The 226423-nt window shown below is 64.1% G+C and carries 212 protein-coding genes, 1 pseudogene and 1 riboswitch (2 of these 214 running past the window's edge); of the genes and pseudogenes, 105 read left to right on the top strand and 108 right to left on the bottom strand.

Features of this window, described 5'->3' with window-relative positions:
- Both ACLFLU_RS32135 and ACLFLU_RS32140 read left to right on the top strand, forming a co-directional pair.
- On the top strand, positions 1-132 hold the 3' portion of the coding sequence (locus ACLFLU_RS32135; protein ID WP_426408728.1) for a hypothetical protein. The gene continues 1443 nt to the left of window position 1, outside the view; 132 of the gene's 1575 nt are visible here — the last part of the coding sequence; its start codon lies beyond the left edge, outside the window; the stop codon is at positions 130-132.
- Between the two features lie 189 nt (positions 133-321).
- Entirely contained in the window at positions 322-819 is a 498-nt protein-coding gene (locus ACLFLU_RS32140) for an N-acetyltransferase family protein (protein ID WP_426408729.1), read from the top strand.
- A gap of 53 nt (positions 820-872) precedes the next feature.
- Here ACLFLU_RS32140 and ACLFLU_RS32145 read toward each other — a convergent pair whose 3' ends face one another.
- The gene (locus tag ACLFLU_RS32145; protein ID WP_426408730.1) at positions 873-1103 is read right to left on the bottom strand and encodes a hypothetical protein; all 231 of its coding nucleotides are present in this window, start codon (positions 1101-1103) and stop codon (positions 873-875) included.
- Positions 1104-1159: 56 nt separating this feature from the next.
- Positions 1160-1945, bottom strand: a complete 786-nt coding sequence (locus ACLFLU_RS32150) for a DUF899 domain-containing protein (RefSeq protein WP_426408731.1) — start codon at positions 1943-1945, stop codon at positions 1160-1162.
- A gap of 99 nt (positions 1946-2044) precedes the next feature.
- On the opposite strand from ACLFLU_RS32150, the gene ACLFLU_RS32155 reads away from it, so the two are divergent.
- The 8 genes from ACLFLU_RS32155 (at position 2045) to ACLFLU_RS32190 (ending at position 11625) form a co-directional block, all read left to right on the top strand.
- Entirely contained in the window at positions 2045-3265 is a 1221-nt protein-coding gene (locus tag ACLFLU_RS32155) for a helix-turn-helix domain-containing protein (RefSeq protein WP_426408732.1), read from the top strand.
- A 27-nt stretch (positions 3266-3292) separates the two neighbouring features.
- Complete coding sequence (locus tag ACLFLU_RS32160; RefSeq protein ID WP_426408733.1) at positions 3293-3931, top strand: PQQ-binding-like beta-propeller repeat protein; 639 nt, start codon at positions 3293-3295, stop codon at positions 3929-3931.
- A gap of 129 nt (positions 3932-4060) precedes the next feature.
- Complete coding sequence (locus tag ACLFLU_RS32165; RefSeq protein WP_426408734.1) at positions 4061-5629, top strand: DUF4403 family protein; 1569 nt, start codon at positions 4061-4063, stop codon at positions 5627-5629.
- Between the two features lie 135 nt (positions 5630-5764).
- Entirely contained in the window at positions 5765-6889 is a 1125-nt protein-coding gene (locus ACLFLU_RS32170; RefSeq protein WP_426408735.1) for an ABC transporter ATP-binding protein, read from the top strand.
- Positions 6890-6957: 68 nt separating this feature from the next.
- Positions 6958-8016, top strand: coding sequence for an ABC transporter substrate-binding protein (locus tag ACLFLU_RS32175; RefSeq protein ID WP_426408736.1), 1059 nt, complete (start codon positions 6958-6960; stop codon positions 8014-8016).
- Positions 8017-8038: 22 nt separating this feature from the next.
- Positions 8039-9301, top strand: a complete 1263-nt coding sequence (locus ACLFLU_RS32180; RefSeq protein ID WP_426408737.1) for an ABC transporter permease — start codon at positions 8039-8041, stop codon at positions 9299-9301.
- Positions 9298-10128, top strand: coding sequence for an ABC transporter permease (locus ACLFLU_RS32185; RefSeq protein WP_426408738.1), 831 nt, complete (start codon positions 9298-9300; stop codon positions 10126-10128). The genes ACLFLU_RS32180 and ACLFLU_RS32185 overlap by 4 nt, the downstream gene beginning before the upstream one ends.
- Before the next feature lie 288 nt (positions 10129-10416).
- Positions 10417-11625, top strand: a complete 1209-nt coding sequence (locus tag ACLFLU_RS32190; protein WP_426408739.1) for an ABC transporter substrate-binding protein — start codon at positions 10417-10419, stop codon at positions 11623-11625.
- Positions 11626-11732: 107 nt separating this feature from the next.
- Here the strand turns inward: ACLFLU_RS32190 and ACLFLU_RS32195 are convergent, their stop codons facing one another.
- Positions 11733-12272 carry a PRC-barrel domain-containing protein gene (locus ACLFLU_RS32195; RefSeq protein ID WP_426408740.1) on the bottom strand — a complete coding sequence of 180 codons (540 nt, stop codon included), beginning with the start codon at positions 12270-12272 and terminating at the stop codon, positions 11733-11735.
- A gap of 218 nt (positions 12273-12490) precedes the next feature.
- Positions 12491-13063 carry a hypothetical protein gene (locus ACLFLU_RS32200; RefSeq protein ID WP_426408741.1) on the bottom strand — a complete coding sequence of 191 codons (573 nt, stop codon included), beginning with the start codon at positions 13061-13063 and terminating at the stop codon, positions 12491-12493.
- A gap of 180 nt (positions 13064-13243) precedes the next feature.
- On the opposite strand from ACLFLU_RS32200, the gene ACLFLU_RS32205 reads away from it, so the two are divergent.
- Together ACLFLU_RS32205 and ACLFLU_RS32210 are read left to right on the top strand one after the other, a co-directional pair.
- Positions 13244-13984 carry a response regulator gene (locus ACLFLU_RS32205; protein ID WP_426408742.1) on the top strand — a complete coding sequence of 247 codons (741 nt, stop codon included), beginning with the start codon at positions 13244-13246 and terminating at the stop codon, positions 13982-13984.
- Positions 13985-13999: 15 nt separating this feature from the next.
- Positions 14000-15337, top strand: coding sequence for an ATP-binding protein (locus tag ACLFLU_RS32210; RefSeq protein ID WP_426408743.1), 1338 nt, complete (start codon positions 14000-14002; stop codon positions 15335-15337).
- Here the strand turns inward: ACLFLU_RS32210 and ACLFLU_RS32215 are convergent.
- Positions 15334-15549 carry a hypothetical protein gene (locus ACLFLU_RS32215; RefSeq protein ID WP_426408744.1) on the bottom strand — a complete coding sequence of 72 codons (216 nt, stop codon included), beginning with the start codon at positions 15547-15549 and terminating at the stop codon, positions 15334-15336. The genes ACLFLU_RS32210 and ACLFLU_RS32215 overlap by 4 nt on opposite strands.
- A gap of 237 nt (positions 15550-15786) precedes the next feature.
- Between ACLFLU_RS32215 and ACLFLU_RS32220 the strand changes: the two genes are divergently transcribed.
- The 9 genes from ACLFLU_RS32220 (at position 15787) to ACLFLU_RS32260 (ending at position 24134) form a co-directional block, all read left to right on the top strand.
- Entirely contained in the window at positions 15787-16326 is a 540-nt protein-coding gene (locus ACLFLU_RS32220) for a transglycosylase SLT domain-containing protein (RefSeq protein ID WP_426408745.1), read from the top strand.
- 27 nt (positions 16327-16353) lie between these two features.
- Positions 16354-16498: riboswitch (TPP riboswitch) on the top strand.
- A complete protein-coding gene (locus ACLFLU_RS32225) occupies positions 16486-17496 on the top strand; it encodes an FAD-dependent oxidoreductase (RefSeq protein ID WP_426408746.1) in 1011 nt (336 codons plus the stop codon). Its footprint overlaps the riboswitch before it by 13 nt.
- Positions 17487-17684, top strand: a complete 198-nt coding sequence (gene thiS, locus ACLFLU_RS32230; RefSeq protein ID WP_094977290.1) for a sulfur carrier protein ThiS — start codon at positions 17487-17489, stop codon at positions 17682-17684. Before ACLFLU_RS32225 ends, thiS begins: the two co-directional genes overlap by 10 nt.
- 196 nt (positions 17685-17880) lie before the next feature.
- Positions 17881-18663: a thiazole synthase gene (locus ACLFLU_RS32235; protein WP_426408747.1), complete on the top strand. Its 783-nt coding sequence runs from the start codon at positions 17881-17883 to the stop codon at positions 18661-18663.
- Entirely contained in the window at positions 18650-19258 is a 609-nt protein-coding gene (locus tag ACLFLU_RS32240) for a thiamine phosphate synthase (protein WP_426408748.1), read from the top strand. The genes ACLFLU_RS32235 and ACLFLU_RS32240 overlap by 14 nt, the downstream gene beginning before the upstream one ends.
- A 159-nt stretch (positions 19259-19417) precedes the next feature.
- Positions 19418-21316, top strand: coding sequence for a phosphomethylpyrimidine synthase ThiC (thiC, locus tag ACLFLU_RS32245; protein WP_426408749.1), 1899 nt, complete (start codon positions 19418-19420; stop codon positions 21314-21316).
- A gap of 147 nt (positions 21317-21463) precedes the next feature.
- Positions 21464-22435 carry a DUF4917 family protein gene (locus ACLFLU_RS32250; protein WP_426408750.1) on the top strand — a complete coding sequence of 324 codons (972 nt, stop codon included), beginning with the start codon at positions 21464-21466 and terminating at the stop codon, positions 22433-22435.
- 102 nt (positions 22436-22537) lie between these two features.
- Positions 22538-23410, top strand: a complete 873-nt coding sequence (locus tag ACLFLU_RS32255; protein WP_426408751.1) for an HNH endonuclease — start codon at positions 22538-22540, stop codon at positions 23408-23410.
- Positions 23411-23615: 205 nt separating this feature from the next.
- A complete protein-coding gene (locus tag ACLFLU_RS32260; RefSeq protein ID WP_426408752.1) occupies positions 23616-24134 on the top strand; it encodes a mismatch-specific DNA-glycosylase in 519 nt (172 codons plus the stop codon).
- Between the two features lie 159 nt (positions 24135-24293).
- On the opposite strand, the gene ACLFLU_RS32265 is transcribed toward ACLFLU_RS32260, so the two are convergent.
- Together ACLFLU_RS32265 and ACLFLU_RS32270 are read right to left on the bottom strand one after the other, a co-directional pair.
- Positions 24294-24839 (bottom strand): HD domain-containing protein, encoded by a 546-nt coding sequence (locus tag ACLFLU_RS32265; RefSeq protein WP_426408753.1) that lies wholly within the window; start codon positions 24837-24839, stop codon positions 24294-24296.
- Positions 24840-24849: 10 nt separating this feature from the next.
- Complete coding sequence (locus tag ACLFLU_RS32270) at positions 24850-25074, bottom strand: DUF6429 family protein (protein ID WP_426408754.1); 225 nt, start codon at positions 25072-25074, stop codon at positions 24850-24852.
- 183 nt (positions 25075-25257) lie between these two features.
- Between ACLFLU_RS32270 and ACLFLU_RS32275 the strand changes: the two genes are divergently transcribed.
- Positions 25258-25905: a glutathione S-transferase family protein gene (locus tag ACLFLU_RS32275; RefSeq protein ID WP_426408755.1), complete on the top strand. Its 648-nt coding sequence runs from the start codon at positions 25258-25260 to the stop codon at positions 25903-25905.
- A 112-nt stretch (positions 25906-26017) separates the two neighbouring features.
- Here the strand turns inward: ACLFLU_RS32275 and ACLFLU_RS32280 are convergent, their stop codons facing one another.
- Both ACLFLU_RS32280 and ACLFLU_RS32285 read right to left on the bottom strand, forming a co-directional pair.
- A complete protein-coding gene (locus ACLFLU_RS32280; RefSeq protein WP_426408756.1) occupies positions 26018-26746 on the bottom strand; it encodes an SDR family oxidoreductase in 729 nt (242 codons plus the stop codon).
- 273 nt (positions 26747-27019) lie between these two features.
- Positions 27020-27457, bottom strand: coding sequence for a VOC family protein (locus ACLFLU_RS32285; protein WP_426408757.1), 438 nt, complete (start codon positions 27455-27457; stop codon positions 27020-27022).
- Positions 27458-27740: 283 nt separating this feature from the next.
- Between ACLFLU_RS32285 and ACLFLU_RS32290 the strand changes: the two genes are divergently transcribed.
- The gene (locus tag ACLFLU_RS32290; protein WP_426408758.1) at positions 27741-28136 is read left to right on the top strand and encodes a hypothetical protein; all 396 of its coding nucleotides are present in this window, start codon (positions 27741-27743) and stop codon (positions 28134-28136) included.
- Positions 28137-28147: 11 nt separating this feature from the next.
- Complete coding sequence (locus ACLFLU_RS32295; protein WP_426408759.1) at positions 28148-28840, top strand: glutathione S-transferase family protein; 693 nt, start codon at positions 28148-28150, stop codon at positions 28838-28840.
- Positions 28841-28977: 137 nt separating this feature from the next.
- On the opposite strand, the gene ACLFLU_RS32300 is transcribed toward ACLFLU_RS32295, so the two are convergent.
- Positions 28978-29412, bottom strand: coding sequence for a hypothetical protein (locus tag ACLFLU_RS32300; RefSeq protein WP_148750574.1), 435 nt, complete (start codon positions 29410-29412; stop codon positions 28978-28980).
- A 456-nt stretch (positions 29413-29868) separates the two neighbouring features.
- On the opposite strand from ACLFLU_RS32300, the gene ACLFLU_RS32305 reads away from it, so the two are divergent.
- The 4 genes from ACLFLU_RS32305 (at position 29869) to ACLFLU_RS32320 (ending at position 31839) form a co-directional block, all read left to right on the top strand.
- Positions 29869-30255: a RidA family protein gene (locus ACLFLU_RS32305; protein ID WP_426408760.1), complete on the top strand. Its 387-nt coding sequence runs from the start codon at positions 29869-29871 to the stop codon at positions 30253-30255.
- Between the two features lie 117 nt (positions 30256-30372).
- Positions 30373-30636, top strand: coding sequence for a hypothetical protein (locus ACLFLU_RS32310; RefSeq protein ID WP_426408761.1), 264 nt, complete (start codon positions 30373-30375; stop codon positions 30634-30636).
- A 219-nt stretch (positions 30637-30855) separates the two neighbouring features.
- Positions 30856-31107 (top strand): hypothetical protein, encoded by a 252-nt coding sequence (locus ACLFLU_RS32315; protein WP_426408762.1) that lies wholly within the window; start codon positions 30856-30858, stop codon positions 31105-31107.
- Between the two features lie 93 nt (positions 31108-31200).
- The gene (locus ACLFLU_RS32320; protein WP_426408763.1) at positions 31201-31839 is read left to right on the top strand and encodes a hypothetical protein; all 639 of its coding nucleotides are present in this window, start codon (positions 31201-31203) and stop codon (positions 31837-31839) included.
- Positions 31840-31845: 6 nt separating this feature from the next.
- Here the strand turns inward: ACLFLU_RS32320 and ACLFLU_RS32325 are convergent, their stop codons facing one another.
- On the bottom strand, positions 31846-32331 hold the full coding sequence (locus ACLFLU_RS32325) for a J domain-containing protein (RefSeq protein WP_426408764.1): 486 nt from the start codon (positions 32329-32331) through the stop codon (positions 31846-31848).
- A 111-nt stretch (positions 32332-32442) separates the two neighbouring features.
- Between ACLFLU_RS32325 and ACLFLU_RS32330 the strand changes: the two genes are divergently transcribed.
- The 3 genes from ACLFLU_RS32330 (at position 32443) to ACLFLU_RS32340 (ending at position 34290) form a co-directional block, all read left to right on the top strand.
- Entirely contained in the window at positions 32443-33210 is a 768-nt protein-coding gene (locus tag ACLFLU_RS32330; protein WP_426408765.1) for an SDR family NAD(P)-dependent oxidoreductase, read from the top strand.
- Between the two features lie 200 nt (positions 33211-33410).
- Positions 33411-33659 (top strand): helix-turn-helix domain-containing protein, encoded by a 249-nt coding sequence (locus ACLFLU_RS32335; protein ID WP_426408766.1) that lies wholly within the window; start codon positions 33411-33413, stop codon positions 33657-33659.
- A 124-nt stretch (positions 33660-33783) separates the two neighbouring features.
- Positions 33784-34290 (top strand): collagen-like protein, encoded by a 507-nt coding sequence (locus ACLFLU_RS32340; RefSeq protein WP_426408767.1) that lies wholly within the window; start codon positions 33784-33786, stop codon positions 34288-34290.
- 7 nt (positions 34291-34297) lie between these two features.
- On the opposite strand, the gene ACLFLU_RS32345 is transcribed toward ACLFLU_RS32340, so the two are convergent.
- Positions 34298-34513 carry a hypothetical protein gene (locus tag ACLFLU_RS32345; protein ID WP_426408768.1) on the bottom strand — a complete coding sequence of 72 codons (216 nt, stop codon included), beginning with the start codon at positions 34511-34513 and terminating at the stop codon, positions 34298-34300.
- Positions 34514-34609: 96 nt separating this feature from the next.
- The gene (locus ACLFLU_RS32350; protein ID WP_148750582.1) at positions 34610-34876 is read right to left on the bottom strand and encodes a DUF2277 domain-containing protein; all 267 of its coding nucleotides are present in this window, start codon (positions 34874-34876) and stop codon (positions 34610-34612) included.
- 128 nt (positions 34877-35004) lie between these two features.
- Here ACLFLU_RS32350 and ACLFLU_RS32355 point away from each other — a divergent pair, with 128 nt between their 5' ends.
- The 3 genes from ACLFLU_RS32355 to ACLFLU_RS32365 all read left to right on the top strand — a co-directional run bounded on the left by ACLFLU_RS32355 (position 35005) and on the right by ACLFLU_RS32365 (position 37265).
- Positions 35005-36066: an alpha/beta fold hydrolase gene (locus tag ACLFLU_RS32355; protein ID WP_426408769.1), complete on the top strand. Its 1062-nt coding sequence runs from the start codon at positions 35005-35007 to the stop codon at positions 36064-36066.
- 139 nt (positions 36067-36205) lie between these two features.
- Positions 36206-36559 (top strand): hypothetical protein, encoded by a 354-nt coding sequence (locus tag ACLFLU_RS32360; protein ID WP_426408770.1) that lies wholly within the window; start codon positions 36206-36208, stop codon positions 36557-36559.
- Positions 36560-36662: 103 nt separating this feature from the next.
- Positions 36663-37265, top strand: a complete 603-nt coding sequence (locus tag ACLFLU_RS32365) for a pyridoxamine 5'-phosphate oxidase family protein (RefSeq protein ID WP_426408771.1) — start codon at positions 36663-36665, stop codon at positions 37263-37265.
- Positions 37266-37456: 191 nt separating this feature from the next.
- Here the strand turns inward: ACLFLU_RS32365 and bfr are convergent, their stop codons facing one another.
- The 3 genes from bfr to ACLFLU_RS32380 form a co-directional block, all read right to left on the bottom strand.
- Positions 37457-37945, bottom strand: coding sequence for a bacterioferritin (gene bfr / locus ACLFLU_RS32370; protein WP_027529403.1), 489 nt, complete (start codon positions 37943-37945; stop codon positions 37457-37459).
- A 134-nt stretch (positions 37946-38079) separates the two neighbouring features.
- Entirely contained in the window at positions 38080-38352 is a 273-nt protein-coding gene (locus tag ACLFLU_RS32375) for a (2Fe-2S)-binding protein (protein WP_354107383.1), read from the bottom strand.
- 166 nt (positions 38353-38518) lie between these two features.
- The gene (locus ACLFLU_RS32380; RefSeq protein WP_426408772.1) at positions 38519-38812 is read right to left on the bottom strand and encodes a hypothetical protein; all 294 of its coding nucleotides are present in this window, start codon (positions 38810-38812) and stop codon (positions 38519-38521) included.
- 136 nt (positions 38813-38948) lie between these two features.
- Between ACLFLU_RS32380 and ACLFLU_RS32385 the strand changes: the two genes are divergently transcribed.
- On the top strand, positions 38949-39287 hold the full coding sequence (locus ACLFLU_RS32385) for a hypothetical protein (RefSeq protein WP_426408773.1): 339 nt from the start codon (positions 38949-38951) through the stop codon (positions 39285-39287).
- Between the two features lie 230 nt (positions 39288-39517).
- The gene (locus ACLFLU_RS32390; protein WP_271669237.1) at positions 39518-39802 is read left to right on the top strand and encodes a hypothetical protein; all 285 of its coding nucleotides are present in this window, start codon (positions 39518-39520) and stop codon (positions 39800-39802) included.
- A gap of 85 nt (positions 39803-39887) precedes the next feature.
- On the opposite strand, the gene ACLFLU_RS32395 is transcribed toward ACLFLU_RS32390, so the two are convergent.
- Positions 39888-41114 (bottom strand): lytic murein transglycosylase, encoded by a 1227-nt coding sequence (locus ACLFLU_RS32395; RefSeq protein ID WP_426408774.1) that lies wholly within the window; start codon positions 41112-41114, stop codon positions 39888-39890.
- 7 nt (positions 41115-41121) lie between these two features.
- A complete protein-coding gene (gene ettA / locus ACLFLU_RS32400) occupies positions 41122-42771 on the bottom strand; it encodes an energy-dependent translational throttle protein EttA (protein ID WP_426408775.1) in 1650 nt (549 codons plus the stop codon).
- A gap of 233 nt (positions 42772-43004) precedes the next feature.
- On the opposite strand from ettA, the gene ACLFLU_RS32405 reads away from it, so the two are divergent.
- Together ACLFLU_RS32405 and ACLFLU_RS32410 are read left to right on the top strand one after the other, a co-directional pair.
- Complete coding sequence (locus tag ACLFLU_RS32405; protein WP_426408776.1) at positions 43005-43220, top strand: hypothetical protein; 216 nt, start codon at positions 43005-43007, stop codon at positions 43218-43220.
- Positions 43221-43367: 147 nt separating this feature from the next.
- Positions 43368-44330: a D-2-hydroxyacid dehydrogenase family protein gene (locus ACLFLU_RS32410; RefSeq protein WP_426408777.1), complete on the top strand. Its 963-nt coding sequence runs from the start codon at positions 43368-43370 to the stop codon at positions 44328-44330.
- Positions 44331-44414: 84 nt separating this feature from the next.
- On the opposite strand, the gene ACLFLU_RS32415 is transcribed toward ACLFLU_RS32410, so the two are convergent.
- Together ACLFLU_RS32415 and ACLFLU_RS32420 are read right to left on the bottom strand one after the other, a co-directional pair.
- Entirely contained in the window at positions 44415-45578 is a 1164-nt protein-coding gene (locus ACLFLU_RS32415; protein WP_426408778.1) for a L,D-transpeptidase family protein, read from the bottom strand.
- 200 nt (positions 45579-45778) lie between these two features.
- The gene (locus ACLFLU_RS32420) at positions 45779-45901 is read right to left on the bottom strand and encodes a hypothetical protein (RefSeq protein ID WP_426408779.1); all 123 of its coding nucleotides are present in this window, start codon (positions 45899-45901) and stop codon (positions 45779-45781) included.
- 45 nt (positions 45902-45946) lie between these two features.
- On the opposite strand from ACLFLU_RS32420, the gene ACLFLU_RS32425 reads away from it, so the two are divergent.
- The gene (locus ACLFLU_RS32425) at positions 45947-46732 is read left to right on the top strand and encodes a hypothetical protein (RefSeq protein WP_426408780.1); all 786 of its coding nucleotides are present in this window, start codon (positions 45947-45949) and stop codon (positions 46730-46732) included.
- Positions 46733-46734: 2 nt separating this feature from the next.
- Here ACLFLU_RS32425 and sseA read toward each other — a convergent pair whose 3' ends face one another.
- The 3 genes from sseA to ACLFLU_RS32440 form a co-directional block, all read right to left on the bottom strand.
- The gene (gene sseA / locus ACLFLU_RS32430; protein ID WP_426408781.1) at positions 46735-47595 is read right to left on the bottom strand and encodes a 3-mercaptopyruvate sulfurtransferase; all 861 of its coding nucleotides are present in this window, start codon (positions 47593-47595) and stop codon (positions 46735-46737) included.
- Positions 47596-47735: 140 nt separating this feature from the next.
- The gene (locus ACLFLU_RS32435) at positions 47736-48149 is read right to left on the bottom strand and encodes a rhodanese-like domain-containing protein (protein ID WP_426408782.1); all 414 of its coding nucleotides are present in this window, start codon (positions 48147-48149) and stop codon (positions 47736-47738) included.
- A 32-nt stretch (positions 48150-48181) separates the two neighbouring features.
- Positions 48182-49357 (bottom strand): vWA domain-containing protein, encoded by a 1176-nt coding sequence (locus ACLFLU_RS32440; RefSeq protein ID WP_426408783.1) that lies wholly within the window; start codon positions 49355-49357, stop codon positions 48182-48184.
- A gap of 123 nt (positions 49358-49480) precedes the next feature.
- On the opposite strand from ACLFLU_RS32440, the gene ACLFLU_RS32445 reads away from it, so the two are divergent.
- The gene (locus tag ACLFLU_RS32445) at positions 49481-49726 is read left to right on the top strand and encodes a GlsB/YeaQ/YmgE family stress response membrane protein (protein WP_426408784.1); all 246 of its coding nucleotides are present in this window, start codon (positions 49481-49483) and stop codon (positions 49724-49726) included.
- Positions 49727-49819: 93 nt separating this feature from the next.
- On the top strand, positions 49820-50662 hold the full coding sequence (locus tag ACLFLU_RS32450) for an AAA family ATPase (RefSeq protein ID WP_426408785.1): 843 nt from the start codon (positions 49820-49822) through the stop codon (positions 50660-50662).
- A gap of 273 nt (positions 50663-50935) precedes the next feature.
- Here ACLFLU_RS32450 and ACLFLU_RS32455 read toward each other — a convergent pair whose 3' ends face one another.
- From ACLFLU_RS32455 to ACLFLU_RS32475, 5 genes are all read right to left on the bottom strand, one after another.
- Positions 50936-52582 (bottom strand): GMC family oxidoreductase, encoded by a 1647-nt coding sequence (locus tag ACLFLU_RS32455; protein ID WP_426408786.1) that lies wholly within the window; start codon positions 52580-52582, stop codon positions 50936-50938.
- Between the two features lie 16 nt (positions 52583-52598).
- Entirely contained in the window at positions 52599-53192 is a 594-nt protein-coding gene (locus tag ACLFLU_RS32460) for a GNAT family N-acetyltransferase (protein ID WP_426408787.1), read from the bottom strand.
- Between the two features lie 121 nt (positions 53193-53313).
- A complete protein-coding gene (locus tag ACLFLU_RS32465) occupies positions 53314-54240 on the bottom strand; it encodes an SMP-30/gluconolactonase/LRE family protein (protein WP_426408788.1) in 927 nt (308 codons plus the stop codon).
- Between the two features lie 138 nt (positions 54241-54378).
- Positions 54379-55212: a GyrI-like domain-containing protein gene (locus tag ACLFLU_RS32470; protein WP_426408789.1), complete on the bottom strand. Its 834-nt coding sequence runs from the start codon at positions 55210-55212 to the stop codon at positions 54379-54381.
- Positions 55213-55436: 224 nt separating this feature from the next.
- Complete coding sequence (locus ACLFLU_RS32475) at positions 55437-55784, bottom strand: hypothetical protein (protein ID WP_426408790.1); 348 nt, start codon at positions 55782-55784, stop codon at positions 55437-55439.
- Between the two features lie 183 nt (positions 55785-55967).
- Here ACLFLU_RS32475 and ACLFLU_RS32480 point away from each other — a divergent pair, with 183 nt between their 5' ends.
- On the top strand, positions 55968-56192 hold the full coding sequence (locus ACLFLU_RS32480) for a hypothetical protein (RefSeq protein ID WP_426408791.1): 225 nt from the start codon (positions 55968-55970) through the stop codon (positions 56190-56192).
- A 280-nt stretch (positions 56193-56472) separates the two neighbouring features.
- On the opposite strand, the gene ACLFLU_RS32485 is transcribed toward ACLFLU_RS32480, so the two are convergent.
- Positions 56473-57129, bottom strand: coding sequence for a glutathione S-transferase family protein (locus ACLFLU_RS32485; RefSeq protein ID WP_426408792.1), 657 nt, complete (start codon positions 57127-57129; stop codon positions 56473-56475).
- A 167-nt stretch (positions 57130-57296) separates the two neighbouring features.
- Between ACLFLU_RS32485 and ACLFLU_RS32490 the strand changes: the two genes are divergently transcribed.
- Entirely contained in the window at positions 57297-58520 is a 1224-nt protein-coding gene (locus tag ACLFLU_RS32490) for a polyhydroxyalkanoate depolymerase (protein WP_426408793.1), read from the top strand.
- A gap of 47 nt (positions 58521-58567) precedes the next feature.
- On the opposite strand, the gene ACLFLU_RS32495 is transcribed toward ACLFLU_RS32490, so the two are convergent.
- From ACLFLU_RS32495 to ACLFLU_RS32530, 8 genes are all read right to left on the bottom strand, one after another.
- Complete coding sequence (locus ACLFLU_RS32495; protein ID WP_426408794.1) at positions 58568-61897, bottom strand: adenylate/guanylate cyclase domain-containing protein; 3330 nt, start codon at positions 61895-61897, stop codon at positions 58568-58570.
- 294 nt (positions 61898-62191) lie between these two features.
- A complete protein-coding gene (locus ACLFLU_RS32500; protein ID WP_426408795.1) occupies positions 62192-62707 on the bottom strand; it encodes a hypothetical protein in 516 nt (171 codons plus the stop codon).
- A gap of 339 nt (positions 62708-63046) precedes the next feature.
- Positions 63047-64915, bottom strand: a complete 1869-nt coding sequence (locus ACLFLU_RS32505; RefSeq protein WP_426408796.1) for a dipeptide ABC transporter ATP-binding protein — start codon at positions 64913-64915, stop codon at positions 63047-63049.
- Positions 64916-64924: 9 nt separating this feature from the next.
- On the bottom strand, positions 64925-65851 hold the full coding sequence (locus ACLFLU_RS32510; RefSeq protein WP_426408797.1) for a 2-hydroxyacid dehydrogenase: 927 nt from the start codon (positions 65849-65851) through the stop codon (positions 64925-64927).
- A gap of 7 nt (positions 65852-65858) precedes the next feature.
- Positions 65859-67187 (bottom strand): NAD(P)/FAD-dependent oxidoreductase, encoded by a 1329-nt coding sequence (locus ACLFLU_RS32515; RefSeq protein WP_426408798.1) that lies wholly within the window; start codon positions 67185-67187, stop codon positions 65859-65861.
- A gap of 40 nt (positions 67188-67227) precedes the next feature.
- Positions 67228-68103: an ABC transporter permease gene (locus ACLFLU_RS32520; protein ID WP_426408799.1), complete on the bottom strand. Its 876-nt coding sequence runs from the start codon at positions 68101-68103 to the stop codon at positions 67228-67230.
- Between the two features lie 3 nt (positions 68104-68106).
- Entirely contained in the window at positions 68107-69057 is a 951-nt protein-coding gene (locus ACLFLU_RS32525; RefSeq protein ID WP_426408800.1) for an ABC transporter permease, read from the bottom strand.
- Positions 69058-69084: 27 nt separating this feature from the next.
- Entirely contained in the window at positions 69085-70776 is a 1692-nt protein-coding gene (locus tag ACLFLU_RS32530) for a peptide ABC transporter substrate-binding protein (protein WP_426408801.1), read from the bottom strand.
- 202 nt (positions 70777-70978) lie between these two features.
- Here ACLFLU_RS32530 and ACLFLU_RS32535 point away from each other — a divergent pair, with 202 nt between their 5' ends.
- Together ACLFLU_RS32535 and ACLFLU_RS32540 are read left to right on the top strand one after the other, a co-directional pair.
- Entirely contained in the window at positions 70979-71614 is a 636-nt protein-coding gene (locus ACLFLU_RS32535) for a cupin domain-containing protein (protein ID WP_426408802.1), read from the top strand.
- Positions 71615-71912: 298 nt separating this feature from the next.
- Positions 71913-72551 (top strand): annotated as a pseudogene (locus tag ACLFLU_RS32540) (response regulator); the annotation flags it as partial.
- Between the two features lie 23 nt (positions 72552-72574).
- On the opposite strand, the gene ACLFLU_RS32545 reads toward ACLFLU_RS32540, so the two are convergent.
- A complete protein-coding gene (locus ACLFLU_RS32545; RefSeq protein WP_426408803.1) occupies positions 72575-73600 on the bottom strand; it encodes an AraC family transcriptional regulator in 1026 nt (341 codons plus the stop codon).
- A gap of 186 nt (positions 73601-73786) precedes the next feature.
- On the opposite strand from ACLFLU_RS32545, the gene ACLFLU_RS32550 reads away from it, so the two are divergent.
- Together ACLFLU_RS32550 and ACLFLU_RS32555 are read left to right on the top strand one after the other, a co-directional pair.
- A complete protein-coding gene (locus tag ACLFLU_RS32550; protein ID WP_027529369.1) occupies positions 73787-74236 on the top strand; it encodes a cupin domain-containing protein in 450 nt (149 codons plus the stop codon).
- Positions 74237-74350: 114 nt separating this feature from the next.
- Positions 74351-75844, top strand: coding sequence for a flavin-containing monooxygenase (locus ACLFLU_RS32555; protein WP_426408804.1), 1494 nt, complete (start codon positions 74351-74353; stop codon positions 75842-75844).
- On the opposite strand, the gene ACLFLU_RS32560 is transcribed toward ACLFLU_RS32555, so the two are convergent.
- Positions 75841-77403, bottom strand: a complete 1563-nt coding sequence (locus ACLFLU_RS32560) for a TadE/TadG family type IV pilus assembly protein (protein ID WP_426408805.1) — start codon at positions 77401-77403, stop codon at positions 75841-75843. The two genes, ACLFLU_RS32555 and ACLFLU_RS32560, sit on opposite strands and share 4 nt — an antisense overlap.
- Positions 77404-77725: 322 nt before the next feature.
- Here ACLFLU_RS32560 and ACLFLU_RS32565 point away from each other — a divergent pair, with 322 nt between their 5' ends.
- On the top strand, positions 77726-78799 hold the full coding sequence (locus ACLFLU_RS32565; protein WP_426408806.1) for a hypothetical protein: 1074 nt from the start codon (positions 77726-77728) through the stop codon (positions 78797-78799).
- 23 nt (positions 78800-78822) lie between these two features.
- Here the strand turns inward: ACLFLU_RS32565 and ACLFLU_RS32570 are convergent, their stop codons facing one another.
- The 4 genes from ACLFLU_RS32570 to ACLFLU_RS32585 all read right to left on the bottom strand — a co-directional run bounded on the left by ACLFLU_RS32570 (position 78823) and on the right by ACLFLU_RS32585 (position 83131).
- Positions 78823-80166: a cytochrome-c peroxidase gene (locus ACLFLU_RS32570; protein ID WP_426408807.1), complete on the bottom strand. Its 1344-nt coding sequence runs from the start codon at positions 80164-80166 to the stop codon at positions 78823-78825.
- 16 nt (positions 80167-80182) lie between these two features.
- Complete coding sequence (locus tag ACLFLU_RS32575) at positions 80183-81883, bottom strand: phospholipase C (protein ID WP_426408808.1); 1701 nt, start codon at positions 81881-81883, stop codon at positions 80183-80185.
- A gap of 195 nt (positions 81884-82078) precedes the next feature.
- Positions 82079-82306 (bottom strand): hypothetical protein, encoded by a 228-nt coding sequence (locus ACLFLU_RS32580; RefSeq protein ID WP_426408809.1) that lies wholly within the window; start codon positions 82304-82306, stop codon positions 82079-82081.
- Between the two features lie 33 nt (positions 82307-82339).
- The gene (locus ACLFLU_RS32585; RefSeq protein ID WP_426408810.1) at positions 82340-83131 is read right to left on the bottom strand and encodes an ABC transporter substrate-binding protein; all 792 of its coding nucleotides are present in this window, start codon (positions 83129-83131) and stop codon (positions 82340-82342) included.
- A gap of 233 nt (positions 83132-83364) precedes the next feature.
- On the opposite strand from ACLFLU_RS32585, the gene ACLFLU_RS32590 reads away from it, so the two are divergent.
- From ACLFLU_RS32590 to ACLFLU_RS32605, 4 genes are all read left to right on the top strand, one after another.
- Positions 83365-84558 carry an efflux RND transporter periplasmic adaptor subunit gene (locus ACLFLU_RS32590; RefSeq protein ID WP_426408811.1) on the top strand — a complete coding sequence of 398 codons (1194 nt, stop codon included), beginning with the start codon at positions 83365-83367 and terminating at the stop codon, positions 84556-84558.
- A 10-nt stretch (positions 84559-84568) separates the two neighbouring features.
- Positions 84569-87727 carry an efflux RND transporter permease subunit gene (locus ACLFLU_RS32595; protein ID WP_426408812.1) on the top strand — a complete coding sequence of 1053 codons (3159 nt, stop codon included), beginning with the start codon at positions 84569-84571 and terminating at the stop codon, positions 87725-87727.
- Between the two features lie 352 nt (positions 87728-88079).
- Positions 88080-89429, top strand: a complete 1350-nt coding sequence (locus tag ACLFLU_RS32600) for a malonyl-CoA decarboxylase (RefSeq protein ID WP_426408813.1) — start codon at positions 88080-88082, stop codon at positions 89427-89429.
- 187 nt (positions 89430-89616) lie between these two features.
- Complete coding sequence (locus ACLFLU_RS32605) at positions 89617-90762, top strand: DUF418 domain-containing protein (protein ID WP_426408814.1); 1146 nt, start codon at positions 89617-89619, stop codon at positions 90760-90762.
- A gap of 346 nt (positions 90763-91108) precedes the next feature.
- Here the strand turns inward: ACLFLU_RS32605 and ACLFLU_RS32610 are convergent, their stop codons facing one another.
- The 6 genes from ACLFLU_RS32610 to ACLFLU_RS32635 all read right to left on the bottom strand — a co-directional run bounded on the left by ACLFLU_RS32610 (position 91109) and on the right by ACLFLU_RS32635 (position 95904).
- Positions 91109-91396: a GIY-YIG nuclease family protein gene (locus ACLFLU_RS32610; protein WP_426408815.1), complete on the bottom strand. Its 288-nt coding sequence runs from the start codon at positions 91394-91396 to the stop codon at positions 91109-91111.
- Positions 91397-91974: 578 nt separating this feature from the next.
- On the bottom strand, positions 91975-93144 hold the full coding sequence (tarD, locus tag ACLFLU_RS32615) for a D(-)-tartrate dehydratase (protein ID WP_426408816.1): 1170 nt from the start codon (positions 93142-93144) through the stop codon (positions 91975-91977).
- Between the two features lie 153 nt (positions 93145-93297).
- Positions 93298-93555, bottom strand: coding sequence for a DUF3297 family protein (locus tag ACLFLU_RS32620; RefSeq protein ID WP_426408817.1), 258 nt, complete (start codon positions 93553-93555; stop codon positions 93298-93300).
- Positions 93552-94028, bottom strand: a complete 477-nt coding sequence (locus tag ACLFLU_RS32625) for a glutathione peroxidase (protein WP_426408818.1) — start codon at positions 94026-94028, stop codon at positions 93552-93554. Before ACLFLU_RS32625 ends, ACLFLU_RS32620 begins: the two co-directional genes overlap by 4 nt.
- Positions 94029-94030: 2 nt before the next feature.
- The gene (locus tag ACLFLU_RS32630) at positions 94031-95431 is read right to left on the bottom strand and encodes an amidase family protein (RefSeq protein ID WP_426408819.1); all 1401 of its coding nucleotides are present in this window, start codon (positions 95429-95431) and stop codon (positions 94031-94033) included.
- A gap of 215 nt (positions 95432-95646) precedes the next feature.
- On the bottom strand, positions 95647-95904 hold the full coding sequence (locus ACLFLU_RS32635; RefSeq protein WP_254133528.1) for a DUF6894 family protein: 258 nt from the start codon (positions 95902-95904) through the stop codon (positions 95647-95649).
- A 250-nt stretch (positions 95905-96154) separates the two neighbouring features.
- On the opposite strand from ACLFLU_RS32635, the gene pqqA reads away from it, so the two are divergent.
- The 10 genes from pqqA to ACLFLU_RS32685 all read left to right on the top strand — a co-directional run bounded on the left by pqqA (position 96155) and on the right by ACLFLU_RS32685 (position 106304).
- A complete protein-coding gene (gene pqqA / locus ACLFLU_RS32640; protein ID WP_007595659.1) occupies positions 96155-96235 on the top strand; it encodes a pyrroloquinoline quinone precursor peptide PqqA in 81 nt (26 codons plus the stop codon).
- A 119-nt stretch (positions 96236-96354) separates the two neighbouring features.
- A complete protein-coding gene (gene pqqB, locus ACLFLU_RS32645) occupies positions 96355-97284 on the top strand; it encodes a pyrroloquinoline quinone biosynthesis protein PqqB (protein WP_426408820.1) in 930 nt (309 codons plus the stop codon).
- Complete coding sequence (gene pqqC, locus ACLFLU_RS32650; protein ID WP_426408821.1) at positions 97281-98072, top strand: pyrroloquinoline-quinone synthase PqqC; 792 nt, start codon at positions 97281-97283, stop codon at positions 98070-98072. The genes pqqB and pqqC overlap by 4 nt, the downstream gene beginning before the upstream one ends.
- A 12-nt stretch (positions 98073-98084) precedes the next feature.
- Positions 98085-98396: a pyrroloquinoline quinone biosynthesis peptide chaperone PqqD gene (pqqD, locus tag ACLFLU_RS32655; protein WP_426408822.1), complete on the top strand. Its 312-nt coding sequence runs from the start codon at positions 98085-98087 to the stop codon at positions 98394-98396.
- On the top strand, positions 98393-99586 hold the full coding sequence (pqqE, locus tag ACLFLU_RS32660) for a pyrroloquinoline quinone biosynthesis protein PqqE (RefSeq protein WP_426408823.1): 1194 nt from the start codon (positions 98393-98395) through the stop codon (positions 99584-99586). The genes pqqD and pqqE overlap by 4 nt, the downstream gene beginning before the upstream one ends.
- Positions 99576-100562 carry a prolyl aminopeptidase gene (gene pip, locus ACLFLU_RS32665; protein WP_426408824.1) on the top strand — a complete coding sequence of 329 codons (987 nt, stop codon included), beginning with the start codon at positions 99576-99578 and terminating at the stop codon, positions 100560-100562. Before pqqE ends, pip begins: the two co-directional genes overlap by 11 nt.
- 25 nt (positions 100563-100587) lie before the next feature.
- The gene (locus ACLFLU_RS32670) at positions 100588-101265 is read left to right on the top strand and encodes a hypothetical protein (protein ID WP_426408825.1); all 678 of its coding nucleotides are present in this window, start codon (positions 100588-100590) and stop codon (positions 101263-101265) included.
- 239 nt (positions 101266-101504) lie between these two features.
- On the top strand, positions 101505-103304 hold the full coding sequence (locus ACLFLU_RS32675; RefSeq protein ID WP_426408826.1) for an FAD-dependent oxidoreductase: 1800 nt from the start codon (positions 101505-101507) through the stop codon (positions 103302-103304).
- Complete coding sequence (locus ACLFLU_RS32680; protein ID WP_426408827.1) at positions 103274-105121, top strand: 2-oxoacid:acceptor oxidoreductase subunit alpha; 1848 nt, start codon at positions 103274-103276, stop codon at positions 105119-105121. Before ACLFLU_RS32675 ends, ACLFLU_RS32680 begins: the two co-directional genes overlap by 31 nt.
- Before the next feature lie 127 nt (positions 105122-105248).
- Positions 105249-106304 (top strand): 2-oxoacid:ferredoxin oxidoreductase subunit beta, encoded by a 1056-nt coding sequence (locus ACLFLU_RS32685; RefSeq protein WP_426408828.1) that lies wholly within the window; start codon positions 105249-105251, stop codon positions 106302-106304.
- Here ACLFLU_RS32685 and ACLFLU_RS32690 read toward each other — a convergent pair whose 3' ends face one another.
- The 3 genes from ACLFLU_RS32690 to ACLFLU_RS32700 form a co-directional block, all read right to left on the bottom strand.
- Positions 106305-106745: a DUF4399 domain-containing protein gene (locus ACLFLU_RS32690; protein WP_426408829.1), complete on the bottom strand. Its 441-nt coding sequence runs from the start codon at positions 106743-106745 to the stop codon at positions 106305-106307.
- A gap of 17 nt (positions 106746-106762) precedes the next feature.
- Positions 106763-108295: an SUMF1/EgtB/PvdO family nonheme iron enzyme gene (locus tag ACLFLU_RS32695; RefSeq protein WP_426408830.1), complete on the bottom strand. Its 1533-nt coding sequence runs from the start codon at positions 108293-108295 to the stop codon at positions 106763-106765.
- A 518-nt stretch (positions 108296-108813) separates the two neighbouring features.
- Complete coding sequence (locus tag ACLFLU_RS32700) at positions 108814-109398, bottom strand: STM3941 family protein (protein WP_426408831.1); 585 nt, start codon at positions 109396-109398, stop codon at positions 108814-108816.
- A 193-nt stretch (positions 109399-109591) separates the two neighbouring features.
- Between ACLFLU_RS32700 and ACLFLU_RS32705 the strand changes: the two genes are divergently transcribed.
- The 6 genes from ACLFLU_RS32705 to ACLFLU_RS32730 all read left to right on the top strand — a co-directional run bounded on the left by ACLFLU_RS32705 (position 109592) and on the right by ACLFLU_RS32730 (position 112382).
- Positions 109592-110212: a hypothetical protein gene (locus ACLFLU_RS32705; protein WP_426408832.1), complete on the top strand. Its 621-nt coding sequence runs from the start codon at positions 109592-109594 to the stop codon at positions 110210-110212.
- A 30-nt stretch (positions 110213-110242) separates the two neighbouring features.
- Positions 110243-110692, top strand: coding sequence for a DsrE family protein (locus ACLFLU_RS32710; protein ID WP_426408833.1), 450 nt, complete (start codon positions 110243-110245; stop codon positions 110690-110692).
- A 239-nt stretch (positions 110693-110931) separates the two neighbouring features.
- Complete coding sequence (locus tag ACLFLU_RS32715) at positions 110932-111255, top strand: ArsR/SmtB family transcription factor (protein ID WP_426408834.1); 324 nt, start codon at positions 110932-110934, stop codon at positions 111253-111255.
- Entirely contained in the window at positions 111252-111683 is a 432-nt protein-coding gene (locus ACLFLU_RS32720; RefSeq protein WP_426408835.1) for an SRPBCC family protein, read from the top strand. Before ACLFLU_RS32715 ends, ACLFLU_RS32720 begins: the two co-directional genes overlap by 4 nt.
- A 46-nt stretch (positions 111684-111729) precedes the next feature.
- Positions 111730-111942: a hypothetical protein gene (locus tag ACLFLU_RS32725; RefSeq protein WP_426408836.1), complete on the top strand. Its 213-nt coding sequence runs from the start codon at positions 111730-111732 to the stop codon at positions 111940-111942.
- Positions 111939-112382 carry a DUF1801 domain-containing protein gene (locus tag ACLFLU_RS32730; protein ID WP_426408837.1) on the top strand — a complete coding sequence of 148 codons (444 nt, stop codon included), beginning with the start codon at positions 111939-111941 and terminating at the stop codon, positions 112380-112382. Before ACLFLU_RS32725 ends, ACLFLU_RS32730 begins: the two co-directional genes overlap by 4 nt.
- Positions 112383-112637: 255 nt before the next feature.
- Here ACLFLU_RS32730 and ACLFLU_RS32735 read toward each other — a convergent pair whose 3' ends face one another.
- Genes ACLFLU_RS32735 through ACLFLU_RS32745 form a run of 3 tightly spaced genes read right to left on the bottom strand, consistent with a single transcriptional unit; the run spans position 112638 to position 117413 of the window.
- On the bottom strand, positions 112638-114176 hold the full coding sequence (locus ACLFLU_RS32735; RefSeq protein ID WP_426408838.1) for a SpoVR family protein: 1539 nt from the start codon (positions 114174-114176) through the stop codon (positions 112638-112640).
- Positions 114173-115450: a YeaH/YhbH family protein gene (locus tag ACLFLU_RS32740; RefSeq protein WP_426414121.1), complete on the bottom strand. Its 1278-nt coding sequence runs from the start codon at positions 115448-115450 to the stop codon at positions 114173-114175. The genes ACLFLU_RS32735 and ACLFLU_RS32740 overlap by 4 nt, the downstream gene beginning before the upstream one ends.
- A 19-nt stretch (positions 115451-115469) precedes the next feature.
- Complete coding sequence (locus ACLFLU_RS32745; protein ID WP_426408839.1) at positions 115470-117413, bottom strand: PrkA family serine protein kinase; 1944 nt, start codon at positions 117411-117413, stop codon at positions 115470-115472.
- A 916-nt stretch (positions 117414-118329) separates the two neighbouring features.
- On the opposite strand from ACLFLU_RS32745, the gene ACLFLU_RS32750 reads away from it, so the two are divergent.
- The 6 genes from ACLFLU_RS32750 to ACLFLU_RS32775 are packed head-to-tail and all read left to right on the top strand — an operon-like array spanning position 118330 to position 125833.
- Complete coding sequence (locus tag ACLFLU_RS32750) at positions 118330-121179, top strand: bifunctional transaldolase/phosoglucose isomerase (RefSeq protein ID WP_426408840.1); 2850 nt, start codon at positions 118330-118332, stop codon at positions 121177-121179.
- A gap of 13 nt (positions 121180-121192) precedes the next feature.
- Entirely contained in the window at positions 121193-122191 is a 999-nt protein-coding gene (gnd, locus tag ACLFLU_RS32755; RefSeq protein WP_426408841.1) for a phosphogluconate dehydrogenase (NAD(+)-dependent, decarboxylating), read from the top strand.
- A gap of 28 nt (positions 122192-122219) precedes the next feature.
- Positions 122220-123731, top strand: a complete 1512-nt coding sequence (zwf, locus tag ACLFLU_RS32760; protein ID WP_426408842.1) for a glucose-6-phosphate dehydrogenase — start codon at positions 122220-122222, stop codon at positions 123729-123731.
- A complete protein-coding gene (gene pgl, locus ACLFLU_RS32765; RefSeq protein WP_426408843.1) occupies positions 123731-124480 on the top strand; it encodes a 6-phosphogluconolactonase in 750 nt (249 codons plus the stop codon). The genes zwf and pgl overlap by 1 nt, the downstream gene beginning before the upstream one ends.
- The gene (locus ACLFLU_RS32770; RefSeq protein ID WP_426408844.1) at positions 124467-125018 is read left to right on the top strand and encodes a gluconokinase; all 552 of its coding nucleotides are present in this window, start codon (positions 124467-124469) and stop codon (positions 125016-125018) included. Before pgl ends, ACLFLU_RS32770 begins: the two co-directional genes overlap by 14 nt.
- A 2-nt stretch (positions 125019-125020) precedes the next feature.
- Positions 125021-125833 carry an HAD family hydrolase gene (locus tag ACLFLU_RS32775; protein WP_426408845.1) on the top strand — a complete coding sequence of 271 codons (813 nt, stop codon included), beginning with the start codon at positions 125021-125023 and terminating at the stop codon, positions 125831-125833.
- Positions 125834-126026: 193 nt separating this feature from the next.
- Here the strand turns inward: ACLFLU_RS32775 and ACLFLU_RS32780 are convergent, their stop codons facing one another.
- From ACLFLU_RS32780 to malQ, 3 genes are all read right to left on the bottom strand, one after another.
- Positions 126027-127124: an ISAs1 family transposase gene (locus ACLFLU_RS32780; RefSeq protein ID WP_426408846.1), complete on the bottom strand. Its 1098-nt coding sequence runs from the start codon at positions 127122-127124 to the stop codon at positions 126027-126029.
- A 131-nt stretch (positions 127125-127255) separates the two neighbouring features.
- On the bottom strand, positions 127256-129058 hold the full coding sequence (locus ACLFLU_RS32785; protein WP_426408847.1) for a glycoside hydrolase family 15 protein: 1803 nt from the start codon (positions 129056-129058) through the stop codon (positions 127256-127258).
- Positions 129059-129090: 32 nt separating this feature from the next.
- Complete coding sequence (gene malQ, locus ACLFLU_RS32790; protein ID WP_426408848.1) at positions 129091-131052, bottom strand: 4-alpha-glucanotransferase; 1962 nt, start codon at positions 131050-131052, stop codon at positions 129091-129093.
- Between the two features lie 204 nt (positions 131053-131256).
- On the opposite strand from malQ, the gene ACLFLU_RS32795 reads away from it, so the two are divergent.
- The 6 genes from ACLFLU_RS32795 to treY are packed head-to-tail and all read left to right on the top strand — an operon-like array spanning position 131257 to position 145278.
- Positions 131257-133209 (top strand): maltotransferase domain-containing protein, encoded by a 1953-nt coding sequence (locus ACLFLU_RS32795; protein ID WP_426408849.1) that lies wholly within the window; start codon positions 131257-131259, stop codon positions 133207-133209.
- A gap of 11 nt (positions 133210-133220) precedes the next feature.
- Positions 133221-136517 carry a maltose alpha-D-glucosyltransferase gene (gene treS / locus ACLFLU_RS32800; RefSeq protein ID WP_426408850.1) on the top strand — a complete coding sequence of 1099 codons (3297 nt, stop codon included), beginning with the start codon at positions 133221-133223 and terminating at the stop codon, positions 136515-136517.
- A complete protein-coding gene (gene glgB / locus ACLFLU_RS32805; protein ID WP_426408851.1) occupies positions 136510-138657 on the top strand; it encodes a 1,4-alpha-glucan branching protein GlgB in 2148 nt (715 codons plus the stop codon). Before treS ends, glgB begins: the two co-directional genes overlap by 8 nt.
- Before the next feature lie 3 nt (positions 138658-138660).
- On the top strand, positions 138661-140739 hold the full coding sequence (glgX, locus tag ACLFLU_RS32810; RefSeq protein ID WP_426408852.1) for a glycogen debranching protein GlgX: 2079 nt from the start codon (positions 138661-138663) through the stop codon (positions 140737-140739).
- Positions 140736-142490 carry a malto-oligosyltrehalose trehalohydrolase gene (gene treZ / locus ACLFLU_RS32815; RefSeq protein WP_426408853.1) on the top strand — a complete coding sequence of 585 codons (1755 nt, stop codon included), beginning with the start codon at positions 140736-140738 and terminating at the stop codon, positions 142488-142490. The genes glgX and treZ overlap by 4 nt, the downstream gene beginning before the upstream one ends.
- A gap of 1 nt (position 142491) precedes the next feature.
- Positions 142492-145278, top strand: a complete 2787-nt coding sequence (gene treY / locus ACLFLU_RS32820) for a malto-oligosyltrehalose synthase (RefSeq protein WP_426408854.1) — start codon at positions 142492-142494, stop codon at positions 145276-145278.
- 3 nt (positions 145279-145281) lie between these two features.
- On the opposite strand, the gene ACLFLU_RS32825 is transcribed toward treY, so the two are convergent.
- Entirely contained in the window at positions 145282-145599 is a 318-nt protein-coding gene (locus ACLFLU_RS32825) for a polyhydroxyalkanoic acid system family protein (RefSeq protein WP_426408855.1), read from the bottom strand.
- Positions 145600-145781: 182 nt separating this feature from the next.
- On the opposite strand from ACLFLU_RS32825, the gene ACLFLU_RS32830 reads away from it, so the two are divergent.
- Positions 145782-145946, top strand: coding sequence for a DUF3309 family protein (locus tag ACLFLU_RS32830; RefSeq protein WP_092021464.1), 165 nt, complete (start codon positions 145782-145784; stop codon positions 145944-145946).
- Between the two features lie 51 nt (positions 145947-145997).
- Here ACLFLU_RS32830 and ligD read toward each other — a convergent pair whose 3' ends face one another.
- From ligD to ACLFLU_RS32865, 7 genes are all read right to left on the bottom strand, one after another.
- The gene (gene ligD / locus ACLFLU_RS32835; protein ID WP_426408856.1) at positions 145998-148670 is read right to left on the bottom strand and encodes a DNA ligase D; all 2673 of its coding nucleotides are present in this window, start codon (positions 148668-148670) and stop codon (positions 145998-146000) included.
- Positions 148671-148782: 112 nt separating this feature from the next.
- Complete coding sequence (locus tag ACLFLU_RS32840; RefSeq protein ID WP_426408857.1) at positions 148783-149472, bottom strand: response regulator; 690 nt, start codon at positions 149470-149472, stop codon at positions 148783-148785.
- Entirely contained in the window at positions 149469-152192 is a 2724-nt protein-coding gene (locus ACLFLU_RS32845; protein WP_426408858.1) for a DUF4118 domain-containing protein, read from the bottom strand. The genes ACLFLU_RS32840 and ACLFLU_RS32845 overlap by 4 nt, the downstream gene beginning before the upstream one ends.
- Before the next feature lie 40 nt (positions 152193-152232).
- Complete coding sequence (locus ACLFLU_RS32850; RefSeq protein WP_426408859.1) at positions 152233-152838, bottom strand: K(+)-transporting ATPase subunit C; 606 nt, start codon at positions 152836-152838, stop codon at positions 152233-152235.
- 57 nt (positions 152839-152895) lie between these two features.
- Positions 152896-155010 carry a potassium-transporting ATPase subunit KdpB gene (gene kdpB / locus ACLFLU_RS32855; RefSeq protein WP_426408860.1) on the bottom strand — a complete coding sequence of 705 codons (2115 nt, stop codon included), beginning with the start codon at positions 155008-155010 and terminating at the stop codon, positions 152896-152898.
- Positions 155011-155076: 66 nt separating this feature from the next.
- Complete coding sequence (gene kdpA, locus ACLFLU_RS32860; protein ID WP_426408861.1) at positions 155077-156780, bottom strand: potassium-transporting ATPase subunit KdpA; 1704 nt, start codon at positions 156778-156780, stop codon at positions 155077-155079.
- 112 nt (positions 156781-156892) lie between these two features.
- Positions 156893-156982 carry a K(+)-transporting ATPase subunit F gene (locus ACLFLU_RS32865; protein ID WP_008133410.1) on the bottom strand — a complete coding sequence of 30 codons (90 nt, stop codon included), beginning with the start codon at positions 156980-156982 and terminating at the stop codon, positions 156893-156895.
- Between the two features lie 452 nt (positions 156983-157434).
- On the opposite strand from ACLFLU_RS32865, the gene ACLFLU_RS32870 reads away from it, so the two are divergent.
- The 8 genes from ACLFLU_RS32870 to ACLFLU_RS32905 all read left to right on the top strand — a co-directional run bounded on the left by ACLFLU_RS32870 (position 157435) and on the right by ACLFLU_RS32905 (position 162441).
- Entirely contained in the window at positions 157435-157902 is a 468-nt protein-coding gene (locus ACLFLU_RS32870) for a hypothetical protein (protein ID WP_426408862.1), read from the top strand.
- Positions 157903-158034: 132 nt separating this feature from the next.
- Positions 158035-158283, top strand: a complete 249-nt coding sequence (locus ACLFLU_RS32875) for a hypothetical protein (protein WP_426408863.1) — start codon at positions 158035-158037, stop codon at positions 158281-158283.
- 25 nt (positions 158284-158308) lie between these two features.
- Complete coding sequence (gene dapA, locus ACLFLU_RS32880) at positions 158309-159226, top strand: 4-hydroxy-tetrahydrodipicolinate synthase (protein WP_426408864.1); 918 nt, start codon at positions 158309-158311, stop codon at positions 159224-159226.
- Positions 159227-159352: 126 nt separating this feature from the next.
- Complete coding sequence (locus tag ACLFLU_RS32885) at positions 159353-159544, top strand: hypothetical protein (protein WP_426408865.1); 192 nt, start codon at positions 159353-159355, stop codon at positions 159542-159544.
- Between the two features lie 16 nt (positions 159545-159560).
- Positions 159561-159917, top strand: a complete 357-nt coding sequence (locus tag ACLFLU_RS32890) for a hypothetical protein (protein WP_426414122.1) — start codon at positions 159561-159563, stop codon at positions 159915-159917.
- A gap of 1 nt (position 159918) precedes the next feature.
- Complete coding sequence (locus ACLFLU_RS32895) at positions 159919-160047, top strand: hypothetical protein (RefSeq protein ID WP_426408866.1); 129 nt, start codon at positions 159919-159921, stop codon at positions 160045-160047.
- Between the two features lie 156 nt (positions 160048-160203).
- Complete coding sequence (gene upp, locus ACLFLU_RS32900; RefSeq protein ID WP_426408867.1) at positions 160204-160839, top strand: uracil phosphoribosyltransferase; 636 nt, start codon at positions 160204-160206, stop codon at positions 160837-160839.
- Positions 160840-160872: 33 nt separating this feature from the next.
- Positions 160873-162441 carry an AMP-binding protein gene (locus ACLFLU_RS32905; protein WP_426408868.1) on the top strand — a complete coding sequence of 523 codons (1569 nt, stop codon included), beginning with the start codon at positions 160873-160875 and terminating at the stop codon, positions 162439-162441.
- A gap of 7 nt (positions 162442-162448) precedes the next feature.
- Here ACLFLU_RS32905 and ACLFLU_RS32910 read toward each other — a convergent pair whose 3' ends face one another.
- The 11 genes from ACLFLU_RS32910 to ACLFLU_RS32960 all read right to left on the bottom strand — a co-directional run bounded on the left by ACLFLU_RS32910 (position 162449) and on the right by ACLFLU_RS32960 (position 172573).
- Positions 162449-163360: a flagellin gene (locus ACLFLU_RS32910; RefSeq protein ID WP_426408869.1), complete on the bottom strand. Its 912-nt coding sequence runs from the start codon at positions 163358-163360 to the stop codon at positions 162449-162451.
- A 17-nt stretch (positions 163361-163377) separates the two neighbouring features.
- Positions 163378-165153, bottom strand: coding sequence for a flagellar hook-associated protein FlgK (gene flgK, locus ACLFLU_RS32915; protein WP_426408870.1), 1776 nt, complete (start codon positions 165151-165153; stop codon positions 163378-163380).
- 18 nt (positions 165154-165171) lie between these two features.
- The gene (locus ACLFLU_RS32920; protein ID WP_426408871.1) at positions 165172-165645 is read right to left on the bottom strand and encodes a flagellar protein FlgN; all 474 of its coding nucleotides are present in this window, start codon (positions 165643-165645) and stop codon (positions 165172-165174) included.
- Between the two features lie 9 nt (positions 165646-165654).
- Positions 165655-165915, bottom strand: a complete 261-nt coding sequence (locus ACLFLU_RS32925; RefSeq protein WP_426408872.1) for a hypothetical protein — start codon at positions 165913-165915, stop codon at positions 165655-165657.
- A gap of 3 nt (positions 165916-165918) precedes the next feature.
- Positions 165919-167184 carry a flagellar hook protein FlgE gene (gene flgE / locus ACLFLU_RS32930; protein WP_426408873.1) on the bottom strand — a complete coding sequence of 422 codons (1266 nt, stop codon included), beginning with the start codon at positions 167182-167184 and terminating at the stop codon, positions 165919-165921.
- 31 nt (positions 167185-167215) lie between these two features.
- On the bottom strand, positions 167216-167884 hold the full coding sequence (locus tag ACLFLU_RS32935; protein ID WP_426408874.1) for a flagellar hook assembly protein FlgD: 669 nt from the start codon (positions 167882-167884) through the stop codon (positions 167216-167218).
- Positions 167885-168263: 379 nt separating this feature from the next.
- Positions 168264-168536 (bottom strand): hypothetical protein, encoded by a 273-nt coding sequence (locus tag ACLFLU_RS32940; protein WP_426408875.1) that lies wholly within the window; start codon positions 168534-168536, stop codon positions 168264-168266.
- A 159-nt stretch (positions 168537-168695) separates the two neighbouring features.
- Positions 168696-169136 (bottom strand): flagellar export chaperone FliS, encoded by a 441-nt coding sequence (gene fliS, locus ACLFLU_RS32945; protein WP_426408876.1) that lies wholly within the window; start codon positions 169134-169136, stop codon positions 168696-168698.
- On the bottom strand, positions 169136-170836 hold the full coding sequence (gene fliD / locus ACLFLU_RS32950; RefSeq protein WP_426408877.1) for a flagellar filament capping protein FliD: 1701 nt from the start codon (positions 170834-170836) through the stop codon (positions 169136-169138). Before fliD ends, fliS begins: the two co-directional genes overlap by 1 nt.
- Before the next feature lie 73 nt (positions 170837-170909).
- Entirely contained in the window at positions 170910-171734 is an 825-nt protein-coding gene (locus ACLFLU_RS32955) for a flagellin (RefSeq protein ID WP_426408878.1), read from the bottom strand.
- Between the two features lie 140 nt (positions 171735-171874).
- The gene (locus tag ACLFLU_RS32960; protein WP_426408879.1) at positions 171875-172573 is read right to left on the bottom strand and encodes an RNA polymerase sigma factor; all 699 of its coding nucleotides are present in this window, start codon (positions 172571-172573) and stop codon (positions 171875-171877) included.
- A 513-nt stretch (positions 172574-173086) separates the two neighbouring features.
- On the opposite strand from ACLFLU_RS32960, the gene ACLFLU_RS32965 reads away from it, so the two are divergent.
- The 3 genes from ACLFLU_RS32965 to ACLFLU_RS32975 all read left to right on the top strand — a co-directional run bounded on the left by ACLFLU_RS32965 (position 173087) and on the right by ACLFLU_RS32975 (position 177438).
- Positions 173087-175501 carry a hypothetical protein gene (locus ACLFLU_RS32965; protein WP_426408880.1) on the top strand — a complete coding sequence of 805 codons (2415 nt, stop codon included), beginning with the start codon at positions 173087-173089 and terminating at the stop codon, positions 175499-175501.
- Positions 175502-175568: 67 nt separating this feature from the next.
- Positions 175569-176888, top strand: a complete 1320-nt coding sequence (locus ACLFLU_RS32970; protein ID WP_426408881.1) for a hypothetical protein — start codon at positions 175569-175571, stop codon at positions 176886-176888.
- 13 nt (positions 176889-176901) lie between these two features.
- Complete coding sequence (locus ACLFLU_RS32975; protein WP_426408882.1) at positions 176902-177438, top strand: hypothetical protein; 537 nt, start codon at positions 176902-176904, stop codon at positions 177436-177438.
- On the opposite strand, the gene ACLFLU_RS32980 is transcribed toward ACLFLU_RS32975, so the two are convergent.
- Genes ACLFLU_RS32980 through dctP form a run of 5 tightly spaced genes read right to left on the bottom strand, consistent with a single transcriptional unit; the run spans position 177435 to position 182799 of the window.
- Positions 177435-178685, bottom strand: coding sequence for an acetyl-CoA hydrolase/transferase family protein (locus tag ACLFLU_RS32980; protein WP_426408883.1), 1251 nt, complete (start codon positions 178683-178685; stop codon positions 177435-177437). The genes ACLFLU_RS32975 and ACLFLU_RS32980 overlap by 4 nt on opposite strands.
- A gap of 7 nt (positions 178686-178692) precedes the next feature.
- Positions 178693-179859, bottom strand: coding sequence for an acyl-CoA dehydrogenase family protein (locus ACLFLU_RS32985; RefSeq protein ID WP_426408884.1), 1167 nt, complete (start codon positions 179857-179859; stop codon positions 178693-178695).
- A gap of 29 nt (positions 179860-179888) precedes the next feature.
- On the bottom strand, positions 179889-181178 hold the full coding sequence (locus tag ACLFLU_RS32990; RefSeq protein WP_426408885.1) for a TRAP transporter large permease: 1290 nt from the start codon (positions 181176-181178) through the stop codon (positions 179889-179891).
- A 12-nt stretch (positions 181179-181190) separates the two neighbouring features.
- Positions 181191-181745, bottom strand: coding sequence for a TRAP transporter small permease (locus tag ACLFLU_RS32995; RefSeq protein WP_426408886.1), 555 nt, complete (start codon positions 181743-181745; stop codon positions 181191-181193).
- 28 nt (positions 181746-181773) lie between these two features.
- Entirely contained in the window at positions 181774-182799 is a 1026-nt protein-coding gene (dctP, locus tag ACLFLU_RS33000) for a TRAP transporter substrate-binding protein DctP (protein WP_426408887.1), read from the bottom strand.
- 227 nt (positions 182800-183026) lie between these two features.
- Between dctP and ACLFLU_RS33005 the strand changes: the two genes are divergently transcribed.
- The 4 genes from ACLFLU_RS33005 to ACLFLU_RS33020 are packed head-to-tail and all read left to right on the top strand — an operon-like array spanning position 183027 to position 186339.
- Entirely contained in the window at positions 183027-184229 is a 1203-nt protein-coding gene (locus tag ACLFLU_RS33005) for a CaiB/BaiF CoA transferase family protein (protein ID WP_426408888.1), read from the top strand.
- Between the two features lie 45 nt (positions 184230-184274).
- Complete coding sequence (locus ACLFLU_RS33010; RefSeq protein WP_015684048.1) at positions 184275-184727, top strand: MaoC family dehydratase; 453 nt, start codon at positions 184275-184277, stop codon at positions 184725-184727.
- Positions 184727-185578: an HpcH/HpaI aldolase/citrate lyase family protein gene (locus tag ACLFLU_RS33015; protein ID WP_426408889.1), complete on the top strand. Its 852-nt coding sequence runs from the start codon at positions 184727-184729 to the stop codon at positions 185576-185578. The genes ACLFLU_RS33010 and ACLFLU_RS33015 overlap by 1 nt, the downstream gene beginning before the upstream one ends.
- A 20-nt stretch (positions 185579-185598) precedes the next feature.
- Positions 185599-186339 carry an IclR family transcriptional regulator gene (locus tag ACLFLU_RS33020; RefSeq protein ID WP_426408890.1) on the top strand — a complete coding sequence of 247 codons (741 nt, stop codon included), beginning with the start codon at positions 185599-185601 and terminating at the stop codon, positions 186337-186339.
- Between the two features lie 9 nt (positions 186340-186348).
- Here ACLFLU_RS33020 and ACLFLU_RS33025 read toward each other — a convergent pair whose 3' ends face one another.
- The 7 genes from ACLFLU_RS33025 to ACLFLU_RS33055 all read right to left on the bottom strand — a co-directional run bounded on the left by ACLFLU_RS33025 (position 186349) and on the right by ACLFLU_RS33055 (position 194076).
- On the bottom strand, positions 186349-186765 hold the full coding sequence (locus tag ACLFLU_RS33025; protein WP_426408891.1) for a hypothetical protein: 417 nt from the start codon (positions 186763-186765) through the stop codon (positions 186349-186351).
- Positions 186766-186925: 160 nt separating this feature from the next.
- Complete coding sequence (locus ACLFLU_RS33030; protein ID WP_426408892.1) at positions 186926-187717, bottom strand: transporter substrate-binding domain-containing protein; 792 nt, start codon at positions 187715-187717, stop codon at positions 186926-186928.
- A gap of 204 nt (positions 187718-187921) precedes the next feature.
- A complete protein-coding gene (locus ACLFLU_RS33035; RefSeq protein WP_426408893.1) occupies positions 187922-188713 on the bottom strand; it encodes a fumarylacetoacetate hydrolase family protein in 792 nt (263 codons plus the stop codon).
- Positions 188714-188830: 117 nt separating this feature from the next.
- Positions 188831-190267, bottom strand: a complete 1437-nt coding sequence (locus ACLFLU_RS33040) for an MmgE/PrpD family protein (RefSeq protein WP_426408894.1) — start codon at positions 190265-190267, stop codon at positions 188831-188833.
- Between the two features lie 16 nt (positions 190268-190283).
- Entirely contained in the window at positions 190284-191723 is a 1440-nt protein-coding gene (locus ACLFLU_RS33045) for an MmgE/PrpD family protein (protein ID WP_426408895.1), read from the bottom strand.
- A complete protein-coding gene (locus ACLFLU_RS33050; RefSeq protein ID WP_426408896.1) occupies positions 191713-192744 on the bottom strand; it encodes a PdxA family dehydrogenase in 1032 nt (343 codons plus the stop codon). Before ACLFLU_RS33050 ends, ACLFLU_RS33045 begins: the two co-directional genes overlap by 11 nt.
- A gap of 18 nt (positions 192745-192762) precedes the next feature.
- Positions 192763-194076: a cation:dicarboxylate symporter family transporter gene (locus tag ACLFLU_RS33055; RefSeq protein ID WP_426408897.1), complete on the bottom strand. Its 1314-nt coding sequence runs from the start codon at positions 194074-194076 to the stop codon at positions 192763-192765.
- Between the two features lie 135 nt (positions 194077-194211).
- Here ACLFLU_RS33055 and ACLFLU_RS33060 point away from each other — a divergent pair, with 135 nt between their 5' ends.
- Both ACLFLU_RS33060 and ACLFLU_RS33065 read left to right on the top strand, forming a co-directional pair.
- Positions 194212-195180: a LysR family transcriptional regulator gene (locus ACLFLU_RS33060; protein WP_426408898.1), complete on the top strand. Its 969-nt coding sequence runs from the start codon at positions 194212-194214 to the stop codon at positions 195178-195180.
- A 58-nt stretch (positions 195181-195238) separates the two neighbouring features.
- A complete protein-coding gene (locus tag ACLFLU_RS33065; protein WP_334527960.1) occupies positions 195239-196138 on the top strand; it encodes a LysR substrate-binding domain-containing protein in 900 nt (299 codons plus the stop codon).
- An 80-nt stretch (positions 196139-196218) separates the two neighbouring features.
- Here the strand turns inward: ACLFLU_RS33065 and ACLFLU_RS33070 are convergent, their stop codons facing one another.
- The 8 genes from ACLFLU_RS33070 to ACLFLU_RS33105 all read right to left on the bottom strand — a co-directional run bounded on the left by ACLFLU_RS33070 (position 196219) and on the right by ACLFLU_RS33105 (position 205777).
- Positions 196219-197682 (bottom strand): amidase, encoded by a 1464-nt coding sequence (locus ACLFLU_RS33070; protein WP_426408899.1) that lies wholly within the window; start codon positions 197680-197682, stop codon positions 196219-196221.
- A 16-nt stretch (positions 197683-197698) separates the two neighbouring features.
- Positions 197699-198496: an FAD binding domain-containing protein gene (locus tag ACLFLU_RS33075; protein ID WP_426408900.1), complete on the bottom strand. Its 798-nt coding sequence runs from the start codon at positions 198494-198496 to the stop codon at positions 197699-197701.
- 11 nt (positions 198497-198507) lie between these two features.
- The gene (locus tag ACLFLU_RS33080; protein ID WP_426408901.1) at positions 198508-200895 is read right to left on the bottom strand and encodes a xanthine dehydrogenase family protein molybdopterin-binding subunit; all 2388 of its coding nucleotides are present in this window, start codon (positions 200893-200895) and stop codon (positions 198508-198510) included.
- Positions 200896-200897: 2 nt separating this feature from the next.
- On the bottom strand, positions 200898-201389 hold the full coding sequence (locus ACLFLU_RS33085; protein ID WP_426408902.1) for a (2Fe-2S)-binding protein: 492 nt from the start codon (positions 201387-201389) through the stop codon (positions 200898-200900).
- Between the two features lie 19 nt (positions 201390-201408).
- Complete coding sequence (locus ACLFLU_RS33090) at positions 201409-202515, bottom strand: ABC transporter ATP-binding protein (protein ID WP_426408903.1); 1107 nt, start codon at positions 202513-202515, stop codon at positions 201409-201411.
- 13 nt (positions 202516-202528) lie between these two features.
- On the bottom strand, positions 202529-203434 hold the full coding sequence (locus tag ACLFLU_RS33095) for an ABC transporter permease (protein WP_426408904.1): 906 nt from the start codon (positions 203432-203434) through the stop codon (positions 202529-202531).
- The gene (locus tag ACLFLU_RS33100; RefSeq protein WP_426408905.1) at positions 203431-204333 is read right to left on the bottom strand and encodes an ABC transporter permease; all 903 of its coding nucleotides are present in this window, start codon (positions 204331-204333) and stop codon (positions 203431-203433) included. The genes ACLFLU_RS33095 and ACLFLU_RS33100 overlap by 4 nt, the downstream gene beginning before the upstream one ends.
- 82 nt (positions 204334-204415) lie before the next feature.
- A complete protein-coding gene (locus ACLFLU_RS33105) occupies positions 204416-205777 on the bottom strand; it encodes an ABC transporter substrate-binding protein (protein ID WP_426408906.1) in 1362 nt (453 codons plus the stop codon).
- A 302-nt stretch (positions 205778-206079) separates the two neighbouring features.
- Here ACLFLU_RS33105 and ACLFLU_RS33110 point away from each other — a divergent pair, with 302 nt between their 5' ends.
- Complete coding sequence (locus tag ACLFLU_RS33110; RefSeq protein ID WP_426408907.1) at positions 206080-207513, top strand: hypothetical protein; 1434 nt, start codon at positions 206080-206082, stop codon at positions 207511-207513.
- A gap of 6 nt (positions 207514-207519) precedes the next feature.
- On the opposite strand, the gene ACLFLU_RS33115 is transcribed toward ACLFLU_RS33110, so the two are convergent.
- A complete protein-coding gene (locus ACLFLU_RS33115) occupies positions 207520-208821 on the bottom strand; it encodes an MFS transporter (protein WP_426408908.1) in 1302 nt (433 codons plus the stop codon).
- A gap of 353 nt (positions 208822-209174) precedes the next feature.
- Here ACLFLU_RS33115 and ACLFLU_RS33120 point away from each other — a divergent pair, with 353 nt between their 5' ends.
- Genes ACLFLU_RS33120 through ACLFLU_RS33130 form a run of 3 tightly spaced genes read left to right on the top strand, consistent with a single transcriptional unit; the run spans position 209175 to position 212944 of the window.
- Positions 209175-210389, top strand: a complete 1215-nt coding sequence (locus ACLFLU_RS33120; RefSeq protein WP_426408909.1) for an ABC transporter substrate-binding protein — start codon at positions 209175-209177, stop codon at positions 210387-210389.
- A gap of 8 nt (positions 210390-210397) precedes the next feature.
- Complete coding sequence (locus ACLFLU_RS33125) at positions 210398-212131, top strand: FAD-dependent oxidoreductase (protein WP_426408910.1); 1734 nt, start codon at positions 210398-210400, stop codon at positions 212129-212131.
- An 18-nt stretch (positions 212132-212149) separates the two neighbouring features.
- Entirely contained in the window at positions 212150-212944 is a 795-nt protein-coding gene (locus ACLFLU_RS33130) for an IclR family transcriptional regulator (protein WP_426408911.1), read from the top strand.
- Between the two features lie 78 nt (positions 212945-213022).
- On the opposite strand, the gene ACLFLU_RS33135 is transcribed toward ACLFLU_RS33130, so the two are convergent.
- The 3 genes from ACLFLU_RS33135 to ACLFLU_RS33145 all read right to left on the bottom strand — a co-directional run bounded on the left by ACLFLU_RS33135 (position 213023) and on the right by ACLFLU_RS33145 (position 217536).
- Positions 213023-214120, bottom strand: coding sequence for an ISAs1 family transposase (locus ACLFLU_RS33135; RefSeq protein WP_426408912.1), 1098 nt, complete (start codon positions 214118-214120; stop codon positions 213023-213025).
- A 288-nt stretch (positions 214121-214408) separates the two neighbouring features.
- On the bottom strand, positions 214409-216559 hold the full coding sequence (locus ACLFLU_RS33140) for an ADP-ribosylglycohydrolase family protein (protein WP_426408913.1): 2151 nt from the start codon (positions 216557-216559) through the stop codon (positions 214409-214411).
- Positions 216560-216591: 32 nt separating this feature from the next.
- Positions 216592-217536, bottom strand: coding sequence for a LacI family DNA-binding transcriptional regulator (locus ACLFLU_RS33145; protein ID WP_426408914.1), 945 nt, complete (start codon positions 217534-217536; stop codon positions 216592-216594).
- 188 nt (positions 217537-217724) lie between these two features.
- Between ACLFLU_RS33145 and ACLFLU_RS33150 the strand changes: the two genes are divergently transcribed.
- The 3 genes from ACLFLU_RS33150 to ACLFLU_RS33160 are packed head-to-tail and all read left to right on the top strand — an operon-like array spanning position 217725 to position 220745.
- Positions 217725-219065, top strand: coding sequence for an ABC transporter substrate-binding protein (locus tag ACLFLU_RS33150; RefSeq protein ID WP_426408915.1), 1341 nt, complete (start codon positions 217725-217727; stop codon positions 219063-219065).
- 7 nt (positions 219066-219072) lie between these two features.
- Entirely contained in the window at positions 219073-219921 is an 849-nt protein-coding gene (locus ACLFLU_RS33155) for a carbohydrate ABC transporter permease (protein ID WP_426408916.1), read from the top strand.
- A complete protein-coding gene (locus tag ACLFLU_RS33160; RefSeq protein ID WP_426408917.1) occupies positions 219918-220745 on the top strand; it encodes a carbohydrate ABC transporter permease in 828 nt (275 codons plus the stop codon). The genes ACLFLU_RS33155 and ACLFLU_RS33160 overlap by 4 nt, the downstream gene beginning before the upstream one ends.
- A 66-nt stretch (positions 220746-220811) precedes the next feature.
- Here the strand turns inward: ACLFLU_RS33160 and ACLFLU_RS33165 are convergent, their stop codons facing one another.
- The 7 genes from ACLFLU_RS33165 to ACLFLU_RS33195 form a co-directional block, all read right to left on the bottom strand.
- Positions 220812-221591: an SDR family NAD(P)-dependent oxidoreductase gene (locus ACLFLU_RS33165; RefSeq protein ID WP_426408918.1), complete on the bottom strand. Its 780-nt coding sequence runs from the start codon at positions 221589-221591 to the stop codon at positions 220812-220814.
- 58 nt (positions 221592-221649) lie between these two features.
- Complete coding sequence (locus ACLFLU_RS33170; RefSeq protein ID WP_426408919.1) at positions 221650-222240, bottom strand: thiamine pyrophosphate-dependent enzyme; 591 nt, start codon at positions 222238-222240, stop codon at positions 221650-221652.
- A 5-nt stretch (positions 222241-222245) separates the two neighbouring features.
- The gene (locus ACLFLU_RS33175; protein ID WP_426408920.1) at positions 222246-222788 is read right to left on the bottom strand and encodes a thiamine pyrophosphate-binding protein; all 543 of its coding nucleotides are present in this window, start codon (positions 222786-222788) and stop codon (positions 222246-222248) included.
- 299 nt (positions 222789-223087) lie between these two features.
- On the bottom strand, positions 223088-223792 hold the full coding sequence (locus ACLFLU_RS33180) for a GntR family transcriptional regulator (RefSeq protein WP_426408921.1): 705 nt from the start codon (positions 223790-223792) through the stop codon (positions 223088-223090).
- Positions 223793-223893: 101 nt separating this feature from the next.
- Entirely contained in the window at positions 223894-224637 is a 744-nt protein-coding gene (locus tag ACLFLU_RS33185) for an aspartate/glutamate racemase family protein (protein WP_426408922.1), read from the bottom strand.
- Positions 224638-224646: 9 nt separating this feature from the next.
- Positions 224647-225912 (bottom strand): NAD(P)/FAD-dependent oxidoreductase, encoded by a 1266-nt coding sequence (locus ACLFLU_RS33190; RefSeq protein ID WP_426408923.1) that lies wholly within the window; start codon positions 225910-225912, stop codon positions 224647-224649.
- 3 nt (positions 225913-225915) lie between these two features.
- Positions 225916-226423, bottom strand: partial view of a thiamine pyrophosphate-binding protein gene (locus tag ACLFLU_RS33195; RefSeq protein ID WP_426408924.1) — the 3' end only. Its footprint extends 1154 nt past the window's final position; the window shows 508 of its 1662 coding nt (coding positions 1155-1662); the start codon falls outside the window, past its right edge; it ends in the stop codon at positions 225916-225918.

Consider the following 226423-nt stretch of genomic DNA (forward strand, 5'->3'; position numbering starts at 1 on the left):
CGAACCGTGACGATCGTGTTCGCCGGCTACAATACGCCGCAGCCCAGCAACAATCTCGGCGACTATCGGTCGATTGGCCGCTTCCAGCTGAGCGTTCCGACCGGCTATTTCGGGCACCACGACGAGGACTAGGGGCGGACCGTTCAAACCGTCGAGATGGCGAACCAGTCAAACGGCCCCGGTAAACCGGGGCCGTTTTCGTTTTGCGCCGATCAGCCTCAATGCCGAGCTGAGGACGAGATTCAGATACGAACGGCCCCGGCGATGTCGGAGCCGTTTTTGTTTGGGCCACATGGCCCGTCGTGAGATATCGTTACCCGCATGATTAAACTGCTCACACCCGCCGACGCCGCACTCTACCGTGCGATCAGGCTGGAAGCGCTGTCGGCGCATCCTGAAGCTTTCGCCAGCACCTTCGCGCGCGAGCAGGAAAAGCCCCTCGCCTGGTTCGAGGAGCGCCTCACCACGTCGGACGTCTTCGGCGCCTTCATCGATGACGAGATCGTCGGCGTCGCCGGCTTCCGCCGGCAGGATGGTCCCCAGACCATGCACAAGGCCGATCTCTGGGGCATGTATGTGCGGCAGTCGGCGGGGAGAGCTGGCCTCGGCCGGCGTCTCGTCGATACGGTTATTGCCCATGCCGCAAAGCGCGTCGAAAAACTCCAACTGACCGTTGCGAGCAAGAATGAAGCGGCGTTACGCCTCTACGCGGCCGCCGGCTTCGTCGAATACGGCCGCGAGGTGAAGGCACTGAAGCAGAACGGCCGGTATTTTGATGAAGTCCTGATGGAATTATTCGTCGACGGAAGCGGCAAATAACAAAGACGGCCCGAGTGGACCAAGGCCGTCTTCGATCAGCACCGATGATCTCCTTATGCCCGTCCCCCACCCTGCCGCTCCGAGATCAGCCTCAGCCACGCCGCCGAGTGAAACGCACTCATCAAGAGATACATCGGGACCATCCCGCCCAGCGACAACCCGTAACCGGCGGAGCAGAGCATGTCCGCCGGGCTGCCACTGATCACAGCCGTCAGCACGGCCATGAGCGCGAAGGTGGGCGTGGCCGCAAGACCCAGCCATCGGGCGAGGTGAGACGCGGCCACGGCCTCCCTGTCATCGCGACCGCCGTCGGCGGCCGCGTTGACTGAACAGATCTCGGTCACTGCGCGCCCGCCGCGCGGAGCGCGATCTCGCCGGCGTCCGACACCTCGACCCATTTCTTGTCGGGCGCTGCGCCCACCTCGTAGCTGTCGTTCCAGTTCCACCATTTGTAGGTCGGGCTCTGCGGATACCCTGCCGGCGAATCCTCCCAGGGCTCCTGGCGGCCGAGCGGGGTGATGTCGAGATAGTTCCAGGTGCCGCCCATCTGCTCGTCGCCGCGGCTCTTGATCAGATAGGTGCGGAAGATGCGCGTCCCGTCGCGGTAGAACACGTTGGTCCCGTGCCACTCGCCGACGCCGAAATCGGCATCAAAACTGTCGGTGATGGTGACCCACGGAATGTTCCAGCCCATCCGCGCCTTCAGCCGCGCGATATCGGCTTGCGGCGCGCGCGAGGCGAACACCAGCGTGGTGTCGCGGGCGTTCAGGTGCGACACATGGGCGACCTGGTCGGCCACCATGGAGCAGCCGCGGCAGGCATGGTCTGGCCAGCCGAACACACCCGGCTCGAAGAAGGCGCGGTAGAGAATGAGCTGCTTTCGGCCCTGGAACAGATCGAGCAGACTGGCCTTGCCCGAGGGCGCCTCGAATGCGTAGGTTTTGTCGACTTCCATCCACGGCATGCGCCGGCGTTCGGCGGCAAGTGCGTCGCGGGCGCGGGTATGCGCCTTTTCCTTCACGAGCAGTTGCTGACGGGCTGCCTCCCAGTCCTGCGGCGACACCACTGGCGGTGTTTGCATGGCGGGCTGTCCGTTAGTTCCCGGTTTTTCTGCTGATGTCATCATGGCTCTCCAAACCTCTTGCTTACCGCACAATGTCGGCCGTCAACGATTTCTGGCACCAGACGGTTGCGTGGTGGGAGTAACAAGTGTGGCGGGATTTTCATGGAGTCGCTGATCACGGCCGCCGCGCGCGCGTTGGAGGCCGGCGATCCGCTCGGCGCGCTGAACCGCGTCGCGCTGGGCAACGATGCGCCGTCGCTGGCGCTGCGCGGCATCGCGATGGCGCAGCTCGGCGATCTCGCGAAAGCGAAGACGCTGCTGCGCAGCGCTGCGCGCGCCTTCGGGCCGAGAGAGGCGGTCGCGCGCGCCAGATGCGTGGTGGCCGAGGCCGAGATCGCGCTGGTCTCGCGCGACCTGAGCTGGCCGGCCAAAACTCTTGCCGGCGCGCGGGCAACGCTCGCAAGCCATGGCGATCTCGCCAATGCCGCTCATGCCGGCCACATCGAGGCCCGCCGTCTTGTCCTGCTCGGACGCATCGACGAGGCCGAGCGCACGCTGGCCGAGATCGGCGTCTCCCCGCTCCCGCCTGCGTCTGTCGTCGTTCGCGAGCTGGTGGTTGCCGGCATCGCCATCAGGCGGTTGAAAACAAGAGATGCGCGCGCAGCACTCGATCGCGCAGGCAAGGCAGCACGACTGGCAAAAATCCCGGCGCTCATGGCCGAGGTCGACAGCGCGAGCTTGATCCTGAACACGCCGGCGGCGCGCCTGATCGCGCGCGGCCGCGAACACCCGCTGCTGCTCGGCGAGGTCGAGAGACTGGCGACCTCGACAGCGCTCGTCGTCGACACCTTCCATCATGTCGTGCGCAGGCAAGGCACGGCCGTGTCGCTCGGAACGCGGCCCGTGCTGTTCGCGCTCGCCCGTCTGCTGGCGCAGGCATGGCCCGCGGATGTCTCGCGCGAGGCGTTGATATCGGGCGCGTTCCAGGCCAGGCACGTCGACGAGTCGCACCGCGCGCGGTTGCGCGTCGAGATTGGCCGCCTCCGCACCCAGCTCAAGCCGCTGGCCGAGATCAGCGCGACAAAACAGGGTTTCGAGCTGGCCCCGCGCAAAACGCGCGACGTCATCGTGCTGGCCCGGCCCGTCGAGGAGAAGCACGCCGCCGTCCTTGCCATTCTCGCCGACGGCGAGCCGTGGTCGAGCTCGGCGCTCGCACTCGCGCTTCACATGAGCGCGCGCACGGTGCAGCGGGCGCTCGAAGAGCTGGCGCGAACGAACAAGGTGCAGTCGTTCGGCCACGGACGCGCGCGCCGCTGGATGACCCCGCCCGTCCCCGGATTCCCGACAGGCTTGTTACTCCCCGGACCTCTATTAAAATCGTAGGCTGGTCGCATCACAGGGATCGAGCAGATGAAGCGTTCCGCCGCCGAGATCGTCAGGGAATACGGGCCTTTTCCGGGCGTCGAGGCCGTGCATGGCGTCACCTATGACGGCACCCATGTCTGGTTCGCATCGGGCGACAAATTGAATGGCCTCGATCCGGCCAACGGCAAGATCGCGCGTTCGCTCGATGTCGCCGCACATGCGGGCACTGCGTTCGACGGCCGCCATTTGTTCCAGATCGCGGAGGATCGCATCCAGAAGATCGACGCCGCGACCGGCAAGCTGCTCGCCACGATCCCCGCGCCGGGTGGCGGCGGCGATTCCGGCCTGGCCTGGGCCGAAGGCTCGCTCTGGGTCGGGCAATATCGCGAGCGGAAGATCCATCAGATCGATCCCGACACGGGCACGGTGCTTCGCACCATCGAAAGCAAGCGCTTCGTGACCGGAGTCACCTGGGTCGACGGCGAACTCTGGCATGGCACCTGGGAAGGCGAGGACAGCGACATCAGGCGGATCGACCCTGACACCGGCAAGGTGCTCGAACAGCTCGACCTGCCGGCCGGGATGATGGTTTCAGGGTTGGAATCCGACGGGGGCGATCGCCTGTTCTGCGGCGGCGGCGCCGCCGGCAAGGTGCGCGCGGTCCGTCGTCCCAGGCGCGGCTAGCCGCCTGAACAGACGGACACAGCACGGCCGCAGCCATTAACCGATTTGCCGCAATTCCACCCCACCGATGCGCTCTAGCGCCCTCCTCGCCTGCCCTGTAAAATCCCGTCGGGGCGGCTTGGGGGATTGATGCGACTGACGCTGAACTTGAAGACTGTCCTGATCGCCGTTGCGGTGCTCGCGGCGTCGTTTTTCATCAGCCTGAAGGCGATGGATTTGCTGTCGCCGCGCGCGACCAATTCGGCGCCGCCGGTCGCGCAACTGCCGCCGCTGCCGCCGGTCTCGAAAAGCTCGATCGTGGTGGCGCCAGTGGCGATCGCACTGTCGGCGATCCGGGAGCAGGCCGAGAAGGCTTCACCGCGCAATTTCGCGGGCAAGGCCGAGAATCCGATCTCGCAGATCCTGCAGGACGCCGATATCGGCTGGACCGCCGTCCGCGGACCGATGTCGGCCACCGGCGACAAGGACGTGCTGACGCTGTCGACGCCGATCAGCGGCAAGCTGAACGTGACGGGATCGCTGTCGGCGAAAGCCACCGGCGCGCTCGGCGATGCGCTGGGCAGCGTGCTCGGCGGCGACGCGGCGAAACGGATCGGCGCGGTCAACATCAAGAATTTGAACGCCAGCGCCGAGATCAAGGGCAGCGTCGTCGTCACCTCGCGCCCGAAGCTCGCGGCCGCCTGGCATCTCGAGCCGAATTTGGGCGCGCAGGTCAATCTCGGCGACACCAACCTCAACGTCGCCGGCGCCAAGGTCAACGTTCCGGCGCAGGTGAAGCCGCTGATCGACAAGACCGTCGGCGATCAGCTCAACGTCGTCTCCGAGCGCATCCGCAACGATCCCAGCCTGCGCGAGAACGCGAAGGTGCAATGGGCCAAGGCCTGCCGCTCGATCCCGCTGCAGGGCACCGGGTCCTCGGCCGCGCTGCCGCCGCTCTGGCTCGAGATGAAGCCGACCCGCGCGATCGCAGCGCAGCCGCGCGTCGACGCGCAGAACGTGACGCTGCTGCTCGGCCTCGAGGCCGAGACGCGCGTGACGCCGGCGCAGACCAAGCCGGACTGCCCGTTCCCCGACAAGATCTCGATCGTGCCGCCGACCGGCACCGGCGTGAACATCGGCGTTCCCATCGACGTGCCCTTCACCGAGATCAACAAGCTGATCGCGGCCCAGATGGTCGGCCACACCTATCCCGAGGACGGCTCCGGTCCGGTCGAGGTCACGGTGAAGAGCGTCAACGTCGTCCCATCAGGCGAGCGGCTTCTGATCTCGCTCTTGGTGCGCGCCAAAGAGAAGAAGAGCTGGCTCGGGCTCGGCGCCGAGGCGACCGTGCACATCTGGGGTCGGCCGATGCTCGACCAGGCGCAGCAGACGCTGCGGCTCGCCGACATCCAGCTCGCGGTGGAGTCCGAGGCGGCCTTCGGCCTGCTTGGCGCTGCGGCCCGCGCGGTGGTGCCGCAGATGCAGCAGGCGCTGGTGCAGAAGGCGACGCTCGACCTGAAGCCGATCGCCGCCAACGCGCGCGAGAAGATCGCAGGCGTCATTGCCGACTTCCAGAAGAGCGAGGACGGTGTCAAGGTCGAGGCCAATATCAGCAGCCTCACGCTGGCCGACATCGCCTTCGATTCCAAGACGCTGCGCGTGGTCGCGGAAGCCGGCGGCACACTCAACGTGTACGTAACCAAGCTGTCGGGGATGTAGCGCGCTTTCATGCACGGAATCCGCGCAAGCCTTATCGCTTGCGTCGCTGGCATTCTCGTTGGAGGATGCTAAGCTGCCCGTCGCAACTTCGAACGAGGTTGCTGACGGCATTGTAGGGGACAACGCGAGGACAACATGGAAGCCGGCATGGTCACGCCTGCGCCGGCACTGGTGCGCTTTTCCGGCATTCAGAAGACCTATGATGGCGAGCATCTCGTGGTGAAGAACCTCGATCTCGACATCAAAAAGGGCGAGTTCATCACCCTGCTCGGCCCGTCGGGCTCGGGCAAGACGACCACGCTGATGATGCTGGCCGGTTTCGAGGTTCCGACCCAGGGCGAGATCTACCTCGCGGAACGGCCGATCAAGAACATGCCGCCGCACAAGCGCGACATCGGCATGGTGTTCCAGAACTATGCCCTGTTTCCGCACCTGACGATCGAGGAGAACGTTGCCTTTCCTCTGTCCGTCCGCAAGGTCAACAAGGCGGACACGCAGGCGCGCGTCAAAGCGGCGCTGCGCATGATCAAGATGGAAACCCTGGCGCAGCGGCGGCCCGGGCAATTGTCCGGCGGCCAGCAACAGCGTGTGGCGCTGGCCCGCGCGCTGGTCTTCAATCCGCAGCTCGTGCTGATGGACGAGCCCCTGGGCGCCCTGGACAAGCGCCTGCGCGAGCAGATGCAGCTGGAGATCAAGCAACTGCACGAGACGATGGGCATCACCGTCGTCTACGTCACCCACGACCAGAGCGAAGCGCTCACCATGTCGGACCGCATCGCCGTGTTCAACGACGGCATCGTGCAGCAGATCGACAGGCCCGACGCGCTGTATGAGCATCCGGTCAACAGCTTCGTCGCCAACTTCGTCGGCGAGAACAATGTGCTGGCCGGCACCGTAGAGACGATCGAGAAGGATTGTTGCCGCGTCGCGCTGGCGGCCGGCGGCTCCGTCATGGCCCGTGCGGTCAACGTCTCAGGCGCAGGCGCATCGACCTCCTTGTCGGTACGGCCGGAGCGGATCGCCATCATCCCTGATGGCGCCTCCAGCGACGGACCGAACCGGCTGCCGGCCAAGGTGCTGAACACCATCTATCTCGGCGACCACGCGCTGGCCGTGCTCGATGTCGCAGGGAACGCCGAGTTCATGGTCAAGCTTCAGCCGGGGGCGCATGATAGCCTGAGGCATGGCAGCCTAAGATCTGGTGACAATGTCTTCATCACCTTCCGCCCCGAGGACTGCCTGGCCCTCGATCCCGTCTGATCCCACCAGCGCACCGCAATCGATCGACCTCAACGCAACGCAACGCAAATGAAGAAGGAACAAGGACCATGCTGAAGCGCAAGATTGGCAAGATTGCTCTGGGTTTCGCCGCGGCGTTCAGCGCCAGCGCCGCGCTCGCCACCATCGCGCAGGCGCGTGACCTCACCGTCGTGTCGTGGGGCGGCGCGTATCAGGACGCCCAGAAGAAGGTCTATTTCGAGCCGTTCAAGAAGGCATCTGGCGTTGCCATGAACGACGAGTCCTGGGACGGCGGCGTCGGCGTGTTGCGCGCCAAGGTGCAGGGTGGCGCCGCCACCTGGGACCTCGTCCAGGTCGAGAGCGACGAGCTCGCGGTCGGTTGCGAGGAAGGCCTGTTCGAGAAGCTCGACTATTCCAAGATCGGCGGCGAGGCCGCTTACATCCAGCCGTCGGTCAATCCCTGCGGCGTCGGCGCTATCCTCTACGATTTCGTGCTCGGCTACGACAAGGACAAGCTGAAGGAAGCCCCCAAAGGCTGGGCCGACTTCTTCGACACCAAGAAGATTCCTGGCAAGCGCGCCCTGCGTCAGGGCCCGAAGACCACGCTCGAGATCGCGCTGATGGCCGACGGCGTCGCGCCGAAGGACGTCTACAAGGTGCTGGCGACCGACGAAGGCGTCGATCGCGCGTTCAAGAAGCTCGACACCATCAAGGGCGACCTCGTCTGGTGGAAGGCCGGCGCACAGCCGCCGCAATTGCTCGCCTCCGGCGAAGTGGCCATGACCTCGGTCTACAATGGCCGCATCGACACCGCGAACAAGAACGAGAAGAAGAACTTTGGCATGGTGTGGGACGGCGCGCTCTTCACCCTCGACAGCTGGGTGATCCTGAAGGGCAGCCCGAACAAGGACGCGGCCTACAAGTTCCTGGACTTCGCCGGCAAGGCGGAGAACCAGTCGAAACTGTCGGAGAACATTGCCTACGGCACCTCGAACAAGGACGCCGCCGCCTTGATCCAGCCGGCCGTCCTGAAGGATCTGCCGACCGCGCCTGACAACATCAAGAACGCGGTCGAGATCAACGTTGCCTTCTGGCTCGAGAACATCGACCGCCTGACCGAGCGCTTCAACAAATGGGCCGCGAAATAGCGCGCCCTACAGGGCTCGCCCTATGACGGATGCGCTTCTGACCGGCGCCAATGCGTCGACCGAGGTGCCGCTCAAGCGCCGATTGAGGCGTGCGGAGCGGACACGCCAGGTCAAGGCATTGGCGCTGGTGCTGCCGCTTCTCGTCTTCCTGCTCTTCACCTTTGCGGGCCCGATCGCCGGCATGTTGTGGCGCGCGGTCGATGACCGGGAAGTGCGTCAGGCTCTGCCTCAAACCGTCGCGGCTCTCGCCAACTGGGACGGCAAGGACCTGCCGGACGAAAAAGCCTACGCGGCGCTCGCAAGTGACATCCAGGCGTCGCGCGCCTCCGGCTCCATCCCCATCGCGGCCAAGCGGCTCAACTACGCCCTGAACGGCTTCCGCACGATCCTCACCAGCACCGCACGCAATCTGAAGGCGGTGCCGGAGCCCGGCACGGCGAAGGAGACACTGGGCAAGATCAACCCAGCCTGGCGCGACCGCACCACCTGGACGACGATCAAGGATGCGAGTGGCCCGGTGACCGGCTTCTATCTTCTCGCGGCGCTCGACCTGACGCGGAACGTGGATGGCGCGATCGTCGCGGCCCCGCCGGATCAGGCGATCTACCGCGACGTTTTCGGCCGCACTTTCCTCATCGGCCTCGGCGTCACCGCGCTCTGCCTGATCCTTGGCTTCCCGGTCGCTTACCTCTTGGCGACGCTGCCGCCGGGCCGGTCGAACCTCTTGATGATCTTCGTGCTGCTGCCGTTCTGGACCTCGCTTCTGGTCCGTACCTGCGCCTGGATCGTGCTGCTGCAGAGCAACGGCGTCGTCAACGACAGCCTGCACTGGCTTGGCATCATCGACGAGCCGCTGCGCCTGATCTACAACCGCTTCGGTGTCTGCGTGGCCATGACCCACGTGCTGCTGCCGTTCATGATCCTGCCGCTGTACAGCAGCATGAAGGCGATCTCGCCCGCTTACATGCGTGCCGCCGCCTCGCTCGGCGCGCCACCCCTCACCGCCTTCCTGCGGATCTATTTGCCGCAAACCCTGCCCGGCATCGGCGCGGGAAGCCTGCTCGTCTTCATCCTGGCGCTCGGCTACTACATCACGCCGGCACTGGTCGGCGGCGCCGCCGATCAGATGATCAGCTACTTCATCGCGCTCTACACGACCGAGACCGCCAATTGGGGCCTTGCTTCCGCGCTCGGTGCCGTGCTGTTGCTGGCCACCATTCTGCTCGCCCTCGTCTACGGCAAGCTGGTGCAGGGCCAGCAGGTCACGGGAGGGATGAAGAATTGAGCGACAGTTCCTCCCTCCGCACGCCCAGCCAGCGCATCGCGTGGACCGCGACCATCGTCATCTCGACGCTGGTGTTCATCTTCCTGATCGCACCGATCCTGGCGATCATGCCGCTGTCGTTCAGCTCGGGCTCGTACCTGACCTATCCGCTGCCGGGCCTTTCCCTGCGCTGGTACGACGATTTCATCAATTCGCCGCGCTGGATGAATTCGCTGAAGAACAGCATGATCATCGGGGTCGCCTCGACGCTGCTGTCCATGGTGCTTGGCACGCTGGCAGCTCTTGGGCTCGCGCAGTGGAAGAGCCGGTTCAAGCCGCTGGTGCTGGCTTTTGTGCTGTCGCCGGTGGTCGTGCCCGGTGTCATCACCGCGGTCGGTCTCTATTTCTTCTTCGCGCCGATCGGACTGACCGGCAGCTATCTCGGCCTGATCCTGGCTCATACCGCGCTGGCGACGCCCTTTGTGGTGATCACGGTCGGCGCGACGCTGCAAAGCTTCGACACCAATCTGGCACGCGCCGCCGCCTCACTCGGCGCCTCGCCGCTGGAAGCGTTCCGCCGCGTGATCCTGCCGCTGATCCTGCCGGGGCTCGCGTCAGGCGCGCTGTTCGCCTTCGCGACCAGCTTCGACGAGGTGGTGATCGTGCTGTTCATGGCGGGGCCGGAACAACGCACCCTGCCGCGCGAAATGTTCAGCGGCATCCGTGAGAACATCAGCCCGACCATCACCGCCGCCGCGGTAATCTTGACGACAGTCTCGGTCATCCTGCTCGCCACGCTCGAAGGCCTGCGCCGGCGCAACGAACGGCTCAAAGGCAGCAGCGCGTAACCTTCTTCCTTCTCCCCTTGTGGGAGAAGGTGGCGCAAAGCGCCGGATGAGGGGTATCTGTCCGCGCATTCAATTGAGAGTTGGACTCGCGGAGAGATACCCCTCACCCGTCTCGCCGCTGCGCGGCGAGCCACCCTCTCCCGCAAGGGGAGAGGGCAACAACACCGCCGCCCCCCTACTTATTTCCCACCCGTCTTCGCGCCTCCCCGGCTTTGCCCCCGCGACCGTTTGTCGCTAGAACAGTCCGCGCAACAAAGCCCAAACAACAAGGCTGAGGGAGAAAACCATATGCAGAAACTCATCGCCGCCGTCGCGGCCAGCTTCGCCATCGCCGCGAGCTGCGGCTCGGCGCAGGCGCAGATTTCCGACAACGTCGTCAAGCTCGGCGTCCTCACGGACATGTCGAGCCTTTATGCCGACGCGACCGGCAAGGGCTCGCTGGCCGCTGTCGAGATGGCGGTTGCCGATTACGGCGGCAAGGTCGCAGGGGTTCCGATCGAGATCGTTTCCGCCGACCACCAGAACAAGCCCGACGTCGGCGTCAATATCGCCCGCAACTGGTACGACAACGAGAAGGTGGACGCTGTCCTCGACGTGCCGACCTCTTCGGTCGCGCTGCCGATCTCGGCGCTGACGCGCGAGAAGAACAAGATCAACATCAATTCCGGCGGCGGCTCGTCCGACATTACCGGCACCGCCTGCTCGCCCAACACCGTGCACTGGACCTACGACACCTACGCGCTGTCGAACGTCGCCGGCAAGGCGATGGTGAAGCGCGGCGAGGACACCTGGTTCTTCGTCACCGCAGACTACGCGTTCGGCATGGCGCTGCAGCGCGACGCCGCCAACGTCGTCAAGGAGAGCGGCGGCAAGGTGCTCGGCGAGGTCCGCCATCCGCTCAACTCATCCGACTTCTCGTCCTTCCTGCTGCAGGCCCAGGCCTCCAAGGCCAAGGTGGTCGCGCTGGCGAACGCCGGCGGCGACACCACCAATGCGCTGAAGCAGGCCGCCGAGTTTGGCCTGGTGCAAGGCGGCCAGAAGATGATCGCGCTGCTCCAGGAGATCACCGACACCCATTCGCTCGGCATCAAGGCGACGCAAGGATTGATCGTCACCGACGCGTTCTACTGGGACATGAACGACGAGACCCGCGCCTTCTCCAAGCGCTTCAACGAGAAGGTCGGACACATGCCGACCATGATTCAGGCCGGTCTCTATTCGGCCACCATGCATTATCTGAAGGCGATCGAAGCGATCAAGACCGACGAAGCGCCGAAGGTGATGGAGCAGATGCGCAAGACGCCGGTGAACGACTTCTTCGCCAAGAACGGCAAGATCCGCATCGACGGCCGCATGGTCCACGACATGTATCTGTTCGAGGTGAAGAAGCCCGAAGAGTCCAAAGGCGAGTGGGACCTCTACAAGCTGATCGCCACCGTGCCCGGCGACGAAGCCTTCCGCCCGCTCGACAAGGGCGGCTGCCCGCTGGTGAAGTGAAGAGTCTCTCCCTCTCCCCGCTTGCGGGGAGAGGTAAGAAAGAAAACGCGACAGCGCGCCCGGTGAAAACCGGGCGCGCTTCGTTTTAGGCCATCACGCGATCCGCATTACTCCGAGTACTTGAACTCGGGCATGTTCTTCAGCTCGTCCTTGGTCGCATTGAACACGGCGTGGTCCGGATACCACTTCGACGAGGACGACGCTGTGGTCGTGGTCGTCGTGGTCTTCTCGCTGCCGGTCGCAGCGCCCGTCGTCGTGGTCGCAGCGGGCTTCGCGTTCGGGTTCGCGCCAGTGCCGGTGTAAGCCACCGCCTCATTGACGAATTTCAGCTTCTCATACGGCACGGCGACGAGATGCTCGCCCATGCCGAGGAAACCGCCGACGCCGATCACTGCGATCTTCACAGCGCCGCTCTTGTCCATCAGCAGGTCGTTGATCGAGCCGATGTTCTCGTTGGCATCGTTGTAGATCTTCAAGCCGGCCATTTTCGACGCGCGCCAGTCGCCCGAAGCGGTGGTGGTGGTCGTCGTCGCGGTGGCGGCCGCGGTCGGCGACTTGTCGGTGGTGGCGGTCGGGTTTTGCGCAAGCGCAACGGTCGCAAACAAGGCGGTGCCGGCAAGACCGGCGGCGATCGATTTCATCAACATTGTTGTCCTCTCCTTCAGCAGATAACGCATGCGGAGAGAACAGCCACGATCACCCACAGTTCCTGTGCTGCGGCGATTTCGTTGCGCCATTCGGCGCTGCGTAGCGAGGAAGGTTCCTGTCGAGGAACGTGCGTGATGCACAGTTCCTCGCCGACGATCTTGCGCCCTGGGATATAGCACGATCGCGGCGAGGAACGCGCCGACCCGCGTCGCGCAGGTCAGCTCTGGTAGTCGATCAGAAGCGCGGAGATGTCCGTGCTGCTCGAGGCGCTCGTCGTGCCGTTCGCGCTGTAGGACGAGTTCGACGAAGACTGCGACTGCTGCAGCGCCTGGAGGAACTGCTCGAGAATCTTGGCCGTGCTGGAATCTGTCGAGCTGCTGCTCGTCGAATCCGTCGACGACGAAGAATCCGAAGAGCCGTCATCCGAGGGCGGCGGCCCGCCCGCACCATGCGCACCGCCGGCACCACCGGGCCCCTTGCCGAAGGCGGACTGAAACACGCCCTTGAGCTCGTCGGCCTGGTTCGACGTCAGCGTCCCGTTCGAGACCTCGCCCGCGATGAGATTGTCGATCTTCGACTTCAGGCCGTCCTTGGACGGTTTGGTGCCGCTCGACTGATCGCTGGACTTGCTCTGCTGAAGCGCCGTGTCGATGTCTTGCAGGGCGGTCGTGAGTGCGGACTGGTCCGATGACGAGACCGTGCCGTCGGACACTTCCGATTGCAATTCCTGCTGCAGCTTCTGCAGCGGCGACTGGTAATTACCGGCGGAGGCCGCCGAAATCGAGGTCATGAGTGCACCGTGGTTTTTGCGGGGTTTCGTACGCGACTGCCCCACGGTATGGTTAACGGTCTTAACGGGACCTTGCCGTACGACGACCCAGTCGTTGCGGGGTGTTGCGGAAATCCATTCGGAAACAAACGGAAACAAAAATCTTCGCCTTTTGGCCCGAATCTTGGACAAACAAAGCTCATGGCCATTCCTTCTCCCAACATCCTGGTCGTCGAGGACGACCGCGAAACCCGGACGTTGATTGCGAAATATCTCCGCAACAACTCCTGCAACGTGACCGCTGTGAGCGACGGCCGCGAGATGTCGCGTGCCATGGCCGACCACCGCGTTGATCTCATCATCCTCGACGTCATGCTGCCGGGCGAGGACGGTCTCAGCCTGTGTCGCAAGGTGCGCTCGGAGGCGCAGACGCCGATCATCATGCTGACCGCACGCGGCGAGGACGTCGACCGCATCGTCGGCCTTGAGATGGGCGCGGACGATTATCTGCCGAAACCATTCAACCCGCGCGAGCTGCTCGCCCGCATCAACGCGGTGCTGCGGCGCCAGGCCTCCGCACAGGCTGCGAGCACGATCGAGGGCGCCTCGACGCTGGCCTTCGAGGGCTGGCGCATCGATTTGCGGTTGCGCGAGCTGCGCAATCCGGAAGGCGCGCGCGTCGCGGTGACCAGCGCAGAGTTCGACCTGCTGCGGACCTTCTGCGAGCGTCCTGGCCGCGTGCTCTCGCGCGACAGCCTGCTCGACCTCACGCAGGGCCGCAACACCGGCTCGTTCGAACGCTCCATCGACGTGCTGGTGAGCCGCATCCGCCGCAAGATCGAGCCCAATCCGGCCGATCCCACCATCATCAAGACGGTGCGCTCCGGCGGTTATCTGTTTACGCCCAGAACGGAAGCGGTTACGACGCCCCTGAGCAACTGACGGGGCGTTAAGACGATGAGGCCGTTCGGGTTCTTCCACCTCAAGGGCATCGGCGGGCAGATCGCAGCGCTGGTGCTGGCCTCAACCGTCGCGCTGCATCTCGTCGTCACCACCGCCTTCCTGATCAGCCGGCCCGACCGCCCGGACCAGGCGCCGGACGGCGCTCCCCAATTGATGGATGCCGCGCTGCTGCTCGGCTCGGCAAGGCCGGACGACCGTCCCCGCCTCGCTGCCGATCTCGCGCGCGCCTTCCCGAAGCTCAACATCGAGATATCGGCGCCGGGCACGGCGATTGTGGTCGAGGACAGCGAGGGCCAGCACCTGCATGGGCTCCGGCGCCATCTCGGCCGCGGCTACAAGGTGGTGCAGCTCGCACCCGTCGGCGACGCCCGTCGCATCGGCGTGCAATTGCCTGACGGCACCATGATCGCGGGCCATGTCGAAAACGGCCCGCGTCCGTGGTTCTGGGGCGCGCCGTGGCTGGTGACGCTGATGACCGCCTTCATCTGCATCAGCGTGCTCGGCCTGTGGGCGGCGCGCGCACTGGCCACGCCACTCTCGTCCTTTGCCAAGGCGGCCGAGAATTTCAGCTTGGACGGCGGCGCAGACCCTCTGCCCGAGCGCGGTCCGGAGGAGATCCGCTCTGTCGCGCGCGCGCTCAACCGCATGCACGAGCGGATCGGTCGGCTGATGTCGGATCGCACCCGCATGCTGGCTGCGATCAGCCACGATCTGCGCACGCCGATCACGCGGCTGCGCCTGCGCGCCGAGTTCATCGAGGACGAGGGCAACCGCAAGCGCATGCTGATCGATCTCGACCAGATGCGCTCGATGCTGGAAAGCGTGCTGTCGCTGCTGCGCAACGATCGCAAGATCGAGGCGATCACGCTGGTCGACATTGCGAGCACGCTGCAGCTGATCGCCGACCAGTTCGGCGACATGGGCCACGTCGTGCACTATGACGGCCCGTCATCGGCGACCGCCGCGGCGCGCCCCGACGATCTGCATCGCGGCGTCACCAACCTCGTCGAGAACGCCGTGCGCTTCGGCGCCGAGGTGACGATCCGCCTCGACGTCGCCGGCACCAAGCTCATCATCGACGTCGAGGATGACGGCCCCGGCATTTCGGACGCGCGCAAGCAGGAGATGCTGGAGCCGTTCGTGCGCGGCGACGACGCGCGCACCATGGACGATTCCACCGGCTTCGGCCTCGGCCTGTCGATCGCGCGCGCGATCGCGATCGCCCATGGCGGCGAGCTGTCGCTGCACGACCGCCAGCCGCACGGGCTGATCGTGCGGATGCAATTGCCGGTGTGGCAGCAGCCGCGGCTCGCGGCACAGGTCGCTGCTTAAGCCGCGAGCGGCGGATACTCTACAGCGGGCTCGTGGAAGATCGCGATCGCCTCGAAGCGATAGCCGCAGGCGTGGCAATTCCAGAGATAGGAAATCCGCCCCTCGCCCGGCTCGATCCAGTCTGGCTGCGCGATCGGCGCGCCGCACTGGGCACACGGGTTCTGAGTGGGAATCTCGCCGGTGATGGTCTTGCCCATTGTTGTTTTTGTCATGGCACCTCTCCCGATTCGCAGGGCGCTTCATACTCGCTTTCGCGCCTCGGCGCGACTAGACAGGCTTGCTGTCGCGACGCGAGTGTCCGCCTGCAGGAACTGCTGCGCCAGCATTGAGTCGTAACGACGGCTCTGCGCCGCAAAATCGTCAACGGCGGCGTTCGGTCACATCATCGCCGCGTTCAGGAGGCCTAACGGCAGCCGGGCGCAGGTTGCTCAGAACGTCCGGGATATCCGATGAAAATTTTAGGTATTGCCGCGTTCCTCGCGGCCGGACTGGTGTCGCCGCAGGCCGCATTCGCAGGCCAGGCCGAATATGCCGAGATGGTCGCCATGCATGCGCGCGCCAACGGCGTGCCGGAGGCGCTGGTGCATCGCGTCATCATGCGCGAGAGCCGCTATCAGCCGGGTCTGGTCGGCCGTGGCGGCGCGATCGGGATGATGCAGATCAAGCTCGCGACCGCCCGCGGCCTCGGCTACACCGGCGATGCCGCCGGCCTGCGCGACCCCAACACCAACCTCACCTATGCGGTCAAATACCTCGCCGGCGCCTACCACGCCGCCAATGGCGACCACGACCGCGCCGTGCGCTATTTCGCGGGCGGCTATTACTACGTTGCAAAGCACCAGCGCCAGCAAGCCGTCCAACAGGCGAGCTTTGAGCCTCAGCTCGAGCCGAACGGCAATCCGCAGCCGATGGTCGGCGCTGCGCCGCATCGCAAGCTGGTGCAGCAGGTCCGCAATGCGCGGGCGCAGGTTCCCGGGAACATGCGTTGACCACCCCGCCCCACTAGCCTACATTAGAGCCGTTCCGAGGGGTGCTCCGAGGAGGAGCTGAGATACCGCTAAATGGGCAAGCCTGCGCTTCAGCAAGCCGGCCCAGGACCGCGGTGACCCTTTGAACCTGATCCGGGTCATGCCGGCGAAGGGACAGGGATGTTGCAGACGACCAAGCGACCGGAGTCTCCGGTATCCATCATCGGTGCAGGCATAGCGGGAGCCTGGCAGGCGCTGTTGTTCGCGCAGGCCGGCCATGCCGTGACGCTACACGAGCGCAGTGACGCAGGGATGACCGACGCCACCAGCCATTGGGCCGGCGGCATGCTCGCGCCCTATTGCGAAGCGGAGGTCGCCGAGCCCATCATCTCCAGGCTCGGCCTGCGCTCGCTCGACATCTGGCGGCGCGAATTGCCGGATACCCCCTTCAACGGCTCGCTGGTCGTCGCCCATCCACGCGAGCGCAACGACTTTGAGCGCTTTGCGCGCATGACCGAAGGCCATCGCCGGCTCGATGCCGCGGGCCTTGCCGAACTCGAGCCGTCGCTCGAGGGCCGCTTCCGCGACGCGCTGTTCTTCCCGACCGAGGGCCATGTCGAGCCGCGCCGCGTCCTGCCGAAGCTGCACGCGCGCATCGTTGCCGCCGGCGGCACCATCAAGTTCGGCAGCGACGTCACCGCAAAAGATCTCGACGGCCTCGTCATCGACTGCCGCGGCCTGTCCGCGCGCGACGAACAACCCGAGCTCCGCGGCGTCAAGGGCGAGATGATCCAGATCGAGACGGACGAGGTGCAGCTTTCGCGCCCGGTGCGGCTGATCCATCCGCGCTGGCCGCTCTACGTGATCCCGCGCGAGGACAATCTGTTCATGCTGGGCGCGACCACGATCGAGGCCGAGGACACCGGCGTCAGCGTCCGCTCCGCGCTGGAACTCTTGGGCGCGGCGTATGCCGTGCATCCGGCCTTTGGCGAGGCCCGCATCGTCGAGTTCGGCTCGGGCCTTCGTCCTGCGTATCCCGACAATCTGCCGCGCATCGGCGTGCGCGGCGGCAAGATCAGCGTCAACGGGCTCTACCGCCACGGCTTCCTGCTCGCGCCGGCGCTCGCCGAGCTGACGTTGTCCTATGTCGAGCGCGGCCAGATCGACAATGAGGTGATGCAGTGCGCGTGATCGTGAACGGCGAGCAGCGCGAGATCAATGCGGCCAGCGTCGACGCGCTGCTCTCAGAGCTCGACTACGAGGGCACGCATTTCGCCATTGCGCTCAACTACGACGTCGTGCCGAAAAGCCGCTGGGCCGAGACCAGCCTGAAGGCCGGCGACGAGATCGAGATCATCACGCCGCGGCAGGGAGGGTGAGGATGATGAGCGAAGCCGTCGCCTTCCTTCGCCTCTCCCCGCCTGCGGGGAGAGGCCGGAATTTGCGAGGCAAATTCCGGGTGAGGGGGACTCTCCGCGAGTCCAACTCTCACCGTCCCCGCGGAGGCTCCCCCTCACCCCAACCCTCTCCCCGCAAGCGGGGCGAGGGAGCAGACCGCTGCACGCGGAGACACTGATGGTCAATTTCTACGGCAAAACCTTCGCCTCCCGCCTCCTCATCGGCAGCGCGCTCTATCCTTCGCCCGCGATCATGCAGGACGCAATCCGCGCCTCCGGCTCGAACATCGTCACCGTCTCGCTCCGGCGCGAATCCGCCGGCGGCAAGACGGGAGACGCATTCTGGAAGCTGATCCGCGAGCTCGACGTCACCGTGCTGCCGAACACTGCCGGCTGCCGCAGCGTGCGCGAAGCGGTGACCACGGCCAAGCTCGCGCGCGAATTGTTTGCGACCTCCTGGATCAAGCTGGAAGTGATCGCCGACAACGACACGCTGCAGCCCGACGTCGTCGGCCTGGTCGAGGCCGCCACCATCCTGATCAAGGACGGCTTTGAGGTGTTCCCCTATTGCACGGAAGATCTCTCGGTCGCGAACCGGCTGGTCGATGCCGGCTGCAAGGTGGTGATGCCGTGGGCAGCCCCCATCGGCAGCGCAAAAGGCATCACCAATCGCGACGCGCTCAAGCTGATGCGCGAGCGGCTGCCCGACATCACGCTGGTGGTCGACGCCGGCATCGGCGCGCCGAGCCACGCGGCCGAAGCGCTCGAGCTCGGCTATGACGCCGTGCTGCTCAACACGGCCATCGCGAAAGCGGCCGATCCCGTCGCCATGGCCAAGGCCTTCCGCCTCGGCTGTGATGCCGGCCGCACCGCATACGAGGCCGGGCTGATGAACGCCCGCGACTTCGCTTCCCCCTCCACTCCTGTCGTTGGGACCCCGTTCTGGCATGCCGTATCCTGATCGCTTTTATCCCGTCGTCGACAGCCTCAAATGGGTCGAACGCCTGACAAAGCTCGGCGTCGGCACCATTCAGCTGCGCACGAAAGAGCTGAACGACGCCGACTCGCTGCAGATCGTCACCGATGCGCTGGCCATCACCAAAGGCACGCAGGCCAAGCTGGTCGTGAACGACTATTGGCGCGCCGCGATCGTCGCGGGCGCAAAGTACCTGCATCTCGGCCAGGAGGATCTGGCGGATGCCGACCTCAAGGCCATCCGCGAAGCCGGCCTGTCGCTCGGCGTCTCCACGCACGACGACGCCGAGCTTGAAACCGCGCTCAAAGCCAGGCCCGATTACGTCGCGCTCGGTCCGATCTTCTTCACCACGCTGAAATCGATGCGCTTCGCGCCGCAGGGCATCCCCAAAATCACGGAATGGAAGAAGCGCATCGGCACCATCCCGCTGGTTGCGATCGGCGGCATCAAGTTCGAGCACGCCGCGGAGATCTTTGCCGCGGGCGCGGATTCCATCGCCGTCGTCAGCGACGTCACCCAAAATGCCGACCCGGATGCGCGGGTGCGGCAATGGCTCGGCCAGGCCCAGGAGGCGGCGTGATGTCTCACATCCTTTCTTCATCCCGTCACCCTGAGGTGGCCGCGCACGCGGCCCTCGAAGGGCGACGGCCCGGCTCGTTCATCCTTCGAGGCGCGCAAGAGCGCGCACCTCAGGATGACGAGAGCAACATCGCACAACAGAATTAAACCGGAGGATCCCATGAACATCCGCTCCAACCCCGACAAGACCGTCCCCGCCGTCACCACCGGCCCGCTGCCGTCCTCGCGAAAAATCTTCGCGTCGCCCGATGCCGCGCCCGACATCCGCGTGCCACTGCGCGAGATCATCCTGTCCGAAGGCGCTGGCGAGCCGAACCTGCCGGTCTACGACACCTCGGGCCCCTACACCGATCCGTCCGTCACGATCGACGTCAACGCCGGTCTCGCGCGCGGCCGCAAGGCCTGGGTGCTGGAGCGCGGCGGCGTCGAGGAATATCAGGGCCGGCAGATCAAGCCGGAGGACAACGGCAGCGTCTCCGCCGACAAGGCCGCGCGCGCCTTCTCGGCCTATCACCAGCCGCTGCGCGGACTCGACGGCCACAAGATCACCCAGCTCGAATTCGCCCGCGCCGGCATCATCACCAAGGAGATGATCTACGTCGCCGCGCGTGAAAATCTCGGCCGCAAGGAGCAGCTCGAGCGCGCGGAAGCAGCGCTGGCCGACGGCGAAAGCTTTGGCGCGGAAGTCCCCGCCTTCATCACCCCGGAGTTCGTGCGCAGCGAAATCGCCCGCGGCCGCGCCATCATCCCCTCCAACATCAACCACAGTGAACTCGAGCCGATGATCATCGGCCGCAACTTCCTCACCAAGATCAATGCCAATATCGGCAACTCGGCGGTGACCTCGTCGGTCGAGGAAGAGGTCGAGAAGATGGTGTGGGCGATCCGCTGGGGCGCCGACACCGTGATGGACCTGTCGACGGGCCGCAACATTCACACCACGCGCGAGTGGATCCTGCGCAATTCGCCGGTGCCGATCGGCACCGTTCCGATTTATCAGGCGCTGGAGAAGTGCAACGGCGATCCGGTGCAGCTGACCTGGGAGCTCTACAAGGACACGCTGATCGAGCAGTGCGAGCAGGGCGTCGATTATTTCACCATCCACGCCGGCGTGCGCCTGCAATACATCCACCTCACCGCCAACCGCGTCACCGGCATCGTCAGCCGCGGCGGCTCGATCATGGCGAAGTGGTGCCTGGCGCATCACAAGGAGAGCTTCCTCTACACGCATTTCGACGAGATCTGCGACCTCATGCGCAAGTACGACGTCTCGTTCTCGCTCGGCGACGGCCTGCGTCCGGGCTCGATCGCCGACGCCAACGACCGCGCGCAGTTCGCGGAGCTGGAGACGCTCGGCGAGCTGACGAAGATCGCGTGGGACAAGGGCTGCCAGGTCATGATCGAAGGCCCCGGCCACGTGCCGATGCACAAGATCAAGATCAACATGGACAAGCAGCTCAAGGAGTGCGGCGAAGCGCCGTTCTACACGCTTGGACCGCTGACCACCGACATCGCGCCGGGCTATGACCACATCACCTCGGGAATCGGCGCGGCCATGATCGGCTGGTTCGGCTGCGCCATGCTCTGCTACGTCACGCCGAAGGAGCATCTCGGACTGCCCGACCGCAACGACGTCAAGGTCGGCGTCATCACCTACAAGATCGCGGCCCACGCGAGCGATCTCGCCAAGGGCCACCCGGCGGCGCAACTGCGCGACGACGCACTGTCACGTGCCCGTTTCGACTTCCGCTGGAGCGACCAGTTCAACCTCGGCCTCGATCCCGACACCGCAAAGAACTTCCACGACGAGACCCTGCCGAAGGAAGCCCACAAGGTCGCCCATTTCTGCTCGATGTGCGGCCCAAAATTCTGCTCGATGAAGATCACCCAGGACGTCCGCGACTACGCGGCGACGCTGAACGATCCGAACTCGATCGGCATGTCCATGAGCGGGACTGCCGAGGACGGCATGAAGCAGATGAGCGCGAAGTTCAAGGAGATGGGCTCAAACGTGTATCTGGATGCGGAGAAGGTAAAGGAGAGTAATAAGGTGCTGTGACCGACGCCGCCCCTTACTACCGAACACCGAACGAACATCAGAGGTCGAGCGCGAGCTCGGCCTCTTTGTACTAACTACTAATTGCGATACCGATTTCGATCTACTTATAGTGCGATAGACAATGTTTGGATTTTTGAGGAAGTCAAAATGACGATCGCATATGACGAAGCGCTCAAGCAATCCGATCAAAACCGTTCACTGTTAATTGGAAACGGATTCTCAATCGCACAAGCGGGTGGACAGTTCTCTTACTCAGCTTTGCTGGACAAGTCGGGATTGCAACCGGACAGCCCCATCCGGCAATTATTCGATTCGCTCGCCACCGTGGATTTTGAGCTGGTCATGCGAGCTCTGCAAGATGCGGCTCGAGTCGAAAGCGCTTACGGAGCGGACGATAGAGCCACCATTTTCAGAAACGACGCAGCAGCAGTGCGCGAAGCTCTTATACAAGCCGTTAGACAGGTTCATCCTGGCGTCCAGTTCGACATTCCGCAGGAGCAACGGCAGCAATGCGCCGCCTTCCTTCGCAGCTTTGAAAATATCTTCACCGTCAACTACGATCTTTTGCTCTATTGGGTCATTCTCAAAATGGGCGGATATTCGTTTACAGATGGATTTGGCTTAGGTCAGACTGTGGGAGGCTTTCGTACGTTTAGCGAAGAAGGTACCTGCAATACTTTTTATCTTCATGGGGCACTCCACCTTTTCCTTGGCGCCCAGCGGGATACGCAAAAGAGGATCGTAACCACTGGTACGATTATTTCGGACATTTCGGACACAATACGGAATAGGCAAGAACTACCGCTTTTCGTTGCGGAAGGAACCGCACGTCAAAAGATGGCACGAATAAACTCGGTTCCCTACTTTCGTTACTGCTACGACAAATTGAAGACTCTTACCGGCACGCTCATCATATTTGGGCACTCCGTCGCCGAAAATGACTTCCATCTGTACGACGCTATTTTCGAAAGCGGCCTGAATAAACTGTTCGTCTGCGTTCATCAGCCAGAAGCAAATCTACAAGGCACGAAGGAGCGGCTGGCCCAATTCCGCGAAAGAAATGATCGGATAGCAATCGAATACGTCGACTCTGCTTCCGTTAAAGTTTGGCAGCCTTAGCAATATAAGCGGCACGAACGGAGTACCATCTAGAGCGTGTTATCGGATCACGCGACTAATTGCGCCGAGTCGCATTGAACAACCAGATTTTTTAAGGTTCGCATGAGCGATTTCATCGGCTATCACAAGACGGAGGAATGGGGCCCTTACTTTGATCGCGCGCGAAAGCGCCGCGCCAAAGAACTGAAATTCTTCACCGGCAAACGCTTCCGAACTGAAACATTAGTCGGCAACAGGATATGGATCGTCACGGGACGGGGTTCGCCCAAATCGTACGATCTCGTTTGCTCAGGTGTTATGAAAGAGTTGGCGCGCAGCGAACGGCCATCCCAATACAGCCGATCTAGCCATGAAGACGGAACAGAGATCACTTTTCAAGTCGATTATCTTCCCGATCCGATAGACATCACTCAGTATATTTGGTTTCAGCGATTGCTTTCGAGCCAACAGAACTTCAGTCGTGGATTGAATCGAATATCAGACGTTTCAATCGTCGCATCCCTGAACGCGATTCGATCTGACGAAAATTCAATCGGCTCTCCGATCACGCGGGATTTGGCGCAAATTGAAGCCGACGTTTCCATCGATAAAACAACAAGGAAGGCGCTGATCGATGCCCGATTGGGCCAAGGGCGCTTTAGATACGATATCGAGAAACGCTGGGAGGAGGGGTGTGCGGTTATCAATTGCAAGCTGCGGCCATTGTTGCGAGCTTCGCACATTAAGCCGTGGCGGGCGTCGACAAATCAAGAGCGGCTAGATCCAGCTAATGGGCTCCTCTTATCCGCCCATCTTGATGCACTCTTCGACTCCGGCCTTATCTCATTTAGGGATGACGGGGTTATGCTGATTTCGAGTTCCATTCCGCCAAGAGATGCCGCCAATCTGCAAATTCCTAGCGGGTTGAGGCGCAGACTTATGCGAACAGAGAGGCAGTACCTAGAATACCATCGTAAGACGATCTTTAAGCACTAGCAAAGGTAGCCCGGGTGAACGAAGTGACATCTTGGATCGGCTGCTATCCCGTATCGTTCCACGCTCACGGGCAATGAACGGCGGAGAGTCAGCGAAGGAGCGATCTACCTCGTCTGCGTGGCAACTCTTCGCGCTCCGGCAAAAGGCGATGAGTTACGCTTTGTTAATATGCCCTACACAACTGCCAAGCCTATAGACGTTTAATTTGCCCGCCCCCACCCCCCATCGCCTCCCTGACCAACTCCGTCCCAACCTCCGCCTCGTCTTCGTCGGCACCGCCGCCAGCACGCGTTCGGCTGAGGTCGGGCACTACTACGCCCATCCCGGCAACCGCTTCTGGCGCGCGATCCATGAGGCCGGCATCACGCCGCGGCGCTATCAGCCGGGCGAGTTCGCCGCGCTGCTTGAGCTCGGGATCGGCTTCACCGATCTCTCCAAGTCGGGCGCCGGGATGGATCACCAGATCGCGGCCGCGTCGATCGACGTGCCGGGGTTCAGGGCCAAGATCGAGAAGTACCGGCCGCGGACGATTGCGTTCACGAGCAAGAAGGCGGCGAGCCTGTTTTATGGCAGGCCGTCAGCTGCGATTTCGCTGGGGCGGCAGCCGCGCGATGAGAGCTTGCCGGAGATTTTCGTGTTGCCCTCGCCGTCCGGTGCGGCGTCCGGGCATTGGACGCTGGAGCCGTGGCGAGAACTGGCGGCGTGGTTCTGTTCTGTTTCGTAGGGTGGGTTAGCTGTGCGGCCGAGCGAAGCGCGGGCCGCGCGGCGTAACCCACCGCTTCTGTCGCCGCGGAGGCTCAAGAGGTGGGTTACGCCTTGCGCCGTCCCGTGTTGACGGACCGCGCTCGTGAGCGGCTAACCCACCCTACGCATCACCCCCGCCTCAGCTCAGCGCCTCCAGCTCCCGCGCGAGATTGGTGCGGGCTTGGCAGTCGAAGGTCGCGGCGAAACCCGGATCGGGAAAGATGACCTCGCGCGCCGCGAAATGGCGGAGCACCCGGGCGCGACCGATACGATAGTCGTCGTCACTGACGTGGATGAACTCTTGGCGGATCGCGGCGGCATAGGCGTCGTAGCGCGCGGGATCAGTGCCGAGAATGCTGAGGTCGATCGAAATCAGGATCGCCCCGAGGCGATCGCCAGCACTAATTTCGTGCGTCTTCGTCAGACGGATCAGGCGGCCGACCTCCTGACGAAGCTCGGTGCGGACGTGCTGCTCGGCGAGCTGCGCGCTGCGTTCCTCGTTGTCGGATCGGGTCGGATCATACACGAGGTCATGCCACCAGATCGCCTCCGTCAGCGTCTCGCGCTCGGCGGCCGAAAGACCCTCGACCCGCGCGAGCGCGGCCAGGCAGTCCTCGATATGTGCCAGATTGTGATAGTGGCGGGCGGGTGCCGCGTAGGCGGCAGCCAATTGTTCGCGGTTCATCGCCAGGGCATCACTGCTCGAACAATTCCTTGAACAGCGTCTTCGCCCGTTCGAGCCCTTCGGGGGTGAACACCACCGACTTCACCTTGCCGACAGGATCATCAATCATGCCCTTGTCGTGGAGCCGGCCGAGCACGTCCCAGTCAAAACCCTTCCATGCCCGATTGCCATCGTGCAGGGTGAGCCAGAGCAAGGCGAGCGCCGCGTCGTCGATCTTGTCCTTGTTAATGGCCATCTTGACCTCCCCGGAGCGATGTTGACGCCATCCTATTGCACGACAGGCAATTCGCAACGCTCGCCAACGGCCCAGCTTCGTAGGGTGGGCAAAGGCGCCCTTGCGCCGTGCCCACCGGCACTGTCGGAATTCACTGCACTCGTTCGTCCTCGGTCCAAACCGCCATCACCCCGGAGACCCCACATGCCCACCATCACCGCCTTCGCAAACTCGCCCGACCGCGGCCGAGGACAGGCGCGCGACATGCGGGTTCGCTGGGCGCTCGAGGAGGTGGGCCAACCCTACGACGTTCGGCTGGTGTCGTTCGAATCCATGAAGGAGCCGGCGCATCTTGCGCTGCATCCGTTCGGGCAGATACCGACCTATGAGGACGGCGATCTCGCACTGTTCGAGACCGGCGCCATCGTGCTCCTTATCGCCGAGCGTCATGACGGCCTGCTGCCGACCGAGCCGAACGCCAGGGCGCGCGCCATCGCTTGGATGTTTGCCGCGCTCAACACCGTCGAGCCGACGATCGTCGATCTCGGCATGGCGACGCTGCTCGAACGTGACGAGAGCTGGTATGACGAGCGCCTGCCTCTCCTCAACGATCGTGTCCGCGTCCGGCTCGACGAATTGTCCCGCCACCTCGGCGGGGCCGACTGGCTCGACGGTGCATTCAGCGCCGGCGATCTCCTGATGGTGACGGTGCTGCGCAGGCTGAATGCATCGCGCATCCTCGCCGACTATCCGACCCTCTCGTCCTATGTTGCCCGCGGCGAAGCGCGCCCGGCCTTCCGCCGCGCGTTTGATGCGCAGCTGGCGGTGTTTACGGCGGCGTCGGCCGGATGATGGTGCGCCTTCGTAGGGTGGGTTAGCGCAGCGTAACCCACCACTGTCCATCTCCGCAGGAACAGAAGCGGTGGGTTACGCCTTCGGCTAACCCACCCTACGACAATGCGCCCTAAAGATCGAAATTCGTCGGCATCATCACCACGTCGCGGATGGTCATGCCGCGCGGCCGCGTCAGCATGAACATCACCACGGCAGCCACTTCGCTGGCCTCCAGCAGGCTTCCCGTTTCCCTCGCCTCCTGAAGCTTCTCGGCCGGCCAGTCCGCGAGCAGCGCGGTGACGACCGGGCCGGGCGAGATCGAGCCGACGCGAATGCCGTGCTTGAAGACCTGGCGCCGCACCGTCTGGACAAAGCAGTTGATCGCCCATTTGGACGACGCATAGACCGGTTCCCATGGCGTCGGATAATGCGCCGCCAGCGAACTCGTGACGATGATGTCGCCGCTCCGGCGTTCGATCATGTGCGGCAGCACGTCGTGCACGTTCTTCATCACGACGTTGACGTTCAGGTTCAGCATCCGGTCGATCGCCGTCGTGTCGGCATCGACCAGATCGCCACCGACGTAGGTGCCCGCATTCGCATGCAGGATGTCGAGCTGGCCCGCCTTCTCCAGGACGCGCGGCAGCAGCGTTGCGCAGTCTTTAGGATCCAGGAGGTCGACGACCAGCGGGATCACGGCGTCGCCATGCTTGTTGCCGAGCGACTTCAGCGCCGCCTCGTCGCGGTCGACCATCACCACCCGCGCGCCCGCGGCCAGCATCGCTTCAGTGCTCGCGAGCCCAATGCCCGACGCGGCCCCGGTCACCGCGGCAACCTTGCCTGCCAATTCGTTTGCCATGAGATCACCATCCAGCTGATGGTGGGGAGTATAGCGATGCAGGGCGTGGTCGCGAAGTAAACCCTGTGTAGGATGGATTGACGATAGGCGCTCTGCACTCCGCCGTCGTCCCGGCGAAAGCCGGGACCCGTAACCACAGGGTAAAGTTTGACGAAGACTCGTCGTTCGGTACTCCTACCGGCCACAATTGATAGATCACGCGGTATGGGTCCCGGCGTTCGCCGGGACGACACCGTGGGTTTGGTTACGCCGCCCGCAGAACCGTCAGCCGTCTCACCCACCATACGCCTTATCCAAATCCGCAATCACGATCTTCCGCATCCCCATCATCGCCTGCATGACGCGATTGGCCTTGGTGCGGTCGGAGTCGCCGAGATAGCGGCCAAGCGCTAATGGCACCACCTGCCAGGACAGGCCAAACTTGTCCTTCAGCCAGCCGCAGCGGGATTCTTCGCCGCCGTCGACGGTGAGGCGGCTCCAGAAATAGTCCACCTCGTCCTGCGTCTCGACGCTGATGAAGAACGACACCGCCTCGTTGAAGCGGTGTTGCGGCCCGCCATTGAGCGCGTTGAAGCGCTGGCCCTCGAGCTCGAACACCGCCATGAAGTCGCTGACGGTCTCGACCTTCGCATTGGGGAACACCGATTTGTAGAAGGCCACGGCTTCCGGAACGTTGTTGTCGAACCAGAGAAACGGCGTGATGGAGGTCATGTACTGATATCCTTTGCCTCGAACCGGACGCGCACACGCGCGCCGTCGCTCGAAGGACGAACGCGCGGGCGATAATCCGACAGGCGGAATAGCACTTTTTTCGCCCCTGAGAGGCGCGGCCTCCATCAAACGGATGATGCCGGGCACCCATCCTCCGGTCGATCGACGTCGCGTGCGGACTATTGCAAGGGCGTGATGGCGGCGATACGACTTGGGGTGGAAGAACGTGGGTTGGAACAGCCGAGCCTCAATCGGCGCACGTCATGTCGAGGAAGCCGCCGCCATGAGCGACGATCTCTCCGGTGTCTGGGACGGCACTTACATCCAACCCGGCACGGGAATGGTCACGTTCACGGCGACGCTGGTCGAGGCCGGCGGTGCGATCAGCGGCAGTGTCACCGAGCCCTGCTCGAATCCGCGCTGCCCGGTGCGAACCCACAGCGCCTCGATCACGGGCCATCGCGCCGGCACAGTCGTGTCCTTTGTCAAACGCTACGAGCCGCCGGGTTACGGCTTCGACATTGTCCATTACGACGGCATCATGAACGGAGAGGCGACCGAGATCGACGGGCGCTGGCGGCTGCCGGGCACGTCCGGGTCGTTCCTGATGATCCGCTCCAGCAAATCCGCGCAAGCCGTCACGACGGGCAAACGGGCCAGGACGCCGGCCCGCGAGTAAAGGCAGCTACCATGCTGACCCTCTATTCCTACCCAAATCTGTTCGGCGTCGCCGACAACAACGGCTATGGCCTCAAGGTCTACGCCTTCCTGAAGCTCGCAGGCGTTCCGTTCGTGCACGAGCACGTGTTCGATGCCTCCGCCGCACCACGCGGGCAGCTGCCTTACATCGTCGATGACGGCGAGACCATCGGCGACAGCGAAACGATCATCGCGCACGCGATCGCAAAATATCATCTGACCATCGATGCCGCGCTGTCGCCGGCGCAGCGCCGGACCCATCATCTCGTCACGCGCATGCTCGACGATCTCTACTGGGTGATGTCCTATTCGCGCTGGAAGGACGAGCGCTATTATCCGGCATTTCGCGACGGCTTCATCGCGCAGCATCCGCAGATCGACGCGGATGGCTTCGAGAAGGCGAAGGCCTATAATGCCCAGCGCTATCACTACCAGGGCATCGGCCGCTACACGCCCGAACAGGCTTACGCGCGAGGGGTGGCTGACTTGCAGGTGCTCGCCGAGATCGTACCCGCGAACGGTTTTGTGGATGGCGAGCGGCCGACCAGCTGTGATGCCGGCATCTACGGCTTCATCGCCAATATCTATTATTTTCCGATCCCGACGCCGCTGAAGGCGTTCGTCGATGCGCGCAAGAACCTCGTCGCGCATTGCGAGCGGATTCATGAGATGGTGAGCGCATGATCCGTAGGTCTCGTAGGGAGGGTTAGCCCGCGGCTACGCGAAGCGTAGTCCGCAGGCGTAACCCACCACTGTTCCTATCCGCGGAAACAGAAAAGGTGGGTTACGGCTTCGCCTAACCCACCCTACGGCACCTGCTCTTACCGCATCGTGATCGCGAGCCCGCTCAGATCGGCATTCGCCATCAGGCCGGTCTGGTAGCCCGACAGCTCCAGCACCGCGCCCTTCTGGTTGGTCAGCACGATGGCGCGGGCGCCGCGGCCGACCGCGAGGCCGGCACCGGCGGCGCCATAGACGCCGGCGACATCGGAGGGACGGTTGATGTTGGAGACGCGGCCGCGCAGCACGGTCTTGGAGCCGCCGAAGACGAGCCCGTAATCGAGCCCGCCGGTCGAGAGCGAATAGGAGCGGCCGCGGAAGTTCAGCACGCCGCTCCCGCCCGAACCGCCGATGAACCAGCCCGCCTTGTAGATCGTCAACACCACGGTGCCGCCGTCGGCCTGCGCCGCGGTCGAGAGGCCGGCTAGCGCAGCAATGGCGACGAGCGCGGCACGCAAGGTGGAAGCAATCTTCATGGGGCGTCTCCGAGGGCTATTTTTCAAGGGGAAAGCGAATCAGATGCTGCAATCTATCCGATCGATCGCGGCGGCAACATGATGGGCGGTGCGTGAGGTCTGCTCCCTCGCCCCGTTCTTACGGGGAGAGGGTTGGGGTGAGGGGCCGCTTCCGCATAGACAGTAACAGCTGGGCTCGCGGAGAGTCCCCCTCACCCGCCGCGCTGCGCGCGTCGGCCTCTCCCCGCACGCGGGGCGAGGCGAAGCAAGCCGTCTGCGCTCGCGAACACCATCCCCACCATGCCATCCTGCCCCTGTTTTGCCCGACGGGTCAACCACAATTTCTGCCTTCCCGAAATCCAGATTCCGCCAATGATTTCTACTGTGCATGGGGTTGTTTTCGCGTTTTGTGTTGGAGCACGCCCCGCATGCCGCTACGCTCGCCCCTGCTCCATCACGGTTGCATCCGAGGTCCCCATGACGATCCAGCACTTCGCGCCACCGCCGCACGTCAAGGCGCCGCCGCTGTCCTTTGCGACCCGCGTCGGCGACCTGCTGTTCGTCTCCGGCATTCCCGGCTTCGACGCCCAGGGCGCGCTGCCTGGCGGGTTCGAGGCGCAGTTCGCCAATGTCGTCGTCAACATCAAGCGCGTGCTGGACGAGGCCGGCGCCACGATGCGCGACCTCGCCAAGGTCAACGTGCTCCTGACCCGCGCCTCGGACGTGGCCGCGATGAATGCGCTCTATGCCGGCGCGTTCGGCCCGCCGCCTTTTCCTGCACGCACCACCTGCGTGGTGCAGGCGCTGCCCGATCCGAAAATGCTGATCGAAATCGAGGCGGTCGCCTCGCTGGCGAAAGGATAGTCAAGGCCGGTCCTCGGGCGGGCTCCTGACATATCCGTGATCGGCCGCGCTGCGGCTTGCAAGCTGCGCAGTTTTGCCGCACCAGTCTCCGCACACCTTCCCATCAGGAGATTTTCCATGCGTCGCGTTCTCGCCCTTTGTGCCGTTGCCGGCATCGCCACCTCCGTGTTCGCCGTGCCGGCGTCGGCGGCAGCCGGCGGCTATTACGTGATTCGCTGGGACAACACCGGCATCTGCCAGGTCTGGAACGAGGATCTCCGTTACAAGCCGTTCCAGTGGGGCGCGTCGACCTACAAGGTCGTCAGCAAGCCGCTCCCGACCTTCACGCAGGCCTCCGAGCTCCAGATCAAGATGCGCGCCGAGCGCCGCTGCTTTCTCTGATCCGATCGGCCAATCCAGTTCGAGGGCGGGTTGCGCAGGCGGCCCGCCCTCTTCTATTGGCTGGTGAATTCCGCGATTTCCCCGGGTCTACGCTTTGAACCTGATCAGCACACTGAACTACTCACATCTTGTCCGGGGCGCGGGCTGAGAAGCGCCCCGCACCCCTTCCCGTCATTGTCGGGAGGCGCATCACATCTTTCATTTTTGAGGAGCTGATCAATGCGTCGTATTTCCATGCCCTGCGCTGCCGCCGGCCTCGCTGCTGCCGCTTTCGTCGCCGCAAGCCCGGCCGAAGCCGGCTATCATTTGATCCGCTGGCAGGACAGCGGCTTCTGCCAGATCTGGGACGATAGCATCCCGACCACGCCGTGGCCGGCCGGCTATCATCGCGCCAGCGAGACCGTTCCGACCTTCCTCGACGCGCTCGCGATGAAGGACCAGGCGTTGAAGGCCGGCCACTGCAGCTGGTAAGAATTCGATCGGCGGACGACAAGGGCCGGGCAAGGATGCGATGCTAGCATCCTTGCCCGGTCGTTTTTTCACCTCGCGGATTGGAGCAGGTCGATGCGCGCACGGATGACGACGCTGGCGGCTCTCACCGCTTTGCTCCTGCTCGCCGCAACAGCGCAGGCGCAGGCCCCGCAATCCTTCCGCGTGATCTCGCCGATCTTCGGCCAGCTCGTCAGTTTCGCGATGCCGTCGAATTTTGCGGCCGTGTTCGAGAACACCAAGGGCGGCCACTACATCCGCGAAGCCGTGCTCAAGGGCGAGACGCCCGAGCGCTGGACGCAGATGATCACGGTCACCGGCGAGAAGGGCATGACGTTGACGCCAGGCGCATCGCCGCAGATTTTTGCGGGCACCATCGCAGGCGGCTTCAAATCAGCCTGCCCCGACAGTTTTGCCGCCAGGCCCTTCGGTGCCATAACCTTCGGCCGCTTCGAGGGCTTTGTCGCCGTGATCGGCTGCGGCCGCATCGACAGCGGCCCGACGCGGCACAGCGAAACCGCACTACTGATCACGCTCAAGGGCGCGACCGACTATTACACCATCCAGTGGGCCGAGCGCGGCCCCGAAAGCGACGAACCGCCGGTCAATGACGACCGCTGGGAAGCCCGCTTGCGCGATCTGAGCCCGATCGACCTCTGCCCGATCATGCCGGGCGAAGCCGCGCCCTATCCGAGCTGCGTGAACAAGAGCTGAGGCGCCTCACGCGTCCTTGTGCGCGCGGGGATGAATCAAAACGTCGCGCGCGGAGCCGAGATCGATGAAGGCCTGCGCACTGCCGCCCTGGTCGGGATGCATGCCCTTGGCGGCGCGGCGATAGGCCTGGTTGATGTCGTCGCAGGTGAGCTGCACCGCGAGCGGCAGGCCCAGCATCTTGCGCGCACGATCCTCGCTGGACAATTTCTTCGGCGCGGCGTTGCGGCGGCCGAAGCGCGGCGCGGTCAGATCATGGACGACATCGAGGATCACGCGGACGCGGCGCCGGGCGGCCAGCGCGACGCCGTGATCGTCATTGTCCGCGGCCTGGCGCAGCACGGGCAGCGCCTGCTCGGCGGCCTGCCGCAGCGTGGCATCGGTGCTCATCCGCACGATCTCGGCCACCAGCCGCCCTGCCTCGGCCCAGTCGGCGAATTCCGCCGACCGCAGGCGCTCGAGCGCCAATTTCCAGGATTCAAGTCGTTCCATCATGCGCGCAACGTTTAGCAATGGAGACGAGTATGCCAAGGCGGCCGTTTCCGACCCCTTAATTTCGAGTTAGCCTTTCATGAAACTTAGAAACGAATCCGGAAGGAAATTGCCATGGCATTGCTTGCAAACCACATCGCTGTCGTCACGGGCGCCGGTTCCGGCATCGGCCGGGCGATTGCCGCCGGATACGCCCGCGAGGGCGCGCAAGTGGTGCTGCTCGACGTCAATGCCGACACTGTTGCGGAAGCCGCCCAGGAGATCCGCAAGGCCGGCGGCAAGGCCGAGAGCTTTGCGCTCGACGTGACCAAACGCGACGACTGCTTCGCGCTGGCAAAGACCGTCGCCGACAAGGTCGGGCAGGTCTCGATCCTCGTCAACAATGCCGGCATCACCCGCCGCAATCCCTTCACCGCGGATACCGAGACGGTGGCGAAGGATTGGAACGACATCATCTCGCTCAACCTCAACGGCGTCTTCAACATGACGCAGGCTTTCCTCGCGCCCCTGCGCGCAGCTAAGGGCCGCATCGTCAATATCGGCTCGATCCAGTCTTTTGTGCATCTGCGCACGCCGAGCTCGGCGGCCTACACGACCTCGAAGCACGGCGTGCTCGGCTTCACCAAGGCGCTCGCGGTCGAGCTCGGCAAGGAAGGCGTGCGCGTCAACGCGATCGGGCCGGGCTTCATCGAGACCAACATCAACGCCAATGTACGCGCCACCAATCCGGCGCTGGTGCAAGCCTTCGTCGACCACACCCCGCTCGCGCGCACCGGCAAGCCCGAGGACATCGTCGGCCCCGCGATCTTCCTCGCCTCGGACCTGTCGTCCTACGTCACGGGAACGATCGTGATGGTGGATGGCGGGTATCGCACAGTGTGAGACCCAAAATCGGTCCGCATCGCTATGCATCTCGTGCCAATCGCGGCGGCGCGGCGGCATTCCCAAGGTCAATTCGTGCGATCGCGCGCGATTAACCTTTCGTTAACCAAACCCGCTCACCGTAGATTCACGGCTTGGGGGTCGTTTGTTCTCGATCCGCTTCCAACGATGGAAGCGGGCGTTGATCGGGGAGTGTGTTGATGACCACTGTTCATGTCGCCGCGCCCGAGCGGGGCGCGCAATTCCTTGCACCCAACGAGATCGTTCCACTGTTGATTGGCGCGACCGTCGACGAGGTCGAGCGTGAGCTCGTGCTCCAGACGCTCGCACGCTGCGACGGCAACCGCACGCGTGCCTCGCGCGTGCTCGGCCTGTCGGTGCGCACGCTGCGCAACAAGATCAGGATCTACGCGGCCTCCGGCATCGAGGTGCCGGCGTATCACGATTGACGCGCGGGGCCCCGCGCCCCGCGGCGCCAATTGATGTTGATCACGCCCGGCATGATGCACGGGCGTAATTGCCGCTGTCGTCAAACGCCGCTAAGTAGCTTGCGTGCGCAGAAGGAGCAGCGGCGTGGCAGACGATCAGGGACGGCAGGGACCCCAGGGTCCGCGCGGGCGGCAGGGCGAGCCGGGGCGGCCGGGACCGCAGGGTCATCCGGGCAAGCGGGGCCCCGACGGTGCACGCGGCAAGCCGGGACCGCAAGGCAAGCCGGGACCGGCCGGAAAGGCCGGAGCGCAGGGCAAGGCCGGTTTGGCAGGCAAGGCGGGCGAAGCCGGTGCGCGGGGCGCAGTGGGTCCGCAAGGCCCCGCCGGACCTCAAGGGCCGCGCGGCGAAGCCGGTCCGCCCGGCCAATTGCCGTCGATCGAGCAGGTGCTGCCGTGGCTGGAGCAGCTGTTCGACGCCTGGGACGAACGCCGCCGCCAGCGCGAGCGGGAGGCCGTCGAGCGCGCCGCGCTCGAAGCCGCCGTGCAAGAAGCTGAAGATGCGTCCTCCGACGACGACGCCGAGAGCGACGATGCCGAGGGCGACGAGCAGAAGAAAAAGAAGAAAAAGAAGAAGCACGGCCACAAGGACTAGCAGGCGCCTACTTCGCCTGATCCTCACGCCGCGGCAGCATACCCATGCGCTCGAATTGCCAGCGCATGGCGCGGTACCAGAGATAACCGACCGCAGCGCCGCAAACGGCCAGGATCACCACGCTCGCGTTCGAGAACGAGCCGCTCCACCACATCATCCACGCGGTCCACAACAGCGTGAAAACGATGGCACCTGCTTTCAGTGGAAGAAGGGGGCGGTTCATGATCGAGCTCCGGGTTGTCAAAACCCCGGCGATCATCATCGCGCATGACGGCCATTGTTTCCGTGAGCCAGATCACGGTCGTGCTTTGCGGAACCGCTAGCCAAAACGCAACCGCGAACGCTCCTTCGCTTTCTCCGCCTCGACCTCGCGGTCGCGCGTCGGTGCATGGGTGTGCAGCGAGGTCAGCAGTTTTCGCGCGGCCTCCGAGACCTCGGCGACCGCGCGGTCGAATGCCGCCTCATTGGCCTGCGACGGCTTGTTGAAGCCGGAGAGCTTTCGCACGAACTGGAGCGCGCTGGCATGGATCTCGTCCTCCGTCGCGGGCGGCTCGAAATTGAACAGCGTCTTGATGTTGCGGCACATGCAGTCTCTCCCGATGATTTCCTCATAAGACGATCGGCTGAGGCGAAATCCTACATCGTTCCGGACACTTCTGGTAAGGTCCGTCCCAACGCGGCCACAGGCCATGAGCCGCACATGGGGAGACAAATATGAAAGCTTCTTGCGCGGCACTGTCGGCCGTTCTGCTGTCCATCTCGACATCGGTATTCGCCGCTGACTACCCGGCGCCTAAACAGGGCGATTGGGTCGCCAAGGATTTCAAGTTCCACACCGGCGAGGTCATGCCGGAATTGAAGCTGCATTACACCACCGTCGGTGAACCGACCGGACAACCGGTGCTGGTGTTGCACGGCACCGGCGGCTCGGGCGCGAGCATGCTGACGCCCGCCTTCGCCGGCGAGCTGTTCGGCGCCGGACAGCCGCTCGATGCGTCCAAATATTACATCATCATTCCCGACGCGATCGGCCACGGCAAATCGTCAAAGCCGTCCGACGGCATGAAGACGAGCTTCCCGAAATACAATTACGACGACATGATCCAGGCGCAGCATCGCCTCGTGATCGAAGGCCTCGGCGTCAAGCATCTGCGGCTCGTGATCGGCAACTCCATGGGCGGCATGCAGACCTGGCTGTGGGGCGAGACATATCCCAAGGACATGGACGCTCTGGTGCCGATGGCCTCGCAGCCGACCGAGATGGCGTCGCGCAACTGGATGATGCGGCGGATCATGCTCGACACCATCCGCAACGATCCCGATTACAATGGCGGCAACTACACCAGCCAGCCACGCATGATGAAATACGCCATCACGGCCTATGGCATCGCCAGCATCGGCGGCACGCTCGCCTATCAGCAACAGGCACCGACCGCAGCGAAGGCCGACAAGATCGTCGACGAACGGCTGGCGACGCCGATCACGGCGGATGCCAACGACTACGTCTATCAGTGGGATTCCTCGCACGACTACAACGCCAACGACAAGCTGGAGGGAATCGAGGCCTCGCTGCTGCTGATCAATTCCGCCGACGACGAGCGCAATCCGCCCGAGACCGGCGTGACGGACGCTGCGATGAAGCGAGTCAAGAACGGCAAGCTGTATCTCATCCCCGCAAGCACCGAGACGCGCGGCCACGGCACCACCGGCAACGCGAAATTCTACAGCGAGCAGGTTCGGCAATTGCTGCAGACTGCACCGCAGCGCACGATGTAGGCATCGTCGGATCTGCCCCGGTATCGCAGCGCATCATATGCGACGCATCTCGCTGCGCATATTATTTGAGCATGCAATGCGCTGACAGCTCGGGCTTAATCGCATCAACGATACGAATCGGGACGCGACGGAGGATCGCATGCATAGGCTCGCGCTGTGCGTCTGGCTGGCCGCGACGATGGCGCTGACGACCGCAGCGTTGGCCTTTGACAATGGCCAGTACGACCACGTCCCGCCCGACATCCGCGCCTGGTTCAAGAGTGTAATCGCGCCCAACGGCGTACCCTGCTGCGACATCTCCGATGGCCATCGCACCGACTACGACGTGCGCAAAGGTACGTATTGGGTGCCGATCGAGGGACAATGGATGGAGGTGCCCGAGCGCGCCATCATCCGCGATCGTGGCAATCCGGTCGGCCAGGCCGTAGTGTGGTACGTCCACCACCGCGGCGCCATCATCATCAGTTGCTTCGTGCCCGCCGACGCAGTGTAGCGCGCACGATGGCGCCCTGGCGCCGCGCCACGGCGGCGTCACAAAGGGGATAGCGGTCAGGCCGGGGAGTGATATCGTTGAAGCCTCAATCAGGGAGACCTTCGTGACCGACCTCTGCGCCGAAGACCTCGCCACCATCTATGCGAAGCCGACCCCGCGCGTGATCGCAAAGGCGCGTCCCGCGATCGACGTGCATGCGAGGAAATTCATCGAGATGTCGCCGTTCTGCGTGCTCGCGACATCAGGCACCGACGGCAGCGTCGACGCCTCGCCGCGCGGCGGCGGCATCGGCTTCGTCCATGTCGCAGGCCCCAATCAGCTGCTGATGCCCGACCGTGCCGGCAACAACCGCATCGACAGTTTCCGCAACGTCGTCGAGGGCTCGGGCTTCGTGCATCTGCTGTTCTTCGTGCCTGGCATCGACGAGACGCTGCGCGTCGGCGGGCGCGGCACGCTGTCGGCAGATCCGGATCTGCTCGCTTCGATGGTCGAGTTCGGCAAGCCGCCGCGCGCGGTGCTGAGCATCGCTGTCAGCGAAGTCTATTTCCACTGCGGCAAGGCGCTGATGCGCTCAAAGCTATGGGCGCCGGAGAAGGTGCAGCGCTCGGTGATGCCGAGCATCAGCCAGGTCATCCACGACCAGACCAGCCTCGGCGAGCCGGAGAGCCAGGAGATCGTGGAAGAGCGCTACAAGACGCAGCTGTAGGTGGTGCAACAATCACGGTGTCGTCCCGGACAAGCGAAGCGCAGATCCGGGACCCATAACCACAAGGAGTGGTTTGGCGAAACCCAGTGGTTGCCGATCGCGCGCCTCCACTCCCGTCTGGGAGTATGGATCCCGGCTTTCGCCGGGATGACGGCGGAGTTTGTGGCAGCCCGAGTGACCAAGACGAAGGCTTAGTGCCCCTCGCCCTCGAGGCCGCCGACGTGCTTCTGGGTGTAGAGTTCGAGGCCGATACGGCCGATCAGGTCGAGCTGGGTTTCGAGGAAGTCGATGTGGTGCTCCTCGTCGCTCATCAGCTTCTCGAACAGGTCGCGCGTGACGTAGTCCTTGACGCCGTGGCAGTAGGTCGCCGCTTCCTGGTAGAGCGCCCGCGCGCTCATCTCGGCGGCGAGATCGCACTCGATGATCTCCTTGACGTTCTGGCCGATCCGCAGGGGATCGAGCACCTGCATGTTCGGGAAACCGTCGAGGAACAGGATGCGCGCGGTGAGCTTGTCGGCGTGCTCCATCTCCTCGATGGACTCCTTGCGCCAGACCTTGGCCATGTCCAGCAGGCCCCAATTGTCGAGGAAGCGATAGTGCAGCCAGTACTGGTTGATCGCAGTCAGCTCGTGACGCAGTGACTTGTTGAGATAATCGATAACTTTTGCGTCGCCCTGCATGGTTCACTCCAGCTCTTACAGTCCAAATCGGCCCTAAACCGAGTTTAGAACGCTTCTAAGTCAGTTTACCCACGAGGGCAACCGGCTACGGGGGCGCACCCGGGGAAAAGCTCAGCCGATGGCGGGGAAAGTTTTCAGCAGGCCGCGAGGGCGAACTGGGCGGGTTCGGCCGTCTCGTCATTGGCAGCCACGGTGTGGTTGTGCGGGCAGCCGGAGCAGCAGGACTTGGCGCAGGGGCCGAGCGCTTCGTCGATAATGGTCTTGATCGTCCGGGCACAGCGGCCGCACTCGGCGCTGCAGCCGAGGCATCCATAGACCTGCTTGGCATGACGCACGGCATCGTCGGACTCGGCGACGGCGGCGCGGATGTCGTCATCGCTCAGCACGTTACAGGAACAAACGATCATGGAAGCGGTAGGCCCTTCAGTGATGCGCCATCATCGATATTTAAGGGGCCGCCCCGATGCAAAAGGAAAAACTGGTATTTCAAGCTATTCCAAACTGGCCCGGAAACAGCCTAGAACGGCTCTAAAATAGGGCGTTGCGCGGGATCAAGACGAGGCCTGATGGGGCCTAGTCGCCGCTCCCGCCTCCCCCACCATCGCCCCCGCCTCCGCAATCTCCGCCCCCGCCGCTATCGCTCGTGGAGCAGCTGCCGCTGTCGGTCGAGCTTCCGGAACTGTCGCTGGAGAACCAGCTTCCGAGCGAGAAACTCTCATTCGCGGTATCCGAATAAGTGTCGCTTCCGCCGTCGCCGCCTGCCCTGGCGCGCGGGCGTGGGGCGCGGCTCTGTAAATGGCTCATCAGGGCATAGCCGACCACGCCGACGGCCGCGCCGGCGATCAGAGCATTGGTCAGGATGGTCATCAGCGCCTCCCAGGCCTGAAATCGGCCAATTCTACCAATTGGTCGCACCCGGCCAATGCGCCGTTCATTGATCGTTCAAACGAAATATGGAACCTTAGCCGCAAGAGTTTTGCGTTCGCTGTGAAAGGTCGCCCCAATGAAGAAGTCGCTTATGGCGGTCGCTGCCGCCGCCACCCTCGTTTTGGCCGCGGGCACGCCGGCCCATGCACAGCGCGGCGTCGCTGCCGGCGTCGCCGCCGGGATCATCGGGGGCGCCATCGTCGGTGGCGCGCTGGCCTCTCCGTATTATTACGGACCCGGACCGGGCTACGCGTATGGCCCGGGGTACGGCCCCGGCTATTATCCGCCCCGCTACTACGCGCCGGGTCCAGGCTACGTCGCCGACGACTATTACGGCGACGGCTGCGTCTGGCAGAGGCAGCGCTTCTGGGACGGCTACGCCTGGCGCGTTCGCCGCGTCCGAGTCTGTGGCTGAGGCGCGAGAGTCCGCTCTGATTCAATTCAGCCGGTTCACTACGGATGCGCCATTCATCTCCGGGCCTGAAAAAGACCGCTTTTTCTCGTCACAGCTCTGTGTGCGTTTACCGTGGATTGACCATTTGCGCGCTTCCTAGCTGCAAGGCCAATTCCATAAGAGTGTGCGTGAACCTTTGAACCCCGGACGCTCCTAACAAGGGACGTCCTTCTCTCAGGAGAGCCAAGAGCATGAAGAAGACTATTGTTGCCGCCCTCACGGTTGCGACGATCGCCGGTTCGCTGGTGACCGCCACGCCGTCCGCCAAAGCCGGTGACGGCGTCGGTGTGGGCATCGCGGCCGGCCTGCTCGGCGGCGCGATCATCGGCGGCGCCATCGCGTCAAGCCGTCCCGCTTATGGCGGACCGGTGTACGTGGCCGAGCCCGGCCCGCCGCCTCCGCCCTGCTACTGGCAGCGCCAGCGCTATTGGGACGGTTACGGCTGGGTGATCCGCCCGGTTCGCGTCTGCTACTGATCCGATCGCACGGCGCTGACCAAGCGCCGCGATCGAAGCCCGGCCGAGACCATCGGCCGGGCTTTTTTCTTTTTGGCGGCTTTTGTCAGCGCGCCGCCTGGATCGAACGCAGCACCTCTTCGCTCGGCCAGCAATCGACCTTGAGCCCGGCCGACTTCTGATAGGCGCCAAGTGCAGCGCGCGTCTGCATGCCGGCCTTGCCGTCAACCTTGTCCTTGTAGAGCCCGGCGCGCGTCAGCCCGCGCTGCATCGTTTCGACGTCCTTCGTGCGCAATTGCTTCGACGCGGACCACGGCGTCGCGAACGGGAGCGGGCTCGTCATGCGGTCGCTGAGATGACCGACGAACAGCACGTAGAGGTCGGAGAAATTGTATTCCTTGATGACGAAGTAGTTCTTCGTGGTCAGGAACGCCGGACCATAGATGCCCTCCGGCTGAAGCAGCGAAGCTGGCTGCGCCTGCTCGGCGGCGCTGAGCTTCTCGGCGCGCACCGGTACAAAGCCTTCACGCAGCCACTGGCCGATCGGCTTGGTCACCTCGGGCACGCCGATGGTGCAGTCGACCTTTGCCGGCGCCTTGACCTCATAGGCCCAGCGCACGCCGCTCTGCCAGCCCTTGTTGACGAGCTGTTGCGCGGCCGAGGCCAGCGCATCCGGCACCGAGTGCCAGATGTCGACGCGGCCATCGCCGTCGAAATCGACGCCATGCTTGTAATATTCGGACGGCAGGAACTGCGTGAGCCCGGTGGCGCCGGCCCAGGATGAGCGCATGTCCTTCCGCGTCACCACGCCCTCGCCGAGGATCTTCAGCGAGAGGATGAACTCGTTGCGATAGGTGTCCTTGCGCCGGCCGACATAGGCCTGCGTCGCCAGCACGCGGACGAGGTCGTAAGGCAGTGTATAGCGGCCGTAATCGGTCTCGCGTCCCCAGATCGCGAGCATCACGGTGGCGGGCACGCCGGAGCTCTTCTCGATCTTCGTCAGCGCAGCGTTGTATTTCTGCAGCAGCCGCAGCCCTTCGCCCGCGAGATTCGCAATCGAGCCTTCCCTGACATAGTCCGCCGGCACCTGAACGAATTCGGCCTGCGACGGTGCGCCGGTCGCGGGCCGTCCCGGCAGGATCAGATCAGGCAGCTTGTAATCGGGCTCGAGCCCGCGCGTCTGCTCGTCGAACGTCGCGCGCGAGACGCCGGCCTCTTGCGCTTCCGGCCACAGCGAGGCGATGAACTGCGTGAAGGCAGCGTCGGCGGCGTAGGCGGACGACCAGCCGCAGGTGATCACGATCACCGCAGCGATGAGCGCCCGCCGCATCATGACGCCATCACCGCGTCAGCTTCTTGTACTTCACGCGGTGCGGGATGACGCTGTCCTGGCCGAGCCGGCGCATCTTGTCCTTTTCGTAGTCCTGGAAGTTGCCTTCGAACCATTCGACATGGCTGTCGCCCTCGAAGGCCAGGATGTGGGTCGCGATGCGGTCGAGGAACCAGCGATCGTGGCTGATGATGACGGCGCAGCCGGCGAAATCCTCGAGCGCCTCTTCGAGCGCGCGCAGCGTGTCGACGTCGAGGTCGTTGGTCGGCTCGTCGAGCAGCAGAACGTTGGCACCGGACTTCAGCATCTTGGCGAGATGGACGCGGTTGCGTTCACCGCCGGAGAGCGCGCCGACCTTCTTCTGCTGGTCGGCGCCCTTGAAGTTGAACGACGAGCAATAGCCGCGCGAGTTCACTTCCTTCTTGCCGAGCAGGATCAGTTCGTTGCCGCCTGAGATCTCCTCCCACACGTTCTTGCTGCCGTCGAGCGCGTCGCGCGACTGGTCGACATAGCCGAGATGCACGGTCTCGCCGACCGTGATGGTGCCCTTGTCCGGGGTCTCCTGCTTGGTGATCATCTTGAACAGCGTGGTCTTGCCGGCGCCGTTCGCGCCGATCACGCCGACGATGCCGCCGGGCGGCAGCTTGAAGGTGAGATCGTCGATCAGCAGCCGATCGCCATAGCCTTTGCTGAGGGCTTCGAAATCGACCACGTTGGCACCGAGGCGTTCGGCGACGGGAATGATGATCTGCGCGGTCTGGCTCTGCTTCTCGCTCGCCTGCTTGAGCAGTTCCTCGTAGCGCTGGTAACGCGCCTTCGATTTGGCCTGGCGCGCCTTCGGCGAGGACGCGACCCACTCCTGCTCGCGTGCAATCGTCTTCTGGTGCGCGGCGTCCTCGCGGCCTTCCTGCTCGAGCCGCTTCTGCTTCTGCACCAGCCAGGACGAATAATTGCCCTCGTAGGGAATGCCCTTGCCGCGATCGAGCTCGAGGATCCAGCTCGTGACGTTGTCGAGGAAGTAGCGATCGTGGGTGACGATCAGGATCGCGCCGGGATAGGTGCGCAGATGGCCTTCCAGCCATGACACCGACTCGGCGTCGAGATGGTTGGTCGGTTCGTCCAGCAGCAGCAGCTCAGGCTGGTCGAGCAACAGCTTGCACAGCGCGACGCGGCGACGTTCACCGCCCGAGAGCTTCGTCACGTCGGCATCGTCGGGCGGGCAGCGCAGCGCGTCCATGGCCTGGTCGACCTTGCTGTCGAGATCCCAGAGGCCCTGGGCCTCGATCTCGTCCTGCAGCTTGGTCATCTCGTCGGCGGTCTCCTCGGAATAATTCATCGCCAGCTCATTGTAGCGATCGAGGATGGCCTTCTGCTTGGCGACGCCCAGCATGACGTTCTCGCGCACGGATAGCGCAGGGTCCAGCTGCGGCTCCTGCTCGAGATAGCCGACGCGTGCGCCCTCGGCGACCCAGGCCTCGCCGGTGTACTCCTTGTCGAGGCCCGCCATGATCTTAAGCAGGGTCGACTTACCGGAGCCGTTGACGCCGAGAACGCCGATCTTGGCGTCCGGGTAAAAGCTCAGGCGGATGTTGTCGAGCACCTTGCGGGTCGGATAGCTCTTGGTCAGGCCGTCCATGAAGTAGACAAATTGGCGCGCCATCGGTCCCGTGAAACCTTCGATTTGAGGAAATTTGCTTGCCGCCGATGTAGCGATCCCGCCCCCAAAGGGCAATGTTTTCCCTCCGTTCACCACGGATGAATACTGGGCGGACACCATCCGGACCCCGATCCGGACAATTGAAACCATCTTTTAATAAATCAAGCCAAAGCTCGGTTTCGCGCGGAAACAGCGCCACCCGCTCAGAATGAACGGGGAGCACAGCGAGGCCCATCATGGCTATGATCGACACCCACGCCATCGCCGTTCCGGCCGACGCCAGGAACACGTCCGGACTCGTGTCCGAGATCAAGGGCTTCTGGAAGCACTTCTTCGCCACGGCCTTCAACCCCTACCGGCCCGAACTGCACTACATGCGCGGCCCCGGCCCGGCCTGGCGCGCCAAGCACGGCATGGATGCGCCGATCCGGCTGAAGCCCCGCGGCCTCTGAGCCGCCGTTCCCTCTCGGATTTTCCCTATCGGATTTTTGAAGACCCAGACTGCTTGCGCGCAGGCGTGATTGCGCGCAACCATGGCCCGGTTCCAACGATGGCGCCCCTCCGCCTGGCGCCGCACCTCTCGCCATGGACGAACGCTGATGACGCGGCTGCGCTGTGCAATTCTCGACGACTATTTCAACCTCGCCCTCGACGTCGCCGACTGGGCGAAACTGTCCGACCGCGTCGATGCCACCGTGTTCAGCCACCCCTTCGCCTCCGAGCAGGCCGCAGCCAGCGCGCTGGCCGATTTCGACATCATCTGCGCGATGCGCGAGCGCACGGCGTTCCCCAAGAGCCTGTTCGAGGCGCTGCCGAAACTGAAGCTGCTGTTGACGTCGGGTATGCGCAACGCCTCGATCGACATGGAGGCCGCGAAGGCGAAAGGCATCGCCCTCGGCGGCACGCAATATTCGCGCGATCCGACCGCGCCGCTCACCATGGGCCTGATCCTGGAACTGACCCGCGGCATCGGCCGCGAGAATGCGCGCATGCATGCGGGCGAACCCTGGCAGACCTTCGCTGGCGTCGAGATCGAAGGCCTGACGCTCGGCGTCGTTGGGCTTGGCAAGCTCGGTAGCAAGATGGCCGGCATCGCCAAGGCCTTCGGCATGAACGTGATCGCCTGGAGCCCGAACCTCACGCCGGAGAAGTGCGCAGACGCAGGCGTCGGCTACGCCACCAAGGAGGAGCTGTTCGCCAAGGCCGATATCGTCACCATCCATGTGGTGCTGAGCGATCGTTCACGCGGCCTCGTCGGCCGCGCAGATCTCGCGCGGATGAAGCCGACCGCCTTCCTCGTCAACACTGCGCGCGGGCCCATTGTCGATGAGACGGCGCTGCTGGAGGCCTTGCAGCAGCGCAAGATCGCCGGCGCCGGCATCGACGTGTTCTCGGTCGAGCCGCTGCCGGTCGATCATCCCTTCCGCAAGCTCGACAATCTCGTGCTGACGCCGCATCTCGGCTACGCGACCGAGGACGGCCTGCGCATCCATTACGGCCAGATGGTCGAGGCGATCGACGCCTTCACCAAGGGCCATGAGCTGCCGCGCAAGCTCGCCTGAAGCGGCGCAGACCTGAAACGACGCAAAACGAAAAAGGGCGTGCCGATGGCACGCCCTTCTGCAATCTGAATTGTCGCGACGCGCTTAGCGCACGGTAACCGGCGCGGGCAGCGGCGGCACCACTGTCGGCTGCGTGCCCGGGACTGGACCAGCCGGGGCTGCGCCCGGCGCAGGCGCAGCCGATGCGGTCGCCGTTCCCGGCGGCGTACCGCCCGGCATCACCACGACGCGGGTGCCGACCTTGGCGCGGTCGAACAGATCGGAGACGTCTTCGTTCAGCATGCCGATACAGCCGGAGGAGACGAACTTGCCGATCGTCGAAGGCTGGTTGGTGCCGTGGATGCGGTAGACGGTCGAGCCGAGATACATGGCGCGGGCGCCGAGCGGATTGCCTTCGCCGCCGGCCATGAAGCGCGGCAGATAAGGCTGGCGCTCGATCATCTCAGCCGGCGGATGCCAATCCGGCCACTCAGCCTTGCGGGTGATCTTCTGCACGCCGGTCCAGGTGAAGCCATCGCGGCCGACGCGGACGCCGTAGCGGATCGCGCGGCCATTGCCGAGGACGTAGTAGAGGTAGGTGTTCGGGGTATCGACGACGATGGTGCCGGCCGGCTCCTTGGTCTGGAACGCGACCTCCTGGCGGCGCAGGTTCGGCGCCAGCTGCGCCGGTGCCGCGTCAGGCTGCTCCTCGGGCGGCAATGACGCCACCGACATCGGCCGACCATCGGCACCGGGCTGCGGTGAGACCGCGCCGGTCGCGCCTGGGCCACCGACGGCTTCCGGCGGACGCATGCCATCGTTGCCGGGCGCCTGGCCCGGACGGTCGGCATAGATCACCGCAGGCGGACCGGCGGGGCGACCGTAGCGGGGATCATCGGGCGACATCACCGGCCCCTGCGGCGGGGCGGCGGAATAGACCGGCGGAGCGCCAGCGGGGCGGCCATAACGCGGATCATCCGGCGACATCACCGGGCCCTGCGGCGGGGCCGCGGAGTATACCGGCGGGCCAGCGGGGCGAGCGTAGCGCGGATCGTCAGCCGGACCGGGCGGCGGAAGCGAGGCGTGCGGCATCGCGTCGTCGTCATCTTCCAGCGCGTCGAAATTCGGGGTGCGGTCACCGGGCCGGTATTCGGCCGGGGCGCCGTAGCTCGGCGCCTGCTGGACCGGATAGCTCTGGGCTTGTGCGAGCGAGGTTCCCGCCGCAGCGACTGTTGCGGCAGCGCATATCGTCAGAAAATGTTTGATCATCATCGCTCTTGTATAGTCCCCGGGCCCCGTCCGAGCCGTTACCGGCCAGATGACCGAAGATAGCGGCACATTCAAGACATAACAGGCTGATGTGGGCCGATTTAGCGATTTGTGATGCAATCGCACACAGTTGCCCCGTTGCATCACGGGGATGGAAATCGCATCAGCCCGCAGATTGGCGGAGTCATCCACCCCGATTTTTACGGAACGGCGCGAAGACGTTGCGATATGGTCGAATCAGCCTGATTCGCCACCGATTTGAGCTCGAATCCCCGCGTGGCGAAGACGGCAATCAGTACCGTCACCGCGTTCAGATGGCTCATGGGCCCTGGCACCCACCCGCCGGGGCGGAAATTCGCAATCCGTCAATGCTTCCCGGCTTTCGCTTCCTGCTTGCCGCGATCCTGCTGTCAGCCTCCGTCCTGGTGTTCGGCTTAGGGGCCGCTTCGCTGCTGCGGGCGAGCCACGAGCAGTATGTCAGCAACCCCTCCTGGCGGAACGGCCCGCAGGAGCAGGTGTTCGCGCAAAGCCCGGAGGCCCAGCCGGTGCTCGCGGCGCTCCGCGTGGAGCCGGTCGCCAATGAAGCGGCGCCCGCGATGCAGGACCAAGCCCCGAGCAATCAAGTCCCGAGCATTGGCCTGCCTGCGGTCGAGACCGGACCTGAGCAGATGGCCGCAGTGGCGCTCGAGGCCAAGGCCCAGTCGGAGCCCCAGCCTGAGCCTCAGCCTCAGGTCGTCGCCGTCGCGTCGCCTGCAGAGCCCGCTCCGCCCGCCACCGAGGTGCCAGCGCCTGAGCAAGCCAAGATCCAGGCTGCGGCTCCCGCCGACACACTCACCCTCGCCGACACGACCGTTTCCATTGCCCCGACGACGCCCGCACCAACCGTTAGCGCCACCGACGTGCCGCGAACCGCGACACCGGCGCTGGCATCGCGCGTCAGCGACATTGCAGCGGCCAGGGTGGCTGCGCTGAACGATCTCGCTCCGGCGAAGACCAAAGCCGACAGCGCCGCGCCCGACAGCAAGCCGCGTGCGCACAAGAAGAAGCGTCACCGCATCGCGCGCCGCCCGCCGCCTCAGCAGCTACAGCAGTCGCTCGATCCGTTCGGCCAGCAACAGCAAACGCTCGCCACGACGGCCACGCGCACGCGCTGAGCTTACGCCGGCCCGGTCGCGATCGGCGGGCCTTTTTCCTGGCCCCATTCCGACCATGAGCCGTCATAGAGCGCGGTGTCGGTGATCCCCAAGCGATAGAGCGCAAGCGTCAGCACGCCGGCGGAGACGCCGGAGCCGCAGCTGGTCACGATCGGCGCGTCGAGCTTCACGCCGGCGCCGGTGAAGGCGGCGCGCAAGTCGTCGAGCGGCTTCATCGTGCCGGTCGCGGCATCGAACAGCTGGTTGTAAGGCACGTTGCGCGCACCAGGGATGTGACCGGACCGGATGCCCGCGCGCGGCTCGGGGGCGCGACCTTCGAAGCGATCGGCGGCGCGTGCGTCGATCACCTGCTCGGTACGGCTTTCGACGTTGGCAATCAGCTGCTGCATGCTGCGCACGCGCTTCGGATCGTAGCTCGCCTTGAAGGCCTGCGGCTTCGGCTTGACCTCGCCGCTCTCGACAGCGCGTCCTTCAGCGCGCCACTTCTTCAGGCCGCCATTGAGGATGCGGACGTTGCTATGGCCGAAAGCCAGGAACATCCACCACGCGCGCGGTGCGGCGACCCAACCGCCGGCATCGTAGAGCACGACGGTATCGCTATTTCCGATGCCGAGATTGCCGACGTCGCGGCCGAATTGCTCGGCGCTCGGATACATGTGCGGCAACGGGTTGGAATGGTCCGACACCGCATCGACGTCGAAGAACGCCGCTCCCGGCAGATGCGCGGCGAGATAGTCATCCTTCGGCAGTGGCAGCACGCCCGGCAGCTTGAAGCTGGCGTCAAGCACCTTGACGTTGGCGTCGTTGATGTGGGCGGCGAGCCATTCGGTGGAGACGAGGGGATCGGTGGGGGTGTTAGTCATTGATGTACTCTCTGGCAGCTTTCTCGGTCGTCATGCCCGGGCTTGTCCCGGGCATCCACGTCTTTCGACCCGCGGGTGAGAACGTGGATGGCCGGGACAAGCCCGGCCATGACGGAGTGTGTGGTATGTGCGGTGCTAACTCACCCCTTCTTCTTCGGCTCCCACTGCTCCGTCGGGCCGCCGGCATCGCGCCAAGCGGCGTAGCCGCCGGCGATGTGGGCGACGGGCTTCAGGCCCATGTCCTTTGCAGTCTTGGCCGCGAGCGCCGAGCGCAGGCCGCCGGCGCAATGGAAGACGAACTTCTTGTCTTCCTGGAAGACCGGCTTCGCGTAGGGGCTCTGCGGATCGATCCAGAATTCCAGCATGCCGCGCGTGCAGGAGAACGCGCCGGGGATGCGGCCGTCGCGCTCGATCTCGCGGGGATCACGAATGTCGACGATGACGACGTCGCCGTTCTTGGAGATCTCGATAGCGTCCCTGGCGGTGAGCGTTTCGATCTCGGCATTGGCCTCGTCGATCAGCGCCTTGATGCCGCGGGTGATGTTTTGGGGCATGGTGCTCTCCCTCTTGTCTGCCGCGCGTGCAGCTAGTGCGTCAGTTCCTTCATCGCGCCTTCCAGTCCCTCGATCGTGATCGGGAACATGCGGTTGGCGAAGATGCGTTTGATGATAGTGGTCGATTCCGAATAGTCCCAGTGCTTCTGCGCAACCGGATTGAGCCACACCGAATGCGGATAGGTGCGGATGATGCGGTCGAGCCAGACCGAGCCGGGCTCCTCGTTGACGTGCTCGACCGAGCCGCCCGGCACCATGATCTCGTAAGGCGACATCGAGGCATCGCCGACGAACACGACCTTGTAGTCGTGCGGGTATTTATGCAGCACGTCCCAGGTCGGCGTGCGATCGGTGAAGCGGCGCTTGTTCTGCTTCCACACGCCTTCATAGAGGCAGTTGTGGAAGTAGAAATACTCCATGTGCTTGAACTCGCTCTTCGCCGCCGAGAACAGCTCCTCGACCTGCTCGATATGCGAATCCATCGAGCCGCCGATGTCGAAGAACACCAGCAGCTTCACCGCATTGCGCCGCTCGGGGCGCATATGGACGTCGAGATAGCCGTGATTGGCGGTCTCGCGAATGGTGGTATCGAGATCGAGCTCATCCGGCGCACCCGTGCGCGCGAACTTGCGCAGGCGGCGCAGCGCCACCTTGATGTTGCGAATGCCGAGCTCGACATTGCCGTCGAGATCCTTGAACTCGCGCTTGTCCCACACCTTCACGGCGCGGTTGTTGCGGTTCTTCTCCTGGCCGATGCGGACGCCTTCGGGATTGTAACCATGGGCGCCGAACGGCGAGGTGCCGGCCGTGCCGATCCATTTCGAGCCGCCCTGGTGCCGGCCCTTCTGCTCCTCGAGGCGCTTCTTCAGGGTCTCCATGAGCTTGTCCCAGCCCATCGCCTCGATCTGCTTCTTCTCTTCCTCGGAGAGGTATTTCTCGGCGAGCTTCTTCAGCCACTCCTCGGGAATCTCCGCTTTCTCCATGGCGTCGAGCAGGCTTTCCAGCCCCTTGAACACCGTGCCGAAGACGCGGTCGAACTTGTCGAGATTGCGCTCGTCCTTCACCAGCGAGGTGCGCGACAGATAGTAGAAATTCTCGACCGAATAGTCCGACAGGTCAGCGTCGAGCGCCTCCATCAGCGTGAGGTATTCGCGCAGCGTCACGGGGACCTGCGCATCGCGCAGAGACGTAAAGAATTGCAGGAACATGGGTGACAGATTGCCCGTCGGGTGGCGAACGTCAAGGGGCGGAGGGCGGCGCGGGGCGCTGGACCGGGCGGCTTTTTGCTCTAGAATTGACCGCCTCACAGGGTTGTTTTGGGGACGTTTACAATGGGTATTCTCGCAGCGCTCATCATTGGCGCGATCGCCGGCTGGTTGGCCGGCAAGATTGTCCACGGGGCGGGATTTGGGCTGATCGGCAACATCGTCGTCGGCATCATCGGCGCGCTGGTGGCGGGCTGGGTGCTGCCGCAGCTCGGCATCACACTCGCCACGGGCACGCTGGGCGCCATCATTGACGCCACGGTTGGCGCGGTGATTGTGCTCGTCATCCTTTCGCTGATAAAACGGGTCTGAAAGCCTGACCGAACCAGGAACGGCCGCCATGTGCGGCCGTTCCCATGTCGTGACCTGGGTTACGCCCAGGCCGACGACCAACAAGGACGCGTGATGAAATTTACCGGCACCAAGGACTATGTTGCGACCGACGATCTCAAGGTCGCCGTCAATGCCTCGATCGTGCTGGAGCGCCCGCTGCTGATCAAGGGCGAGCCCGGCACCGGCAAGACGGTGCTGGCGGAGGAAGTGGCGAAGGCGCTCAATGCGCCGCTTTTGACCTGGCACATCAAGTCCACCACCAAGGCACAGCAGGGCCTCTACGAATACGACGCGGTGTCGCGTCTGCGCGACAGCCAGCTCGGTGATAGCAGGGTGTCCGACATCAAGAACTACATCAAGCGCGGCAAGCTGTGGGAGGCCTTCAGCGCCGAACAGCGCCCGGTGCTCCTGATCGACGAGATCGACAAGGCCGACATCGAGTTTCCGAACGATTTGCTGCTCGAACTCGACCGCATGGAATTCCATGTCTACGAGACCGGCGAGACGATCAAGGCCAAGCAGCGCCCGATCATGATGATCACCTCCAACAACGAGAAGGAGCTGCCCGACGCCTTCCTGCGCCGCTGCTTCTTCCACTACATCAAGTTCCCCGACGCCGACACCATGGGCCGCATCGTCGACGTCCATTTCCCCGGCATCAAGAAGCGCCTGGTCGAGGAAGCGCTGCGCATCTTCTTCGAGGTGCGCGAAGTGCCCGGCCTGAAGAAGAAGCCCTCGACGTCGGAGCTGCTCGACTGGCTGAAGCTGCTGCTCAACGAAGACATGAGCGTCGAGCAATTGCGCGAGCGCGACCCGCGAAAACTGATCCCGCCGCTGCACGGCGCGCTGCTCAAGAACGAGCAGGACGTGCATTTGTTTGAGCGGCTAGCGTTTTTGAGCCGCAGGGAAGTTTAAGGGGCGCTGCCATCGGCTCCGTCATCCTGAGGCGCTCCCCGTGAAGCGCAACGCGCTTCACGGGGAGCCTCGAAGGATAAACGGCCCCGATGCAGCCGGGCCGTCGCCCTTCGAGGGCCGCTGAAGAAGCGGCCACCTCAGGGTGACGGTGAGAGATTTGAGCACGCCGTTCCCTCCACCCGTCATTGCGAGCTGCGCTCGCAATGACGAAGCAGGGGGCAACGGACGCGCTTCGCGCAGCCGCTGGCTAACCCGCCGTACGTAGATCGCGCCTCACGCCACCGCCGCCTCCGGAATTCGCGCGGCCTCCATTGGCGCTTTGCCGCGGATCAGGTCCGAGGCGCGGTCGGCGATCATCATCGTGGATGCATTCAAATTTGCCGAGATCATGCGCGGCATGACGGAGGCATCGATCACCCGGAGGCCCTCCAACCCGTGGACGCGCAGCTCGTCGTCGACGACCGCCCAGGTCGAATCCGCCGGGCCCATGCGGCAGGTGCAGCCGGGGTGGAAGGTGGTGGTGCCGCGTTCGGTGGCGGCGGCGAGGAACTCGTCGTCGGTGTTGATGTTCGGGCCCGGGAAATCCTCGTAGGCGTAATAGGGCGACAGCGGCGCGCTCTTCAGCAGGCGCCGTGCGAGCTTCATGCCGCCGACGATGACGCGGCGGTCGAGCTCGGCGTCGAGATAATTGGTCTGGATGACCGGCGGCGCAAACGGATCATTGGAGCGGATGCGGACATAGCCGCGGCTCTCGGGGCGCTGCTGCCAGGAGGCCACCGTCATGCCAGGCTCGTCCTCGAGCTGGCCCTGCACGCCCTCCTTGTAGCTCGCCGGGGTGAAGGTGAGCTGCAGATCGGACGAGTCGGTGCTCTCGCCGGAGTGCCAGAAGCAATAGACCATGGTCGGCGACAGCGAGAGCAGGCCGCGGCGCGTCGTGGCCCATTTCATCGCCTCGATCCACAGCGAGAAACCGCGGCGAAGCTCGTTGATGGTCTTGATATCCTTGACGCGCGCCACCGTGCGCGGCGCGTAATGGTCCTGGAGGCCTTCGCCGACCGGCAGCGCATGACGCACGGCGATACCGTGGGCCTGCAACAAATCCGGCGAGCCGATGCCGGAGAGCTGCAGCAGCTGCGGCGAATTATAGGTGCCACCGGAGAGGATCACTTCCTTGTTGGCGCGCACTTCCACCGGCGTGCCGCCACGACCGCCCTTGGTGTAGCGCACGCCGACGGCGCGCTTGCCCTCGAAGATGATCTCGGTCGCGTGCGCATGTGTATGCACATGCACGTTGGGCCGCTTCATCGCGGGCTTGAGGAACGCGGTCGAGCCGGAGACGCGCAGGCCCTTGTCGATGGTGCGCTGGCAGTAGGAGACGCCCTCCTGCTTCGCGCCATTGTAATCGGGGTTGCGGGGGATGCCGAGCGAGACCGCGCCTTCCATGAAGGCTTCGCAAAGCGGATCGCGCCATTCCATTGTTGTGACGGTGAGGTTGCCGTCGCGCCCGCGAAAAGTGTTGTCACCCTCGCCGACCCGCTTCTCCAGCCGCTTGAAGTAGGGCAGCACGTCGGCATAGCCCCAACCGCGATTGCCCATCTGCGCCCAGGTGTCGAAGTCCATCCGCTGGCCGCGGTTGTAGATGTGGCCGTTGATCGAGGACGAGCCGCCGAGCGTCTTGCCGCGCGGCGCGTAGATGCTGCGTCCGCCGGTGTAGGGCCCGACCTCCTGCTGGTAGGCCCAGTTGATGCTCTTCATGTGGAAGGTTTTGATGAAACCCGCCGGCAGATGGATGTAGGGGTGCCAGTCGTTCGGGCCCGCTTCGAGCACGCAGACGCTGGTGTTGGGATCCTCGCTGAGCCGGCTGGTGAGGACGCAACCGGCGGAGCCCGCGCCGATGATCACATAGTCAAATCTATCCATGGTGTCCCGGCCGCCTCTAGCGCGGCTTATCGTTGAGTTGATATTCGAGATGCGCCTTCACCGTCGGCCATTCGGCCGCGGTGATGCTGTACACGACGGTGTCGCGCAGCGTGCCGTTCGGCGCGACCTGATGGCTGCGCAAAATACCGTCCTGCTTGGCGCCGAGGCGCTCGATGGCGCGGCGGCTCTGGTGGTTGAAGAAATGCGTGCGGAATTCGACCGCGATGCAGTTCAGCGTCTCGAACGCATGGGTGAGCAGCAACAGCTTGCACTGCGTGTTCAGGGGCCCGCGCTGCGCGCTCTTGCCATACCAGGTCGAGCCGATCTCGACGCGGCGGTTGGTGGCATCGATGTTCATGTAGGTGGTCTGGCCGACGATCTTGCCGCCGGCGTCGAACACCGTGAACGGCAGCATCGAACCCGCGGCCTGGAGGCCCAGGCGGCGGTCGATCTCCTTGGCCACGTTCTCCGGCGTCGGGATCGCGGTGTACCAGATCGTGTAGAGCTCGCCGTCCTTCACAGCCTCCACCAGCCCCTCGCGGTGCTCTTTCGACAGCGGCTCGAGACGGGCGTGTTGTCCACGCAGGGTGATGGGATCAGGCCAGGGCATTTGGGACTCTCCTTACGTGTCGTCATTGCGAGGAGCGAAGCGACGAAGCAATCCGGACTGTCACCGCGGACGCATTCCTGGATTGCTTCGCTTCGCTCGCAATGACGGTCACTAGCACCGTTTACTTGTTTAGGAAATTGAGAGGCAAACCGCCGCGCGGCCAGTCCATGGCGACGAGCTCGCCCTTGCCTGACAGCGTGATATAGGCGGTTTTCAGCTCCGGGCCGCCAAAGGCGATGTTGGTGGTGACGCGGTCGCCGGTCGGGACCTGCTCGACCAGGGTGCCATCGGGCGCGATCACCGAGATGCAGCCGGAGACGAGCGTGGCGACGCAGACATTGCCGTTGGCTTCGACCGCAAGCGAGTCGAACATCTGGTAGCCGCCGAGGCCACAGATCGGCTTGCCCCGCTCGCCGCGATAGATCACGTCGCGCGGCTTGAGCGTGCCGGGCTCGGAGAGCTCATAGGCCCAGAGCCGGCCCGTCGGCGTCTCCGCGATGTAGACGGTGTTTTCGTCCGGCGAGAGACCGATGCCATTGGCCGGCAGCACGCCGTGCACGACCTCGACGATCTCCTTCATGCCGGGCTTGAGGTAGTACATGCCGCCGACATCCATCTCGCGCGCGCGACGCTTGCCGAGATCGGAGAACCACAGGCCGCCATGCTTGTCGAATACGAGATCATTCGGCCCGCGCAGATCGTGCTCGCCGCATTTGGTGACGACGGTCTCGATCTTGCCGGATTGCAGATCGACGCGCTGGATCGAGCCGCCGAGATAGTCCTCGGGCTGCGGACCAGGCATGATCATGTTGCGGGTCGGAATCCAGGAGAAGCCGCCGTTGTTGCAGATGTAGATCTTGCCGTCCGGGCCGAGCGCCGCACCATTCGGGCCGCCCGGCACCTTGGCGACGACCTCCTTGCGGCCGTCGGGATAAACGCGGGTCAGGCGCTGGCCGCGGATTTCCACCAGCACCACCGAACCATCAGGCATCACGACCGGCCCTTCTGGAAATTCGAGGTCGGTGGCGAGAACGCGGATGTTGGACATTTGGGGGACCCTCCCGGCTGCTTGTTATGGCTTGCTCGGGATGTCCGGCACGGGCCCCGCTGGCAAGTTTTGCCAGCGGTTATGACAAAGTAGGTCCCCCTTGCCAAGCAAGCGGGATGGTATGCCAGCGTTGCAGCGTTACTCGCGCACCGGCACCCAGATCTCAAAGCCGCCATTGCCGCTCACCGGATCGAACTTCTCGTCATAGCGCTCGAAGTTCGGCGCATCGGCAGCCTTCAGGCCCGAGGCCGGCAGCCATTGATTCCAGATCGTGTTGACGGTGCGCCTGATCGAGGCGACGTGGTCGGTGTGGGTGAACACCGCATAGCGCTGCTCGGGGATGCGGATGCGGCCAAGCCCGCGCGGCAGATCGGAGAAGTCGGCAACCTCAACGCCGGCGATGTAATCGAAATTGCCGGAATCATCGCCGTTGCAGCAGACGCCATAAGCCACATTGCCAATTCGCTCGGAGATGTCAGCGACCTCCTGGTGGAAGCGGTGCCACAAGCCGGGAATGGCTGCACCGTTGTCGCAGGTGATGCGCTCGGCTAGGCCTGCGACGAGGAACGCCTTTGCGGTTTCGAAACGCGGGGCTTTGAGATTGTCGAGCATGGTGGACTCCATGAGGATCGGCTCCTGAAGCTGGAGATCGTTGATGCGCATTGCCGCCCTTACCGCTTCGGGCGTGGTGCCGAACTGGTCACGGAACGCGCGGGTGAATGCTTCGTGCGAGCCGTAATCCGCCTCCAGCGCCAGCGACAGGATGTCCGGCGCGCCCTTCGCGAGGCTGCGCGCCGCCTCACTCAGCCGCCGCGCGCGCACGTAACGCATCACAGGAAGGCCGACCGCTGCGGCAAACGCACGCACCATGTGGAACCGCGACACGCCACCGATCGCAGCGATCTCGTCGAGCGTCATCGGCTCGGCCAGATGGCTTTCGATGTACCAGAGCGCGCGCTGGGCTGGGTTCATGGGTTACGACTCTTGTTCGAAGCATCGCGATGATGCGCCAGCCGTCTCCACTGCGCTTGATCGGCATTGCTCTCGTGCCCCGGATGCAGTGCAACGCGCCGCGCTTCGCGGCGTGGTGCGCTGCCATGCCGGGGCCCATGTCAACGCAGTCACGTGTGGCCCCTGGGTCCCGGCTCAGCGGAGCAGCGTTGCACGCTGCACCGCGTCCGGGACACAGCTGCATTCTATTTCGCATCCTTCGGCGGCGGCGCGTCCTGCTTCTTCTTCAGGTCCTCAGCCTGCTTCGTCTGCGCGGCCTGGAGATCGCCGATGGTCTTCTGGAGGCCTACGAGCGTCACCTTCAGCGCGTCGATCTGACGGTTGGCGGCATCTAACTTCTGCTGATGATCGAGATTGAGCTTGGTGATGGTCTTCTGGAGAAAATCGACGTTGCTCTGGAGACAACTCGTGCGCCGCTCCATGGTCTTCTCGACCGTGCAGATCTCGATGCCGGGCACGTCCTGGGCCAGCACCGGCGTATGCGCGACCAGCGGTAACATGGCGAAACACACGGCAGCGATCCGGCACAGCATTCAGGTTCCTCGTCAAATAAATCACGGCAATGTGCGCCGATTGGGCTCGGCTCCCCGAAGCTACCACACTCGTACCGCATTCTCGCGTTGAGCTTCGGTTGTTCCCTGGGACGGGGAGCAGTGAACCGCGCGCGGAAGAAGTGGGCGCTCTTGCCGCGGCTTTGATTAGGGGAGATTTTTGGTATGGCAACGCGCGATAGACGTCTGGCGGAATTCGATGGCGCCGGAGAACCGCCACCTGGCCTGCCGGTCGAAGTGCTGTGTGAGGACCATAGTGGAACGTATCAACTGCCGTTCGCCTGCCGCTATGTCGAGGGCCGCTGGCAGAACGACGCGGCCGGCGTCCCGGTGGAAGCCACCGTCATCGGCTGGCGCGTGCCGCGCGTGAAGCACACCGGCGTGGCCTGACGGCTTGGTCCTGTCTCAAAATGCAACGGGGCCGCGCTCTACCTTAACGAACGGAACGCGGCCCGAACGAATCACGTCCGAATCAGCCGTTTAGCTCTGTACGCGGCTGTTCACGGCTAGATGTCGACAAGGCGCAGCTGTCGCGCACAATATCTGCGCGACACGACCGCTGCCCCTCGCCAGTTGCCGGCGCCAAACGTTAACGATGGCAAAGACATAGAGGCGGGCGAGGACGCAGGCCGCCGCCGCCCCGGAAACAGGCAGGCCGCACGCCGCCTGCCTAATATTCGACCTCGAGCTCCTCGATCTCGGCCGGCTCTTCCTTCGCCGCCGCGATCCATTCCTTCATCTCGGGCATCGCCATGATGGTGTCGGCATAGGCCTTCAGAAGCGGCTCGAGCTTGACGTCATAGGTGACGAAGCGCGTCACCACGGGCGCGTACATCGCATCCGCCATGGTGCGCGTCTCGCCGAACAGGAACGGCCCGCCCGACTTCGCCAGGCAGTCGCGCCAGATGAACCAGACCCGGTCGATATCGGCCTGCGCGCGCGACCAGATCTTGAAGCCGGGAAAATGCCCCTTCAGATTGACCGGCAGCGAGGCGCGCAGCGTGGTGAAGCCGGAATGGATTTCGCCGCAGATCGAGCGGCAATGCGCGCGCTGGACGCGATCGGCCGGCAACAGGCCAGCGTCCGGCATCACCTCGTTGAGATATTCGGCAATCGCCAGCGTATCCCAGACGGTGGCGCCGTCGTGACGCAGGCAGGGCACCAGGATCGAGGACGACAGCAGCAGGATTTCGGCGCGCGCCGAGGCGTCGTCCGGCGCGGTGACGATCTCCTCGAAATCGAGCCCGGAAAACTTCGTCAGCAGCCAGCCACGCAGCGACCAGGACGAGTAGTTCTTGCTGCTGATGGTCAGTGTCGCCTTCGCCATAGGGCTCTTCCCTCACGCCTTTGATCGCACGCCGCCCGGCCTGGGCGTGCCCGTTACCTGTGCTTCCTGCGAAATGAGCAGCAAGCGACGTGCCAATTTTGAGGGCGGCCCAACGCGCTTCTGGCTCCGATATTGCATGGCAGCATCGGACAGGTGGGCGCTTCAGTATGATGTCGATGTATTATCAGGCTTTTCAGAACCAGATGGACCTGACGGCGCCGTGGCGGGCGGGAGCCTCGTCCGCGCTCAAATTCCTGAACCTGGTGCCGCAAGGCGTGTCCGACCAGGTCGTCGGCCGGCTCTCGGCGGCGCTGGAGCTGATCTCGCGCTCCACTCTCACCTATGACCGCCCGGCCTACGGCATCGACAGCGTGACGGTCGGCGACCGCGAGATCGGCGTGACCGAAGAGGTCGCCTACGCGACGCCGTTCGGCTCGCTGCTGCACTTCAAGAAGGACGGCGTGACCGAGCAGCCGCGCATGCTGCTGGTCGCGCCGATGTCCGGCCATTTCGCCACGCTGCTGCGCGGCACCGTGAAGACGCTGCTGCAGGACCACGACGTCTACATCACCGATTGGCACAACCCGCGCGACATTCCGCGCAGCGAAGGCCGCTTCGGGCTCGACGACTACACCGAGCATCTGATCGACTTCCTCGGACAGTTGGGTCCGCGCCCACATATGGTTGCGATCTGCCAGCCATCCGTGTCGGCGCTCGCGGCAGCCGCGATCATGTGCGAGGGCAACCATCCGTCGCGGCCCGCGACGCTGACGCTGATGGCCGGGCCGATCGACACGCGCATCCAGCCGACCAAGGTCAACGACTTCGCCAAGAGCAAGCCGATCGAATGGTTCGAGCAGAACCTGATCAACTACGTGCCGGTGCAGTGCCGCGGTGCGCTCCGGAAAGTCTATCCCGGCTTCGTGCAGCTTACCGCCTTCGTCTCGATGAATCTCGAGCGTCACATCAAGCAGCACATGGATCTCGCCAACCACATCGCCAAAGGCGAGAAGGAGAAGGCCGCCAGCATCAAGACCTTCTACGACGAATATTTCGCCGTGATGGATTTGCCGGCGGAATTCTACATCGAGACGGTGCGCGACGTGTTCCAGGAGCACCTGCTGCCGCAAGGCAAGCTGATGCATCGCGGCCGTCCCGTGGACACCAAGGCGGTCGGCCGGATGGGGCTGATGACAGTCGAAGGCGAGAAGGACGATATCTGCTCGATCGGCCAGACGCTCGCCGCCCAAGACCTCTGCACCGGCGTGCGCGCCTATCGCCGGGTGCATCACATGCAGGCCGGCGTCGGCCATTACGGCGTGTTCTCCGGCAAGCGCTGGAATAACGAGATCTATCCGCTGCTGCGGGATTTCGTGCACGTCAATTCGTAACCGTCATTCCCTGCAGCCAAGACGGCCCGCGAGGAAACAGCGCGTGCCTAATGCTCTTGCGTGAGCAGCTCTTTCGCTTCCACGAACTCAGGAAGACCACGCTGCGCATCGAATTCAGCGAGCACGGGCGCGAGCACTTCGGATACCGCATCTGCTCGGCCATTTGCCTTGTGCAGGCGGGCAAGTCCAAGGGCACCGCGCAGCTCAAAGGTCTTCGTCTGCTGGTGTCGCGCGATTTCGATCGCTCGCTTGAGGTCGACTTCGGCTCTGGATTCGTCCGAAGATCCATGGCGCGACAAAAGTCTTCCGCGGACACGATGCAGCTCGGCATCAAGCCAATGCTGGCCGGACAGTGCGGTCCGGGCGATCACGTCGTCCAGGATATCCAGCCCCGTTCCGACCTCGCCCACCTCTGCATTCGCCACGGCGACATGCATCCCCCAAAATGGTTCGCAGAGGTAACAATCGTTCTCGCGCAGCAAAGTCCAGCCGTGGCGCATGTCCGCCAGTCCGGCCATGCGGTCGCCGGCACGCCACTTGGCCAGGCCATTCAGGTAGGTGCCCGCGGCCACATACAGCGGCATCGTGTGGTCGCGCGCGAGACCGAGCGCCAGGATCGTCTCCGTTTGCTGCAACATGCCGCCGCATACCCCATCGAACACGGCGCGATGAACCAGCGCATTGGCGCGGGAAAGCGCCCGTGACTCCCCCGGAGCACCCACCGCTTCGGCGGCGAGCTTGCGCGCGCGAGCGGTGATACCGAGCGGCCAGAGCACCAGGGCAAGAAATCTCATGATTACGAACGGCAGATCCAGCGCCGACGCTCTGAACGTCGCGGGATCCGGTTCGGCACCATAGATGGCCAGCGCCTGCTCAAGATGCGTTCGCGCATTCACGTAATCGCCTGCGAACCAGCAGGTAACGCCGCCCGTCCAATGGGCAACGACGGCGGCCACCGGGGAGTCCGGCCGTCGGTCAGCGGCGCTCCTGACGGCGTCCACCAGCTCCTGCATCGGAGCGAGTTCGCCGTGCGTCAGGCAGGCGTTGAAGAGTCCCGAATGAACGGGCGCGAGTTCAACGGGATCATCGATGTCGGCGGCGAACTGGCGCGCACGCGTCCATGCCGCGATCGTTTCGGGGGCGCTGTGCCCGAGGCTGCCCCTGAGTGCGCGGCCATAGGAGATTTGAAGATGCAGCCTCGTCATCATCCGGCGGGGATCATCGGCCAGTTCGTCGGCGGTCGCAACGGCCTTGCCGAGATGCGCGACCGCCTCGGAATAGGCAGAGCGTTTCAGCGCCTGCTGGCCCGCCTTGCGCCACCATCCGAGGGCGACCTCGCTCAGCCCCGCTTCAGTGAAGTGATGCGCGAGGACTTCCGGTTCGGTCTCGGCGATGAGTGGAAACTTCTCACGCAGCACCTCGCCAATTCTCGTGTGAAGCAGCTGCCGTTTGCTCTTGAGCAGACTTTCGTAGGCCGCTTCCTGAACAAGGGCGTGCTTGAAACTATAGTTTGCGTCGGGCGGAGCCCCGCGGCGCAGCAGCAGTTCTGCCTCTTCAAGTTGTTCCAGCGCAGCGCTCAGCGTCAGATCATCGCGTCCCGCCACGCACTTCAGCAGCGCGTATGAGAAGTCGCGGCCGATTGCGGCGCCAATCTGCGCCACTTCCTTGACTGGAGCGAGCCGGTCGAGCCGCGCCATCAGCGAATCCTGCAGCGTGGCGGGGATAGCAAGCGGCGGCAGCGGACTATTCAGGCGATAGCGCCCGGCATCCTCGATGAGCAGGCCGGACTCCAGCACCATCTTGGTCAACTCCTCGACGAATAGCGGGACGCCATCCGTCTTGTCGATGATCTGCTTCATCATCTCGCGTGGCAGCTGGCGACCGACAACCACCTGTTCGACGAGCGCTCGCGTGTCCTGCCGATCCAGCCGGTCGAGCCGCAACAGGCCGACATTGGCAAGGCCCGACCAGGACGGCTCGAACTCCGGCCGGGATGTCATGAGCACGAGTATCGGAAGCGCCCTGATCCGATCGACCGCGAGGTCAAACAGCTCCAGGGTCGTGGCGTCGGCCCAATGCAAATCCTCGCAAATAATCAGCAGAGGCTGATCTCGCGCCAATCCCTCAAGCTGATCGAGAAGGACGGCAAATGTCTGACGCCTTTGCTGCGCCGGGCTCAAGCCAAGGGGCGCGCAATGATCGCCGGTAGGAATCGAAAGCAGAGCCGCAATGAGCGGTGTTGCTCGGGCGACCTGCCGGGTTCCAAGCGCAAGCATTGCCTCGAGCTTGTCGAGCTTTTGTTCTGGCGTGTCGTGCGCGCGGATTCCTGCGGCGCGCTCGAGCTGCGCGACGAACGGATGAAGCGCGCTGTTTGTATGGTAAGGCGAACACTGGTATCGGACCCGACGGTGCGTCCCCAACGAGGGACTTTCGGACAGCGTTGCGACGATGCGCGACTTGCCGATGCCTGCTTCGCCGGAAATCAATACGATCTGGCCCTGGCCCTGCCATGCCTCCCGCTGGCGCGAGAGAATGAATTCGATCTCATCCTTGCGGCCGACAAAGCCGATCGATCGCGCGGCACGGACCGCCTCGAAGCGGCTCTCGGATGCGGTCGCTCCTTCCACCGCCCACACCGCGATGGGCTCGCCTATCCCCTTGACTTCGCGGCGGCCGAGATTGCGAAAGGTGAAGAGATCCCCAAGCAGCCGGCGGGTCGATGACGCAACGACGACCACCCCCGGCTCGGCAAGGCTCTGAAGCCGAGCAGCGAGGTTTGGCGTATCGCCGATGGTCGCGTTCTCCTCTGACGCATCTCCACTGATGAGATCGCCGACCACCACAAGCCCGGTCGCAATTGCGATCCGCAGCTCAACCCGTTCGCCGGCGCCTGTTTCGAGCTGGCGAATTGCGGAGATAATGTCGAGGCCGGTGCGCACTGCGCGCTCCGCGTCGTCTTCATGGGCTCGCGGATAGCCGAAATAGACCAGTATTCCATCACCGACGAACCTGACTATCCTGCCGTCATAAGCGGCAACGACGCGCGCGCATGCGGCGCGGTAGGTCCGGATCACTTCCCACATATCCTCGGGATCGAGACGCGCCGAGAGCGCAGTCGAGCCGACCAGATCGCAGAACATGATGGTGAGATGGCGCCGCTCGGCGTCATGAGCAGGAGCCGGCGATGCGATCAATGCGGCCGGATCGAGGTCGGCAATGGCACGCAGCATTTTGCGGCGATGACCGAGCAGGACTCCGAGCTTGTCAAAGTCCTCATCCATCAGCTCGGGGAGGACGCCAACGTCGATCCCATTTTGGGCAAAACGCTCTGCGTATTGCCCAAGCCCCAGCTTCTCGAGCCACTCCGCAATCTGCATGGCTCACCCATCTTATGGCTGGCGATTAGCAGACTCTTGGACCACGGCCGCGCCGAAACAATATCCCAACGCCACCGTGATGGCACGTCTTTGCTTTCCGAAAATTAGGTTACTCGTTACCGATGACGCTTCGGTCGGGACACGACCCGATGCGAACGGCTGTGCTACCAAACATCGCAGGCACGCAGCGTTGGATGGCAGAGGTTGCGATGAGTCGTGACGTCTCACTCCAGATCTGAAGCCGGCCGACACTGCGCCTTGTGCTCACATACAATGCCAAGGAGACGTTGTCCTTCATTGCTCGTTCATCGGCGCTTCGTGGCTGCGAGCCATCGTGCCCGCCGCAACCTGAAGCGAAGAACCAACCGCCCAGCAGCCGGCAACAAAGCCTGTCAGGGCGTTGGATAGATTTTGATCAAGGACGAGAATGCTGACGGAAAGAGTTGCGGCTATGGCCGCGCCGAACGTTCCGGCCGCACTCATGATTTCAGCCGGCTCGGAACCGTTCCATTCTTCCGAGATGCTCGACTTCGGCCGCCGTGCGACGTTGCCGGACAGGTCAATTCCAACATAATAGCTGAGAGCGCCGTACAGCATCGTTATCAGCACGATCCAGCCGCTTTCAAACAGTCCGTCTTTCTGACGCAACAGGGTCGCCCCCACATAGAGGCCGCAAGAGGCTCCTACGGCCGCCAGCCCGATTCTTTCAAGAATGTGGGCCGACTTGATCAGACTGGAACGGGCGATCCGAAGACCACCCACGTAGCGTGTGAGGGAAAATGCGCTGGAAATTGTGCTGCTTATCTTCATGGGGGGCTCCTTCTGAGTAATTGGCAGCCTATTTGGCCTACCCCGAATAGAATCTGCCGGGACGCGGTTCTCGATGCCCTGGATTCCAGTTTCAGAAAGATCTGTGCTGAGTGATGGGGCTGACTTGCTCGCCAAGGCGAGAGCCAAGCCAAAGCTGCGAGCACGCGGCTGCGCAGACATTGCAACTCACCCGTGTCTGTCAGCGAGCGCCGGGTGCGGCAATTTCTTGCGGGAGTGGTAGTTCAAAACGTGACGGATGCACTATGAAGCGGTTCACAGACCGCTGTTCTCCGTCGCTCCATCCGGTCACAATCTCCGGAGGACGTGCGAAGCTCGCAGTCAGACCGACCACTCCTCGCCCCATACCTGCACGACGTGGCCGGGCGAGACTTCGCGATATTGCCGCGCAGGCGGCTGATAGTCGGGCGCGCGCACCGGGCTTCTGATTTCGTCGTTGGCGACCTCGCGCCTGGTGCCGCGGCGCGCGGGATCGGGCACGGGAACGGCGGCCATCAGCTTCTTGGTGTAGGGATGCTGCGGGTTGCCGAACACAGCAGCGCGCGGGCCGATCTCGACGATCTCGCCGAGATACATCACCGCGACGCGATGGCTCATCCGCTCGACCACCGCGATGTCGTGGGAAATGAAGAGATAGGCGAGCCCCATGCTGGCCTGGAGGTCGAGCATCAGATTGACAACCTGCGCCTTGACCGAAACGTCGAGCGCGGAGACCGCTTCGTCCGCGACGATCAGCTTCGGTCCGAGCGCGAGCGCGCGCGCGATGCAGATGCGCTGGCGCTGGCCGCCGGAGAATTCGTGCGGAAAGCGCGTGGCCATGTCGGCGGTGAGGCCGACGCGCACGAGGAGATCGGCGACCTTCTCGCGCGCCTGTGATGCTGTCGCAAGGCCATTGGCCAGCAGCGGGGCTGCGATCGCCGTTCCCACTGACATGCGCGGATTGAGGCTCGCGAACGGATCCTGAAACACGATCTGCATGTGCTTGCGGAAATCGCGCAGAGTGCGGCCATTCATGGCGAGCACGTCCTGACCGTCGATCAGGACCGTGCCGGCGTCGGGCTCGATCAGCTTGAGGATCGAGCGGCCCGTGGTCGACTTGCCGCAGCCGGATTCGCCGACCAGCGCCAGCGTCTCGCCGGCGCGCAAGGTGAAGGAGATGTTCTCGACCGCGTGGACGCGGCCCGAGACCTTGCCGAACAGGCCCGAGCGGATCGGAAAGCGCGTGGTGAGATTTGACACCTCAAGCAGCGGACGCTCCGCGCTCGACACCGTGTCGGGCGTCTCCGCCGGCTCGTCCGAGGTGCCCGTCACCTTGTCGACGATCGGAAAGCGCATCGGCCGCGTCCGGCCGTCCATCGAGCCGAGCCGCGGCACGGCCGCGAGCAGTGCGCGCGTATAGGGATGCGAGGGAACGGCGAAGATGCGCGACGTCGTGTCGGTCTCCACCGCCTGCCCGCCATACATCACCACGGTACGATCGGCGATCTCGGCGACTACGCCCATGTCGTGGGTGATGAAGAGGATCGACATCCCCTCCTCCTGCTGAAGTTCCTTCAGCAGCTCCAGGATCTGCGCCTGGATTGTGACATCGAGCGCCGTGGTCGGCTCGTCTGCGATCAGAAGCTTCGGTTTGCAGGCCAGCGCCATCGCGATCATCACGCGCTGGCGCATGCCGCCGGAGAAACGATGCGGATGCTCGTGGAAGCGCGATTTCGCTGCAGGGATACGGACACGATCGAGCAGACGGATGGTCTCGGCTTCCGCCGCGGCACGCGACAGGCCGCGATGCTGGATCAGCGCTTCCGCGATCTGGAAGCCGATGGTGAGCACCGGATTGAGGCTCGTCATCGGCTCCTGGAAGATCATCGCGACATCGTTGCCGCGGATGTCCTTCATGCTCGCTTCGGGCAGCGTCAGCAGATCGCGGCCGGAAAGCATGATGCGGCCCTCGCTGCGGCCGCTCTCCCCGGGAATGAGCCGCATGATCGAGAGCGCGGTGACGCTCTTGCCCGAACCGGACTCGCCGACGATCGCGACGGTTTCGCGGGGCGCGATCTCGAACAAGACGTTGCGAACGACCGGGATCCATTGCCGCTCGCGCAGGAAGGACGTGGTGAGGCCCGCAACCGACAGCACGGGCGCCGTTGCTGCGGCAATCGCGTGATCGGATTTGGCTGCGCCGCTGCTCATATGATTGCCCTAGTAGCCACGCGCACGGTCGACAAGCCCCGGCAACTCTTCGCCGCGGCGATGACGTGCGATGACGTCGAGCACGAAATCGACGGCCGTGTCCGGGCTCGTCATGCTGGCATTGTGCGGCGTCAGCAGGATGCGCGGATGGCTCCAGAACGGATGGCCCGCGGGCAGCGGCTCGGGATCGGTGACGTCGAGCACCGCACCCGACAGCGCGCCGCTGTCTAGCGCCGCGAGGAAATCGGCCTCAATGAGATGCGGGCCACGCCCGACATTGACAAGTCCCGCCCCGCGCGGCAGGCGCGCGAACAAATCGGCGTTGAGGATGCCGCGGGTCTCGTCTGTCAGCGGCAGCAGGCAGACGAGAATGTCGGACTGCGCCAGAAATTCCGGCAATGCGCTCGCGCCCGCATAACAGGTGACGCCCTCGATCTCGCGCCGCGAACGATTCCACCCTGCAAGCGGAAAGCCGAACGCCCCAAGGCGTTCGAGCACGGCTTGGCCGAGCTGGCCGAGCCCCATCACGCCGACACGACGACGTTTGGCCGGCGTGATCCGGATCTCGCGCCAGACCTGCTCCTTCTGCTGATTGATGAAATGCAGGAGATCACGATGCAGGCCGAGCACGGCCATGGTGACATACTCCACCATGGTCTCGGCGATGCCGGGCTCCAGCATGCGGACCAGTGGAATGTGCGCCGGTACTTTCGTTGTGTCGAACTGATCGACACCGGCGCCGACCGAGAAGACCAGCTCGAGCTTGGGAAACGTCGCCGCGATATCGTCCGGCGGCACCCACGCTACCAGATAGCGAACATCCGCGGGATCACCGATGTCGGGCCAGAGCCGGAACGGCACGTCAGGCGCGCGCTCGGCAAAGAAGGTCGCCCACTCCGCGCCGCGCACCATGTTGGCCTTGTAGAGAACCGTCATGCCGCCCTCAGAACGGGCTGACCGGCGCGAGCCGCCGGCCGTCGATCATGCGCTTGTGGCTGTAGGCGACGGGATCGACCAGCGGCGTCGCGCCGGTTACGATGTCGGCGGCGAGCTTACCGGCCGCAGGACCGATGCCGAAACCATGGCCGGAAAAGCCGGTCGCGAGGAAGAAGCCGGGTAGCGCGTCGACCGGCGAGATCACGGGGATCGTGTCCGGCGTGCAGTCGATGGTACCGCCCCAGGCCTCCGCGATCTCGATATCCTTCAGTTCAGGATTCGCCTTGATCAGCGAGGCCAGCGCAGCAGTGACCAGCGACATGTCGGGCTCGGGATCGCGCACGCGCTCGGTCTCGAACGGCGACGGCTTGTCAAGGCTCCAGCTGGTGCCGCGCATGATCTGGTCGAAGAACGACTTGCCGAACGACATCTTCAGGCCGTTCCGGCGATGCAGATAGGTCGGCCAGAAGGTGCGCGCATAGCGGAACAAATCCGGCGACAGCTCCACCGTGCCGCGGTTGCGCAGCGCCAGCGTAAAACCGCCGTCGAGGCGGCGGCGGATGCAGTAGAGATCGGTGCCGAGCGCGCCGGAGGTGATCTCGGGCGCCGGCGTGGTCCGGCATGCCGTGGCGTTGACGAGGCCGATCGGCAGCTCGATGCCATGGCGGCGGCAGAACAGCGACGACCACGCGCCACCCGACAGCAGCACGGCTTGCGTGCGGATGGTACCCTTCTCGGTGACCACGGCGCTGACGCGTCCGCCCGTCGTCTCCAATCCACGCGCGGCGCAGCCCTGGTGAATGGTGACGCCATGCTTTCGCGCAGCTGTGGCCAGCGCCGGCACGGCCATCGACGGCTCGGCGCGTCCATCGCTCGGCGTGTGCAGGCCGCCGACCCATTTGTCGGTATTGCCCGGCATGCGCTCGGCGACCTCGGCCGGGGTCAGCACAGTCGAGTGAACCTGCATCTCGCGCGCGACCGCCGCCCAGCGCTCCCAGCTCGCGAGCTCGTCCTTGCTCTTGGTCAGGAACAGCACGCCGGTGCGGCGGAAGCCGGCATCGACGCCGGCGTCGTTCTGCATATCCTCCCACAGATGCAGCGCTTCGCGGGCCAGCGGAATTTCCTCACGCGCGCGGCCCTGCTGGCGGCACCAGCCCCAATTGCGGCTCGACTGCTCGCCGCCGACATGGCCCTTCTCGACCAGCGCGACGGACAGGCCCTTCTTCGCGAGATGATAGGCCGCGGAAACGCCGATGACGCCGCCGCCGATGACGACGACGTCCACCTGCGCCGGCAGGCGTTCGTCGCTGTTTATACGGTTGAGCGGCGGGGACATGGTGCACTCCTGGAGGTCAGTTCGGTCGAGGTCTGGCTCGTCATGGGATGTTCATTCGCGGATCGAGCGCGTCGCGCAGGCCGTCACCGAGGAAGTTGAAGCTCGTCACGGCCAGCGTGATGGCGACGCCCGGCGCGATCGCGAGCCACGGCGCGCTGGTGAGATAGATCTGAGCGTTGTTGAGCATGTTGCCGAGGCTCGCGGCCGGCGGCTGGATGCCGTAGCCGAGATAGCTGAGATAGGATTCCAGCAGGATGGCCTTCGCGACGTTGAGCGTCGCTGCAACCATGATCGGCGCGACCGCATTGGGCACGAGCTCGCGGAACATGATCCGCAGGTTCGACGAGCCGAAGGCGAGCGCGGCAACTGCGAACTCGCGTTCCCGCAGTGATCGCACCTGGGCCTCGACGACCCGCGCCACCCACATCCAGGCGGTCGCCGCGATCAACACGGTGGTGGTGACGAGGCCGGGCTCGGTGAGCGCCGCCAGCGCCAGCAGCAGGAAGATGGTCGGAAAGCACAGCACGGCGTCGACGAGCCGCATCAGCACGGCGCCGACCACACCGCCATAGAAGCCGGCGAAGGCGCCGACGACGATGCCGACCACCATCGCCATCACCATCGCGACGATGCCGATCGACAGTGAGACACGCGCGCCCATCATCAGCCGCGCCAGCACGTCGCGCCCGAGCTCGTCGGTGCCGAGGACGTGCGCGCCGGAGAACGGCGGCGCGAACCGCTTCATGATGTCGATATAGGTGTCGTCGAACGGCAGCAGATATGGCCCGAGCGCCGAGCCGAGGACGAGGACCACGATGATCACCGCACCCGCAAGCGCCAGCCGGTGCCGGCAGAAGCGCCGCCACGCGGCCTGGCCGGGGGCGGGTTGAGCGGTGGAGAGAGCAGCAGTCGCCATCGCCTAGCCCACCCGGATGCGCGGATCGACGACCGCATAGAGGATGTCGGCAATCAGCGAGCCGATCAGCACCATGGTCGCCGAAAACATCAGGATGCCCATCACCACCGGGTAGTCGCGATAGCCGATGGAATCCAGGAACAGCCGGCCCATGCCGGGCCAGGTGAACACGGTCTCCGCCACCAGCGCGCCGCCGAGAAGTGTCGGAAACTGAAGGCCGGCGACCGTGATCATCGGCAACAGCGCATTGCGCAGGGCGTGCACCGTGAGGATGCGCCATTCCGGCATGCCCTTGGCGCGCGCGGTGCGGATGTAATCCTGGTTGATCACCTCGAGCATCGAGGAGCGCATGAAGCGGCCCCACATCGCGGTCTCGACCAGCGCCAGCACCATCGCCGGCGCAATCAAGTGATGCGCCAGATCGAGGAAGGAGCCGTCGCCGACGGTCTCGCGGTTGCCGGCCGGCAGCCAGCCGAGCGTCACCGAGAACACGTAGATAGTGACGAGGCCGAACCAGAAAGTCGGGATCGACAGCGCGATCATGGCGCCGACGGTGGCGAGCGAATCGAACAGCGAATATCGCCGGAGCGCGCCGAGTATGCCGATCCAGCAGCCGAGCAGCACCGCAACTATGGTCGCTGTCGTCATCAGCTCTAGCGTGGCGCCGAGATGCGAGGAGATCACCGACAGCACCGCCTCGCCGTCGCGATAGGACTTGCCCCAGTCGCCCCTGAGCATACGGCCGAGCCAGTCGAGATACTGGATCGGCAGCGGGCGATCGAGGCCGAGCTGCTTGGTGACGCGGTCGAGATCCTCCTGCGTCATCTGTGCGGAGGCCGCGAATTGCGAGAGCGGACCGCCGGGCGCCAGATGCAGGAGGGCGAAGCCGATCGCAGAGACGATCACCAGCAGCATGACCGCCTGCGCCAGGCGATTGGCGACGTAGCGAGCCATCTCAGGCGATCCAGCCAGCCTGAGGCATCAGGCCCAGTACCATTCGCGGATATTCCAGCAATTGCTCGAGGTGTTGATGTTGGGGCGGAAGCCTTGCAGCCCCTCCTTCACGCCCTCGGCAATAAAACCCTGGAACAGCGGCAGGATCGCGAGGTCGTTGCGGATCAGCTTTTGCAGATCGCCATAGGTGGTCTTGCGCTGCGCAAGATCGAATTGCTTTGCGCCTTGCGCGAGCAGCCGATCGGCCTCCGCGCTCTGGTACTGATAGGTGTTGTAGCCGCGGCCACCCTTGGCGGGGATCGCGCCGGAGCCGAACCGCGGCGTCACATCGGGATCGCTGCCCAGCATGAAGTTCACGCCAACGATCACCGAGTTGAATTTCGACTGCTGCCAGAAATCGCCCCAGATCACGGCGGCCGGCATGTTGTTGACGCGCATCGTCGCACCGATCGCACGCCAGTCCTGGATCAGGAGTTGCTGGGTCTGCTCGCGCACTGCGTTGCCTGACGTGGTCGAATTGGTGAATTCGAGCTTGACGCCACCCTTTTCGCGCACGCCGCCGGAGCCGCGCACCCAGCCGGCCGCATCGAGCAGCGCGTTGGCTTTGGTCGGATCATATTTGTGCTGCGGCAGTCCCTGCTGGAACGACCACGCCTGCTGCGGCACGAAGCTTTCGGTCGGCGTCGGCAGGCCATAGTTGAGCGCATCGATGATCGCCTGCTTGTTGATGGCGAGATAGAGCGCCTCGCGCACCGTGCGGTCGGCGAAGGGGCCGAATTCCAGGTTCGGCGCGATGTGCTCCACCGAGGGCATCGCCGATACGAAGATCTTGCGCGCCTTCAGCGTCTTCGCCTCCTGCACGAAGTTCGGCAAAATGCCCTGCAGGCCGGTGTAGTCGACCTGCCCGGTGCGGAACTGGGTGTAGAGGACGGTGAGATCAGGGATGTACTTGAAGACCACGCGTTCGACGTAAGGTCCCTTGCCGTGATAGCCGGCATAGGCATTCAACTGAATGTGGTCGCCGGGCACGCGCTCGCCCCAGCGGAATGGTCCGGTGCCGACCGGTGCGTTGTGGAACGGCGACGAATTCGGGTCCGACACCTTCTCAAGGATGTGCTTCGGCACGATGAAAGTGAGCGACAGGATCGACATGTAGGGCGAATAGGGAGCGTCCATTCGCCAGTGGATCTCGTCGGGCGCGACGACCGTGATGTCTTTGACCAGGCTGTGGCCGACGCGGTTGCGCACACGGAAATCGGGATTGTTGATCAGATCCAGCGAGAACTTGACGTCCTCGGCCGTGAAAGCCGTGCCGTCGTGCCATTTCACGTCGCTGCGCAGCTTGATCTTCCAGGTCAGCCCGTCGGCCGACAGGCCGCCATTCTCGACCGTCGGCACTTCACGCGCGAGGTCGGGCACGAACTTGCCGTCGGGATCGATGAACCAGAGCGGCGAGAACACCTGCCACCAGACGCCCTGGTCGACTTCGATGCCGGGCATCAAGGGATGAAAGACGGTCGGCTCCTGCGACAGCGCCGCGATCACCTGCCCGCGCGGCTTGTCCGGCGGATTGCTCGGACGTTCGGTCTGCGCAAAGGCGCCACCTGAAAGCGTCCATCCCGCCGCAGCGCCTGCGCCGAGCTGGAAGAATTGTCGGCGATTTGGAATGCCGAGATGATGCAGTCCGCCAACGCCGAACTTGCCGGTGCTGTCTGCCATGACCTGTCTCCGTTCCCGCACGCGGCACCTCTCCCGCGCCCCCAGACCCCGGCAAAGGGACAGGAGTGGGCTTTAGTGCTTCTAAACTTTTCGATCAAAAGTTCATCATGACTAAATACAGCTGTCAATCGGATTGCTAGGATGCGCGACCTTTTCGCACCGCCGGCCATTCCGGCGGTGAGGTCATGCACGGGAGAGCGACATGGATGGTCGCGGCAATACAAACGGTCCGAAGGACGCTCCGACGACCGAGACCGATGATGCGGTCGACCAGCGGCTCGGCGAGACCGTGCGGCTGCTGCGCCAGCGCGCCGGTCTCTCGATCCAGGACGTCGCCAACAAGACCGGCCTCTCCAACGGTATGATCAGCCAGCTCGAACGGGCGCGCGCCATGCCGTCGATCCGCACGCTGCGCCTGCTCAGCATCGCGCTCGACGTCCCCATCTCCTACTTCTTCGAGACCAGCGATCCCGCCGCCGACGTGCAGCGCTACATCGTGCGCAAGAACAACCGGCGCCTGCTGCGGCTCACCGCCAGCGGCGTCGTCAAGGAAGCGCTGACGCCGGAAGGCAAGGGCCAGCTCGAACTCTACGAGCTCACGCTCAATCCCGGCGCCTCGTCGGGCACCGACTTCCTGCAGCACACCGGCGAGAAGGCCGGCTACATCCTCTCCGGCAGCCTGCGGCTGTGGCTCGACAACCAGGCCCATGTGCTCGAGGCCGGCGACAGCTTTCGTTTTCCGAGCATCGTGCCGCACATGTTCGACAATCCGACCCAACAGGCGGCGCGTGTGATCTGGGTCACGACGCTGCGCCAGACCGATTCGCCGGCAGGTTGATCCAAAGAAGCGCCTCGCCCCGATACTGCCGGAAATTGCCCTCGACGCCGCCGCAGGGAGTCTGTAGCTCACATGGAGCCGGACTCATTTGACAAAGCGGACTTTGGGGGTCCGCGACTGACGTCGCTGGTGTGAGACCATGAAACTCAGGGGGCATCTGACACTCGCGATGGTCGCGCAGCTCGTCGTGACCGCCGCAGCTCTCCTCGTCTCGTATGCCGTGACCGGACCCGGGTTCGGCGTTGCGGAGATCATTGCCCTGCTCGCAAGCGGCGCCGTCGCGGTGCTGATCGCGCGGCTCGGTCTCAGCATGGTGTTCGGCTTCGTCAAGCAGTCGGGCGGCGGCATCAAGGTCAGATCGGAAGAAGGAAGCGGCACGACATTCACGATCTACCTGCCGAAGGCCGAGACCAGCGTGCTTCGCCCGACCGGCTATGACGAGCGCAAGATCGTGGGCGGGACGGAAACCATCCTTTGCGTCGAGGACGACCGCGATGTCCGTCGCTACGTCACCGTCCAGCTCGAAAGCCTCGGCTACAAGGTCATCCCCGCCGCCAACGCGAGCGACGCGCTCGCCATCGCGGCCCAGGGCACGCCCTTCGATCTGCTCTTCACCGACATCGTGATGGCCGGCGCCTTGAATGGACGGGAGCTCGCCGACGAGATGGTGGCTGCGCGGCCCTCCTTACGGGTGCTGTTCACGTCGGGCTATGCCCACGACGCCCCGCATGGGCTGGGACAGGCCACCATGAGTGCGCCACGTCTGACAAAACCCTACCGCAAGGCCGAGCTCGCACGCATGCTGCGCCGCTCGCTCGACACCGCGGTCGATGCCGCCGGCGATCCGATCCCGACGCCCTATTCGGTGCAGGCCGAGGTCGAGCGCTTCTTGCGCAAGCAGGAGACCGACGACGGCTCGACGCGATCGCGAAAATGACCTTTTCCGGCGCCTGTCGCCAGCTAGCTCATCCGCCGCCGCAGCGTTGCCGACGGCGTCTCGCCGAATTTTTCGCGATACGCTCCGGCCATGCGGCTGAGATGGGTGAAGCCGAGATCGAAAGCAATGTCGGTAATGGAGACGTCTGGCGAGGACTGCGCGAGCCTGGCATGAAGACGAGCAAGGCGCATATCGAGCAGCATCTCCGAGATCGACACGCCGAAGTGACGGCGGAAGCCGAGCTGGAGCGCGCGGATGCCGATGCCGGACGCACCCGCGAGCTGCGCCAGATCGAGCGGCTCACCGGCATTTTCCGCGAGATAGTCCCGCGCGGCGCGGAGTGCGCGCGGCAGACATTCGGCTTGCCCTGAGAACGTCCTGATCGCATCCGACAGGCCGTGCCGCTGGCCATTGAGGAGATCATCGAGCAGCGCCTCGCGCCAGTCGGCTATCGCGGCCGGTGAAAGCCGGCCGGACGGCCCGAGCCGCTCGGCCAGCCTCATCAGCTCGCCAAGGTTGGCTTGTAGATGACGGCCGGACGGCGCGCTCAGGTCGATCACGGGATCGAACTCGACCGCGCCGGCCGTCCTGCCCGACAGCGCCGCGGCACGCTGCTCAACCATGCGACGGTCGAGCAGCAAAATCGCCTGCGCACAGTCGCGCCACATCATCCGGGTCGGGACTGTCGGCGACAGCAGCGACGCCGTCCGGTCCGGCGCGGCATCGAACCCGCCGGCACCCGCACAAATGTGCGCGGTGCCCGTGAGCGGGATCTGTACAAGAAAGAAGCGGTCGAGGCAGCCCGGATCGATGCTGACAGTCCCACCATAGGCGACGTAGTTGATGGAAAAGCCGTCATACGCTGCGCAATTGTGCCGGGCCGAGAATCCGGAAGCACGGGCCTGCGCCGGCTTGAGATCGTGCGGACAAAAAATGCGTCCGATCTGCTCGGCCGCTTCGTCGACATCATCGGTGGTGACGCGAGCGAACTCCGCAAGCCTGTCGGCCTGGGAGCACCGTGTGCTCATTTCCTGCACGGCTGCGGACATCGTCGACCACGCTTCGCGTCACGGAATTATTTTAAGCCTATAATAGTTCCACGGACGCGAAAAGGGCCGCGTCGCAAAATCGTCGTGTTGCATGGCAACAGCCGCCTCTGGATTCGTTTAGCGGATAGACACCGGCTCGCACGAGGCCGAAGCTCGGTACCCGCCGGAGTTCATATGGAGGCGAACATGACTGCACTCGAAAAGGGCATTACCGCAAACGGTACGGGCTATGGCGGCAAGACCTGGAATATCCTGGGTCAGGTCTATTTCCCCAAGGCCGTCACCGAGTCCACTTTCGCGTTCGAGACCAACAGTGATCCCGGCCAGTTCGTGCCGGTGCACATCCATCCGACCCAGGACGAGTTCATCCTGGTGCAGGAAGGGACCCTCGACCTCAAGCTCGACGGCAAATGGGTCAAGGCCCATGCCGGTGATCTCGTGCGCATGCCGCGCGGCATTCCGCACGGCTATTTCAACAAGTCCGACAAGCCGTGCCGCGCGCTGTTCTGGGTCTCGCCGATGCAGAAGCTCGAAGCACTGTTCAACCAGCTCCACAATCTGACCGACCCTGCCGAAGTTGTGCGCATCTCGGCGCTGCATGAGGTCGACTTCCTGCCGCCCGAGGCCAACGACTAGGCAACCAGGCAAGCCGCCCTCCTCGTCCACTTTCATCTGCTTGCGTGTCCGCCGGTCGCCTTGCGGCCGAACGATGGCGCTTGCGCGCGAAACATCTTGATTGCGAGCCATCCCATGGTCAGCCCAAAGCATGTCTGCGTGATCGGCGCCGGCGTCTCCGGCCTCGCCACCGCAAAAGCGTTCTCCGCCCGCGGCCACCGCGTCACCATCGTCGAGCGCAGCGCCGATCTCGGCGGCGTCTGGGAGCCGGCGCGCTCGTATCCGGAGGTGCAGACGCAAAGCCCCAAGGATCTCTACCGCTACACGGATCGCGCCATGCCGGACTCCTATCCGGAATGGCCGACCGGGCCGCAGGTCCACGCTTATCTCGCCGACTACGCGAAAAGCTTCGGTCTCGACCGCATGCTGCGCCTCAACACCGAGGTCGCCGGCATGGCGCGGCGCGCCGACGGCAGACCGGGCTGGACGCTCGCGCTATCAGGCAAGGACGGTACGACCACGAACGAGGATTTCGATTTCGTCGCGGTGTGCACCGGGCAGTTCAACGAGCCGCGCGAGCTGCATTGCCCGGGCGAGGACGGCTTTCTCGCGCAGGGCGGCCAGATCCTGCACTCGTCGAAATACGGCGATCCCGCGCTGGCAAAAGGACGCCGCGTCGTCGTGCTCGGCGGTTCGAAGTCCGCGACCGACATCGCCGTGAACGCGGTGAAATCAGGCGCGCGCGAGGTGACCATCGTGATGCGCGAGCCGGTCTGGCGCATCCCCTATTTCATCGGCGGGCTCGTGAACTTCAAGCGTATCCTCTACATCCGCGCGCAGGAGGAGATGTTTCCGGGCTGGGGCATCGGCGCGATGTCGCAACTCGCCTACCGCGTCGTCGCGCCCCTGATCTGGGCAAACTGGCGCGGGCTGGAGAGCCTGTTGAAGGCGCAGCTCAAGCTCAACCGGTGCAAGATGGTGCCGCAGGGGAGAATTGAGGACGGCATCAACTGCGCGGTCCCGATCGCAACGCCCGGCTTCTACCCGATGGTTGCAGACGGCCGGATCAAGGCCGTGTTCGGCAGCTTCGATCACTACGAAGGCGGCACCATCGTGATGAGCGGTGGCGAGCGCATCAGCGCCGACATCGCCGTGCTCGCGATCGGCTACAAGCTCGGCGTGCCGTTCCTGCCGGCCGCCTATCAGGCCAAGCTGGTCGATGCGGACGGGCAGTACCGGCTCTACCGCCTGATCGCGAACCCTGATCTGCCCGACCTCGGCTTCGTCGGCTTCAACTCGTCGTTCTGCACCGTGCTCTGCGCCGATCTCGCCGCAAACTGGCTGGTGCGCTACGCCGACGGGCAACTCGCCAACCAGCCGACGCCGCAGCAGATGCGTGACAATATCGAGATGATGCTGCACTTCAAGCGCGTGGAACGGCCGGCCGCCGGTGTCTATGGCGGCTTATGCGTCGCGCCTTACCACTATCGCCATTTCGACGAGCTCATGGCCGATATCGGCGCCAAGACCCGGAAGCGCGGCGGGCTCGCCGGACACTTCCTGCCGCCCGACGCCGACGCCTATGCAAAATTCCTGACGTCGGCGCCGGAGTACCGGGCGGCGGGTTAATTGGTGATACGGGCCTCGGCTACCGCATGATTGAACATCGCGTTCAACGCCGCCGTGATGTCGGCCGGCGTGTTCGCGGTGTAGAAGAAGCCCGGCGAGGCGCAGTTCTGCAGGCTCGCCGGAATGTTCGGGATGTTCCAGTTGGCGTAATCGTCCTCATCGCCGGCGAAGGACGTGTTGACCGGGTTGATCGTCTGGTACGGAATGTACAGCACCGAGATGATGATGCCTCGGTTCTTCAGCGGCGTGCACGACATTGCCGGATCGATTGTCGTGGCGTGGTTGCTGCCGGACCAGCCGCCGTTGGGAACGCCCTTCATCTGCGGATCCTGTGCACCATCGGTGACGAGGAAGAGATAGGGCAACGTATTGTTCCACGCGCTGCCGTCCCCCACGCTGGTAATCAGCGTATTCACGCCCGACAGCGCGTTGTCGATATGCGTACCGCCCGAACCGAGATTCGCATTCATATTCGTGTCGAGCAGTGTCGCCAGATTGGCGGCGGCGTAGTTGATGGTGGAGGGATTGGTGGTTGAACCGTTGATGCTGCTGGTCAACGGAAAATAAGCATAGGGATACTGGATGAAGGGATAGAGCCCGATGCGGAACTGGTTCGCCACCTTCGTGGTGCTGTTCGCGGTGACGAACAACTGGTTCACCGCATAGCCAACGGCATCCAGTCGCAACTGAATGCAGGAATCGGTCCCGTCAGTCGGACAGTTCGACACCGTCGAAAGGTTGGAGTAAAGCGAATTCGGCAGGCCGGAGACGATCGAGGACGGCAGCTGAACGCCCATGGGGTTGGTGGTCTTCTTGGTGAGAAGTCCCTTGTACCCGCTCTGGCTGACGCGCGAGATCGCATACCCGAGGCAGTAATTGTTGGTGGGATAGCCTTGCGTTCCCGAATCCGTGCAGGCGCTGTTCTGCGGCGAGAAATGGCAGGCAAGCGTGCAGCCCGTCGGATATTGCCGGTAGTTGTCGGGATTGATCGACTGCATGCGCTGGGCTTCGGCGGTGGTCGAGGGCAGGCCCATCGAGCCCGAGACATCCAGCGTCAGGTAGAAATCGAGATACAGCGGCAGCGTCGTGGACGAGGACGAGCTGCCGGTCACGGTCAACTTCTTGTAGCCGAGAATCTGCATGAAGGTGACAGGCACATCCGCGCTGAACTGCACGTTCGACACGAGCTTGTTGCCGGTCTTGGTGACGGTACTTGTCACACCGAGATTGGTGTAGTTGCTGGAGAACGTCGCAGCGTTTCCGTTGAAGATGTTGTTCGCTTCCGTGACGCCGGCGCCAACGGATCCATTCGACGTCATCGCCATCGCCGCGTTGTAACCGGCCGAGTTCACCGAGATCGAGGCCACGCTCGCCGAATCCGCCGAACCCTGCAGCTTGGCCTTGATGCGCGTCGCCACGCTGTAGTCGATGGCGCATCCGATCGAGGCGATCAGCGGTATCAGCGCAATCGCAAAAATTGCGGCAACGTTGCCCCTGGAGTCGCGCCTCAATCGCGAGACGAGCCGACCTACATGGTGGATCGTTCCGGGAATTGCCATTGCCAAGCCCCCGCTCGACTGTTCGTTTGATAAATGACTGAGAGGAATTGCTCGAAGACCAAACCGACGCCAGGACCAACGCGCGGTAGCGCATTGCTCCTGATGAGACAGTGCATTGTGCAGATGCCGCACTACTTAATCGTAAAGTCGTCCTGCGAATCGGGGCGCGTTTTGTCAGCTTCATGTCAGCTTCGACAGCTTGATCCGTTCTTCTACGGAGTTCTGGCACGCCGCGGACCAATCAGGAGTTGTGCCTCGCCAAGCTGCATCTTGATGCTTACGCTCCCAGGAGCGAACGAATCGACTGGCCCGGGAGCCCGCGATGCGACCACAACACCATGCAGCCGCGGCCATGGCGGCGCTCACCCTCTTCCTCGCAGCGCCTGTCACGGGCGAAGCGCAAACGCTCACGGCAACGCAATCGGACGCGCAGGCCGCCTACGATCGCGCGCTCGGCGATTTCAAATCGATCCTCGGCGAGCGCCGCCGCCAGATCGAGGCGAAGCAGCCGCTGCCCAACCTGCCGGGCCAGTCCCTGTATCTCGCCCGAGTCGCGGTGATCAGCACGTACAAGGATCTCACCGACGCCGTACCGTCGCGGATCGGCAAACCGAACAAGTTCGAAATTCCCCCGGCCTATTTCGATGCCGCAATCGAGCCGCTGGTCGACGAATATGCTGATCTTTTCGAGATCATGGAGGCGCCGCCGGCAAGCGCACAGAATTCGGCGACGCCGTTCAACGATGTCGTCGATCTCGCCGCAGCGATTGCGCGCGCCAAGGGGCTTGCGCCCGTACATGCCGACGCGGCGGGCCGCATCAGCCTCGGGCTGTTCTTTGCCGAGACCAACGGCAAGCAGAACGTCCGCAATGCGCGTTCGAACACCTATATGGGTAGCCTGCAGACCGGCCCGTCCGAGGACCGCAACGGCCAGCGCAAATGGGAGGCGATCAAGGGCGCGATCGCGACCACCGATCCCGCGCTGAACGCGCGCGACGACAAGGAGGAAGCACGATCCCGCGGCACCGATCGCCGCTTCAATCACTGGACCAACGTGCGCGACGGCCTGATGAACGCGCATGCGGAGCTGTTTGCCGAGATCCCCGCGATCGTGAAGACGCTGCCCGATCCGATCGACCAGATGAAGCTGTTCGAGCTGATCCAGATCATCCCGACACCGACGCGCTCGGCACTGAGGTCGGGCGACCTGCTGAACTACAGGGTGTCCGATCCCACCATCATGAAGCACCTGCGCAACAACAGCATCTTCGCCTTCGGCAAGACCGACCGGGCGCGAAGCTCTGCAAGCTTCCACGAGATTCTCGGCGCGATGTGGCTGTTCAAGCGGAAGTTCGAGAAGGCGATGGTGAAATATTCGGAGATCAAGCCGCGCTAGGGGTCACGCCGTGCCGGACGTGCCTAGTTCTCGACCTTGTAACCGTCCGTCAGCGTCTTCAGGAAGGCGATGATGTCAGCCATGTCCTGATCGGTCATTGCCGGCTTGTCGCCGAGATGACGATCGAAAGGCGGATCCGTCACGTCGACATTGGCACGATATTTTTCGGGAATGTCGTCGTATTTCTGCACCGTGCCGTCGGCCGCGCGCCGAAACACTTTCTCCGGATTGGTGTCACGGAAGCTGTAGAAATCCATCACCTGCTCGAGGGTGGAGAAGACGCCGTTGTGGAAGAAGGCGTGACGCGTCGCACTGTTGCGCAGCGTCGGCGTCAGGAACATGCCGCAGAATTGCGTCTGCTCGGCAACGTCGGTGCGTTGCGGGCCGCAGACGCCGAGATCGAAATAGTTCGGATCGCGATTGTTCGCGAGCGTGATGTTGCGCGGCGCGCCAAGCGCCTCGTACTGGTGGTCAGTGAACAGCGGCGGCAGGCCGTCGCGTGTCGGCGCCGAGGTATGGCAGCCGGCGCAATTGGCCTTGTCGGGGTCGTTGAACAATTGCAGGCCGCGCAATTCGCTCTCGGAAAGCCGCGCCTTGCCCTCGAGCCAGTAATCGTACTTGCTGCTGTAGGGATGAAAGCTCGGCTCTTCGACCTGGTAGCGCGCCACGGCGAACATCGCCTCCGCGATCAGGAGCCTCTGATTTTTGAGCACGCCGGCACCGAACAGCTCGACGAAGAGGTTGGCGTAAGGCGCGCGGCGCAGCTTGTCCACGACGATCTCGGCGCCGCCGCCATCCATCTCGTTGGGGTCGAGCAGCGGGAACAGCGCCTGGTCCTGCAAAGTGTCGGCGCGGCCATCCCAGAACAGGCCGCCCTGCGGCACGATGTTCGCCGACGCGCCGGAGCCGCCTGCGGTCTTGGTCGTGCGTGCAGCCTGCTGGCCGAGCGCGGCCATCTGCGCGAGGTCCATGACGTTGTCGTCGTCGGCCTTTTCAGGGCCGATGCTGAAATTCGGGTGGCGCTCCAGATAGGTCAGCGACGGAACGGCGCGCGCGCCCTGGCGCGACAGATCGGCGCCGCCGAGCATGACCGGCCCGTCGTTCGGCGGGCCATAGGCGTGATCCGGGCTGTGACAGGACGCGCAGGACAGCGCGCCGGACGAGGACAGCGACGCATCGAAGAAGATCGCTTTGCCGAGCTGCGCCATCGCCGAGAGCGGCGCGACCGGCGGACGATAGAGATGGACCGGATTCGGATTGAGGCCAGACGGGGTCGCTTCGGCCAGTCCCTGCGTCTCGACCGCAAGGACAGCGCCGGCCAGCGAGAGCAGGCCGGCGCCGAGGAGCCACAGAGTGCGGCTGTGCATATGTCGTCCTGTCGGACTAGTGGTGATGGTGCTCGTCCGGCGGGCTGACGATCACCGTGCCGGAGGTCGGATCGAGGAACAGCGCGTCGGTGCGGAAGTCATGGCTATGGTCCTGATCGAAGTCGAACAGGTCCATGATCGATCCGGTGGTGGCGTCGAACGAGCCGCCACCCAGACGCTTGCCGCGCAACCAGTTGTCCTCGATGAACTGCACCACGGAAGCCTGCGAGATGTAGGTGCTGCTCACATGGTTGGTCTTGGCATAGGGCGAGATCACGATGAAGGGAACGCGCGTGCCCGGGCCGCAGCGGCCGTTCACCGGCTTGCCATTGAGGCCGTTCGGTGCCGGCTGCTTGGTCGCGCCGAGGCCGCACAGGCCCGGGCCGTTGACCTGATCGGCAGTCGGATCATACGAGGCGCTCTTCGGCGCGAGGTATTGGTGGTCGTACCAACCGTCAGAGTCGTCATAGGTGATGATGACGGCGGTCTCGCGCCATTCCGGCTGCTTCTGGAGGAAGTTGATCAGCTCGACATTGCCGGTCTGCTCGTCGAGCGGGTCGGAATATCCCGCATGACCGTCCTGATAAGCCGGCATCTTGATGTACGACACGGCCGGCAGATGACCGGCCTTCACCGCAGCGTAGAAATCCTCGAGATCATAGGCGTGGTTGGCCGGATCGAGGGTCTTGTGGTCCGCAGCATAGGTGTGGCCAATCGCATGCACCGAGCTCGGCCGCGCATGGGTCGGGTTGGCGGTCGACTTGTAGTACTGGAACCAGGCGTGGTGCGGGATGTAGTCCGCAGTGGCGGCACCCACGACCGTCGACAGGGTGCTGCGCGCGCAGCCGGTCGTGCCGTTGGTGTTCTTGAGCGTCAGATCGAAGCCGCCCATGAAGCTGCCCCAGCTGATGTGCGCGTCATTGAGCAGATCGCCGATGTTCTTGCTGTTCATGAGGACTGTGCTCGAGGTGCTCGAGCAGGCGTCATTGCCGGGATCGGTGTCGCCGATCAGCGTCAGGCCGCCCTGGCCGTCGGGAACGGTCTGCGTCGACGTGCCGACAATGTTCACGGCGCCGTTGGTTTGACCGGAGACCACCTCGAGCGCACCCGGCGTCGACGGACCGAACGTGTCGGTCCAGGCGTTGTCGCTCATGGCGAAATGCTGGGCGTAGTTCCAGAACGCCGTGGCGGTGTTGCCGTCGAAATAGCCCAACACCTGGCCGTTGGTGCCGAACGCACCGGCGCCACCGGCGGTGCCGCGGCCGGTGAATTTCGGGAACAGGTCGTCCTTGCCGTTGTCGACGGCCTGCTGCTCGGGCGTGTAGGCGTGGTTCTGCGAACGCGTGTTGGCCTGGGTGCGGTCAAGACGGAACGGATCCGTCGCCCCGGTGCCGTTAGCCGGATTGTTGTTCGGGTTGTTCACCAGCAAATTGGCATTGGCGAGGTTGTTGACCTTCGGCGTATGCGGCTTCGGCACGAAGGGAATCGAGCCCGACGGATTGCCGGCATTCGGATAGGTCGCGAAATAATGGTCGAACGAGCGGTTCTCGTTGAAAATGACCACGAGATGCTTGATCGGCGTTTCCGTATGAATCTCATGCGGATGGCGATCGCGATCGTGGTCCCGATCGAAATCTTCTGCGAGCACCGGAATGCTGCACGCAAAGGTCGTCGCGGCCGCGAAAATCGCAGCCGTCGTCAAAAATCTGGATTTCATTTTTGTGTGCCCCGAAGGAATGACGGCGCGACCCTAGCGATCACATTTGACAGAGCTGTGTCAGTTTGACGCAAGAGACACTCTGCGCAATTGTCGGGACAAAAAAATCACAGGTGGCGGAGGCGCTGACCGGGACATCGACGCTCAAGATGCAGGTGAGTCCTGCCGGCATCCGCACTGCCAAGCCGTAAGGACTCATCGATCGAGTGACGAGAGATACTGGTCGGCGGCCGCACGCCAGCGCTCGGGATAAAGCCGCAGCAAATGGCCGTCGCCGGGAACGCCGTGCAGCAGCTCGAAGCGCGCGTTGCCGCCGGCGGCGGCGAACGCCTGCTGGTATTCGCGGATCAGTTCTTCCTTGTAGAGGCGGTCGTTGTCGGCATAGAGCCAGAGCTGCTCGACAGCATCGCGGCTGCAATCCAACGTCCAAGCATGTGCTCTCGGCCCAAGGACTATCTACTCGGTACGGATCGGCGTGTCCTTCAGACCGTTGTTATCATAGGCCTTGCGCAGGGTACCGTTCGTTACGGCCTCGTTCATGAATTTTGTGACGAAGGCAAGCGACTGCTGATGGGCGAGTGGGACCGCGACTGCGGTGACGGTCTTCTTGAAAGTCTCATCGAGGACTTTCGTGCCAGGGATCTTCTGCGCCATCTTGTTGAGCTGATCGCGCGACAGCGCGAAGGCGTCGACCTCGCCGGATTTCAGGAGACCGAAGATCTCATCATAGGTCTGATAGCCCATGACCTTCGCGTGCTTCAGATGCGCAACGGCGCCGCGCATCGTGGTCGTGGCGTTGACGGCCGCGACCTTGATACCAGGCTGGTCGAGCGTGGCGAAATTGGTGACGGTCGAACCGGCCTTGACGATGTAGGTGGCGTCCGCGACCTCGTAGATCGGGCCGAACATCATCTTGGTCTCGCGCTCGGGATCTTTCGGCAACCAGGTGACGTCCCAGCTGCCCTTTCCGGCCGCGTCGGTGATCTGTCCGGAATTCTGGTACACGACATATTCGACGGGGATGCCGATTTGCGCGGCCATGTCCTTGCCGAGATCGACGGGTACGCCGGCATAACCGGCTTCTGTCTTGGTCGACCAGAACGCCCCGCCCGCCGGGCTGATCGCGATCGCGACCCGCAGCTTGCCGGTCGGTGCGATTTCGTCTTTCAGGCCATCGGCTAGCGCGGGCATGGCGACCACGGCCGCAAGAGCGAGGCCGGCGCAGACCGACCAGAATGGCCTTGGCATGTCATTGTCTCCTCACGTTTCTTCTTGTCTGCTAGTTTCCGCGAGCCTCGCGCCCGCCGCGCTGCCTTTGACACAATTCTGGTCGATCATGCGCGCGGTGAAAAGCGAAAACTGTCACAGGCTACGCCGCTGTTTGCGGTGCAAGGGGTGTGCCTGCCGTGGCTATGCTGTTCCACCACCGGGCATTTGTTGCTAGCCTGCCGCACCGACAGATAGCAATCGGAGGCCATGCAGTGACCTGCGCGAATCTTGCTCGTCCCGCTCGACGCAACGGACAGTGGAGGCTTATCGGTCGGGCGCTGGCTGCAGCAGCGGCGCTGGTCGCGCTCGCCGGCTGCGAGGACAAGAACACTTTCGTCGCACCACCGCCGCCGAAGGTGGACGTCGCGACGCCGATCCAGCGCCCGGTCACGCGCTATGTCGAGGCCACCGGCAACGCCGCGCCGATCAAGAGCGTCGATCTCGTCGCGCGCGTGCAGGGTTTTCTGCAATCGATCGATTACACCGACGGCACCTTCGTCAAGCAGGGCACCCAGCTATTCACGATCGAGCCGGAGACCTACAAGCTCAAGCTCGACCAGGCGCAGGCGGCCGAGGCCGGCGCGGAGGCTTCGCTCAAACAGGCTGAAACCGATTTCAAGCGGCAGGTCGATCTTGTTCAACGCCAGGCAGTTTCGCAGGCGACGCTGGACACTTCGACATCGACCCGAGACAACGCCCAGGCTAATCTCCAGCAGGCCCAGGCCAACACCAGGATCGCCGAGCTCAATTACAGTTATACCAAGGTGAGCGCGCCGTTCGACGGCATCGTAAGCGCGCATATGGTCTCGATCGGCGAGCTCGTCGGCGTCGCTTCGCCAACCCAGCTCGCGACCATCGTCGCGATGGACCCGATCTGGGTGAACTTCACCGTCAACGAGCAGGACGTGCTGCGCATCCGCGCTGAAGCGCAACGGCGCGGGCTGACCGCGGCCGACCTCAAGCAATTCCCGATCGAAGTCGGCCTTCAGACCGAGACCGGCTATCCGCATGAAGGCCATCTCGATTACGTCGCGCCAACGCTCAATTCATCGACCGGCACGCTGGCCGTGCGCGGCCTCGTGCCCAACGACAAGCGGGTGCTGCTGCCCGGCTATTTCGTCCGCGTCCGCGTGCCCTTCGACCAGGACAAGAACGCCCTCCTCGTCCCCGACACCGCGCTCGGCAGCGACCAGGGCGGTCGCTATCTGCTGGTGGTCAACAAGGACAATGTGGTCGAGCAGCGCAAGGTGCAGATCGGCGCCGCCGACAACGGCCTGCGCGTAATCGAGAGCGGCCTGAAGCCTGACGACCGCGTGGTCATTTCGGGGCTTCTGCGCGTGATCCCGGGCCAGAAGATCGACCCGCAGCAGACCAAGATCGAACAGTCACAGGCCTCGAACAAGTGAGGCGCCGGTCATGATCTCCAAATTCTTCATCGAGCGGCCGGTCCTCTCGAACGTCATCGCGCTCCTGATGATCCTGATCGGTGGCGTCGCGCTGTTCAACCTCGCCATCGCGCAATATCCCGACGTGGTGCCGCCGACGGTGCAGGTCACCACACGCTATCCCGGCGCCAGCGCCAAGACCGTGATCGACACAGTCGCCTTGCCGATAGAACAACAAGTCAACGGCGTCGAGGACATGCTCTACATGCAGTCCTACAGCGGTTCCGACGGCACCTATACGCTGACAGTGACCTTCAAGATCGGCACCGACCTCAACTTCGCCCAGGTGCTGGTGCAGAACCGCGTCTCCAGCGCGCTGTCGCAACTGCCGGCCTCCGTGCAGAACCAGGGCGTCACAGTTCAGAAGAGATCGACATCGATCCTTTTGTTCGTGACGCTGACCTCGCCGGACTCCCGGTTCGACAGTCTGTATTTGAGCAACTACGCCACGATCAATCTCCGCGACGAGCTCTCACGCCTGCCGGGCGTCGGCAACGTCACGGTGTTCGGCGCCGGCCAGTATTCGATGCGAATCTGGCTCGACCCGAACAAGTTGCAGGCGCGCGGATTGGTGCCGCAGGACGTCATCCAGGCGATCCAGCAGCAGAGCCAGCAGGTCTCGGCCGGCCAGGTCGGCGCGCCGCCGACGCCGCCGGGACAGGCGTTCCAGTACACGCTCAATGTCAACGGACGGCTCGACGACACCACGCAGTTCGCGAACATCATCGTCAAGACCGGCACCAGCGGCGACGTCACCCGCGTGCGCGACGTCGGCTGGGTCGAATTGGGTGCGCAGACCTACAGCCAGATCTTCTCCCTGAACAAGCAGCCGGCGGTCGGCATCGGCGTATTCCAGTCGCCCGGCGCCAACGCGCTCGAGGTCGAGCAAGCCGTCGATAAGAAGATGACGGAGCTCGCCAAACGCTTCCCGGAAGGCATGAAATACGACACGCCTTTCGACACCACGAAATTCGTCAACGCGTCGGTGCACGAGGTCTACATGACGCTGATCGAGGCCGGCCTGCTGGTGCTGGTCGTGATCCTGGTGTTCCTGCAGGACTGGCGCGCGATGCTGGTGCCGGCGACCACGGTGCCTGTCACCATCATCGGCGCCTTCGCCGCGATGGCAGCGCTCGGCTTCACCATCAACATGTCGACGCTGTTTGCGATCGTGCTGGCGATCGGCATCGTCGTCGACGACGCCATCGTCGTGGTGGAAGGCGCGGCCCACAATATCGAGCAGGGCATGAACGGCCACGATGCCGCGATCAAGGCGATGGACCAGCTGTTCGCGCCGATCGTCGGCATCACGCTGGTGTTGATCTCGGTGTTCCTGCCGGCATCGTTCCTCGCCGGCCTCACCGGGCGGATCTACTCGCAATTCGCGCTGGTGATCGCGGCGACCGCGCTCTTGTCCGCCATCAACGCGGCGACCTTGAAGCCGACACAGTGCGCGCTCTGGCTACGGCCGGCGGTGCCGCCGGAGAAACGCAACTTCTTCTATCGCGGCTTCAACGCCGTCTATGACAAGGTCGAGCGCGGCTACACGCGGCTGATTACCTTCCTGTGCGGGCACGCCACGGCGTCGGTCGCTTTCGCGCTGATCCTGATCGGGATCGGCGGCTACGGCCTGTCGCGGGTGCCGACCGGCTTCCTGCCGATCGAGGACCAGGGCTATCTGATCGCCGCCGTGCAGCTGCCTGACGGCGCCTCGCTGGAGCGAACCCAGAACGTGCTCGACAGGGCCGCTGACATCATCAAGGACACGCCCGGCGTCCAACAGGTCATCACCATTGCCGGCATCTCCGCGCTGGACAACAGTGCGAGCCTTGCCAATGCCGGCGTCGCCTACATCATCCTGAAAGACTGGGACGCGCGCAAGGGCCCCGGCGAAGATCTGCGCTCGCTGGTGTACGGGCTGAACGACAAGGTCGCGACCATCATGGAGGCGCGCACGCTGGTGCTGCCGCCGCCGCCGATCCAGGGCATCGGCAACGCGGCCGGCTTCTCGATGCAGGTCGAGCTGCGCGACGGCAATAGCGACTTTGCCAAGCTGCAGGCCATCACCGGCGCGATGGTCTCCAACGCCCAGAGCCAGAGCGCGCTCCAGCGCGTCTCGTCCTCGTTCCGCTCGGCGGTGCCGCAGTTCAATGTCGAGATCGACCGCGTCAAGACGCAGACGCTGCATGTGACCACGGACGCGGTGTTCTCGGCGCTGTCGACTTATCTCGGCTCGTCCTACGTCAACCAGTTCAACAAATTCGGCCGCGTGTTCCAGGTCTACACGCAGGCCGATCCGGCGTTCCGTATCACCGAGCGCGACATCGCCAACATGCAGGTGCGCAACCAGAACGGCGACATGATCCCGATCGGCACCGTCGCCACGATCACGCCGGTCACCGGCCCGTCGCTGATCAGCCTCTACAATCTCTATCCGTCCTCGACCATCGTCGGCCTGCCGGCGCAGGGCTATTCCTCAGGCCAGTCGCTGACGCTGATGGAAGAGATCGGCGACAAGACGCTGCCGCCGGGCACCGGCTTCGAATGGACTGCGATGTCGTATCAGGAGAAGGCGGTCTCGAACCAGATCTATTGGGTGTTCGGGCTTGCCATGCTGCTGGTCTATCTCGTGCTCGCCGGCCAGTATGAGAGCTGGTATGCTCCGATCTCGGTGATCCTCGCGGTGCCGCTGTCGCTGATCGGACCGATGCTGGTCCTCTCTGGCTTGAAGATCGAGAACAATCTGTACTGCCAGATCGGCCTGATCCTGCTGATCGCGCTATCAGCCAAGAACGCCATCCTGATCGTCGAGGTCGGGCTCGAGCTGCACGGCCGCGATGGCAAGCCGGTGCTGGAAAGTGCGATCGAGGCGGCGCGCGCCCGCTTCCGCCCGATCCTGATGACGTCGTTCGCCTTCATTCTCGGCGTGGTGCCGCTGGTGATCGCGACCGGCGCCGGCGCCGGCGCACGCAAGTCGATCGGCATCACCGTGTTCTCCGGCATGCTGGCCTCGACCTGCCTCGCGGTGCTGTTCGTGCCGGCCTTCTTCGTGGTGGTGCAGCGGTTCGAGAACTGGCGATCGTCGAAGAAGGCGCCGAAAGCGCTGCCGGTCGCGGAGGTGAAGTCCTAAAGCAAGCTCCGGCAAACGCGAAAACAACCCCATGCACAGTAGAGATGGGACTGAATAAGCTTGAGAAATTTCGGCCTTGCCGAAATCACTTGCTCCGTCGGGCAAAACACCGGCATAATGGCATCATGGGCGGTGTACGTGGCGCTCTCCCCATCATTGCGAGCGCAGCGACTTGTCCGCCGAAGCCTTGGCGAAGGCGGAAGCAATCCAGGGTCCCTCGGGGCGGACGCCGACGGAGTTTTCCAAAAAAGCATGACGCGCATGTCGCATTCTTGCGCTTGATTGTGATCGGCTTCCGCCTAAATCCCGTGTAAGCTCCCGCACCGCACAAACCCGGTTTCGAAAGGCCCAGATGGCTAACGCCTTCTTCTCCGACCTGCTCGCCACAATTTCCGAGCGCGGCCGCACGCTGTTGCGCCGTGATTCGGCCGATACCAAACAGGACGCCGACGGGCTGATCGCGCTTTGCGGCGCCCTGCTGTCGGGCCGGGGCGAGGCCTCTGGCACAGCCATGGCGCGCGAAGTGCTCGACATCTACCAGGAGCTGGATGCGGCAGGACGCCGCGCCTTCTTCGAAGGGCTGGTGCGCGATTTCGGCCCGGACCGGGAACGCCTGAGCAAGGCAATCGAGAAGTGGCGCGCCAAGCCGAGCGACGAGGACGCGAGCTCGCTGCATTTCGCCTCGGAACCGCGGCGGCAGGAGCTGATCCGCCGTCTCAACCGCGCGCCGGGCGGCACCGGAGATCTCGTCGCCATGCGTGCCGACCTGCTCGGCATGATGAACGGACACACGGATCTCGCGGCGCTCGACCGCGACGTCTCGCATCTTCTCTCGTCATGGTTCAACAGGGGGTTTCTCGTGCTGCGCCGGATTGACTGGTCGACCCCGGCCAACATCCTCGAAAAGATCATCCGCTATGAGGCCGTGCACGAGATCAGCGACTGGGACGATCTGCGCCGCCGCATCGATCCGGTCGACCGCCGCTGCTACGCCTTCTTCCATCCCGCGATGGTCGACGAGCCCCTGATCTTCGTCGAGGTGGCGCTGACCGAGACCATTCCCGGCGCAATCGCGCCGCTGCTGGCGGTCGACCGCCAACACTTATCCATCGAGAGGGCGCGCACCGCCGTGTTCTACTCGATCTCCAACACCCAGCGCGGCCTTGGCGGCATCTCGTTCGGCAGCTTCCTGATCAAGCAGGTGGTCGAGGAGCTGCGCCGCGAAACGCCGAAGCTCGACACCTTCGTGACGCTGTCGCCGGTGCCCGGCTTCATGCAATGGGTGAAGCAGGACAAGGACCTGCCGCTGTCGGACGAGGATCGCGAGATCCTGAAGCGCCTCGACGATCCCAAATGGTTCGAGAACCCCGAGACGACCGCGCAGCTGCGCGGCGTGATCGAGCCGTTCGCCGCGCATTATTTCCTGAAGGCGCGCACGCCGAAGGGCAAGCTGATCGATTCCGTCGCCCGCTTCCACCTCGGCAACGGCGCCAGGCTCGAGCGCATCAACTGGCTCGGCGACCTCTCGCCCAAGGGCGTGCGCGAATCCGCCGGCGTGATGGTGAACTACCTCTACCGCCTCGACGACATCGAGAAGAACCACGAAGCCTACGCCAATGACGGCGAGGTTGTGGCGTCAAGCGCGGTGAAGAAGCTGCTCAAGGGCGAAGGACGAAGGCTGCTGGATATGCGGCTGTCGTAGCTCCCCTGCCCCACGCCACCTCGTCATTGCGAGCACAGCGACTTGTCCGCCGAAGGCGAAGGCGGAAGCAATCCAGACCGTCTCCGCGGAAAGACTCTGGATTGCTTCGCTTCGCTCGCAATGACAGAGAATGTGGTGGCGCCTTATCCCCATCGCACGTCGCCGAGCCACATCTGGAATTCCTTCCATGACGTCCGATAGCGCCGCAGTCCCCAGGCCGACGTCCTCCGCGGAGCGGATCGACGCCATCGACGTGCTGCGGGGCATCGCGCTGTTCGGCGTCATGGCCATCAACGTCGTGATGGAATTTCGCATTTCGATCTTCGACCAGTTTCTTGGCCCCAGGATGCTGGCTTCGCCAATCGATCGCGCCATCGAGACGATCCTGACCCAGGCCGTCGAGCTCAAGGCATTTGCGCTGTTTTCGCTGCTGTTCGGCGCAGGCCTTGCCATTCAATTCGACCGGCTCGCAACCAGCGAGCGCCGCACCGCGCTGCTCGTCCGCCGGCTCGCCGTGCTGCTGGTGTTCGGCCTCGTTCATCTCTGCCTGATCTGGAATGGCGACATCCTCACCGAATATGCGCTTGCCGGGTTCATCGTGCTGCCGTTCCTGTTTGGCCCGCGCTGGCTGCTGACGCTTGCCGCGCTGGTGTCTCTCGCGCTGTATCTGGCCATGCAAGCCTTTCCGCCGGCGGGATTGTTTCCGAGCCGGGCCGCGATCTGGCAGGACGTCATGGATGCCAATCGCATCTATGCGACGGGTGGCTTCCGCGACGTGCTGGCGTTTCGTCTGCGCGAAATTCCGCTCATCGCCTCCCTGCACGCCTTCGTCTTCCTGCGCACGATCGGGCTGTTTCTCGTCGGCGCGCTCGCCTGGCGCAGCGGCATTGTGCATAATGCTCGCAGCCTGCTCGCCATCGCGCTCCCCGCGATCGGCCTCGGCGCGGGGTTGCTTTATCGCGGCATGGAGCCGCTCGGCACCATCCTGCTCGCGCTGGGCTATGGTGCCGCCATCCTCGGCATCGCCCATTTCGAGCGCGGCAAGAAGCTGCTCGGCTGGGCCGCGCCGCTCGGCCGGATGGCCTTCACCAACTACGTCGCACAATCCGTCATCTTCGGCTGGATCTTCTACGGCTACGGCCTCGGCCTGTTCGGCCGGCTCGGCATCACCCCGGCGCTTGCCATCGGCATCATCGTCTACGCAGGCCAGTTGCGCTTCAGCACATGGTGGCTGCGCCACTACCGCTACGGCCCGCTGGAATGGCTGTGGCGGTCGTTGATGTATGGGGTGCGGCAGCCGATGGTGGTGGCGCAGGTGGCGGTGGTGGGGTGACAGGGCTCTCCCCGCCGTCATTGCGAGGAGCCCTTGCGACGAAGCAATCCAGACCGCCTCCGCAGAGAGACTCTGGATTGCTTCGCTGCGCTCGCAATGACGGGGTGGGGCGACATCTCGCGCAATTCAGCACCATTGTGCATCGCAGACGAAGGCGCCCGCTGACGACCCAGCTCTCTCCGCCGTCATTGCGAGGAGCGTAGCGACGAAGCAATCCAGACTGCCGCCGCGGAAAGATTCTGGATTGCTTCGCTTCCGCCGTAGCTCTTCGAGCTATGGCGGACAGGGCGCTCGCAATGACGGAGGGTGTGGGAAGCGCCTGCGCTTGCTGGCGCTCTCCTGATGATCAGATCAATGTATCGTACAAATCCGCCCAGTCCGGATTGACGCTCTCTATGAGTGCAAGTTTCTTTGCCCGGCTGCCACCCTTGATCTGCTTCTCGCGCGTAATCGCGTCGATCATGGTCGCGTGCAGCTCGTACCAGACGAGGAGCTTGCAGCCATACTGCGAGGAGAAGCCCTTCACGAGGCCTTCGCGATGCTCGAACGCGCGGCGCGGTGGATTGGACGTGACGCCAACGTAAATCGTCCCGTTGCGACGATTGGCGAACATGTAGACGCATGGTTGCTTCATGATTTCTCTCGCTCAAGAGAGCCATCACGATATCACAACCCAAAGATGATTGCGAGACTTTCGCTACATCGTCATTGCGAGGAGCGAAGCGACGAAGCAATCCAGGCTGCCGCCGCGGAAAGATTCTGGATTGCTTCGCTTCGCTCGCAATGACGGAGTGTGTGGCGCCGCCTTGCGCAACTCTCTCCATCGTCATTGCGAGGAGCACTTGCGACGAAGCAATCCAGGCTGCCGCCGCGGAAAGATTCTGGATTGCTTCGCCTCGCTCGCAATGACGGAGTGTGTGGCGCCGCCTTGCGCAACTCTCTCCATCGTCATTGCGAGGAGCACTTGCGACGAAGCAATCCAGGCTGCCGCCGCGGAAAGATTCTGGATTGCTTCGCCTCGCTCGCAATGACGGAGTGTGTGGCGCCGCCTTGCGCAACTCTCTCCATCGTCATTGCGAGGAGCACTTGCGACGAAGCAATCCAGACTGCGGCTGCGGAAAGATTCTGGATTGCTTCGCTTCCGCCGTCGCTCTTCGAGCTATGGCGGACAAGGCGCCCGCAATGACGGAGTGGGTTGCACCAGCGCCCAGCTTACTCCGCCAGCGCCTTCATCTCCTTGTAGAGATCGGACTTGCCTTCGAAGCCGATGCCGGGGAGATCGGGCATGGTGATGTGGCCGTTCACGACGCGAACGCCGTCGGGGAAACCGCCATAGGGCTGGAACAGGTCGGGGTAGCTTTCGTTGCCGCCGAGGCCAAGGCCAGCTGCGATGTTGAGCGACATCTGGTGGCCGCCGTGCGGGATGCAGCGGCTGGGGGACCAGCCGTGGGTTTTCAGCACGTCCAGCGTGCGCTGGTATTCGCAGAGGCCGTAGGACAGCGCGCAGTCGAATTGCAGCCAGTCGCGGTCGGGGCGCATGCCGCCGTAGCGGATCAAATTGCGGGCGTCCTGGTGGCTGAAGAGATTTTCGCCCGTGGCCATCGGGCCCGGATAGAACTCTGCAAGCGCGGCCTGCAGCGCGTAGTCGAGGGGATCGCCGACCTCCTCGTACCAGAACAGCGGATAATCGCGCAGCATCTTGGCGTAGGCGATGCCGGTCTCCAGGTTGAAGCGGCCGTTGGCGTCGACGGCGAGCTGCGCGTCCTTGCCGATCTCCTTCAGCACCGCCTCGATGCGGGTGCGGTCTTCTTCAATTGGCGCGCCGCCGATCTTCATCTTCACGACGTTGTAGCCGCGATCGAGATAGCCGCGCATCTCGCCGCGCAGCGCCGAGAGATCCTTGCCGGGATAGTAGTAGCCGCCGGCGGCGTAGACGAAGACGCGCGGATTGGCTGTGAGGCCGTGCCGCTCAGCCAGCAACCGAAACAGCGGCTTGCCTGCGATCTTCGCCACCGCATCCCACGCCGCCATGTCGATGGTGCCGACCGCGACCGAGCGCTCGCCATGGCCGCCCGGCTTCTCGTTGGTCATCATCGCGGCCCAGACCTTGTCGGGGTCGAGATTATCGCCGGCGGCGTTCAACAGCGACTTCGGGTCGGCCTCGGTGATGCGCGCGGCAAAGCGCTCGCGGATCAGGCCGCCCTGGCCGTAGCGGCCGTTGGAGTTGAAGCCGTAGCCGACGACGCGCTTGCCGTCACGCACGACATCAGTGACGACGGCAACCAGGCTGGTCGTCATCTTGGTGAAGTCGATATAGGCGTTGCGGATCGGGGACGAGATCGGTTTTGTGATCTCGCGGACGTCGACGATGCGGATGGACATGGGGTTGGCCTTTCACTTTCGTCATTGCGAGGAGCGAAGCGACGAAGCAATCCAGACTGTCAATCGCGGAGAGATTCTGGATTGCTTCGCTTCGCTCGCAATGACGAGGAGAGAGTGTGGGCTCCTCGCACAGCAATGACGGGGAGAGCGCGCTTACTTCTTGTCCCGGAAGTACGGCTCCACGGACCCGTGCACCTTGATGGTCAGCTGATTGCCGTAGCGGTCCTTGGCGTTGCCGGCGGCAACGCGGACCCAGCCTTCGCTGATGCAGTACTCCTCGACATTGGTCTTCTCGATGCCCTTGAAGCGGATGCCGACGTCGCGCGACAGGATGTCGGCGTTGTAATAGGGGCTGTTCGGGTCGACCGACAGGCGGTCCGGAAATTCGTCGCTCATGATTGTCTCGCTCATAACAGGGTCTCGATCTTCTGCCGCAATCCTTCCGGCCGCGCGGTCGGCGCGTAGCGCGCGATCACGTGGCCGGCACGGTCCACCAGGAATTTGGTGAAATTCCATTTGATGGAGGCGCCGAGCAGGCCGGATTGCTGACGTTTCAGGTACTCGTACAAGGGGTGCGCGTGGGCGCCGTTGACGTCGATCTTCTCGAACAGCGGAAAGGTGACGTCGTAATTGGTGGAGCAGAACGACTGGATCTCGCTCGCCTGCCCCGGCTCCTGCGCGCCGAACTGGTTGCAGGGAAAGCCGAGCACCGAGAAGCCGCGCGGCGAGAGATCGCGATGCAGATCCTCGAGGCCGCGATATTGCGGCGTGAAGCCGCATTTGCTCGCGGTGTTGACGATCAAGAGCACCTGCCCCTCGAACTGGCGCATTGGCACCTCGTCGCCGGCAAGCGAATTGGCCTTGAAGTCGTAGATCGCAGACATCACTAACCCACGGGGTCGATCGGCGACGGCGGTACGCCGCCTGCTTCGATCGCTTCGCCGGCGAGCAGACACAGATCCTCGCGATAGCGGCCGGAGACGATGTGCACGCCGACCGGCGTCTTGCCGACGAGGCCGGTCGAGACCACGAGGCCCGGCAGGCCCATGAAGGGCGTCGCGATCTGCGGCAGCTGCGCCTCCCAGACGCGCTCGAACGAGGCGGCGTCCTTGCGGTCGAGATGATCGGGGAACGGCAACTCGCCGGAGACCGGCGTCAGCACGACGGCATATTTTTCGAAGAACAGCATCCAGTCGCGGGTCAGCGTGGCGCGGCGGGTCAGCGCCTGCGCGTAATTGGCCTGGTCCATCGGCGTGACCTTGGCGCGGTTGCCGCGCAGGCACGCCAGTGCGCCGGGATCGCCCTCGCGCTCGGCCATTTCCAGCTGGGCCTCGTAGCCATCGCCGAGCCAGAGCTTGCGCTGCCACTCGACGGCTTCGCGCATCGGCGGAGTGTTCTCGATCACCTCGACGGTCCACCCGGCACGCTCGAGGCGCTTGCCGGCGTCGGTCACGGCTGCCTTCACCTCAGGCGTGGTCGCAAGGCCGTCCGGGTTGAGACAGAGCGCGGCGCGCTTCGGCACGGCCGGGCCTTCCAGCGGCGCCGGCACGAACCAGGGATCGCGGACGTCGCGGGCCGACATCGCAGCGAGCGAGATGCGGAGGTCATTCACGGTGCGCGCCAGCGGTCCCGACACCGCCATGATCTGCGGCCCGATCGGGCGCTCCGGCAGCGCCGGGTTGAAAGCGGGGATGCGGCCAAGCGTCGGCCGCAGGCCGTGCACGCCGCAGGCATAGGCGGGATAGCGGATCGAGCCGGCGATGTCGGTGCCATGGGCGATATGGCCGATGCCGGCCGCGACCGCCGAGCCGGCGCCGCCGGACGAGCCGCCCGGGGTCAGCGACGCATCGCGCGGATTCTTGGTGTCGCCGTGGACAAGGTTGGTGGTGAACCAGCGGTAGGAGAACGCCGGGCAATTGGTGCGCCCAAGGAGAACCGCACCCGATTTGCGGAAATTGGCGACCACCGGGTTGTCCTCGCGTGCGATCAAGTCGCGCTGCAGCTTGAGGCCGTTGGTGGTGGCAAAGCCTTCCTGGTCGACATTGGCCTTGATGGTGACGGGCACGCCGGCGAGCACGCCGGGGTCCTCGCCCCTGGCAATGGCAGCATCGACGGCGTCGGCCTGCTTGAGCACGTCCTCGGGCCGGTGGTCGATCACGGCGTTGAGCTTGGGATTGACAGCGTCCAGGCGGTCGAGCCCGGCCTTGGCCGCCTCCCGGGCGGACACCTTTTTGGCTTTGACGAGGGTGGCGAGGTCGGCGGCCGACAGGCGCCAGAGGTCTTGCATGATTTGCTCCGTATGACCGGCGTCTTTTAGCGCCGGGAACGCAGCAAAGCCATGCGGATTTCGCAGGGGAAACCAGTCATTGCGAGCCAACGGGTCCGCGCGAAGCGCGGCCCGATGACAGGCTCCGCGAAGCAATCCAGACTGCCACCGCGGAGGCCGTCTGGATTGCTTCGTCGCAAGGCCACCTCGCAATGACGGCGGAGAGAATTGGGGGCTTAATGCCGCGTCGCCGACTGGTCCGGCATGTCCAGCAGCGCCTCGGTGAAGGGAAACTCCAGCACGATCTCGCCTTCGACGTCGGTGACCTCGATCACCGCCTCCATGAGCGCCGGCTGGGCGCCTTCGGACTTCACTACCTCCAGGATCATCTGGCGGGCAACCTCCCAGGCACGATCAGGGTTGCGCAGATCCTCGCCATCGGGATCCACGATCAATTCATCGCCGATACGGGTGTTGAAGAAATATTTGGGCATCACGAGATCCAGCTAGAGCCGCCTGTATCGGATTGAAAGCTGCACTGCACTCACAACTGCTTTATCAGGACAGGGTTCGCGACCGAATGCGCCGAGCGCAAGGCCATATCACCAGAAAGTACTGTTCCCGGCGCATTTTTCGCGGCGCAATATGCCTGTGCTCGGGAAAATTTCACTGGCGAACTTTTGCGCGCGCAGTAATTTAACCCCCGGGCGGATACGTCCGAAATCGCGAAAATGGAGAGCCGAAATGGCCTGGAAAGCCCCCAAGATCGTCGAAGTGCCGTGCGGCATGGAAATCAACATGTATGTGAGCGCCACCCGCAAATAAGCGGTTGGTGAGTATGCGTTTTGCGCAGGTGGGTCTGCCGGTCACGATCGGTTTCCGGATGATGGAAACTGTGTTGGCCCTAGGATCCACCTGGCGACGTTGCCTCCAGGAGACGGATCATGCTTCGCGTCGTCGTCCTGGGCGCCGGGGCCGGCGGCGGAGTCCCGCAATGGAATTGCGGTTGCGAGGGCTGCCGGGCAGCCCGTCACCACGGCCATGAGCTTTATCGAACCCAAGCCTCGGTCGCCTTCAGCGGCGACGGCGAGAACTGGTTCCTGATCAACGCCTCTCCCGACCTTCGCCAGCAATTGAATGCCACGCCGCAACTGCATCCCAAGGCAGGCGCGCTGCGCCATACGCCTGTTGCAGGCGTGATCCTGACCAACAGCGAAGTGGATGCGGTCGCCGGACTGCTGTCGATGCGCGAGGGTTCGCCCTTCACGGTCTATGCGCATGAGAAGGTGCTGGCGATCCTGGCCAGCAACAGCATCTTCAACGTGCTGAACGAGAAGAACGTCAAGCGCCAGCCGATCGGCATCGGCGAGCCCTTTGAGCCGCGCCTCACCGACGGCGCGCGCTCGGGGCTGGAGGTGCTGCCCTTCGCCGTGCCGGGGAAGTCGGCCTGGTATCTCGAAGGCAAGGCGCATCCCGGCGGCGAAAGCGGCGACGGCGATACGCTGGGGCTGAAGATCACCGACAAGTCGACCGGCAAGTGCTTCTATTTCATCGCCGCCTGCGCCGAGGTCACCGATGCGCTGAAGGCCGAGATTGACGGCGCCGCCTTGGTGTTCTTCGACGGCACGGTCTGGCAGGACGACGAGATGATCAGGGCCGGGCTCGGCCACAAGACCGGCAAGAGCATGGGCCATGTCGCGATGTCCGGTCACGATGGCGCGATTGCGCGGCTGGCCGACCTCACACTCGACAGGAAGATGTTTCTCCATATCAATAACTCGAACCCGGCGCTGCTGCCCTCCTCGCCTGAACGCAAGACGGCCGAGGCGGCGGGCTGGCAGATACCCGCCGACGGAACGGAGATCGTGCTGTGAATGCCGCGTCCATGACTGGAATGACTGCGCTCTCGATCGGCAAGGACATCAAGCTCAACTCGGCCGAGGAGCTCGAGGCAACGCTGCGCCATATCGGGGCGACGCGCTATCACAGCCTGCATCCGTTCCATAAGCTGCTGCATGGCGGCAAGCTGAGCAAGGGCCAGGTGCAGGCCTGGGCGCTGAACCGCTACTATTACCAGAGCACGATCCCGATCAAGGACGCGGTGGTGATCTCGCGCTTCCGCGACCGCGCCACGCGGCTGGAATGGCGCCACCGCATCGAGGACCATGATGGTGATGTCGGCTCTGAGGGCGGCATCGAGCGCTGGCTGAAGCTGACCGAAGGTCTCGGGCTCGACACGGCTTACGTGGAATCGACCGAAGGCATTCTGCCGGCGACGCGCTTTGCGGTGGAGGCTTACGTCCACTACTGCCGCGAAAAGAGCCCGCTGGAGGCGATCGCCTCCTCGCTCACCGAATTGTTCGCGCCGAACCTGCACGAGGAGCGCATCTCGGGCATGCTGGAGCACTATGACTTCGTCAACCCCGACATCATGAGCTATTTCAAGCGCCGCCTCGCGCAGGCGCCGCGCGATGCCGGCTTTGCGCTCGACTACGTCAAGGCGCACGCCACGACGCCGGAGCAGCGCGCGCAGGTGTGCAATGCGCTGATCTTCAAGACCAACGTGCTGTGGGTGCAGCTCGATGCGCTTCAGCACGCCTATGTCGAAGGCAACATTCCGCCGGGGGCGTTCGTGCCCCAAGAATCTAAAAAGGCGAGTTGAGGGACGAGAGCAATGGCCGGGCCGCGGAACATCAGCGTCAGCGAAGCAAGCCGCCCCGTGCTGCCGCGGCATGCCAAGCTGAAGTATGACGAGACGCGAAAGGTCTGGGTGATCCTGGCGCCGGAACGCGTGCTGGCGCCGGATGAGATCGCGGTCGAGGTCTTGCATCTCTGCGACGGCAAGCGCAGTGTCGGCGACGTATCCGACCAGCTGGCGGCGAAATACGCCGCCCCGCGCGAAGCCATTCTCGCCGACGTCATCGTCATGCTGCAGGATCTCGCCGACAAGGGCTTTCTGACCGAGGCCCGGGAGAAGACGCCATGAGCGATGTGCTCCCGATCATCCCGCCTGACGCCAGCGACAGCCTCGCGGTGCTGGAGAAGAGCCGCTCGACGGCGGAGACCTTTGGCATTCCGCTCGCGGTGCTGCTCGAGATCACCCACCGCTGCCCGCTGCAATGTCCGTACTGCTCCAACCCGGTCGAGCTTGATCGCTCCGGCAAGGAGCTCACGACGGACGAATGGAAGAAGGTGCTGAGCGAGCTCGCCGAGATCGGCGTGCTCCAGGTTCATTTCTCCGGCGGCGAGCCGACGGCGCGCAAGGATCTGGTCGAGCTGGTGAAGCACGCCAGCGACGTTGGCCTCTACACCAATCTGATCACCTCGGCCGTGCTGCTGACGCGCGAGCGGCTGAGCGATCTTGCCGATGCCGGGCTCTGCCATGTGCAGATCTCCTTTCAGGGCATCGAAGAGGGCCTCGCCGATCGCGTTGCCGGCTACAAAGGCGGCCACCGCAAGAAGCTCGAGGTCGCGAAGTGGACGCGCGAGCTGGATTTGCCGCTCACCGTGAACGCGGTGATGCATCGCCAGAACCTGCATCACCTCCCCGACATCATCCAGATGTCGATCGATCTCGACGCCGACCGCCTGGAGGTCGCCAATGTGCAGTACTACGGCTGGGCGCTGAAGAACCGCGCCGCTTTGATGCCGACGGTGGCACAGCTCGACGAATGTACCCGCATCGTCGAGGAGGCGCGCGAGCGGCTGAAGGGGACGCTTGCGATCGACTACGTCGTGCCCGACTATTATGCGTTGCGGCCGAAGAAATGCATGGGCGGCTGGGGCCGCCAGTTCTTCAACATCTCGCCCGCCGGCAAGGTGCTGCCCTGCCACGCCGCCGAGAGCATCACCGGGCTCGACTTCTTGTCCGTGCGCTCCAACCATTCGATCGCCTGGATCTGGCAGAACTCGGATGCCTTCAACCGCTATCGCGGCACCGGCTGGATGAAGGAGCCGTGCAAATCTTGCGAATTCCGCGAGATCGATTTCGGCGGCTGCCGCTGCCAGGCCTTTGCGCTGACGGGCGACGCCGCCAACACCGATCCCGCCTGCGCGCTGTCGCCGCTGCACGAGACCATCTTCAAGCAGGCCGAGCGCGAGGCCGAGGGCGAGACCAACCGCTTCCTCTATCGCAATTTTGCCGGCGGCACTCTGGAATCCGGGAATGACGCCTGACGCCGACGCGGCCACATCGGCCAGACGTGCCGATCCCTTTGCGCCGCTGACCTCCGAGATGCTCGATGTCGGCGACGGCCACGAGCTCTATGTCGAGAGCGTCGGCCGCACCGAGGGCATCCCCGCAATCTATCTGCATGGCGGGCCCGGCAGCGGCTGCCAGCCGGATCATCGCCGGCTTTTTGATCCCGAGCGTATGCATGCGGTGCTGCTCGACCAGCGCGGCTGCGGCCGCAGCCGGCCGAAAGGCTCACGCGAACACAACACGACGGCGCATCTGATCGCGGACATGGAGAAGATCCGCGAAAAGTTCGGCTTCGAACGCTGGATGGTGGTCGGCGGCTCCTGGGGCGCGACGCTGGCGCTGGCTTACGCACAAGCCCATCCCGAACGCGTCTCCGGCATTGCGCTACGCGCGACCTTCTTGGGCACGCAGGCGGAAGTCGAGACGGCCTTCACCTCGCGCCTGGCGCAGTTCTATCCGGCGCTGCACGAGGATTTTCTGAGCGTGCTGCCGCCGGAAGAACGCGCGCAGCCGATGGCAGCCTATTATCGCCGCATCCTCGATGCCGATCCGGCCGTGCATGGACCCGCCTCGCGCGCCTGGCACGATACCGAGCGCGCGCTGTCGGAGCACAAGCCGGCAAAGACGCGGATCGACCTGGGCTCGCTGAATGTCTGGCGCACATTGCCGGCGACACCGTTCATGGAAGCGCATTACTTCATCAACGACAGCTTCATGACCGAGAACCAGCTGTTGCGAAACGCCGGCCGGCTCGCCGGCATTCCCGGCATCATCGTGCAGGGCCGCTACGATCTGTTGTGCCCTCCTGAGACATCCGAGCGGCTTGCAAAAGTTTGGCCGGGTTCCGAGGTCAGGATCGTGGAAGAAGCCGGGCATTCGCTCTATGATGCCGGCGTGCGGGACGCGGTCATGAAGTCAATCGCCGACCTCGCGTCGAAGGCCGCGCGCTGACGCGCGAAACAAGGACAACAAGAAAATGCCGCTCGCCGGGACAGGCATGCTGCTGACGTCGATGAACATCGACGCCGCAGACGAAGCCGATTTCAACCGCTGGTACGATCGCGAACATCTGGAAGAGCGCGTTGCGATCGAGGGCTTTCTGGAAGCGCGGCGCTATGTCGCGCACGCTGCCAATCCCAAATATCTCTCGCTGTATTCGACCGCGACGTTAGAGGTGCTCGACAGCCCCGCCTACCGGGCGCGGCTTGCCAACCAGACAGAATGGTCGCGGCGGACCATGGCGCATTTCAAGAACATGCTGCGCGTTGTCGCGCGCATCACCATCAGCAAGGGCACCGGCCGCGGCGCGGCGCTCGGCCTGGTGCGGCTGCGCCCCAGTGCCGACAATGCCGGCGCATGGCGTGATGCACTGCAAGAAAGGCTGGCGCCCGGAGAGCGCGAGGGCATCATCTCCATGCATCTGCTCGAAAGCGAGGCGGAATTGTCGGGCGCAACGGCGGACATTCCGGCGGTGCGTAACGAAGGCGCGCGCGACTGGTTCGTGCTGATCGACGGCACGCGTGTCGGCGCGGTGTCGGCCGTCATCGCCGAACGCTTCACGGGCCCCGCCGCCGCACCCTTCCCGCTTCCCGTCTCCGTCGGCACGTACAGCCTGATGTGGGACCTCGCGAAGAGCGATATCGCACACGGCTGAAGCGCCATCCGCATCGCAGCATGCTGCACCGCCGCATTGGTTGCCCGCGCGGCGTTAATGCTGTGCGCGCGCAGCTCCTATGAAAGCCGGTGATCACCCAAATTTGCCGTTGTACTTCGGACCGGTTCTAATAAGCTAACCCAATGACGTCATTCAGAAACCAGATCGCGGCGCGTTAAGCGTTCGACAAGCTCAAGAAAAGGCCGCCGGGTCTTTGAGCCTGTGCGGACAGGGTAGGAATGAAACCGACCGATATCGCGGCCCCCGACTACTTTCACAAAGTGGTCGATTGCCAGTGGGCCTGTCCTGCGCACACCCCGGTTCCCGAATACATCCGATTGATCGCACAAGGCCGCTACAGCGACGCCTACATGATCAATTGGAAATCGAACGTGTTTCCCGGAATTCTGGGACGCACCTGCGATCGTCCATGCGAGCCGGCGTGCCGCCGCGGACGCGTCGAGGAAACGCCGGTCGCGATCTGCCGCCTCAAGCGCGTTGCCGCCGACTTCAAGGACGACATCACTCAACGCCTGCCGAAGCCCTCACCCAAGAACGGCAAGCGCGTCGCGTTCGTCGGCGGCGGTCCGGCGTCGCTCACGGTGGCGCGCGATCTCGCGCCGCTCGGCTATCACTGCACCGTGTTCGACGGTGATCCCGAAGCCGGCGGCATGATGCGGACGCAGATCCCGAAATTCCGCCTGCCCAATTCAGTGATCGACGAGGAGACCGGCTACATCCTCAATCTCGGCGTCGACTTCAAGGGTGGTCACCGAATAGACAGCATGAAGGCGCTGCTCGCGGAGAAATACGACGCGATCTTCGTCGGCTCCGGCGCGCCGCGCGGCCGCGAGCTCGACATTCCGGGCCGGAAGGAAGCAGCCGCCAACATCCATATCGGCATCGACTGGCTTTCGTCCGTGTCGTTCGGCCACACCGACAAGATCGGCAAGCGCGTGATCGTGCTCGGCGGCGGCAACACCGCGATGGATTGCTGCCGCACCGCGCGCCGCCTCGGCGGCGAGAAAGTCTCGGTGGTGGTGCGCTCCGGCTTCGAGGAGATGAAGGCCTCGCCGTGGGAGAAGGAAGACGCGATTCACGAGGATATTCCGATCCTCAATTACATGGTGCCGGTGGAATTCAAGCATGTCGCCGGCAAGCTCATCGGCGTCACCTTTCAGCATGTCAAAGCCGAATACGACGCCAAAGGCCGCCGCAATCTCGTACCTTCGGGCGATCCCGATCAGACCATTCCCTGCGATGACGTGCTGGTCGCGGTCGGCCAGGAGAACGCCTTCCCCTGGATCGAGCAGGATTGCGGCATCGAGTTCGACAAATGGCACATGCCGAAGGTCGATCCGAAGACCTTCGTTTCGACGAACCCCAAGGTGTTCTTCGGCGGCGACGCCGCATTCGGCCCGAAGAACATCATCTGGGCGGTGGCACAGGGCCATGACGCCGCGTTGTCGATCCACAAGATGCTGTCGGGCGAGGACATCACCGAACGGCCGCTGCCGGAGGTGCATGTCTCCTCGCAGAAGATGGGCATCCACGAATGGAGCTATGACAACGACATCTCCAACGACAAACGCTTCAAGGTGCCGCATCGCGACAAGGTGATCGCGCTGAAGGACATCCGCACCGAGGTCGAGCTCGGCTACGACGTCAAGCTCGCGCTCGGCGAGGCGCATCGTTGCCTGAATTGCGACGTGCAGACCGTGTTCTCGACCTCGCTCTGCATCGAGTGCGATGCCTGCGTCGACATCTGCCCGATGGACTGCATCACCTTTACCAACAACGGAGAGGAAGACGATCTGCGCCAGCGCCTGAAGGCGCCCTCGCCGCATCCGGACCAGGATCTCTACGTCTCCAGCGACCTCAAGACCGGGCGCGTGATGGTCAAGGACGAGGACGTCTGCCTGCATTGCGGGCTATGCGCCGAGCGTTGTCCCACCGGTGCCTGGGACATGCAGAAATATTTCATCGAGATGACTCACGCAGGTTCGACATGTCCGACAAAAAGCCGATCAGCAGCGTAAACGACTTCGTCGTCCGCTTCGCCAACGTCAACGGCTCGGGCTCGGCCAGCGCCAACGAGATGTTCGCGCGCGCCATCCTGCGCCACGGCGTGCCGGTGTCCCCACGCAACATCTTCCCCTCCAACATCCAGGGCCTGCCGACCTGGTACGAGGTGCGGGTGACCGAAGACGGCCATCTTGGCGCCCGTGGCGGCGTCGACATGATGGTGGCGATGAACCCGCAGACCTGGGACAAGGACGTCGCCGGCATAGAGCCCGGCGGCTATCTGTTCTACGATTCGACCAAGCCGATGCCGTCGACCAAATTCCGCGACGACATTACCGTGATCGGCGTGCCGCTGACCGCGATCACCAACTCGACCTACACCGACCCGCGCCAGCGCCAGCTGTTCAAGAACATCATCTATTTAGGCAGCCTCTCGGCGCTGCTCGACATGGACCCGAAGCTGATAGAGCAGCTGATCGGCGAGCAGTACAAGGGCAAGGAGAAGCTCTTGTCCTCCAACGTCCATGCGCTGCATCTGGGGCGCGACTGGGCGCTGCAGAACCTGAAATGCCCGATTGGTCTCAGGGTCAAGAAGTCAGACAAGGTCGGCGACCGCATCTTCATCGAGGGCAACAGCGCGGCCGCGCTCGGCGCCGTCTATGGTGGCGCCACCGTGTGCGCCTGGTATCCGATCACGCCGTCCTCGTCGGTGGCGGAAGCTTTCACCGCCCATTGCAAGAAGTACCGGCACGATCCCGAGACCGGCAAGGCGAAATACGCCATCGTGCAGGGCGAGGACGAGCTGGCTTCCATCGGTATCGTCATTGGCGCCTCCTGGAACGGCGCCCGCGCCTTCACCGCCACCTCCGGCCCCGGCATCTCCTTGATGACCGAGTTCATCGGCCTCTCCTACTTTGCCGAGATCCCGGCCGTGATCATGAACATCCAGCGCGCCGGCCCCTCCACGGGGATGCCGACCCGCACACAGCAGTGCGACATCATCGCCTGCGCCTATGCTTCGCATGGCGACACCAAGCATGTGCTGCTGTTCCCGGAAGATCCGGCTGAGGCCTTCGAGTTCGCGGCCGCCGCCTTCGATCTCGCCGAGCGGCTGCAGACCACGATCTTCCTGATGCTCGATCTCGACATCGGCATGAACCACCGGCTCTGCCGCCCGCTGAAGTGGGACGATTCCAAGCAATATGACCGCGGCAAGGTGATGACCGCGGAGATGCTGGAAGAAGGCCGTGACTTCGGCCGCTATCTCGACGTCGACGGCGACGGCATCCCCTACCGCACCTACCCGGGGACGCATCCGACCAAGGGCTCCTATTTTACCCGCGGCACGTCGCGTGATCGCTATGCGCGTTACTCCGAGGAAGGTTCGGTCTATGCCGACAACATGCAGCGTCTCGTGCGCAAGTTCGAGACAGCGCAGGATCTCGTGCCGCGGCCGCTGCAGGCCAATGCGGAACGGCCGACCAAATATGGCGTGATCTATTTCGGCTCGACCTCGCCGGCGATGGACGAGGCGATCGGACTATTGGAAGCGCGCGGGCATCAGCTCGACCGCCTGCGCATCCGCGCCTTCCCGTTCCACTCGAGCGTCGCGAGCTTCCTCGCCGAGCACGACTTCGTCTATGTCGTCGAGCAGAACCGCGACAGCCAGCTCCGTCAGCTCATCGTCAACGAGAACGGCATCGATCCCGTCCGTCTCGTGCCGATCGTGCATTATGACGGCACCCCGATCACCGCCCGCTACATCGCAAAAGCCATTGGCGACCACCAGGATCACCTCAAGGTGACCCCGCTCCGCAAGGCCGTGTCATGATTTGCGCGTCACCCTCTCCGTCATGCCCGGGCTTGTCCCGGGCATCCACGCCCTTCTTCCTTGCCGCCAAGACGTGGATGGCCGGGACAAGCCCGGCCATGACGGGCCTGGAATCGCAGGTGCTCTGATGACCTACATTGCAAAGCCGAAATTCCATCATCCGGGCCTCAAGAAGAACGAGCTCGGTTACACCCACCGCGACTACGAGGGCAAGATCTCGACGCTGTGCGCCGGCTGCGGCCATGACTCGATCACGGCCTCAATCATCGAGGCCTGCTACGAGCTCTCCATCGAGCCGCACCGGGTGGCGAAGATCTCCGGCATCGGCTGCTCGTCGAAGACGCCGGACTACTTCCTCGGCAATTCGCACGGCTTCAACTCCGTGCACGGCCGCATGCCCAGCGTGCTTACCGGCGCCAATCTGGCGAACCGCGATTTGATCTATCTCGGCGTCTCCGGCGACGGCGATTCCGCCTCGATCGGCTTCGGCCAGTTCGCGCATTCGATCCGGCGCGGCGTCAACATGACCTATATCGTCGAGAACAACGGCGTCTACGGCCTGACCAAGGGCCAGTTCTCTGCCACCGCCGACCGCGGCTCCAAGAGCAAGAAGGGCGTCACCAACACCGACAACGCCATCGACCTCGTCGCGATCGCGCTTCAGCTCGGCGCCACCTTCGTCGCCCGCTCATTCTCGGGTGACAAGGCCCAGCTCGTGCCGCTGATCGCGGCCGCGATTGGCCACAGGGGCGCGTCCTTCATCGACGTCATCAGCCCCTGCATCGCCTTCAACAATCACGCCGGCTCGACCAAGAGCTTCGACTATGTCCGCGAACACAATGACGCGGTGAACCGGCTCGACGTACTGGTCGGCCGCGATCCGATCGCTGTGGACTATGCGCCGGGCACGGTGCAGGTGGTCGAGCAGCATGACGGCAGCAAGATCGCGCTACGCAAGATCGACGCCGATTACGATCCACATGACCGGTTAGGGGCCCAGACCTTCCTCGCGCGGCACGCCGCCAAGGGCCAGATCGTCACCGGGCTGCTTTACGTCGATCCCGATGCGGAAGATCTGCACAGCCATCTCAACACAGTCGAGACGCCGCTCAACACGCTGGAAGCGGACACGCTGTGCCCGGGCTCGGCGGCACTGGACAAGTTCAACGCCAGCCTGCGGTGATCATTTGCCGCGCTGAGGCCTGACGCGCACGGTGATCTTGTCCGACACGACAGGCGGGTCGAACGGATAGTGCTTCGCATCGCCCAGCACCAGTTGCAGGGTGTGGGTCCCGGGCGGGAGCTCGAGCATAGTCTCGGTCTGCCCCGCCCCAAAATGCAGGTGCGTCTTGTCCTGCGGGATCGGCTCCTTGGGATCGATAGGGTCGTTGACGTCGACCAGCAAATGATGGTGGCCGGCGTTCTGGTAGTCGTCGCCGGCATGCGTCACACCCATGTTGCGCAAGCCGAACCGGACCAGGAATCCGCCGCGCACCTTCTGCCCGTCATACGGGGTTATGAAATAAACCTTTGCGTCCTTTGGAGCAGCCTTCCCCTGCGAGAAGGCGATGCCCGGGAGCAATGCGAGCGCCGCCGACAGCGCAACGCAGCGAAGGATTTGCATCGAATCTACTCCGGCAGTTAAGGACTGAGCGCGACACGGAATCCATGCGTCGGGTAACGAACATTGGTATCGTAAGCGTCGCGGTTGGACGGCCGTACGTATCTCAAGTCGTTCTTCCAGGAGCCCGAGCGCAGGACGTGCGAGCCGCAGTCCCCACCGCTCCATGCCGAACCGTCATTGGGCGCGCCCTGATAGGTCTTGTGCCAGCAGTCCTCGACCCATTGGTCGACGCCGCCGCCCATGTCGTGGAGACCGAAAGGATTGGGCTTGAAGCTGCCGACTTTCGCCGGCTGCTCGGCCACGGCATCGCCGCAGTCCTTGCACCCGGCCATGCCCTGCTGGGCCTTGTCGCCCCACCAATACTTTGTCGACGTCCCGCCACGCGCCGCATACTCCCATTCGGCTTCGCTTGGGAGCCGGTAAGGCTTCTTCGTTGTCTGCGCGAGGAAGGCGGCATATTGCTGAGCGTCAGCCCAGCTCACATTGGTGATGGGCGCATCGTCTTTGCCGGTGGCCGTGAATCCGCACGCCTTGGCGGCGGCGCATTCGTTCCATTCCTGCACTGTCACCGGATATTTTCCGATCGAGAATGGCTTGACCGTGACCTGGTGGACAGGACGTTCGGTCGGATCATCGTTGCTTCCCATCGCAAAGCTGCCGCCGCGAATGGCGATCATTTCGGGTTCACGGACCGGTGCCGCCGTCGGTTGGCTGGGTGCCGGAGTGGGCGACGGTGGCGCCGATGCCAGTGAGGGAGACGGTTGCGGCGTCGGTGTCGCCGCCTCGCGCGGTGACGGTTGCGGGATCGGTGATGCTGCCGGAGAAGCGGTCGGCACGGCGGCCTGCTCGCGGAGCCGACCTTGCGGCTGCGCCAGCAGATACCAGAGCACGCCAGCGGCAATGACCAGCAGCGTGATGCCCAGGAGAAAGATCAGAGTATTCTCGCGCCGGCCCCGCGTGCTGCCGACCGCGTCGGCGTCCGGCAGCACGCGATAGACGCGCACGGGATCAGTGATGTTCTTGACCTTGCGATCTCCGAGCGATTCATAACCGCAGACCACCTTGTGCTTGATCTGCTCGTAGATCGCGCCCGAGATGTAGACCTGACCAGGCTCGGCAATGCCCTCGATGCGTGTGGCGATGTTGACGCCATCGCCGTAGACGTCGTCCGGCTCAACGATGACATCACCGAGATTGACGCCAATTCGGTATTCGATACGGGAGTCCTTCGGAATCGAGGCATTGCGGCCGACGAGGTTCTGCTGAATGACAATGCTGCATCGAACCGCCTCGACGGGGCTATCGAAAATGGCGATGAAGCCATCGCCCGTGGTCTTCACCAAATTTCCATGATGCTCGACGATGCTGGGTTCGATGAGGTCCCGCTCGATCCGCTTGACGCGGACATGCGTGCCTTCCTCGTCGGCCTGCATCAAGCGACTGTAGGATGCGATGTCACCGACTATGATCGCTGCGAGACGACGCGGCATTCCTCCGTGCGGAGGCGGCTCGTTCTGATTCCCGGATCTGAAGTTGCGAATTTCGCCCATTGCGGGGGGACTCCACAAACTTACATGAGGCGGCCCCAGCCTACGACGTCGAGAAACAATCGCGTGTGAACGCTATCACATTGACGAACTGGAACAACGTCGAAGCAACCGCCGACAGCGGGTTTCGGAGAGCAAGGGCTTATGAGTTGCCTGAACCTTTCGGGCTCGACCTGCGACTAAGGCGAGGCGGTGCCGGAGAAGATCAACGCCAGGCTGCGGTGAGGCGCCCTCTGCATCGGTCGATGCGATCGGCTCGGCCAATGCGAACTCCAAGCCCTGATGGGATGAGCCTCGACTAGCGCGCCGACGGAGGTGCGTTCCCTCCCCCCTTGTGGGGGAGGGCTAGGGAGAGGGGTAGCCCAGCAAAAGGCGTCGGTTGTTGATGATGCGCCGAGGACGGGTGCGCTATGGAGAGAATCCCCGAGTGGCGCCCCCCTCCCTGCCCCTCCCCCACAAGGGGAGAGGGAACGGAGAGAGCGGTGCTGTCGGCTGAATTCGACTCGCCTTGGCCGTCACGTCTAGCTGACAGGCTCGGGCGCGGGCTCAGTCTCTGGCACGGCGTGGTCCGCATGAGCCGGCCTTCCGGCGCCCCAATATTGCTTGCAGGCCTCGAGCAGTTTTTCTGTGTTCATGGTCAGGCCGCCCGCATTGACGATCACGCTGTCAGTGCCAAGCGCCTTGTTCATCATCGACAGGGCCTGCGTCAGAAACCCTCCGGAGAATCGCTGGGCGACGAGGGGATCGACCTTGAGCACCACGAACTTCTGCCCGCGCTGCTGCCATAGAAAAATCTTTCGCACGGCGCTCCAGGCGATGGTCTCGTCGGCGAGCCTGGTGTCGCGAATGCCGACACGGCTGATGAAGACCACCGGCTGCCTGGCAGAGATCAGCCGCCAGAGCATCCTGCAGGTGGCGAGGCCGAAAAACACCGCGCCGACATAGCAGGCGGCGACCTCGAACGTGGTGATGTTCTTGCCTTCCTGCCAGCTGAATGCGAGCGTTGCGCAGAGCAGCGTCAGCAGCAGGCTGCCGCCGAATAACATCAGCAGCCGGGCTCGCGAATAGCCGATCGCACGATTGGGCAAGTTCTGACTTTCGGACATTTTCAATCGCCTCCGGCCATTTGCAACAACCTGGGGTCTATCCGCGCCCTTCCCTTGCAACGGTTAAGCCTGGAACCTTGCGCGAGGCTGCCCGCAGGAGGCGCAGTTGAACGCACGGCGTGCGGCTTGCGACTAACGGCCAGTTGGCCCGCTCCGATGCGGGCCGTCATACGCTGACGTGTCCGGTGCGACCATGAAGCTTGCCCTCATCCTTCCGCTTGCTCTTGTCGCCTTCATCGGCGTCGCCCGGGCCGAGGAGGCCGACGACATCCGCGAGGCGAGCAAGACCGAAACCGAGGCCTTCAACGCGCGCATATATGCGGGCACGCCCGGCAAGACGGCCTATGCCTGTTTCGTCCGCCGCTACGATGCCGAGCACCTGGCGCGGCACCCGAAGCAGAAGGTCGCCGAGATGAAGCTGCTGGTCTCGGCGGAGACCGACAGCGAGGACAAGCAGCTCCACAACTCCTTCCGGCTCGGCTTCCGGTATCGCCACCGCAGCAGCGATTTCGACTCCAGCGGCTCCTGCCACCACACGGTGTTCACCAAGGAGGGCGACGAGGTCCGCCTCGGCTGCGGCGTCGATTGCGAGGGCGGCGGCCTCGGCATCGCCCTGTCGAAGGACGACAAATCGGCCATCGTGCGACTGGAAAGCATCAGGGTCTGGTTGCACAACAAGGCGGGCGAAGACGACGACAGCACCCTGGTCGCAGGCAACGACGACGGGATTTTTCGCCTCGACCGGACCGACAACAGTGCGTGCGCCCCGCTTGCATACGACCGCGAAGAACTCGCCGCGCTTCGCCATAAGTGATATGTCTCCGGCAAAGTGCAGGAGATCGCCATGAACCGCCGGAACATCTTGTGGAGCACCGTCTCGGCGCTGGGCGCAGCGTTTGCCGCCTCGCGCGCCAAGGCTGCGACCGAAGCTGCCAAGTCAGGCAAGCTGAAGGTCGTCTATCACCTCAGCGACGCCGACAAGGTCAATTTCGTGCTCGGCAACATCCAGAACCACATCGACGGCGTCGGCGGCCCCGACCATGTCACGATCGCGCTGGTGATCCACGGGCCGGCGTTGAAGGCGTTCCATTGGGCGCAGGCCAACCCGGATGTCAGCAAGCGGATCGGCGATTTCTCCAAGGACGGCGTCGAGCTCGCCGCCTGCGGCAACACGATGAAGGCGCAGAACATCACGCTGACGGATCTGCTGCCGGGGTTTGTGAGCGCGGAGAAAGGCGGCGTGGTTCGCCTCGCCGAACTGCAGTCGCAGGGGTATCTTTATTTGCGGCCGTAGCCTCCGCCACCTCCACCGTCATTGCGAGCGAAGCGAAGCAATCCAGAATCCCTCCGTTGAGACAGTCTGGATTGCTTCGTCGCATCAGCGCAAAATTGCTACGCAATTTTGTCGCGAGCTCCTCGCAATGACGGGAGAGAGGGCTGCGCGAACCTCCGTCACTTCCCCCTGCCGCTCTTGACATACCCATAACTCTACGGTTATGAATTTACCCATAACTACACGGTTATGGATTTCGCATGCCCACCACCCCCGATCTCCTGTTCCGGACGCTCGCCGACCCGACCCGGCGGGCGATCTTCGAGCGGTTGTGCCGCGAGGGCGAGCAGACGGTCGGAGCACTGACGGCGCGATCGGGCGTTTCCCAGCCGGCGGTCTCAAAACATCTCGGCGCGCTGAAGCAGGCCGGCCTGGTGCGCGACCGCCACGAAGGACGCCAGACTCATTACTGCGCGCAGCCCGGTGCGCTCAATCCGCTGATCGACTGGACCAGCCAGATGGCAGGCTTCTGGCAGAACCGGCTCGATGCGCTCGACGATTTGCTGAAGAGGATGGACCAATGACTGAGGCTGCGACCGAAACACGTTCCGTGGTTATCGAGCGCGAATTTTCCTATCCGCCCGAGCGGCTGTGGCGCGCGCTGACGCAGCCGCATCTGATCGAGGAATGGCTGATGAAGAACGACTTCAAGCCGACGGTCGGGCACCGCTTCAATCTGCGCGGCGAATGGGGCGGCGTGCTGGATTGCGAGGTGCTCGCCATCGAGCCGCAGCGCATCCTCGCCTACACCTGGAACTTTACGCACGAGGACGCGGCTTACGACCTCAAGAGCGTGGTGACGTTCACGCTCACCCCGCAAGGCGCAGGCACGCATCTGCGCGTCGAACAGGCGGGCTTCCGTCCCAGCCAGAAGCAGGCCTATGGCGGCGCGCATGCCGGCTGGAAGCAGTTTTTCACCAAGCTGGACGAGCTGCTGGCGCGGGCGGAGTAGCTCCGCCACGGGCGTCCATTCCGAACATTCTCACAGGAGACCCTAGATGAGTTCGAATATGTGGATTCGACAGATCCACCGCTGGCTGTCGATTGCTTTCACGATTGCCGTGATCGCCAACATCGTTGCGCTGACCATGCAGGTTCAGGCGCCGTGGATCGGCTTGCTGGCCCTCGTGCCGTTGATTCCGCTGCTCGCGACCGGGCTCTATCTGTTCGCGCTGCCCTATCTTGGCCGTCGCAGCGAGGCGCGATCATGAAGAAGGCAGTGACTGCAAAGAAGACCAGCGCGAAGGACGCAGGCGCACCTTCGCCCTCCAAGATGATCGATGGCAGGATCAGGGAGCTCGGCGACTGGCGCGGCGAGACGCTGAAGCGAATCCGCGCGCTGATCAAGGAGGCCGATCCTGACGTGGTCGAGGAATGGAAATGGCGCGGCGTTCCCGTGTGGGAGCACGATGGCATCATCTGCACCGGCGAGACCTACAAGGCCGTGGTGAAGCTGACCTTTGCCAAGGGCGCGGCGCTGGATGACCCGGCCGGCCTGTTCAACTCCAGCCTCGACGGCAATGTGCGGCGTGCGATCGATCTTCCCGAGGGCGCTGAGATCAACGAGAAGGCGTTGAAGGCACTGATCCGCGCGGCCGTGGAGCTGAACGCGTCGAAGGCCAAGAAGAAGCCAGCGAAGAAGACAGCGTGATGAGTTTCAAGACCGGGTTCAGCCGACGGCAACACTCTCTCCGTTCCCTCCCCCCTTGTGGGGGAGGGTCAGGGAGGGGGGTGCCGCACGGGGATTCTTTCCGTCGCGCCGGCCCTCGATGCACCGTCGACAACCAGCACCTATTGCTGGGCTACCCCTCTCCCTAGCCCTCCCCCACAAGGGGGGAGGGAACGCACCTTCGTTGGGGCGACAGCCGAGTCTCACGGCATCAGGCGCTCCGCGCAATCGGCCGCCTCAGGCCACCGCCGCCGGGATCGGGCGCGGGCTCACGACGTATTCGCGCAGCACCTTGTCACTCCCGTCGACCTCGATCAGCGCGACGTCATAGGTCCAGAGATCGGCGAGATGCTGGAGCACCCGCTTGGTATCGGTCTCGTTGAGCTGCGAGCCCTTGATGACGCGGTGGTGCAGGATCAGCCGGCGGTCGCCGGAGAGATCGACATCGACCACCTCGATATTGGCGTCGATGTAGCCGACGTCGTGCTGCCGCGCCAGTTCGCGGCGGACGCGGCGGAAGCCGCGCTCGTCGTGGATGGCATCGACCCGGATGCCGGCGCGCTCTTCGGGATCGTCGTGCAGATGGAACATGCGGAGTTGCCGCATCAGTTTCGGGCTCAGGAACTGGGCGATGAAGCTTTCGTCGCGGTAGTTGGCCCAGACGTCGCGCAGCACGCCCATCACGTCGTTCTTGCCGGCGATATCAGGGAACCATTCGCGGTCCTCGTCCGACGGACTGGTGACGATGCGCTCGATGTCCTGCATCATGGCGAAGCCCAGCGCATAGGGGTTGAAGCCCGAGAAGCGCTGATCGTCGAATTCGGGCTGAAACACCACGTTGGTGTGCGATCCCAAAAATTCGAGGAAGTTGCCGTCGGAGATGCGGCCCTGCTGATGCAGCTGGGTCATGATGCGATAATGGACGTAGGTCGCCGTCCCCTCGTTCATCACCTTGGTCTGGCTCTGCGGATAGAAATATTGCGCGATGTGGCGGACGATACGCAGCAGCTCGCGCTGCCAGGGCGCCAGGCGCGGCGCGCTCTTCTCCAGGAAGTAGAGCAGGTTTTCCTGCGGCAGGCCGAGCAGCTTGCGGCGACGCTCAAGCGAGATCGCGGTCCGGGCCTTCGAGGCGCCCTTGGGCACGGTACGCCAGAGGTCGTTGAAGACTTCCTCCTCGTGCTGGCGGCGGCGCCCGGCCCGCTTCTCCTCCTCGCGCAGGTCCAGCTGCTTCTTGCCGGGATAGCGGTCGATGCCGTGCGACATCAGCGCATGCGCGGCGTCGAGCGTGCGCTCGACCTCGGTGCGGCCGTAGCGCTCCTCGCACTGCATGACGTAGTTCTTGGCGAAATCCAGGTAGTCGAGAATCCCTTCGGCATCGGTCCACTGCTTGAACAGGTAATTGTTCTTGAAGAAGTGGTTGTGGCCGAAGGCGGCGTGCGCGATCACCAGCGTCTGCATCGTCGCCGTGTTCTCCTCCATGAGGTAGGAGATGCAGGGCGAGGAATTGATCACGATCTCATAGGCAAGGCCCATCAGGCCCTTGCGGTACGACGCCTCGTGATACGCGAAATGCTTGCCGAACGACCAGTGCTTGTAGAACAGCGGCATGCCGACGGACGAATAGGCATCCAGCATCTGCTCGGCGGTGATCACCTCGATCTGGTTCGGGTAGACGTCGAGCCCGAGATCCTTCAACGCCACCTCCTCGCAAGCATCGGTGATGCGCTGCAAGGTGTGGAAATCCCAATCGGCGCCTTCGAACAAGCGTTCCGTCATGGAGCGGCTTTCTCCTGGGCAGTGTCGCGGCGCTGGAACAGATCGTGGAACACCGGAAAGATCTCGCTGCGCTCGCTGACCTTGCGCATCGAGAGCGCTGCGCCGCTATTGCGCAGGCGCTCGTAGAGGGTCCAGAGCGAGGAATCGGAGAGATCGAAGGCGCTGCCGCCGGATTCCCCGACCTCGAGATAGGCGAAGAACTGGCAGACCGGCAGGATTTTTTCGGTCAGCAGAAGGCCGGTGAGCTCGCCATCGGAATAGGAGTTGTCGCCGTCGGAGGCCTGCGCGGCGTAGATATTCCAGTCCGCCGGACTGAAGCGCTCGCGCACGATCTCGTGCATCGCCTGCAGCGCGCTGGAGACCAGCGTGCCACCGGAGGCCGGGCCGTAGAAGAAGGTCTGCTCGTCGACCTCCTCGGCGCGATCGGTGTGGCGAATGAAGACGATCTCGACATGCTTGTAGCGCCGCTTCAGGAACACGTAGAGCAGCATGTAGAAGCGTTTGGCCAGATCCTTCATGTGCTCGGACATCGAGCCGGAGACGTCCATCAGGCAGAACATCACGGCTTGCGCCACCGGCCGCGGCACCTTCTCGTAGCGGCGATAGCGGATGTCGAGCGGATCGATGAAGGGAATGCGCTTGGTCTTCGCCTTCAGCTTTTCGAGCCGGGCGACGAGTTCCGCGCGCTCGTCCTCGTCGGTGCAGGCGGCGATCGCGGCCTCCAGCTCGTCGATCTCCTCCTTGCTGGGACGCCTGAGCGCGATGCGGCGGGCGAGCGCGAGCTTTACGGTACGGCTGACCGAGATGTTGGCGGGTGAGCCTGACGTGGTGTAGCCGGCGCGCTGGATGCCTTCGCTCTCGGTCTGAGCGATCTTGCGCTTGGCAAGATCCGGCAGCTCGAGATCGTCGAGGAAGAGATCGACGAACTCGTCGCGGCTGAGCACGAAGCGGAAAGCGTCTTCGCTGTCGCCTTCGCCGGGACCGGAATCCTTGGCGCTGCCCTGGCCGGAGCGCTGCAGATAGTCGCCCTCGATGAACTTCTTGTTGCCGGGCAGCACCATGTCGCGCGTCCCGCCTTCACGGCGGAACCGCGGCTCGTGCATGCCGTCCAGCGGGATTGTGACCTCACCACCCTCCAGGACGTCCTTGATGTCGCGTTCCTGCGAGGTCTTCTTGACGGCGCCCTGCACCAGGGACTTGGCCCGACGCAAGAACCGCTGGCGGTTCTCAAGACTCTTGCCGCCTGGATTCAGGCGCCTGTCAATAATGTGAATGGCCACTTTCTCATCCGCCTCAACCGGCTTGCTTCACGCGCATGTACCATTCGACCAGTCGGCGAACCTGACGCTCGGTGTAGCCGCGCTCCACCATGCGTGCGACGAACTCGCCGTGCTTCTTCTCCGTCTCGCCGTCCTTCTTCGAACCGAACGAGATGACCGGAAGCAGGTCCTCGACCTGAGAGAATATCCGCTTTTCGATCACATCGCGAATCTTCTCGTAGGAGATCCAGGTCGGATTCTTGCCGCCGTTCTGGGCCCGCGCCCGTAACGAGAATTTGACCACCTCGTTGCGGAAATCCTTCGGGTTGGCGATGCCCGCCGGCTTCTCGATTTTCGTCAATTCCTGGTTCAACAGTTCGCGATCGAGCAGCTGGCCGGTGTCGGCATCCTTGAAGTCCTGGTCCTCGATCCAGGCGTCGGCGTAGTCGACGTAACGGTCGAACAGGTTCTGGCCGTAGTCCGAGTAGGATTCCAAATAGGCCTTCTGGATCTCGTTGCCGATGAACTCGGCGTAGCGCGGCGCGAGGTCGGCCTTGATGAATTCGAGATAGCGTTTCTCGACTTCCTCGGGCAGCTGTTCGCGGCGGATCGACTGCTCCAGCGCGTACATCAGGTGCACGGCGTCGGCGGCGACCTCCTGTGGGTCGTGGTTGAAGGTCGCAGCCAGGATTTTGAAGGCGAAGCGCGTGGAGACGCCGTCCATGCCCTCGTCAATGCCGGCGGCGTCGCGATATTCTTGGACGCTGCGCGCCTTCGGATCGGATTCCTTCAGACTCTCGCCGTCATAGACCCGCATCTTGCCGAACAGCGTGGAGTTCTCGTGCTTGCGCAGGCGCGACATCACCGAGAACCGCGCCATCGTCTCCAGCGTCGACGGCGCGCACGGCGCCGACGCCAGCTCGGAGCCCTGGATCAGCTTCTCGTAGATCTTCTGCTCTTCGGTGACCCGCAGCACGTAAGGCACCTTGATGACGCAGATGCGGTCGATGAAGGCTTCGTTGTTCTTGTTGGACTTGAAGCTCGTCCACTCGGCCTCGTTCGAGTGCGCGAGGATGACGCCGGTGAACGGGATCGCGCCGATATTCTCGGTGCCGATATAGTTGCCTTCCTGCGTCGCCGTCAGCAGCGGATGCAGCATCTTGATCGGCGCCTTGAACATCTCGACAAATTCGAGGATGCCCTGGTTGGCGCGGTTGAGGCCTCCCGAATAGCTGTACGCATCGGGATCGTTCTGCGCATAGGTCTCGAGCTTGCGGATATCGACCTTGCCGACCAGCGAGGAGATGTCCTGGTTGTTCTCGTCGCCGGGCTCGGTCTTGGCAACTGCGATCTGGCGCAGCCGCGACGGCTGGATCTTGGCGACGCGGAATTGCGAGATGTCGCCGCCGAAGGCCTCGAGCCGCTTGTAGCACCATGGGCTCATCAAGCCCGTCAGACGGCGGCGCGGAATGCCGTACTTCTCTTCCAGTATCGGCCCAAGTTGATCAGGATCGAACAGGCTGAGCGGGCTTTCGAAAACCGGACTCAGTTCGTCGCCGGCCTTGAGCACGTAGATCGGTTGCACTTCCATCAGCGACTTGAGCCGCTCGGCGAGCGAGGATTTGCCGCCGCCGACCGGTCCGAGCAGATAGAGGATCTGCTTGCGCTCTTCGAGACCTTGCGCCGCATGCCGGAAGAAACCGACGATGCGCTCGATGGTTTCTTCCATGCCGTAGAAGCCGGCGAAGGCCGGATAGGTGCGGATGGTGCGGTTCAAAAAAATACGGCCAAGGCGTGGGTCCTTGGCCGTGTCAATCGTCTGGGGCTCGCCGATCGCCGCTAGTAACCGTTCGGCCGCATTCGCGTATCTCATGGGATCGCTTCGACACGATTCCAGATATTCCGCCATCGACATGTCGTGCTGGCTTCTCGCCTCGAACGACCGAGCGAAAGCGTTGAATAGAGAATCGTTGTACATGATCCCTCTCCGCGTGAGTTCCGCTACAAGCTGAAACGAAAGCAGTTACCGGACCGTTCCTCAGGCCGCTTCTCGAATCAGCGTGAGCACATGAAGATCATTGGACACCCGGGTGCCGACACGACGCAACGTACAAGGTAGGCACTCGTTGAACTACGAACAGGCACTTGCCTGTAATTTGTGCGAATCTCTATCTATCTTCGCTCATTTCCAAGAAATGTCACTTGCTCGCCACATCCGGGCAATACCGGGGCCGCGCCTCTCCGGCACTGCAACATGACGATCTGCGAGCGGCAAACTTGTGACGCTTGCAGGGCGATGCCTTGCGCGCAGCGTTCATCTTCCTGCTGCAATGCGATGCGTGGGCTGCATGCAGCATGAATGTCGCGGCAAGCGCGTAGCGCTGTACCAAAATCGGTCGCCAAACCCTCCGAAGGGATAACGCCGTTCTGCGTGGCGGCTCGGCTGCAGACGAGCTGCCGCAGGACGGATCGACCGCTGTCGAGATCATGGGATGCGCCGATGCAGACGGCTGAGGCGATCAATGGTCGGTGATCGGCGGCGGCAACGCCGTCTCGATGTGCGTGCATGCTTTCCCCCAGCATGGCCATTCGCGATGGAGCCAATGACGATCGGCCAATGACAATCAGACGGATCGATAACCGCTGATGACACTCCGCGACGCGACAGATGTCCTCACGCAACAAACCGTTGGCCGAACCATCCCGGCCAAATTTTTATTTACGCAAAAGCACGACTGCCGCCTGGATCGCCATGATCGCGACGGAGTTAACCTGAGAGAATGACGCCAATACCCTTGATTGGTTCCCTCCCGGGAGCATGTGAGCTAAAGGATAGCGCGTCAGGACCGGCGCGGAAACCCCCTCCGCCCGCAGGCTTGGAGATAAAAAGCATCATGAATCCCGTCAAAGAACTGGAAAAGCACGGACAAGCCGTCTGGCTGGACTTCCTCGCCCGTGGCTTCATCGCCAAGGGCGACCTGAAGCGGCTGATCGACACCGACGGCGTCAAGGGCGTCACCTCCAATCCGTCGATCTTCGAGAAGGCGATCGGCAGCTCGGACGAATACGACGCTCCGATCGGCAAGGCGCTGAAGCGCGGCGACCGGACCGTGGCCGATTTGTTCGAGGCGGTCGCCATCGAGGACATCCAGAACGCCGCCGACGTGCTGCGCCCGGTCTATGACCGCCTCAAAGGCCATGACGGCTACGTCAGCCTGGAAGTCTCGCCTTACCTGGCGATGGACACCGCCGGCACAGTCGCCGAGGCACGGCGGCTCTGGAAGGACGTCAATCGCAAGAACCTGATGGTGAAGGTGCCGGCGACGCCGGAAGGCCTGCCGGCGATCGAAACGCTGATTGGCGATGGCATCAGCATCAACATCACCTTGCTGTTCTCGAAGGCGGTCTATCTGGAGGTCGCCGAGGCCTACCTCGCCGGCCTCGAGAAGTATGTCGCCGGCGGCGGCGACCCGTCGCATGTCGCGAGCGTGGCGAGCTTCTTCGTCAGCCGCATCGACAGCGTGGTGGACAAGCAGCTCGACGAGAAGATTGCGCGGGCCAACGATCCATCCGAGAAGGAGCGGCTGGCCGCGCTGAAGGGCAAGGTCGCGATCGCCAACGCCAAGGTCGCCTACCAGGACTACAAGCGCCTGTTCTCGGGCCCCCGCTGGGACAAGCTCGCCGCCAAGGGCGCCAAGCCGCAGCGCATGCTGTGGGCCTCGACCGGCACCAAGAACAAGGACTACAGCGACGTGCTCTATGTCGAGGAGCTGATCGGCCCCGACACCGTCAACACCGTGCCGCCTGCGACGCTCGATGCGTTTCGCGACCACGGCAAGCCGCGCGACAGCCTTGAAGAGAACGTCGACGACGCCCGCCGCGTGCTGGAAGAGCTGGAACGCTCCGGCGTCTCGCTCGATGCCATCACCGAAGAGCTCGTCAAGGACGGCGTCAAGCAGTTCGCCGACGCCGCCGACAAGCTCTACGGCGCGGTCGCCCACAAGCGCGCAACCGTGCTCGGGCCCGCGATTGACCGCCAGCAACTCTCGCTGGGTGACGGCCTCGGCAAGGCCGTGGCCAGGAGCACCGAGGAATGGCGCGCCTCGGCCAAGATCCGCAGGCTGTGGCAGCGCGACAAATCGGTCTGGACCGGGACGGACGAGGACAAATGGCTCGGCTGGCTCGACAGCGCGGCCAAGGCGGATGTTGCCGACTATGAGGACTATGCCAACCGCGTGAAGGGCCAGAAATTCTCGGACGCCGTCGTGCTCGGCATGGGCGGATCGAGCTTGGGGCCGGAGGTGCTGGCGGAGACCTATGCAAGGAAGGCGGGCTTCCCAAAGCTGCACGTGCTGGATTCCACCGATCCGGCACAGGTGCGGGCGATGGAGGCCAAGATCGATATCGCCAACACCGTGTTCATCGTCTCCAGCAAATCCGGCGGCACCACCGAACCGAACGCGATGAAGGATTATTTCCATGAGCGCGTGGCGCAGGCGCTCGGCCCGAAGGCCAAGACCGGCTTCCGCTTCATCGCGGTGACCGATCCCGGCTCCTCGCTGGAGAAGGCGGCGAAGAAGCTGAGCTATGCCCGCATCTTCCATGGCGAGCCCTCGATCGGCGGTCGCTATTCGGTGCTGTCGCCGTTCGGCCTGGTGCCGGCGGCCACGGCCGGCATCGACGTCAAGACCTTCATCAAGCACGCGCTCTCGATGGCGCGCTCCTGCGGGCCGGACGTGCCGCCAGCTGAGAACCCCGGCGTGCAGCTTGGTCTCGCCATGGGCCTTGCCGGCCTCGAAGGCCGCGACAAGGTCACGATCCTGTCGTCGAAGAAGATCGCCGATTTCGGCGCCTGGGCCGAGCAGCTCATCGCGGAATCGACCGGCAAGGAAGGCAAGGGCCTGATCCCGATTGCCGGCGAGCCACTGGGCGAGCCCTCGGTTTACGGCAACGACCGCTTCTTCATCGACATCCGCACCGAGGGTGAGGCGGACGCAGCGCATGACTCGGCGCTCGCCGCGATCGAGGCGGCCGGCCATCCCGTTGTGCGCATCGTGATGAAATCGATCGACCATCTCGGCCAGGAGTTCTTCCGCTTCGAGATGGCGACAGCGGTGGCAGGCAGCATCCTCGGCATCAACCCGTTCGACCAGCCGGATGTGGAAGCGGCCAAGATCAAGACACGCGAGCTGACGTCGGCGTACGAGAAGACCGGCGCGCTGCCGGCCGAACAGCCGGTGGTCAGCACCGCGGACGCCGATCTCTACACCGACGCGACCAACGCCGCGGCCCTCCGCGCCGCCGGCGCCAATGGCGACCTCACCTCCTGGCTGAAGGCGCACCTCTCCCGCTCCAGCCATGGCGACTATGTCGCCCTGCTCGGCTACATCGCGCGCGACAAGGCCACGATCGACGCACTCCAGGCGATGCGGCTCGAAGTGCGCGAGAAGCGGCATGTCGCGACCTGTGCCGAATTCGGCCCACGCTTCCTGCACTCCACGGGCCAGGCCTACAAGGGCGGGCCCGACAGCGGCGTGTTCCTCCAGATCACCGCCGATGATGCCAAGGACCTGGCCGTTCCGGGCCAGAAGGCGAGCTTCGGCGTGATCAAGGCGGCGCAGGCACGCGGCGATTTTGACGTGCTCACCGAGCGCGGCCGGCGCGCGCTTCGGGTGCACCTGAAGGGTCCGCTCAAGAAAGGTCTCGCGGCGCTCAACGCGGCGCTTAACGACGCGCTGAACTAAGAGGAATATCCCAATGCAACTCGGCATGATCGGCCTCGGCCGGATGGGCGGCAACATCGTTCGCCGGCTGATGCGCCACGGCCATTCGACCGTGGTCTATGACAAGGACGCCAAGGCCGTCGCCGGTCTCGCCGCGGATGGCGCAGTCGGCTCGGCGACGCTGGAAGAGTTCATCTCGAAACTGGAGCGGCCGCGCACGGCCTGGGTTATGCTGCCTGCGGGCCGCATCACCGAGCAAACGATCGACACGATCGCGGGCGTGATGCAGGAAGGCGACGTCATCATCGACGGCGGCAACACCTTCTGGCAGGACGACGTCCGCCGCGGCAAGGCGCTGAAGACGCGCGGCATCCACTATGTCGACGTCGGCACGTCAGGCGGCGTCTGGGGGCTCGACCGCGGCTATTGCATGATGATCGGCGGCGAGAAGCCTGTGGTCGATCGGCTCGATCCGATCTTTGCGGCGCTTGCGCCCGGCGCCGGCGACATTCCGCGCACCGAGGGACGTGACGGCCGCGATCCCCGCATCGAGCAGGGCTACATCCATGCCGGTCCCGTCGGCGCCGGCCATTTCGTCAAGATGATCCACAACGGCATCGAATACGGCCTGATGCAGGCCTATGCCGAAGGGTTCGACATCCTCAAGAACGCCAATATCGATGCACTGCCCGCGGACCATCGCTACGACTTCGACCTCGCCGACATCGCCGAAGTCTGGCGCCGCGGCAGCGTGATCCCGTCCTGGCTGCTCGACCTCACCTCGACCGCGCTCGCCGACAGTCCGGCGCTGGCGGAGTATTCCGGCTTCGTGGAAGATTCCGGCGAAGGGCGCTGGACCGTGAATGCGGCGATCGACGAGGCCGTGCCGGCCGAAGTCCTGACCGCGGCGCTCTACGCACGTTTCCGTTCCCGCAAGGAACACACATTCGCCGAAAAAATTCTCTCCGCGATGCGCGCCGGTTTCGGCGGCCACAAGGAGCCGAAGCAGCCGGACGCAGCCAAGCCAAGGTAACAAGCAACAAAGCGAAGGCCGATCATTCGTGACAAAAGACCCACAAACAAAGCGCAAGCCGGAAAATTGCGCCTTCGTCATCTTTGGCGCGACCGGCGACCTCACCCATCGGCTGGTGATGCCATCGCTCTACAATCTGGCGGCCGAGCATCTGTTACCGGAAAAGTTCTGCGTCGTCGGCGTGGCCCGCAACAGCCAGTCGGACGACGAGTTGCGCGACAGCCTGTTGAAGGGATTGCGGCAGTTCGCGACACGGCCCGTGGACGACGATGTCGCCCAGAAGCTGCTGCAATGCGTAACTTTCGTCGAAGCCGATCCGAAGGACCCGCCCTCCTTCGACCGGCTGCGCGAGCATCTGGATTCGCTGGAATGCGCGCAAGACACCGGCGGCAACCGACTGTTCTACCTGGCAACGCCGCCCGCCGCGTTCGCGCCGACGGCGCGTGAGCTCGGCCGCACCGGCATGATGAAGGAGAACGGCGCCTGGCGGCGGCTGGTGATCGAAAAGCCGTTCGGCACCGATCTCGTCTCCGCGCGGGCGCTGAACGCCGAACTCCTGAAGATCATGGATGAGCACCAGATCTACCGGATCGATCATTACCTCGGCAAGGAGACGGTGCAGAACATCCTGGTGCTGCGCTTTGCCAACGGCATGTTCGAGCCGATCTGGAATCGCAACCACATCGACCACATCCAGATCACGGTGGAGGAGAAGCTCGGCGTCGGCCATCGCGGCGGCTTCTACGACGCCACCGGCGCACTGCGCGACATGGTGCCGAACCATCTGTTCCAGCTGATGTCGTTGGTCGCGATGGAGCCGCCCGCGCGCTTCGACGCCCATTCCGTGCGTTCCGAGAAGGCCGAGGTTCTCAGCGCGATCCAGCAGCCGAATGCGGAGGAAGCGCTGAGAAGCTCGGTCCGCGCGCAATATCTCGCGGGCCGCATCGGCGAGGACGAGATCACCGACTATCGCAAGACCGAGGACGTCAAGCCCGGCAGCACCACCGAGACCTATGTCGCGCTCAAGCTGATGATCGACAATTGGCGCTGGGCCGGCGTGCCCTTCTATTTGCGCACCGGCAAGGCGCTGGGTCACAAGCGCACGGAAGTCGCGATCAAGTTCAAGCAGGCGCCGCTGTCGATGTTCTCAGGTACCGCGGTCGACCGTCTCTCGCAGAACTTCCTCACCATCGGCATTGCGCCGACCGAGACCATCGAGCTTCAGTTCAACGCCAAGATCCCCGGACCGAGCATCACCATCGACGGCGTCGAGATGAAGTTCAAGTACGGCGACTATTTCCGCGCCGATCCCTCCACCGGCTACGAGACGCTGATCTACGACTGCATGATCGGCGACAACATCCTGTTCCAGCGCGCCGACGGCGTCGAAGCCGGATGGCAGGCGGTGCAACCGTTCCTCGACGCCTGGAAGAACGCAGGCACCAACGGCATCGAGACCTATGAGGCCGGCAGTGACGGCCCCGCCTGCGCCGACGAGCTGCTGCGGCGCGATGGCCGCAGCTGGCGGAAGTTTTCGTGATGGCAGCGGCCGGGGAGCCGAAGCTGATCATCGTCGCCGATCCTGAGGCCCTGGCGCAGGCCGCGGCCGAGCGGGTGATGGCGCGGATCGCGGCCAATTCCGGCCGGATCGCGATCTGCCTCACCGGCGGCTCGAGCCCGAAGAAGCTCTATCAGCTGCTCGGCAGCGACGCCTGGCGTGGCAAAATCCCGTGGGATCGCGTGCACTGGTTCATCGGCGACGAACGCTTTGTCCCGGAGACCGATCCCCTCAACAACATGACCGTCGCGCGCGCCACGTTTCTCGACCGCAATGCGCCGGCCGGGCATATCCATCCGATCCCGACTACGGCCGAGAACCCCGACCAGAGTGCAGAAGCTTATGCGCGCGCGCTGCAGGCCTTCTACGGCTCGGACCAGCTCGATCCGATGCGGCCACTTTTCGATATGGTCCTGATGGGCGCCGGCCCTGATGGACACACCGCCTCGCTCTTTCCCGGCTATCCCGCTGTCGAGGAGACCACGCGCTGGGTCGTGGGCGTGCCCAAGGCCAATGTCGCGCCCTTCGTGCCGCGGGTCTCGCTGACGCTCCCCGCGCTGGCCTCGTGCCGCGAGATGCTGTTCGAGATTGCGGGGCATGACAAGCAGCCGATCTTGACGCGCCTCCTCAATGGCGAGACTTTGCCGGCTGTACGCGCGCGCTCGAATGGTGAGACCGTCTGGATGGTCGATAGGGGCGCGCTTCCGGAGGGAATTCGTGGCGGGCGTTAAAGCACCTTGTGCGTTGATCGTGATGGGCGTGTCGGGCTCGGGCAAGAGCACGGTGGCGGAATTGCTCGGCAAGCGGCTCGGCTGGCGATTCGAGGACGGTGACAGCTTTCACCCCGCGAGCAATGTCGCGAAGATGCGGGCCGGTCATCCCCTCACCGACGAGGACCGCTGGCCCTGGCTCAACGCCATCGCCGACGAGATCGCGCGGGTCTGCAACAAGGGCGAGCGCGTCATCATCGCCTGCTCGGCGCTCAAGCACACCTATCGCGACGTGCTGCTGCGCGGACGCGACGACGTGCGCTTCGTGTTCCTCAAGGGCACGCAGGAGCTGATCGCCGACCGGCTCGCGCACCGCAAGGGCCATTTCATGCCGCCCGGGCTCCTCACCAGCCAGTTCAATACGCTGGAGCCGCCAGAGGCGAGCGAGCACGTCGTCACGGCATCGATCGACGAATCGGTCGAGGCGATCGTGGACGGCATCATGCGGCAGCTGAAGATCGACGGCGGGAAAAGCAGGGCCAAGGAACCTAGGGCGTAGCCATGACGAAAATCTCACTGGTCGTTTCCGACGTCGACGGCACGCTGCTGACCAAGGACAAGACGCTGACGGACCGCTCGCGGTCTGCGGTGCAGCGGCTGCACCAGGCCGGCATCGGCTTCACCATCACCTCGAGCCGGCCGGCGATCGGCATGCGCTTTTTGATCGAGCCGCTGGCGCTATGGCTGCCGGTCGGCCCGTTCAACGGCTCCTCGATCGTCGACCCCGAGATGAATCCGGTCGAGCAGCACCTCATCCCGGCGGGCGCCGCCGCGCGAAGCTTGCAAATCCTCAGGGAGTTCGGCGCCGATATCTGGCTCTTCACTTACGACAAATGGCTGATCGACAATCCGACCGGAAAATATGTCGCGCATGAGCAGCACACGATCCGCTCCGAGCCGACCATCGTGACGGATTTCACGCCGTACCTTTCGAGCGCCTGCAAGATCGTCGGCGCCAGCGCCGATGCGGCGGGCCTCGAGGCCTGCGAGAAGGCGATGCAGCAAGCGCTCGGCAGCGAGGCCACCGCCGTCCGCTCGCAGACCTATTATCTCGACATCACCCCGCCCGGCTTCGACAAGGGCACCTTCGTGCAGGCCATGGCCAACCGCCTCGGCATCTCCACCGAGGCGGTCGCCACCATCGGCGACATGCAGAACGACCTTGCGATGTTCCGCGTCAGCGGCACCTCGATCGCCATGGGCAACGCCACCGACAGCGTCAAGGACCAGGCGACAAACGTCACCGCGACCAACGAGCAGGATGGTTTCGCCGAGGCGATGGAGATGATCTTGAAGCGGAACGGGGTAGGGTAGAGTCCTCATCCGATAAGGCCACACCGATCGCCACGACGGAGGTACGTTCCCTCCCCCCTTGTGGGGGAGGGCTAGGGAGAGGGGTGGCCCAGGAAAGAGTGTCTGTTGCTGATGATGCACCAAGAGTCGGTGCGCGACGGAAAGAATCCCCGTGTGGCACCCCCCTCCCCGCCCCTCCCCCACAAGGGCAGGGCTATCGCATGTGGCCGAGGAGCTCAAAAAGAAAGGCATCGTTCCAGCCGGCGCGCTTGAGCTTGAGGCGCAAGGAGGTGGTGGTGTCGGGGTGAGCCCTGGCCACATTGAGGGCAAGTCTTCTGAGTACGGCAAGGTTGGCCGGGCCGTTGTCCTTGCGGTTGCGGGCCAGATCCTCGTCGAGGATGACATCGAGCGGCCAGTGCAGGCCGTTTTCGATGGTCCAATGGGTGCGAACAATGCGCAGAACCTCCGTGCGACTGTAGTTTTGGCTCATCAGGAAGTAGCGCTCGACGGCTTTGTCCTTGCCGCGCTTGCTGCTGATCTGCGCGACGGCTTTGAGGCCAGGGAAGTTGTGCGTCTTCTCCATGTCCTTGACCGGCACGACAAGCGCGCTGCGCTTTTCCTTGCGCCCATGATCTGCATCGGTGGTGGCAACCGGCTTCTTGCCCTTGCGGACCGCTGCGGCAATCGCCGCCTTGGCGTCGGCCAGCAGAGCGGGCTGGTTCTCCTTCACTGCCAGCACGTAATCGCCGCCCCGTGCCACGATCTGCTTGGCCATCTCGCGATGACAGTGCAGCGCATCGGCTGTCACGATGCACCCCTTGAGTTGCAGCAGTTCGAGCAATTGCAAGGCGCCGGCGGCTTCGTTGTTGTTCGGCGCCAGAACATTGGCCAGCGCCATGCGCGTCTGCGCCGCCCACGCCGTCACCATGATCGGCGGCATGTGGCTTTTGCCGCGCTCGTAGCCCCGCCGCAGCGCCTTGCCATCCAGTGCGATCACGCCCTGCGGCCGTGCGATCTTCGCGCCCTCGGCGAAGGCTTCCATAAAGCGCCGGAACGCTGTCTCGAACGCCTTTGGATCGAGCATACGGAACACGCGACTGAACGTGTCATGACTTGGCAGCCCATGCTTGAGCACCAGCACGTCCTGCCAAAGATAGGCCTTCAGCCGTGCAAACAACGCCATGTCGGTGCAACTCGTCGCTCCGCACAACGTCGCCATCAGCGCAATGAACAAAAGCTCTGTCAGATCATGCAGCGCATTGTCCGCCCGCGGGTCAGGCAGGTCTTCGAAGCACTCCGAGAATCGATCCATCGGCCGCTCCTGCCAATTCAGGAGCCTCCTTCAGAATCGATTTCTGTCCAAATCGCAATGCCTTACAGAGAACGCTCACATGCGATTCCCCTGCCCACAAGGGGGGAGGGAACGGAGAGAGTGCCGCCCCCTTACTTCGACCGCTGCATCGCCGGCTTCTCGCTCGCGTGCCTTGCCGCCGAGAGATTATGCGCGGTGTTGATCAGCGCGATGTGGGTCAGCGCCTGCGGGAAGTTTCCGGTCTGGCGGCGCGCAACGGAATCATACTCTTCGGCGAGCAGCCCGACATCGTTCGCGAGTCCCGCGACGCGGTCGAACAGCTTCTGCGCCTTGTCGAGATCGCCCGCGAGCACATGAGCGTCGGCCAGCCACAAGGAGCAGGCCAGGAACGCGCCCTCGATCGGCTGCTGCTCCTCGGATATCGCGCGCGGATCATGCCGCAGCACGAAACCGTCACGCATTATCTGCTTCTCGACCGCTGCGATGGTGCCGCGGATGCGCGGATCGTCCGACGGCAGGAAGCCGACCGCCGGCAGCAGCAACACGCTGGCATCGAGCAGTTTTGAGCCATAGGATTCGACGAAGGCGTTTTCCTCCGCGTCAAAACCCTTGTTGCAGACATCGCGGTGAATGGCCTCCCGCAAGGCGCGCCAGTGCAGCAACGGCGCCTTGAAGCCAAACGTCTCGGCGCTCTTGATACCGCGGTCGAAGGCGACCCAGGTCATCACCTTGGAGAAGACGTAATGCCTGGGCTGGCCGCGCCGCTCCCAGATGCCGTGATCGGGCTGGTCCCAGACCTCGGCGAGATGCTGCAGCACGGCGCATTCCAGCGCCCAGGTCACTTCATCGTCGAGCTTGAGCTTGGCCATGCGCGACTGATGGAAGGCGTCGATCAGCTCGCCATAGACATCGAGCTGAAGCTGCGCATGCGCGGCATTGCCGACGCGCACCGGCTGCGCGCCCTCATAGCCGTCGAGCCAGCCCGCCTCCCATTCCAAAAGCCGCCGCTGGCCCCAGATGCCGTACATGATCTGCATGTTGGCGGGCGAGCCAGCCGCGGCGCGCAACAGCCAACTGTGCCACGCGGAGGCTTCCTCGGTGTAGCCCGAGTTCATCAGTGCCAGCAGCGTGAAGGTGGCATCGCGCAGCCAGCAGAAGCGGTAGTCCCAATTCCTGGCGCCGCCGAGCTTTTCCGGTAGCGACGTGGTCGGCGCTGCGACGATTCCGCCGGTCGGACCGAATGTCAGCGCCTTCAGCGTGATCAGCGAGCGCGTGATGAGATCGCGATACGGGCCATCATGCGTTGAGCGGCTTGACCACTCCTCCCAGAACTTTTCGGTCTCCCGAAACGCGATCTCCGGGTCGATCGGCGCGGGCGGATCGAGATGCGAGGGACCATAGGTCAGCACGAACGGCACGGTATCGCCGGCCTTGACCTCGAAGTCAGCAACGGTCGTCAGATCCTCGCCACGAGTCTCGACCGGCGTGCGCAGCACCGTCATGTCCTGGCCGGCAACCGCAAGCAGCGAATGGTCGATCCGCCGCACCCAGGGAATGTCGACGCCGAAACCGAAGCGGATCACGAGCTCCATCCGCATCTTCACCGTGCCCGCGACGCCCCGCACCAGTCGCACGATATCGGAGGCCTTGCCGCGCGGCGGCATGAAGTCGATCAGCGCGACGGTGCCGCTCTTCGTCTCGAAGCGCGTCTCGAGGATGAGGGTATCGCCGAGATAGCGGCGGGAGATGGCGGCGATATCGCCGCTCGGCGCGACCAGCCAGCGGCCGTTCTCGCGCGTGCCGAGGATCGCGGCAAAGCAGGCGTCGGAATCGAAGGCCGGCCAGCATAGCCAGTCGATCGAGCCGTGGCGCCCGACCAGCGCTGCGGTCTCGCAGTCGCCGATCAACGCATAGTCCTCGATCTTCTCTGACACTATCGTGCGAGCCCTGGAAGATCCCCGGCGGATCAACTCCCGCCGGGCAAAGAACGTTCCCGCGTCGCGGCCTTCAGAGCCGCGAGATCGACCTTCGCGGCGATCTTGTCGAGCGCGACGGGCAGGCGCTGGCGCCAGTTCGGATGCTCGTCAATCGTGCCGGGAATGTTGGGCTGGTCGATCACCCCGAGCAGGTCCTCCATCGACACCGCGAGCAGCCGCGACGGCGTGCGCGACAGGAAATTGAGCACCGAATAGAGATCGTTGGTGGTGATGCCGTTCTGACTCAGGATCTGATCGAGCCCGCCGAGCGCATTCCAGCGCGCCTGGTCGTCCTCGCCGGGATCGAGCCCGAGCGAGCGCTTCATCCTGAGATCGCTGAACGAGCGCCAGCCCGCATAGGTGCAGAGATCATGCGTGTTCAGCGTCACCAGCGCATTCGGCCGGTAATAGTCGATGTTGCGGAACTGGCCGGCGTCGTCGCGCTCGAACATCATGACGAGGTAGGACCAGATGCCGAAATCCTGCATGGTCTCGCGAAAGCCTTCCGGCACGGTGCCGAGGTCTTCGCCGATCACGATGCATTTATGGGTGACGCTCTCGCGCACCACCGCCGCCAGCAACGCCTCGAGCGGCATCTGCACATAGGCGCCATTGTCAGGCTTGAAGCCGCGCGGCACCAGGTACAACCGCTTCAGTCCGAGCACGTGATCGAGCCGGATCGCGCCGGCATGCCGCATCGAGGCGGCCACCATGTTGGCGAACGGCACGAAGGATTGCGCCTCCAGGCCGCCTGCGTTGAAGCCCGCAAGGCCCCAATCCTGCCCGACGGTGTTGAGCACGTCGGGCGGCGCGCCGACCGCGAGGTGGCGGGAGATCGCCGCCTGCTCGTTCCAGGCATCGAAGCCGTTGGACTGCACGCCGACGGCGACGTCGAGATAGAGCCCGACGCGCATGCCAAGCTCGGCCGAGAGCTCCTTGGCGGCACGCAGTTGCGAATCTGCGGTCCATTGCACGAATTCGACGAACTCGACCTCGCGCTTGTCAGGACCATTGCGCAATTCTGCGCATTTGGAATCGTCCGGCTGCTGCCATTCCGCCGGCCATTCCCACCACGGCGTCGCGAAACGATGCCGCAGCACCTCAAAGCAGGCAAAGCGCGACAACAACGGCCTCCGCTCGGCGCGGAAGGCATCGAACTGGTTGCGGCGGACACCGCTCGCGGTTTTCACGAAACTGTCAAAAGCAGCGCGCAGGCCCAACCATTTCAGCGCCGCCATGTCGGCATACGGGACACGATCACCTTCGCGCAGCCGCGCGGCGGTCGCGCCGGCGTCCGGGATGAGGTCGGCCGAATATTCGGGAATGGCTTCCACGTCGATATAGAGCGGGTTGAGAAACAGCCGGCTGTTCGGCGAATAGGGGCTGCAATCAGCCGGATGATCGTCGAACAGGACGTGCAGCGGATTGAGTCCGACGCCGTCGGCGCCGAGTTGCTTGGCGAGCCGGACCAGGCCGGCCAGATCGGTGAAATCGCCGATGCCCCAATTGCGATCGGAGCGGACGCTGTAGAGCTGCACGGCAAGCAGCCAGCCGCGGTCGAAATCGCCGCCAAAAGCCCGCTCGGGTGCCACGATCATCGGCACCTCTTCCGTCGCACCTCTGACATCAGTCAGTGTCAGCCTGTGATAGCCAAGCGGCAGGCCGTCGGGCCAGGCGATCACCGGCTCGCGCGTCTCGCCTTGCGCGATCACATTGCCGTTGCCGGTGATTTTCCATTGCAGCGGCGCCGCGCCGATGGCCGTAAGCTCGGTGCGCGGATTGCCCAGCGCACGTACCACGACCGGCCCACTGACGAAGCGGTAGACCCGCTTCTCCGGCAGGGCGTCGAGGATGGATTTGAGCGCCTCGGGCGCGGTGACCCGCAGCTTTCCGAGGGCATCGACGAATTCGGATTGAACGCCCTTGATCCGGGCTTGAGCTAAAAGGTCCATTCGGCACGCAGCTTGCAGGCCATTGTCAGGCCGGGGGCATCGATTTTAACGTGGTCGCGGAAGAGGTTAGTCGCACTTAACTCACAAACCGCGCCTCCCGTTCCCAAGGGGAACCAATGACACACAAGCGGCTTTCTATATAGGTACCAAGCGTAGGTTCCCGACAAGGGAAACGGGCCCTGCACTCTTGTCAATGGCATCACCGTGAACAAGACAATTCAAACTGTCGAGAGTGCCGCTTCAGGCAGCGCTTTCCTCATCGAAGATATCTATCCGTTGATCGATGGCGGCCGTTTCGCCGTGAAGCGGATCGCGGGCGATCGCGTCGAGGTATGGGCCGACATCTACCGCGGCGGCGACGCCACCATCAGCGCCGCGCTGATCTGGCGCGGCGAGCAGGAGCGCGAATGGCGGCGCGAGACCATGACCCATCATGGCGATGACCGCTGGTCCGGCGCGTTCGTGCCGACCGAGCCCGGCCAATATATCTATGCCATCGAAGCCTGGACCGACGAGTTCGCCACCTGGCGTCACGGCGTCGAACGCAAGCGGCTATCCGGCGGCGACGTCACGCTCGATGCCATCGAGGGTGCGGGCCTGCTGACCAAGGCGCACGGCGCGCGACAGGACGCTGCGGCCGTGATCGTCAGGCAATGCGAAAACTATCTCGGCAGCGGCGATGTCGCGCCGCTGCTTGCGACCGAATTGGGCGAGGCCATGGCCGAGAGCCAGGCGCGCCCTGACCTGGCCCGCTCACAGAACTTCCCGCTGATCATCGACCGCGCCAGGGCGCGCTTCGGCGCATGGTATCAGATGATGCCACGCAGCCAGAGCCAAAGCCTGAGTCAGGTGCCGGGCCAGCACGGCACACTCCGCGACTGCATCGCGCGCGTGCCTGACATCGCCGCGATGGGCTTTGACGTCCTGTATTTCACGCCGATCCACCCGATCGGCCACACCCACCGCAAGGGCCGCAACAATGCCGCCGTCGCAACCGAGGGCGAGCCCGGCTCGCCCTATGCGATCGGCGCGGCCGAGGGCGGGCACGATGCGCTGCATCCCGAGCTCGGCACCATCGAGGATTTCCGCGCGCTGGTCGCGACCTGCCTCGAATACGGCCTCGAGCTCGCGCTCGATTTCGCCGTGCAATGCTCGCCGGATCATCCCTGGCTGACGCAGCACCCGGAATGGTTCAAATGGCGGCCGGACCGTTCGGTGCGGGCGGCGGACGGCCCCTATTCGGATATCGTCATCCCCGATTTCGCCTCCGTCGACCGGATCGGACTATGGAACGCGTTCCGCGATGCCATGCTGTTCTGGATCGACCATGGCGTCACCATCTTCGCCATCGACAATCACGACACCGCGCCGCTTTCGTTCTGGGAGTGGCTGATCCGCGACATTCGCCTGCGGCATCCCGAGGTGATCCTGTTCTCCAAGACCTTTGCGCGACCGAAGCTGATGAAGGGTCTCGCCAGGCTCGGCTTTGCGCAATCCTTCAGCTATTTCCCCTGGCGCACCGGGAAATGGGAGCTGGAGCAGTATCTCGGCGAGCTCTCGCGCTATCCCGAGCGGGATTTCTATCGGGCGAACCTGTTCGTCAACACGCCGGACCTGCTGCCCTATCATCTCCAGAGTGGCGAGGCCTGGATGTTCAAGTCGCGCGCGGCACTGGCGGCAACGCTGTCGGGCAATTACGGCCTCTATAGCGGCTTCGAGCTGCTCGAGCACGAAGCCGTTCCCGGCCGCGAAGAATATCAGGATTCCGAGAAGTACCAGATCAAGCAACGCGACTGGGACAAGCCCGGCAACATCAAGCCCTACATCACCGCGCTCAATCGCATCCGCAACGACAACCCGGCGCTCCAGCAGACCACCAATCTGCGCTTCCTCGGCTTCGATGACGGCGAGACCATCGCCTTCGCCAAGGAGGCGGCCGCCAACACTGTCGTCGCGGCCATCGCCCTCTCGCGCCATGTGCGCGAATTCTGGTTGCCGCTCGGCGACCTCACCATCGACGTCGGCGGCGAACGCCGCCACGTGACGACAATCGAAAATCTCATGACAGGCGAACAGTCCCGCATCGAATGGGGCGGGATCAGGTTGCGTATCGATCCCGACCGCGATCCGGCGCTCATGTTCCGCTGCCTGGCGTAAGGATTCACGCCATGAATGTACTGCCTTCCGTCGACACCAAGAAGGCCGAGGCTGCCGAGGTCGTGGATGAGCTCTGGTACAAGGACGCCATCATCTACCAGCTCCACGTCAAGGCCTTCGCCGACAGCAACAATGACGGCATCGGCGATTTCGCCGGCCTGACCGAGAAGCTGCCCTATCTGCAGGATCTCGGCGTCACCGCGCTGTGGCTGCTGCCGTTCTACCCCTCGCCCGGCCGCGACGACGGCTACGACATCGGCGACTACGGCGCGGTCAATCCCGATTTCGGGACGATGAAGGACTTCAAGCGCTTCATCCAGGAAGCGCAGAAGCGCGGCCTGCGCGTCATCACCGAGCTCGTGGTCAACCACACCTCAGATCAGCACAATTGGTTCAAGCGCGCGCGCCGCAGCCCTGCGGGCTCAAGCGCCCGCGACTGGTATGTCTGGAGCGACACCGACCAGAAATATCAGGGCACGCGGATCATCTTCACCGATACCGAGAAGTCCAACTGGACCTGGGATCCCGAGGCCGGCGCGTTCTACTGGCACCGCTTCTTCTCGCACCAACCCGACCTCAATTTCGACAACCCGCGCGTCGTCAGCGCCATCATCCAGGTGATGAAGCGCTGGCTGGACGCCGGCGTCGACGGCTTCCGGCTCGACGCCATTCCCTATCTCTGCGAGCGCGAGGGCACCTCGAACGAGAACCTCCCCGAGACGCATGCGATCATCAAGCGCCTGCGCCAGGAGCTGGATTCCTACTCCAAGGGCAAGCTGCTGCTGGCCGAGGCCAATCAATGGCCGGAGGACGTGCAGGAGTATTTCGGCCGTGGCGACGAGTGTCACATGGCCTACCACTTTCCGCTGATGCCGCGCATCTACATGGCGATCGCGCAGGAGGACCGCTTCCCGATCACCGACATTCTGCGCCAGACGCCGGACATTCCGCCAAGCTGCCAATGGGCGCTGTTCCTGCGCAACCATGACGAGCTGACGCTGGAGATGGTCACCGACGTCGAGCGCGACTATCTCTGGACCACCTACGCCAACGATCCCCGCGCCCGCATCAATGTCGGCATCCGCAGGCGTCTCGCGCCGCTGATGGACAATGACCGGCGCAAGATCGAGCTGATGAACTCGCTGCTGCTGTCCTTTCCCGGCACGCCGATCATCTATTACGGTGACGAGATCGGGATGGGCGACAACATCTATCTCGGCGACCGCAACGGCGTGCGCACGCCGATGCAGTGGAGTCCGGACCGCAACGGCGGCTTCTCGCGCGCCGATCCCGCCCGCCTCTATGCGCCGCTGATCATGGATCCCGTCTACGGCTACGAGTCGGTCAACGTTGAGGCGCAGTCGCGCAGCCTGTCCTCGCAGCTCAACGCCACCAAGCGGCTGATCTCGGTGCGCAAGTCGACGCTGGCCTTCGGCCGCGGCACCATGACCTTCATCCGCCCGGCCAACCGGTCCGTGCTTGCCTATGTCCGGCAGTATCGCGACGAGGTGATCCTCTGCGTCGCCAATCTGTCGCGTGCCGCGCAGGCGACCGAGCTCGATCTGACGCCGTGGAAGGACCGTATCCCGCAGGAGATGCTCGGCCGCACGCGCTTCCCGCCGATCGGCGAGCTGCCCTACAGGATCATGCTGGGGCCGTACGGCTTCTACTGGTTCCAGCTCACCGAGCGCGACAAGTCCGAGCCGGTGGTGCCACGCGCGGTGCCCGAGTTCGAGACGCTTGTGGTGCCAGTCAATTCGAATTGGGTGTCGCTGGCGCGCGAGCGCGGCGTGTTCGAGCGCGACGTGCTGCCGGGTTTCCTGTCGCGGACACGCTGGTATCCCGAGCACAATCCCAAGCACATCCAGGCCACGTTGACCTCGGCGGTGCCATTCTGCGACATCGGCGATAACAGGCCGTGGATCGCGTTCTTCGAGGCGGCGCAACAAGACACCGTTGCACCCCGTTATGTGCTGCCGATGCAGATCGAATGGGTGCGGTTCGACCGCGAGCGCTTCAACCCGAAGGCGCTCGCCGCCGTGCGTCAGGGCGCGCGCGAAGGCACCTTGCTCGACGTCGCGACCGACCAGATCTTCATCGGCCTGTTCCTGCGTAACCTGTCGCAAAATCTGGTGGTGGAAGAGAACAATCTGCGGCTGGAGTTCAAGGCGACCCGCCGGTTCGCCGAATACACCATCAAGGAGCCCGAACGCATCCGCGCGATCGAGCAGTCGAACAGCACGGCGCTGGTCGACAACCAGTATGTCGCCAAGATCCATCGCCAGCTCGAAAGCGGCATCAATCCCGAGATCGAGATCGGCTGTTACCTGACCGAAGTCGCCCGCTTTGCCAATGCGCCGGCGCTGCTTGGCAGCGTCGAACTCGTCGAAGGCGATAGCCGCAGCGCGGTCGGCGTTTTGCACGCCTATGTCGAAAACCAGGGCGACGGCTGGGCCGTAACCACGGGCTATCTCGACCGCTACATCGATGAGCAGCGGTTGGGGCCGGTGGACGAGATGCCCCGGGTGACCCAGGAGCAGGCGCCCTATCTGCACTTCATGGCGCAGACCGGCCGGCGGCTCGCCGACCTGCACGTGGCTCTGGCCGCCGCAAAGCCCGCCGATCTCGCGCCGGAGCCGATCAGTCCTGCGCATATCAAGCGCTGGACGTCGGACCTCAAGGCGCGCGCCGAGCGGGTCTTCGAGCGGCTCGCCGACAGCCGGGACGGTCTGCGCGAGGGCGACCGGCCTCTGATCGACCAGCTGGTTGCGGTGCGCGCGGCGCTGCCCGACCACATCAATGCGCTCTTGCCATCCGACATCGGCGGGTTGAACATCCGTCATCATGGCGACTTCCGCCTCGGGCAAACTCTGATCGTGAAGGACGATATCTTCATCATCGATTTCGACGGCGATCCGCGCCTGCCGCTGGCTGACAAGCGGCGCAGGCTACCTGCCGCGCATGACGTCGCGGGCCTGATCCGATCGATTGATCTTTCGGTTAACGCGGCACTTAGCCGGGCGCTCTCCGGAGGCAGCGACGAGCAGGGCCGCCTGGCGGCCGCGCTCGGCGAATGGCGCGAGCACGCCACCGCGACCTTCCTGTCCGCCTATCGCGAGGCCATGACCGATCGGCGGCTCTGGCCGGAAGAGAGGCATTCCGCGGAAAGCATGTTAAGGTTTTTCCTGCTTGATCAAGCGTTCGACGAGGTAGAGTACGAGCTGTCCCACCGGCCGGAGGGGCTCAATGCGCCGCTGACCGGCCTGCTTCGCATTCTGTCCAGTGCCGAGAGCGAAGCCCATGCCTAAACTGCCAGCCGAAGCCTACGCGATCATCGAGGGCCGCCACTCCGACCCCTTCCACTATCTCGGGCTGCACTCCGAGGGGGACAAGAGCGTGGTGCGTGCCTTCCTGCCCGAGGCCTCCAATGTCGAGGCCATCGGCGAGCACGGCGAGGTGGCAAAGCTCGATCGCGTCCACGATTCAGGTCTGTTCATCGGCGCCTTGCCCAACGGCTCCAGGCACTACCAGCTCCGCGCCAAATTCGGCGACGACGTCGTCGAGTTCGAGGATGCCTACCGCTTCCCGCCGATCCTGACCGATTTCGACCTCTATCTGCTCGGCGAAGGGACCCATCAGCGCATCTACGACAAGCTCGGCGCGCATCCGATGCGGCTGGAGGGCATCGACGGCATCGGCTTCGTCGTGCTGGCACCGAATGCGCGACGCGTGTCCGTGGTCGGTGATTTCAACTTCTGGGACGGGCGGCGTCATCCCATGCGGGTGCGCGGCGCCGGCTATTGGGAATTGTTCATCCCGAACGCCAAGGCCGGCGACCATTACAAATTCGAGATCATCGGGCCACACGGCCATCTGCTGCCGCTGAAATCCGATCCGCTGGCATTTGCGAGCGAGGTGCGGCCGAAGACGGCTTCGATCGTGTTCGACGAAGCCCATCTGCCGCGGCCGCGTCCTGCGCCCGACGGCATCAACGCGCTGTCGGCGCCGATGTCGATCTACGAGGTCCATCTCGGCTCGTGGCGGCGCAAGAACGGCGACGAATGGCTAACCTATCGCGAGCTGGCCGAGCAGCTGCCGGCCTATGCGCGCGACATGGGCTTTACCCATCTCGAATTCCTGCCCGTGAGCGAGCATCCGTTCGACGGCTCCTGGGGCTATCAGCCGACCGGCCTCTATGCGCCGACCAGCCGCTTCGGTTCGCCCGAGGACTTTGCCGCGCTGATCGATGCCTGCCATCGCGAAGGCATCGGCGTGCTGCTCGACTGGGTGCCCGGTCATTTCCCGGACGATCCGCACGGGCTCGGCAGTTTTGACGGCACCTCGCTCTACGAGCACGCCAATCCACTGCAGGGTCGCCACCTCGATTGGGGCACGCTGATCTACAATTACGGCCGCACCGAAGTGACGAATTTTCTGGTGTCGAACGCGCTGTTCTGGCTGGAGCGCTACGCGATCGACGGCCTGCGCGTCGATGCGGTCGCGTCCATGCTCTATCTCGACTACAGCCGCCCGCCCGGCGCCTGGATCCCGAACCAGTATGGCGGCCGCGAGAACATCGAGGCCATCAACTTTCTGCGCCGCTTCAACACAGAGCTGTTCGCGCGCTTCCCGCAGGCGACCACGGCGGCGGAAGAATCCACCGCATGGCCTCAGGTCTCGCGTCCGGTCGAATTCGGTGGGCTCGGCTTCGGCTACAAGTGGAACATGGGCTGGATGCACGACACGCTGAACTACATCAGCAAGGATCCGATCCACCGCAAGCATCATCACGGCGAGATCCTGTTTGGCCTGCACTACGCGTTCTCGGAAAACTTCATCCTGCCGTTGTCGCATGACGAAGTGGTGCACGGAAAGCGCTCGCTGCTCGGCCGCATGCCCGGTGACGAGTGGCAGCGCTTTGCCAATTTGCGCGCCTATTACAGCTTCATGTTCGGCCATCCCGGCAAGAAGCTGTTGTTCATGGGCGCGGAGATCGCGCAGAGCCGCGAATGGAATCACGACCAGTCGCTCGACTGGCACCTGCTCGAATACAAGTACCACTCAGGCATCCAGGCGCTGATCCGCGATCTCAACCGGCTCTATCGCGCGGTGCCGGCGCTGCACCAGATGGATTGCGACCAGGCCGGCTTCGAATGGCTGATCACGGATGATGCCAACCGCAACGTGTTCGCCTGGCTGCGCAAGGGGGTAGACGAGCACGCGCGGTGCCTGGTGGTCGTCAACTTCTCGCCGAACGTCTACCGCAACTACCGCGTTCGTGTGCCTTTTGCCGGCAAGTGGAAAGAGGTGCTCAATTCCGACTCCGCCCACTATGGCGGCACCAATGTCGGGAACATCGGTGAGGTTCAGACTGTTGACGGCAAGACGCCCGAGCTCCGCCTCACCATTCCGCCGCTCGCCGCGATCTTCCTCGTCCCGGAAAGCTGACACATGCGCCTGACTGCTGGATCGCCCGCACGCCTCGGTGCAAGCTGGGACGGACGCGGCACCAATTTTGCGCTGTTTTCCGCCAACGCGCAGAAAGTCGAGCTGTGCCTGTTCGACAGTCAGGGCCGCCGCGAGCTCGAGCGCATCGAGCTGCCCGAGCGCACCGAGGACGTCTGGCACGGCTATCTCAATGACGTCTCGCCCGGTCAGCTCTACGGTTATCGCGTGCACGGCCCCTACGAGCCCGAGCACGGCCACCGCTTCAACGCCAACAAGCTGCTGCTGGACCCATACGCCAGGCGGCTTTCGGGGCGGCTGGTCTGGAGTGACGCGCATTTCGCCTACCGCACCGGCTCGGCGCGCGAGGATCTGTCGTTCGACCGGCGCGACAATGCGCGCGGCATGCCCAAGGGCGTCGTCGTCGACGAGACCTTCAACTGGGGCCGGCGCGAGATCCGCCCCAACATTCCCTGGGAAGACACGATCATCTACGAGGCGCACGTCAAGGGACTGACGCAGAAGCGCGACGACGTGCCGCCGAATTTGCGCGGCACCTATGGCGGCCTGTCGTCGCCGGCGATGATCGAGCACCTGAAGAGGCTCGGCGTCACCACGGTCGAGCTGCTGCCGATCCACGCCTTCGTCGACGACCGCGTGCTGGTGGAGAAGAAGCTCGCCAACTACTGGGGTTACAACACGTTGTCCTTCTTTGCGCCGGAGCAGCGCTATGCCCAGGACAACGCGCTCGATTCCTTCCGCACCACGGTGGCACGCCTGCACGATGCCGGCATCGAGGTGATGCTCGACGTCGTCTACAACCATACTGCCGAAGGCAATCATCTCGGGCCGACGCTGTGCTACCGCGGCATCGACAACGCCTCCTATTACTGGCTGAACCGCGAGAACCCGCGCTACTATGACGACTTCACCGGTTGCGGCTCGTCGGTGAACCTAACCCATCCGCGCGTGCTGCAGATGGTGATGGATTCGCTGCGCTACTGGGTCGAGGTCTGCCATGTCGACGGCTTCCGCTTTGACCTCGCCACCACACTCGCACGCGGCCCGCACGGTTTTGATCGCGGCAGCTCTCTTCTGACGGCGATCCGGCAGGACCCGGTGCTCGCCGCCGTCAAGCTCGTCGCCGAGCCGTGGGATCTCGGCCTCGGCGGCTACCAGGTCGGCGCATTCCCCTCGCAATGGTCGGAGTGGAACGACCGCTATCGCAGCGCCATGCGCCGCTACTGGAGCGGAGAAGGCAGCCTGATCGGCGACATCTCCAGCCGCATGACGGCGTCCTCCGACCTGTTCAACCATGACGGACGGCGGCCGCGCGCCAGCATCAACCACATCACTGTGCATGACGGTTTCACGCTCGCCGACCTTTTCAGCTACAACGAGAAGCACAACGAGGCCAACGGCGAGGACAATCGCGACGGCTCCAATGACAACCACAGCAACAATTGCGGTGTCGAGGGCCCGACCGACGACCCAAACATCCTCAGCCTGCGGCGGCAGCTGCGCAAGAACGTGCTGGCCTGCCTGATGCTGGCGCAGGGCATTCCCCTGATCCTCGCCGGCGACGAGGTCGGCAACACGCAATCCGGCAACAACAACGCCTATTGCCAGGACAACGAGGTGGGCTGGGTCGGCTGGGACAATCTCGGCAAGGACGGCGACGACATGGTCGATTTCGTCTCAGGTCTCGCCGACATCCGCCGCCGCTTCTCGCAGCTGCGCAGCCATCGCTGGCTCGACGGCCGGCCGAAGGACGGCATCTCTTACGGCGCGCTATGGCTGACGCCCGCCGGAGACGAGATGACGGAGAACGACTGGACATTCCCGGATGGGCGGTTCCTCTCTTATGTGATGGGACCGATGGAACCGGGCAGCGCGGCGATCTTTATTGTATTGAACGCCGCCCCCGAAGAGATCGCATTCAAATTGCCCAAAATGCCCGAATACAAGAGCTGGCAGCAGATCCTGAATACGACGGATGCCAAGCTGAACAGCGTTGATTTCCTGCCCGGAAGCGACAGCAAGGCGCCGTCGCGCTCCGTGCTCGCCTTCGCGGGGGCGCTATGAGGCCATCGTTCGGGGCGAAGCCGACCAAGGACGGCGTCTCGTTCCGTTTGTGGGCGCCCGGTGCGCGTCGGGTCGATCTCCTGCTCGATCGACGACACGCCATGCAGCGCCGGCAGGATGGCTGGTATGTCGCCGAGATCGCTGGCCTGCCCGCCGGAAGCACCTACAAGTTCCGGATTGACGACGAGATCGACGTGCCTGATCCCGCGTCCGCGTCCCAGCCCGAGGACGTGTTCGGCCCGAGCGAAGTGATCGACCACGATTCCTTCGCGTGGCGCGCGAAGGATTGGCGCGGCCGCCCTTGGGAAGAGACGGTCCTGATCGAGACCCATGTCGGCACCTTCACGCGCGATGGCACTTACCGCGCCATGATCGACAAGCTCGATCATCTCGTCGCGACCGGCATCACTGCGCTCGAGCTCATGCCGCTGGCCGATTTCGCCGGCCGCCGCGGCTGGGGCTATGACGGCGTGCTTTGGTATGCGCCCGACAGCGTCTATGGCCGCCCCGAGCAGCTGAAGGCGTTGATCGACGAAGCCCATCTGCGCGGGCTGATGGTGTTTCTCGATGTCGTCTATAATCACTTCGGACCCGAAGGAAATTATCTCGGCCGCTACGCGCCGACCTTCTTCACCGACGCGCACACGCCCTGGGGCAGCGCGATCGACTATCGCGTGCCGCAGGTGCGCGCGTTCGCGGTCGAGAACGCGTTGTCCTGGCTCTCCGATTATCGCTTCGACGGCTTGCGGCTCGATGCCGCCAACCACATCATGGCAATCCCCGGCGAGCAGTCGATGCTGCACGACCTCAGCGTCGCCGCCGGCGAACTCGCCAAGGCCACCGGGCGCCACATTCACCTCGTGCTGGAGAACGGCGACAACCGCGCCAGCCTGCTCGACGCCGCGCAGGGGCCGCCGAACGGCAAATATCGCGCGCAGTGGAACGACGACTATCATCACGCCTGGCACGTATTGCTGACCAGCGAGCTCGCCGGCTATTACGCCGATTATCAGACGCCGCGCATGGATCTGGCACGCGCGCTCGCCTCGGGCTTCGTCTACCAGGGCGAGATCTCCGAATTCTGGGGCAAGAAGCCGCGTGGCGAGGCGAGCGGTGAGTTGCCGCCGGCCACCTTCGTCAACTTCCTGCAAAACCACGACCAGATCGGTAACCGCCCGCTCGGCGACCGGCTGGAGAGCCTGGCATCGCCGCACCAGATCGAGGCTGCGCTTGCGGTGACGCTGCTCGCGCCGATGGTGCCGATGCTGTTTCAGGGCGAGGAATGGGGCTCAAAGGCCCCCTTCCCGTTCTTCTGCGATTTCCAGGGCGGACTTGCCGATGCCGTGCGCAAGGGGCGCAAGCAGGAATATGCCTGGGCCTACGAGAAATACGGCGACGAGGTGCCCGACCCGCTCGATCCCGCCACGCCGCAATCGGCCGTGCTTGACTGGACCGGCCGCACGCCGGAGCAAGATGCGCGGCTTGCGCTGGTGCGCGAACTGCTGACGCTTCGGGGCAAGGAAATTGCACCACGGCTGAAGGGAGCGCGCTTCGGCGACGCCGAGGCGGCCGACAATGGCCTGCTCACCGCGCATTGGCGCATGGGCGACGGCACAACGCTGCGCCTGACCGCAAATCTATCGGACAAGGACATCGCGCATTCCAGCAATGCTTTCGGCGCGCCGGTCTGGGGCAGCGCAAGCGGCGATCGGCTTCCGCCCTGGTCGGTGATCTGGCATCTCGGAGGTTGATATGCCTTCCGCGATTCCCCTCGCGACGTACCGGCTTCAACTGACCGCGGATTTCGACTTCGACAAGGCCGCCGCGGTGGTGCCTTATCTCAAGGCGCTCGGGATCACGCACCTCTACGCCTCGCCGGTCATGAAAGCGCGCAAGGGCTCGACCCACGGCTACGACACCGTCGATCACAACCAGTTCAATCCCGAGCTCGGCGGCGAGGCCGGCTTTGCGCGGCTCAGCGACGCACTCAAGCAGCACGATCTCGGCCTCATCATCGACTTCGTGCCGAACCATGTCGGCGTACATTTTGCCGACAATCCCTGGTGGCTGGACGTGCTGGAATGGGGTCAGAGCTCACCGCACGCGGTCGCTTTCGATATCGACTGGGATCTGCTGCCGCACCGCGCCCGCGGCGGCGTGCTGCTGCCGATCCTTGGCTCGCCCTATGGCGAGGCGCTCGAGCGCGGCGAGATCGCGCTGCGCTACGATCCCGATGAGGGCAGTTTTTCCGCCTGGTATTTCGAGCATCGCCTGCCGATCGCGCCGGAGCGCTATGGCGAAATGCTGCGGATGATCGTGAAGGAAGCCGACGCCGCCGAGACCGAGGCGGGCAAGCGCCTGCTCTCGCTCGGCGCGCGCTACACGGGCCTGCGCCGGCCGAACCGCAAGGAAGCTCCCGGCTTCAAGGCAGAGCTGAAGGAGATTCCAGGCTCCGTCGACATCATCACGCACGGCCTCGCCGCCTATCGCGCGGCAAAAGATCGTCCGGCGCAGACGCTGGCGTTGCATCATCTGCTGGAGCGGCAGCACTACAAGCTCGGCCATTGGCGGCTGGCCTCCAGCGACATCAATTATCGTCGCTTCTTCGACGTCAACGGGCTTGCAGGCCTGCGCGTCGAGGACCCGAGCACGTTTGCCGCCACGCACCGGCTGGTGAAGCAGCTCGTCGCTGAGGGCAAGCTGCAGGGCATCCGCCTCGACCATATCGACGGCCTGCGCGATCCCGCGCAATATTGCCAGCGGCTGCGCCGGCTGGTGCGCGACGCGCAGGGCAACACCAAGCCGTTCTACACGGTGATCGAAAAGATCCTGTGCGAGCAAGAGAAGCTGCCGCACTTCGCCGGCGTCCAGGGCACGACCGGCTATGAGTGGATGAACGCCATCACCCAGGTGCTGGTCGACGCCAAAGGGCTGGAGGCGCTGGACGAGACCTGGCGGCAGATCAGCAACCGGCCGCCGCGGCTCGCACCCTACGTCAAGGACGCCAAAAGGCGCGTGCTGGAGACGCTGCTGACCAGCGAATTCACCGTGCTGACCCGGCTGCTCGCGCGCATCGCCAACGGGCACTACTCGACCCGCGATTTTTCGGCCGACAGCTTGCGGCAGGCGCTGGAATTGTACGTGCTGCACTTTCCGGTCTATCGCACTTATTTGACCCACAGTAGCCCGACTGCGCACGACCGAAAACTGATCGACGACACCATCGAGCGCGCCCGCGCCGAATGGTTTGCTGCCGACGAAGGCATTTTTGACTTCCTGCGCGACGCCCTGACCATGGATCTGCTCAAGCCCGGCCGTCCGCCGCACAGCGGCCCGCGCGTGCGCCGTTTTGCGCTGAAGGTGCAGCAGTTCACCGGGCCGATGATGGCGAAATCGCTGGAGGACACGGCGTTCTATCAATTCCACCGGCTGCTGGCGCTGAACGAGGTCGGCGGCGATCCCGCCAGCCACGGCCTCACAATTCCCGCCTTCCACGAGGCGATGCGGGCCCGCGCCAGGGAATGGCCGCAAGGGATGACGGCAACGGCCACCCACGACACCAAGCGCGGCGAGGACGCACGGGCGCGGATCGCTGCGCTGAGTGAAATTCCCGGCGAATGGACCAGTGCGGTTTCGCGCTGGAAGGTGCTGAACGCGCCGCACCTTGCGCTCCACGGCAATCTGCGCGCGCCGTCGGCGACGTTCGAATACATGCTCTACCAGACCCTGCTCGGCGCCTGGCCGCTTCAAGAGCCGCCCGATGCCGGCTTCGTCGAGCGCATCCAGGCCTATGCGCTCAAGGCTGCGCGCGAGGGCAAGGAAGAGACGAGCTGGCTCAATCCGCATGAGGCGTATGAGAATGGCGTAAAGGACTTCATCAGGAAAATCCTCAATCCCGCGCTATCAGGCGAATTCCTGGAGGCGCTCCAGACCCTCGCCCGCCGCGTCGCGCTGCTCGGTGCGCTGAACTCGCTGAGCCAGCTGACGCTGAAGGCGACGCTGCCGGGTGTGCCCGACTTCTACCAGGGCACCGAATATTGGGACCTGTCGCTGGTCGATCCCGACAACCGCCGCCCGGTGGATTTTGCCTTGCGCCAGGCGGCGCTGGGATCGTTAGAAGCGCCGGACTGGAGTGGACTGACCAGGACCTGGCCCGACGGGCAGCTCAAGCTTGCCTGGACGCGACATCTCCTCAGGCTGCGCAACGAGCTCGCCGACGTCTTCGCGCAGGGCGACTACCAGCCGCTCGACGTCCGCGGCACGCACGCGAACCATGTCATTGCCTTTGCCCGCCGCCGTGGTCGCGCTGCCGCGGTCGTCGTGGTCGCACGCCAGTTCGCGCCCTTCACGCAAGCAGGCCGTGAATGGTCCACGCTCGAAGGCTTTGACGCCACCGTCGACATCAGCGGCTACACCGCGCCGGGCCTTGCGGGCAACGAATTGCCGCTCGCGCAAGCTTTCCGGGATTTTCCCGCTGCGGTCATCGAGGCCCGCGCCGCAAGCGCCATCAGGCATGCGCGGAAACCCGCGCGGGCCTGACGCCTATTTTCCTTCGTCCTTGGTCAGCAGCAATTGTCCGCGCTTGCGGATGGTCGCCTGTGCCATCTCGGCAAAACGCTGCAACAGCCACGGCAGCACCACCTGAACCTTGACGTGATCGTCGGCGACGTCGACCTGGCCGCTCGCGGTCTGCCCGAGCGCGCGGATGCGGAAGGCCATGCTGTCGCCGCTCCAGCGCTCCTCCTCGACCTGCATCACGGGAATGCTCGCCGCGGCGCGGCCGAGCCCGGTCTTGAGCCGGCGCACCGCCTCTTCGCGGCCGAGACGATGCGGAATGGAGACGACAAGCGGTGCTGACATGGCCCTGCCCTGTACTGACTGATCCTCACATAGTCATGCCGGCACGACGCGCAAAGGTTCCATGCAAGTTGGGACCTGTCGTCCCGTTTCAAATCAGGAACTTTAAAATCTGCGGCAAGTTGCCTCCGCACAACGGGACAGGATGCAACGACCCTTTCGACAAAGGGCTGGAGGAGACTAGCATGTCTATCGGTACGATCATTTTGATCATTTTGGTCATCGCGCTGCTTGGTGGTTTCAGTGGTGTCGGCGGCGGTCCGTTCTACGGCACCGGCTATTACGGCGGCGGCGGTCTCGGGCTCGTCATCGTCATTCTGCTGATATTGCTGTTGCTGGGACGGATCTAACGACCCAGCGAAGGTCTCGTAGGGTGGGTTAGCCGCAAGGCGTAACCCACCCTACCTCTTTTTCTCCGCCAGCTTCTTCATTGCGGCCTTGATCGACGCGGCGGCATCATCATAGCCATCCCACGCTTTCGACCGCGCCAGCAGGCCCGGCACCGTCCGCACCGTATATCGCTTCGGATCGAGATCGCCCTTCACCTGCGCCCAGGTCACCGGCATCGACACGGTCGCGCCATCGCGTGCACGCGGCGATAGCGGCGCTACCGCGGTCGACAGGCGATCGTTGCGCAGATAGTCGAGAAAGATTTTCCCGTTGCGCAGCTTCTTCGACATGTTGAGCAGATAGCGCTCGGGATCGTCATCGGCCATCCACTGGCAGACGCCTTGCGCAAACGCCTTGGCTTCCTTCCAGCTCACTCTGTCGCGGGCACCGTGAAGCAGCGGCACCACCACATGGAGGCCCTTACCACCGGTGGTCTTGCAGAAGCTCTCCATGGCGACGTCAGCGAGGCGCTGCCGCATCTCCTTCGCCGCTTCTACGACATCGGCAAATTTGACGTCAGGCGCGGGGTCGAGGTCGAACACGAGGCGGCCCGGCGTGTCATAGGCGTCAGGCGCGCAATTCCAGGGATGCAGCTCAACACCGCCGATCTGCGCGACCGCGGCAAGCCCCTCGACGCGATCGATCTGCAAATACGGCTTGCGATCGCCGGACACCTTTGCGAGCTCGAGCAGGTTCGACGTCCCCTGCATGGCATGACGCTGGAAGAATTTTTCGCCGCCGATGCCGTCGGGTGCGCGCAGGATCGAACAAGGGCGCCCCTTGATATGCGCGATCATCCAGGGGCCGACCGTCTCGAAATAGCGCGCGAGATCGAGCTTTGTGACGCCCTCGCCGTCGCCGCCATCCGGCCATAGCTCCTTCTCCGGCTTCGAGATGACGACGCCCATCACCTCGGCGGTGGCTTTCGCGTTGGCAGACTTCGCTGCAACACGCTTTCGGGCAGAGGGCTGCGCGAGCTTGGTATCCACGGGCGTTTCCGCCTCGACCTCCTCGGCCGGCTTGTCTTGCCGCAGCCCCTTGAAGGCGGCCTGACGAATGTTGCCGTCGGCGGTGAAACCGGCGAATTCGATCTCGGCCACCAGCTCCGGCTTGACCCAGTGCACGTCGCGCGTCTTCTTCGGCGCATTCTTGCCGCCGAACGGGCTTTCGCTCGACGCCGCCTCTTTAAGAAACGGCATGATGCGCTTGACCTTGTCGGCGCCGAAGCCGGTGCCGACGATGCCGACATAGGCGAGGTGATCGCCGCGGTAGACGCCCGCCATCAGCGACCGGAATTTCCCGGCCGTCGTCTTCCAGCCGCCGATCACGACCTCCTGGCCGGCGCGGGATTTTGTCTTGGTCCAGCTTTCGGTGCGGCCGGAGCGATAGGGGGAATCGAGCTTCTTCGAGACGATGCCTTCAAGCTCGAGCTTCACGGCCGATTGCAGCACCGTGTCGCCGTCGCTCTCGAAATGTTCGACGTAGCGAATCCGGCTCGATTTCCGCTTGCGTGCCGCCAGAATCTCCTTGAGCCGCGCCTTGCGCTCGCCGAGCGGCAAGCGGCGATAGTCGAGGCCCTCGGCGAACAGGAGATCGAAAGCAAAGAAGGTCAGGTCCTCGGTCTTGCCGTCGGACAATGCGGCCTGCAGCGACGAAAAATTCGGCGCGCCGCTTTGATCCAGCGCGACGATCTCGCCATCGATCATGGCGTCCGGCAGCGCGCTGGCCTCTTTCGCGATCGCGGCAAACTTGCCAGTCCAGTCGAGCCCCGTCCGCGTCTTCAACGTCGCATCGCCGCCCTCGACCCGGAGCTGCACGCGATAACCGTCGAACTTGATCTCGTGGCACCAGCGATCGCCTGACGGGGGACGCTCGACCGGCGTACAGAGCTGCGGCGCGACGAAGTCCGGCATCTCCGCGACCCGACTGGCATTCGTCGCCGTCGTAACCTTCGTCTTCACGCTCTTGGTCTTGAGAACCGTCCCGCCCTTCAACGCCGTGCGGGGTGCAGCCTTGACCGTACGCCCCTTCGTCTCTTCCACGCGGTTGGACTGCCAAACGGCATCGGCCTTGCCCGTGCCCTTCGCCAGCATGAATGGCTTTGGCGCGCGGCCCTTGCCACCCGTGATCTGCTCCATGGCACGACCGGAGGCGACCGACTTGTCTTCCGCTAAAATATCCTCGCTCTCGCTGGCATATTCGTCGCGATGCTTGATCAGCAGCCAATTGGTGCGCTTGCCGCCGTCACGATCATGCCGCATCCGCACCAGCACCCAGCTCCCGTGCAGCTTCTCGCCGTGCAGGGTAAACTTGAGATCGCCCTTTTTGAAGCCGGCTTCCGGGTCATCGGATTCCCAGGTGCCGCGGTCCCACAGCATCACCGTGCCACCGCCATACTGGTCTTCGGGAATGGTCCCTTCGAAATCGCCATAGTCGAGCGGGTGGTCCTCGACTTCCACCGCCAGCCGCTTGTCTTGCGGATTGAGCGAGGGCCCCTTGGTCACGGCCCAGGACTTGAAGACACCGTCGAATTCGAGCCGAAAATCGTAATGCAGCCGGGTCGCATCATGCTTCTGGATCACGAAACGCCGCTGCTTCGAGGGAGCGACCGCGGTCTCGCCCGACGGCTCCGGCGTCTTCTCGAAGTCGCGTTTCTGTCGGTAGGTGGAGAGTTTTCGCAGCACAGCCAGTCCCGCATTCTCTATCGGCGTTCGAGCCTATCATGGCAAAAGCCCCGCGCGGAACTGAACCAGAAAGACCGGCTGGAGTTCCCCGGCGTCGCACACCCCTGCCCGTCTAATCCCCCGCCTTCAGCCGGTACCCGATCCCCGTCTCCGTCAGCACATATTGCGGCCGTTCCGGATCGGCCTCAATCTTCTGACGGAGCTGGCGGACATAGACGCGCAGATATTGCGCGTCGGTCAGCTCGTCCCAGAGCTCCTTGAGCAGGAATCTGTGGGTCAAGACTTTGCCGGCGTGCTGCACCAGCACGCGCAGGAGGTCATATTCCTTCGGCGACAGTTTGACGTCGCGCTCGCCGAGCTTAACGATGCGGCGGACCAGATCGACCGAGAGGTCGCCGGTGCGGAAGACCGGACGCTCGCCCTGCACCTGCAACTGGTGCCGCAGCGCGGCGCGCAGGCGGGCCAAAAGCTCGTCCATTCCGAACGGCTTGGTCAGGTAATCATCGGCACCGAGATCGAGCGCCTGCACCTTGCCCGCCTCGTCGCCACGGCTCGACAGCACCACGATCGGCACGCTCTCATTGCGAGCACGGATGGTGCGTAACAGCTCATGGCCCTGGATGTCGGGAAGGCCGAGATCGAGGATGATCAGCGCGGGATCTTCGGTGAGCTTCTCCAGCGCGATCTTGCCGTTCGACGCCTCCAGGATGTCGTAGCCCTGCGTCGAAAGCCCCATCCGCAGCAATTTGCGGATCGGCGGCTCGTCGTCGATCACCAAAACCTTGATCGGGGCAGCGCTCATGCGGCGGTATCCAATGCGTGGGTCTGTACTGGCACGGGCAGACGAATGGTGAGGACCGCACCGCTCCGATCGCTGCGGTTGGCAGCCGAAATCGTGCCGCGCATCGCCTCGACGAAGCCGCGCGAGATGGCAAGCCCGAGCCCGGTGCCGGGACGGACATGGTCACCCTTCTGCGCGCGATAGAACTTGTCGAACACGCTTTCGAGCTCGTCAGGCGGAATGCCGGCGCCCTCGTCGGCGATCTCCAGCACCACCTGATCGCGCTCGCGCCGGCTCTTGATCGCGATTGTGGTCTCGGGCGGCGAATATTTGGCGGCATTGTCGAGCAGGTTGAACAGCACCTGCTCGAACAGCACGGCATCGAGCTCAAGCATCGGCAGATCGGCGGCCAGAACCAGCTCGACCTTGTGCGCGGTCAGGATCTTTGATGCCCGCCGCAGCGCGCTGCCGATGATCTCGCCGAGATCGTGCAGCGCCGTGTTGGGCACGATCGCGCCGGATTCGAGCTTGGTCATGTCGAGCAGATTGGCGATGAAGCGGTTGAGCCGCTCGGACTCGTCGATCACGGTCGCAAGCAGATCGCGCTTCTCGGTGTCGGACAGCGCGCTGGCGAGATCGCGCATGGTCGAGGCCGCACCCAGTACGGAGGCGAGCGGCGTCTTCAGATCGTGCGAGATCGACGTCAACAGCGCCGCGCGCAGCCGCTCGGACTCGACGGTGCGCTTGACCCGGTCCATGTCCTCGACCAGCAGCACGCGCTCGATCGCGAGCGCGCCCTGATCGACCAGCGCGTCCAGCAGCCGGCGCTGGTCCGGCGTCAGCAGCGGCCCGGTGCGGTCGTTGTCGATCCCGATGACGCCGATCGGGCCGCGCCCGGTGCGCATCGGCAGGAACAGCCGCTTTGCGCCCGGCAGCGTATCCGAACCGCGGCCCGCGGAGCGATCGTTGCTCCAGGCCCAGTTGGCGGCGGCAAGATCGGCCTGGTCGAGCTGGTCCTCCGGCGGATAGCCCGACTTGACCGTAAGCAGGCCCTCCTCCGGCAGCAGCAGCACAACGCGAACCTTCAGCATCAGGGCGATCTGATAGGCGGTTGCCCACAGCACGTCGTCGAGCGTGGCAGTGCCCGCGAGCTTGCGGCTGAACGCATAGAGTTGCTCGGTGGTCCTGATGCGGCCGATCGCGGTGTCGGCCTGGGTCCGCACCCGCCCCGCGACATTCGACACCAGGAACGCAATCAGCATGAAGAAGAAGAACGCTGCGACGTTGGTTGGATCGGTGATCGTGAAAGTATAGACCGGCGGCAGGAAGAAGAAGTTATACGCCAGCGACGCCACAATGCTCGCAAGCAGCGAGGGCCATAACCCATAGCGGACAGCCACGGCGACCACCGCGGTCAGGAACATCAGGTCGACGTTCTCGACGCCGAAATACGGCTTGATGACCACCGCTGCGGCAAGGCCCAGTGCGGTGATCCCGAGCGCCTTCAGATAGGGACGAGCATCGAACGGCTCGGACCGTGCCGCGGTCTGCACCGCCGTCTTCGGCGCCGGCTCGCTCGTGAGCTCGTCGCCCGGAATGACGTGAACACTGATGTTGCCGGAGCGGCGGACCAGATCGTGCACCACTGAGCCGCGCGTCATCTCGAACCAGCGCGAGCGCGTCGACTTGCCGATCACGATCTGGGTGACGTTGTTGCCTTGCGCGAAGTTGATGACGTCGTCGGCGATGCGCCGGCCGACGGCTGGAATGGTCAGCGCCTCGCCGCCGAGCGCCTCCGCGAGCCGCAGCGTATCGGCGAGCCGGTCGCGCTCCTGCTCCGAGAGCTGAAGCGAGCGCCGCGTCTCGATCGAGATCGCGGTGAACGGCGCATGCAGGCGGTCGGCCAGCCGCTTGGTGTAGCGCACGAGCCCGGCCGCACGCGGATCCTCGCTAACGCAGACCAGGATGCGCTCGCCCGCGGCCCAGGGACCGGCGATGGCGTTCGCCTGCATATGAGTAAGCAGCTGCTCGTCGACCCGCTCCGCCGTACGCCGCAGCGCGAGCTCGCGCAGCGCGGTCAGATTGCCCGGCGAGAAGTAATGCTCCAGCGCCCGCTCGGCCTGCTTTGGGACGTAGACCTTGCCCTCACGCAGGCGCTGGATCAGATCGTCGGGCGTGAGGTCGATCAGCTCGATCGCATCGGCGCGGTCGAAGATCGAATCCGGCACAGTCTCGCGCACCCGCACATGGGTGATTTGCGCGACGACATCATTCAGGCTCTCGATGTGCTGGATGTTGACGGCGGTGTAGACGTCGATGCCGTGCGAGAGCAGCTCCTCGACGTCGAGATAGCGCTTGGGGTGGCGGCAAAAGGGCGCGTTGGTGTGGGCGAGCTCGTCGACCAAGGCGATCTTCGGGCGCCGCGCGATCACGGCATCGAGGTCCATCTCCTCGACGATCTGGCCGCGATAATCGAGCCGCTTGCGTGGGATCACTTCAAGCCCCCGCACCAGCGCCTCGGTCTCGGCGCGGCCATGGGTTTCGACGAAGCCGACCACGACATCGATGCCGGCCTTGCGCCTGGCATGGGCGCTCTGCAACATCTCGTAGGTCTTGCCGACGCCGGGGGCGGCGCCGACGAAGATTTTCAGCTTGCCGCTCGCGCTCTCCTCCCGGCGCGCTGCTTCCAGCAGCGCCTCGGGAGACGGACGTTGTTCGGGATCGCGGCGCTGTTGAACCATCAGGCCAATATAATCATCCGGGCATCCCCAGCCTAGACCACTACTTCGCGGACGCACGATCCAGTGCGAGGTTCAGGGCAAGAACGTTAACCCGGGGTTCGCCAAGCAGCCCGAGCAGACGGCCCTGGGTGTTGGAGGCGACGATCTGCCTAAGCTGGTCCTCCGACACGTTCCGCGCCTTCGCGACGCGCGGCACCTGGAATTGCGCCGCCTCCGGAGAAATATCGGGATCGAGCCCGCTGGCCGAGGTCGTGACCAGATCGACCGGAACGGCAGCGTTCGGGTTCTCGGCTTTGAGCTTGTCCACGTCCTCCTTCAGCCGGTCGGCCAGTGCCTTGCTGGTCGGACCGAGATTGGAGCCGCCCGAATTGGCGGCATTGTAGGGCGCCGAGACCGTCTTGGTCGAATCATTCGGATCCGGCGCCAGCGTCGCCGAGGGGCGGCCGTGGAAGTATTTGTCGTCCTTGAACTCCTGTCCGATCAGGGCGGAGCCGACCACCTTGCCGTCCTTCTCGATCAGGCTGCCTCGTGCCTGAACTGGGAAGAGCGCGCCGGCGATGCCGGTCATGGCGAGCGGATAGGCCAGGCCCGTGATGGCGGTGAGCACCAGCAGCAGGACGATGGCGGGGCGGATTTCTCTGAGCATGTTACGTCTCCTAAGTCTTCGTCATTGCGCGCGGCGCCGTGCGCCGCGCAACGACGGTCAAGCCAGGTGCAAGGCGCTCACGACGAGGTCGATCGCCTTGATGCCGATGAAGGGAATGACGATACCGCCGAGGCCGTAAATCAGCAGGTTGCGGCGAAGCAGCGCGCCGGCACCGACCGCGCGATAGGCGACGCCTTTCAGCGCCAGCGGAATCAACCCGATGATGATCAACGCGTTGAAGATGATCGCCGACAGGATGGCGCTCTGCGGGCTCGACAGGTTCATGACATTGAGCACGTTGAGCTGCGGATAGAACGCCAGGAACATCGCCGGGATGATCGCAAAGTATTTTGCGACATCGTTGGCGATCGAGAACGTTGTCAGCGCACCGCGCGTCATCAGCAGCTGCTTGCCGATCTCCACCACCTCGATCAGCTTGGTCGGGTTGGAGTCGAGGTCGACCATGTTGCCGGCCTCACGGGCCGCCTGCGTGCCGGTGTTCATGGCGACGCCGACGTCGGCCTGGGCGAGCGCCGGGGCATCGTTGGTGCCGTCGCCGCACATCGCCACCAGCTTGCCCTTGGCCTGCTCGTCACGGATCAGCTTGAGCTTGTCCTCGGGCGTTGCCTGCGCCAGGAAGTCGTCGACGCCGGCCTCCGCCGCGATCGCGGCCGCCGTCATCGGGTTGTCGCCGGTGATCATGATGGTGCGGATGCCCATGCGGCGTAGCTCGGCAAAGCGCTCGCGGATGCCGCCCTTGACGATGTCCTTGAGCTGGATGACGCCAAGCAGCCTGCCGTCCTTGGCCACCGCCAGCGGCGTGCCGCCGGCCTTGGCGATCTCGTCGGCAATGGTCTGCACCTCGCGGCCGATATCGGAAAGCGCCGCGGGCTGGATTGCGCGCGCCGCATTGCCTGAAGCGGCCGCCAGCGGCGTACCGCCGTTGACATAGTTGAGCATGGCCTCGATTGCGCCCTTGCGGACCGACGTGCCGCCGGCGTCGACGCCGCTCATGCGGGTCTGCGCCGTGAACGGGATGAAGGTCGCCCCGAGTTCGGCCATGTCGCGGCCACGAATGCCGTATTTCTCTTTCGCCAGCACGACGATGGAGCGGCCTTCCGGCGTCTCGTCGGCGAGCGAGGCGAGCTGTGCGGCATCGGCGAGCTCCTGCTCGGTCACGCCGCGCACTGGGCGGAAGGAGGTTGCCTGGCGGTTGCCGAGCGTGATGGTGCCGGTCTTGTCCAGCAGCAGCGTATCGACGTCGCCGGCGGCCTCGACGGCGCGGCCGGACATCGCCAGAACGTTGAAGCGCACCAGGCGGTCCATACCGGCGATGCCGATCGCCGACAGCAGCGCGCCGATCGTGGTCGGGATCAGCGTTACGAACAGCGCGACCAGCACGACCACCGAGATCGAGCCGCCGGCATAGGCCGCATAGCTCGGAATGGTGACGGTGGCGAACACGAAGATGATGGTGAGGCCGGCGAGCAGGATGTTGAGCGCGATCTCGTTCGGCGTCTTCTGCCGCTCGGCGCCCTCGACCAGCTTGATCATGCGGTCGATGAAGGTCGAGCCTTGCGCCGCGGTGATGCGGACGCGGATCCAGTCGGACACCACCTGCGTGCCACCCGTCACGGCCGACCGGTCACCGCCGGACTCGCGGATCACGGGGGCGGATTCGCCGGTGATGGCGGCCTCGTTGACGGAGGCGACGCCCTCGATCACCTCGCCGTCGGAGGGGATGGTGTCGCCGGCCTCGACCAGCACGATGTCGCCGACCTTCAGACTCGTGCCCGGCACGAGCTTGAAGGCCTGGCCGGCGCCGCTCAGGAGCTTGGCCTGGCTCTCGGTGCGGGTCTTGCGCAGCGAATCGGCCTGCGCTTTGCCGCGGCCTTCGGCGACGGCTTCGGCGAAGTTGGCGAACAGCACCGTGAACCAGAGCCAGAGGATGATCTGGAAGGTGAAGGCGAGATTCCCGCCGCCGGTGACGAGGTCGCGGACGAAAATCACGGTGGTGAGTGCGGCCACGACCTCGACCACGAACATCACGGGATTCTTGATCATCAGCCGCGGATCGAGCTTGGTGAAGGACGCGCGGATCGCGGGCACGACGATCTTGGGGTCGAGCATTGCCGAAACGGAAGCGCGTTTTTGCAGTTTCATCGTATCCATGGAGGTCACTCCGAACCAATCAGAAGGCTGGCGATCAGAACACTTGGCGATCAGAACACTTGGCCATCAGAACACTTGGCCGGCGTTCATCGCGAGGTGCTCGACGATCGGGCCGAGCGCGAGCGCCGGGAAGAAGGTCAGGCCGCCGATGATCAGGATCACGCCCACGACCAGGCCGACGAACAGGCCGCCGGTCGTCGGGAAGGTGCCGGCTGACGGCGGGTGGGTCTTCTTGCCCGCAAGCGAACCTGCGATCGCCATCGCCGGGATGATCATGAAGAAGCGACCGACGAACATCGCACTGGCAAGCGTCAGATTGTAGAAGAAGGTGTTGCCGGAGAGGCCCGCGAAGGCCGAGCCGTTGTTGCCGGTCGCCGAGGTGAAGGCGTAGAGCACCTCGGTGAAGCCATGCGGGCCGGCATTCGCCATCGAGGCAACCGCCGCCGGATAGACCACGCCGACCGCAGTCCAGCCGAGATACATCAGCGGCAGCACCAGGATCGCGAGCATGGCCATCTTGACCTCGCGCGCCTCGATCTTCTTGCCGACATATTCCGGCGTGCGGCCGACCATCAGGCCGGCGACGAAGATCGCAAGCACGACGAACAGCAGCATGCCGTAGAGGCCGGCGCCGACGCCGCCGATGATGATCTCGCCGAGTTGCATATTGATCAGCGGGATCATGCCGCCAAGCGCAGTGAAGCTGTCATGCATGGCGTTGACCGCGCCGCATGACGCGGCCGTCGTGACAACAGCAAAGAGCGAAGACGCCACAATGCCGAAGCGGACCTCCTTGCCTTCCATGTTGCCGCCGGTCAGGCCGAGCGCCTGGAGCGTCGAGGTGCCGTTGGCTTCCGCCCAATAGGTGACGGTGACGCCCGCGACGAACAGCACGCCCATCACGGTCAGGATCGCCCAGCCCTGACGCTGATTGCCGACCATGCGGCCGAACACGTTGGTCAGCGACGCACCGATCGCGAAGATCGATAGCATCTGCACGAAGTTCGACAGCGCCGTCGGGTTTTCGAAGGGATGGGCCGCATTGGCATTAAAGAAGCCGCCGCCATTGGTGCCGAGCATCTTGATCGCGACCTGCGAGGCGACCGGGCCGACCGCGATGGTCTGCTTGGCGCCTTCGAGCGTGGTGGCCTCGACATAGTCGCCGAGCGTCTGCGGCATGCCCTGCGAAATGAGAAACAGCGCGTAGACGACGCAGATCGGCAGCAGCACATAAAGCGTGGTGCGGGTGACGTCGACCCAGAAATTGCCGACGGTGCGCACCGACGCGCGGGAGAAGCCGCGGATCAAGGCGACGGCGAGCGCGATGCCGGTGGCCGCCGACAGGAAATTCTGGTGCGTCAGGCCGACCATCTGCACGAGATAGGAGATCGTGCTCTCGCCGCCGTAGTTCTGCCAGTTGGTGTTGGTGATGAAGGAGATTGCGGTGTTGAAGGAGAGGTCTTCAGCGACCGCGCCCTGCCCCGCCGGATTGAAGGGCAGCACGGCCTGCAAGCGCATCACGCCGTAGATGATGAGGAAACCACCGACATGGAACAGCAGCATCGCGACCGTGTAGGTCAGCCAATGCTGCTCGCGCTTCTCGTCGACGCCGGAGATCCAGTAGATGCCGGCCTCGATCGGACGCAGCACCGGCGAGAGAAATGTCTTCTCGCCGTTAAAGACGCGCGTCATGTACCAGCCAAGCGGCTTTGTGAGCGCGACAATGATAACGCAGAAAAGAATGATCTGGAGCCAACCGATCACAGTCATGGCATTAACCCTTCAGGCTTGATGTCCGGCGCAACAGCTGCAGGAGCACCACAAGCAGGCAGCCGACGAGCGCAGCGTCCGCCAGCAGCAATTCGACAAGCAGGAGCACGGCTCAGAACCGCTCCGGCCGCAACAGCGCATAAGTGAGATAGATGAGGAGGCCGAACGACACGGTGCCGGCAAGCGCATAATCGAAGATCATGGTTCGCTCCTTCACAGCCGTTCGCAGGCGTAGGTGTAGCCGATCGCAAGGGCAAAGAAGCCAAAGCCCAGCGCTAGCATCAGAATGTCCATCATGGGATTGCTCCTCGTTGCGTCCCTCTATCGGAAGCAACACTTTCTCGGGGACCCGGCGGAGCTCGTGGAGGGACGCGCAACGTATTTCCACGACCCCAAACGGGACTTTTGACCGTGCTGAAGTGCCACCACGGGCATAGGTTTTCGAGACGAAGGCTATGGCGAAGTTATAGGAATCTCATAAAGGGGCCGGGGCGACGGCGGAGACGTAGGCAACACATTGCGCTCCTCATCGCCCCCCGCCCTCTTATGAAATCTTTATATCTCCCGTCCCCTTCCCATCTCGTTTTCCAATGCCCTTCCCGCCATCCTGAAGAGGCCGGCCGACTGACCGACGCCAATTCCAGGAGGCCTGAGATGACCGTCGCTTTCGGACACTATGATCCTCCCTCCCTCGGCGACCGCTTGCGCAATGCGCAGGGCATGACGCGCTCGTTGATGCTCGAGGTCATCGACAAGGCCTGCCGTCGCTTTCCCTCGCTCGGACAGACCGAGCGCACCGCGCGCCTCATGCGCCTGATCGACGCGGAGGCCTGGGCCGACGCTGCGCTTGCGTTGATGGAGCTCGAACTGCCACTGTGGCATGTCCGCCGTATCGCCTATGACGAGGGCGAATGGCATTGCGCGCTCTCGCGTGAACGCGAGCTGCCGGATTGGCTCGACGCCGCTGTCGAGGGATGCCACGGCGACTTCGCGATCGCGCTGCTGTCGGCTTTCGTCGAAGTCCAGGCGTTGGCCGTGGAAGCGTCTCGACCGAGTGTTCCCACCGTGCGTCCCGCCCCCGACCCGTTCTACGAACCGGTCGGCTGCGAGAATTTCAGCTGAACGCGAAGCTTATGGCGCTCCTATGAGATCGCCGCGCGCCCTCTCTCGAAATCCTATCCATTGAAAAAGATATTGATGCGGCGGTTGCGGGACGGGATCCCGCCGGCCGCATCAATTGGAAGGACTAAATCCGTGAAACTCGTCGAACCTCCCTCGTGCAGCTCACCCTCCAGCATCGTCTTCATCGGCAAAAACCATCGAGGCCAATGGATCGCGCAAGAGCAGAATGGCCTCTATGGCGGCCTGTTCGTCAGCCGCGCCCAGGCCATCAAATACGCCCTGTTCGAGAACGGACAGCACCCCGAGACCATCGTCGAGCTGCCACGCGAGATCGAGCTCGACATGGGTCAACACCCCGACCTCTCGCAACGCGCCGCCTGAGCCGGCCGCATTCGGCGAGCAAGCCATGTTCATTCCTCCCTCAGCCTGGTTCACCGGCTTCATTCCGGATCTGCCGACGCCGTTCGACGCAGCTGACACGATCGACCTCAAGGCGCTCGCCGCACTCTGCGAGCGCCAGGTCGCGGCCGGCGTTCCCGCGCTCGTGGTCTGCGAGACGGCGGGCGAGGCACCGACACTCTCGCCCGCCGAGCAGGAACTCGTTATTCGCACCGCAGTCGACGTCGTCCGCGGCCGGTCGCGGGTCATCGCGGGCGCGATGTCGAATGCCACCGGCCGCGCCATCGAACTTGCGCGGCGCGCAGAGGCGGCGGGCGCCGATGCCATCATGGCGGTGGTGCCCGCCTACAACAAGCCGATGCAGGAGGGGATGCTCGCGCATTTCCGCACCATTGCCGGCTCAACCGGACTGCCGGTGATCCTGCACGACGTTCCCTCCCGCACGCTGCGCCCGCTCGCCGACGAGACGCTTTTGCGCCTCGTCGAGTCTCGCCAGTTCGTCGGCCTGCGCGATGGCGGCGGTGACATTACCCGCCCGATGCGGCTGAACCGACTGCTGCCAGCCGGCTTTCGGCTGCTGTCCGGCGAGGACGCTACCAACTTCGGCTATATCGCCGGCGGCGGCGACGGAGCGATCTCGGAAGTTTCCAACATCGCACCGGATCTGTGCCGGACGATCTTCTCGCAGATCAGGCAGGGTCGCCTGCAAACCGCGCGCTATCTGCACAGGCGCCTCGTCCCGCTGATCGCCTGCCTCTCGCGGGAAAGCCCGGCTGCGCTCAAATACGCGCTAAGTGTGCTCGGCCTGATATCGGCGGATACTCGGCTGCCGATCGTGCCGCTGGACGCAGCCGCGCAGAGAGAGGTGGTTAGGGCCTTCGCCGCCATCGCCGACGAGGAGCTGATCGACAACGTTGGCGCGTAGGACGCGCCCTTATGGCGCTCCTATACGACAGTGCTGGCGCCCGTCTCGCATTCCTATGCTGCGATGCTCATCATGAGAAGCAGATTGGGGCGCCTGTCTCGTCGCCCCACGGCAAGGACCTCTGACATGTCGATGCTGACACATGGCTTTGAATGGTCTTTCAACTGGGCCGAACGTTCGGCGCGGATCTCGAGTGAACGCAAGGCCCAACTCGAGCGCGCGGCGATGCGAGCGCTAACGGTGCTCACGATGGGCAGCGTGCTCACTGCGCTCATCGCGCTGAAGACTGCCATCTATGTCTGGCATCTCCACGCCTGAGGCCTCGGTGACCATCATGACTTTGCAGATGTGTGAGGAGGCCGCCATGGCCGCAATTGCTCTTCAAGCCACCCATCGCCAGCCGCCGCAAGCGCCGGTGGCGGAACTCAGGCCGCTCGATCCCGATGTGATCAGCGACGCCATTCCTGCCTTTTTTATCGGCCGCAACCGGGCCGGCCTCTGGGTCGCCCGCGAGGCGCATGGACGCATCGGTGGCCTGTTCCTGTTCAAGAGCTCGGCGGTCGATTTCGCCCACCGTCAGAGCCGGCCTGTGCGGTGCGCGCTGGTGTTCCCCGCCGAGACCTTCGAGCTCGACATCGAGAACCGCGGCAATCCGCTGATCGTATTGGTCTCACGATTGCTGAGGGGCTAGCGTGCATTTCCTCAAAGGACATCTCGAGCACGCGGTCACCACGACCATCCTGACCATGACGCTCAGCCTGATCTGGGGCGGGGTCCTGACCATCGTCATCACGCTCGTCGCGCGCGGGCTCGGCGTCTAGACTTCACGGCGATCGACCGCGAATTGACCATGGCTGCCTACGAGGCGAGCAACCGGGCGCGAACGGCGGTCGCACGGCCCGGCTAGGCCGCCCCTCCTCTGCGGAAAACGCCCGGCCGATCTGGCGCAGTTTCGTGGAACCGTGTAGATCGGTTTCATGAGCACAAGCAGCGTCAACGTCGTCGCCCACCCCCTGGTCCAGCACAAGCTCTCCCTGATGCGGGAGAAGGACCGCTCGACCAAGAGCTTTCGCGAAATCCTGAACGAGATCGGGATGCTGCTCGGCTACGAGGTGACGCGCGACCTGCCACTGGAGCTGGTCGAGATCGAGACGCCGATCTCGCCGATGCAGGCGCCGAAGATCGCCGGCAAGAAGCTCACGCTGGCGCCGATCCTGCGCGCCGGCGTCGGCTTCCTCGACGGCATGCTGGCGCTGATGCCCTCGGCGCGCATCGCCCATATCGGGCTCTACCGCGATCCCGAGACCTTGCAGGCCGTGGAATATTACTTCAAGGCGCCGCAGGACCTGTCCGACCGCACCGTGATCCTGATGGATCCGATGCTGGCAACCGGCAATTCGGCCTGCGCCGGCGCCTCGCTGCTCAAGGACCGCGGCGCCCGCGACATCCGCTTCGTCTGCCTGCTGGCCGCGCCCGAGGGCATTGCGAAGTTCCAGAGCGAGCATCCCGACGTGCCGATCTGGACCGCGGCGATCGATGAACGCCTCAACGACCACGGCTACATCGTGCCGGGCCTGGGCGATGCCGGCGACAGGATGTTCGGCACCAAGTAGACAGGTTTGCGCGATCGGGCTACTTCGGTTGCCATGCACGCCGACGATGTTTCACTGCAATCGCTGATCGGATCGGAGACCGCTGCCGATCCCGCCTTCGTGTTCGACGGCACGCCCGTCTCGCGCGCGGAGTTCTCAGGGATGGTCGAGCAGACCACGGCCTGGCTCGCCGCGCAGGGTATCGGCAAGGGCGACGTGGTCGCGGTCTGGCTGGTCAACCGGATCGAATGGATCACGCTGCTGTTCGCCGCCGCCCGGCTGGGTGCGGTCATCGCCGCCGTCAATACGCGCTACCGCAGCGCGGAAGTCGCGCATCTCCTCAAATTGTCGGGCGCCAAGCTGCTGGTGGTCGAGGCAGCGTTCCGCTCGATCGATTTCGCTTCCATTCTCTCCGACATCGCCAAAGACGAGGTGCCCGCGCTGCAAAAGCTCGCGGTCGTCGGCGCGGATGCGATCCCCGCGCAATGGCCCTGCATTCGCTTCGACGCGTTCGACCAACCCTATCCACCGACTCCCACCCAGGATGACGTCGACCAGCCGGTGCTGCTCTACACCACATCCGGCACGACCAAGGGACCCAAGCTCGTCGCGCACTCGCTGCGAACGCTGGCGACCCACGCCAACGCCGTTGCCGCGGCGCTCCGGCTCTCGCCGGAGCGTCATTCGCTGCTGGCGATGCTGCCGTTCTGCGGCACCTTTGGCATGACGAGCCTGCTTGGCTTCATCGCGGCCGGCGCGACCGTCCACGTGCTCGACGCCTTCGAGGCGGCACCGGCGCTGAAAATTCTCAGCGAGCACAAGATCACGCACGCCTTCGGCTCCGACGAGATGTTCCGCCGTATCCTGGCGCTGACCGACGCGCAGCGGCCCTTCCCGCATCTCGAAGTCTGCGGCTTCGCCGCATTCCAGCCCGGTTGGCGCGAACTGGCTGCGGAGGCGGAGGCGCGGGGCCTGCCGCTATTCGGCCTCTACGGCTCGAGCGAGGTGCAGGCGCTATTCTCGATCGCCCGTCCCAGCGACGCCTTCGCCGATCGCATCGAGGGCGGCGGATGGCCGATGTCCCCCGAGGCGAAGGTCCGCGTGCGCGACACCGAGACCGGCGAGCTAGCAGCGGAAGGGGTCTCCGGCGAGATCGAGATCAGCGCGCCGTCATGCTTCCTCGGCTATTTCAACAACCCCGATGCGACGCTCGATGCAATCACCGCGGACGGCTTCTTCCGCACCGGCGACATCGGCCGGCTTCGCGGCGGCGCCTTCGTCTATGAGACCCGCGCGGGGGATGCGATGCGGCTCGGCGGCTTCCTGGTCGCCCCCGGCGAGATCGAGGACGAGCTCAAATCCTGTGCCGGCGTCGCCGATGCGCAGGTCGTCGCGGTGGACCTGAAGGGCCAGGCGCGCTGCGTCGCCTTTGTCATTCCGGCCGGCACTTCGCCGCAACAGGAGGTGCTGACGGCCCGCCTGCGCGAGCGGCTGGCCAGCTACAAGATTCCGGCGCGGATCTATGTCGTGGACGCCTTCCCCGTGACCGACAGCGCCAACGGCGTCAAGATCCAGCGCGCCCGGCTTCGCACCATGGCGATGGAGCGGATCGCGGCCGAATAGGCGTCACCTATTTCAGATAGCTCGCGAGATTCATGCCGAGGATCTTGGACATCGCCGAATAGGAGGCGGTGAGCTGTGCCTGGTAGGTCGAGAGCTGCGCGGTGATGGCGGCGACATCGACGCCGGTGAGGTCGTTCGACAGGCTCTCGGCATAGCTCTTGTAGTCGGTCTGTTGCGTGCTCGCCGACTCGATCGAGGACGCCGAACTTGAGAGCTTTGCCTGCACCGCCGCGGTATCATCGAGCGCCGTGCTGGCGAGGTCGAGCGCGCTGGAGATATCCGAGGATGACAGCGAGGTGCTGTTGGCCACGAACTTCAGCACGCGCATCACCTTCTCGAACGCCGAATTGCCGGCGGTCACGCCATAGGACACGGTGTCATCGGCGGCGACGCGCACCGAGGCAATCTCGTCATCGCCCTTGTAGTAGCTGGTATCCGCCGTGGTGGTGGAGCCCGTCCCCGACGAAAAGCTGGTGAGGTCGGCCGGCGCCATGTCCGTCTTGCCGCCGCCAAAGACATACTGGCCGTCATACTGCGTGTTCATCAGCGAGCCCATCTGCTCCAGCATCTGCTGGGCTGAAGAGATCACCGAATTCGTTTCGGTCGAGCTACCGGTCGAGGCCGCGCTGAGCTGGGAGCGGAGCTGCGTGATGATGTCCGTCATCGAGCCGACGGCCGAATACATCACCTGAACCTTGCTGTCGGCGAGCGTGGCCGCATCGATATAGGACTGCGCACGCGTCACGGAGACCTGGAGATTGACGACATGCTGCGCGTTCGAGCCATAGCCGCCGTAATCGGTCGACAGCACACCCGACGATTCCTGGACCTGCTCGTTGGCCATCACCGACTCCACGCGCATGGCGTCGGCGATCATCTTGCTCGACTGCGCGAAGGTGGCGATCCGCATCGCGACCATGGGCCTGCTCCTGCGCTTTAGGACGACTGCACGGCGGTTATGAGTGCCGTGTACATGCTGTTGATGGCCGAGATCAGCGCGGAGGCGGCCGAATACTGGTTCTGGAGCGTGCTCAGATTGGCCGATTCCTCGTCGAGATTGACACCCGACTGCGACGACAGCGAGCTCGCATAGGTCGACTGCGCGGTCTCCTTGGCGGTGTAATTGGTGGACGCCTGCGAGGACTTGCTCGCGACATCGGCCACGATGGTCGAGGCATAATCGGCAAACGAACCAGTGGTGGCGGCGAGCCCCCCGGTGGAAGAAAACGTCCGCGAGGCCGTCAATGCGCTGTAGAGCGCATTGACCACGGTCGCCGATCCCGACGTCAGCACGCTGCTGCCGACCGTAAGGCTCGACGAGGAATCCAGCGTGGCGAGCTGCAGCTCGTTGGTGCCGGACAGGATGCTGCTGTTGACCGCAACATCCGACGCGCTTGTTCCGGTCACGAGGTCGTTGAGGCCAAAATAGTCGGAGAATCCCTCGCTCGAGCTGCCGACCGAACTGGTCATCTCATTGATGGCGACGCCGTTGCCCGAGCCTGTCGCCGTGATCGAGAGATGGCCGTTCGCATCGACCGACGCCGACATCCCGGAAATGCCATTGATGGCGGTGACGAGATCGCCGACCGTGGAATAGGACGACAGGTCGAGATCGCTGTAGGAGACCAGATTGCCGCTCTGGTCGGTCACGGCAAGGCGCACCGTGCCGGTGGCGGACAGCGCCGTGCTGCTGGTGACGCTGGTCGTGCCGGTCAGGGTCGTGGGCGCCGGCACCGAGGAAGCGCTGTTCGAGACGGTGTTGACCGCGGAAGCAAGCTGCGTTGCGAGCTGATCGAGCTGCGACTGCGCCGCCGGCAGGGTCTTGTCGCGGAGCGTGATGAGTCCGCCGATGCTTCCGCCAGTGATCTGGGAGGTGATGTCGACCCCGTTCACCGTGATCGCGCTGAAGCCGCTCGACGAGGAGCCGGCGGTGTAAGTCGTCGACGACGACACGTTGGCGGCAGCGGTATAGCTGATCTTGTGGGCAGAGCTGTCGACCAGCGCCTGCCCTGTCGTCGTATAAACCTGGAGGTCACCGTTCGACGCGGTGTAGTAGCTGACGTTCATCTTCGAGGCCACGTCCTGGAGCGCGGTGTTGCGCTGGTCCTCCAGGTCTGCGGTCGACTGGCCGGCCGCCGCCGTCTGCTTGATCTCCGCGTTCAGATCCGCGATGTTCTGCAAGTCCGTATTGACGCCGTCGATCGAGGACGAGATGTCCTGGTCGGCATTGGAGCGAAGCTTCTGGATGCCGCTCGAGGTCTCGCGCAACTGGCTGGTGACGTTGTCGAGCGCGCTGACGACGTTGGATTGCAGCGAGGCGCTGCTGGGCGTGCTCGCCAGCGACGACAGCGCCGATTCCAGCGAGGCGATGCTGTTGGCGAGCGACGTCCCGGTCGACGAACTGCTGGTGCTGCTGGTCGAGCCGTAAAGCTTTTCCAGCGACGTCAGATAGGTGTTCGTCGTGTCCGCCGCGCCGAGGTCAGAGGTCGCACTGACAAGCGATTTCAGCAGGAGCTTGTCGACCGTCGAGGTGATGCCCGTCACCGTGACGCCGGTGCCGACGCCGTTGGTGACGCTGCTCGACTGGTTCGCGGTCTTCTTCGTATAGCCCGTCGTGTCGGCGTTCGAGATGTTCGACGACGTCACGCTGATCTGGACCGACGTGGACGACAGGCCACTGAAGGCGATCGATCGTGCGATGTCGAGTGACACGGCGGGCTCCTTGAGGCGTCAGGCGCTGCGGCTGGTGCAGCTGGAGACGGCGCGCGCTGCAACGCGGCCAGAGGCGCCGTAGGGCGACACCGCCGCGATCTGCTCGCGGATCGCCTGCATGACGGCCTCGATTCGGCGATTGCTGGCCTCGATCGCCGCGCGCAGGCGCACCAGATTTTCGTCCATCGCCGCGCGCAGCTTCAGGATCCGCTCCAGCAGCTGCTCACGCAGGATCCGGTCCCGGACATTCAGGGTGGTCGTGCCCGCCGCGCATTCGGCGACGGTCCGCTCGAAGATTTCCGCCAGGCGGTTTTTCTCGTCGACCTGCTTCAGGCGTGAGGCCGGCAACCCTTTGGCGAGCTCGGCATTCTCTTCCGCGACCAGCGCGGTCAGGACGTCGATCAGTCCGATCAGCGACTTGATCCGGGCGTCGCCATTTGCGGCGTTGGTCCGCGTGGCTAGGCTATTGGCTTGGGCTACACTCATGGTCATCGCCTTCTTCTAACTATGCCGTTTGCCGCGATGGACTTGCGAGTTGCGCAGGTAAGCGCCGATCGCGGCCGTCCTGACGGTCGCCTGTCTCATCTCGCCCTCGACCTCTGCGCATTCCTTCAACAGGCCGCGGCGGGTCGTCTCGAGATCGTCGAGCAAGGCAAGCAGCTGCTTGTCGTCATTGCCCTTCACGGTTGCGGCCCGTGCCACCAGCCGTCGCAGCCGGCGCAACAGCGCTTCTCCGGCGGCTTTGGCCTCCTCGCTGCGCATCGCTCACCTCATCGCCGAGATCAGGGTGTCGTACATCTTGCTGACGGTGGAGATGACCTGGGAGGCGGCCGAATAGGCCTGCTGCGCCGAGATCATGCTCGAGAACTGGCTGGAGGTGTCGGTGGTCGAGGATTCCAGCTCGCTGCCGTAGATCGTGCCCGCGCCGTTCTCGCCCGAGGCCTGCAACGCGGCATTCCCCGACGTCACCGTCGCGGAATAGAGGCCGTCGCTGGCGGCCGAAAGCCCGGTTGGATCGGCAAAGGTCGCCACTGCGATCTTGTAGATCGCGATGGTCTGGCCGTTGGAATAGGTCGCGTCGACCACGCCGTTCTTGCCGATCGCAATGCTGGACAGCTTGCCGTAGGACAAGCCATCCGAGCTGATGCTGGTGACGTTGACGGTGGGCGTGGTCTCGCCGGAGGCGTATTGGGTCAGGCCGTCGGTCTTGCCGGCGGTGCCGAGATTCATGGTGATCGTGCTGTCCGTCGCCCCGTCGGTCCAGCCCGTCACCTTGACGGTTGCCGGGCTTGGGCTGGTGCTGGCAAGCGAGCCGTCGCTGTTGAAGGTGATCGCGATCGTCCCCGAAGCCGTGCCCGTCGCGGTCGTGGTACTCGAGGTCGAGGTAGGATTGGCGAAGCTCGCGCTCCAGGTGTTGGTCGCGGTCTTGGTCCAGGTGACCTGCATCGAGTTCGCAGCACCGAGCGAATCGTAGACGGTCATCGAGCTGGTATAGGTGTCACCGGTCGCGGCATCCGAGGGCAAATTGGCCGCAATCGTGGTCTTGGTGGTGGCGCTGCCGCTGGTCGAGGCGACCTGGGTATTGATGGCCTGGAGGTTGCTCGCCGATTCGTTGCCGACGACGTTGCCGTTCGCATCGGTGCGCCATCCCTCCAGGTAACTGCCGTTGTTCTCGAGATAGCCGGCGTTGTCGGTCGAAAAGGCACCGTTGCGCGTATAGGACGTGGTGCCGCCCGACGTGGCGCTGGTCACGACGAAGAAGCCCGAGCCCTGGATCGCGACGTCGGTGGCGTTCGAGGTCGCGGCGAGCAGGCCTTGCTGGGTGATGTTGGCCCGGCCCGAGACGGTGACGCCGCCCGAGGCATAGGAGGTCGCGTTGCTCGATGCGGTAACGAGGTCATCGAACATCGCAGACGTCGTCTTGTAGCCCGTCGTGCTGGTATTGGCGATATTGTCGCTGATCATCGACAGGGACTGGCTCTGCGCGCTGAGCGCCGAGATCGCCGAGGACAATGCACCTGTGAGACTCATGATGACACTCCGGAGAATTCGGGACGAAGGATCAGGACGTGACGCCGATGATGTCGGCGGCGCTGACGGAGACGCCGTTCACGGTCAGCGATGGCGTGGAAGTGGAGGTGTCGATGCCGGTCACCGTGCCGGAGATGGTGGTGTAGTTGAGCACCGAGTTGCCGGCGGAATCCGTCGCGGTCACCGAGATGGTGTACTGGCCGCCGTTGGTGAGCTGGGTGCCGCTGGAATTTTTACCGTCCCAGGTAAAGGTGTTGGATCCGGAATTGCCGGTCCCGGTGCCGGTGTAGACGGTGTTTCCGGAGGAGTCCTTGATGGTGATCGCGACGTCAGAAGCGGCCGAGGACAGCGAATAGCCGAACGTCGCCGAGCCGTTGCTCAAGGTCGACGTGTCGGTCTTCGCCTCGACGGTGTGACCGATATAGTTGACCGAGTTGAGAGTCACGAGGCTCGAGAAGGAGCTGGAGAGCGACGTCAGGTTGGAATTGATCGACTGCTGCTGGCTGAAATTGGCGTAAGACGTGAGCTGATTGATGAAGTCGGTGGTCGAGGTCGCGTTCAGCGGGTCCTGGTTCTGAAGCTCGCTGACCAGCAGGCTCAGGAAATCGCTCGAGGTCAGCGTCGAACTGGACGAGGTGCTCGACGATGACGATGTCGTCGTGGTCGCAGTCGTTGCAGAACTCGTTGCGGAAACGGTCATCAGAAACTCCGGCTTTCTCGCGCAGCCGGCGACAACAATGTCGGTCAGCGCGCTTGAAATCTGTGTGCTGATGAAACGCGTGGGCGTGCGGATTCAGGCGCGGATTCACTGGCGCGGAAATCGCATTCGATTAGGCAAAAACTGCCGCGTGGAAGCGCGAGAAGCGCAATGGTGTTGGACTGAGTTGCTGCCGCGCAGACGCTGCGCTCCCTCGCCCCGCTTGCGGGGAGAGGGTTGGGGTGAGGGGGAGTCTCCACGGGGACGGAGACAGTTAGACTTGCGGAGAGTCCCCCTCACCCGGATTGCATCTTCGATGCAATCCGACCTCTCCCCGCACGCGGGGAGAGGTAAGGAGAGCAATCATTTCAGAAGGAGCCGCTCAGCTCTCCGCTGTCTCGCCTTCGGTGCGCGGCTCGGCGGCATCGTTCTTCATTTTCGATGCGGCTGCAACGATGCGGTCGGCGAAGCCTCCGGGTGCTCGCACCGGAGGTGCGGCGAGTGCGCGGCGCAAGGCACGGGCCTCGTCCAGCAGGGCTTGGGCGGCGGAGGAACGCGTCAGCAGCTCTTCGGCAGGCAAGCGCCGGTCGTCGGGCCAGACCGAGAGATCCTCGCCCAGCCTGTCGATCAGTTCCTCAAACTCGGTGACGTCCATCGCCCGCCGATCCCGCCTCGGTCAGGCCCGTCATAAAGCATTGCAGGCGCGGCGGAAACCGGATTTGCGCGGTGTCCCGCACCAAAACCGCCCCCGGACTTGCCGAAAGCGGCCGAAACCACGGCCGGGCGAGCGGCGGCTCCGTTCGGGATCGAAGCGCTAACGGCTTGCCTGGCCCTTGCAGGACGAATCAGCGGGCGCGGTTCTGGCGCTCCGCATCGTTGCGTCGACGGACTCCCAGGCCTCGCGCAGCTCGGCCAGCCCGGCGATGATCCGCCGAAAGCTCTCGCGTGCATGCGGACGGCCATAGGCCTTCAGGCTCGCCAGGATGAGCGAATTGTAGGTCTGGAACAGACGCTCGGCCACCGCTCCGCCCTTGGCGAAGTCGAGATTGTGGCTGAGGCCACGCAAAATCGCGGTCGCCTTCATCAGGTGCTCGTGCCCCTCCTCGAAGCGCCGCGCCTCCTGCGCGGACAGCGCCTTTTGAAGGAAGGTGATCGCGCCGCCAAGCAGCATCGAGATCGCCTTCAGCGGCGGCACGCTGGTTGCCGCGCCCCGATAGGCCTGGTTGGCCATGTACGCCATCGGATTATGCATCATCAACCACTCGAGCTGGAGTTAAGCAAGGCTTTGAGATAGGTCAGCGTGTTGTTGGCGCTTTCGATAGCGGCCTGGTACTTCGCGTACTGCGTCTGCAACTGCGACTGGTAGGCCGACGCGGCGCTGTCGATATCGTCGACCTGCTGCTGAAGTGTGCTGTCGCGGTCGGTCAGGTTCGTGATCAGCGTCTGCAACGCGCCCGAGCTCGACGAATAATTCTTGGCGATCTGGTAGACCTGCGTGGCAAGGCCCGAGGTCGAGGTCACAGTGATCGACTGCGACGTCGAGCCCGAATAGGTGAAGGCCATGCCGGCATAGGCCGTTCCGGCATTGCCGATGATCGTGGTGCCGCTGACCGTGAACAGCGAGGAATCGCCGCCGACCGAGGCCGAGGACAGGTTACCGGAGGAATCGACCGTCAGGTCCAGGCTGAAGGATTGCGGCGACGTTCCGGTGTTGACGACGGTGAGCTGGCTCGACGAGGTCTTGGTCTGCGCCGACAAGAGCGTGGTGACCCCGCTCAGATTTGTGCTCAGGATATTCGATAGCGTCGAGGTGTCGAGCTCGAGCTCGTTCTTGTCGTTGAAGGACAGGCCGAGGTCGGCCATGGTGAGGCCGCCGACCGTGCTGTTCATGGCATTCTGGAGCGCGTCCATGATGTCGCGCATGGTCCCGTCGCCGAACAGGACCGCGCTGGACGAGGCCGTGCCATCGGAATTTGTCGCCTGCTGTGCGATGACCGCATCGCGATAAGCGTTGTAGTTGGTGACGAAGGTCGTGAGTGCCGATGTGATCTGGCTCGTATCCGTCCCGATGCTGATGTTCAGCGTCGAGCCGCTCGTCGTCGCCTGCAACAGGTTGAAGGTGACGCCGGTCAGCACGTCGGTGATGTCGTTGGTATCCCGGGTCATCGAGATGCCGTCGAGACTGAATTTGGCGGCCTGCGACGTCTGAAGCACATCGGAAAATGCGCCGGAGCTGTCGGTCACGCCAAGCTTGTTCAGGATGTCATTGCCGGACGTGCTCGAATAGGAGATGTCGGCGGCATCCTCGGTCCCCGTCAACACCATTTCGTAAGACCCGCTCGACACCTGGACGATCGAAGCCTGCACATTGGTGGTCGAGGTCTGGGCGTTGATGGTGTCGACGATGTCTTGCAGCGACATCGTGCTCGTCACGCTGATACTTGCAGTGCTGCCGCTGCCGAGCCCGAGCGAAAATGTTCCGGAATAGCCGAGGGCTGTGGTTTCACTTGATTGCGTGGTGCCGGCCACCTTCTGCGCGGTCGCGATCTGGCTGATCGTCAGTGTGTGGTCGCCGGTCGCCGCGCCATTGTTGACGGACATGGAGAGCGCGGAGGACGCGCTCACGTCACCGGTCGAGCTGAGGGTCGCCGAGCGGGTCGCAAAGACGTTGGTGGCCAGCGAATTGACGACGGATGTCGCGAGCGAGGACAACCCGCTCGACAGCGTCGAGAGGTCGGTCTGGAGCGTCTGGTAGGCGGAGACCTTGGCTTCGTTGTTGGTGATCGTGGTCGAGATCGTGGTCGCCTGGGTGAGCTTGGCGTTCACCGCCGCCGTGATCAGCGCGCTCCAGTCGACACTGGTCGACGTGGTGGTACCGGTCGTGGTGACCGAAGAGCTGCTCGATGCGGTCGAGCTTGTGCTTGCAGTGCTGGTGCTCGAACTGACGCTGGTCACTTTGCTGCTCGATCCGTCGCGTGGAGGACCGGGCCGGCGTCACGCCGGCCCGGTGATCGTTAAGCCAAGCGCCTTAGCCGAGGAGCTTGAGCAGGTACTGCGGCATCTGGTTGGCGGCGGATTCCGCCGACACCGCGGCCTGGGTCTTCACTTCGGCCGAAGACAGCGTGGCCTGCTCGGACGCAATATCCACGTCCTTGATCGCCGAATTCGCGGATTGCAGGTTCTGGGTCTGGGTCGAGATCGAGTCGGACGAGAAGTTGAACCGCGATTCCTGCGCGCCGATGCTGGCGCGGGCGGCCGAAACCGTGTCGATCGCGGTATCCAGCACGCTAAGCGCCGATGCCGCATCCGACAGCGAGCTGACGTCGAGCGAGGACACGCCGAGCGAGGACGAGGTCAGGCTGGCCAGCTTGATGGTGATGGTATCCGAGCCGGAAGAGCCGACCAGCACCGAGACGCCGGAGGAGAACACGCTGGAGCCGTCGAGCAGGCTCTGGCTGGAATAGCGCGTGCCGGTCGAGATCGAATCGATTTCGCTCGTGAGCTGCGAGAATTCCGAGTTGATATAGGCGCGGCTGGAGTCGGTGGTGGTGCCCGAGGCCGACTCGGAGGCCAGCGACTTCATGCGCGCCAGGATGTCGGAGATGTTCGAGGCGCCGCCGTCAGCGGTCTGGAGGATCGAGGTCGCCTGCGAAGCGTTGGTCGCGGCCTGCTGGAGCGTGGTGACGTCCGACGAGATGCGGGTGGAGATCGCGAGGCCGGCGGCGTCGTCGGAGGCCGAAGTGATGCGCGAGCCGCTCGACAGCTTGGCGAGGGCGCTGCTCTCCTGCGCCGAATTGATGTTGAGGTAGCGGACCGCGGAGTTCGCCGCGGTATTGGTAGAAATTGCAGGCATTGGAAACTCCTGTGCTGATGGGCAAGCGTGCCGCATCGTTGAAGACGATTGACGACGCAGACCGCAGCCCCGTCCGTTCGCTCAAACGGTGGAGCGCAAGGAGATCAGGCGCGAAACTTTTCGCAGGCCGACTTTTATGGTTAGCAATCGGTAAACGCGGTGCGGATGTCGCGTTCGTGCTTGCGCAACAACTGACGCAGCTGCTGGCGGCCGCGCTTGAGCAGGGACTCCACCGCCGCCACCGTGGTGTCCATCACCTGGGCGATCTCGCCGTTACTCATGTTCTCGTGGTACGAGAAGATCACCGCGATACGCTGCTGCTCCGGCAGGCGCTGCATCGCAATCTCCAGCATGCCGTTCAGCTCGTTGCGCTCGATGATCTCGACAGCGCCGGGCTGGCCGTCGGCGACCTCCGGCACGGTCTCGACATTCTCGTTGCGCGGCTTGCGGCGCAGATCGATGCAACGGTTGGAGATGACGCGGTAGAGCCAGGTCGAAAATTTGGCGCGGCCGTGCTGCCAGCGCCCGCGATGGCTCCAGATCTTCAGCATGGTGTCCTGCACCACGTCTTCGGCATCGGCCGCGTTGCCGACGATGCGTAGCGCGATCGCGTAGGCGCGGTCGATGTGGCGCTCGACCAGCATGCGGAATGCAGCCTCGTCGCCGGTCGCAAGCCTGTCGAGGAGTTCGCTGTCTTCATCGAAGACGATTTCGGCGGCGACCGGCGCACAGTCCGGTGCGAGCGGCACCGACGGCGTCACCGGCACGATCTCTTCAGCCGGCAGCGTTGTCGTGATCTCGGCCTCAGCGGGAGCCCAGACATCAGCAGCGTAACTCATCCCGCAATCTCCAACCCGCAATGCCGGCGGCGCACATGCCACACGGCTTCCAGGCGTTGAACGCGGGGCCAAAACAATCCAGGCGGAGATTTTTTGTTATTTTTCAAGATGTTAGCCGGTATGTTTTGCCGAGTATCGGGCAATAATTGCCGGGCGCGCGACACTCTCGCGCATCAATCCCGCAATCATCACATCGTCTCGCGCCATGGCGGATCGTCCATCCTGAACAGATGTCGTTGAGAGAAAACGCTGACATTACGCGGCACTAGGCGATCAAACGCGACGCGCACGGAGCGCATCAAGAAGCGATTGTTTCCGAGTGTGAATGAACGCGAGACGACTTCTGCACCCGGCAATTTTTTCCGAATCACCTTTTTCGAACCTAGCGATTTTTTTGAATCTGTCAGTCGTGACGAATGCGTTTTTGAATCGCGCGTGAACTTTTTTCGCAATCGTGTCGCCTGACTTCGCCGTCGCGCACGTTAATCGCTCTGATGGACGGGGAATCTTGGCATGACGATCGCAACAGCCGGCGCAGAGCGCCGCGCTAAAATTGTTTCTGCTTGGTCGTTCGATGTTTTCGATACATTTCTGCTGCGTGCCTGCACGACGCCAGATGGCGTATTTGAAAGGACTTACGAGCTTTCCGGCATTTCACAGACTTGTCCGAATGTTTCCGCGAGTTTCGTTCAGCATCGTATCCAGGCCGAAGCGCGTGCGCGGCGGACCGCGAAGGAGAAGCGCGGTGGCAGCGAAGTTCGTATCGATGAAATCTATTCCTATTTTCCATTCAAGCTGTTCGGTCTCACGCGCCATCATTTGAACGATCTCGTCGAATCAGAGTTCACGGCCGAATTCGAGCTCTGCCGCGCCAATCCGGACATGTTTCGGCAATATCTGGACATGAAGCGTGCCGGCCATCGCGTCGGCTTCATCTCCGATACCTATTGGGACTCCGATCGGCTGGCGCGATTGCTGCTCGCATGCCGCCCCGGGCTGACTTGGGACTTCCTCTACGCTTCCTGCGACCACGGCAGCGGCAAGAGCGAGGCGCTTTTCGCAAAATACCTGTCCGAGCAGGATATCGACGCGGGCGCGTCCTTTCACGTCGGCGACAACGACAAGGCCGACATCAGGGGCGCGAAGCGCCACGGCATTCGGCCGCGCTATTATCCGCAGGCGACGCCGCAATTGGCGTCGAAATTCCAGCGCGAGACCGCGCTGCTCGAACTGCTGTGCGCCGGCGCGCCGTCCAGGCTCGACCACGGTGCACGCACGTTGCGACGCATGGTCGCCGCGCGGAACGCCGAAAAATCTCCGGCCTTTCATCTCGGCATGACCGTGCTCGGCCCGGTGATGACGGCATTCGATGCCTTCATCACCCGGCGCTGCCAGGAGGCCGCCGGCCCCGACCACAAGGTCGCCCTCGCCTTCCTCGGCCGCGACGGCTTCTTGCCACACCGGATCTGGCAGGACTTGCACGGTACCACATCGGTCTATCTCGAGATCAACCGGCGCGTCAGCCTGATCGCCTCGGCTGATACCATGCAGCCGCTCATCGACCTTCTCAGCAAGGTGTTGAAGATCGATGCGCCGACTTTCCGCGACATGATCAAGATCCTGCCGCCAGAGGTTGCCGCGTTCTTCGCGGCTTATCCCGACGGAATTGCTCCCGGCGAGGATCTCGCCGAAGCCCTGCCGAAATTGATGGATGCCGGCGAGATCATCGATCTCGCGGCAGCTCTACGCGCGCGGTTACTTGCCTATCTGCGCCACACGATCCCCGGCTTCGACCAATGTACCGACCTGGTGCTCGCCGATCTCGGCTATTCCGGGAGCGTGCAGAAGGCGCTGCGCCGCGTGTTCGACATGGAAGGCATCAAGATCCGTCTCCACGGCGCCTATCTGATCTCGCTCGACGATGCCTTCGACGATATCGCCGAGGAGGACAGCGCGGCGGGCTTCATCTCGGACCTCGTGGTGACGCCGCATATCAAGCGCATGCTGATCCGCAACATCGCGCTGCTGGAGCAAATCTGCTGCTCTGCCGACGGCTCGGTCCGCGACTATGACGGCGACCAGGTGCTGCGCGAGATCAATCCTCGCCCGGCCAGCCAGATCGCACTTGCCGCGGAGATCCAGGCAGGCAGCGTCGCCTTTGCCGAGAGCGCCGGGGACGTCGCGCTCGATCTCTGTCTCGACCCTTATGCCGCGCCTGACGTCGCCGCGCGCTGGTGCACGGCGGCTCTGGCCCGGTTCCTGCTGCTGCCCGATGAGGACGAGCTGGCGCTGCTCGGCGGATTGAAGCACGACGTCAATCTCGGCACGCATGCACTGGCGCCGATGATCGACAGCGACTTCATCCGCCGACAGATCACCGCCCGCGGCTTTTCCGCCGCCTGCGCGTCAGCCGCCCCGCCAATGTGGCTCGCCGGCAGCTTTGCCCGGCTGTCTCCGTCGAACGCTTATCTCTACACGCTGTTCGGGGCCAACCGTCTGCCGGCCGACGTCTTCGAAGAGAGCCCTTGCGGCCGAGTCCAGATCGGGCTGTTCCGCACCGATGCCGCAGCCATGCTGGACACCGTGACCCTCTATCGCACCGGTCTGGGCGAACAGCGCCTGCGTATTCCGATCTCGCGCGCCATGGGCATCGCCATGATCGCACTGCCGCTGCCGAAGTTCGCCGCAGAAGGTCTCCTTCATGGCGTGACGATCCAATCAGCCGATGACATTCGCGACGCCGCCGAGAGCCAGGATGTGATCGGCGTCGCCGCTGAAAGCCTGGTCTACGCCGGCGTGCAGCGCAGCGGTGCCCATTATCGCGCCGAGAACGACGACGCCTGCCTGCTGATCCCCGTCGCCGCGATGAGGCACGACATCGCGATCTATTCGGTCGCGATTACCCCGCTCGATTCCAGCCCCAAATAGTGCGCCTGATCGCGCCGCGCCGGCCGTTCAAGTCCAAGGGCTGATTGGCGACGCGAGGGGCACGGAATTGACGGACGGGACGCACGCAAACCTTGATGACCTCTTGCAATCCGGCGGCATCCGGCTCGGCCGGGCCCAGCGCAATCGTCTGGACTGGCTGACCGGCCAATATGGCGCGCCGACGCTGGACGACCTCGCCGGGGGCCGGCGCAGCGGCGTTCTCATCCTCAAGGAGCCGCCGAGTGGTGCGGCGGCCGAGCTGTTCTATCGTTCGCTCAATCCCGGCTGCGCCGTCGTCGTTCCCTTCAGCGAGAATCCCGGCTTCGACTTCCTCAAATCCAAGCTGACCGAGTTCGGCACCGTCGGCCCCTGCGGCGCCGGCGGCCCGCACGAGATGTGGTGGGGCGGCATCGGCTGGTCGAAATTCCTCGCCAGCGCCGATTCATCCGCCGTCGGCCCGCGGATCGTCTCGTGCTATCCGCGCGGCGGCGACGCAACCGCCGCCTTCGCGCTCCGGCATTCGCTGGAACGATTTGATCTCGCCTGTCATATCGAGCCGATCGACACCCAGTTCAACGACCGCCTGCTCTGCTTCGAGAAGGCGGAGTTCATGCTGCGGATGTGGAACAAGTATCGCGAGCCGCTGCTGTTCGTCGAAGCCGGCGCCGTGCTCCGCGAGCCGCCGCTGCTGCCGTCCTTCCTCGGCTGCGACGTCGCACTCCACAAGTGGAATCGCTGGGAGATGTCGGCACGCACACTCTATCTCGGCCGCTCCAACAGCGCTGAAATGCTGCTGCGCACCTGGCAGCATCTCGCCGCATCTTACCCTGCGATCTGGGAAGGCTATCTGCTCGACCAGGCCTGGAGCCTGACCTCGTCGCAGGTGTCGCTCGACACGGTATGGCTGCCGCGGTCGTATCACGCGCTGAAGGGCGATCTCGGCGCAACGCGCGCCACGATTCTGCATGACCAGCAGACGACGACGCTGGAGCTCGGGCCTGATCCGGCCTTCGCAGGCCTCGTGCGCACGGCCCGCCGGGCCGGCCGCACCGGCGCCAGTGACGCCTTCATGGTGATGACGTCGAAAGCCGAGGCCACCAACGGCATCTCCGTGATCCTGCGCGACATCTCGGCCAGCAACGCCGGCGCGGTGGCCGCCACCGTCGAGGCCGTGACCGGTGCCTATGCGGCCGATTGCGGTGGCTACGGCCGCCTCGAACTGTCGCTCTGCGCCTGGCAGGACGATGTCGGCGCGGCGCGCGATGCGGCGGCGCTGGCGCGTTACCGCATCCTGGAGATCGCGCCGGGACAGCGCATCGCCAACGACTTCTTTGCACACTGCGCAGCCGACGACGCGGTCATGACCGCCCGCCAACTCTTCCCCTGAGGGACATCACGCGATGCTCAAGACCATCATCCTGCTCACCGACACCGTGCAACAGCAGCAGCCGCTGGCCAACCTGCTGCGCGAACACAAGCGCGAGCTCGCCTTCTGCTCCGCGCTGCGCGCCAAGGATCTCAGTGCCATCGAGCCGGACGTCCTGAGTGAGGCACGACTGGTGTCTTTTTCCGCCGACATCGCCGTTCCCGAAAAATTCCTGCTCCAGCTCGGCTACGGCGCCTATAAATTCTACGCAGCGCCGACGCAATTTCCGGGTCTGCCGCCGGCGCCCGACGAGAGCGACGAGGACCCGCGCTGCTACTCCGTCATCGCGCAATCGATGATGATCTGGCCCGACTTCAAGAGAGTGGTTGGACTCGAGACCGTGACAATACCGGACGGCACCGTTGCCGCCGAGCGCGAGCGGCTGGTGTTCTCCCGCCTTGCGCACCTGTTCTGGCGGATGTCAGACATGATTGCCGGCGGCGCCGTGGAACTCCCCGGGATCATCGGCTCCGGCGAGAGCCAGCGTCCGACGCTCGCGATGATGAACTAGCGCGCGACGCCGCGGGACTGAGCCGACAGCGCGTCGCGGTGCCCGGGCGCTGCGATCGCGATCATGCGGCGCGCGCGCTCGGCAAGACCGCAGCCACGCAGTTCCGCAACGCCCCATTCGGTGACGATGGCGTCGACATCGGCGCGCGGCGTCGTCACGGTCTCGACATTCGCAACAATCCGGCTGGTCCCATCGGACGCCATGGCGGGCAACGCGATGATCGCCCTTCCCCCGGCAGACGCATTGGCGCCGCGCACGAAATCAAGCTGCCCGCCGATCGCGCCGATCGCGACACCGTTCAGCGTCTCGGAATTCACGCTGCCGTCGAGCCCGACCTGAAGCGCCGAGTTGATCGCGACCAGCCGGTTGATCCGCGCCAGCACGCCCTGGCCATGCGTATAGGACGTCGGCCGCACCGCCAGCGCCTTGTTCTCGTGCACGAACCGATAGAGCCGATTCGTGCCGATCACCTGGTTGGTGACGGTAATGCCGGCATCGATCCCCTTCTCCGCGTTGGTCACCGCGCCGCACTCGATCAGGTCAACAATGGCGTCGTTGACCAGACCGGAATGGATGCCGAGATTGCGTACATGGGAGAGCGAGGACAGGATCGCATCCGGAATCCGGCCGACGCCGAACTGGAGCGTGCTGCCGTCCACGACCAGGCTCGCCGCATGCACGGCGATTTTCCGTGAGATGTCGTCAAGCGCCGGCGACGGCAATTCGACCGGCGGACGGCGCCCCGCCACGCGCAGATGGATCGGCACATCCGCGGGCCATTCCGCGCCAAATGTCCAGGGCGCATCCGGATTGATCTCGGCAATCACCACGCGCGCATTGCGCGCTGCGTCGATGACATAGTCGTTGGACAAGCTCGCGCTCAGCCTTCCGTCGCCGGATTCGGCAAGCTGCACCAACACCACATCCGCCTTGTGACGCCCTGACGCGAAGTCGGCACAGAAGGCGCTGTAGTTGCTCGGGATCATTTCGAGCCGTCCCGCCTTGGCGAGCCGCCGCGTATTGCCGATCACGCCATAGCTCTGGAACGAGATGTTGGGCGCGCAGGCCGCGGAGAACGTCTCCGAGAAGACCGGCCCGACCATCATACGGAACGCGGGCAGATGCCCGGCTTGCGCGACCAGCGCTTCGGTCAGCGTCACTGGCTCCGCCGTCGCCTGCCCGCACACCACGAGATCGCCCGCCCGGATCAAGCCGGAAAAATCGATCGGCGTGGTGTCTCCCGGCATCGCAGCCTCAATACGACTTGGCCAGTCCAAGCACCTTTTCCGCGATGAAGCTGAGCGCGAGCTGCGGGCTGACCGGCGCGATGCGCGGGATCAGCACCTCGCGCAAATACCGCTCGACGTGGAACTCCTTGGCGTAGCCAAAGCCGCCATGAGTCATCACCGCCTGCTCGCAGGCATGGTATCCGGCTTCACCTGCGAAATATTTCGCGGCATTCGCGCCGGCGCCGCACGGCAAGCCCTTGTCGTATTGCCAGGCCGCCTGCATCACCATCAGCCAGGCGGCCTCGAGCTCGACCCAGTTTACCGCGAGCGGATGCTGAATGCCTTGGTTCTTGCCGATCGGGCGGTTGAACACGACGCGCGTCTTGGCGTATTCGGTCGCGCGCGACAGCGCGAGCTTGCCGAGGCCGACCGCCTCCGCTGCGATCAGGATCCGCTCGGGGTTCATGCCTTCGAGGATGTACTGGAAGCCCTTGCCTTCTTCGCCGATGCGATCCTCCATTGGGATCTCGAAATCCTCGAAGAACAGCTCGTTGGAATCAACGATCTTGCGGCCCATCTTCTCGATCTCATGGACCTTGATCTTCTTGCGATCGAAATCCGTGTAGAACAGGCTGAGACCATGGGTGGGCGAGCGCACCTCCTCCAGCGGCGTGGTGCGCGCCAGCAGCAGAATCTTGTGCGCGACCTGCGCGGTCGAGATCCACACCTTCTGGCCGTTGACGATGTAGCGGTCGTTCTTGACGACGGCGCGGGTCTTCAGTTGGGTCGTGTTGAGGCCAGTGTTGGGCTCGGTGACGGCGAAGCACGCCTTCTCGCGGCCCTCGACCATCGGCGGCAGCATGCGCTTGCGCTGCTCCTCGGTGCCGAAGACGACCACCGGATTGAGACCAAACACGTTGATATGCACCGCGGAAGCGCCGGACATGCCGGCGCCGGACTCCGCGATCGTGCGCATCATGATCGCGGCTTCAGTGATGCCGAGGCCGGAGCCGCCATAGGCTTCCGGCACGCAGATGCCGAGCCAGCCGGCGTCAGCCAACGCCTTGTGGAAGTCATGCGGGAAGCCGCCGTCGTGGTCCTTCTTCAACCAATAGGCATCGGGAAAGCCTTCGCAGATCTTCGCGATGGCGTCGCGAATGGCTTCCTGCTGATCGGTGAGCGCGAAATCCATGATGGTCTCCTTGTGGAGGCTCGTTGTACCTAGCGCCCCATCTGCGAGGGCAGCCAGAGGATGATAGACGGAAACGCCACCAGGATCGCGATCGCGATCAAATGGGCGATGAAGTGCGGGAAGGTGCCGTGGAACACCTCCGCCACCGGCCGCTTGGCGTAGCGGGCGACGATGAAGCAGTTCAGCCCGACCGGCGGCGTGATCATGCCGACCTCGGCGGTGACGATCTTGATGACGCCGAACCAGATCGGATCGAAGCCGAGCGTCTTGATCAGCGGCAGCACGATCGGCACGGTCAGCACCAGGATCGCGATCTGGTCCATGAAGGAGCCGAGCACGATATAGCCGCACAGGATCAGGGTGATGATCACCCAACGCGACGCCGGCAAGCTGCCGATCCAGGCGACGAGATCCTGCGTCACGTGGGTCAGCGTGAAGAAGTAGCCGAAGATCGAGGCACCCACCAAGATCATGATGATCATGCAGGTGCCGTGGCTAGCGCGCAGCAATGTCTTGTAGAGCGAGGACGGCGTGATCTTGCCCTTGACGATCGCGAGCAGGAAGGCGCCGAATGCACCGAAGGCGGACGCCTCGGTCGGCGTCGCGACGCCGAGATAGATCGTGCCGGTCACGATCGAGAACAGCACCACCATCGGCGACACCTGCCACAGCAGCGCGAACTTTTCCCGCCACGGCACCGACTTCGCCGCCGGCGCGCGCGAGGGGTCCTGCCAGACCAGGAAGTAGATCGTGGCCATGATGGTGAACGTCACCAGGATCGCCGGGATGATGCCACTGATCAGCAGCTTGCCGATGTTCACTTCAGCCAGCAGGCCGAAGATGACGAGCGCGACGCTGGTCGGCAGCAGCATTGACAGCGTGCCCGAGATCGCAACCACGCCGGCGGCCATCTTCGGCTCGTAGCCCTGGCGGATCATCGCGGGAAGGCTGGTCGAGGACAGCGTCGCGGCCGATGCCGTCGAGGTACCGCAGATCGCGCCGAAGCCGGCGCCGGCAAGCGCGGTGGCCATGCCGAGCCCGCCGGGAACGCGGCCGACCCAGGCCGAGGCTGTCTTGAACAGATCGTCCGCGACGCCGGACAGCAGCACGAGGTCCGCCATCAACAGGAACATCGGAATGGTGATCAGCTCGTAGGAGGAGACGGTCGAGAGCGGCGCCGTCTCCAGGATGCCGAACAGGGTCGGAAAGCCGCCGACCATGACGAGGCCGACCGAGCCGGAAAAGGCCATGGCAAAACCGACGGGCGTTCCGAGCGCAAGCAGCCCGAACAGCAAAGCGAGAACGATAAGAGGTGTCATGGATGCCTGCCGTTACTCGAAGCCACGCGCTTCGCCGACGCCGGTCACCGGCGGCAGCGGATAGAGGTCGCGGCCGCTGACGAGGCTCAGCACATTGCCGACCAGCTGAAGCGCCAGCCGCAGCACCAGCACACCGCAACCGAACGGCACCAGCGCCGCCGAAATCCAGGTCGGCCAGGGAATGGCGCCTGAGAGGACGTCGTGCTGCTCGTAATTCTCGAGCGCGCGCGCGAAGCCGACCTTGCAGATCAGGACGAACACGAACAGGCCTGCGAGTGCGGTGACGATCTCGGACAGCCGCCGCCCGGTCGGCGAGAAGCGCGACAACAGGATGTCGACGCCGACATGGACATGCTCGCGCAAGGCATCCGACAGCGTGAAGAAGAACACGCCGGCGAGCAGATAGAGCCCGATCAGGTCATAGGTGAAGGAGAACGGGCTGTTCAGCGCATAGCGCATGAACACGTCGGTCACGACCAGCACCATGATCACGAACATGAATAGCACCGCGATCACCGTCAATGCGCGCTCCAGCGCGCCGAGCACATGCCCTGCCCGTTCGATCACTTCGCGCCTCCCTCTTCGATTTCCCGGATTACTTGCTACCGGCAGCCAGCAGGTCTTCGAACTCTTTCAGCGCGGCAGACGCCTGCTTGCCACGGCTGTCGAGGCCGGCGGCCCATTCATGACCGACGCCTTTGAGCTTGTCCTTCATCTCGGCGCGCGTCGCCTCCGGCAGCGGATCGAAGGTGACGCCTTCGTCCTGCATTTGCTTTTTGGTGACTTCGCCTTCCTTTTCGACGCCGGCGCAGGCCTGCGGCGTAATCGCCTCCGAGGCCTCGTTCATCGCTTTCTTCACGTCGTCGGGCAGCTTGTCCCAGACCGACTGGTTGATGGAATAGGCGACGATGAAGCTGCCGAAGCTAACGCCTTCGGTCGCATGCTTGACCAGCTTGTCGAGGCCATAGGCCACGACGCTGTCCAGCGGGAACAAGAGACCGTCCATCGTGCCGCGCGACAGCGACTCATAGGCATCGGGGGCGGCCATGCGCACCGGCACGGCGTTGAGCGCGCGCAGCGTGAGATCCTGCGCGCCGCCGGTGGTGCGCAGCTTCAGGCCCTGCATGTCCTTCGTCGTTTCGACCTTCGACTTAACCGTCCACACCTGGTAGGGCGGCAGCACCACGGCCAATAGCAGCTTGATCTTGTTCGGCGCATATTCCTGCTTGGCCAGCACGCCTTCGCGCGCGGTCTTCCAATACGCGAGCGTGCCCTGACAGCTGGTCGCGAATGCACCCGGCAATTGCGCGACTTCCGACAATGGCATCTTGTCGGAGACGTAGGACGGCCCGATGTAGCCGATGTCGACCACGCCCGATTGCGTCAACCGCAGCATGTCGGCGGCTTTTCCGATCTGCTGGTTGGGATAATAGGTGAATGTCACCGCGCCGTTGGTGCGCTTGGTGACGTCGTCCATCCAGGGCTTGAGCATCAGGCGGACGAGATAATGTCCGGCGGGGAAGCTGTCGGCGACCTTCAGCTCGAGCGCCTGCGCCGACAATGTCGAGACCGGCAGCGAAAGCGCAAGCACGGCTGCAGCCCGAACCAGATTCGTCTTCATTTCATTCTCCCTGACGCGTCCCACGCCGAAGGCGGCAGCCGCTCGCTGCCAAGCCGTTCGGCCCTCGCTCGATTTCTTGCTTGAGGAAAATGTACATATATGTGAATTTATCTGTCAATTATATGAACTGTGCATGGCCCTATGCGTCCTTTGGCGAGATGCTCGAATTGACATTGCCAACCTATGAATTCTAACTCCACGTATATGAATCTAACCCACGAGGCCCTATGGGACCGCTCGCCGGCTTCACCATCCTCGACCTGACTTCGGTGCTGATGGGCCCCTACGGCACCCAGGTGCTGGCGGACATGGGCGCCGACGTCATCAAGGTCGAAAGCCCCGAGGGCGACATCGTTCGCCAGATCGGTCCCGGCCGCACGCCCGGCATGGGCGGGATGTTCCACAATGCCAATCGCGGCAAGCGCAGCATCGTGCTCGACCTCAAGAAGCCCGAAGGCCGCGACACGCTGTTGCGGCTCGCCAAGAGCGCCAACGCGCTCGTGTACAATGTGCGCCCGCAGGCGATGGCGCGGCTCGGCCTCGACTACGAGACGCTCGCCGCGATCAATCCGTCGCTGGTGTATGTCGGAGCGTTCGGCTACGGACAGTCAGGCCCCTATGCCGCCAAGCCCGCCTACGACGATCTGATCCAGGGCGCCGCCACGATTCCAACGCTGCTCGCAGCCGCGGGCGACGGCACGCCGCGCTACGTGCCCGTCACCGTCGCCGACCGCATCGTCGGGCTGATGATGGTCAACGCGATCATGGGCGGGTTAATGCATCAACAGCGCACCGGCGTGGGCCAGCGCATTGACGTGCCGATGTTCGAATCGATGACGGAGTTCGTGCTGGTCGATCATTTGGGCGGACTCACCTACGATCCGCCGCTCGATCACGGCGGCTACGCCCGCCTGCTGTCGCGCTACCGCCGTCCCTACCAGACCAGCGACGGCCATCTCTGCGTGCTCATCTACAACGACAAGCACTGGCGCAGCTTCTTCGAGGCGATCGGCCGGGTGGAATTTTTGCAGCAGCCTCGCTTTGCTAATCACGCCGCGCGCACAAAACACATCAACGAGATCTACGAGGAGATCGGCCACATTTTTCTCACGCGCACCACCGCCGAGTGGCGCGAGCTGCTGGAGCGCGCCGACATTCCGGTGATGCCGATGCACACGCTGGAGACGATTTTGGACGATCCGCATCTTAGGGCGATCGACTTCTTCAGGACGGTGGATCACCCCGTGGAAGGCCGCATCCGCCAGATGCGCGTGCCCTCGACCTGGAGCGTGACCCAGCCGGAGCCGGCTGGTCCGGCGCCGACGCTTGGCCAGCATGGCCGCGACATTCTGCACGAAGCCGGCTTCTCCGCCGACGAGATCAAGCGGCTCGCAGAGCAGAAGGCAGTTCACCTGGCGGCGCCGCCCTAGAGGCAGGCGCTGGCCAAATCGCACGACAATAGGGAGGAAACAGCGATGGCCGGACTTTATTTCGAAGACTTTTCCGTGGGCCAGGAGTTCAGACATCCGCTGACCCGGACCGTGACGGAAATGGACAACACCATGTTCAGCCTGCTGACGCTCAACCCGCAGCCGCTGCACATCGACGCGCATTTCTCCGAGAAGACCGAGTTCGGCCAGCGCATTTTCAACAGCCTTTACACCCTCGGCATCATGATCGGCATGACGGTCTATGATACGACCATGGGCACCACCGTTGCCAATCTCGGCATGACCGACGTGACTTTTCCAAAACCGGTCTTCCATGGCGACACCTTGCGGGCGACGACGAAGGTGCTTTCGTTGAGGGAATCCAAATCGCGCCCGAAGGCGGGCATCGTCGAGTTCGAGCACCACGCCTTGAACCAGAACGACGAGATCGTCGGCAAATGCCGCCGCATGGCGATGATGCACAAGAGGCCGGTCTGATGCGTTCGATGCTGTTCGTGCCGGGCGATTCCCCGCGCAAATTCGAGAAGGCCAGCGAAGGCAAGGCCGACGCGCTGATCATCGATCTCGAGGATTCCGTCGTCACCGACAAGAAGCCGGAGGCGCGCGGGCTGACGCTGGCGATGCTGAAGGGACGCCGCGGCCCGCACCAGCTCTATGTCCGCGTCAATGCGCTCGACACCGGCATGACGCTGACCGATCTCGCCGCGGTGATGCCGGGCAAGCCCGACGGCATCGTACTGCCGAAATCGCAGGGCGGCGACGACGTGCGTCAGGTCGCGACTTGGCTCGAGGCCTTGGAAGCTGCGGCCGGCATCACGGTCGGCACGACGCGCATCATCTGTGTCGCGACGGAAACCGCTGGCTCGATCTTCGGCCTCGGCAGCTACAAGGGCTGCTCTCCTCGCCTCGCCGGCCTGATGTGGGGCGCCGAAGATCTCTCGGCGTCGCTCGGCGCGACCGAGAAGGCTTCGGGCGGTGTGTTCCACAGCCCCTATCGCCTCGCGCGCGATCTCTGCCTGATGGCGGCGGCCGCGGCCGAGGTTGCGCCGATCGACACGGTTTATACCGACATCGACAATCTCGCAGGTCTCGAGCAGGAGACGCGTGCCGCGCGGCGCGATGGTTTTTCGGCGAAGGCGCTGATCCATCCCAAACATGTCGATGTCGTCAACGCAGCGTTCGCGCCGACGGACGCCGAGCGCATATGGGCGGAAAAGGTGATCGCGGCCTTCGCAAGCAATCCGAATTCCGGCACGTTGCGGCTCGACGGCCAGATGATCGACAAGCCGCATCTTCGCGCCGCGAAGAAGATCCTCGGCCAGACCTAGATCAGGATGCAGGCCTCGCCATGATCGTTCGCCAAGCCGCAAACGTCCTGGAGATCATGGAATTCTTCGCGCAAACGAGGAAGCCCGCGACGCTGGCCGAGATCGCCGATCATTTCGGCTGGCCGCGCTCATCGACATTCAACCTGCTCGCGACGCTGTCGGAGAAGGGCTATCTCTACGAACCGCGTCCGCGTGCCGGATTCTATCCGACGCCGCGATGGCTGGCGATGGCGCGGATGATCTCCGAGGTCGAGCCGCTGCCGCCCTGGACCCACACGCTGATCGCCGATCTTTCGGCCGAGACCGGCGAAACCGCCTCCATCGTGGCGCCAGCAGGCGTGATGGCTGTGTTCATCGACGTCGTCGAGTCCCAGGCCGCGATCCGCTATTTTGCCACCATCGGCCACCGTGTACCGATCCACGCCACCGCGAGCGGCCGCGCGCTGCTGCTGCAATATTCGCCGGAAGAGCGCGACGCCGTCTATCGCAAGATCGAGTTCAAGCAATACGGCCCGTCGACGCCGATCAGCATCGAGGCTGTGGAGATCGAGCTGCGCAATTCGATCGCGCGTGGCTATTGTCAGAGCTTCGCCGACTACAGCCGCGACCTCGCGGGCGCGGCGATCCCCTTGCCGATCGGCGACCGCAGGCTCTCCGTCGTCGTCGCCGGCCCGGAATTTCGCATCGGCCCGAAGGTTCAAGAGGTCGCGTCGCTGATCGCACGGACGGTCGACCGGCTGCGGCCGAAAGCAGCGGCGTAAGCCACAGCCTCAGTCGAATCCCTGAACGGGCGGCGTCGAGGTCTCCGCCGGCACCGCAGGCGCAGCTTGGGCCGGTGGTACCACGGGGGCTGCCTGGACCGGCGGATTGCTCGCGGCTCTCATCTGACCGTTGGCCTCCATCGCCTGGCGCGTGCGCGGCGGAGCGGTGGTCGCAGCGACAGGGGACGTCTCACGACGTGACGGCTGCCGATGTCTCGCCGAATGCGAACCTCTTACGCCCCATGACCTGGCGATCGAAGGTCCGGCGGTATAGCCGATCACTGCACCCGCGACCGCGCCGACCGGACCGAGCACGACGGCACCCGACACTGCGCCTAACGCCGCAGAGCCAGCGCGTTCCTGCGCAGCGGCGCTTGCCGGCACGCCAGCCAGCAGCACGATGGCAGTGATCAGAGCTTTCTTCATCGGAGTGCCTCCCTCAGCGGAGATCACTCTTACTCAAATATGGCCGCACGAAGTTTGTTCGTTGCCCAACAGAGGGCAATGGCCGATGGAACTCCGGCAATTCAAAGACCTTCGCCGCCAATCGTGGTTCCGGCGCAAGCCGACTGGCGCAACAGCGTCGCTACGGCGCGACCTTGTCGCCGGTAAAACCGTTGCCATCGAGCGCGCGACGGACCGTGCCATCCGCCTTGGCCTCATCCAGGAAATGTGTGGCCCAGACCTTCGCGACGGTCTTGCCTTTGGGAACAACCACGACAACGCCGGTCGATTGGATCACCTCGTCCAGCACCTTCGTTCCGGGCAATTTTCGCGAAAGGTCTTCCAGTGCGCCCATGCCCATCGCGAGGGCGTCGAGCTCACCTTTACCGATCAATTCGGCCGCCTCTTCCGGCTTGACGAATTTGGTCAGCCTGGCCTGCTTAAGTGATTTCTCGACCGTACGCGAGGTCGACGTCCCTTCGATGCAGCCGACCCGTATTCCGGCACGATCGACATCCCCAACCGAGCGGATGTCCGAACCGGCGCGAATGAGATAGCCGCTCATATACGCGACGTAAGCCGGCCCCTGATCGACGAAAGCTTCACGCTTGACGTCCGCCGGCATGAAAGAGAGATCCCAGACGTCCTTGCCGCTCGCCGCGGCGATCTCGTCCGAGCTCTGGTACTCAACGAGCTGCAGTGGAACGTGAAGCATGCCGGCGGCCGCCTTGGCGAGCTCGACGGTGACGCCGCGCGGCTTTCCGGTCGCGGAATCGCGCGTCGTCCAGAACGCCGATGCGGCGGGACCGACGGCCACCGCCACGCGCAACGTTCCCGTCGGGGCGATGTCGCTCGCGCCTTCGGCCTTCACTTTCGGAGCGTTGGTCATGACCAAAACCAAACCCAACGTGGCGATCAAGCCGTAACGCAACATGTCCCTTCTCCAGGGTAGACGATCCGCCACAAGCCGACGGTGCGCTCCCTCGCCCCGTTCTTACGGGGAGAGGGTTGGGGTGAGGGGCTGCCTCCGCAAAGATGGTGACAGAGAGTCTCGCGGAGACTCCCCCTCACCCGGATCGCATCTGACGATGCAATCCGGCCTCTCCCCGCGCGCGGGGAGAGGCGAAGAAGGCCGCCGCTAAACGATCTTGATCGACATGTCCGGCAAGCCCTCGAGCTTGCAGAGGAGCACATCGCCCTTCACGACCGGGCCGACATTCTCCGGCGTTCCGGAATAGATGATGTCGCCGGCCCTGAGCTCGAACGCCTCGGAGAGCTTTGCGATCTGCTCGGCCACGCTCCAGATCATCTTGCTGAGATCCGAGCTCTGCTTCACGGTGCCGTTGATCGCGAGCGAAATGGCGCCCTTCTCGAAATGGCCGGTCTTGCTCGCCGGGTGAATCGGGCCGATCACGGCGGCGTGGTCAAAACTCTTGCCGATCTCCCACGGCTTCTTCTCCGCGGCCATGCCGTTCTGGAGATCGCGCCGGGTCATGTCGAGGCCGAGCGCATAGCCATAGACGTGATCGAGCGCCTTGTCGGTTGGGATGTTGGTGCCGCCGGACTTCAGCGCGGCGACCAGCTCGACCTCGTGATGATAGTTCTTGGTCAGCGACGGATAGGGATGGTCGGCGACCTCGCCCACCGCGACGTTCTGGATCGCATCGGTCGGCTTCTGGAAGAAGAACGGCGGCTCGCGGTTCGGATCCGAGCCGCGCTCGATCGCGTGCGCCGCATAATTGCGGCCGATGCAGTAGATGCGGCGGACCTGAAACACCTGGGTCTCGCCAACGATCGGGATCGCGACCATCGGCACTGGGAAAATCGGCTTGGGTGCGGCCTGCGCTGCGGCCGGCGCGGTGTCAGCGACGCTCGCCGCGGTCATCGCGGCCGCGGCCGTGAGCACGCTGCGTCGCGTGGTGTTTGTCATGGCTTCACTCCCTGAACTCTTTTCTTCTCGGACCACCAGTCATAGGGCCAAACGATGGGCGAGCCAATAGTCCGACCGGATCGCCTTCGATCTTCAAGCCCCGGAATTGTTGAGGCATCACGCCGTCAGCAACGGCCTCAACTTGCCGACGTCGTCAAGTCGCTCGAGATTGCCAATCTGCTCGATTAGCTTCTCGGCACGATCGCTTCCCAGCACCGGTGCGATCAGATCCCGCGCCTTCGCCGCGACGGCTTCCGTGCTCAGCGGATTCTCCTTGGTGCCCGGCGGATATTTCGTGAAATGATCGACCTTCTTGCCATCAATCAGCGTCACTTCGACGACAGCGCCGCGCGGCGCCGCCGGATCCATCAGCGCCTTGTCGCCGGCCAGCGTCACCTTGGCGCGCTGCTCCAGGATCTTTGGATCACGCATCAGCGCAACATCGTGGCTGTCGTTGAACGACACCGCGCCCTTGACCAGCGCGACCGCCACGAGGTGCTGGCAATTGACATCCGGCATCGCGCTCTCGCCCACAATCCCCATCGCATCGGTCGGGAGCTTGACCAGGATGCTACGGACGTTATCCGGCGTGAGGCTGTGCTGCTTGCGCAGCGTCAGCATCGCGTCCAGCGGCGACTGGATGGGATAGCCGACCGAAAATGTCTTGATCGCGGTTTCCGTGACATAGAAGAGCTTGCCGAGATCCTTCACCATCTCCTCCGGCTTCGGATCGGTCGAGAGCGCGATGAAGAGATTGTGGGTTCCGTCGAGCACATCATCGACACCGGTCAGGCCGTTGAGAACCATGTCGACGGCCATGACGCCATTGCGGGCGCCCATACCGGCGAAGTCAAAAGCCTTCTCGATGTGGTCGTGATCCTTGACCCAGCTCCACAGGCCGGAGACCTGCTGCGAGGAATAGGAGATCGCGTAGCGCATCCCCTTTTCATCAAGTCGCGCCAGTGATGCAGCCGCACCGAGCGCGCCGAAAGTCGACGACGTTCCCTCGGCGCTCCGGTGCATGCCGCGCACGAGGTCCGGACCCAGCGCCATCAGCAGGCGGCAGGTCAAATCGTAGCCGAGGGCTACGGCGCGAATGAACTCCTGTCCGCTGCGATGCTCGCGCTCGCCGAGAGCGAGCGCGGCCGGCACCACCGAGCATCCCGGATGCGCCTTGGTGACGGGCTCGAAATCGTCGGTCTCATCGGCATGGGCGCACATCGCATTCGCCAGCGCGGCGTTGACCACCGTGGTTCGCAAGTCGGAGCCGACCACGGAGGCCTGGGCGTCACCGCCGAGCGTACGCACATACTTCAGCGCCATCTCGCCCGGCTTCATCCGCGAGCCCGAGATCATCGCGCCGAGCGTATCGAGGATGCGGTGCTTGCATTCACGGAGCACCTGCTCGGGCAACTCCTGATCCCGCGCAGCGACCATGTAGCGGGCGAGCCGCTCCGTCACGCCGGGGCCGGCCGCGAAGGCCGAACGGCCGCCGGTGGCGGCCAGAGCGGCAATCGAGCCGGCGGATTGCAGGAAACGTCGGCGTGACGGCATGCTTCTCTCCTCGCGATCAGACGGCGACCGACATCTTGGCGATCTCCGCCGCGCTCGGCAGGCTCTCGACATTCCAGCAGGCGTCCATCACGCGCCGGATCGCCGCGGCGGGAATGATGCCATCGGCAAGGTCGGAGAACTTGGTTTCGAGCTGCTTGTCGGTCATCGGCATCTCGACGCTGCCGATCGCGTGCTCGATGTAGCGGTTGAGCTTGCGGCCATCCCTAAGCACGATGGTGAGATCGACCTGCTCCGGCTTGATCCCGGGGGTGATGATCGGATTGACCTTGCCGCGCAGCGCGACGATGGTCGGGTCGGTCACGGCACGGTCGCTGAACTGCTTCTCGCCGCCGGCGCCCTCGACGATCGCCACCGCGACCGCGTGGTAGATGCTGAACTTGCCCTCTAAGCCCTGGCTCGGCGTCTTCTTGCCGGTCAGCTCCAGCACCAGCGGGTGGACCTTGAGATCGACCCGCTCGATCTGGTCGGCGGTCAGCTTGTTCTCGTTGCGGAGCTGGATCGCCGCATCGATCGCGGGATGGATGACGATGCCGCAGGCGAACGGCTTGTAGGTGTTGAGCGCCGCCTCATAGCGCTTGCCGAGGTCGCCAAGGATCTCGTTGTAGTCCTGCTTGGTGCTGATGGTGTTGGCCCAGCCGCGCTTGGCCTCGATCATCGCGTCCGATGAGGTGAAGTTCTTCGAGGCCAGGATAGCGGCGAAGATGCCGCTGGAGGCGGCGCGGCCCGGATTAAAGCTCTTGTTCATCGAGCCGAAGGATTCACGCAAGCCGACCGGCTGCGACGCGGCAAGCCCCAGCGCCCAGGTTATCTGCTGCTCGTTCAGCTTCAACAGCTTGCCGACGGCGGCAGCCGAGCCGAACACACCGGCAGTGCCGGTGATGTGCCAGCCGACATCGTAGTGGTTCGGGTAGACCGAGTTGCCGATCCGGCACTCGGTCTCGACGCCCAGCACGAGCGCGTTCAGGAATTCCTTGCCGGACACAGGCTGCATTTCCGACAGCGCGAGGATCGCCGAGGCGACGGGACCGGCCGGATGGATGATCGTCTTCAGATGCGTGTCGTCATAGTCGAAGATGTGGCTCGACACGCCATTGATGAAGGCGGCGTTCATGATGTCGAACCGCTCGCGCCGCCCGAACAGGGACGCCTGCTGCGGCCCGGAGAACGGGCCGAGCGCGGACACCGCGATGTCGACCGTCTGGTGATGCGAGCCGCCGATGGCGACGCCGACCCAGTTCAGCAGCGTGCGGACGCCCTCTTTGCGGACATTGGCCGGCAGGTCGTCATAGCTCGCGGTGACGAGATAGTGCGCCAGCGCACGCGTCACCTCCTTTGGTGGCGCGGCCGGGGCCTGTGCGAAGGCGGTGCTGGTGCCGACAGTTGCGAGCGGAAGCGCGGCCGCGGCCTGGAGCAGGGTCCTGCGATCAGTTTGCATAGGCGGCCTCCTTGACCTTGATCGAGACCAGTTGCGCGGCAAGACGGACTGCGCTTTCGAGCGCGCCGGTGTTGGCCACGCCAGTGCCTACGATATCGAACGCCGTGCCGTGCGACGGCGTGGTGAAGACGGTCTCGAGCCCCGCGGTCACTGTGACGCCCCGGTTGAAGCCGCGCAGCTTGGTCGCGATCTGGCCCTGGTCGTGATACATCGCGACCACGCTGTCGAACTCGCCGGCGAAGGCGCGGATATAGACGGTGTCGGCGGGATACGGCCCGGTGCAGGCGATGCCGGTCTTGGCGGCGGCCTCGACCGTCGGGCGGATCATCTCGATCTCGTCGCGGCCGAACAGGCCATTCTCGCCGGCATGCGGATTGAGGGCGGCAACCGCAATGCGCGGCTTGGCGACGCCGGCCCGCCGCATCATGCGGTCGACCAGCTCGATCGCATCGGTGATGCTCTCCGAATTGATGCCGTCGAGCGCTTCGCGCAACGACTGGTGCCCGGTGACGCGCGACATCCATTGGCCGTCGAGCACGTTCATCTCGGAGAAATAGGTCTTATGCCCGAGCAGGCTCGCGAACATCTTGTGCTCGTCGGGGAACTTCCAGCCGCCGTCGAACATCGCGCGCTTGTTGAGCGGCGCGAAGGTGATGGCATCAACCTCGCCCGCTTTGGAGAAATCGATCGCGCGCGACAGCGTCTCGCCGGTCAGCCGGCCGGATTCGGCGCTGGCCTTGCCCAGCGGGATTTTGGCGGGATCGGTATTGCCCAAGTCGACGAGCTGCACCGTGCCGCGGCCCCATTTGGCGGCCTTGGGCGAGGCGATCCGCTCGACCTTCAGCTTCACGCCGGCATGTTCCATGCCCATGTCGAGCACGCGGGCATCGCCGACCACGACGAGACGCGCGACGTCGGCAAGGCGATCGTCGGAGAGGATACGCGCGATCTGCTCGGGGCCGATGCCGGTGCAGTCACCGGGGGTCAGCGCGATGACGGGAAGTTCGCTGTTGGTGGTCATACTAAAAACCTTGGATCCTTACTTCGCTTGCTGGATTTGTGCGGCGGACTGAGCCCAGTCCTCGCGATTGAATTCGCCGTCCCATTTGGCGACCACGATCGAGGCGACCGCGTTGCCGATGGTGTTGGTGATGGCGCGGGCCAGCGACATGAAGCGGTCGATGCCGAGCAGCAGCGCCAATCCTTCCGCCGGGAGCCCCGCAGCGACGACGGTCGCGGCAAGGGCTGCGAACGCGCCGCCGGTAACGCCGGCCGCGCCCTTGCTGGTGAACAGCATCACCACGAACAGGCTGAGCTGCTGCGCGGCCGACAGCTCGACGCCATAGACCTGGGCGACGAAGATCGTCGACAGCGGCAGCGTCAGCGCGACGCCATCGAGATTGAAGGAATAGCCGGAAGGAATGACGAGGCCAGCGACCGCGCGGCCGACACCGGCCTTCGGCAGCTTCTCCATCATGCCGGGGATGGCGGTCTCCGATGACGAGGTGCCGAGCACCACAAGCAGCTCGGTGCGCAGCAGGCGCAGGAGGTCCATCAGGCGAATGCCGACCAGGCGGCAGATGGTGCCGAGAATGACGAAAATGAAGAACGCCATCATCGCCCAGGCGGTGCCAACCAAAAGCGCCAGCGCATAAAGCGTCGCCGCACCGAACTTCGCCACCGTGAACGCCATGGCCCCGAACGCACCGATCGGCGCCAGCGCCACCACGACATGGACGACGCTGAAGACGAGCTCGGTGATCCGCTCCAGGCCGGTCCGCAGCGGGCCGGCTTTCTCGCCGAGCAGCAACAGACCGATGCCGCAGAGCAGCGCCAGCACCAGCACCTGCAGCACATCGCCGGCCGCGAAGGCGCCGACGAAGCTTTCCGGCACCATGTGCTGGATGTAGGCCGACAGCGAGCCTACATGGGCTTGCTGATAGCGCGCAACCGTCTCGGCCTGCTGCGCCGTTGCGTGTGCGACGCCCGCACCGGGCTGGACCCAGCGTACCACGACGAAGCTGATCAAGAGGCAGATCGTCGTGACCACTTCGAAATAAGCAAAAGCCTTGAGCCCGATGCGGCCGACCGCTTTCATGTCGCCGACCTGCGCGATGCCGGTCACCACGACCAGGAAGATCAACGGCGCGATCGTCATCTTGATCAGAGATATGAAGACATCGCCGAGCGGCTTGAGCTCCACCGCAAAGTTCGGAAACAGAGCGCCCAACAACGCACCAAGCGCGGCACCGGCGACCACCAGGACATATTGCTCACGCCACAGCGGCTTGCGGCGGCGTTCGGACGTGGAGCTCGGCATAGGTTCAGACAGCGGCGTCGCGGCAATCTGCAATGTACTTTCCTCCAACGGCACCGGCGCCATGCGTTGACGGCGCTTTGTTCTTGTCTTTCGATGGCGTTTACATTGGACCAGCGGCGTGTCAGGCGCTAATGCCGTATCGGTATGATTTGAGGACAAAACGTTATTATGGACCTGGTCTGGCTGGAGGACTTCCTTGCCATCGCCGAGGAGGGCGGGTTCTCCCGCGCCGCCGAGCGACGGCACGTCACCCAGCCGGCGCTGAGCCGCCGCATCAAGTCGCTCGAGGACTGGCTGGGCACGCAACTGTTCGAACGCTCGACCCACACCATCACCCTGACCGCCGCCGGCGAGAGCTTTCGTCCCGTCGCCGAGGACGTGCTGCGCCGGGTGCTGGTCGGCCGCGAGGAGGCGCTCGAAGTCGCGCGGCTGAAGGCTGAGACCATCACCTTCGTCGCAACGCATTCGCTGTCGCAGACCTTCTTTCCGGAATGGATCCGTAACTCCGATGGCGCGCGCGACGGCTCCGCGGTCCAGCTCGTCGCCTCGAATTTCGCCGGCTGCGAGAAGCTGCTGCTCGACGCGCAGGCGCACTTCATGCTGGCGCACTATCATCCGTCGCTGGTGAGCCGTCTCGACATGGACCGCTTCCAGCGCATCGATCTCGCGACCGACGTGCTGATCCCGATCAGCGGGCCGGCGGCAAAGTCGGGTCGCAGCGGACGCCGCGGCAAGAGCGCGCAGCCGCGCTACGCCCTGCCCGGCGCATCCGGCGCGCCGCTACCCTATCTCTCCTATCACCCGGGCTCGGGCGTGGGACGGCTTGTCACGTCGTTCCTGGCGGCGAAGGATCCGACGGCCTGGCTCGTTCCGGGCTTTGCCGCTCCCGTCATGCTGCTGATCGACATGGCGCGGGAAGGACGCGGCGTGACGTGGGCGCCAATGAGCCTCGTCCGGGCCGATCTCGACAATGGCCGCCTGCTGCGGGCGGGCGGCGGAGAATGGAACATTCCGATCAATGTCTCGCTGTTCCGCACCCGCGCCCGCATGACCCGGGCGGCCGAGAGTTTCTGGAATTCGGTGCGCAAGGGCCGGCCGGGCTTGAAATCCGCCGCATCTGCGTCTCGGGCCAAGTGAGCCTTAGAGTGAGCCGTAGCATGGAACTTGCATAAATTCTGGGCGACATGGACGCCGCATGAACCTCATCAGTCTCGACATCCGCATGCTCAGGTCGCTGATCTCGGTGGTCGAGACCGGCAGCATCACCGAGACCGCGCGACGGCTGGGCCGCACCCAGCCGGCGATCACGCTCCAGCTGCAGCGGCTGGAGGAGCTCACGGGCAAGCAGCTGTTCGAGCATGGCGGCCGCAGGCTGATCCTGACCGACGACGGCACCACCGTCCTCACGTACGCGAAGTCCATCCTCAGGCTGCATGACGAGCTGATCTCGCAACTGGCGTCGCAGGAGATCGAGGGCCAGGTCGTGCTCGGCACGCCCGACCTCTATGCGGCGTTCATGCTGCCGCAGATCCTCAGCGTGTTCCGAAAATCGTTTCCGCGCGTGCAAGTCGAGCTCAACTGCGCGCTGTCGACGCCGCTGGTCGGTCTCGTCAAGCGCGGCGATGTCGACATCGCGCTCGTCACCCGCATGAATGATTTCACCGGCGGCCAGGTGGTGCGGCGCGAGCAGCTGGTGTGGATGACCGGCGAGCAATCCGCCGCGCATCAGGAGCGCCCGATCCCGCTCGCGCTGCTGCCGCCGGGCAACATCTATCGCGACTACGCCATCGATACGTTGGAGCGCGCAAGCCTGCGCTGGCGCATCGCCTGCGTCAGCGAGAGCGTCGGCGGCCTGCAAGCCGCGGCCTTTGCCGGCATGGCCGTCACCGTGCTCGGCCGCAGCGCGCTGGTACCGGCGATGCGCGAGATCGGACCGAACGAGGGGCTGCCGCCGCTGCCGAAGATCGAGCTGCTGCTCTACAAATCGAGCGGCGCCACCTCGAAGGCGGCGACCGCGCTGCACGACTATCTCGCGCATTATCTGCGCCTCGACGAAGAGCTCAGCGGCCGCGGCGCGCCGATCGAGCTGGGCTAGGCCGACAAGAGCTCGAAAACAACCCCATGCACAGTAGAATAGCCCTTGTTTGCAAAGGGTTTTTTCGCTCTCTCCTCCGACTAACGTAACGCGACCTGTGGCCAGAACTTGGCCCAGGGCTGCGCCTGCTCGAACGCCGCAGCGATACGGAAGATCTTGGGCTCGTCGAGCCAGGGCGCGACGATCTGAAGCCCGATCGGCATGCCGTCGCGATCAAAACCGCAGGGCAGCGTCGCCGCCGGAAGACCGGCGAGGTTGATCGGCCAAGTGAACGGCGACCAGCCGAGATGCGGATCGACCTGGCTGCCGTCGATCTTGTCGACGCCGATCCGGCCGGCCTCGAATGCGGTCACCGCGACCGTCGGCGTCACCAGCGCATCGACGCGTTCGAACAATTTCAGGAACGCGTTGCGGGTCTGGCCGCGCCGGTAGCTGGCTTCGATATAATCCGTGCCGCTGTAGTGTCGGCCGGCACTGACGACAGCGCGATAGTCGGCCTCGGAACTGACGAGATCGGCCGTGGTCTTGGTCGCAACCGCCGCCGCCTGCTCGGTGAAGGCGATCGGCTTCAGCGTGTGCTCCAGAATGCCGGGATCGAGGCCAGGACCATCCATGGTGACCTGCGCACCGCAGGAATCGAGAATTGCGATCGCCTTGTTGAATGCTGCGCGCACGTCGGGACTGATCGCGGCATAACCGAGATCGGCGCTGGCGCCGATGCGAATACCGTTCAACGGTGCAGCGTTGGTGTCGAAGCGGCGGGACGGCACGGGCAGACTTGCGGCATCGCGGATGTCGTAGCCGGCAATGATCTCCAGCGTGAGCGCGGCATCTGCGACTGTGCGCGTGATCGGGCCGGTATGCGCGAGCGAGGCCCAGGACGGCGGCGAGAAGCCGGGCGAGCGCGGCACCAGCCCAAAGGTCGGCTTCAGCCCGAACACGCCGCAGAACGATGACGGCACACGGATCGAGCCGACGCCGTCGGTGCCGATCGCGATCGGGCCGCAACCGGCGGCGACGCCCGCCGCCGCACCGCCGCTCGACCCGCCGCTGGTGCGGCCGGGATTCCAGGGGTTGCGCGTCGTGCCGGTGACGGGGCTGTCCGCCGTCAGCTTGTAACCGGACTCGCAAGTGGTGGTCTTGCAGGTGACGATGGCCCCGGACGCCTTCAGAGCCGACACCACGGCGGCATCGACGTCGGGCACGAACGCCTTGTTCATCGGCGAGCCGGCATAGGCCGGCACGCCCGCAACGAACACGAGATCCTTGATCGTGACGGGTACGCCGGCGAGCGGACCCTTGGCTTCGCCCGCCCGCATCTCCCTGGTGACGCGGTCGGCCTCTGCCCTCGCCTGCTCATACATCGGCGTCACCACCGCATTGCAGGCTTCATTCGTGGCTTCGAGCGCGGCAATGGTGTCATCGACGACGTCACGTGGAGTGAACGCCTTGCGCCGGTAGCCAGCCACAATCTCGGTTGCAGAAAGCGCGCCAAGGCCAGTCGGCGCCGGCGGGAAGGCCGCTCGGCCGGAACCATCAGTCATCATCAACCCTAAAGAGCTAGCTGAGCGCCGCGTCGACGGCGCGCTTGGCCATCACCGTGACGAGATGCGCACGGTAATCGGCTTCGGCGTGGATATCGGAGGTGAGACCGTCGTTGTCGATCTTGATCGCCGCAATTGCGGAGGGATCAAAACTTCCGGACAGCGCCGCCTCCATCGGCGGCACGCGGAACACGCCGGGGCCCGCGCCGGTTACGGCGACGCGGACACCATCGGCGAATTTCGCGACGAACACGCCGACCAGCGCATAACGCGACGCCGGCGCCTTGAACTTTGCGTAACCTGCCTTGAGCGGTACGGGAAAGCGGATCGCCGTGATGATCTCGCCTGCTTCAAGCGCGGTCTCGAACAGGCCGAGGAAGTACTTGTCGGCCGCGATCTCGCGCGTGCTGGTGACGATGGTAGCGCCGAGACCGAGCACGCCGGCCGGATAATCCGCGGCCGGATCATTGTTCGCGACCGAGCCGCCAATGGTGCCGCGGCTGCGTACGGCGGGATCGCCGATCATCGAAGCCAATGCCGCGAGCCCGGGGATTTTTGCCTGCACGAGCTTCGAGGCCGCCACCACGGCATGCGGCGTCATCGCGCCGATGGTGATGGTGGCGCCGTCGTCGGTGATGCCCTTGAGAGATCCGAGCTTCGACAGATCGACCAGCGCCACCGGGCTCGCGAGCCGCTGCTTCAGCGTCGGGATCAGCGTCATGCCGCCGGCGACGAGCTTGCTGTCCTCGATCGAGGTCAGGAGCTTGGCCGCATCCGGGATCTGGTCGGGTTGGTGATAGGCAAATGGTTTCATTGTTGTCCTCCCTATTCCGCGGCAACCGGCAGCGACGCGTTTTGCAGCAGGCGCCAGATCCGGTTCGGCGTCGCCGGCATGTCGACATGTGTGACGCCGAGATGCGACAGCGCATCGACCACAGCGTTGATGACGGCGGCCGGCGAGCCGATGGTGCCGACCTCGCCGCAGCCCTTCACGCCCATCGGGGTGTGGGTGCAGAGCGTGGAATGAGTTGCAACCTTCATCATCGGCATGTGATCGGCACGCGGCATGCAGTAATCCATCAGCGAACCCGAGAGGAGCTGACCCGAGCCTTCGTCATAGACGGCGTTCTCGAACAGCGCCTGGCCGACGCCCTGCACGATGCCGCCGTGCAACTGGCCTTCGACGATCATCGGATTGATGACCGTGCCGACGTCGTCGACCGCGGTGTAATTGACGAGCGTCACCGTGCCTGTCTCCGGATCGACCTCCACCTCGGCGATGTGGCAGCCGCCGGGATAGGTGAAGTTGACGGGGTCGTAATAGGCCTGCTCTTCCAGCCCTGGCTCCAGCACTTCGAGCGGATAATTATGCGGCACGTAAGCAGCGCCCGCGATCTCCTCGAACGACTTGATGCGGTCCGTGCCCGCGACCGAAAAGTTTCCGGCTTCGAACTGGATGTCGACTTCGGCGGCCTCGAGCAGGTGCGCCGCGATCTTCTTGCCCTTGGCGATCACCTTGTCCGTTGCCTTCGACAGCGCGGCACCGCCAACCACCAGCGAGCGGGAGCCATAGGTGCCCATGCCGAACTGCACGCGGTCGGTATCGCCGAACACGATATCGACATTCTCAAAAGACACGCCGAGCTTCTCCGAGACAATCTGTGCGAAGGTCGTCTCATGGCCCTGGCCGTGATTGTGCGTGCCGATCATGACCGTGACCTGGCCGGTCGGATGCACACGCACCGTGGCACTTTCGTAGAGGCCGCCGCGCGCGCCCAGCCGTCCCGCGAAGCGCGACGGCGCAAGGCCGCAAGCCTCGACATAGGTGGAATAGCCGAGCCCGCGGAATTTACCCTTGCTGGCCGAAGCCGCCTTGCGGATGCCGAAGCCTTTCACGTCGGCCGCGACCAGCGCGCCGTCGAGGCAGCCCGTGGGATCGCCGGAATCGTACTGCACGAGCACCGGCGTCTGATAGGGATAGGCCTCCTTCGGGATCATGTTGCGGCGGCGAATCTCGACACGGTCGATGCCCATCTCGCTGGCCGCGACGTCGACGATGCGCTCCAGCACGAAGGTCGCTTCGGGGCGGCCCGCGCCGCGATAGGCGTCGACCGGCACGGTGTTGGTAAAGACCACCTTCACGTTGCAGTAGATCGCGGGCGTGGTGTAGACGCCGCCGAGGAGCGGACCATAGAGATTGGTCGGGATGTTCGGTCCGAAGGTTGAGAGATAGCCGCCCATATTGGCGAGCGTGTTGACGCGGAACGCCAGGAACTTGCCGTGTTCATCGAGCGCAAGCTCAGCTTCGGTGACGTGATCGCGGCCGTGGCGATCGGAAACATAACCCTCCGAGCGGCTCGCGACCCATTTAATCGGCCGCTTCACCCGCTTGGCAGCCCAGGTGATCACGGCTTCTTCGCCGTAGTGAAACTGCTTGACGCCGAAGCCACCGCCGACATCGGGCGCGACAACGCGCAGCTTGTGCTGCGGGATGTTCAGCACCAGCGCACCCATCAGGAAGCGCACGACATGCGGGAACTGGCTGGTGGTCCACAGCGTGAAGCGATCCGTGCCCGGCTCGTATTCGGCGATCGCCGCGCGCGGCTCCATCGGGTTGCCGATCAGGCGGTTGTTGACGAGGCTGAGCTTTGCGACATGCGCGGCCTTGCGGAATGCGGTTTCGACCGCAGCCTTGTCACCGAGCTCCCAGTCGCAGCAAATGTTGTTTGGGACGTCGTCGAACAATTGCGGCGCGCCGGGCCTGACGGCTTCGAGCACGCCGACCACGGAGGGCAGCACCTCGTAGTCGATCGTCAGCAGCTCAGCCGCAGCATTGGCCTGCTGCGGTGTCTCGGCGATAACGAAAGCCACCATGTCGCCGACGAAGCGCACCTTGCCCTGCGCGAGCGTCGGGAATGGCGGCTCTTTCATCGGGACGCCCTTGGCGTCCGAGATACCCCAGCCGCAGGGCAGCGAGCCCAGCTTGTCGGCCGCAACATCCTCGCCGGTCAGAACCGCGATGACTCCGGGCGATGCCAGCGCCGCAGCCTTGTCGATGCCGCGCAGGATCGCATGTCCGTGCGGCGAGCGCACGAACACGCCCGCGGTCATGCCCGCGCGCTTGATGTCGGAGACGTAATTGCCGCGGCCGGTGAGGAAGCGCTGGTCTTCCTTCCGCTTCGGTGAGGCGCCGATGCCGATCACATTGCTCATGGTCACTCTCCTTTGGCGGCGTTCATGGCGGCAGCGCCGGCCATCACGGAAACCACGATGTTCTGGTAGCCGGTGCAGCGGCAGATATTGCCTTCGAGGCCGTGGCGGACCTCGGCTTCGGTCAGATCCGGCTTCCCGGCGGCGAGCGCGACCGCGGTCATCAGCATGCCCGGCGTGCAGAAGCCGCATTGCAGGCCGTGATGCTCGCGAAACGCCTCCTGCATCGGATGCATCTGGTTCGAGCCGGGCGCACCTTGAAGGCCTTCGATGGTGAGCAGTGTCGCGCCGTCGAGCGCCGGCGCCAGCAGCGTACAGCTCTTCACGGGCAGACCGTTGAGATGCACCACGCAGGCGCCGCATTGGCTGGTGTCGCAACCGATATGGGTACCCGTGAGGTTGAGCTGTTCGCGCAGGAGCTCGGCGACGAGCGTCGCTGGTTCGACGTCGACGGTGGTGGGCCGGCCGTTGAGTGTGAAGGATATCTGCAAGGTCATACTCCTGCGCGACGGGGCTTTAGGCGAGTGGAAGCGCGCTGCCGGTGGCCCATGTGGCCATGACGACATCGCCGACGGTGAAGGGATCTGCAAAGAAGGTCTTTTCCGGCACGTAGGCGACGAACTCGTCGTCCGGCACGGTGTCGAGCATGACCTTGACGAAATAGCCCTGGTATTCGATCGCGAGCACCCGGCTCGGCAGCGAATTGGTATAGCCGGGCGGCAAGTCCCTGCCCGGCCTGACCAGCGCGACGTCATCACGGCGCACGGCGATATCGACCTTGTCGCCCACGCTGACGGTCGGGCGCGCCTGAAGCGGCACCTCGATCCCATCAGGCGCGGCCTGCTCCAGCGTAAAGCTTGCACCGTTGACCTTTTCGACGCGACCGGAGAGCACGTTCTGACCGCCCATGAACTCGGCGACATAGCGATCGTGTGGATGGGCGTAGACCTCGCGCGCCGCGCCCGCCTGCTTGATCTTGCCCTGCTCCATCACCACGACGAGATCGGCGAGCGCGATCGCCTCAAGCTGGGTGTGGGTGACGTGGATGAAGGTGATGCCGAGCTCCTGCTGCATCCGCCGCAGCTCCTGACGCATCTGCACGCGAAGCTGCTCGTCGAGCGCGGACAGCGGCTCGTCGAGCAGCAGCACCCGCGGCTCGGTGATCGCGGCGCGCGCCAGCGCGACGCGCTGCTGCTGGCCGCCGGAGAGCTGCGCCGGCAAGCGGTCGGCAAACTGCGTCAGCCGTACCTTCTCGATCATGGTGTCGGCGGCGCGCAGGCGGTCGGTTTTGGACTGGCCTCGCACGCGCAAGGCAAAGGCGATGTTCTCGCGGACCGTCAGGTGCGGGAACAGCGCGTAGGACTGGAACATCATCGCGGTGCGCCGCTGCACCGGGGCGAGGCCGACGACGTTCTGGCCGCCGATCACGATCTCGCCCGCGGTCGGATCTTCGTGGCCGGCGATCATGCGGAGGATCGTGGTCTTGCCACAGCCGGACGGGCCGATGAAGCAGCAATAGGCGCCGTCTGCGATCCTAAGATTGACGCCGTCGACCACATTGGTGACGCCGTCAAAGCTCTTGCAGACGCCTGCCAGTTCGATATCGCCGCGATCGTTTTTCATTCCTAACCCTTGCTCAACCCTTTGCGCTGCTGCCGCGCTTTTTCTGGATCAGCACGATGGTGCCGAGGCTTGCACCGATGACGACGAAGGAAACGATGGTGGTCACCGTGCCGAGCGCATAAAGCGACGGCGAGGTGACGTTCAGCGTCATGCTCCAGATTTCCAATGGCAGCGTGTTCAGCGAGCCCGCGGTCTGGAGGCTGCGTGCGAATTCGTCGTAAGAGAGCGTGAAGCCGAACAGCGCGACCGCGACGAGGCCGGGTGCGAGCACCGGGATCATCACCAGCCGGATCGACTGCCAGCGGCTGGCGCCGAGATCGTAGGCCGCCTCCTCCCAGACATGGTTGAAGCGCGACATCACCGCGAACATCACGAGCACGCCGAACGGCAGCGTCCACGACAGCTGCGCGCCGAGTGCAGACGTGTACCAGCTCGCATTCAGGCCCAGCGCCTGGAACAGAAGACCCGTGCCGAGGCCGAGCACGAGCCCGGGGGCCACCAGGCTGCCGATCATCATATAGAAAACGAAGGTGTCGCCACGAAAGCGCTTGCGGAAGCCGAGACCGGCGAGGAACGAGACCACCACCGTGATGATGGTGACGATGATTGCGAGCTTGATCGAGCGATCGAACGAGCCCTTGACGTCACCGGTGCGCACCTGGGTGAAGAGATCGACGAACCAGTGCAGCGAATGTCCCTTCATTGGGAACACCAGGCCGCCGCGAATGTCCTGGAACGACAGGATGTAGATGCAGAACATCGGGCCATAGAGCGCGATGACGTAGAGGCCGAACAGCGCGGCCAGCACGTAGAAGGTCCAGGGCCGGCCGCCCTTGCTCGGCGCGATCGCCTTGGTCGTCGCGGGCGCGACAGTCTTGGACGTATCAGTCTTGGGCATATCGGCGAGAACCGCGCTCATCGCGTGATCTCCTGCCGGATGTCGACGGTGCGCAGGATCAGCGAGACGATCGCGACCAGCACCAGCGTCAACAGCACCGCGCTCGCGGCCGCAGTCGGATATTGCAGCACGCCGACGTCCTCATAGAACGCACTGACCACGGAGGCCGAGCCGCCGCCGGACATCACCTTGACCACGAAGAAGTCGCCCATCACGATCGAGACCACGAAGATGGTGCCGAGCGCGATGCCGCTCTTGGACATCGGCACGACGATCAGGCGCATGATGTCGAAGCGGCTGGCGCCGGCGTCGATCGCGGCCTCGATCAGCTTCTTGTCGATCCGGGCCATGGAATTGAAGATCGGCACGATCATGAAGATCGTGAGCTGGTGGACATAGGCGATGACCACCGCGAGGTCGGAGAACAGCAGCACTTCCAGCGGCTGATGGATCAGGCCCATCGCCAGCAGCGCCTGGTTGATCAGGCCTTCCTTGCCGAGCAGGGGGATCCAGGAAATCATCCGGATGATGTTCGAGGTCCAGAACGGCACGGTGCAGAGCAGGAACAGGCCGATCGCCAGCAGCTGGTTGCGGACGTGAAACACCAGGAAATAGGCGACGAAGAAGCCGATGATCAGCGTGAAGACCCAGGTCAGCACGGTGAATTTGATGGTCGCCAGATATAGTTTCAGCGTCAGCGCCGAATGCAGCACCTCGATGTAGCTTGCGAGCGTGAAGCCCGGCGTCAGCCCGCCAAAGCCGTCGGTGGCGAAGAAACTTGCGGCCAGCACGACCAGGATCGGCGCCACGAAGAACGGCACGAGCACGAGGACCAGCGGCGAGACATAGAGCCAGCCGGCGAGATTGGAGCGTGAAGGACTTAGATTTGGACTTGGATTTGGACTTGGACTGGGCTGCATATCAGCAATTGCCTCGAAGTCGGTCTTGTCGCACCGGCGCGTGACGGCGCCGGTGCTTCGCTTAGGTCAGGGAAAGCAGGTTTCAGGCCACCTTGAAGTCGTTCCAGCGCTTGTTCATGTAGGCCGCCTCGTCCATCAGCGTGTTCCAGCACGAGATGTTCTTGACGCGATCAAGGAACGAACCGCCGTCACGCTTGGTGCCGGCCTTCTCCATCGCCACGCCGTAGGGATCGTTGATGACTTCCGGCGCCGGCTTGCCGTCGTACCAGAAGTCCCATTCGGCAGCGGTCAGGAACTTCTTCGCCGTCGACGGCACCGGGCTGTAATAGCCGTAGCGGCCGACGAAGCCGCCCTGCCAACCCGACAGATACCAGTTGAGATATTCGTAGGCGGCATCCAGCTTCTTGCCGGAGAGATGCTTCATCAGGCCCATGCCGTTGCACCAGCCGCGATAGCCTTCCTTGCCGTTCTTGACGTTGACCGGCGCGTAGACGCAGGGAATCTCCTTGACGCGGACCGCGGCAACCGCCGGCGACCACATCGACTGGATCACCACTTCACCCGCCGCCATCAGCTGCACCGACTGGTCGAAGGTGGTCCAGGTCGCGCGGAACTGGCCCTGCTTCTTCAGCTCGATCAGCTTGTTGCAGGTGAAGTCGATCTCCTCCTTGGTCATGTTGCCCTTGTTGCCGTACTTGATCAGCCCTGCACTTTCGAAGCAGAGCGCGGCATCCATGATGCCGATCGCGGGCACGTCGAGGATGGCGGCCTTGCCCTTGAACTTGGGATCGATCAGATCCTTCCACTCGGTCACTTCGTGGCCAACGAGGTCCGGGCGATAGCCAATGGAGTCGGCGTTGTAGACCTGCGGCAGGAAGGTCGCCCATTCGGTGACGCCGTCGTTCAGATCGGTTGAATCGGGCTTCGCGATGTACATCGCCTCATAGGGCGAGATGCCCTGGCGCGGGATCTTGTGGCCGTCGATCTCGCCCTTGGTGAAGATCGGCAGGATGTTGTCGAACTCCTTGATCTTCTTGACCTCGATGCCCTGGATGACGCTGCGCTTGGCGGCGAGCTTGGCCTGCCAGCCCTCGAGATCGGCGATATCGACCGTATTAGGCTGGCTTATGAAGCGGTTGATGGCGGCGGAGGTGTCGAGGTTCTGCATCGTCACCTTGAAGCCGAGATCCTTGGCGGCCTGGTCGCCGATCGCCTTCACCACCGAATAGGAGACGCCGACATGGCGCAGCTCGATGTCCTTGATCTCCTGCGCCCAGATGGTCGGGAATCCCCGGATCGCGTCCGACCCGACGGCCGCGCCTGCAACGGCGGCTGCCCCCTTCAACAATGTGCGCCGGCTCAGCTTTTTCGTCGACTTGACGTCCTTTTTGGCCTCCGTTCCCGCCGGATCGGAAGTGAACGTCCCCTTGGTCTCATCAGACATGGCAACCCTCATTGGTTACGATGAACGCTCGCACCGATCGCCATTGATCGGCTGCTTATGTGATCATTGCGCGTGAGGCTAGGGGCGGGATCTTGCGAAGTAAAATTGGAAGTAAAAATTCGCCGTATAAACGCGGCTAATGGATCAGGCTGCTGCATTTGGTTTTGGCAGCGCGCATAAGAAGGCGTCAGGACGTGCATACAAGGCGATGGCTTCGATCGCACGGGCTCATTCGCGCAGCAGGTGCGGCGACATTTGCGCTGCTCGCTGCCGCAAGGTTGTGCGCGGCACACGCCGGCGATGTGTCCATTGCGCCAGAAAAACTGAAGGCGATCGGCACGGTCGATGCGCGCTTTCAATCCTACAATATCGAGATGGTGGAGGTGACCGGCGGGCAGTTCTGGAAGCCATATCCGCGAATGATGCGCGCATTCGATGAGCGGGATCGTTACAGCGCGAGACCGCCGATCGATCTTGCCAATGCACGGCTGCGCAAGCTCGCTGCCGCGCTGGCGCCGGCCTATCTGCGCGTGAGCGGCACATGGGCCAATGCAACGTTCTTTGCCGACACGGATGATGCGCCGGGCGAGCCGCCACCGGGGTTCAGCTCCGTCCTGGGCCGCCAACAGTGGCGTGGCGTGATCGATTTCGCGCGCGCAGTCGACGCGGAGATCGTCACCTCCTTCGCGATCAGTCCGGGCAGCCGCGATGCCGACGGCACCTGGAAGACCGATCAGGCGCAGCGCCTGATTGATGCGACGCGTTCGCTGGATGGCCACATCGCGGCAGCGGAATTCATGAACGAGCCGACACTCGCCGCGGCGAACGGTGCACCGCCTGGATATGATGCGAAGGCCTATGGCCGCGACTTCAGGATTTTTCGCGAATGGTTGCGACGCGCGGCACCTGAGACGTTGATCGTCGGGCCGGGTTCAATCGGCGACGCGCCGTCGCCATCCGGGTCGGGCATCGCCACGCGCGATCTGCTCGCCGCATCCGGCCCAGGTGTCGATCGCTTCTCCTATCATCACTACAACACGCTCTCGCCGCGCTGCGGCGGCCGTGATGATCCGGCGCAGGCGCTCTCCGAGCAGTGGCTGGCGCGCACTGACGCGACACTCGCGATCTACAGCGCGTTGCGCGACGCATTCGAGCCGGGCAAACCGATCTGGCTGACGGAGACAGCGGACGCGGCTTGCGGCGGCAACCGCTGGGACAAGACGTTTCTCGACACCTTCCGCTATCTCGACCAGCATGGTCGGCTGGCAAGAGCCGGCGTCCAGGTGGTGATGCACAACACGCTGGCCGCCAGCGACTACGGCCTGCTTGACGAAGGGACGTTCCGACCGCGGCCGAACTACTGGGCTGCGCTGCTCTGGCACCGGCTGATGGGCACGATCGTGCTCGACACGAACTCGGTCGCCGCGCCGGATCTCCATCTCTATGCGCATTGCCACCCGGGCATGCGGGGCATGGTGTCCGTGCTCGCGATCAACGCGTCCCGGCATGCATCATCTGCCCTGACGCTCTCGCTCCCCGCCGAGCGTTACACGTTGCATGCGACGCGCCTGCAGAGCGCGACCGTGCAGCTGAACGGCACGACGCTGGCACTGAGTGCCGATGACGAACTGCCCCGGCTTGCGCCGCACGCAGCAGCCGCGGGCCCGATACGGCTTGCGCCGGCGAGCATCACCTTCCTGGTATTTCCAGCAGCCGCGAATCCTGCCTGCAGTTAGCCGCTGTCAGGATTTGAGCGTGTCGCGCGCGGTCTCCGGCGCCATCATCGTCGCGATGATGGTGATGATCGACAGCGCGATGATGTAGAGCGACACCGGCCAGTAAGTGCCGGCCCAGGCGAGCAGCGCGGTTGCGATCAGCGGCGAGAAGCCGCCGCTCAACGCGGCTGCGACATTTGCGCCGAGCGAGGCGCCGCTGTAGCGCACCTGGGTGCGGAACAGCTCCGGCATGAACGCCGCCTTGGGTCCGAACAGCAGCGCGTGCGTCAGCGTCATCGTGACCACGAGCGCGAGCGTGATCAGCACCGGCTCTTTGGTGTCGAGGAACCAGAACAGCGGAAACGCCAGCGCCACCGAGAACACGCCGCCGGCGAGATAGAGCGCCTTGCGGCCAAAGATATCGGACAGCCATCCCGCAAGCGGCAGCGTGGCGAGTTCGACGATCGCGGCATAGACCACCGCGTTCAGGATCACCTGACGCGGCAGGCCGAGCTTTGTCGTGGCATAGACCACGGTGAAAACCGTGAGGAGATAAGCGAGCCCGACTTCCGACACCGTGATGCCGATCGCCAGCAGAAAGCTGCGCCAGTCGCGGCGAAGCACCTCCCACACCGGCTGCGCCAGCACCTCCTTGCGCTCGACCACCTCCTTGAAGTGCGGCGTCTCCGCGAGCTTCAGCCGCACGACGAAGCCGACCCCGACAAGCAGGATGCTGATCAGGAACGGCACGCGCCAGCCCCAGCTCAGGAAATCCGCTTCGGGCAGTTGCGTCATCAGCCCGAAGATGCCGGTGGAGGCGGCAACGCCGACGGGAAAGCCGATCTGCACCAGGCTGCCGTAAAGGCCGCGCCGATCGCCGGCATGCTCGGCCACCATGACGACCGCGCCGCTCCATTCACCGCCGAGCCCGATGCCCTGGATGAAGCGCAGGATGACGAGCAGGATCGGCGCCCAGAGGCCGATCTGGCTGTAGGTCGGCAGGCATCCGATCAGGAAGGTGCCGAGCCCCATCGCGATCATGGTCGCGACCAGCATTGTCTTGCGTCCGAGCCGATCGCCGTAGTGCCCGATGATCGCACCGCCGATCGGCCGCGCCACGAAGCCGACCGCATAGGTCGAGAACGCCGCCAGCGTGCCGACAAAGGGATCGAAGCTCGGGAAGAACAGCTTGTTCAGCACGAGTGCGGCAGCCGTGCCGTAGATCAGGAAGTCGTACCACTCGATCGCAGTGCCGAGCGCGCTCGCCCACACCACATGCGCCGTCGTCGACCGCTCCGCCGCGCCGGAGACCCCCGCTGCTGCCGTCATTGCCATGTGCCCCGATATTTCCGGATGCATCATGGCCAATCACGATCATGGTTGCAACTTGTGGGGGTGTGTGCACTACGCGGGATCACAATGCGAGACTTTGCGCGCCGCCACCTCCTCACCGTCGTCCCGGCGAAGGCCGGGACCCATAACCACAGGGCGGAGTTTGGCGAGGACTCGTGCTCCGGTACTGCGAGCCTCCGGCCTCGAGAAATCACGCGGTATGGGTCCCGGCCTTCGCCGGGACGACGGAGAGGCCTTTATTCGTCATTGACAAATCTATTTGCTAATATCTAATTTATTGCCAGAACAACCGGCCGCGCCAAGCGGCCCATAAAAGAGAGGGAACGACGATGAGAGGGCTTTTGGCCTGCGCCATGCTCGCGGCCATGACGTCTGCCGCCATGACCAATGTTGCGAGCGCGCAAGTCTCCGACGACGTGGTGCGGATCGGCGTGCTGACGGACCTGTCGAGCTGGGGCCGCGACAACAGCGGGCCGGGCTCGGTCGAGGCCGCCAAGATGGCGGTGGAAGAGTTCGGGCCCACCGTGCTCGGCAAGCCGATCGAGATCATCAGCGCCGACCATCAGATGAAGACCGACGTCGGCGTCAATATCGTGCGCGGCTGGTTCGACAACGGCAAGGTCGACTCCGTCGTCGACATTCCCAATTCCGGCATCGCGATCGCCGTGCACAACATGGTGCGCGAGCGCAACAAGATCGCCCTGCTCTCCGGCCCCGGCGCGAGCTCGCTGACCGACGAGCTGTGCAGCCCGAACACCGTGCACTTCACCTACGACACCTATGCGTTGTCGAAGGTGACGGCCTCCGCCGTGATCAAGGAAGGCGGCAAATCCTGGTACTTCATCACCGCGGACTACGCCTTCGGCCAGCAGCTCGAGAAGGACGCAACCCGCTTCATCAACGAGATGGGCGGCAAGGTGCTGGGCGGCGTCAAGCATCCGACCAACACCGCGGACTTCTCCTCCTTCGCGCTGCAGGCGCAGAGCTCCAAGGCCGACGTGGTCGCCTTCGCCAATGCCGGCCAGGACACCGACAACGCCATCAAGCAGTCCGGCGAGTTCGGCCTGGTCCAGGGCGGCCAGAAGCTCGTTGGCCTGTTGATGTTCGACACCGACGTGCACGCGATCGGGCTCAAGTCGGCGCAGGGCACCTACATGACGACGGCATCATACTGGAACATGGACGAGCAGACCCGCGCGTGGTCAAAGAAATTCTTTGCGCGCACCAATGTGATGCCGACCATGATCCAGACCGGCGTCTACGGCTCGGTGCTGCATTATCTCAAAGGCATCAAGGCCGCCGGCACCGACGATCCGGCCAAGGTGATGGCCAAGATGCGCGAGCTGCCGATCGAGGATACCTTCGTCCATGGCGGCAAATTGCGCGAGGACGGCCGCGTCATCCGCGACATGTATCTGGCCAGGGTGAAGTCGCCCGAGCAGTCCAAGGAGCCCTGGGATTATCTGGAGATCATCAAGACCGTGAAGGGCGAGGACGCCTATCGCCCGGTCTCCGAATCCAAATGTCCGCTCTTGAAGAAGTGAGGTGAGACATGACCGGCAACGAGCGCAACGCAACTGAGACTTACGAGTGCGATGTGCTCGTGGCCGGATCGGGCTGCTCCGGCATGTCCGCGGCGATCACCGCGCGCTACCGCGGTCTCGACGTGCTGATCGTCGAGAAGGAGCCGCGCTTCGGTGGCACCACCGCCCGTTCGGGCGGCTGGCTGTGGATTCCCGGCACGTCGCTGGCAAAGGCCTACGGCATCGCGGAAACGCCGGAGCAGGCCCGCACTTATCTACGGCACGAAGCCGGCAACAATTTCGATGCGGCACGGGTCGATGCATTCCTGAGCGCAGGTCCTGAAGCCGTCGACTTCTTCACCACCAAGACCGCGCTGCGCTTCGACATGCCGCTGGTGTTTCCCGACTACCATGCCGAAGCACCCGGCGGCACGCAGGGCGGCCGCTCCATGGTGACGCGGCCGTTCGACGGCCGCGAGCTTGGCGACCAGATCAAGACGCTCGGCATGCCGCTGCCCGAGCTCACCGTGTTCGGCATGATGCTCGGAAGCGGCAAGGAGATCATCCATTTCATGCGCGTGACGAAGTCGCTGACTTCGGCGGTCTATGTCGCAAAACGCCTGTCGCGGCATTTGATGGACGTGCTGCGCTACGGCCGCGGCATGACCTTGACCAACGGCAACGCGCTGGCCGGCCGTCTCGCAAAATCCGCGCAGGACCTGAGGATTCCGATGTGGCTGTCCTCGCCGGTGCGCGAGCTGACGGTTGAGAACGGCACTGTCACCGGCGCGGTCGTGTCGCGCGAGGGACGTGACGTGCGCGTTCGTGCGCGCCAGGGCGTCGTGCTCGCCTGCGGCGGCTTCCCGCACGATGTCGAACGGCGCAAGAAGATGTTTCCGCATGCGCCGACCGGCAATGAGCACTTCTCACCCGGCCCGACCGGCAATACCGGCGACGGCCTACGTCTGGCGGAAAGCGCCGGCGGCCATGTCGAGGATCGCCTGCCGAACGCGGCGGCCTGGGTGCCGGTGTCGCTGACCACGCGCAAGGACGGCTCGAAGGGCGTGATGCCGCACTTCATCGACCGCGCCAAGCCCGGCGTGATCGCGGTGATGCGCGACGGCAAGCGCTTTGCCAATGAAGGCAATTCCTATCACGATTTTGTCCAGGCCATGATCAAGGCGGCAAAGCCGGGCGAGGAGATCGCGGCCTATCTCGTCTGCGATCACCCGACGCTGCGCAAATACGGCCTCGGCTGCGTGCCGCCGTTTCCGATGCCGCTGGGTCACCATCTCAATACCGGCTATCTCATGCGCGGCGATACGCTCGAGGCGCTCGCAGCGAAGGCCGGCATCGATGCGAAGGCGTTCACTGAAACCGTCAAGCAGTTCAATGCCACAGCGCCGCTCGGGCACGACGCCGCCTTCGGCAAGGGCTCAAAAGCCTATAACCGCTACCAGGGCGACGCCATGCACGGTCCCAATCCCTGCATCGCGCCAATCGAGAACGGGCCGTTCTACGCCATCAAGATGGTGATCGGCGATCTCGGCACCTATGCCGGCATCGTCACCGACGAGAACGCGCGGGCGCTCGACGCCGAGGGCCGGGTGATTCCGGGGCTCTATGCCGCCGGCAACGACATGGCGAGCATCATGGGCGGCAATTATCCCGGCGCCGGCATCACGCTTGGGCCGGCGCTGACCTTCGGCTACATTGCCGGCCGTCATCTCGCCGACAGCGCCGCCAAGCGCGACGCGGCGTAACCACACGCCAGGGGGCGCATGAAGAGAGAAAGCCGCGGCATCCAGTCGATCGAAGTCGGCGGAGAATTGCTCCGTGCGCTCGCCAAAAGCGGCGAGCCGATGATGCTGCGCGATCTCGCCCGCGAAGCCGGCATGACGCCGGCTAAGGCGCATCCTTATCTCGCCAGCTTTTCGCGCATTGGCTTGATCGAGCAGGATGAAACGACCGGCCGCTACGAGATCGGTGCGCTCGCGCTCGAGCTTGGCCTCATCAGCCTGCGCCGTCTGTCTGGTGTGCGCATCGCCCAGCCGAAGATCGCGGCGCTCGCCAGCCAGATCGGGCACGCGGTCTCGCTCGCGGTCTGGGGCACGCATGGCCCGACTGTCGTGCAGCTCGAAGAACCCGGCCAGCCCGTTCACATCGTGATGCGCGCTGGCTCGGTGATGGCGCTGCTGGAAACCGCGACCGGCCGCGCCTTTGCCGCGTTCCTGCCGGAGAAGACGATCAACGCTGCGCTCGAAAGCGGGCTCGATCGCCAGGGCGTCGGCTACAATCCGAAGCGGCCGGTGAAAGGCGCCAAGGTCGCCGAAATGCTGGCCGAGGTCCGCAAGCACGGGCTTGCCCGCGCCCTCGGCGATCCGCTCCCCGGCGTCAACGCCTTCTCCGCGCCGGTGTTCGACCATGCCGGCCATGTCGCGCTGGTCATCACCGCGATGGGGCCGGAGGGCACGTTCGATGCGCGCTGGGACAGTCCCATCGCCCATGCCCTACGCGACTGCGCCGGCCACATCTCGAAGCGGCTCGGCTACGGCATGACGATCGCGGCGGAGTGATCGTCGCTAGTGTGTGATAGGTTGAGTTTCGGCTAGCGCCCCGACGAAGGTGCGTTCCCTCCCCCCTTGTGGGCAGGGCTATCGCATGTGGCCGAGGAGCTCAAAAAGAAAGGCATCGTTCCAGCCGGCGCGCTTGAGCTTGAGGCGCAAGGAGGTGGTGGTGTCGGGGTGAGCCCTGGCCACATTGAGGGCAAGTCTTCTGAGTACGGCAAGGTTGGCCGGACCGTTGTCCTTGCGGTTGCGGGCCAGATCCTCGTCGAGGATGACATCGAGCGGCCAGTGCAGGCCGTTTTCGATGGTCCAATGGGTGCGAACAATGCGCAGAACCTCCGTGCGACTGTAGTTTTGGCTCATCAGGAAGTAGCGCTCGACGGCTTTGTCCTTGCCGCGCTTGCTGCTGATCTGCGCGACGGCTTTGAGGCCAGGGAAGTTGTGCGTCTTCTCCATGTCCTTGACCGGCACGACAAGCGCGCTGCGCTTTTCCTTGCGCCCATGATCTGCATCGGTGGTGGCAACCGGCTTCTTGCCCTTGCGGGCCGCTGCGGCAATCGCCGCCTTGGCGTCGGCCAGCAGAGCGGGCTGGTTCTCCTTCACTGCCAGCACGTAATCGCCGCCCCGTGCCACGATCTGCTTGGCCATCTCGCGATGACAGTGCAGCGCATCGGCTGTCACGATGCACCCCTTGAGTTGCAGCAGTTCGAGCAATTGCAAGGCGCCGGCGGCTTCGTTGTTGTTCGGCGCCAGAACATTGGCCAGCGCCATGCGCGTCTGCGCCGCCCACGCCGTCACCATGATCGGCGGCATGTGGCTTTTGCCGCGCTCGTAGCCCCGCCGCAGCGCCTTGCCATCCAGTGCGATCACGCCCTGCGGCCGTGCGATCTTCGCGCCCTCGGCGAAGGCTTCCATAAAGCGCCGGAACGCTGTCTCGAACGCCTTTGGATCGAGCATACGGAACACGCGACTGAACGTGTCATGACTTGGCAGCCCATGCTTGAGCACCAGCACGTCCTGCCAAAGATAGGCCTTCAGCCGTGCAAACAACGCCATGTCGGTGCAACTCGTCGCTCCGCACAACGTCGCCATCAGCGCAATGAACAAAAGCTCTGTCAGATCATGCAGCGCATTGTCCGCCCGCGGGTCAGGCAGGTCTTCGAAGCACTCCGAGAATCGATCCATCGGCCGCTCCTGCCAATTCAGGAGCCTCCTTCAGAATCGATTTCTGTCCAAATCGCAATGCCTTACAGAGAACGCTCACATGCGATTCCCCTGCCCACAAGGGGGGAGGGCTAGGGAGGGGGGTAGCCCAGGAAATGGTGCCGGTTGTTGATGATGCAGCGAGAGCCGTGCGCGACGGAGGGAATCCCCGTGTGGCACCCCCCTCCCTGCCCCTCCCCCACAAGGGGGGAGGGAACGGAGAGAGCGCTGCCATCGGCCGAACTCGATTCGACCTCATCCCATCAGGCCTTAGACCGGCGCCACCCTCACCTCTTCGGCCGAGATCGATCCGCTGTCGACGACCAGCGCGACCGCGCCACCGCTTAACGGTAGCTCGCCGGCGTCCTGCACGCTGAATAGCTTCTTGCCGTCGAGATGGGCTTCGATCTCGCGGCCGACCACACACAGCTCGACCTTGTATTTGCGATCGAGCTGCCAGTCAGAACGCTCGCTGGCCAGCACGACCTCGTCATGCACGCGCTTGACCAGGCGCACGCGGCCGCCCTCTGCCCGATCGAACATCAGCGCATAATAGCGCTCGCGTCCCTGCACGCGCGCCGCGAGGCCCCATGCATTCGCCAAAAGCGGCGTGATCTCCGAGGTCACCCGATAATCCTTCCAGTCGCGCGAGCCCTGCGCGATGAAGCCGAGACCATCGCCGTTGGTGACGCGCAGGCCTTCCCAGCGGGTCTGGAACTGGCTGACATTGTTGACCCAGGCGTGCTTCCACATCGTGCTGACATTGTTGTCCGGACGTTTCAGCACGGTGTCGGCCGCACCGCCCCAGGTCAGGTAGTCCAGATACAGCGTGCCATCGACACCGAGCGGATCGCGCGTCTCGATCTCGATTCCGATCTCGAAGATCGGATAGGCGTTCGTCTCCGGCACCTGCCAGCTCAGCACGGCCTCGCAGCCGCCTGTGAGCTCCTGCGCATCGCCATAGATCTGCACCAGCTCGTCGCGCTCGTCATAGACACTGGCGAACAGCCGTACCGACGCCGTACCACTGTCGGTCTCGGATTCCAGCCGGCACTCGACGCGCTGGCCCGAATACAGCGTCGGGCATGACACCAGCTGATAGGTCGGCATCGAAAACACCTCCTTGTCGAAGTAGGTGGGGCTGGCAATGCGCGCCACGCGGCCGGGCGCGAGGCGGCGGAAGCCGATCGCAAGACTGCGCTCGCCATTGCGGCTATGGCCGGCGACGTTGCTGAGCTCGACCTCGTGCAGCCGCGCCGGCGAGCCGCCCTTGACGTGGAAGCCCTGCAGACTACCCGGAAAATTGAAATTGAAACGCGCGCCGTTCTTGGCCACCGCAAGCGCCGGCGCGCCCGCCAGCGCAAGCCCTGCCGCGACCAGCGACTGCGTCTCGATCACCGCATCGGTGATCGCGGCGCCGCCGTCGGCGGTCGAGATATACATGCGGTCGGCGACCGGCGTGCGGAAGTCCGGGCCCGCGTCGAGACCGGCCAATCCGGTGCGGATGCCGAACAGGCAACCGACATTGCCGGCGTTGCAGTCCGTGTCCCAGCCGGCCGTGTTGGCGATCCGCATCGCATCCTGAAAACTGTTCTCGCCGTAGAGCGTCGCTAGAATGATCAGCGCGTGGTTGGGCACGACGTGGCAGTTGCCGAGGAATTTATCGTAGCCGTAACGCTCGGCGATCAGCGCGCGGGTGCGCTCCCAGTCGTTGCTATTGTCGCCGGCGTGCCAGTCACGCACGTCATTGACGACGCGCCGGATCAGCGCGTCCTTCGGCACGAAGGCAAGACCTGTGTCGATCAGCTTCTGCACGTCGCGCTCGACGAAGGCTTGCGCCTCCATCGCCGCCAGCAGTTTTGCAGCATGCACGGATTCACCGTCATGGCTGACGCGGCCGGCCTGATCGGCGAGATAAGCGGCCTGCTCGGGATTGCCCGGGCTCACCATCGCCCAGCCATCGATAAAGATCTGCGCGCCGATCTGCTCGGCGACCGTTGCACCGTTCAGCTCGATCGAACCGCTCTGCGGCGCAGGGATACCGGACTTCAGGCGGAGATAGGCGGTGTGCTCGGTGGAATTGCCGATGCCGCCCCACCACAGCACGGCGCGCTCCTCGACGATGTAGTTCAGCCAGGCCTGCCCGACCTGCCTCGCGGTCAGGCGCTTTGGATAGCCGTTGTCGGCGAGCGCGCGCGGAAACGCAAAGGTGCCGGAGACATCGTCGTCGGTGACGACGAGATGATGCGAGCGGAGAGCCACGTCGCGGCGCTCGTTGACGTAATAATTGATCGGCCCGAGCTCCTTTATGATGCGCTCATAGGTCCAGCCCTCGAAGGGCCGGCCGAGATAGACGCCGATGAGCTTGCCGAGCACGCCGGCATAGACGCGCTCCGCGTAGTCATGAGGAATTGCCGTCACTTGTTCACTCCCACGTTCAATTGTTTCGCCGGTCAAACCGACGAGCGTTTCATGATCTCGAATTTCAGCTCGTGGCTCTTGCCGGGCGAGGCGAGCCCGCCCGGCTGCAACCGCTTCACCAGCGTTTCCGCCGCGAGCGCGCCGAGGTCGAACTCCGGCTGCCGCACCGTGGTGAGGCCGAGCAGCTTTGCGACCGGGATGTCGTCGAAACCGGCGATCGCGATATCGCCGGGAATCGAGAGCCCGGCATTGCGCGCCGCCTCCATCGCGCCGAGCGCCAGCACGTCGCTGGCGCCGAACACCGCGGTTGGCCGCTCGCCCTTGCGTTTGAGCAGCCGATTCATCGCCCGCGCGCCGGATTCTTCGGAATAGGCGCTGTCGGTGACGAAATCGGGCGATAGCCCGGCCTCCCGCATTACCGCACTGTAGCCCTGCGCGCGGCGCTGGCTCGGACCGAACTCGGCCTGGATCATCGCGATGCGGCGATGCCCGCGCGCGATCAGGAGCCGCGTCATCGCGGCGGCGGCCTCCGCGTTGTCGATATAGACGCTGTCGATCGCGAGCGGTCCATCCGGCTTGTGCTGGCTCTCCAGCCGCACCAGCGGAATGCCTTTTCGCGCGAGCACGGCCAGCTGCGGCACGCGCAGATGAAAGAACGTCGCGACGACGCCGTCGGCGCGGCCCTGCAACAACCAGTCGATCGCGCGGGCCTCACGTTCCGGCCGCCCGTCGGTATCGAAGATCAGCACGTCATAGCCGGCAGGCGCCGCGACTGTCTGCAATCCTCGAACGAGACCCGGATAGAACGGGTTGGTGATGTCAGGGATGACGCAGGCAAAGGTCATCGTGCGTGCGCTACGCAGCATCCGCGCCGGATGGTTCGGCCGGTAGCCGAGCCCTTCTGCGACTTCGAGGATCCGCGTCCGCGTGGCCGGCGGGACGGACGGCGTCTCCGCCTTGTTCAGGACGAGCGACACCGCGGCCTGCGAAACGCCAGCCGCGAGCGCAATATCCTTCTGCGTGGGGCGGCCCGGCGCTGCTTTGTCGCGCCCCTTCCCCCGCTTCGTCCTCGTTGTTGACGTCATCATTCCGCTTAGTTATACGTATTACTAAAGCAAAATCAACAATTGCCATTCGTACCCCGAGGAAACCGAGGTTCATCGCCATGACCATGACCCGACGCCAGCTTGTCGCCGCCATTCCAGCCGCCGCGCTTGCAGCCAATTTGCCGCGCGGCGCCCGCGCCGAGGACGCGCGCAAGGTCGTGACCATGTGGTTCGGCTCGGCGAATCCGGACGGACAGGCCGCGCTGCGCAACGATCTGGTCGAGGCCTTCAATGCGTCGCAGGACAAATATCTGCTGCAGATGGAAGTGAAGGGCGCGGCGGTCAACAATCTGCTGAAGGTCGCTCTCGTCGCCGGCAACGGACCCGACATCGTGCAGACCGCAGGCCCCGCCTACCTCACCGCGATCGCCAATGCCGGCCAGGTGCTGGCGCTCGACGATTTCGCCGAGAAGTACAAGTGGAAGGACCGCTTCCTCGCGCCGCTGCTCAACACCAGCGTTTATGGCGGCAAGCTCTACGCGCTCCCGCGCGACTACGAGTCCATGCACCTCTTCTACAACAAGGATCTGTTCAAGCAGAACGGCTGGAAGCTACCGACCAACCGGCAGGAGATGGAAGAAGTCGCCGACGCCGCGCTCGCCAAGGGCATCATCCCCTTCGGGGCCGGCAATGCCGACTGGAAGGGCGTCAACGAATGGCTGATGACGGTGTTCCTCAACAACGTCGCCGGCCCCGACAATGTCCGCAAGGCGCTCGCAGGCGAGTTGCCCTGGACCGCGCCGCCCTTCGTCGAGGCCGTCGAGCTCTCAAAGGCCTGGTACAACAAGGGCTATTTCGGCAAGAACTACTTCTCGCTGACGATTGAGCAGAGTTTTCTGCAGGTCGTGAACGGCAAGGCGGCGATGGCGCTGGGCGGCACCTGGACGTTTGGTACCAAGTCCTACGGCATGTCCAAGCCCGACACGGTGATGGACGTGATGCCGACGCCAAGCCTCGGTTCGGCCTTCACCGGGCCGCTGGTGCACCTCGCCTGCGGCGCGACGCTGTCGATCGCCAAGACCTCGCAGAACGCCGAGGGCGCCGCCGCCGTGTTCGAATTCATGCTGACACGCAAATTCTACGAGACCATGAACCGCGACTGGCCCGGCAAATGGGCGCTGCCGGTCAAGGACCTGCCACCGGAGATGCTCAGCGGCATTGGCTATCCCCTGTTCGAGAAGACCGTCGCGACTCTGCACGAGGCCTTCAGCAAGGGACAATACGGCTTCACCACCTGGACGTTCTGGCCCGGTGCCACCAACTCCTACCTGATCGAGGGCATCGAGCAGGTCTGGCTCAACAAGATCACAGCGGATGCTTACCTGACCCGGATGCAGACGCTGTTCAGCCAGGAAGCGAAGGAAGGCAAGGTGCCGCCGCTGCCGCCGCGGACGGCCTGATTCCAACATGTGGCTGTTCGCGCTCCCGGCGCTGCTGATCAACATCTGCATCATCCTGGTGCCCGCCGTGCTGACATTCACGGCGGCGTTCTTCATGTGGGATGGTGTCGGCACGCCGGCGTGGGCGGGCCTGGCCAATTTCCAGAACATGGTCGCCGACCCCGTGTTCTGGTCGGCTCTCACCAACAACTTCATCTGGACCGCGATCTTCCTCACCGTGCCTGTCTGCCTCGCGCTGGTGATGGCCGCGGCACTGCTGATGGCGCCGAAAGCGCGCATCGTGGTGCAGTCCATCATTTTCCTGCCGCGCATCATCGCGGTCGCGGTCACAGGCCGCATCTTCCAGGGCATGATCTTCAGCCCGGCGACCGGCATCGTCGCCTGGCTGAACGAGCACGGCTTCTCGATCTCCGATCCCCTCGCCGACCCCGACCGTTCGCTTTATGCGGTGGCCGCCGTCGACATCTGGCACTGGTGGGGCTTTCTTGCTGTGGTGTTTCTGTCGGCGATGCGGCAGATCAGCGTCGAGCAGATCGAGGCCGCGCGGCTCGACGGCGCCGGCTTCCTCCAGCTGTTCCGCTACGTGCTGATTCCAGGCATTCGCCCGACGCTGACGCTCATGCTGATCCTGACCGTGATCTGGTCGTTTCAGGTGTTCGAGTTCATCTTCATCGTCACCCGCGGCGGACCCGCCTATGGCAGCGAGGTGCTGGCAACCTTCGCCTACCGCCACGCCTTCTTCGAAGGCGATGTCGGTCAGGCCGCGGCGGCGGCCTGCGTCATGAGCCTGTTCGGCCTCTGCGCCACCGCCGTCTATCTCTGGCTCCAGATCACCGACGACGCGCAATCGACATGATCGGGGACCGCTGGAGCAGGACGTTCAGCCTTGGGCTGATCGGTGTCGCATCGTTCAGCTCGCTGCTGCCGATCGTGCTCGCCGTGATGAACGCGCTGAAGACGACAGTCGAGATCGACAGCGACCCGCTCGCGCTGCCGACCCAGCTGCACTGGGAGAATTTTTCCTCCGCCTGGCGCAATGCCCAGCTCGGTCCCAGCCTGCTGCACAGCGCCGAGGTCGCGATCCTCACCATTTTGATGGTCTGCGTCACCGCGACGCCCTGCGCCTATGTGCTGGCGCGGCAGAAGGGCAAATTCTGGCGCTTCATCACCTTCTACTTCATGGCCACGATCACCGTGCCCGTGCAGCTTTATCTGTATCCGTTGTATTTCATCTTCGCCAAGCTTGGGCTGGTGAATTCGATCCCTGCGGTGGCACTGATCTACACCGCGATGTTCTCACCCTTCGCGATCTTCCTGTTGCGCACCTATGCGCTCGCGATTCCGGTCGCGCTGGAGGAAGCCGCGCAGGTCGACGGCGCCAAGCCGTGGCAGACCTTCTGGTACGTGATCCTGCCGATGATGCGGCCGGGGCTGCTCACGGTCGCCATCATCGTCGGGCTGAACGCCTGGAACGAGTTCGTCATCGCCGTGACGTTCCTGCAGAACGACAGCAACGTCACCGCGATCGTGCGCTTCTACAATCTGACCGGCCAGTATTCGACCGACTGGGGCGAGATGCTCGCCGCGGCCGTGACGATCGTGCTGCCGATCGTCGCGATCTTCGTGCTGCTGCAGCGCCAGTTCATCGACGGCATGACCTCGGGCGCGGTGAAGTCGTAGAGCGTTTTCGAGCGAAGTGGATACCGGTACGCGTGAAGAAAACGCGTCAAACAAAAATCCGAAGAGCTACTTGTCCTTCACCGGCACCGTGTAGTTCAGGATCAGCCGGCCGCCATCGGGATAGATGGTCTGCCCCGTGATGTAGGACGCATCGTCGCTGGCCAGGAACGCGACGACGGACGCCACCTCGCTCGGCTCGCCGCCGCGGCCGGCCGGCGTGCGTGACATCACGGTCTTGCGGGCATCCTCGGATGTGTAGATCGACGACGCGACCATGTCGGTCAAAATCGTGCCCGGCCCGACCGCGACGACGCGGATGTTGTGCGGAGCCAACGCCACCGCGGCAACCGATGTGAGCTGCTTCATGCCGCCCTTGGACATCGCGTAGGTCGCAAGCGCCGGGATCGCCAGCAGCGCGTTCACCGAGGACATGTTGATGATGACGCCACCGCCGCCTTGCGCGATCATCTGCCTCGCCGCCGCCTGGACGCCGAAGAACGCGCCCTTCAGATTGATGCCGATGATTTCGTCGAATTCCTCCTCGGAAATCTCCAGGATGTCCCGGTTGCGGGCAACGCCGGCATTGTTGACCATGATGTCGAGCCGGCCGAACTCTTTCACAGCGGTCGCGACAAGCTGATCGACATCGGCGCGCTTGGCGACATTGCCGACCACGGTGCGCAAGGTATCCGGCCGCCCGAGTTCGGCAGCCGTCGCGGCGAGGCCCTCGGCATCGACATCCGAGATCACGACCTTGACGCCGTCATCGAGGAATCGCTTTGCGCAGGCCTTGCCAATGCCACGTGCCGCGCCGGTGATGGCGGCGACCTTGCCGGATAGTTTCATGGGTCTCACTCCAGGATAGCTGCTTAGGGCAGCGAGCTATCCCGGAGAGGCCTCCAGTTCAAGCCGCCGCAAAGCCGAGATGAGCACGGAACCGGTTCTTGATAAAGACGGCATCGCGCGAGGGCAGCGAGCGCGGCGGATTTTCGGCCTTGACCTTGATGACAAAAAGCCGCGGGCCATCGGCCGGCTGCGCGATCTGCGTAGCGAGGCTCTGCACCTCCTCGAGCGTCCGCAACGTCGCGGTTGCGGCAAAGCCGCAGGCCGTAGCGATCGCCGTCAAGTCGACGCCACGCCCGGTATGGCTCGCTTGCATCCCGGTCTCGCCAAAATGCTGGTTGTCGATCACGACGATGTCGAGATTGCGCGGACGGGCGACGCCGATGGTGGCGAGACCACCGATCCCCATCAATTGCTCACCGTCGCCAGTCAAGGCGAGAACGCGCTTGCCCGGCTGGGCCTGCGCCAATCCAAGCGCGATCAGCGCGGCGCCGCCCATGGCGCCCCAGAGATAGAAATTGCCGTCGTGGTCGCCGACGGAATGCAGGTCGTAGGTGGAAGAGCCGAGGCCGGAGACGACCAGCGTGTCCTTGCGGTTATTCAGGAGTGCCGCGACGGCGGCACGGCGATCGAGCTGGGAGGGAACGGACATCGATATCACCACTTCTTCTTGCCGATCAGGCGCTGCCCGATCAGGACCGCGATCTGCTGGTCGGCTTCATAGGCGAGCGCGGCGGCCGACTCGACAGTTTCGACCAGATCCTCCGGCGTTTCCGCCCGCATCACCTTCAGCCCGATCGCCTCCAGCGAGGGCTGCGTCGCCCGGCTCATCGGCACCTGCCAGGGATTGAACTCGGCCCATTCGCCGCGCATCGTCACCAGCATCAGCAGCGGAAAACGGCCGATCGCCGACAGCGACAGCATGTTGATGCAATTGCCGACACCGCTCGACTGCATCAGCAGCACGCTGCGCTGGCCGCCAAGCCACGCGCCCGCGGCGATCGCGATGCCCTCCTCCTCGGTCGTCAGCACATTGGTGGTGACATCGCGGTCGGCCGAGAACATACGGATCAGCTGGCTGTGGCCGGCATCCGGCACGTACGACATCTGCCTGACGTCGGCGGCCTTCAGGACGCGGTAGAGCTCGGACGGCCAGTCGTCACTGCTGCGCGTGTCGGGATTAGGCTTTGGGCTATGCACCGCGTGTCTCCGTGAATTTCGAGCGGCACGCTAGCGATGTTCGGGCGCGAAGGCTCTGACCGTCTGGCATGAGCAGGTATTGACGGATTGTATAGCTGGCGTTGGCCGCAGCACCGGTGCCTCTGCTCCCTCTCCCCGTTCTTACGGGGGCGCGACGAGCTTCGCTCGCGCTGAGAGGGTTGGGGTGAGGGGCTCTCTCCATGCGAGGAGTCTACCGATAGACCTGTACCCCCTCACCCGGATTGCATCTTCGATGCAATCCGACCTCTCCCCGCAAGCGGGGCGAGGTGAAGAGAGCCTCAGTTCCCCGCAGACCTTGCCGCGGCCGGCATGTAGATCTGCGCGTAGCCTTCCTTGATCGCAGAGGTGATGCGATCGAGGCGGCGGTCGATGTGCTTTTCCAGCACCGAGACGCAGGCGTCTTCGTTACGCGCTTTCAACCCTTCGACGACCGCGCGGTGCTCGGCTTGCGTGCTGGAGCGGTTGATACTGTCCATGTCGATCCAGCGCACGAAGCGGATGCGGGCGTTGACGTTGCGGAGCACGCGCAACATCTCGGCATTGTTCGACATCGCCATCAGCCGCTCGTGAAAGGTCTCGTCGAGCTCGACCAATTCGACTGAAGAGCGCTCGCCGGGATCGGGGCCGGTGGCTTCGAGGAATTTCAGCAGCGCGTCGATGTCCTCATCCTTGGCGCGCTTGATGGCGAGGCGGACCGAGGCGACCTCGATCGACTTGCGCAGCTCGTAGAGATCGAAGATCTCGTGGGCGTCGAGCTCGCGGCAGAAGAAGCCCTTGCCCGGCGTGAAGCGCAGAAAGCCCTCGGTGTTGAGACGGTTGAGCGCTTCGCGCAGCGGCGTGCGGCTGACGCCAAGACGCTTGGCCAGCTCGCCCTCGTTGAGACGCTCGCCCGGCTTGAACTCATAACTCACGGCCATCGCCTTGAGCTGTTCATAGACGCGATCGACGATACTATCGGAAGCCAGTTCCACGTTGCTCATCATCAGCTGCATTCATGCCCGCACACAGCCCAATATACCGGGGCTGTGGGAGCGATTGCAATGCAAACAACAGCGGAGGTTGTGAAGAGCTTCCTGACTGGGAATCAGGCGAACGCGCGCGGGCGCAGTCCAGCATGAAACCAGGTGATCATGGAATAGATGTCGTAGACCGGCAACCCAACCTCAGCCTGCAGCGCGGCCGCATAAGGTGGCATGTTGGTGCATTCGAGCACGATGGCACCGACGTCAGGGTTTTTTGCCACGAGCTGCTTGCCCGCCTCGACCACATCGCGCTCGGCCTGCGCGACGTCCATGTCATCCTTCTCGGCCTTGATCAGAACGCGGAAGAATTCCTTGCCATGCTCGGTGCCGACCAGCGGCGTATCGAGCGGCACACCGGCGCCTTCGAGATGGGCCGGCGTCAGGGTCGAGCCAGACACCGTGACGAGGCCGACGCGCTTGCCCGGCGGCAAGGTCGCCTGCACCCACGGCACCTGCATCAGCGACGAGGTCGCAACGGGAACGCCGACGGCCGCCGCGATCTCCTTCTGGAACAGCGAGAGAAAGCCGCAATTGGTGGTGATGGCTTCGGCCCCGAGCCGCACCAGATCCTTGGCCGCATCGATGAAGTCAGGCAGCAGACCCGCCGCGCCCTTCAGCACCACCTTCTCCGGCGAAGCGCCGCTCACCACGCGATAGAGCACCGGGAATGGCCAGGTCGTGCCGTTACCCATGTCGCCGGGAATGCGGGGGAAGCGCGCCTCCAGCATCAGGATGCCGAGCGGCGCGCCGTAGATGGCCTTGCCGCCACGGGCGATACGAGAGGATGAGTTGGCTGGATAAGTCATGGTGCGATCTCAGAGGAAGCGATTGGGCGAAAACGGCGCGAGCGGAATTTCGGGCTGCTTGCCGCTCAGGAGCTGCGCGACGAGTCGGCCGGTGCGGGCCGAGCTGACCAGACCGATATGGCCGTGGCCGAAGGCATAGACGATGTCGCGCGACGCGCGCGCGGTGCCGATGCAGGGAATGCCGTCCGGCATGCTCGGCCGATGCCCAAACCAGGTTTTTATGCGCGACGACGGAATATCCCTCGGCAGTTTTGGAAACATGCTGAGGAGGTGGTTGCGCAAGATCTCGGCGCGCTTCCAGTTCGGCGCGGCCTCTAAGCCGGCGATCTCGACCGTGCCGGCGGCGCGCAGGCCCTTGTCGGTCCAGTTCACCACCATCTTTGCGTCGGACGCCATCATCGAGCTGCGCGGACCTGATTCCGGGTGCTCGATCATGACGTGATAGCCGCGCTCGGTCTCGAGCGGCAGCGGATCACCGACGGATGCGGTCAACCGTTTTGAATGCGCGCCAGCCGCAACCACTGCGGCATCGCAAGGAATCTCGCCGGTCTCGGTGAGGACGGCGACAAGCTTGTTGCCGGAAAGCTTAAGCCCCGTCGCCTTTGCGCGTACGAGCTTAGCGCCGCTTGCCAGTGCATGCTGAGCGAGGGCTGCAACGTAAGCACCGGGATCGCGGCAGCGCCCCGCTTCTTCGACCACCACGCCAAAGGTGTAGCGCGGATGCAGATCCGGCTCGCGCTGACGCATCTCGTCGGCGTTCAGCTCCAGCCATTCGACGCCGACCTTCTTGCGCAGGCGCCAGCCAAGATCGTTGTCGAAGTTGCCGCGCGACGGGAACACGTGCATCACGCCGTTGCGCTCGACCAATTCGGGGACACCGGCCTCTTCCGCGAGCTTCCGGTGCAGTAGCGGCGCATCCTTCAGGAGGTCGCGCAGCGCAAAGGCCGTCTTCTCGACGCGCGCCTCGGTCCAGCCCGACAGCAGATATTTGATCAGCCACGGCAATGCCTTTGGCAAATACGACCAACGGATCGCGAGCGGGCCGAGCGGATCCATGAGATAGCCAGGCACCTTCTTCCAGATGCCCGGCTCGGCCGGCGGGATCACCGAATGCGAGGAAAGCCAGCCGGCATTGCCGTAGCTCGCCGCCTGTTCGCCACCGGGCTCGCCTGCATCGATCAGCGTGACGCGATGGCCCTCGCGCAGCGCCTCGATGGCGCTGATCACGCCGACCGCGCCGGCTCCGATGATGGCGACGTGGCGGCCTTCGGGCATCGCTTACGCCTTCACCGCGGGCGAAAAATCCTTGCCGACCGAAATCGCGCGGGGATCGATGATGCAATGGAGGATCGACGGCTTGCCCGAGGCGAGCGCGCGCTCGAACGCCGGCGCGAACTCCTCGGTGCGCTCGACGCGCTCGCCATGGCCGCCGAACGCCTTCGCGTACATCGCAAAATCAGGGTTCTTGAGCTGGGTACCGACGACGCGGCCGGGATAGTCGCGCTCCTGGTGCATACGGATGGTGCCGTATTGCGAATTATCGACGACAATGACGATCAGCGGCGCGTCGTACTGCACGGCGGTCGCGAACTCCTGGCCGTTCATCAGGAAGCAGCCGTCGCCGGCAAAGGCGACGACGACGCGATCCGGAAACTGCCGTTTGGCGAGAACCGCCGCCGGCACGCCATAGCCCATCGATCCCGAGGTCGGCGCGAGCTGCGACGCAAAGCTGTGGAAGCGGTGATGGCGATGAATCCAGCCGGCATAGTTGCCGGCGCCGTTGCAG

This window comes from Bradyrhizobium ganzhouense, from assembly GCF_049949285.1.
Classification (GTDB): Bacteria; Pseudomonadota; Alphaproteobacteria; order Rhizobiales; family Xanthobacteraceae; genus Bradyrhizobium; species Bradyrhizobium ganzhouense.

Excerpts from the sequence above, each read along its gene's own strand:
- ACLFLU_RS32140 (WP_426408729.1), top strand. The coding sequence starts at position 322 with ATGATTAAACTGCTCACACCCGCCGACGCCGCACTCTACCGTGCGATC.
- ACLFLU_RS32150 (WP_426408731.1), bottom strand. The coding sequence starts at position 1,945 with ATGATGACATCAGCAGAAAAACCGGGAACTAACGGACAGCCCGCCATG.
- ACLFLU_RS32155 (WP_426408732.1), top strand. The coding sequence starts at position 2,045 with ATGGAGTCGCTGATCACGGCCGCCGCGCGCGCGTTGGAGGCCGGCGAT.
- ACLFLU_RS32160 (WP_426408733.1), top strand. The coding sequence starts at position 3,293 with ATGAAGCGTTCCGCCGCCGAGATCGTCAGGGAATACGGGCCTTTTCCG.
- ACLFLU_RS32165 (WP_426408734.1), top strand. The coding sequence starts at position 4,061 with ATGCGACTGACGCTGAACTTGAAGACTGTCCTGATCGCCGTTGCGGTG.
- ACLFLU_RS32170 (WP_426408735.1), top strand. The coding sequence starts at position 5,765 with ATGGAAGCCGGCATGGTCACGCCTGCGCCGGCACTGGTGCGCTTTTCC.
- ACLFLU_RS32175 (WP_426408736.1), top strand. The coding sequence starts at position 6,958 with ATGCTGAAGCGCAAGATTGGCAAGATTGCTCTGGGTTTCGCCGCGGCG.
- ACLFLU_RS32180 (WP_426408737.1), top strand. The coding sequence starts at position 8,039 with ATGACGGATGCGCTTCTGACCGGCGCCAATGCGTCGACCGAGGTGCCG.
- ACLFLU_RS32190 (WP_426408739.1), top strand. The coding sequence starts at position 10,417 with ATGCAGAAACTCATCGCCGCCGTCGCGGCCAGCTTCGCCATCGCCGCG.
- ACLFLU_RS32195 (WP_426408740.1), bottom strand. The coding sequence starts at position 12,272 with ATGTTGATGAAATCGATCGCCGCCGGTCTTGCCGGCACCGCCTTGTTT.
- ACLFLU_RS32200 (WP_426408741.1), bottom strand. The coding sequence starts at position 13,063 with ATGACCTCGATTTCGGCGGCCTCCGCCGGTAATTACCAGTCGCCGCTG.
- ACLFLU_RS32205 (WP_426408742.1), top strand. The coding sequence starts at position 13,244 with ATGGCCATTCCTTCTCCCAACATCCTGGTCGTCGAGGACGACCGCGAA.
- ACLFLU_RS32210 (WP_426408743.1), top strand. The coding sequence starts at position 14,000 with ATGAGGCCGTTCGGGTTCTTCCACCTCAAGGGCATCGGCGGGCAGATC.
- ACLFLU_RS32215 (WP_426408744.1), bottom strand. The coding sequence starts at position 15,549 with ATGACAAAAACAACAATGGGCAAGACCATCACCGGCGAGATTCCCACT.
- ACLFLU_RS32220 (WP_426408745.1), top strand. The coding sequence starts at position 15,787 with ATGAAAATTTTAGGTATTGCCGCGTTCCTCGCGGCCGGACTGGTGTCG.
- ACLFLU_RS32225 (WP_426408746.1), top strand. The coding sequence starts at position 16,486 with ATGTTGCAGACGACCAAGCGACCGGAGTCTCCGGTATCCATCATCGGT.
- ACLFLU_RS32235 (WP_426408747.1), top strand. The coding sequence starts at position 17,881 with ATGGTCAATTTCTACGGCAAAACCTTCGCCTCCCGCCTCCTCATCGGC.
- ACLFLU_RS32240 (WP_426408748.1), top strand. The coding sequence starts at position 18,650 with ATGCCGTATCCTGATCGCTTTTATCCCGTCGTCGACAGCCTCAAATGG.
- thiC (WP_426408749.1), top strand. The coding sequence starts at position 19,418 with ATGAACATCCGCTCCAACCCCGACAAGACCGTCCCCGCCGTCACCACC.
- ACLFLU_RS32250 (WP_426408750.1), top strand. The coding sequence starts at position 21,464 with ATGACGATCGCATATGACGAAGCGCTCAAGCAATCCGATCAAAACCGT.
- ACLFLU_RS32255 (WP_426408751.1), top strand. The coding sequence starts at position 22,538 with ATGAGCGATTTCATCGGCTATCACAAGACGGAGGAATGGGGCCCTTAC.
- ACLFLU_RS32265 (WP_426408753.1), bottom strand. The coding sequence starts at position 24,839 with ATGAACCGCGAACAATTGGCTGCCGCCTACGCGGCACCCGCCCGCCAC.
- ACLFLU_RS32270 (WP_426408754.1), bottom strand. The coding sequence starts at position 25,074 with ATGGCCATTAACAAGGACAAGATCGACGACGCGGCGCTCGCCTTGCTC.
- ACLFLU_RS32275 (WP_426408755.1), top strand. The coding sequence starts at position 25,258 with ATGCCCACCATCACCGCCTTCGCAAACTCGCCCGACCGCGGCCGAGGA.
- ACLFLU_RS32280 (WP_426408756.1), bottom strand. The coding sequence starts at position 26,746 with ATGGCAAACGAATTGGCAGGCAAGGTTGCCGCGGTGACCGGGGCCGCG.
- ACLFLU_RS32285 (WP_426408757.1), bottom strand. The coding sequence starts at position 27,457 with ATGACCTCCATCACGCCGTTTCTCTGGTTCGACAACAACGTTCCGGAA.
- ACLFLU_RS32290 (WP_426408758.1), top strand. The coding sequence starts at position 27,741 with ATGAGCGACGATCTCTCCGGTGTCTGGGACGGCACTTACATCCAACCC.
- ACLFLU_RS32295 (WP_426408759.1), top strand. The coding sequence starts at position 28,148 with ATGCTGACCCTCTATTCCTACCCAAATCTGTTCGGCGTCGCCGACAAC.
- ACLFLU_RS32300 (WP_148750574.1), bottom strand. The coding sequence starts at position 29,412 with ATGAAGATTGCTTCCACCTTGCGTGCCGCGCTCGTCGCCATTGCTGCG.
- ACLFLU_RS32305 (WP_426408760.1), top strand. The coding sequence starts at position 29,869 with ATGACGATCCAGCACTTCGCGCCACCGCCGCACGTCAAGGCGCCGCCG.
- ACLFLU_RS32310 (WP_426408761.1), top strand. The coding sequence starts at position 30,373 with ATGCGTCGCGTTCTCGCCCTTTGTGCCGTTGCCGGCATCGCCACCTCC.
- ACLFLU_RS32315 (WP_426408762.1), top strand. The coding sequence starts at position 30,856 with ATGCGTCGTATTTCCATGCCCTGCGCTGCCGCCGGCCTCGCTGCTGCC.
- ACLFLU_RS32320 (WP_426408763.1), top strand. The coding sequence starts at position 31,201 with ATGCGCGCACGGATGACGACGCTGGCGGCTCTCACCGCTTTGCTCCTG.
- ACLFLU_RS32325 (WP_426408764.1), bottom strand. The coding sequence starts at position 32,331 with ATGATGGAACGACTTGAATCCTGGAAATTGGCGCTCGAGCGCCTGCGG.
- ACLFLU_RS32330 (WP_426408765.1), top strand. The coding sequence starts at position 32,443 with ATGGCATTGCTTGCAAACCACATCGCTGTCGTCACGGGCGCCGGTTCC.
- ACLFLU_RS32335 (WP_426408766.1), top strand. The coding sequence starts at position 33,411 with ATGACCACTGTTCATGTCGCCGCGCCCGAGCGGGGCGCGCAATTCCTT.
- ACLFLU_RS32345 (WP_426408768.1), bottom strand. The coding sequence starts at position 34,513 with ATGAACCGCCCCCTTCTTCCACTGAAAGCAGGTGCCATCGTTTTCACG.
- ACLFLU_RS32350 (WP_148750582.1), bottom strand. The coding sequence starts at position 34,876 with ATGTGCCGCAACATCAAGACGCTGTTCAATTTCGAGCCGCCCGCGACG.
- ACLFLU_RS32355 (WP_426408769.1), top strand. The coding sequence starts at position 35,005 with ATGAAAGCTTCTTGCGCGGCACTGTCGGCCGTTCTGCTGTCCATCTCG.
- ACLFLU_RS32360 (WP_426408770.1), top strand. The coding sequence starts at position 36,206 with ATGCATAGGCTCGCGCTGTGCGTCTGGCTGGCCGCGACGATGGCGCTG.
- bfr (WP_027529403.1), bottom strand. The coding sequence starts at position 37,945 with ATGCAGGGCGACGCAAAAGTTATCGATTATCTCAACAAGTCACTGCGT.
- ACLFLU_RS32375 (WP_354107383.1), bottom strand. The coding sequence starts at position 38,352 with ATGATCGTTTGTTCCTGTAACGTGCTGAGCGATGACGACATCCGCGCC.
- ACLFLU_RS32380 (WP_426408772.1), bottom strand. The coding sequence starts at position 38,812 with ATGACCATCCTGACCAATGCTCTGATCGCCGGCGCGGCCGTCGGCGTG.
- ACLFLU_RS32385 (WP_426408773.1), top strand. The coding sequence starts at position 38,949 with ATGAAGAAGTCGCTTATGGCGGTCGCTGCCGCCGCCACCCTCGTTTTG.
- ACLFLU_RS32390 (WP_271669237.1), top strand. The coding sequence starts at position 39,518 with ATGAAGAAGACTATTGTTGCCGCCCTCACGGTTGCGACGATCGCCGGT.
- ACLFLU_RS32395 (WP_426408774.1), bottom strand. The coding sequence starts at position 41,114 with ATGATGCGGCGGGCGCTCATCGCTGCGGTGATCGTGATCACCTGCGGC.
- ettA (WP_426408775.1), bottom strand. The coding sequence starts at position 42,771 with ATGGCGCGCCAATTTGTCTACTTCATGGACGGCCTGACCAAGAGCTAT.
- ACLFLU_RS32405 (WP_426408776.1), top strand. The coding sequence starts at position 43,005 with ATGGCTATGATCGACACCCACGCCATCGCCGTTCCGGCCGACGCCAGG.
- ACLFLU_RS32410 (WP_426408777.1), top strand. The coding sequence starts at position 43,368 with ATGACGCGGCTGCGCTGTGCAATTCTCGACGACTATTTCAACCTCGCC.
- ACLFLU_RS32415 (WP_426408778.1), bottom strand. The coding sequence starts at position 45,578 with ATGATCAAACATTTTCTGACGATATGCGCTGCCGCAACAGTCGCTGCG.
- ACLFLU_RS32420 (WP_426408779.1), bottom strand. The coding sequence starts at position 45,901 with ATGAGCCATCTGAACGCGGTGACGGTACTGATTGCCGTCTTCGCCACG.
- ACLFLU_RS32425 (WP_426408780.1), top strand. The coding sequence starts at position 45,947 with ATGCTTCCCGGCTTTCGCTTCCTGCTTGCCGCGATCCTGCTGTCAGCC.
- sseA (WP_426408781.1), bottom strand. The coding sequence starts at position 47,595 with ATGACTAACACCCCCACCGATCCCCTCGTCTCCACCGAATGGCTCGCC.
- ACLFLU_RS32435 (WP_426408782.1), bottom strand. The coding sequence starts at position 48,149 with ATGCCCCAAAACATCACCCGCGGCATCAAGGCGCTGATCGACGAGGCC.
- ACLFLU_RS32440 (WP_426408783.1), bottom strand. The coding sequence starts at position 49,357 with ATGTTCCTGCAATTCTTTACGTCTCTGCGCGATGCGCAGGTCCCCGTG.
- ACLFLU_RS32445 (WP_426408784.1), top strand. The coding sequence starts at position 49,481 with ATGGGTATTCTCGCAGCGCTCATCATTGGCGCGATCGCCGGCTGGTTG.
- ACLFLU_RS32450 (WP_426408785.1), top strand. The coding sequence starts at position 49,820 with ATGAAATTTACCGGCACCAAGGACTATGTTGCGACCGACGATCTCAAG.
- ACLFLU_RS32455 (WP_426408786.1), bottom strand. The coding sequence starts at position 52,582 with ATGGATAGATTTGACTATGTGATCATCGGCGCGGGCTCCGCCGGTTGC.
- ACLFLU_RS32460 (WP_426408787.1), bottom strand. The coding sequence starts at position 53,192 with ATGCCCTGGCCTGATCCCATCACCCTGCGTGGACAACACGCCCGTCTC.
- ACLFLU_RS32465 (WP_426408788.1), bottom strand. The coding sequence starts at position 54,240 with ATGTCCAACATCCGCGTTCTCGCCACCGACCTCGAATTTCCAGAAGGG.
- ACLFLU_RS32470 (WP_426408789.1), bottom strand. The coding sequence starts at position 55,212 with ATGAACCCAGCCCAGCGCGCGCTCTGGTACATCGAAAGCCATCTGGCC.
- ACLFLU_RS32475 (WP_426408790.1), bottom strand. The coding sequence starts at position 55,784 with ATGCTGTGCCGGATCGCTGCCGTGTGTTTCGCCATGTTACCGCTGGTC.
- ACLFLU_RS32480 (WP_426408791.1), top strand. The coding sequence starts at position 55,968 with ATGGCAACGCGCGATAGACGTCTGGCGGAATTCGATGGCGCCGGAGAA.
- ACLFLU_RS32485 (WP_426408792.1), bottom strand. The coding sequence starts at position 57,129 with ATGGCGAAGGCGACACTGACCATCAGCAGCAAGAACTACTCGTCCTGG.
- ACLFLU_RS32490 (WP_426408793.1), top strand. The coding sequence starts at position 57,297 with ATGATGTCGATGTATTATCAGGCTTTTCAGAACCAGATGGACCTGACG.
- ACLFLU_RS32495 (WP_426408794.1), bottom strand. The coding sequence starts at position 61,897 with ATGCAGATTGCGGAGTGGCTCGAGAAGCTGGGGCTTGGGCAATACGCA.
- ACLFLU_RS32500 (WP_426408795.1), bottom strand. The coding sequence starts at position 62,707 with ATGAAGATAAGCAGCACAATTTCCAGCGCATTTTCCCTCACACGCTAC.
- ACLFLU_RS32505 (WP_426408796.1), bottom strand. The coding sequence starts at position 64,915 with ATGAGCAGCGGCGCAGCCAAATCCGATCACGCGATTGCCGCAGCAACG.
- ACLFLU_RS32510 (WP_426408797.1), bottom strand. The coding sequence starts at position 65,851 with ATGACGGTTCTCTACAAGGCCAACATGGTGCGCGGCGCGGAGTGGGCG.
- ACLFLU_RS32515 (WP_426408798.1), bottom strand. The coding sequence starts at position 67,187 with ATGTCCCCGCCGCTCAACCGTATAAACAGCGACGAACGCCTGCCGGCG.
- ACLFLU_RS32520 (WP_426408799.1), bottom strand. The coding sequence starts at position 68,103 with ATGGCGACTGCTGCTCTCTCCACCGCTCAACCCGCCCCCGGCCAGGCC.
- ACLFLU_RS32525 (WP_426408800.1), bottom strand. The coding sequence starts at position 69,057 with ATGGCTCGCTACGTCGCCAATCGCCTGGCGCAGGCGGTCATGCTGCTG.
- ACLFLU_RS32530 (WP_426408801.1), bottom strand. The coding sequence starts at position 70,776 with ATGGCAGACAGCACCGGCAAGTTCGGCGTTGGCGGACTGCATCATCTC.
- ACLFLU_RS32535 (WP_426408802.1), top strand. The coding sequence starts at position 70,979 with ATGGATGGTCGCGGCAATACAAACGGTCCGAAGGACGCTCCGACGACC.
- ACLFLU_RS32545 (WP_426408803.1), bottom strand. The coding sequence starts at position 73,600 with ATGTCCGCAGCCGTGCAGGAAATGAGCACACGGTGCTCCCAGGCCGAC.
- ACLFLU_RS32550 (WP_027529369.1), top strand. The coding sequence starts at position 73,787 with ATGACTGCACTCGAAAAGGGCATTACCGCAAACGGTACGGGCTATGGC.
- ACLFLU_RS32555 (WP_426408804.1), top strand. The coding sequence starts at position 74,351 with ATGGTCAGCCCAAAGCATGTCTGCGTGATCGGCGCCGGCGTCTCCGGC.
- ACLFLU_RS32560 (WP_426408805.1), bottom strand. The coding sequence starts at position 77,403 with ATGGCAATTCCCGGAACGATCCACCATGTAGGTCGGCTCGTCTCGCGA.
- ACLFLU_RS32565 (WP_426408806.1), top strand. The coding sequence starts at position 77,726 with ATGCGACCACAACACCATGCAGCCGCGGCCATGGCGGCGCTCACCCTC.
- ACLFLU_RS32570 (WP_426408807.1), bottom strand. The coding sequence starts at position 80,166 with ATGCACAGCCGCACTCTGTGGCTCCTCGGCGCCGGCCTGCTCTCGCTG.
- ACLFLU_RS32575 (WP_426408808.1), bottom strand. The coding sequence starts at position 81,883 with ATGAAATCCAGATTTTTGACGACGGCTGCGATTTTCGCGGCCGCGACG.
- ACLFLU_RS32585 (WP_426408810.1), bottom strand. The coding sequence starts at position 83,131 with ATGCCAAGGCCATTCTGGTCGGTCTGCGCCGGCCTCGCTCTTGCGGCC.
- ACLFLU_RS32595 (WP_426408812.1), top strand. The coding sequence starts at position 84,569 with ATGATCTCCAAATTCTTCATCGAGCGGCCGGTCCTCTCGAACGTCATC.
- ACLFLU_RS32600 (WP_426408813.1), top strand. The coding sequence starts at position 88,080 with ATGGCTAACGCCTTCTTCTCCGACCTGCTCGCCACAATTTCCGAGCGC.
- ACLFLU_RS32605 (WP_426408814.1), top strand. The coding sequence starts at position 89,617 with ATGACGTCCGATAGCGCCGCAGTCCCCAGGCCGACGTCCTCCGCGGAG.
- ACLFLU_RS32610 (WP_426408815.1), bottom strand. The coding sequence starts at position 91,396 with ATGAAGCAACCATGCGTCTACATGTTCGCCAATCGTCGCAACGGGACG.
- tarD (WP_426408816.1), bottom strand. The coding sequence starts at position 93,144 with ATGTCCATCCGCATCGTCGACGTCCGCGAGATCACAAAACCGATCTCG.
- ACLFLU_RS32620 (WP_426408817.1), bottom strand. The coding sequence starts at position 93,555 with ATGAGCGAGACAATCATGAGCGACGAATTTCCGGACCGCCTGTCGGTC.
- ACLFLU_RS32625 (WP_426408818.1), bottom strand. The coding sequence starts at position 94,028 with ATGTCTGCGATCTACGACTTCAAGGCCAATTCGCTTGCCGGCGACGAG.
- ACLFLU_RS32630 (WP_426408819.1), bottom strand. The coding sequence starts at position 95,431 with ATGCAAGACCTCTGGCGCCTGTCGGCCGCCGACCTCGCCACCCTCGTC.
- ACLFLU_RS32635 (WP_254133528.1), bottom strand. The coding sequence starts at position 95,904 with ATGCCCAAATATTTCTTCAACACCCGTATCGGCGATGAATTGATCGTG.
- pqqA (WP_007595659.1), top strand. The coding sequence starts at position 96,155 with ATGGCCTGGAAAGCCCCCAAGATCGTCGAAGTGCCGTGCGGCATGGAA.
- pqqB (WP_426408820.1), top strand. The coding sequence starts at position 96,355 with ATGCTTCGCGTCGTCGTCCTGGGCGCCGGGGCCGGCGGCGGAGTCCCG.
- pqqD (WP_426408822.1), top strand. The coding sequence starts at position 98,085 with ATGGCCGGGCCGCGGAACATCAGCGTCAGCGAAGCAAGCCGCCCCGTG.
- pqqE (WP_426408823.1), top strand. The coding sequence starts at position 98,393 with ATGAGCGATGTGCTCCCGATCATCCCGCCTGACGCCAGCGACAGCCTC.
- pip (WP_426408824.1), top strand. The coding sequence starts at position 99,576 with ATGACGCCTGACGCCGACGCGGCCACATCGGCCAGACGTGCCGATCCC.
- ACLFLU_RS32670 (WP_426408825.1), top strand. The coding sequence starts at position 100,588 with ATGCCGCTCGCCGGGACAGGCATGCTGCTGACGTCGATGAACATCGAC.
- ACLFLU_RS32675 (WP_426408826.1), top strand. The coding sequence starts at position 101,505 with ATGAAACCGACCGATATCGCGGCCCCCGACTACTTTCACAAAGTGGTC.
- ACLFLU_RS32680 (WP_426408827.1), top strand. The coding sequence starts at position 103,274 with ATGTCCGACAAAAAGCCGATCAGCAGCGTAAACGACTTCGTCGTCCGC.
- ACLFLU_RS32685 (WP_426408828.1), top strand. The coding sequence starts at position 105,249 with ATGACCTACATTGCAAAGCCGAAATTCCATCATCCGGGCCTCAAGAAG.
- ACLFLU_RS32690 (WP_426408829.1), bottom strand. The coding sequence starts at position 106,745 with ATGCAAATCCTTCGCTGCGTTGCGCTGTCGGCGGCGCTCGCATTGCTC.
- ACLFLU_RS32695 (WP_426408830.1), bottom strand. The coding sequence starts at position 108,295 with ATGGGCGAAATTCGCAACTTCAGATCCGGGAATCAGAACGAGCCGCCT.
- ACLFLU_RS32700 (WP_426408831.1), bottom strand. The coding sequence starts at position 109,398 with ATGTCCGAAAGTCAGAACTTGCCCAATCGTGCGATCGGCTATTCGCGA.
- ACLFLU_RS32705 (WP_426408832.1), top strand. The coding sequence starts at position 109,592 with ATGAAGCTTGCCCTCATCCTTCCGCTTGCTCTTGTCGCCTTCATCGGC.
- ACLFLU_RS32710 (WP_426408833.1), top strand. The coding sequence starts at position 110,243 with ATGAACCGCCGGAACATCTTGTGGAGCACCGTCTCGGCGCTGGGCGCA.
- ACLFLU_RS32715 (WP_426408834.1), top strand. The coding sequence starts at position 110,932 with ATGCCCACCACCCCCGATCTCCTGTTCCGGACGCTCGCCGACCCGACC.
- ACLFLU_RS32720 (WP_426408835.1), top strand. The coding sequence starts at position 111,252 with ATGACTGAGGCTGCGACCGAAACACGTTCCGTGGTTATCGAGCGCGAA.
- ACLFLU_RS32725 (WP_426408836.1), top strand. The coding sequence starts at position 111,730 with ATGAGTTCGAATATGTGGATTCGACAGATCCACCGCTGGCTGTCGATT.
- ACLFLU_RS32730 (WP_426408837.1), top strand. The coding sequence starts at position 111,939 with ATGAAGAAGGCAGTGACTGCAAAGAAGACCAGCGCGAAGGACGCAGGC.
- ACLFLU_RS32735 (WP_426408838.1), bottom strand. The coding sequence starts at position 114,176 with ATGACGGAACGCTTGTTCGAAGGCGCCGATTGGGATTTCCACACCTTG.
- ACLFLU_RS32745 (WP_426408839.1), bottom strand. The coding sequence starts at position 117,413 with ATGTACAACGATTCTCTATTCAACGCTTTCGCTCGGTCGTTCGAGGCG.
- ACLFLU_RS32750 (WP_426408840.1), top strand. The coding sequence starts at position 118,330 with ATGAATCCCGTCAAAGAACTGGAAAAGCACGGACAAGCCGTCTGGCTG.
- gnd (WP_426408841.1), top strand. The coding sequence starts at position 121,193 with ATGCAACTCGGCATGATCGGCCTCGGCCGGATGGGCGGCAACATCGTT.
- pgl (WP_426408843.1), top strand. The coding sequence starts at position 123,731 with ATGGCAGCGGCCGGGGAGCCGAAGCTGATCATCGTCGCCGATCCTGAG.
- ACLFLU_RS32775 (WP_426408845.1), top strand. The coding sequence starts at position 125,021 with ATGACGAAAATCTCACTGGTCGTTTCCGACGTCGACGGCACGCTGCTG.
- ACLFLU_RS32780 (WP_426408846.1), bottom strand. The coding sequence starts at position 127,124 with ATGGATCGATTCTCGGAGTGCTTCGAAGACCTGCCTGACCCGCGGGCG.
- malQ (WP_426408848.1), bottom strand. The coding sequence starts at position 131,052 with ATGGACCTTTTAGCTCAAGCCCGGATCAAGGGCGTTCAATCCGAATTC.
- treS (WP_426408850.1), top strand. The coding sequence starts at position 133,221 with ATGAATGTACTGCCTTCCGTCGACACCAAGAAGGCCGAGGCTGCCGAG.
- glgB (WP_426408851.1), top strand. The coding sequence starts at position 136,510 with ATGCCTAAACTGCCAGCCGAAGCCTACGCGATCATCGAGGGCCGCCAC.
- glgX (WP_426408852.1), top strand. The coding sequence starts at position 138,661 with ATGCGCCTGACTGCTGGATCGCCCGCACGCCTCGGTGCAAGCTGGGAC.
- treZ (WP_426408853.1), top strand. The coding sequence starts at position 140,736 with ATGAGGCCATCGTTCGGGGCGAAGCCGACCAAGGACGGCGTCTCGTTC.
- treY (WP_426408854.1), top strand. The coding sequence starts at position 142,492 with ATGCCTTCCGCGATTCCCCTCGCGACGTACCGGCTTCAACTGACCGCG.
- ACLFLU_RS32825 (WP_426408855.1), bottom strand. The coding sequence starts at position 145,599 with ATGTCAGCACCGCTTGTCGTCTCCATTCCGCATCGTCTCGGCCGCGAA.
- ACLFLU_RS32830 (WP_092021464.1), top strand. The coding sequence starts at position 145,782 with ATGTCTATCGGTACGATCATTTTGATCATTTTGGTCATCGCGCTGCTT.
- ACLFLU_RS32840 (WP_426408857.1), bottom strand. The coding sequence starts at position 149,472 with ATGAGCGCTGCCCCGATCAAGGTTTTGGTGATCGACGACGAGCCGCCG.
- ACLFLU_RS32845 (WP_426408858.1), bottom strand. The coding sequence starts at position 152,192 with ATGGTTCAACAGCGCCGCGATCCCGAACAACGTCCGTCTCCCGAGGCG.
- ACLFLU_RS32850 (WP_426408859.1), bottom strand. The coding sequence starts at position 152,838 with ATGCTCAGAGAAATCCGCCCCGCCATCGTCCTGCTGCTGGTGCTCACC.
- kdpB (WP_426408860.1), bottom strand. The coding sequence starts at position 155,010 with ATGGATACGATGAAACTGCAAAAACGCGCTTCCGTTTCGGCAATGCTC.
- kdpA (WP_426408861.1), bottom strand. The coding sequence starts at position 156,780 with ATGACTGTGATCGGTTGGCTCCAGATCATTCTTTTCTGCGTTATCATT.
- ACLFLU_RS32865 (WP_008133410.1), bottom strand. The coding sequence starts at position 156,982 with ATGATCTTCGATTATGCGCTTGCCGGCACCGTGTCGTTCGGCCTCCTC.
- ACLFLU_RS32870 (WP_426408862.1), top strand. The coding sequence starts at position 157,435 with ATGACCGTCGCTTTCGGACACTATGATCCTCCCTCCCTCGGCGACCGC.
- dapA (WP_426408864.1), top strand. The coding sequence starts at position 158,309 with ATGTTCATTCCTCCCTCAGCCTGGTTCACCGGCTTCATTCCGGATCTG.
- ACLFLU_RS32885 (WP_426408865.1), top strand. The coding sequence starts at position 159,353 with ATGTCGATGCTGACACATGGCTTTGAATGGTCTTTCAACTGGGCCGAA.
- ACLFLU_RS32890 (WP_426414122.1), top strand. The coding sequence starts at position 159,561 with ATGACTTTGCAGATGTGTGAGGAGGCCGCCATGGCCGCAATTGCTCTT.
- upp (WP_426408867.1), top strand. The coding sequence starts at position 160,204 with ATGAGCACAAGCAGCGTCAACGTCGTCGCCCACCCCCTGGTCCAGCAC.
- ACLFLU_RS32905 (WP_426408868.1), top strand. The coding sequence starts at position 160,873 with ATGCACGCCGACGATGTTTCACTGCAATCGCTGATCGGATCGGAGACC.
- ACLFLU_RS32910 (WP_426408869.1), bottom strand. The coding sequence starts at position 163,360 with ATGGTCGCGATGCGGATCGCCACCTTCGCGCAGTCGAGCAAGATGATC.
- ACLFLU_RS32920 (WP_426408871.1), bottom strand. The coding sequence starts at position 165,645 with ATGACCATGAGTGTAGCCCAAGCCAATAGCCTAGCCACGCGGACCAAC.
- ACLFLU_RS32925 (WP_426408872.1), bottom strand. The coding sequence starts at position 165,915 with ATGCGCAGCGAGGAGGCCAAAGCCGCCGGAGAAGCGCTGTTGCGCCGG.
- flgE (WP_426408873.1), bottom strand. The coding sequence starts at position 167,184 with ATGAGTCTCACAGGTGCATTGTCCTCGGCGATCTCGGCGCTCAGCGCG.
- ACLFLU_RS32935 (WP_426408874.1), bottom strand. The coding sequence starts at position 167,884 with ATGACCGTTTCCGCAACGAGTTCTGCAACGACTGCGACCACGACGACA.
- ACLFLU_RS32940 (WP_426408875.1), bottom strand. The coding sequence starts at position 168,536 with ATGGACGTCACCGAGTTTGAGGAACTGATCGACAGGCTGGGCGAGGAT.
- fliS (WP_426408876.1), bottom strand. The coding sequence starts at position 169,136 with ATGATGCATAATCCGATGGCGTACATGGCCAACCAGGCCTATCGGGGC.
- ACLFLU_RS32955 (WP_426408878.1), bottom strand. The coding sequence starts at position 171,734 with ATGCCTGCAATTTCTACCAATACCGCGGCGAACTCCGCGGTCCGCTAC.
- ACLFLU_RS32960 (WP_426408879.1), bottom strand. The coding sequence starts at position 172,573 with ATGAGTTACGCTGCTGATGTCTGGGCTCCCGCTGAGGCCGAGATCACG.
- ACLFLU_RS32965 (WP_426408880.1), top strand. The coding sequence starts at position 173,087 with ATGACGATCGCAACAGCCGGCGCAGAGCGCCGCGCTAAAATTGTTTCT.
- ACLFLU_RS32975 (WP_426408882.1), top strand. The coding sequence starts at position 176,902 with ATGCTCAAGACCATCATCCTGCTCACCGACACCGTGCAACAGCAGCAG.
- ACLFLU_RS32980 (WP_426408883.1), bottom strand. The coding sequence starts at position 178,685 with ATGCCGGGAGACACCACGCCGATCGATTTTTCCGGCTTGATCCGGGCG.
- ACLFLU_RS32985 (WP_426408884.1), bottom strand. The coding sequence starts at position 179,859 with ATGGATTTCGCGCTCACCGATCAGCAGGAAGCCATTCGCGACGCCATC.
- ACLFLU_RS32990 (WP_426408885.1), bottom strand. The coding sequence starts at position 181,178 with ATGACACCTCTTATCGTTCTCGCTTTGCTGTTCGGGCTGCTTGCGCTC.
- dctP (WP_426408887.1), bottom strand. The coding sequence starts at position 182,799 with ATGAAGACGAATCTGGTTCGGGCTGCAGCCGTGCTTGCGCTTTCGCTG.
- ACLFLU_RS33005 (WP_426408888.1), top strand. The coding sequence starts at position 183,027 with ATGGGACCGCTCGCCGGCTTCACCATCCTCGACCTGACTTCGGTGCTG.
- ACLFLU_RS33010 (WP_015684048.1), top strand. The coding sequence starts at position 184,275 with ATGGCCGGACTTTATTTCGAAGACTTTTCCGTGGGCCAGGAGTTCAGA.
- ACLFLU_RS33015 (WP_426408889.1), top strand. The coding sequence starts at position 184,727 with ATGCGTTCGATGCTGTTCGTGCCGGGCGATTCCCCGCGCAAATTCGAG.
- ACLFLU_RS33020 (WP_426408890.1), top strand. The coding sequence starts at position 185,599 with ATGATCGTTCGCCAAGCCGCAAACGTCCTGGAGATCATGGAATTCTTC.
- ACLFLU_RS33025 (WP_426408891.1), bottom strand. The coding sequence starts at position 186,765 with ATGAAGAAAGCTCTGATCACTGCCATCGTGCTGCTGGCTGGCGTGCCG.
- ACLFLU_RS33030 (WP_426408892.1), bottom strand. The coding sequence starts at position 187,717 with ATGTTGCGTTACGGCTTGATCGCCACGTTGGGTTTGGTTTTGGTCATG.
- ACLFLU_RS33035 (WP_426408893.1), bottom strand. The coding sequence starts at position 188,713 with ATGACAAACACCACGCGACGCAGCGTGCTCACGGCCGCGGCCGCGATG.
- ACLFLU_RS33040 (WP_426408894.1), bottom strand. The coding sequence starts at position 190,267 with ATGCCGTCACGCCGACGTTTCCTGCAATCCGCCGGCTCGATTGCCGCT.
- ACLFLU_RS33045 (WP_426408895.1), bottom strand. The coding sequence starts at position 191,723 with ATGCAAACTGATCGCAGGACCCTGCTCCAGGCCGCGGCCGCGCTTCCG.
- ACLFLU_RS33050 (WP_426408896.1), bottom strand. The coding sequence starts at position 192,744 with ATGACCACCAACAGCGAACTTCCCGTCATCGCGCTGACCCCCGGTGAC.
- ACLFLU_RS33060 (WP_426408898.1), top strand. The coding sequence starts at position 194,212 with ATGGACCTGGTCTGGCTGGAGGACTTCCTTGCCATCGCCGAGGAGGGC.
- ACLFLU_RS33065 (WP_334527960.1), top strand. The coding sequence starts at position 195,239 with ATGAACCTCATCAGTCTCGACATCCGCATGCTCAGGTCGCTGATCTCG.
- ACLFLU_RS33070 (WP_426408899.1), bottom strand. The coding sequence starts at position 197,682 with ATGACTGATGGTTCCGGCCGAGCGGCCTTCCCGCCGGCGCCGACTGGC.
- ACLFLU_RS33075 (WP_426408900.1), bottom strand. The coding sequence starts at position 198,496 with ATGAAACCATTTGCCTATCACCAACCCGACCAGATCCCGGATGCGGCC.
- ACLFLU_RS33080 (WP_426408901.1), bottom strand. The coding sequence starts at position 200,895 with ATGAGCAATGTGATCGGCATCGGCGCCTCACCGAAGCGGAAGGAAGAC.
- ACLFLU_RS33085 (WP_426408902.1), bottom strand. The coding sequence starts at position 201,389 with ATGACCTTGCAGATATCCTTCACACTCAACGGCCGGCCCACCACCGTC.
- ACLFLU_RS33090 (WP_426408903.1), bottom strand. The coding sequence starts at position 202,515 with ATGAAAAACGATCGCGGCGATATCGAACTGGCAGGCGTCTGCAAGAGC.
- ACLFLU_RS33095 (WP_426408904.1), bottom strand. The coding sequence starts at position 203,434 with ATGAGCGCGGTTCTCGCCGATATGCCCAAGACTGATACGTCCAAGACT.
- ACLFLU_RS33100 (WP_426408905.1), bottom strand. The coding sequence starts at position 204,333 with ATGCAGCCCAGTCCAAGTCCAAATCCAAGTCCAAATCTAAGTCCTTCA.
- ACLFLU_RS33105 (WP_426408906.1), bottom strand. The coding sequence starts at position 205,777 with ATGTCTGATGAGACCAAGGGGACGTTCACTTCCGATCCGGCGGGAACG.
- ACLFLU_RS33115 (WP_426408908.1), bottom strand. The coding sequence starts at position 208,821 with ATGACGGCAGCAGCGGGGGTCTCCGGCGCGGCGGAGCGGTCGACGACG.
- ACLFLU_RS33120 (WP_426408909.1), top strand. The coding sequence starts at position 209,175 with ATGAGAGGGCTTTTGGCCTGCGCCATGCTCGCGGCCATGACGTCTGCC.
- ACLFLU_RS33125 (WP_426408910.1), top strand. The coding sequence starts at position 210,398 with ATGACCGGCAACGAGCGCAACGCAACTGAGACTTACGAGTGCGATGTG.
- ACLFLU_RS33130 (WP_426408911.1), top strand. The coding sequence starts at position 212,150 with ATGAAGAGAGAAAGCCGCGGCATCCAGTCGATCGAAGTCGGCGGAGAA.
- ACLFLU_RS33135 (WP_426408912.1), bottom strand. The coding sequence starts at position 214,120 with ATGGATCGATTCTCGGAGTGCTTCGAAGACCTGCCTGACCCGCGGGCG.
- ACLFLU_RS33150 (WP_426408915.1), top strand. The coding sequence starts at position 217,725 with ATGACCATGACCCGACGCCAGCTTGTCGCCGCCATTCCAGCCGCCGCG.
- ACLFLU_RS33155 (WP_426408916.1), top strand. The coding sequence starts at position 219,073 with ATGTGGCTGTTCGCGCTCCCGGCGCTGCTGATCAACATCTGCATCATC.
- ACLFLU_RS33160 (WP_426408917.1), top strand. The coding sequence starts at position 219,918 with ATGATCGGGGACCGCTGGAGCAGGACGTTCAGCCTTGGGCTGATCGGT.
- ACLFLU_RS33165 (WP_426408918.1), bottom strand. The coding sequence starts at position 221,591 with ATGAAACTATCCGGCAAGGTCGCCGCCATCACCGGCGCGGCACGTGGC.
- ACLFLU_RS33170 (WP_426408919.1), bottom strand. The coding sequence starts at position 222,240 with ATGTCCGTTCCCTCCCAGCTCGATCGCCGTGCCGCCGTCGCGGCACTC.
- ACLFLU_RS33180 (WP_426408921.1), bottom strand. The coding sequence starts at position 223,792 with ATGATGAGCAACGTGGAACTGGCTTCCGATAGTATCGTCGATCGCGTC.
- ACLFLU_RS33185 (WP_426408922.1), bottom strand. The coding sequence starts at position 224,637 with ATGACTTATCCAGCCAACTCATCCTCTCGTATCGCCCGTGGCGGCAAG.
- ACLFLU_RS33190 (WP_426408923.1), bottom strand. The coding sequence starts at position 225,912 with ATGCCCGAAGGCCGCCACGTCGCCATCATCGGAGCCGGCGCGGTCGGC.